This window comes from Streptomyces sp. SYP-A7185 (assembly GCF_046103685.1).
Taxonomy (GTDB): Bacteria; Actinomycetota; Actinomycetes; order Streptomycetales; family Streptomycetaceae; genus Streptomyces.
Genome location: NZ_CP122310.1, coordinates 4,818,871 through 5,048,621, shown reverse-complemented (window position 1 = coordinate 5,048,621; position 229,751 = coordinate 4,818,871). Strand labels below are relative to the sequence as shown.

Sequence of the window (229,751 nt, the reverse complement as noted above, 5' to 3'; positions counted from 1 at the left end):
GGTCGGCGGGCCAGCTCGGGGTGCGGGCGGATCCCGCGAGGCGGGCGGCGTCCCGCACGCCCCCGGTGTCGAGGATGTCGCGGAAGGCCGCGTGGTCCTGGGTGGCGTTGAAGTCGCCCGCGATGATGGTGGAGCGGTTCGCGCGCCTGCCCTCGGCGGCGTAGTCCCGGATCTCGGCGAGTTCCTCGCGCCAGGTGGGCAGTTGCCTGGCCAGCGGCGGCATCGGGTGGGCGAGCTGGATGCGGATCTGGTGGCCGTCGTCCAGTTCGGCGACGGCGCCCGGCATGCCCAGCGTGCCCGCGAGGCCGCTCGCCTTCTTCAGGGGCAGCTTGCTGACGATCACCGAGCCCTCGGCGCCGCCGGCCTCGCTCGCCGTGCGGTAGGGGTAGTCGGCGCGGGGCAGTTCGTCGCGCAGGGTGTCCGAGCAGGCGTAGTCGCACTCGGGGACGAAGACCAGGTCGGGCTTCTCCGCGCGGACCGCCTTGAGCAGCCCCTCGGTGGCCTTGCCGAACTCCACGTTCGACGCCATGACGCGGATCTCGGCGGTGGCCGGGCCCTTCGGGTCGTCGGTCTTGCCGTACGGCTCCATGAACCAGGCGACGCCGGCGAGCACGGCCACGCCCCAGACGAGGCCGACGCGCCAGCGGGCGAGCGCCGCGAGCAGCAGTCCGGCGACCGCGGGGGCCAGGAGCAGCGGAAGGAACGCCAGGATCTGCGTCACGGGCGTGAAGCCGTCCGAGTCGGCGATCCGGAAGCCGATGACCGTGCTGACGGCGGCCAGGAGGAGCGCGGCGAGCCACGCGGAGAAGCGGTTGCGCGGGCGCTTTCCCGCCCGGGGCTCCGACCGGTCCACGTGCGGGGCCGTCCTCGCTGCCGTCGCGCTGTCCGCGCTGCCTGCGCTGTTCAAGGCCGGCCTCTCCGTCTGATCCGTCCTGGGTCCTGCGCGAATCTTCCCCTAGAGACGACGGGAGGCCCGGGAGGGTTGCGCCCGCCGGGCTTCCGGCCTGCGGTGGCGCAGCAGCCAGGCGGCCAGCGCGACGCACAGGCTCACCCCGAGGATCACCCACGCCGCCACGCTCAGCGAGGACGTCAGGGCGTCGTAGACGGCTTCCGCGGCCGGGCGCGAGACGTCCTTGGGCAGGTCGTCCAGGGTCAGGCCCCGGCCCACCAGGACGGCGACGCCGAGGACCGCCCCGGCGAGGGCCGCGCCGAGGGCGGTGCGGATGACCGCGCGGCGGCGGCGCACCGCGAGGAGGATGCCGGCCACGGCGAGCAGCACCGCGGCGACCGGGAGCCAGAGGCCCGCGACCTGGAGCATGTGGAATCCCTTCCCGAAGGGGCCGAGGTCGGACGACTCCATGAGCGTCACCTCGGTGTGCGTGACGGGGATGCTGTCCGCGAACGGCACGCCGTCGGCCGCCAGTTGCCGCTTGACCTGCTCGGTGATCGGCGCGAGGTCGATGGTGACCGCGCCGCCGTCGGTACGGCCGTTGAGGGCGTCCTGCACCGCGTCGTGCGCGGCGCGGTTGGCGGAGGTCCAGGCCGCCTCGAAGGCCTTCGTCTTGGTGAAGGAGAGCACGGCGTCCCGCAGGAACGACTCGACGGTGCCCTGGAGCGGGCCCACGTCGATCTCCTTGATCACCGCGTCGGTGACCGCGTCGGCCACCGCGTCCCGTACGTCGGGGTCGGCGGCGAGGGGCGCCATCGTGGCGACGTACCGGTCGGGGTCCTCGATCTCGTACTTCGCCCAGGTGGAGAGCGCGCCGAGCGGCACGAGCAGGACGGCGAGGACCAGGAGGACGGTGGAGACGGCGGAGAGCGGGCGTCTGGACACGTCCCCCAGCAGAAGTCCCGGCCGCGCGGGGCGCGACCGGGACGGGTGCATACGGGGGCACGGACTCCTCCCTGCGGTGCGGAGGAGCGGCTGCCTGCGGCTGAGGAGGAGCGTGCTACTTGCGGTTGTAGAGGCGCATCGTGACCGGGCCGAACACCGCCACCAGCAGCACCACCCAGCCCAGCGCCCAGGCCAGCGACGCACCCGGGGCCGCGCCCGCCATCAGGTCGCGGACCGCCGACGCGAGGTGCGTGATGGGGTTGTTGTTGACGAAGGCCTGGAGCCAGCCCGGCATCGTCTCGGGCTTCACGAAGATGTCGCTGAGGAACGTCAGCGGGAAGATCACCATCATGCTGACGCCCATCACCGACTTCTCCGTGCGCAGCAGCAGACCGAACATCGTCCACACCCAGGAGAAGGCGAAGGAGAAGACGAGCAGGAGCAGGACACCGGCGAGGACGCCCAGGACGCCGCCGTCCGGGCGGAACCCCAGGATGAGGCCGACGGTCAGCATGACGACGGACGCGATCGCGTAGCGCAGGGCGTCGCCCAGGAGGTAGCCGACCATCACCGACGGGCGCCAGATCGGCAGCGTGCGGAAGCGGTCGAAGACGCCCTTCTCGATGTCGGTGTTGACCGAGACGCCCGTGTACATCGTGATCATGACGACGGACATCACGAGGATGCCGGGCAGCAGGTACTGGATGTACTCGCCCGGCGACCCGGCGAGCGCGCCCCCGAAGAGGTACGTGTACATCAGCACCATCATGATCGGGAACGCCGTCACGTCGAAGAGCTGCTCCGGCACGTGCTTGATCTTGAGCATGGCCCGCCAGCCGAACGTCAGGGACGCGGAGAGGGCGTTGGGGCGGGGCGGCCGGTCACCGGCGACGAGCAGTTCGGCGAGGGACTCGGTGCTGACGGGCGCCAGGTCCTGGGCCTCGGATGTGGTGGTCGCGGTGCTCATGCCTTCGCCTCTTTCTTCGCCGTGCCGGCCGCGGGGGTGCCCTGCGGGGCGTGGGGGTCCTGGGGAGCGCGGGTGTGCTGGGGGGCGCCGGTCAGGGCCAGGAACACCTCGTCCAGGCTGGGCTGGCCGAGGGAGAAGTTGTCGACGACGATCCCGGTGCGGGCCAGCTCGGCCAGGGCGCGGGACGCCTTCTCCGCGGCGCCCGGGCCGTCCGCCGCGCCGTTGCCGACGCGGGCGGTGAGGGCGACCGGGTCGGGCTCCAGCTTGACCTCGGCGCCGAGCGCGATCCGCAGCGCCCGCGCGGCGTCCTCCCGCTGCTCCGCGTCCCGCAGCCGCACGTGCACCGAGCCCGCGCCGACCGACGCCTTCAGCTCGCCCTTGGTGCCCTCGGCGATGACCCGGCCGTCGTCGATGACGGCGATGCGGGACGCGAGGTGGTCGGCCTCGTCCAGATACTGCGTGGTCAGCAGGACCGTCGTGCCGTGCGCGACGACCGCCCTGACGATGTCCCAGACCTGGTTGCGGCTGCGCGGGTCCAGGCCCGTCGTGGGCTCGTCGAGGAAGAGCAGGTCGGGGGTGTTGAGGATGGACGCGGCGATGTCGATGCGGCGGCGCATGCCGCCGGAGTAGTTCTTCACCTGACGGGTGGCCGCCTCGCTCAGCCCGAAGGCCTCCAGGAGCTGCGCCGCCCTGCCGTACGCGGCCTTCTTGCCGTGTCCGGTGAGACGGGCCAGGAGCACGAGGTTCTCGGTGCCCGTCAGGTCCTCGTCGACCGACGCGTACTGCCCGGTGAGGCTGACCCTGGCGCGTACCGCGTCGGCCTCGCGCACGACGTCGTGGCCGAAGACGTGGGCCTCGCCGCCGTCCGGGCGCAGCAGGGTGGCGAGCATCTTCACGGTGGTGGTCTTGCCCGCGCCGTTCGGCCCGAGCAGGCCGTAGACCGTGCCGGCCGGGATGGTGAGGTCCACGCCGTCCACGGCGCGGTTGTCCCCGAAGGTCTTCACCAGGCCCGCGGTCTCGATGGCCACGCTGTTCATGTCGTACGCCCTCTCCACGTCAGGACGCGTCGGTCCGCGTCGTTCCGTCATGAGGGCAGACCGCCGCCGGGCCGCAAACTCATCGTCCGGTGGAGCCTTAGTCCGAACGGGTGTTTGCTGGAGGGAGGTAAAGGGAGAAAACGGGTGGGGAGGGGGGAAAGAGGAGGTCGATCATGCGGACCACTCCGGCCCCGGGAACCACCCCGGCCGCCCTGGGCACGCTCGCCGCCGCGCTCATGACCGCGGGTGCGCTGGCCCTCTCGGGCGCGGCACCGGCATCCGCCGCCACGGCACCCACGCACGACCATCATGTGGTCTGGGGGACGATCGTCGCCCCCGTGGACCTGAAGATCCGGGACGCGCCCTCCACCGGCGCCTCGATCGTCGCGAAGCTCCCGGCCGAGAGCCAGGACCGCGTCGAGTGCGTCACGCAGGGGTCGAGCGTCTGGGGCGACACGTCCTGGTACTGGCTCGGCGGGGTCCAGGGCTGGGCCAGCGCCGCGTACGTGGACACCGGTGGGCAGCACGTGCCCAGCTGCGCCACCTCGGACCCGTGCCAGGAGTACAAGCCGTGCTGGGACTCGTGCCAGGGCGGCTACAACCGCCACGACTGAACCGCCGAGTTGCCGGACGGCACCGGCGGGTGTGCCCTGGAAGGTGGGGCGTGCGGGACGCGCCTGTCCCGGGGGCGACCGTTTGCGGACCGGCTGGAGGAACCGTCATGGCTCACGCGGCACCCACTTCGACAGCCCCGGGCGTGCTCGGCGGCTCGGCCCTCACCAAGGCCGCGACGGCCACCGTGCTCCTCGGGGCCGTCTACGGGATCTGGGCGGCGGGCATCGCGCGGGACGCGGGCCCCATCACCACCGGCAACGTCCTGCTCGGCGTCGTGGCGGGCCTGGTCTTCGCCGCCGCCTTCATGGGGCTGCGCACGATCGCGCCCCGGCTGCCGCGCGAGCTGCGCGCGGCGGCCTGGGCCGCCTTCGCCGGGATCGCGTTCGGCTATCTGTACAGCCTGACCGACGCGACGATCCTGCGGTCGGTGGCCATGTCGCTCGCGGTGACGGCCGGCGTCTTCGTGATGGTGTTCTACCGGTACTACACGAGCGAGTGAGCGACCGGACCGTCCGCGAGACCGGATCCGTCCGCGGGCCCGCCTGGTAGGCGCGCACCCCTGTGCCCGCCGGCGTCGAGCGCGCCGGCGGGCACAGGGGCGTACAGCAGAAGGTCAGCCGACCTTGTCCATTCTGTCCAGCTTGTCCAGCGCCTTCGCCAGACCGTTGGCCCACAGCTGGTTCACCTGGGCCCGCTCGTTGGCGTCCGGCTGCGAGTTCGTGCACGACGTGCCCGGTCCGCCACCGGACATCAGCTCGCTGCACGGGCCCTCGTAGTGATCCGGAAGGCCGAGGACGTGACCCGTCTCGTGCGCGGTCACACGGGTCGAGTCGTACTGCTGGTTCTGCGCGTAGTCCAGGAAGATGTACCCGCTGCCGTGGCCGTCCGTACTCGCGTACGAACCACGCGGGTCGTTCCCCTCGCGGTACTCGAAACTCGCACCGCCACTCCCCTCCTGGAGCTTCACATTGGACACCGCGCTGTTCCAGATGGAGGTACTGCTGGCTATCTGCTGCGCGAAGGTGGGCGCACCGGAGGCGTCGTACACCACCGTGACCTGCTTCGTGCCGGGGTTGGCCGCGCGCTTCTCGGCGACCGACTTCAGGACGGCCTCGAAGAAGGCCTTGTTGGCCGCGGCTTCCTCGCCGGAGCCCGCGTAGTTGGCGTACGCGGAGACGGATGACGGCGCGGTGGGGGTCGCGGCCGTCGCGGAGGTGGTGCCGAGACCGGCTGCCGCGAGGCCGATGACGGCCGCGACGGACAGGTAACGCTTGTTCATGTGGGGGGCTCCCTACTCGTTCGGTGAAAGGTGAACGGTTCGGTAACGGGAGTGTCAGGGAGCCGGGGGCGTCCGCGGATGATGGCAAGTGGTGATAGCGCCGGGCTATCGCCTGCCCTTCGCCAACCTTTCGGCAGGTTTCGGAAGTGCCCAACTCAGGTGGTTCACGTGGGGTTTGTGAGTCTGGTGCACCGCCGTTCACCGCTCTACGCTCACAGCCATGGAGCTCGAGGTGAGGCACCTCCGCGCGCTGTGCGCCATCGCCGACACCGGCAGCCTGCACAAGGCGGCGCGCCAACTCGGCATGAGCCAGCCGTCGTTGACGACCCAGCTGCGGCGCATCGAGCAGGAGATCGGCGGCCAGCTCTTCGCCCGTGAACGTACCGGCTGCCGTCCGACGCCGCTCGGCCGCGTCGCCCTGAGCCGCGCCCGCCCCCTCGTCAGCGAGATGCGGGCGCTGGTCAACGAGACCAAGGCCGCCGCGGCCCGCGCCACCGAGGGCCCCCAGCTGCGCATCGGCTCCACGGCCAGCTGCGCCATACCGGGCTGGCTGCGCAGGCTGCGGCTGCGCCTGCCCACCACCGAGACCTCGCTCCAGATGGACGTCTCCGCCAACGCGCTGCTGCGCATGGTCGCGGGCGGGCAGCTCGACGTGGCCTTCGTGCACGAGGTGGAGGGGAGTCCGCTGCGGCTGCCGGAGGGGCTGCGGTGGCGCGTTCTGGTCGAGCGGGAGCCGCAGTTCGTCTTCCTGCCCGCCGACCATCCGGCGGCGGCGCAGCCCGTCGTCCACCTCACCGACCTCGCCGCCGACCGCTGGATGGTGGACCCGACGGTGGACGGCGAGTGGGACGGACTGCTGCGGGTGCTGCGCGAGGCCGGGCTCAACCCCCGTGTCCTGCACGGCGATTACCTCACCGCGTCCTCGCTCGTGGCCACCGGCGAGGTCGTCACGGTGTGCCAGCCGACCTCGCACGCGCGGCCCAACATGACGGTCCGGCCGCTGCACGGCGACCCGCTCGGCGTCCGGCTCGTCGTCGCGGCCCGTACGGAGAGGGTGCTCGACGCGGTGTACGGCGACCTGGAGGCGTCGTACTGGGAGGCCGCGCGCCAGGCGCCGGCCTACGGGGAGTGGCTGGCGGGGCGGGCGAAGGCGGCCTGAGCCGAGCCGCGTGACCTAGGTCCCGGACACTTTGGTGACCTTTGGCCCAACCCCCTCTGACCTGCACTTTTACCCGGTTTACGGTTCTGCGCCACCGTATGCGGCCGGTTGTTACGTTCTCTATGGATGACGCACACACAGCGCCCGTAGCTTCATGTCTGTCGCCGCCGCAAAGAGGCATAAAGACGGACAGTTCGCCCGACCAGACCAGTCACAAGGGATCCGCTATGCGTGCCACCCGCCGTACCTTCCGCACCGCCGCCATCGCCACCGGAGCGATCGCCGCTCTCGCCGTCCCGACGGCGGGGGCCTTCGCCGCCGACGCCCCCTCTAACCCGCAGGGCCAGGTCGCCGCGGGTGACCGGCCCGGAGCCACGGACCAGGACGGGAACACCCCGGACGGCAACGGCCGGGACGGGAACGGCCAGGACCAGACCGACAAGGACCAGACGGACCACGGTCAGCAGGACAAGGACCAGGCCGACAAGGACCAGGACCAGACCGACCCCGGCCAGAAGGACAAGGACCAGGACCCCCAGCCGCCGAAGCCCGGTAGCTGGGAGTCCAAGGGCACCACCGACCTCGGCAAGGGCTGGTCCGCCAAGGTCGAGGTCAACGCGTCGGCGCGCAGCGCGCGGGCCGCGATCACCCTCGACGGCGCCGCGAAGGGCTCGCTCACCGCGTACGAGAAGCCCGCGAGCACCACGATCGACGGCAGCACCTTCACCCTGTCGCCCGACGGCACGGTCACCGCCAAGCTCGTGGACAAGGACAAGGACAAGGACCGGGACAAGGACAAGCCCGTCCCCGGCGGCTGGGTCTCCAAGGGCACGACCGACCTCGGCAAGGGCTGGTCCGCGAAGGTCGACGTGAACGCGTCCGCCCGCAGCGCCAAGGCGGAGATCTCCCTCCACCACTCCGTCAAGGGCTCCCTGAAGGCGTACATCGACGCGTCGAGCACCAAGATCGACGGCTCCACCTTCACGCTCACCGCCGACGGCACCATCACCAGGACGGGCGGCAAGCCGACCCCGCCGAAGCCGCAGCCCGACCACAAGCGCACCCTGGTCCACCAGTACACGAACCTCGGCGGCACCGGCTTCGACGCGAAGGTCTACAAGACCAAGGCCGGCTACGAGGCGGATCTGATCGCCAAGTCGCCCGACACCGGCAAGAAGATCGTCTGGGACACCCTCAAGCAGTCCGGCGCCAAGCCCGCGTACGGCCGGCACAACGGCGCGCACTTCGTCCTCAACCCGAACGGCACCATGAAGGGCTGGACCGAGGGCAAGACCCACGGCAACGGCAACGGCAACGGCACCAACACCGGCACCGGTCACGGACAGAAGCCGAAGAACGGCACCTCCACGGTCGTCCCGAAGGGCGGCGTCAAGGCGGGCGCCGACGGCGTCACCCCGGCCGGCGAGAGCGCACCGCTGATGGCGGCGGGCGGCGGCATGGCGGCGCTCGGCGCGGCGGGCCTCGGCTTCGCGCTGTACCGCCGCAAGCAGAGCAACTGACCGGACCTCCGCGCGAGCGCGCGCGGACGACGACGGGGCACCCCTTGGCGAAGGGGTGCCCCGTCGTCGTACCGCCTGGTCACACGGCTGAGCCGTACCGCCTAGCCGTACCGCCTAGCCGTACCGCTAGACGCCGATGTCGCCGCCGTCCTTGCGCCAGACGGAGACGACCGACGGGCGGACGATCTTGCCGGGGCCGTCGGGCCACGCGCTCGCGGGCTTCTCGACGGACGCGCCGTCGATCTCGCCCGGGTGCTGCACGGAGACGAGGACACGGCGGTCCTGGACGAGCGGTCCGCAGGTCTCCGCGCCGTTCGGCATGGTCAGGAACTGCTTGAGCTCACCGCGCCGGTCGCCCTTGGTCGCGACGCCGAACAGACCGTCGTGCGAGCCCAGTTGGTTGCCGTCCGTCGAGATCCACAGGTTGCCGTGCGGGTCGAAGGCGACGTTGTCCGGGCAGGAGATCGGGCTGACCTTGTCCTTCGGGAAGCCCGCGAAGTACGTGGCCGGGTCCTCGGGGTCGCCCGCGACCAGGAAGAGCGACCAGGCGAACGTCGTCGACTCGGCGCGGCCGAAGCGCTCGGTCAGCTCCAGGATCTGCCCGTGCTTGTTGAGGTTGCGCGGGTTGGCCTCGTCGGCCGGGGCCTTGCCCGCCTTGCCGCGGTCGGAGTTGTTCGTGAGCGCGACGTACACCTTGCCGGTGTGCGGCGACGGCTCGATGTCCTCGGGGCGGTCCATCTTCGTGGCGCCGACCTTGTCACCGGCCTGGCGCGTGAAGACGTACACCTCTTCGGCGGTCATGCCGTCGACGTGCGAGACGGCGTGGCCCTTGGGGCCCGCGGTGGCCAGCGGGATCCAGACACCGCTGCCGTCGAACTCGCCGTCGGCGGGCAGCTTGCCGGTGCCGTCGATCTCGCCCGCGGGAGAGTCGCCGGTGAGCTTGGCGACGTAGAGGGTGCCCTCGTCGAGGAGCGTGAGGTTGTGCTCGTGCGCGGCGCGGGAGCTGCCCTTGGCGACGCGCTTGCTGCCGACGAACTTGTAGAAGTAGTCGAACTTCTCGTCGTCGCCCATGTAGACCACGGGGCGGCCGTCGTGCGTGAGGCGCGGCTGCGCGGCCTCGTGCTTGAAGCGGCCGAGCGCGGTGCGCTTGCGCGGGGTCGAGTCCGGGTCGTACGGGTCGAGTTCCACGACCCAGCCGAAACGATTGGCCTCGTTCGGCTCCTTGGCCAGGTCGAAGCGGTCGTCGAACCGCTCCCACTTGCGCTCGGAGGCGGCGCCGATGACGCCGTAGCGCTTGAGGCGCGCGGCGGCGGTCGGCTCGGTGACCTTCTCGGCGTTGGCGAAGTACTGGTTGAAGTTCTCCTCGCCGTGCAGCGTCGTGCCCCAGGGGGTGGTGCCACCGGCGCAGTTGTTGAGGGTGCCGAGCACGGTGGTGCCACGCGGGTCGGCCTTCGTACGGACGTACTCGCTGCCCGCGGCGGGTCCGGTGAGCCGGAAGCGGCTGGTGACGGTGAGGCGGCGGTTGAGCTGGTGGCGCGTGACGGCGGTCAGCTTGCCGCTCCTGCGCTCCTCCTCGACGACCACGACGGAGAGGCCGTGGGCGGCCCAGGCGATCTCGACCTGCTCGCGGGTGGGGTTGGCGGCGTCGTATCCCTTGAACATCAGGATCTCGTCGGTGTACTCGTGGTTGGCGACGAGGACCTGGCGCCCGCGCTCGCGGCGCAGCGGCAGCAGGGAGAGGAAGTCGTTGTTGTAGCCGAACTGCCCGGCCTGCGCCTTGGCGGTCTGGTGGTCGGCGTCGAAGGCCGGGGCGCCGCGCAGGATGGGCTCGCCCCAGCGGATGACGACGTTCTGGGCGTAACCGTCCGGGATCGTCACGGAGTCGGCGGTGTTGGGCGCGACGGGCGTGAAGCGGAGACCGCGCGCCCCCTTTTTGCTCTTGTTGCTCGTCGGGACCGCGGGTTTCCCGGTCGCGGCCGCGGCCTCCGGGGCGGGGCCCGCGAGGGCGGCGCCGCCCGCGGCGGTCGCCACGGTCACGACCGCGGCGGCCCGCATCATGGAGCGGCGGCTGAGCGCCCCCGCTATGACGTCGCCGACGTACTCGTTGTCGCTGGTGTTGGGCACCTCGTGGAAGCAGGCATCACCACAACGGAACCGGCAGGTCAGGGCGGAACGGGCGCCGCTCCCCTGATGCGAGGTGATGATCGGCAGCAGCTTGCGCACGGTTCCTCCGTTGTGTGGCGTGGCACGGGCGTGACCCTGGGTATGGCTTGATTCCGCCGTGACGCTAGGCGCGGAGGTCGGCAGGGCGACGGCCTGAGGGTGAACGGGAGGTGAATCGCGGGCGCACAGAGGGCAGTTGAGCTGCGTGTGCGCGGTAAGGGTGACGCTTGGGCGACCCTCACGAAGATCGCGTATGGCGGCGGCTAACCTTACGTGTCCGCCCTGGCCAGGGGTTATCGGGAATCAACTCACGCGAAGGGGTGCACCCATGGGCATTCTGAGTGTCCTGCGGAACGCGTTCGGACGGTCTTCACGCAAGGGGGAGCAGGAGCGGGCTTCGGAGCCTGGGGCGGTGGCTCCGGAGGCTTCGGAGCGTTCGGAGGCCCGGGAGACCCCGGAGACTCCGGAGACCCCGGAGGCTGCCGCTTCCTCTGCGACGGTGCCGGCGCCTTCCTCCGAACGGGTGCCTCCGGTGGCCGAGCCGAAGGCGACGGTGCCGTCTCCTTCGTCCGAGCCTTCGCCTTCGGCGGTGGATGATCTCGTGGCGGCGGCGTTCGACAGGGACCGCGTCTCGGTCCCGTCCCCTTCCCCGGAGCGAGAGCCTGCGGCTAAGGCTGAGACGGTGGCCCCGGAGCGGGAGCCTGCGGCCCCCGAGGCGGAGACGGTCACCCCGGAGCCTGCGGCCCCCGAGGCGGAGACGGTTACCCCGGAGCCGGAGCCTGCGGCCCCGGAAGCCGAGACCGTTGCCCCGGAGCCTGCGGCCCCCGAGGCGGAGACCGTTACCCCGGAGCCCGAGGCCCCCGAAGCCGAGACCGTTGCCCCGGAGCCCGCGGCCGAGCCGACGGCGGTTGTCGCTGACGCCGCTGCCCCGGAACCGTCAGTTGTGCCCACCCGTCCCGCCCAACGGGACGAATGCCCACAACAAGACACCCCCACCCCCGAAGCTGAGCCCGTCGAAGAGGCCGCCGCCGCTGTGACCGCGGCCGACGAGTCCGTTACCGCTGTGGGCAATCGTCCCGCTGGGCGGGACGGGTGGGCACAGCCCGAGACGCCGGGTGCCGATGAAGCGGCGGAAGTACCCGTGACCTCGGCGGAGCCGGACGCCCCCGTGGCGCAGGAGGCGCCGGACGCCCCCGCTGCCCCGGCGGAGCCGGAGACCCCCCTCGCCGAGGACAAGGCCGAAGTCGAAGCCACCCCGGCGGAGCCGGAGACCCCCGTGGCGCAGGAGGCGCCGGACGCCCCCGCTGCCCCGGCGGAGCCGGAGACCCCCGTGGTGGCGGAGTCTCCCCTTGCTCCGGCGAAGCCGGTTCTCTCTGTGGCCAAGTTGAAGAATCGGGCCCCCGGCCTCGCCTCCGCCTACAAGGCGGCCGCCGCCGCCCTGGAGAAGAGGGACCTCACCGGCACCCGCGCCCCCGTATACCTCGTACTGGACCGCTCCGGCTCCATGCGCCCGTACTACAAGGACGGCTCCGCCCAGAGCCTGGGCGAGCAGGTCCTGGCCCTGGCCACCCACACCGCCCCGGACCCCGAGGCCCCCGCCGTCCACGTCGTCCTCTTCTCGACGGAGATCGACGGCACCGGCACCCTCACGCTCCCCGAGCACGAGGGCAAGGTCGACGAGCTGCACGCCGCGGCGGGCCGCATGGGCCGCACCAGCTACCACGCGGCGATCGAAGCGGTCGTGGCCCACTACGAGGAGTCGGAGCACAAGGGCGAGCCCGCCCTCGTCGTCTTCCAGACGGACGGCCCCCCGGATGCGAAGGGCCCCGCCAACCAGGCCCTCGCGGACGCGGCCAAGCACCCCCTCTTCTTCCAGTTCGTCGCGTTCGGCGAGCACGAGGCGAAGGGCTTCGACTACCTCCGCAAGCTGAAGGCGGAGAACGCCGCCTTCTTCCACGCGGGCCCCACCCCCCGCGAGCTCACGGACGCGGAGCTGTACGAGGGCCTGCTGGCCGCCTGGCGCCCGTAGTCCCGAAATTCCCAGGGGTGGGCCCATCGGGGTCCACCCCGGCGGTCCACCCCCTGGAATCGAGGTGAACCGCCCGCTCCGGGGCCGTTAGGATTTCGACCATGGCGGCCACTGGATCCGAGAAGCAGGGGACGAGCGAAGGCGCAAAGGCGTTTTACGTGTCGACCCCCATTTACTACGTCAACGACGCTCCTCACCTGGGCCACGCCTACACGACCGTTGCAGGGGACGTGCTCACGCGCTGGCACCGTCAGCGCGGCGAGAAGGTGTGGTACCTCACCGGCACGGACGAGCACGGTCAGAAGATCATGCGCACTGCCGAGGCGAACAACGTCACGCCCCAGGCGTGGTGCGACAAGCTCGTGGACGAGGCCTGGCGGCCTCTCTGGGAGCACCTGAACATCGCGAACGACGACTTCATCCGCACGACGGAGAAGCGGCACACGGACCGCGTGCAGGAGTTCGTCCAGGATCTCTTCGACAAGGGCGAGATCTACAAGGGCGGATACGAAGGCCCGTACTGCGTGGGCTGCGAGGAGTACAAACTCCCCGGCGACCTCATCGACGGCGAGGCCGGCGGCGAGTTCGAGGGGCAGAAGCTCTGCCCCATCCACAAGAAGCCGGTGGAGCTCCTCAAGGAGGAGAACTACTTCTTCAAGCTCAGCGAGTACGGCCCCAAGCTCCTCGCCCACTACGAGGCGAACCCCGACTTCATCCAGCCCGAGTCGGCGCGCAACGAAGTCGTGAACTTCGTCAAGCAGGGCCTCCAGGACCTGTCGATCTCGCGCTCGACGTTCGACTGGGGCGTCAAGGTCCCGTGGGACGACAAGCACGTCATCTACGTCTGGATCGACGCCCTCCTCAACTACGCCACGGCCGTCGGCTACGGCGCCGACGAGGACAAGTTCAAGTCAACCTTCCCCGCCGACGTCCACCTGGTCGGCAAGGACATCCTCCGCTTCCACGCGGTCATCTGGCCCGCCATGCTGATGGCGCAGGGCCTGCCGCTGCCGGGCCGCGTCGCGGCGAACGGCTGGCTGATGGTCGGCGGCGAGAAGATGTCGAAGTCGAACCTGACGGGCATCAAGCCGCAGGACCTCACCTCGCACTTCGGCGTGGACGCGTACCGCTGGTACTTCCTGCGTGCCATCGCGTTCGGCCAGGACGGCTCGTTCTCGTGGGAGGACTTCACCGCCCGCTACACCAGCGAGCTCGCCAACGACTACGGCAACCTCGCCTCGCGCGTGGCGGCCATGGTCGGCAAGTACTTCGGCGGCGCGCTCCCCGAGGCGACGGCGGTCGGCCCGGCGGAGCAGGCGGTCCAGGAGGGTCTGGCCACGGCGGTCGCCGCGGCCGACCGGAAGATCGGCGAGGAGCTGGACTTCCAGGGCGGCATCCTGGCGGTCTTCGCCTTCGTCAAGCAGGTCAACGGCTACATCACGGAGCAGGAGCCGTGGAAGGTGGCCAAGGACGAGTCGCCGGAGGGCCAGGCCCGCCTGGCGACGATCCTCTACACGGCGGCGGAGTCGCTGCGCGCGGTGGCCGTCCTGCTGAACTCGATCATGCCGGAGACCTCGCAGAAGCTGTGGGACTCGCTCGGGGCCGAGGCCTCGCTGGGCGCGCTCGCCGCGCAGAGGGTCCAGGACGCCGGTACGTGGGGTCAGCTGCCGGTGGGGGCGACGGTGACGAAGGGTGCGGTGCTGTTCCCGCGCCTGGAGGAGCCGAAGCAGTCGTAGCACTCTCGAACTGCCGTGAAGGGGCTCGCGATTCATCTCGCGGGCCCCTTCTGCTTGCCCGACTTGGCTGAATCATGCGGGTCACATAGCGATACCGATCACATTCGACCAGAACTCACGCCGTCTTCACATCTTCGTACGTACGCTTCACTGTATGACCACGACTCCCCGAACCCCCGACCGGCCGCGCCCAGCGGCCGAGGTGAACGAGGAGATACGCGCGCTCTGGCTGCGGACGGGCGGATATCTTCGCCCCGAACAACACCTGGAGTACGAAAAGCTCGTGGCCGAATGGGCAGAGGCGACGGCCGCGGAGGCCTCGCACAGCCCGGCCGTCTGAGCGGTCAGTGCAGTCGAGTCGCAACGCGATTCAACAACTGAGCGTGTCTTCATGAGCCACGGGCGACGTGTTTCAACAACACCGCCCGGGCTCCACCCGATACACCAGCCTCATCCGATACACCACGCCACATCCGATACACCGCCACTGCGCGCCCGCCGAGCGAACCACCGCCCGGCGGGCGTCTTCATTCGGCCTGGCGTATCCGCCGAATCCGCAGATTCCGCCGTATCCGAAGAATCCGCCGAGTCCGCCGTGTCCGCGGAACCCTCCGAGTCCGCCGAACCCGTCGGCTCCCCCCGCTCACTCAGGCCCGCTCACCGCTCGTACGACCTCACGAGCCGTGCCAGCTGACGTCCCACGGCCCGCAGCGGCTCCTCGCTGCGGCTGACCTGGGCGGTCACCTCCGCGCCCTCCAGGGCGCTGATCACGGTGGTCGCCAGTTCGCGCGCGTCCTCGGCGGCGAAGCCCGCGCCGAGCAGCTTCCCCTCGACCAGGCGCTCCCAACTGGCCAGCGCGGCCGCGCACACCCGCTGGATCTCCGAGTCCGTCCCCAGCGTCTCCAGGGCCGCCGCGGTGACGGGGCAGCCGTCGACCCAGCCCGACTCCCGCAGCCCCACGGCCAGTTCCGCCGCGCAGGACTCGATGGCGGCGCCGGGAGTGTCCGCCTTGCCCAGGGCGTCGCGCAGCAGGACGGCGAACTCCTCGCCGCTGTGGGTGATCGCGGCCACCGCGACGGCTTCCTTGCCGCCGGGGAAGAAGTGGTAGACGGAGCCGAGGGTGGCCTCCGCGTCCTTCGCGATCTGCTTGATCCCGGTGCCGACGTATCCCTGCCGCTGGAGCAGCCGGGCGGCGGCGATGACGATGCGGTCGCGGGTGCCGGGCGTTGCGGCTGCGCTGGTCTGGGGCATGCCGGTCAGCTTACCCCGCAATTAGTTAGAGCGTTCGTTCCAGAGACGTGCTACGTTGTGCCCGACGCGCTAAATAGAACGCTCGTTACAGCCCGGGAAGCAGTCTCGGGAACAGCCCCGGGACGCACACCCACGCCCCGGAAACCCTGGAGGAAAAACCATGAACGCCACCCCGAACGCGAACACGACCCTGAGCACGACCGCGAACGCCACCCCGAACACGAACCCCGCCCCGGTCACCCTCATCGGGCTCGGCCCCATGGGTCACGCGATGGCCTCGGCCCTGCTCGACGCCGGCCACCAGGTCACCCTCTGGAACCGCACCGCGTCCCGCGCGGACGACCTGGTCGCGCGGGGCGCGATCCTCGCCGCCACTCCCCAGGAGGCCGTCGCCGCCAACGAGTTGGTGATCCTGAGCCTCACCGACTACACCGCGATGTACGCCGTCCTGGAACCGGCGGCAGCGGTCCTCGCGGGACGCGTGATCGTCAACCTCAGTTCGGACACCCCGAAGAAGGCGCGCGAGGCGGCGGACTGGGCCGCGGGGCACGGCGCCGCGCACCTCACGGGCGGCGTCCTCGTACCGCCTTCGGGCATCGGGAAGCCCGGGTCTTCGACGTTCTACAGCGGCCCGCGAGAGGCGTACGACAAGCATCGCGCGACCCTGGAGGTCCTCACGGGAGAGACGGACTACCGCGGTGAGGACGCGGGCCTGGCGGCGCTGATGTACCAGCTGAACATGGTCATCTTCTGGACGAGCATCTCCAGCTACTGGTACGCGATCGCCCTCGCGAAGGCCAACGGCCTGACGGCGGCGGACATCCTGCCGTACGCCTCCGAGAACATGACCGGGATGCCGGAGTTCCTGTCCTTCTACACGTCGCGCATCGACGCGGGGAACCACGCGGGGGACGTGGACCGCCTGGCGATGGGCCTGGCGAGCATGGAACACGTGGTGGACACGCACACCGACGCGGGCGTGGACGCGGCACTGCCGTCGGCCGTGGCGGACCTGTTCCGGCGCGGGATGGACGCGGGCCACGCGGCGGACAGCTTCTCCAGCATCGTGGAACTGCTGGGAACGAAGGCGGGAGCAGCGACACCCGCGCATTGAACGCACTGAACGCACTGAACGCACTGAGCAGGCAGGACACCAGGCAGGACACCGGCACCGGACCCCATTGTCAGTGCCGGCTGCCAGACTCGCCGCACGATGGGCGAGGAGGTCCGGGTGGGGTACTGCACCGACGACGACCGTGAGCGCGCGCGGCGGATCGTGGAGGCGGCGCGATCGCTGGACCCGGCGGGTCCGCGCAGATCCGGCGGCGATCCGATCCCCCTGCGCAGGGTCCTGCTGAACATGATCGAGGAGTCCGTCCGCCACGACGGGCGGGCGGCGGGGGCTTAGGCGATTCGGTCCCACGGGTTGGACATGCAGGCAAATGCCTGCATGATGGAGGGGTGAACGACAGCAGCACCGGCCCGCGCCCCGAGACGGCCGCCGCCGGGGTCGACAAGGTCTTCAAGGCCCTGGCCGACCCCACGCGGCGCTATCTCCTTGACCAGTTGCGCGGCAACAACGGCCAGACGCTGGGTGAGCTGGCCGAGCGCGTCGAGATGACGCGACAGTCCACCACCCAGCACCTGGCCGTCCTGGAGGCCGCGAACCTGATCAGCACGGTGTGGCGGGGCCGGACGAAACTCCACTACCTGAACCCGGTGCCGCTCCACGAGATACAGGAGCGCTGGATCGACAAGTTCGAGCACCCACGTCTGCGCGCGCTCAGCGCCCTGACCCGCACGGCGGAGGCCGCCATGACCACCAGCCCCACGAACGCTTCGGACCCGACGAACACCTCGGACACCTCGGACACCTCAGTCACCTCGACCGACTTGAAGACCGCCGACGCGGCGAAACCGTCGTACGTCTACGTCACCTACATCGAGAGCACCCCGGAGAAGGTCTGGCACGCCCTCACCGACGCGGACCTCACGGCCGCGTACTGGGGCCACTCCAACGTCTCCGACTGGCAGCAGGGCTCCCCCTGGGAGCACCGCCGCACGGACGGCTCGGGCATCGCGGACGTGGTGGGCGAGGTGCTCGAAAGCACGCCCCCGACCCGCCTGGTGACGACCTGGTCGTACCCCGGCACGCCCCCCGGCTCGGCCGAGGCCTCCCAGGTGACGTTCGACATCGCACCGCACGGCGGCATCGTCCGCCTCACGGTGACGCACGAGAACCTGGCGGACGAGAAGGAACGCCGTGACGTCGGCTCCGGCTGGCCGGCGGTCCTCTCGAACCTGAAGTCCCTCCTGGAGACGGGCTCCCCCCTCCCGGAGGAGCCCTGGCTGGTCCCGGGCGCCTGACCCCGGTCCGCCCGCCCCCACCCGCGTACGGCCACGCGGAACCCCGAACTCCCGGACTCCCGGACACGCGAACACGCGAACACGCGAAAGGGCCCGGAACCATAAGGTTCCGGGCCCTCAAGCAGCTTGCGGGCGGTCTTACTTGTCCGTCTCGCCCTTGCCGGACGCCACCGGCTTGCGCAGCTGGATGTTCAGTTCGCGCAGGCGCGACTCCTCCAGCTCGGAGGGGGCGCCCATCATCAGGTCCTGGGCGTTGCCGTTCAGCGGGAACGCGATCGTCTCGCGGATGTTCGGCTCGTCCGCGAGGAGCATCACGATGCGGTCGACGCCGGGGGCGATGCCGCCGTGCGGCGGGGCGCCGAGGCGGAAGGCGCGGAGCATGCCCGCGAACTCCTGCTCGACCGTCTCGCGCGTGTAGCCCGCGATCTCGAAGGCCTTGAGCATGACCTCGGGCTCGTGGTTGCGGATCGCGCCGGAGGACAGCTCGATGCCGTTGCAGACGATGTCGTACTGCCAGGCGAGGATGTCCAGCGGGTCCTTCTCCTCCAGGTCCTTCATGCCGCCCTGGGGCATCGAGAAGGGGTTGTGGGAGAAGTCGATCTTGCCGGTGTCCTCGTCCTTCTCGTACATCGGGAAGTCGACGATCCAGCAGAAGCGGAAGACGCCCTCCTCGAAGTGGCCCGCGCGCTTGGCGGCCTCCACGCGGACGGCCGACATGATCTTCGAGACCTCGTCGAACTCGCCCGCGCCGAAGAAGACCGCGTGGCCCGGGGCGAGGGAGAGGCGCTTGGTGAGCTCCTCGACGTTCGCCTCCGTCAGGAACTTCGCGATCGGGCCCGTCAGCGAGCCGTCCTCGGCCACGCGCACCCAGGCCAGGCCCTTCGCGCCCTGCTCGACCGCGTAGTCGCCGAGGCCGTCGAAGAACTTGCGGGACTGCGAGGCCGTGTCGGGGACGGGGAGGGCGCGGACGTGCTTGCCCGCGAACGCCTTGAACTCCGAGTCGGCGAAGATGTCCGTGATGTCGGTCAGTTCGAGCTTGGCGCGCAGGTCGGGCTTGTCGTTGCCGTACTTCAGCATCGACTCGCGGAACGGGATGCGCGGGAACGGGGAGGTGACCTCGCGGCCGTTGCCGAACTCCGTGAAGATCTCCGTCATGAGCTTCTCGATGGGCTGGAAGACGTCTTCCTGCTCCACGAAGCTCATCTCGACGTCGAGCTGGTAGAACTCGCCCGGCGAGCGGTCGGCGCGCGCGTCCTCGTCGCGGAAGCACGGCGCGATCTGGAAGTAGCGGTCGAAGCCCGAGATCATCAGCAGCTGCTTGAACTGCTGCGGGGCCTGCGGGAGCGCGTAGAACTTGCCCGGGTTCAGGCGGGAGGGCACGACGAAGTCGCGGGCGCCCTCGGGGGAGGTCGCGGCGAGGATCGGCGTCGCCATCTCGTTGAAGCCGAGGGCCACCATCTTCGAGCGGATCGAGGCGATCACGGACGAGCGCAGCATGATGTTGCGGTGCATGCGCTCACGGCGCAGGTCCAGGAAGCGGTACTCCAGGCGCCGCTCCTCGTTCACGCCGTCGTCCGCGTTGACCGTGAAGGGCAGCGGGGCGGCGGTGCCGAGCACCTCGACCTCGGCGGCCTCGATCTCGATCTCGCCGGTGGGCAGCTCGGGGTTCACGTTCTCCGCGCCGCGCGAGACGACCTTGCCGTCGATCCGGACGACCGTCTCCTTGGAGAGCTTGTCGAGCGTCTCGGCGGCGGGGGTGCCGGGGCGGGCCACCAGCTGCGTGATGCCGTAGTGGTCGCGCAGATCGATGAAGAGGATGCCACCCAGGTCTCGGCGATTGTGCAGCCAGCCGCTCAGCCGGACGTCGGAGCCGACGTCAGAGGCGCGGAGCTCGCCGCAGGTGTGGGACCTGTACCGATGCATCTTCGTTCATCCAGTCTTCGCGAATAGGGGAGAGAGCAGACAGTCCCCAAGGCTACCGTCCGGGCGGAGATCGCTTTCCGGATTGATCCGCGGATCACCCCTGGGGTGCTCCGCGGCGTCCCCGGAGGTGGCGACTTGTCCATCGATCTTCCTAAAGTGGGTCAATGCGCACCGACGATCCCTTGCAGCAGGCGGGGGACGAGCCCCTGCCTCCCGTTCGGGACGTCCTGGCCGCGATCGCCACCGGCCTGTGGCGCTGGAACAACACGGCGGGCACCGTCACGCTGGACGCCGAGGCGGCCCGGCTCCTCGGGCTGCCGCCGCACCCCCAGGCCCTCACCGAGGCGGGCGTGCGCTCCCGCTTCCACCCCGTCGACTGGAACGAGATCGACGGCATCGTCCAGCTCGCCGTCGCCGAGGGCACCCTCGCCGAGGCCCGGCTGCGGATCATGGACGACCAGGGGCGGGTCCTGCGCATCGTGCGCAGCCGCTCCAAGCCGATCGTGGACGAGGCGACCCACTCGTACGAGCTGATCGGCACCCTCCAGGAGGTCAGCGAGCCGCCGCCGGGCGCCGCCGCGCGCACCCCGGTCACCGGCGACTGGCGCCGCTCCCGGGAGGCCTTCCTCCTGGACGCCGGGCGCGCGCTCGCCGAGGCGCGGTCGACCGAGGAGGTGCTGCGGGTCGCCAGCGGGCTCTCCATGCCGGGGTTCTCGCCGGACGGGCTCGGCGTCTTCGGGGTCGAGGGCGACCGGCTCAAGGTCATCGGGCATTACGGTCACCAGCCGGGGGACGACCTGCCGTTCTCCGCGATGACCCTGGACACGGACTATCCGGCCGCGGAAGTGGTCCGCACGGGCCGCGCGGTCTATCTCTCCTCGCCCGAGGAGTACCACCGCCGCTACCCCGCCACCTGGCCGCTGGCCCGGCCCTTCGAGCGGCAGTCGTGGGCGTTCCTGCCGCTGACCGTCGCGGGCCGCACGATGGGCGCCTGGCTCGCGGCCTTCGCCTACCCCGTCTCGTTCACGCCGGACGAGCGCTCCGTCCTGACGACCGTGGCCCGGATGCTGGCCCAGGCGCTGTCGCGGGCCGGGGTGGCCGAGTCGGAGCGTGAGCTGACGGAGGGGCTCCAGCGCTCGATGCTGCCGCTGCTGGGGCCGCGCATCCCGGGGATGACCGTGGCCGCGCGGTATGTGCCGACCGGCGGCGGGCTCCAGGTGGGCGGCGACTGGTACGACATGATTCCGCTGCCCAACGGCCGCATCGCCTTCGTCATCGGCGACGTCCAGGGCCACGACGTACGGGCCGCGGGCCTCATGGGACAGCTGCGGATCGCCCTGCGCGCGTACGCGTCCGAGGGGCACCGCCCGGACGCCGTGCTCTCCCGGGCGACCCGCTTCCTGGCGGGGATCACGGACGGCATCACGATCGGGTCGGACGGCGACGCGGGCGGTGATCCCGCCGACCCGCGCTTCGCGACCTGCCTCTACGTGGAGGCCGACCCGGCCACCGGCGTCCTGGAGATCGCCCGCGCGGGCCATCCGGAGCCGGCGATACGGATGAGCGACGGAACGGTCCTGCTGCGCCCCACGGCGGGCGGCCTGCCGCTGGGCATCGACCCGGACGCGGACTACCCCACCACCCGCCTCGTCCTGGAGGCCGGCGAGACGATGCTGGTCTGCACCGACGGACTCATCGAGACCGGCGGCCACGACCTGGACAGCGGCTGGAAGCGGATCCGCACGATCCTGGAGGAGCACGGGGGCAACGGCGACGACGGCCTCGAAGAGCTCGCCGACACCCTCGTGCAGGCCGTGCACGGGCCTTCCTCGCACCACACCACGGGCCCCCTGGTGGACCGCCGCGAGGACGACATCGCGGTGCTGCTGCTGCGCAGGGCCGGGCATCCCGCGCACCGCACGCCCGCGCGCCGCACGGTTCTGACGGTCGCGCAGGCCGAGCCGGAGCGGATCGCGGGGGCGCGGCGCCACGTGCGGGAGCTGCTGCACGACTGGGCGGACGCCGACCAGGTCGACTCGGCGGTCCTGATGGTCTCCGAGATGATCACGAACGTACTGGTGCACACGGACGGCGACGCGCTGCTCGTCGCCGAGGTCATCGGGGAGCCGGGCTCGCGCCGGCTGCGGGCGGAGGTCTCGGACGGCAGCGACGACCTGCCGCACAAGCGCCACCCCGGTGAACTGGCCTCGTCGGGCCGGGGTCTCGTCCTGATGGAGCTGCTCGCCGACGAGTGGGGGGTGGACCCCAGGGGCGAGGGCAAGAGCATCTGGTTCGAGCTCTACGAGGGGGCCGCGGGGCCTTCCACCGGTCTGCCCGAGGCCGATGCCCCCGAGGACGGCGCGGGCCCGGCGGAGCCCGTCGGATAGCGCTCCCGCAGCTCGGAGATCACCCCGAAGGCCGCCGCCGTCACCGGCACCGCGAGCAGCATCCCGAGGATGCCCGCCACGGAGGCGCCCGCGGCGATGGCGAGCATGACGACCGCCGGATGCATCTGCACGGTCCGCGACTGGATCACCGGCTGGAGCACGTGCCCTTCCAGGACCTGCACCGCGAGGACCACGCCGAGCGCCCACAGCGCGATGACGAAGCCCCGGTCGGCGAGCGCGACCAGGACGGCGACGGCGCCGGAGATGAACGCCCCGAGGTAGGGGATGTACGCGCCGATGAAGACGAGTGCCCCCAGCCCCCACGCCCCCGGCACCCGCAGGATCAGCAGCCCGACGGTGATGCACAGGGCGTCGATGAGCGCGATGAACGTGGTGCCGCGCATGAAGCCCTCGACGGCCTCGAAAGCGCGCCGGCCCATCGCCTCGACGGTGTCGGCGGTGCCGCCCGGGGCGAGGGAGCGGATGGAGCGAAGGGCCCGGTCGGAGTCGCGCAGGAAGAAGAAAACGAGCAGCAGCGCCAGGACGGCCATGGCGGTCATCTCGCCGACGACGCTCAGCCCGCTGATCACTCCGGACGCGGCGGACCCGCCGAACTTGCCGAAGAGTTCCTTGGCGTTGGACGCCATGTCGTCCAAGGAGGTCCCGGCGGCCCCGAAGTGCTTGGACAGGTCGGTGGCAGCCTGTTTCAGGGAGGCGACGATCTGGTCGCCGGTGTCGATCAGGGCCTTGACGACGATGTAGAGGGCGCCGCCGACGACCGCGACGACGGCCGCGCAGGTCAGGCCCGCGGCCAGCGACCGCTGCACCTTCATCTTCAGGAGCCAGCGGTAGACGGGCCCGAGGAGCGCGGTGCCGAGCAGGGCGAGCAGGACCGGCGTGACGGCCGCCTTGAAGGTGACGAAGAGCCAGATCGCCACGGCGGCCACGCCGGTGACGAGCAGGAGGACCACGCACCAGGCGGCGGCACGGCGTACGGGCTCGGGCAGAAGGGTGCTCACCCTCCTACCCGAGCACGGGCCGTGCGGCCCCGCACGTCGTGTACGCCGAGTCGCGTACGCGCGGCCGCCGCGCCTACATGCCGTGCACGGCCGGGACCGTGCCGAGCAGGCCCTTCTGGAAGTCCTCGAACGCCTGCTGGAGCTCGGCCTGACTGTTCATCACGAACGGCCCGTAGTGCGCCATGGGCTCACGGATGGGCTGTCCGCCGAGGAGCACGACCTCCAGGTCGGGGGTGTGCCCGTCCTGCTTCTCGTCCGCGCGGACGGTCAGCGAGGAGCCGGCTCCGAAGACGGCCGTCTGGCCCATCCGGACCGGGCGGCGCTCGGCACCGACCGAGCCGCGCCCCGCGAGGACGTACGCGAGGCCGTTGAAGTCCTCGCGCCAGGGGAGCGTGACCTCGGCGCCGGGGCGCACGGTCGCGTGGATCATCGTGATCGGCGTGTGCGTGATGCCGGGGCCCTGGTGGCCGTCCAGTTCACCCGCGATGACGCGCAGGAGCGCGCCGCCGTCGGGGGAGGTGAGCAGCTGGACCTGGCCGCCGCGGATGTCCTGGTAGCGGGGGTCCATCATCTTGTCCCGCGCGGGCAGGTTCACCCACAGCTGGAGGCCGTGGAAGAGGCCGCCGGACTGGACCAGGGACTCCGGCGGGGCCTCGATGTGCAGGAGGCCCGAGCCGGCGGTCATCCACTGGGTGTCGCCGTTCTGGATGGTGCCGCCGCCGCCGTTCGAGTCCTGGTGCACGAAGGTCCCGTCGATCAGGTACGTGACCGTCTCGAAGCCGCGGTGCGGGTGCCAGGGCGTGCCCTTGGGCTCGCCCGCTCCATAGTCCACCTCACCCATCTGGTCCATCATGATGAACGGGTCGAGGTACTTGTAGTTGATCCCCGCGAACGCCCGGCGCACCGGGAAGCCCTCACCCTCGAAACCGCTCGGGGCGGTCGTCACGGTGAGCACGGGGCGGGCGACGGCATCGCCGGACGCGGCCACACGGGGCAGGGTCAGCGGGTTCTCGACGGTCACAGCGGGCATGTCGGTGCCTCCTTCTTCGTACGCTCAGTTTAGTTGAACGTAGAACTTCTTGCCACCGGGAACGACAAGAGCCCGGAGGAAATTCCTCCGGGCTCGGGAAGGCGCCCCGCGGGGGCGCGGGCGACGCGGGGCTCAGCCGTACATCCGGCGCATCGCGAAGTCGACCATCTGTTCGACGGCCTTGGCGTCGAAGACCATGCGGTGCTCGCCCTCCATGTCGAGGACGAAGCCGTAACCGGTGGGGAGGAGGTCGATGACCTCCGCGCCCGTGATCACGAAGTACTTGGACTCCTTGCCCGCGTACCGGCGCAGCTCCTTGAGGGAGGTGAACATCGGGATCACCGGTTGCTGGGTGTTGTGCAGGGCGAGGAAGCCGGGGTTGTCGCCCCGCGGGCAGTAGACCTTCGAGGTGGCGAAGGCCTGCTGGAAGTCCTCCGCGGACATCGAGCCCGTGGTGAAGGCGCGCACCGCGTCCGCCAGGGACGGGGGCGACGGCTCCGGGTAGAGCGGGGGCTGCTGGGCGTACCCTCCCGCGCCGCCGGACATCTGCTGCGGCGGCGGCTGGGCCCCGGGCGGGGCGTACTGCTGCTGGGCGCCTGGGCTCTGGTCGTAGCCGTACATGTCCGCAAGAGTACTGAGCCCCGCACGAGTAGTGAGTCACAGATGACCTAATAGGGGTTGCTTCTTATTACTGGCGGGTAGCATCATCGTAGCTACTTGCTGGTACTGATCCTGTTGATCCCTTTTCTGCTTACGGAGCCGTCGCCATGGGGCACTACAAGTCGAATCTCCGCGACATCGAGTTCAACCTCTTCGAGGTGCTCGGCCGCGACAAGCTGTACGGCACCGGCCCGTTCGCGGAGATGGACGTCGACACCGCCAAGAGCATCCTCGAAGAGCTGCGCCGCCTCGCGGAGAACGAGCTGGCCGAGTCCTTCGAGGACGCCGACCGCAACCCGCCGGTCTTCGACCCGGCCACCAACACCGCTCCGGTACCGGCGTCCTTCAAGAAGAGCTACCAGGCCTTCATGGACTCCGAGTACTGGCGCCTCGGCCTGCCCGAGGGCATCGGCGGCACGACCGCCCCCCGCTCCCTGATCTGGGGTTACGCGGAGCTGCTCCTCGGCGCCAACCCGGCCGTGTGGATGTACTCCTCCGGTCCGGCGTTCGCGGGCATCCTGCACGACGAGGGCAACGACGCGCAGAAGAAGATCGCCGCCATCGCCGTCGAGAAGCAGTGGGGCTCGACGATGGTCCTGACCGAGCCGGACGCCGGTTCGGACGTGGGCGCGGGCCGCACCAAGGCCGTCAAGCAGGAGGACGGCTCCTGGCACATCGAGGGCGTGAAGCGCTTCATCACGTCCGGTGAGCACGACATGTCGGAGAACATCCTCCACTACGTCCTCGCCCGCCCCGAGGGCCACGGCCCCGGCACGAAGGGCCTCTCGCTCTTCCTCGTCCCGAAGTACGAGTTCGACTGGGAGACCGGCGAGCTGGGCGAGCGCAACGGCGTGTACGCCACGAACGTCGAGCACAAGATGGGCCTCAAGGCGTCCAACACGTGCGAGATGACCTTCGGCGACCAGCACCCCGCCAAGGGCTGGCTGATCGGCGACAAGCACGACGGCATCCGCCAGATGTTCATGATCATCGAGTTCGCCCGCATGATGGTCGGCACGAAGGCCATCGCGACGCTCTCCACGGGCTACCTCAACGCCCTGGAGTACGCCAAGGAGCGCGTGCAGGGCCCGGACCTCGCCCAGTTCATGGACAAGACGGCGCCCAAGGTCACCATCACGCACCACCCGGACGTGCGCCGCTCGCTGATGACGCAGAAGGCGTACGCCGAGGGCATGCGCGCCCTGGTCCTGCACACCGCGGCCGTCCAGGACGACATCCAGATCAAGGAGGCGGCGGGCGAGGACGCGTCGGCGCTGATCGCCCTGAACGACCTCCTCCTGCCGATCGTCAAGGGCTACGGCTCGGAGAAGTCGTACGAGCAGCTGGCGCAGTCGCTCCAGACGTTCGGCGGCTCGGGGTACCTCCAGGAGTACCCCATCGAGCAGTACATCCGGGACGCCAAGATCGACACCCTCTACGAGGGCACGACCGCGATCCAGGGCCAGGACTACTTCTTCCGGAAGATCGTCCGCAACCAGGGCGCCGCGCTGAACGGCCTTGCCGAGGAGATCAAGAAGTTCCTCGCGGTCGGCTCGGGCGGCGAGGTGCTCTCCGGGGCCCGCGAGGAGCTGGCCAAGGCCGCGGTCGAGCTGGAGGCCATCGTCGGCGTCATGCTGACGGACCTCGCGGCCACGGAGCAGGACGTGAAGTCCATCTACAAGGTCGGCCTCAACACGACCCGCCTCCTGATGGTCTCCGGCGACGTCGTCGTCGGCTACCTCCTGCTGCGGGGCGCCGCCGTGGCCGCCGAGAAGCTGGAGTCGGGCACGGTCTCGGCCAAGGACAAGGCCTTCTACGAGGGCAAGATCGCCGCGGCCAAGTTCTTCGCCGCGAACGTCCTGCCGTCCGTCGCCACCGAGCGCAAGCTCGCCGAGGGCGTGGAGCTGGACCTCATGGAGCTGGACGAGGCGGCTTTCTAGCCTCACCGCGTCACGTCGAAGGTGGCCCGCTCCCGCTTCGGGGGCGGGCCACTGCCGTATGACGGGGGCGGGCCACTGCCGTAAGACACGGGGCGACCGGGTGGGTGCGCGGGAAAGATCCGCCGTGAAGCGCGGTACAAGCTCTCCGGTTACGGGCAGTTCACGTACAGAACCTCCCAGAAAAGGCCCCCCGCGCCCCCTGGGGTCCGCTGGCTAGGCTGGAAACCATGAGCACACCTGCCCGCCCGTCTCCCTCCGCCGCCCCCGCACAGAGCGCTCCGCGCGACCCTCTTGCCTTCGACCGCGGCCACTCCGACGACCTCCTGACCTTCCTGGCGGCAAGCCCCTCCCCGTACCACGCCGTGGCGAGCGCGGCGGAGCGGCTGGAGAAGGCCGGTTTCCGGCAGGTCGAGGAGACAGCCGCCTGGGACGGGTCGACCGGCGGGAAGTACGTGCTGCGGGGCGGCGCGATCGTGGCCTGGTTCGTCCCCGAAGGCGCGAACGCGCACACCCCGTACCGCATCGTCGGCGCCCACACCGACTCCCCGAACCTCCGCGTCAAGCCGAAGCCGGACGCCGGCGCCCACGGCTGGCGGCAGGTCGCCGTCGAGATCTACGGCGGCCCCCTGCTCAACTCCTGGCTCGACCGCGACCTCGGCCTCGCCGGCAGGCTCTCGCTGCGGGACGGCTCCACCCGCCTGGTGAACGTCGACCGGCCGCTGCTGCGCGTCCCCCAGCTGGCCATCCACATGGACCGCGGAGTCGTCGCCGACGGCCTCAAGCTCGACAAGCAGAAGCACATGCAGCCCATCTGGGGCCTCGGCGACGACGTGCACGAGGGCGACCTCATCGGCTTCCTGGAGGAGGAGGCGGGCCTCGCCCCCGGCGACGTCACCGGCTGGGACCTGATGACCCACCCCGTCGAGGCGCCCGCCTACCTCGGCCGCGACCGCGACCTCATCGCGGGCCCGCGCATGGACAACCTCCTGTCCGTGCACGCCTGTACGGCGGCGCTCGCCGCCGTCGCCACGGCCGAGGGCGCCGACTCACTGCCGTACATCCCCGTGCTCGCCGCCTTCGACCACGAGGAGAACGGCTCCCAGTCCGACACCGGCGCGGACGGCCCGCTCCTCGGCTCGGTGCTCGAACGCTCCGTCTTCGCGCGCGGCGGCACGTACGAGGACCGGGCCCGCGCCTTCGCCGGCACGGTCTGCCTCTCCTCCGACACGGGCCACGCCGTGCACCCCAACTACGCGGAGCGGCACGACCCGACGCACCACCCGCGCGCCAACGGCGGCCCGATCCTCAAGGTCAACGTCAACAACCGGTACGCCACGGACGGCGCGGGACGCGCCGTGTTCGCCGCCGCGTGCGACAAGGCCGGCGTGCCGTTCCAGACGTTCGTCTCGAACAACGCGATGCCCTGCGGCACGACGATCGGCCCGATCACCGCCGCCCGGCACGGCATCAAGACCGTCGACATCGGCGTCGCGATCCTCTCCATGCACAGCGTGCGCGAGCTGTGCGGGGCGGACGACCCGCACCTCCTGGCCAACGCCCTCGTGGCCTTCCTGGAAGGCTGATTTCCGCTTCCCCGTGTGGTGTTGGCGGGTCCGGGTACTCGGAGGCCCTGCCACGACTTACTAAGGGAGGCGGTCCACATGGGCTTGGGCGGATGCATCATTCTCATCGCCGCGGGTGCCATTCTCGCGTTCGCCACCGACTGGGAGATGGAAGGCATCAACCTCACCGTCACCGGTCTGATCATGATGGCCGTGGGCGTGATCGGTGTCGCCGCGTTCACCAACGCGCGCCGCAAGACGGTCGTGCCCCCGGGCGCGACCGTGGTCGAGACGGAAAGCGACCATCACCACCGGTACTGACGCCTGCCCGAACGGGCAGACGTTTCGGCCACTCCTCGTCGCCGGGCCCGGCAGCCGCCTCCGTGGCTGCCGGGCCCGGCGATACTCTTGGGCCTTGTTCGAAACGTGATCGAGGCGTGCGGCACCGGCGCCGCGGAGGAGTTGAGGCCAGGTGGAGTTCCAGCTGCTCGGACCGGTGACCGTCGCCGGAGGCAGTGGCTCCGTCCCCCTCGGCCCCGCCAAGCGCCGCAGTCTGCTCGCGGCGCTGCTGCTGCGGGCGGGCACGCCGATCTCGGTGGACGCCCTGACCGAGACCCTGTGGGACGGCGAACCGCCGCTGCACGCCCGCACCGTGATCCAGGGCCACATCTCCCGGCTGCGCGCGCTCCTGGTCGAGGCGGGCCTCGACGCGTACGGCGTGGAGCTCGCCACCCAGGGCGGTGCCTACGCCCTCCAGCTCCCGGAGACCCTGCTCGACGTCAACCGCTTCGAGGACCTGGTCAAGCTCGCCGGACGGCAGCGCGAGGCCTCCGACACGGCCCTGATGCTGCGGGAGGCGCTCGCGCTGTGGAACGGCCCCGCGCTGACCGGCACCGTCGCCACAGAGCCGATGCTGGCCGCCGCGCGGAGCCTGGAGGAGAGCCGCCTCCTCACCGTGGAGCAGCTGGCCGACGCGTACGGGCGGCTCGGCTCGCACGGGCAGGCCGTGGGCCTGCTGACCGCCGAGTCCGTCCAGCATCCGCTGCGGGAGAGCCTGGTGGCCGCCCTGATGCGGGCGCTCCAGCGGTGCGGCCGGCAGTCCGAGGCGCTGGAGTACTTCAACCGGACGCGGGAGCTGCTCGCCGAGGAGCTGGGAGTGGACCCCGGCAAGAAACTGCGCCGGGCGTACGAGGAGATCCTCGCCGGTGAGCCCGACACCGGGGCCCACCCGATGCTGGGCACACCTCCGCCGCGCCGCCGGGGGCGGTACGACTTGGGGCTGGGGGGTGCTCAGGGGGTGCCTGGGGGTGGTGGGTCTGGGGCTCCTGGGGTATCTGGGGCTCCTGGGGCGCCGGGGGTTGGGGCTTCTGGGGTGCGTGGAGCTGGGGCTTCGGGGGGTGGGGCTTCGGGGGTTGGGGCTTTTGGGGGTGCTGTTGCTCACGGGGCTGGTGCTGGGGGTGTGCCTGGAGGTGTGCCTGGGGGTGTGCCTGGAGGGTCTGGTGCTTCTGGGGGTGTTCCTGGGGTGGCCGTTGCTTCTGGGGCGGTCGCTGGTCCGGGGGCGCCTGGGGTGTCCGGGGCGCCTGCCGCTCCGGGGGTGGCCGCCGACGGCGTTCGTCCGCCGCAGCGGGTGGGGGCCTCCCCGGCCGGGCAGAGCCGTGACGGCGGTGCCGACAGTGACGGGCGTGACGGCGGTGACGGGCGAGGCATCGCTCCGGCCGGGACCACGGCTCCCGCCTCGCCTGCCCTGCCGGTGGCAGGCCCGCCGCCGGGTCCCGTGATTCCCCGCCTCCTGCCGCGCGCGCCCCGCGCCTTCGCCGGGCGCACGGAGCAGCTCGCCGCCCTCGAAGCCGTGCTGGTCGAGGAGACCGAGGCACCGATCGTCCTGCTCACCGGGCCCGCGGGCGTCGGAAAGAGCGCCCTCGCCCTCCAGTGGGCCCACCACCACGCGGGCCCCCACCCGGACGGCCAGCTCTTCGCTGACCTGCGCGGCTTCAGCGGCGGCACCCCCGCCCATCCCGAGCGCATCCTGCGGGAGTTCCTCCTCGCCCTGGGCGTGCGGCAGCAGGAGGTACCGGCCGGCATCGAACCGGCCGCCGCCCTCTACCGCTCGCTCCTCGCCGAGCGGCGCGTCCTCGTCGTCCTGGACAACGCCCACGACTCCGCCCAGGTCCGCCCCCTGCTGCCCGGCGCGGCGCACTGCACCACCCTCATCACCAGCCGCAACCGCCTCGACGGCCTGGTCGCGTCGGACTGCGCGCGCCCGGTACCGGTCGCGGCGCTCGCCGAGCGCGAGGGCGCCGAGCTGTTCCTCCGCGCCCTGGGGCAGGGCGCGGGCCTGGACGCCGACTCCGCGGAGGTACGGCAGATCGCGCGCCTCTGCGACGGCCTCCCGCTCGCCCTGCGCACCGCCGCCGCCCGGCTCATCGGGCGCCCGCAGCGGTCCGTGGCCGGGCTAGCCGCCGAACTCGCCGACGAGGAGCAGCGGCTCGCCCTGCTCTCCGCCGAGGACACCGGCGTCGCGGCCGCCCTGCGCACCTCGGTGGCCCAGCTGCCGGGCAGCGACACCCGGTTGCTCGCCTCGCTCGCCCGCGCCTCCGGCCCGGACGTGGACGCGTACGGGGCGGCCGCCCTCGCGGGCACGGACGTGACCGTCGCGCGTACGGGACTCGACCGCCTCGCCGCGGCCCATCTGATCCAGGAGGAGGGGTCGGGGCGCTACGTCCTGCCCGGCCTCGTACGGCTCTTCGCCCGCGACCTGGAGGAACCCGGGCCCGCCCCCGGTGCCATCCGCCGGCCGCGTGCGGAGGAGCTGCGGCGGTCCGTTCCTGACTCCTCCGGGTGAGCGCTGCCTGCCTTTCCCTGCCGCGCGTGAGTGGTGCGAGGGGCGTGAACTGCGCGGACGGTCCATTAGCCAGGTGTTAGCGGAACGCCAGTGCCGGGCGGCAGGCTCACTGGAGCAAGCCCGAACGACCGCCACCGACGGGGGAGTCACCGCCATGCGCACCACCGCTCGCGCCACCCGCTCCGCCCGGCACGCCCGGCGCCTTCGCAAGAACACCGCCGTCGCCGTCGTGGTCCTCGCCGCGCTCTCCTTCACGCTCGCCGCGTGCGACGGCGGCGGGGGCGGTGGGGGTGGTGTGAAGGAAGGTGACAAGGCGCCCGGCGTCGGCACGGGGCCGGGCGGGGGCACCGACGGCACGGACACCGCCCGCGAGACGCACTCCGAGGGAGGCGAGAGCGGCGGCAGCGGCGAGACCGTCGTCCCCCGCGCCGCGGGAGACGGCTGCACGCTCGGCCCCGCGAAGGTCCGGCTCCAGGACACCGGCGGCTCCGCCCCCGCCGTCCTGCTCAAGATCACCAACAACGGGGGCAAGGCCTGCCCGGTCTTCGGCGCCCCCGTCGTCGGCGACAAGACCACCGGCGAGAACCTCCCCGTGGCCGACGGCACCCGCCCCCGGTCGGCCATCCACCTCGAACCGGGCCGGTCGGCCTACGCCGCGATCAACCTCGCGGGCATGGACGCCGTCCAGACCCACCGCTCCAAGACCTTCACCGTCACGCTCGCCACCAAGGACGGCAGGGGCGCGGGAGGGCAGGTCACCGTGGCCTCCCCCGGCGCCGCGGGCCTGCTGCTCGACGCGGATTCGCGCGTCACCCACTGGCAGCGCGACCTCGCGGACGCCCTGTCGTAGCGACCCCGCGTCCTCCCCTGATCCACAGCCGGTCCGCGTGCACACTTTCCCCCGAGTGGCGCGGGCCGGCTGTGTCGTGCGCGCGGCGGGGTAGTCATGGGCCCATGAAACTTCTCGTACGCGACCGGCTGCTCGGCATCGGTGACGACTACTGGATCGAGGACGACCAGGGGCAGAAGGTCTTCCTCGTCGACGGCAAGGCGATGCGCCTGCGCGAGACCTTCGAGCTCAAGGACATGCAGGGCCGCGTCCTGATCGACATCCGCGCCAAGATGCTGGCGCTGCGCGACACGATGGTGATCGAGCGGGACGGCCAGGAGCTCGCCACGGTCAAGCGCAAGCGCCTCTCGCTCCTGCGCAACCACTACCGCGTGGACCTGGTCGACGGCACCGAGCTCGACGTGAGCGGCAAGATCCTGGACCGCGAGTTCGCCATCGAGTACGACGGCGAACTCCTGGCCGACATCTCCCGCCGCTGGTTCCGGGTCCGCGACACGTACGGCCTCCAGATCGCCCGCGACGACGCCGACGCGTCCCTCCTCCTGGCCGTGGCGGTCTGCGTGATCCGCCTGGCGGAAAAGGAGCGCGGGGACGACGACTAGGGGGCCGAAAACCTCAGCGCCGGGGCGCGTCCATCCCCAGGAGCCGGTCCTTCAGCGCGGGGAACTGCTCCCGGGTGGCCGCGACCTTCGCCGGGTCGAGATCGACGGTGAGGACCTCCTCGCCGTCGCCCGCCTCGGCGAGCACCTCGCCCCACGGGTCCACCACGATGCTGTGCCCGGCCTGGGGGACCCCGGCGTGCGTGCCGCCCGTACCGCACGCGAGGACGAACACCTGGTCCTCCACGGCCCGCGCCCGCGCGAAGAGCGTCCAGTGCTCGCGCCGCCGCGCGGGCCAGCCCGCGGGGACGACGAACATCTCGGCGCCCGCGTCGACGAGCCCCCGGAAGAGCTCGGGGAAGCGCAGGTCGTAACAGGTGGCGAGTCCGATCGCCGCGGCCGGCGTGCGCACGGTGACCAGTTCGCCGCCGGCCCCCATCAGGACGGCCTCGCCCTTGTCGAAGCCGAACCGGTGGATCTTCCGGTAAGAGGCGGCGAGTTCACCCTCGGGCGTGAGGACGAGCGAGGTGTTGTAGAGGTCCCCCGCGTCGTCCCGCTCCGGGACCGACCCCGCGTGCAGCCAGACGCCCGCGTCGCTCGCGGCCTTGGCCATCGCCTCGTACGTGGGCCCCCGCAGCGGCTCCGCCTCGGTCCCGAAGGACTCGTAGGCGAAAGCGCCCGTGGTCCACAGTTCGGGAAGAACGACGAGATCCGGCCGCTCGCGCCCGGCGACCTCACGGACCAGCGAAGAGACCCGCGAGCGGCGGGAATTGACCGATTCGCCCTCGTCTACGGCGATCTGGATGAGGGAGGCGCGCACACTACCACCGTCCTGGCATTCGAGCCGTCAATGCAGGCCTACGATCGTCACACGAAAGCACTGCCGGGGTGCCTGTGGGCAGCGTACTGTGACTTTCCGGGGGGCACCCCCGGACCCCCATTACGCGTCTCAGACACCCACCGCCCGCGTACGACCGTCGAGGGGTCCCGTGAGTCTCCATCCCAGCCTGCAAACCTACGCCGACGCCTGGACCCAATCCGTATCAGCCATATCCGAGCTGGTCTCACCGCTCGCCGAGGGAGAGTGGAACTGGGCCACGCCCTGCCCCGGCTGGTCGGTGCGTGATGTCGTCTCCCACGTCATAGGCATGGACTGCGAGATGCTGGGCGACCCGCGTCCCATCCACACCCTGCCCCGCGATCTGTACCACGTGCAGACCGAGGCCCAGCGGTACATGGAGGTCCAGGTCGACGTCCGGCGCCACCACACGGCGCCCGAGATGACCTCCGAGCTGGAGTACACGATCATCCGCCGCTCGCGGCAGCTGCGCAACGAATCGCGCGACCCCTCCCACAAGATCCGCGGCCCGCTCGGCACCGAGCAGACGCTGGAACTGGCCATGCGGACCCGGGCGTTCGACGTCTGGGTGCACGAGCAGGACCTGCGCTCGACGCTGCGGAAGCCGGGGGACCTCGACTCCCAGGGCGCCCTCGTGGCGCGCGACCTCCTGCTCCAGGGACTGCCCAAGGTGGTCGCCAAGAAGGCCGCGGCGCCGGCGAACTCCGCGGTCGTCTTCGACGTGAGCGGCCCCGTCGAGTTCCTGCGCACGGTCCGCGTCGACGCCGACGGCCGCGCGGCGGTCGACAGCGCTCCCTCGCTCGGCCCGCTCGTCACGCTGAGCCTGGACTGGGAGACGTACTTCCGCCTCGCCTGCGGCCGGGTCACGCACGCCTCGGTGGCCGACCGGATCAAGATCGAGGGCGATCACGGCCTCGGCGAGGCGATCCTGCGGGAGTTCGCGGTCACGCCGTAACTCCCGCGACCCGCCCCGCGGCCCCTGAGGTCACAGGGGCGGTACGTGCACGGGTCACACCGGTCCGTGCACGGGTCGGTCACACGGGTACGTGCACGGCCTCCACGCGACTGGCGACAAGCCGCTCCTTCTCCCTGCGCACCGCACGTGTCCGCAGCCGCAGTATCTGGCTGAGGCCCACCGCTTCGAGCACGAAGACGGCGGAGAAGGCGATCCGGTAGTTGTCGCCGGTCGCGTCCAGGAGCACGCCGATGGCCAGCAGCGTCGTCATGGAGGCGACGAACCCGCCCATGTTCACGATGCCGGACGCGGTGCCCTGCCGCTCCGGCGGATTCGCGGGCCGCGCGAAGTCGAAGCCGATCATGGACGCGGGTCCGCAGGCGCCCAGCACGACGCACAGCGCGACGAGCAGCCCCATCGGGGCGTGGTCGCCGGGGTAGTGGATCGTGGTCGCCCACATGACGGCCGTCATAGCGACGGTGCCGATGGCCAGCGGTGTGCGGGCCGCGTGGTGCCGGGCGACGATCTGGCCGTAGACCAGACCCACCAGCATGTTGGACAGCACGACGAGCGTGAGCAGCGTCCCGGCCGTCGCCCGCGTGAGTCCCTGCGCCTCGACGAGGAACGGCAGGCCCCACAGGAGCAGGAACACCATCGCGGGGAACTGCGTGGTGAAGTGCACCCACAGGCCGAGCCGCGTGCCGGGCTCGCGCCAGCTCAGGGCGATCTGCTTGCGCACGAACGCCCCGCCGGTGTGGCCGACCGGCGCCGGCTCGTGGCCTTCGGGGTGGTCCTTGAGGAACAGCGTCATCAGGACGAGGACGACGACACCGCAGAGCGCGCTGCCCGCGAAGGCCGCGGTCCAGCCGACGGAGTGCAGCAGCCGGGCGAGGACGAGGGTGGAGACGAGGTTGCCCGCCATGCCGACCAGACCGGCGAGCTGGGCGACCAGCGGGCCGCGCCGGGCCGGGAACCAGCGGGTGCCCAGGCGCAGCACGCTGATGAAGGTCAGCGCGTCACCGCAGCCGAGCAGCGCGCGGGACGCGAGCGCCATTCCGTACGAGGGGGAGAACGCGAAGCCGAGCTGGCCGAGCGTGAAGAGCACGACGCCGATGGTCAGGACGCGCTTGGTGCCGAGCCGGTCGACCATCAGGCCGACGGGTATCTGCATGCCCGCGTAGACCAGCAGCTGGAGGATCGAGAACGTCGAGAGCGCGGACGCGTTGACGTGGAAGCGGTCGGCGGCGTCGAGACCGGCGACGCCGAGGGAGGTCCGGAAGATGACGGCGACGAAGTAGACGGCGACACCGATGCCCCAGACGAGCATGGCCTTCTTGCCGCCGGGGGGATCACCGGGCAGGGAGACGGGCGCGGAGAGGGAACTCATCGGACATCGCCCCGCGCGAGGTTCTGGAACCACCCGACGTGCCGGGCGACCACCGTCACGGCGCCCTCGGCGTCCCCGGCGCGCAACGCGTCGAGGATCTCCTCGTGCTCCGCGAGCGTCTTGGCGATCCGGTCGGGATGGGAGTGCATCACCGCGACCCCCATCCGCAACTGCCGGTCGCGCAGCTGGTCGTAGAGGCGGGCGAGGATGTCGTTCCCGCCGCTCCGCACGATCTCGGCGTGGAAGCACCGGTCGGTCACGGCCGCGGCGGCGAAGTCCCCGGCGGCGGCCTGCTCGCGCTGCTGCCGCAGCAGCTCCGCCAGGCGGTCGATCAGACCCGGCGGCGCGGGGACCGCCTTGCGGACCGAGTGCGTCTCCACCAGGAGCCGCGTCTCGACGACGTCGGCGATCTCCTGCACGGACACCGGCAGGACCAGCGCGCCCTTCTTCGGGTAGAGCCGGAGAAGGCCCTCCACCTCCAGCTTCAGGAGCGCCTCGCGCACCGGGGTGCGGGAGACCCCGACCGCCTCGGCGAGCTCGCCTTCGGTGAGCAGCGTGCCGCCCTCGTACCGGCGGTCGAGCACCCCCTGCTTGACGTGCGCGTAGACGCGCTCGGCCGCGGGTGGCTGCTTCAGGGCGCGGGTGGGGGGCGAGGCGGGTGCGACAGGCATGCGCACAGCATAGATACAACACGTACCCATGAGGACGTCCATTCCACGATCCGGACATCACCCCTAAAAGATTGCCTTCACACGCATCCATTTGCCTCTCCCGTGTGTCTCACTATCAAGCGGCACCCTCATGTGGCCGCATTCCAGGGGCATTTGGAGCATTCAACTTGAAAACCCCCATTAAGGGCATTCGCCGCGCATCGGCCGTCATCGTGACCGCGAGTGCGGTCTTCGCGGGCGGAGCCCTCACGACCCCGGCCCATGCGGCCGCGCTGCCCAAGCCGACGATCGCCGCCAAGGGCGGTTTCGTGATGAACAACGGCACGGGCAAGACGCTCTTCACGAAGTCCGCGGACACCCGGCGTTCCACGGGCTCCACCACCAAGATCATGACGGCGAAGGTGGTGCTCTCGCAGCCGAACCTCAACCTCAACTCCAAGGTCAAGATCGAAAAGGCCTACAGCGACTACATCGTCCGGAACACCGCCTCGTCCGCCCGCCTGATCGTCGGCGACAAGGTCACCGTCCGCCAGCTCCTGTACGGCCTGATGCTGCCGTCCGGCTGCGACGCGGCGTACGCCCTCGCGGACAAGTTCGGCAAGGGCACCACCCGCTCGGCCCGCGTGAAGTCGTTCATCGGCAAGATGAACTCCCAGGCCCGGAGCCTCGGCCTGACGAACACGCACTTCGACTCGTTCGACGGCATCGGCGGCGCCGGCAACTACTCGACGCCCCGCGACCTGACGAAGCTCGCCAGCAGCGCGATGAAGAGCTCCACGTTCCGTACGGTCGTGAAGACCAAGTCGACGAAGCAGAAGGTCACCACGAAGAGCGGCGGCTACCGCTACATGTCGTGGTCGAACACGAACAACCTGCTCGGCAGCTACAGCGGCACCATCGGCGTCAAGACCGGCTCCGGCCCGCAGGCCAAGTACTGCCTGGTCTTCGCCGCGACGCGCAACGGCAAGACGGTCATCGGCACGGTCCTCACCTCGACCTCGTCGACCAACCGCACGAAGGACGCGAAGAAGCTGATGGACTACGGCTTCAAGAAGTAACCCTCCCCGGTACGAGCGCTACGAGCACGACGAGCGCTACGAGCTGGGCGAGTGACCCTTCGCGTTACGCCGACGGGGCCCCGCCACGGTGTGTGGCGGGGCCCCGTCGGCGTACTGCCGTTCGCTGCTAGGCCCAGGTGAGGAGTCGCTTGGGCTGCTCCAGGATCGCCGCCACGTCGGCGAGCACCTTGGAGCCGAGCTCGCCGTCGACCAGGCGGTGGTCGAAGGAGAGCGCGAGCGTCGTCACCTGACGCGGCTTGACCTTGCCCTTGTGGACCCAGGGCTGGAGCTTGATCGAGCCGACGGCGAGGATCGCGGACTCGCCGGGGTTCAGGATCGGCGTGCCGGTGTCGACGCCGAAGACGCCGACGTTCGTGATGGTGACCGTGCCGCCCTGCATGGCGCCGGGGGACGTCTTGCCCTCGCGGGCCGTGGAGACCAACTCACCGAGCGACTCGGCCAGTTCGGGCAGGGTCTTGGCCTGCGCGTCCTTGATGTTCGGGACGATCAGGCCGCGCGGGGTGGCGGCGGCGATGCCCAGGTTCACGTAGTGCTTCTGGACGATCTCCTGGTTCGCCTCGTCCCACGCGGCGTTCACCTCGGGGTTCCGCCGGATCGCCACGAGCAGCGCCTTGGAGATGAGCAGCAGGGGGTTGACCCGCAGGCCCGCGAAGGCCTTGTCCTGCTTCAGCTCCTCGACCAGCTTCATCGTCCGCGTCACGTCGACCGTCACGAACTCCGTGACGTGCGGCGCCGTGAAGGCGGAGCCGACCATCGCCTGGGCGATCGCCTTGCGGACGCCCTTGACGGGGATGCGGGTCTCGCGGGCGCCGGCACCGGCCACCGGGGCGGCTTCGGCGGCAGCCGGGGCCTCGGGTTGCTCCGGGGCGGACGCCGGGGCCGGAGCGGACGCGGGAGCGGTGGCGGGGGCTGCGGCCGGAGCCACCGCCGCGTGCACGTCCTCGCGCGTGATGATGCCGTCGGCCCCGGAGGGGACGATGGCCGCGAGGTCCACGCCCAGGTCCTTGGCGAGCTTGCGCACCGGCGGCTTGGCCAGCGGACGGCTGCCCACGGGCGCGGCGGGTGCCGGGACGGCGGGCGCGGCGGCGGCCGTGCCCGAGCCGTTCAACTCGGCCTGGACCGCGGCGGCGTAGTACGTCCCGGCGGCGTCGGCCTGGTCCTGCGCCGACTTGCGCGCGCGGCGCTTCGTCGAGGACTCGGCGACCCCGTACCCCACCAGGACCGGCTGGCGGCCCTCCGGGGCGGCCTTCTCCTCGGGAGCGGCTGCCCGGGGCGCGGCCTCCTGGACCGGGGCGGCGCTCTCCGCGGGCGGCGCGGCGGGCGCGGCTCCGCCCGAGACGTCCACCGCGATGATCACCTGGCCGACGTCGACCGTGGTGCCCTCGGGGAAGCGCAGCTCATGCACCACGCCGTTGAACGGAATGGGCAGCTCGACGGCGGCCTTGGCCGTCTCGACCTCGCACACCACCTGCCCGTCGGTGACCGTGTCGCCGGGCGCCACGAACCACTTGAGGATCTCCGCCTCGGTGAGCCCCTCGCCCACGTCGGGCATCTTGAACTCGGCCAGCGCAGCGTCTGTCGCCTCTGTCACAGTCGTCACGACCCTCTCCCTCAGTACGCCAGCGAGCGGTCGACAGTGTCGAGCACCCGGTCGAGGCCCGGCAGGTACTCCTCTTCAAGCCGCGCCGGCGGATACGGCGCGTGGAAGCCGCCGACCCGCAGCACGGGAGCCTCCAGGTGGTAGAAGCAGCGCTCGGTGATGCGCGCCGCGATCTCCGCGCCCGCGCCCAGGAACACCGGGGCCTCGTGGACCACGACGAGCCGCCGCGTCTTCTCCACCGAGCCCTGCACCGCGTCGAAGTCCATCGGCGACATCGAGCGCAGGTCCACCACCTCAAGGGACTTGCCCTCTTCCGCGGCGGCCGCGGCGGCCTCCAGACAGACCTTCACCATCGGGCCGTACGCGACGAGCGTGAGGTCCGTGCCCTCGCGGGCGACCCGGGCCTTGTGCAGGGGCGCCGGGATGGCCTCCGTGTCGACCTCGCTCTTGTCCCAGTAACGCCGCTTCGGCTCGAAGAAGATCACCGGGTCGTCGCTCTGGATGGCCTGCTGCATCATCCAGTAGGCGTCCGACGAGTTCGACGGCGAGACGACCTTGAGGCCCGCCACGTGCGCGAACAGCGCCTCGGGCGACTCGCTGTGGTGCTCGACGGCACCGATGCCGCCGCCGTACGGAATGCGGATGACGACCGGCATCTTGATCTTGCCGAGCGCGCGGGCGTGCATCTTCGCGAGCTGGGTGACGATCTGGTCGTACGCCGGGAAGACGAAGCCGTCGAACTGGATCTCCACCACCGGGCGGTAGCCCCGCAGGGCCAGGCCGATGGCCGTGCCGACGATGCCCGACTCGGCGAGCGGGGTGTCGATGACACGGTCCTCGCCGAAGTCCTTCTGGAGCCCGTCCGTCACCCGGAAGACGCCGCCGAGCTTGCCGACGTCCTCGCCCATGATGAGGACCTTGGGGTCGGTGTCGAGCGCCGTACGCAGCGATTCGTTGATCGCTTTGGCAAGGGGAAGTTTCTGTACGCCCATGGTCACTTACCGCCCTCTTCGGCGAAGGACGCCTGGTAGGCGGCGAACTGCGCGCGCTCCTCGTCGACCAGCGCATGCCCGTCCGCATACGCGTTCTCGAAGATCGCCATCAGGTCCGGATCCGGCATCGCCCGCACCACCTCTCGCACTCGCTTGCCCAACGCTTCGCTCTCGGCCTCGAGTTCCGCGAAAAATCCCTCATCCGCGTGACCTTCGGACTCGAGATAGGTCCGCAGGCGCAGGATCGGGTCCTTCGCCTCCCAGGCCTCGCGCTCGTCGTCGCTGCGGTACTTGGTCGGGTCGTCGGAGGTGGTGTGCGCGCCCATGCGGTAGGTGAACGCCTCGATGAGCGCCGGTCCCTCGCCCGTACGCGCCCGCTCCAGGGCCCACTTGGTGACGGCGAGCACGGCGAGGACGTCGTTGCCGTCGACCCGCACGCCCGGGAAGCCGAAGCCCTGCGCGCGCTGGTAGAGCGGCACGCGGGTCTGCTTCTCGGTGGGCTCGGAGATGGCCCACTGGTTGTTCTGGCAGAAGAACACGACGGGAGCGTTGTAGACCGCGGAGAAGGTGAACGCCTCGGCCACGTCGCCCTGGCTGGAGGCCCCGTCCCCGAAGTACGCGACCACGGCCGAGTCCGCGCCGTCCTTGGCCACGCCCATCGCGTAACCGGTGGCGTGCAGCGTCTGCGAGCCGATGACGATCGTGTACAGGTGGAAGTTGTTGGTGTTCGGGTCCCAGCCGCCGTTGTTCACGCCGCGGAACATGCCGAGCAGGTTCGTGGGGTCGACCCCGCGGCACCAGGCGACGCCGTGCTCGCGGTAGGTCGGGAAGACGTAGTCGTCGTCGCGGGTGGCGCGGCCGGAGCCGATCTGGGCGGCTTCCTGGCCCAGGAGCGACGCCCACAGGCCCAGCTCGCCCTGGCGTTGCAGGGAGGTGGCCTCGGCGTCGAAGCGGCGGGTGAGGACCATGTCGCGGTACAGGGCGCGCAGCTCGTCGGCGGTGATGTCCGCGACGTATGCGTCGTACACAGCGTTCTCTGCGTGCTTGACCCGCTTGCCCTCGGGCGTCAGCAGCTGGACAAGCTGGGGTTCCGTGCTTTTCTTCGGCGCGGCCTTCTTGGCGCTCGCGCGCTTGCCGCCGCTGGTACTGCTGCGGCGCGGTGTGCGCGCGGCGGTGCTCTCCACGGTCACGTGTGCTCCTCCGTCGGTCCGGCCCCCGGGATTACCGGGAAGCTGGGGGTCCCCCCTGCTCTTTAAGAGCTTGGGGGCGCGGCTCGCCTGATCCGTGCCCGCGCACGGGGTGGGTGCGACTCGGCCGGGAACAGGCGTGACAGGTGCCCCGGCGAGCGCCCTGCACAATGCACGTTACCCAGTGCTTCCCAATTCTGTGAAACCCCATCTGACCTGCGAATTTGCTTGGATTTCCAAGTATCTGACTGCTTGGATTACCGAGTAAATCCAGAAAGTCGGGAACAGTTCCTGGTCACAGCACTGATCACAGCCTGGCAGGGGGCCGGAACACCGGCACGTTATCCCGGCCACCCCGCGCACGGGAAGAGTTCAGCCCAGGCACCCGAAGAGATCGTGTGTGAGACTGGCTCCGTGCGCGAAGACGGAAAAATTACGGTATTTCTCCTCGACGACCATGAAGTGGTCCGGCGTGGAGTCCATGAGCTGCTCTCCGTGGAGTCCGACATCGAGGTCGTCGGAGAAGCGGGAACGGCGGCAGACGCCCTGGTCAGGATCCCCGCGACCCGTCCGGACGTGGCCGTTCTCGACGTGCGCCTCCCGGACGGCAGCGGCGTCGAGGTGTGCCGCGAGATCCGTTCCCGGAACGAGGACATCAAATGCCTGATGCTCACTTCGTTCGCGGACGACGAGGCTCTCTTCGACGCGATCATGGCGGGCGCGTCCGGTTATGTCCTGAAGGCCATTCGCGGCAATGAACTCCTCTCCGCCGTGCGTGACGTGGCGGCCGGCAAGTCCCTGCTCGACCCGGTCGCCACGGCCCGCGTCCTGGAGCGGCTGCGCGACGGGAACACTCCCAAGGGCGACGACCGCCTGGCGAACCTCACGGACCAGGAGCGCAAGATCCTGGACCTGATCGGCGAGGGTCTGACCAACCGGGTGATCGGCGAACGGCTGCACCTCGCCGAGAAGACGATCAAGAACTACGTCTCCAGCCTGCTCTCCAAGCTCGGCATGGAACGCCGCTCCCAGGCGGCCGCGTACGTGGCCCGTATGCAGGCGGAACAACAGCACTGACACGCTCAGTGACGGTCGGTGACCGGAATCGGGACTTACGTCCCGTCCGCCAGGGGCGGGATCCCCTTCCCCGGCCCCCCGCCGGTGCCAGAGGGTGGACGCATGCCCTCCGAAGATCAGGCCCACGACGAACGGCTCGCCTTCGAACTGCTCGGCCGCACCGACTACGGCCGTGTGGCGACGAGCATGCGCGCGCTGCCCTTCCTCGCCGCGGCCCGTCACGTCGTCGTGGACGGGCGGATCCTGCTGCGGATGCACAAGGGCTACGGCTACCACGAGGCCTGCGTCGGCAGCGTCGTCGCCTACGGGGCGGACAACCTCAGCGCGGAGACCGCGCGCACGGGGCAGTGGACCGTGCAGTTCGTCGGCCTCTGCGAGGCCGTCGAGCCGACCACCGACGAGCTCGAACTCTTCGGCCCCGGCCCGCACTACGTGGACGGCGAGCTCTACGACCCCGTCTACCTGCGCATCGAGCCGCAGCTGGCCACGGTGCACACCCTCCAGGGCGGCCGGCAGCGACAGCTCGAGCGCACGACCTTCTGAGACGCTGAGTCGCTGAGCCGCTGAACCGCTGAGCCGCTGGTCCGCTGGTCCGCTGGTCCGCTGGTCCGCCGAGCGACTGAAAACGACGCACGCGCGCGTGGTGCCCTTTCGGGGCTCCACGCGCGCGTGCGTCGCGTTACGCGTGCGTCGCGCTATGGGGTCTGCGCTACGGGGCCGTACGCCTCGGTTCAGCCATCGGCTCCGCCGTTGGCCTCGCCCTCCGTGCCGCCGTCCGTCGTCGGCGGGTCCTCGCTGGCCGGCGGGCTCGGGTCCCCGGACGGCGTCGTCGGGTCGTCCGTCGGCTCCGTCGGATCGTCCGTCGGCTCCGTCGGGTCATCCGTCGGACGGCTCTCGGTCGGCGTCGTGGGCGCCGTCGGGCCGGTGGTGTTCGGCTGCTCCGGCGTGTAGCTGCCCTGACCGCCCGAGCCGTCGCCGGGCAGCGTCTCGTCCTCGGAGGCGTCCTCTTCGGGCGTCTTGCTCGGCTTCTTCGTCTCCGACTGCTTCGTCGGCGCCTTCGTCGGGGTGTCCTTGTCCTTCGTCTTGCCGCCGTCCGCCGTCAGCGCGAACGCGACCCCCACGGCGATCGCGATGACCGCGAGCACCGCGAGGATCCACACCTTGCCCCGGCCACTGCCGTTGCCGTCCCGGTGGCCGCCCTCGAAGCCGCCGTCGTCGCCGCCCGGCGGACGCAGCATGGCGCCCGGGATCTGCGCGGTGCCGGAGTCGCCCGGGTGCTGCATCGCGCTGGTGCCCGCGACGCCCATCGCCGGGGTGCTGCCGCCCTCGTGCATGCCCGCCAGGTCGACGGGACCGGTGTTCCAGGTGCCGGTGTGGCTGCCCTGCTCGTGCAGCATCTGAAGGCCGTACTGGACCAGGCCGCGCATCTCCTCGGCCGTCTGGAACCGGTCGTCCGGGTCCTTGGCGAGCGAACGCATCACCAGGCCGTCCAGCTCCGGCGGCGCCGCGTCCGAGGTCTCGGACGGCGGGACGGGGATGTCCTGGACGTGCTGGTACACGACGGAGAGCGGCGTCTCGCCGGTGAACGGGGGCCGCAGGGCGAGCAGTTCGTAGAGCAGACAGCCCGTCGCGTACAGATCGGAACGGTGGTCGACGGCCTTGCCGAGCGCCTGCTCCGGGGAGAGGTACTGGGGCGTGCCCATGACCATGCCGGTCTGCGTCATCGTCGACTGGGCGCCGTGCAGCGCACGGGCGATGCCGAAGTCCATGACCTTGACCGCGCCGGCGTGGGTGATGATCACGTTCGCGGGCTTGATGTCGCGGTGCACGATGCCGTGCTGGTGCGAGTACGCGAGCGCCTCGAGCACCCCGGAGACGATGATCAGGGCCTGCTCGGGGCCCGGCGCCTCCGCGTTGAGCAGGAGATCGCGGATCGTCCGGCCCTCGACGATCTCCATGACGATGTAGGGGACGACACTCGGCCCGACGACGTCCTCACCGGAGTCGTAGACCGCGACCACCGCGTGGTGGTTGAGGCCCGCGACCGACTGGGCCTCACGCGTGAAGCGGGCCTTGGAGACCGGGTCCTCGGCGAGGTCGGAACGGAGCAGCTTGACGGCGACCGTACGTCCCAGACGGACGTCCTCGGCCGCGAAGACCTCTGCCATGCCGCCCCGGCCGAGTCTGTGGGTCAGCCGATAACGGCCGTCTCCGACAAGGCCGCCGTTACCCCACAACTCCGGCGCGTCTGACATACCGCCGCCACTCGCCTCGGGGTCGGACGGGCCCTGAGCGCGCTGCGTCTGTGCCATCAGTCCTCGCCGTCGTTTCTGGTCGTGGTGCTCGGTGGTACCGGGGGAACCCCGCCGGGCCACGCTACAGCCTTCGCGCGGTACGGCGGTTCGAGGTGGACCGGACATCAAACCCGCCGAGTGCCCTCGCGCGCAAACTTGTAACGCTTCCGAGACGCTTCTTGCGCGTACGGTCACGGAACGGGCATCGAGCTTGACGTGTCGGTGCCCTCGGGCAGACTTGGCCAGGAATAGCGGGAATCGATCACCGATCGCGGAGCCGGCCGGCACACCGCGCCGATGGGGGACGCACGACATGAGCAGCCAGGACGGCGCACAGGGACGGTATGCGGGGCGCTCGCTGGCCGGTGGCCGGTACCAGCTGCGCGATCTTCTCGGTGAGGGCGGCATGGCCTCCGTCCACCTGGCGTACGACTCCGTGCTCGACCGTCACGTCGCGATCAAGACGCTGCACACCGAGCTCGGCCGCGAGCAGTCCTTCCGCGAGCGCTTCCGCCGCGAGGCCCAGTCGGTGGCCAAGCTCACGCACACGAACATCGTCTCGGTCTTCGACACCGGCGAGGACGACCTCGACGGCGCGACGATGCCGTACATCGTCATGGAGTACGTGGAGGGCAAGCCGCTCGGCTCCGTGCTCGACGCGTCCGTCGCCCAGTTCGGCGCGATGCCCACCGACCAGGCGCTGAAGATCACCGCCGATGTGCTCGCCGCCCTGGAGATCAGCCACGAGATGGGCCTGGTCCACCGCGACATCAAGCCCGGCAACGTGATGATGACGAAGCGCAACGTCGTCAAGGTCATGGACTTCGGCATCGCCCGCGCCATGCAGTCCGGCGTCACCTCCATGACGCAGACCGGCATGGTCGTCGGCACCCCCCAGTACCTCTCCCCGGAGCAGGCGCTCGGCCGCGGCGTGGACGCCCGGTCCGACCTGTACTCCGTCGGCATCATGCTGTTCCAGCTGACGACCGGACGGCTGCCCTTCGAGGCGGACTCGCCGCTGGCCATCGCGTACGCGCACGTCCAGGAGGAGCCGGTCGCTCCGTCCTCGATCAATCGCTCGCTGCCGCCCGCGGTCGACGCGATCGTCGCCCGCGCGCTGAAGAAGAACCCGAACGAGCGTTTCCCGACCGCCGAGGCGATGCGCGACGAGTGCCTGCGCGTCGCCCAGTCCCTCCAGGCGGCCACGCCGAGCATCGTGCCGGGCGCCCAGACCGCCAGCGGCGCGGGCGTCGGTGCCGCGGTGTTCCCGCCGGTCGACTCCTCGCTCCCGCAGCAGGGCGGCGTCCAGACGCCGTACCAAACCGGTCCGTACGGCCCGCCGACCCCGGCCCCCGCGACTCCGGGCTACGGCTACCCGCAGCAGGGCGGCTACCAGACCGGGGCGCCCATGAACGCGTACGCCCCGCAGGCCGCTCAGACCCCGCCGCCGTACTCGATCTCCCCGCAGCACACGCAGACGTCGCCGCAGGGCGGCGGCTCGGGCGCCGGCTCGGGCGGCGGCAAGCGGAACATGCCGGTGGTCATCGGCTCGATCGTCGTGGCGCTGCTCGCCGTCGGCGGTGTGATCGCGGCGGTGTCCATGAACGGCGACGACGAGGGCGGCAAGGGTTCCAAGGGCAAGGAGTCGGCCGCGCCGGTGGCGGGTCACCGCGGTCCGGACCGCACCAAGGTGATCGAGACCGAAGAGTGCACCGAGCCCGACACGGCGTACAACGACGAGAACAAGATCAAGGTCCCGGACTTCACCTTCCGGGACTGGCGCTCCGTCCAGAAGTGCCTTCAGGCGGCGGGCTGGCAGTACGACAAGCGCACGATCGACGAGAACACCTATGGCGAGGACACCGTCATGCAGCAGTCCCCCAAGGAAGGCTCCGACGTCGACCCGGACGACGTGAACATCGAGTTCACCATCTCCACGGGCAACCCCGCCTGATCGCTCGCTCCGGAAGCGAGAGCAGCCGTCGGCATTCGACGTGAAGGGCCCGGTCACCGAGTGACCGGGCCCTTCACGTCATTCCTGTTGTTCCTGTGTCCGGACGCCTCTATACGGACACTTCTGTCCGGACGTCTTTAGAGGTAGGGGCCTCCGGTCCGTCCCGCGATCCCGCCGTCCTCTTCCTCCTCGCCGCCGCCCACACCGGGCGGCAACGCCCGCCGCATCGACTCCAGCTGCGCCCGCGCCGCCATCTGCTGCGCGAAGAGGGCCGTCTGGATCCCGTGGAACAGTCCTTCGAGCCAGCCCACCAGCTGGGCCTGCGCGATGCGCAGTTCGGCGTCGCTGGGCACTCCCTCGTCGGTGAAGGGGAGGGAGAGGCGCTCCAGTTCCTCGACGAGCTCGGGGGCGAGGCCGTCCTCGAGCTCCTTGACCGAACTGGCGTGGATCTCCTTGAGCCGCACCCGGCTCGCCTCGTCGAGAGGTGCCGCCCGCACTTCCTCGAGCAACTGCTTGATCATGCTGCCGATGCGCATGACCTTCGCCGGCTGTTCGACCATGTCCGTCACCGGGACCTCGCGGGATTCGTCTTCTCCGCCGCCGCCGAGTGCCATTCCGTCCTGGCCCACGACCAGGACCTGGGGGCTCTCGGGCGACCTTTCGTTCCTCGGCATCTCCATGCCGCCATTCTCTCGCACCCGTACGTCACACATCGGTGGTGCCCCCATTTGCCGCTGATCCACCGTGTACGAAGGGTCCGGACGTGTCGGATCCGCCCGCCTCAGACCCGCCGAAGCCGTACGGCGAAGAACGCGACGCCGAGACCGACGAGGACCAGCCCGCTGCCGAGCGGCAGGACGCTGAGGCCGGGGAGCGCGGGCCGGGCGGCCGTCCGGCGGGTGGCGTCGTACGCGGTGGTGGTCTGGTCGGGGGGTTCCTCGGTCGGCGCCACGACCGGTGCGGGGTCCCGCTCCGGCTGCCTGAGGGGCGGCACGGACGGCGCGACCGACGGCGCGGGGTCCGCACGTCCCGGCCTCGCCCGGCCCTCGCCGGGCGCGCTGCCGGCCCGGGTCTCGACGGGGGAGGGCTCGGCCGCGTACGCGAGGGAGCACGCGAAGGAGAAGGGTGCGACGGCCATCAGCACCGTCAGGGTCAACAAGGGCCGAAGCCATGGAGTCACCGCGCCGACTCCCTCCCGCTACCGGGTCGGAGAGATCTCAGAAGCTTGGATCAAGCGTCACATGGTGTCGCTTGTCCGGCATCTCGACCGTCTCGCCGACCCGGCCGCGCGGGAACGCCCAGGCGCACCTGCTCGGGGCACCGGCTCGGGGCGCCGGCTTGGGGCAGTGCTCGATGACAGCGCTCGGGGGCGGTGCTCAGCGGACGAGCAGCACCTTGCCGATGTGCGAGCTCTCCTCCAGTACGCGATGGGCGGTCGCCGCGTCGCTCATCGGCACCGTCTGGTCGACGATCGGCCGTACGTGCCCCGTGGTGATCAGCGGCCACACGTGCTCGCGCACCGCCGCGACGATCGACGCCTTCTCCTCGGCGGGCCGCCCGCGCAGGGAGGTCGCGGTGACGGCGGCGCGCTTGTTGAGGAGCGTGGCGATGTTCAGCTCACCCTTGACGCCGCCCTGCATGCCGATGATCGCGAGACGGCCGTTGGTGGCGAGGGTCTGCACGTTCCGGTCGAGGTACTTGGCGCCCATGTTGTCGAGGATGACGTCCGCGCCGGCGCCGTCCGTGGCGTTCTTGATCTCCTCGACGAAGTCCTGCTCGCGGTAGTTGATGAGGATGTCCGCGCCGAGCTCACCGCAGAAGTCGAGCTTCTCCTTGGTGCCGGCCGTGACCGCCACCCGGGCGCCGACCGCCTTGGCCAGCTGGATCGCCATGGTGCCGATGCCGCTGGAGCCGCCGTGCACGAGGAACGTCTCGCCGGGACGGAGGTGGGCGATCATGAAGACGTTGGACCAGACCGTCGACGTGACCTCGGGCAGCGCGGCCGCCGTGACGAGGTCGACGCCGTCGGGCACCGGCAGCAGCTGGCCGGCGGGCACGACGACCTGCTCGGCATACCCGCCCCCGGCGAGCAGCGCGCACACCTCGTCGCCGATCTTCCAGCCGGAGACTCCCGGGCCGATGTCGGTGACGCGGCCCGCGCATTCGAGCCCGGGGTAGGGGGACGAGCCGGGTGGCGGGTTGTAGAAGCCCTGGCGCTGGAGCAGGTCGGCGCGGTTCACGGCGCTGGCCACGACGTCGACCAGCACCTCGCCCTCGCCGGGTACGGGATCGGGGACCTCGGCCCACACGAGCGCTTCGGGTCCGCCGGCTTCGGGGATCGTGATCGCATGCATGCGGGCGAGGCTACTCTCTGACCGTTCCGTCGGCCCGCCTACGTGCGCAGACCTCCGCGCGGCGGATTCGCCTTGGTGTCGGGCGCCATCGGTGAGGTGGGCGTGGCCCGCACGATGGTGATCAGACGGTCCATCAACTGAAGCTTCCCGACGGCGGGATCGTCGTATCCGAGCACGCGATGGCCGCGTACGACGCTGACGACCAGGTCGTCCGTCTCGCGGACGCCGAGTCCCACCTCTGCCTTTATCACCGGCCGCTCGACGAGATCGAGGCCGCTGCCCTGCTGGATCAGGTCCTCCATGACCATGCCCGCGCTGGGGCTGAGCACGGAGAGGCCCAGGAGCCGGCCCGCCGCGCTGGCGCTGGTGATCACGGCGTCGGCGCCGGACTGGCGCAGGAGCGGCGCGTTCTCCTCCTCGCGCACCGCGGCCACGATCTTCGCCCCGCGGTTCATCTGGCGGGCGGTCAGCGTGACCAGGACGGCGGTGTCGTCGCGCTGGGTGGCGATGATGATCTGCCGGGCACGCTGCACTTCGGCACGCAGGAGCACGTCGCTGCGGGTCGCGTCGCCGATGACGCCCGCGTATCCCTCCGCTGTGGCGGCGTCGACGACCTTCGCGCTCGGGTCGACCACCACGATCTGCTCGGGCTTCAGACCGGTCGCGCAGACGGTCTGGATCGCCGAGCGACCCTTGGTGCCGAAGCCGACGACGACGGTGTGTTCACGCAAGTTGGACCTCCAGCGGTTCAGACGCCATTCCTCGCGCGTACGTTCCGTGAGCACTTCGAGGGTGGTGCCGACCAGGATGATCAGGAAGAGCACGCGCAGCGGCGTGATCAGGAGAATGTTGCAGAGCCGCGCGCTGTCGCTGTACGGAACGATGTCGCCGTAACCGGTGGTCGAGAGCGTGACCGTGGAGTAATAGGCGGCATCGAGGAAGTCGAGGCCGCTGTCCGAGTTGTCGTGGTAGCCGTCGCGGTCGATGTAGACGATGAAGGTCGTCAGGGCGAGCACCGCGAGCGCCATCAGGAGCCGCTTGGCGACCTGCCGCAGGGGGCGCTCGACGACTTGGCGCGGCAGCTTGATGCGGTGGGTGACGAGATGCTCGTCGGGGTTGCGGGCGATGGCGTCGTGGCCGGGAAGTTTCACGTGAAACACTCCCCGGCCGTACCGGCGTGCAGCTCCGGACCGGCCCACGGGAGGTCGAGGACCTCCAGCTCCTGGCCCCGTCGTCCGCCGCCGGGCGGGACGACCGCGAGTCCCTCGGCCACCGCGATCCCCCGCAGCATCGCCGGGCCGTTGTAGTGCAGGGGCACGGCCTGGTCGGCGCGCAGGGTGACGGGCACGAGGCGGGTGTCGTGCGGGTGTCCGTGCACGTCCTCGCGCAGCGCCGCGGTGTACGGCGAGGTGGCGGGGCGGCCCGAGAGCGTACGCAGCAGGGGCTCGGCCAGGGTGAGGAGGCCGGAGACCGCGGCCAGCGGGTTGCCCGGCAGTCCGACGAGGTGCTGGTCCGGGCGGATGCGGGCGAGCAGCATCGGGTGCCCCGGGCGCACCGCGACGCCGTCCACGAGGAGCTCGGCGCCGATGCGGCGCAGGATCGGATGGACGTGGTCGACCGGGCCGGAGGCGGTGCCGCCGGTGGTGACGACGAGATCGGCCGCGGAAGTGGTGACGGCCTGGTGGAGCGCCTCGGCGTCGTCACCGAGCCTGCGTACGGCGATGACGTCCGCGCCGAGCGAGCGCAGCCAGGGCGGCAGCATGGGCCCGAGCGCGTCCCGGATGAGGCCCTCGTGGGGGAGCCCCTCGGTCAGCAGCTCGTCGCCCAGGATGAGCACTTCGGCGGTGGGCCGGGGGATCACGGACAGCTCGTCGTATCCGGCCGCCGCCGCGAGGCCGAGCACCGCCGGGGTCACCAGGGAGCCGGGCGGCAGGAGCTGGTCTCCGGAGCGGCACTCCTGGCCGCGCGGCCGGATGTCCTGCCCCTGGGTGACGTCACGCCGGGGGTGCAGCCGCCCCTTGTCGTCGGTGAGGCCGTGCTCGCTGCGGATGACCGCGGTGGCCTCGTGCGGGATCCGCGCCCCGGTGGCGATGCGGACCGCTTCCCCGTCGGAGAGCGGCTCGGGGCGTTCGTGCCCGGCGAGAATCCCGCCGGCCTGTACGTCCCAGGGGCCGGGGCCCGCCACGGCCCAGCCGTCCATCGCGGAGGTGTCGAAGGAGGGGAGGTCGGTGAGCGCGACGAGGGGCGCGGCGAGCACCAGGCCGAGCGCCCGCTCCAGGGGGACGGGTCCGGCCGTGGGCCCGGCGGCTCCGGGGGCGGCCCGCGGGGTGCGTCCGGCGGTGGCGCGGCTGGCGGCGGTGCGGGCGGCGGGCCAGGAGGTGATGTCGTGGTCGCGGTGCTTGGGCGGGGTGCCGGGGTTGGGGTTGGTGGGGGTGGTGTTCGGGGGTGCCCCTTGCTTGCCGGGGGTCGGCAGGGCGGAGGGGTCGGGCGTGGAGGCGCGGGTGGTGGGGTCGGGCGTGGAGGCACGCGTGGGTGCCGGTGCGGGTGCGGGTGCGGGTGTGGTTGCCGGTCGGGGCGGGATGCCTTGGCCTTGGTCACCCGAGGCGTCCGACGCACCCCGGAACTCGCCGCCGACGGGCCCGGTGTCGGCACCGCGCCTGCCGGTCCTGCGGCCGTGGTCGTCGTTCACCAGGGCGAGAGCCTCGTCGAGCTCGGCGTCCGGTGCAGGCTGCCCACTCATCCGGCGTCCGGCCGCATGTCGTCCCTCGCGTCCTGCCCCGGGTCGGGGCGGACATCCGGTGACGTCGTGTCGGGGCCGGCGGCGGGCCCACCGCCGGGCTTGGCGTCGGCCGTGCCCGGCGCCCCGCCTGACGCCGTGTCGGAGGCTTTGCCTGACGTCGTGTCGGAGGCGCCCTCTTCCGCCCAGCGCGTGGCCAGCGCGGCTGCCTTGCGGGCGGCGTCGGCCACCGCTTCGGGGCCACCGCCCGCCGCGGCCCGCGCCGCCGCGTACCCCACCAGGAAGGTGGTCAGCGGTGCCGCAGGCCTGGCCACGCCGTGTGCGGCGTCGCGCGCGAGGTCGAGCAGCAAGCCGGTGTCGACGTCGAGCTCGATGCCCAGTTCGTCCTTGACTGCGGTAATCCATTCATCCAGCACGTGCCCATGCTCCCTGATCCGGGCCCTGGCGGCCGCGATGTCGTCCCAGGTGTCGCAGTCGAAGGACGCCACGGCGTCGCTGATGCGGGTGAGTTCGAGCCGCGCGGTCAGTGAACGGAGCGGAAGCCCCGTCAGACCGTCGTGCTCGGCGGCGAGCTTCGCGATCTCCCGCTTCAGCGAAGCACCGCGATAGGCCGCGACCAGAGGCTGGTCCCGGCCACCGGGATCTTGCAGCATCGCACCGTCGGCGGCGGTCTCCTGGCGCAGCGCGCGGAGGAGTCCGGCGACCGTCGACTCCGCCAGGAAGGGCAGATCGGCGGAGAGCACCACCACCAGCTCCGCTCCGGTACACCGCAGCCCCGCGGCGAGCGCGGCGAGCGGCCCCGCGCCCGCGGGTTCCTCGCGCGCCCACACCACGGGTCGCGCGGTCGAGCGGGGATCGGCGACGACCACGGTCGTCCCGGCGCCGGAACAGGCGCCGAGCACCCGGTCGAGCAGCGCCCGTCCGCCCACCCGCAGCCCCGGCTTGTCCACACCGCCGAGCCGCCTGGCACCCCCACCCGCGAGCACCACGGCGTCGTACGGAGGCACTGGGGCCGAGGCCCCGGAGACAGCGGCGGGGTGCGGGAGGTCGGCCGGAGCGGCGTGCGAACGGTCGGTCGGGGCGGCGTGCGAGGCGGCGGATTCGTCGCCACCCGGAGCCCTCTGCGCGGTCATGCCACGAGTATGGGCGCACGAAGGATCAATGCACCCCTCCGTACGGGGTCTGCGATCACCTCTGTACGCAGACTCACATCACGGCTGTACGCGAACCGCCGTCACGGCTGTCCACAGACCGACGTCACCGCCGTACGCGAACCGCCGTCACGGCTGTCCACAGACCGACGTCAAGGCCCTGTACGCGAACCGACGTCACGGCTGTACGCGAACCGACGTCACCCATGTCCGCAGACCGACATCGCCGCACCGGGCCCATAAACGGGCCCACACCGCCGCCCCGCGCCCCCTCACACCCCCCGCAGCAGCACCGCCGGCTGCTCCACGCAGTCCGCCACGAACCGCAGGAACCCGCCCGCCGTGCCTCCGTCGCACACCCGGTGGTCGAAGGTGAGCGACAGCTGCACCACGTGCCGCACCGCCAACTCCCCCTGGTGCACCCACGGCTTGGGCACGATCCGGCCCACGCCGAGCATGGCCGCCTCCGGGTGGTTGATGATCGGCGTGGAGCCGTCGACCCCGAACACCCCGTAGTTGTTCAGCGTGAACGTGCCGCCCGTCAGCTCCCCCGGCGTCAGCTTCCCGTCCCGCGCCGACTCCGTGAGCCGGATCAGCTCGGCGTTGACCGATTCGGTGGTCCGCTTGTCCGCGTTGCGCACCACGGGGACGACCAGACCGCGCTCGGTCTGCGCGGCGAAGCCGAGATGGACGTCGGCGAGCCGGACCACCTCGCGCGCTTCCATGTCCACGGTGGAGTTGAGCATCGGGTAGCGGGCGAGGGCGGCCACGCTGATGCGGGCGAACAGCGCGAGCAGCGAGATCTTCTGCCCGCCGCCGTCCTCCACGCCGCCGTCCTTCACGGCGGCGTTCATCGCGGCGCGGGCCGCGAGCAGTTCGGTGGCGTCGGCGTCGACCCAGCAGGTGGCTTCCGGTATCTCGCGCCTGCTGCGGGCCATCTTGTCCGCGACGAGGCCGCGGATACCGGTCAGCGGGTAGCGGTCTCCCGACGCCGCTGCCGCTACTGCCGCCACTGCCTGCGTGGCCGTCGACGTGGATGTGACCGGGGCTGCGGGCTGTGCGGCCGTCCGCGCGGCCGCCATGGCCGCCTCCACGTCGGCGCGCAGGATCAGGCCGTCCGGGCCCGTGCCGGTCAGCTCCCGGAGCTCCACGCCGTTCTCGCGGGCCAGCTTGCGCACGAGGGGCGAGATCACCGGTATCGGGCCGTCCGCCGGCTGCGTCCGCGTGGCGGGGCTCGCGGCGAGAGAAGGTGCCGTGACGGGCTCCTGCGGGCGCACGGGCCTGCCCGGCTCCGGCTGGGGCGCGTCCTGCGAGGGGCTCCCCTGCGAAGGCTCTCCCTGCGAAGGCCTTTCCCGCACCGCGGGCGCGGCAGGCTTCGGGGCGCCGTTCGCGACGACTCCCGCCGCCCGCACCCTCCGGCGCCGCGCGGGCGCCGCCGCCGTGCCGTACCCGACCAGTACGTTGCCGGACTCCTCGGCGGCAGCCGTCTGAAGGGCCCGGTCCGCGGGCTCTTCCGGCGCCGGGGCCCCGGTGTCGTCCCCGGCGGGTGCGCCGACGGCGACCGTCAGGAGCGCCGCTCCCACGGGCAGCTCCGACCCCTCCTCGGCGAAGAGGGCGGTCACCACGCCCCCGTACGGGCAGGGGACCTCCACCATGGCCTTGGCCGTCTCCACCTCGACGACGGGCTGGTCCACGGCGACGACGTCACCGACCCGCACGAGCCAGCGGGTGATCTCCGCTTCCGTGAGCCCTTCGCCCAAGTCGGGCAGCTTGAACTCAAGGCTGTTCACGTTCAGACCGGGCGCCATCAGCTGTCCGCCTCCCACTGCAACCGCGCGACCGCGTCCAGGATCCGGTCCACGCCCGGCAGATGGTGCCGCTCCAGCATGGGCGGCGGATAGGGGATGTCGAACCCGGCGACGCGCAGGACCGGCGCCTCCAGGTGGTGGAAGCACCGCTCGGTGACACGGGCGGCGATCTCCCCGCCCGGTCCGCCGAACCCGCCCGACTCGTGCACGACGACCGCGCGCCCGGTCCGCCGCACGGAAGCGGCCACCGTCTCGTCGTCGAAGGGCACGAGGGAGCGCAGATCGACCACTTCGAGGTCCCAGCCCTCGGCGACCGCGGCCTCGGCGGCCTCCAGGCAGACGGGCACGGACGGGCCGTACGTGAGGAGCGTGGCGCTGCGCCCCGCGCGCCGCACCACGGCCTTGCCGATGGGTTCGACGGCCTGGGGCGCGTCCGGGTTCCAGTCGGCCTTGGACCAGTAGAGGCGCTTGGGCTCCAGGAAGACGACCGGGTCGTCGGAGGCGATGGAGGCCCGCAGCAGGCCGTACGCGTCGACGACCGTGGCCGGCGTGACGACATGGAGCCCCGGAGTCGCCATGTAGTACGCCTCGGAGGAGTCGCTGTGGTGCTCGACACCGCCGATGCCGCCGCCGTAGGGCACGCGCACCGTGATGGGCAGCGGCATCGCGCCCCGGGTGCGGTTGCGCATCCGGGCCACGTGCGAGATGAGCTGCTCGAAGGCGGGGTAGGCGAACGCGTCGAACTGCATCTCGACGACGGGCCTGAGCCCGTACATCGCCATGCCGACGGCCGTCCCCAGGATGCCCGCCTCCGCGAGCGGCGTGTCCGTACAGCGGTCCTCGCCGAACTCCTTGGTCAGTCCGTCGGTGACCCGGAAGACCCCGCCGAGCGCTCCGACGTCCTCGCCGAGGACGTGCACGGAGGGGTCGTCGGCCAGGGAGTCACGCAGCGCGCGTCCGAGCGCCTGCGCCATGGTGGCCGGTTTGGCCTGCTTCTTGGTGGCCCGTTCGGCCGCGACCGTGCTCATCGGGCGTTCTCCTCGCCGTCTTCCGAAGCCTCCAGCTCGGCCCGCAACTGAGCCGCCTGCTCGCGCAGTTGCGTGGTCTGCTCCACGTACACGTGCCGGAAGAGGTCCATGGGGTCGAGAGCGGGGTCCTGGTTCATCCGTTCCCGCAGGTCCGCCGCCATCGCTTCGGCGTCGTCGCGGGCCGTCCGCTTCCGGTCCTCGTCCAGGAGGCCGCGCTCGGTCAACTCCCGCTCCAGGAGCAGGATCGGGTCGTGCGCACGCCAGGCCTCGACCTCGGCGTCCCCGCGGTAGCGCGTGGCGTCGTCGGCGTTCGTGTGGGCGTCCATGCGGTAGGTCACCGCTTCGACGAGGGTGGGACCGCCGCCCTCCCGCGCGCGGGAGACCGCTTCGCCGAGGACCTCGTGCACGGCCGCCGCGTCGTTGCCGTCCACCAGACGGCCCGGCATCCCGTACCCGACGGCCTTGTGGGCCAGGGACGGGGCGGCCGTCTGCTTGTCGAGCGGCACGGAGATCGCGAAGCCGTTGTTCTGCACCAGGAAGACGACCGGTGCCTGCCAGACGGCCGCGAAGTTCAGCGCCTCGTGGAAGTCGCCCTCGCTGGTGCCGCCGTCGCCGACCATGGCGAGCGCGACCACGTCGTCGCCCTTGAGGCGCGCGGCGTGCGCGAGTCCCACGGCGTGCGGGAGCTGCGTCGCGAGCGGGGTGCACAGGGGCGCTATGCGGTGCTCGCGCGGGTCGTAGCCGGTGTGCCAATCGCCGCGCAGCAGGGTCAGTGCCTGCACGGGGTCGAGGCCGCGGGCGACCGCGGCGAGCGTGTCGCGGTAGCTGGGGAAGAGCCAGTCCCGCTCTTCGAGGACGAGCGCGGCGGCGACCTCGCACGCCTCCTGGCCGGTGCTCGACGGGTAGACGGCGAGCCTGCCCTGCTTGGTCAGGGCCGTCGCCTGCGTGTTGTACCGCCGGCCGCGCACCAGCTGGGCGTACAGCCGCCCCAGGAGCTCGTCGTCGGCCTTGCCCGCGGCATCGGTGCCCAGGACGCGGTACGGCTCGGCGTCGGGCAGCAGCGGGGCGGGATCGGTCCTGAGCTGCCATGCGGGGGGCGGGGTGGGCCGGTAGACGCCCCGCTGCTCCATGACCGTCATGTCGGCACCTCCGTGTGGAAGCGATCTCCTCGTGGGAGCGGCAAAAGAGGCGCGGCAATGTGAGGCGCCTCACCTACCGATTGTTCGGTCGTCGGCACATTTTGGCTACAGGCACCTCCAGGCTGTGGACAAACGGTTCTGCACAGCCTGGGATGGATGCAGTACGTCCATGGTAGGGAGGCGGGGGGACATGGCATCTGAACGAATGGCCGACGGGCGCGACGGCGAGCGTCAGGAGAGCCGGCCGGGCGACCGTCCGGAGCCCCTGCCCCGGCCGCTGGACTCGATCGACCGCGACATCCTCCAGATCCTGCACACGGACGGTCGCGCGTCGATACGGGCGGTGGCCGAGCGCGTCCACGTGTCACGCGCGAACGCGTACGCGCGCATCAACCGGCTCATCGACGACGGAGTGATCCGTGGCTTCGGCGCCCGCATCAATCACGAACGCGCAGGTCAGGGCGCATCCGCGTACATCACGCTCAAGATCGTCCAGAACACCTGGCGCACCGTCCGCGAACATCTGCGCACGCTGCCGGGGGCTTCGCACATCGCGCTGGTCAGCGGCGACTTCGACGTGCTGCTCCTGGTGCACACGCCGGACAACCGCGCGCTGCGCGAGCTGGTCCTGACCCGGCTCCAGTCCATCCCTGAAGTGCTCAGCACGCGTACGTTGCTGGTCTTCGAGGAGGACGACCTGGAGCCGGAGAACTGACCGGGGGCCGGAGGCCCGTAAGGGGCCCAGAACGTCCTTACCGGACCTGACCTGACCGGGCATGAGCGAGCCTGAGCGGGCCCGTAGAGGCCTGAACGGGTTTCGGCTGCGCGGAACAGCTGCGGGTAAACCTCAGCGGTCGCTGCGCAGGCCCGCGAAGGCCAGCTGGACCACCGCGTCGGCGACCTGTGCGCCCGACGAGGCCCCCCGGGCGTCCGGGCGGTACCACTCCACGATGGAGTTGATCATCCCGAAGAGCAGCCGGGTGGCCAGGCGCAGCTCGACGTCCGAGCGCAGGTCGCCGTCGGCCACGGCCTCCTTGAGCAGGTCCGCGACCTGCTGGTCGAACTCCCTGCGCCGCTCCATGGCCCACCGCTCGGTGTCGGTGTTGCCGCGCACGCGCAGCAGCAGCGTCACGTAGGGCAGTTCCGCGATCAGGACCTCGACGGTGCGCCGCGTGACGTGCTCCAGGCGCTGCACGGCGGTGCCCACGCGCGCTTGCTCCTCGGCGAGGATCCCGAAGAGCCCGTCGAGCGCGCGGTTCACCGCCCGGCTCAGGAGCTCCTCCTTGCCGGACACGTGGTGGTAGATCGAGGACTTGGAGATGCCGGCCGCCTTGGAGAGGTGCTCCATGGAGGTGCCGTCGTACCCGCGCTCGTTGAAGATCCGGACCGCCACCGTCAGGAGGGTCTCCGGGGTGTACGTGTCGCGCCTGGTGGTGGTCATGCGGTGAGGTCCTCTCGCGCTGCCGCCCGGCGCAGCGCCTGGGACGGCGCGTAGCGGCCGGTGGGGTACTCCTGGTGCAGGCACTCCAGGGTCTCGACGGCCCAGCGCGCGCCGAGCGCCTGACCCCAGTCGAGGGGGCCGCGAGGGTAGTTGACGCCCAGGAGCATCGCCGTGTCGACGTCATCCCCGCCGGCGACACCACGTGCGACGGCGTCGTGGGCGAAGTCGACGAGCATGGCGACGGTACGGGCCACGATCATCCCCGGGGCGTCGGCGATGACGCTGACCTGCTTGCCCAGCGCCTGAAAGAGGCCCACGGCCTCCTGGAGCTGTTCCTCGCTCACCGCCGGGGAAGCGGCCAGGGCGATCCTGGTCGCGGAACGGTAGTCCAGCGCGAGGTCGAACTGGATCACCGCCGCCTCGGAGTCGTTGCCGGTGGAACCGTCGCTCAGGAACACCCGTACGCCACTGGGCAGTTCGAGGAACCCGGGACGCTCGGGGTCGAAGGGCTCCAGGTACGTGAGGTCGATCCCGGCTTCGTCGATCAGCTTGGCGACGTCGTGCGCCTGGAACAGGTCTCCGTGCAGCACGACGGACGCCGGTGTCGGCGCGGGCGCCGCCGTGTGGGGCTCGGAGCGCGAGGCGCCGTCCCCGTACGCGTACCAGCCCCGACCCGACTTGCGGCCCAGGCGGCGCGATTCGACGAGGCGGCGCTGGGCGAGCGACGGCGTGAACTTGGGGTCCTGGAAGAAGGACTCCCACACGGAGCGGGTGACGGCCTCGTTCACGTCCTGGCCGATGAGGTCGGTGAGCTCGAAGGGCCCCATTTTGAAGCCGCCGGATTCACGCAGGACGGCGTCGATGGTGGCCGGGTCGGCGGCCCGCTCCTCGTACAGGCGCAGCGCCTCGGCGTAGAAGGGGCGGGCGACGCGGTTGACGATGAAGCCGGGGGCGTCCGCGCTGCGCACCGGCGTCTTGCCCCAGGCCCGCGCCGTCTCGTACGCGCGCGTGGCGGCCGTCTCGTCGGTCGCGAAGCCGCTGACGACCTCGACGAGCGGCAGGAGCGGCGCGGGGTTGAAGAAGTGCAGGCCGACGAAGCGTCCGGGCTTCTCGAGCGTGCCCGCGATGGCGGTGACGGAGAGCGAGGAGGTGTTCGTGGCGAGGAGGCAGTCCTCGGCGACGACGTCTTCCAGCTCTTCGAAGAGGCGCTGCTTGACGGGCAGTTGCTCCAGGATCGCCTCGACGACGAGTCCGCACCCGGCCAGCTCGGCGAGGCCGTCGACGGGTGTCAGCCGGTCCCCCGCGGCGGAGCGATCCTCTGCGGTGAGCCTGCCCTTCTCGACGAGCCGGTCCAGGCGTGCGCCGATCGTGGCGGCCGCGGTCCGCGCCTGGCCCTCCACGGCGTCGTACAGCCGCACGGGGTGGCCCGCCAGCAGGGCGACCTGGGCGATGCCCTGCCCCATGGTGCCGGTGCCGACCACGGCAACGGGGCTGCTGAGCTCGAGTGCTGTCATGCTCGCGATCCTCCCGCACGAGGTGTCCGCCGGAGGGTGCGGGGTGCCCGGCGAGAAGTTGTCCACAGGTTCGGCGGACCCCCTTGTACCGACCGATCGTTCGGTTACTCTAGCTCTGTCCGTCCGTTCCTGCCCACCGCCCTGCCCGGCTCGCCGGCTCGACGAAGAGCCGGCTCGACGAGGAGTTGGTCCGACATGGCCGCCGAACTCACCGCGCCCCAGCTGATCGCCACCCACCGGCCCACACTCGACCAGGCGCTGGAGACGATCCGCACGCGCGCGTACTGGTCGCCGCACCCCGAGCACCCCAAGGCCTACGGAGAGAACGGCAGCCTGAGCCTGCCCGAGGGCAAAGCCGCCTTCGACGCCCTCCTGGGCAAGCGCTTCGACCTCGACCAACCGGGCACGGACGACTGGACCGGCGCGGAAGTCTCTCCGTACGGACCCGAGCTGGGCATCACATACCCCCACCCGGACATCGACACGCTGCTGCCCGCCCTGCGCGCTGGGATGCGCGCCTGGCGCGACGCGGGCGCGGAAGTGCGCGCGATGGTCTGTCTGGAGATCCTGTCGCGCATCAGCGCCCGCACGCACGAGCTGGCGCACGCCGTCATGCACACCAGCGGCCAGGCCTTCATGATGGCCTTCCAGGCGGGCGGCCCGCACGCCCAGGACCGCGGCCTCGAAGCGGTGGCGTACGCATTCGCGGAGCAGGACCGGACCCCCGACCACGCGGCGTGGTCCAAGCCCCAGGGCAAGCGCGACCCGATCGCCCTGGACAAGCGCTTCACGCCCGTGGGGCGCGGCATCGCCCTCCTGATCGGCTGCAACACCTTCCCGACGTGGAACGGCTACCCCGGCCTGTTCGCCTCCCTGGCCACCGGCAACCCCGTCCTGGTCAAGCCCCACCCGCGCGCGGTGCTGCCGCTCGCCCTGACGGTCCGCATCGCGCGCGAGGTCCTCGCCGAGGCGGGCTTCGACCCGAACCTCGTGTGCCTGGCCGCCGAGCGACCGGACGAGGGCATCGCCAAGACCCTCGCCGTCCGCCCCGAGATCAAGATCATCGACTACACGGGGTCGACCGCCTTCGGCGACTGGCTGGAGGCCAACGCCCGCCAGGCGCAGGTCTACACGGAGAAGGCCGGCGTGAACACGGTCGTCGTGGACTCGACGGACGACTACAAGGGCATGCTGTCGAACCTCGCCTTCTCCCTGTCCCTGTACAGCGGCCAGATGTGCACGACCCCGCAGAACCTCCTGATCCCCCGGGACGGCATCACGACGGACGCGGGCGCGAAGTCGTACGACGACGTGGTGTCCGACCTCGCCGCCTCGGTGAACGGCCTGCTCGGCGACGACGCCCGGGCGAATGGCATCCTGGGCGCCCTGGTCAACCCGGACGTCAAGGCCCGTCTGGAGGCGGCGGCCGGACTCGGCGAAGTGGCCCTCCCCTCCCGGGAGATCAGCAACCCCGAGTTCCCGGACGCCGTGGTCCGCACACCGGTCATCGTCAAGCTGGACGGCGCCAAGCCGGACGCCGAGGCGGTCTATCTGAACGAATGCTTCGGCCCGGTGTCCTTCGCCGTCGCGGTCGACTCCTCCGCGGACGCCGTGGAGCTGCTGCGCCGCACGGTGCGCGACAAGGGCGCCATGACGGTCGGCGCGTACACGACGTCGGACGAAGTGTCCGGCGCCGTCGAGGAGGCCTGCCTGGAGGAGTGCGCCCAGCTCTCCTTGAACCTCACGGGCGGGGTCTTCGTGAACCAGACCGCGGCCTTCTCGGACTTCCACGGCTCGGGCGGCAACCCGGCGGCGAACGCCGCCCTGTGCGACGGAGCGTTCGTGGCCAACCGCTTCCGTGTGGTGGAGATCCGCAGGGACGCCTGACGCCCTACGCACCCTGACGGCGGGTTCAGGCCTCCGCGCCCGGGGGCCTGCCCGCCGACCAGTGGAAGAGCGTCATGCCGACGCTGGTGGCCAGGTTGTAGCTGGAGACCTGGGGCCGCATCGGCAGGGACACCAGATGGTCGGCGCGCTCCCGCAGCGGCGCCGACAGGCCGCTGCGCTCGGACCCGAAGGCCAGCACGGCGTCGTCCGGCAGCTTGAGCCCGCGGATGTCCTCGCCCTCGGCGTCGAGCGCGAACACCGGCCCCGGCGGCAGAGCGGAGACGTCCATCCGCTCGACGGCCGTGGCGAAGTGCAGCCCGGCGCCACCGCGTACGACCGTGGGGTGCCAGGGGTCGAGCGTCCCGGTGGTGACCACGCCCGTCGCCCCGAACCCGGCGGCGAGCCGGATCACGGCCCCTGCGTTGCCCAGATTTCGGGGGTCGTCGAGGACGACGACCGGCGCGGTCCTGGGCAGGCGGGCCAGCGCCTCGAGGTTGGCCGTGCGCGAAGGGCGTACCGCGAGAGCGGCCACCCCGGTGGGGTGCAGCCGCGGCACAAGGCCGCGCAGGGTGCTCTCCGGGACCTGGACGAGCAGCGCGTCGAGGGCCTCCCGCACGTCCGGCGCGAGCTCGTCGCACAGGGCGAGGACAGCGGCCTTGTCGCCGGTCAGCACCGAGGAGACGCGCGCTGCGAAGCGCAACGCGTGCTTGATGGCGTGGAAGCCGTCGAGCAGCACGGACGAGTCGGCGAGCCCACGCCAGACACGCACGGCGTCATCAGGATCCGGCTGGTGCGTCACGTTCATCCCGCGTACGTCCCGCTCATCCCTTGTACGTCCCGTTCATGCCTTGTGCGTCCCCTTCATGAAGGGAAGCCTACGCGCGCGTGCTCGGTGGGTTCCGGAGCCGGTTCCTCGTCCGCCGTACGCTGCCCCGGCACCGCGCCGCCCCGCCGGAACCGCGCGACCAGCGCTCCACGCGCGCGTGCCACCCCTCCGCCGACCCGGCGCAGGAACGACGTCGGCAGGAACACCGCGTCGGCCGCGATCATCGCGAGCGAGAAGAACGGCAGCCCGAGGACAACGGCGATGACCGCGTGCTCGAAGATCATGACGGTCAGGAGGACGTTCTTGACCCGCCTGTTGAAGAGAGTGAACGGAAAGGCGACCTGCACGACGACCGTCCCGTACGTCACCAGCATCACCATGAGGCCGTGCGAGGCCAGCAGGTCGGAGAGCGCGGGCCAGGGGGAGAAGTAGTCGAGGCGCAGCGGGTAGTAGACGGCCGTGCCGTCCTGCCAGCGGCTGCCCTGGATCTTGTACCAGCCGGCCGTCGCGTAGATCAGACACGCCTCGACCATGATCACCAACAGTGCGGCGTTGTGCGCGAGCTTCACGATGACGTCGAGCAGCTTGCGCGCCTCGCCGTCGGGCGCGCGCCGCCCGACGGCCCACCACAGGCCGTGCGCGAACCACAGCCCCCAGAAGATGAGCAGCCAGCCGCCGCTGAGCTCCCCCATGAAGGTCACCAGGGAGAGGGCAAGACCGAGGACCCACCACAGGACGGGTCCGACCCGGTCGGGGTCGGCGGTCTTCTCGACGCCGGACCGGTCGGCCATCTCGGGGTCGGCCCCGTCGGTCGAGTCGGTGTCGGTCCCACGCGCGCGTGCCGCGCGTCGGGCGTCGAGCGACCAGACCTGGCCGCAGCGCGTGAACACCAGGTAGGTGGCCATGAGGTGGATGACGTTGTCACCGCCGTCGCCCATGAAGATGGAGCGGTTCTGCAGCGAGAGCACGCCGATCATGAAGATCACGGACATCGTGCGGGTGCGCCAGCCGAGCAGCAGCAGAACGCTGCTGAGAACGGCGACCGCGTAGACGATCTCGAACCACAGATGCGCGTCCGACCACATCAGGGCCGTGAAGGCGTCGTTCTCCGCGATGAGCTGCTGAGCCATGTCCCAGCTCCACGGGCCGTCTGGCCCGTACAGCTCACGGCGGTGGGGGAACTCGCGCAGCAGGAAGAGCAGCCAGGTGGCGGCGAACCCGATGCGGACCACGGCGGTCTGGTAGGGGCCGAGAGCGGAGGCGGTGACCTGTTCGATGCCGCGCCCGAGCAGGGAGCCGAAGCGGTTCATCGGGCGTCCCCCTCAGGTCCCGAAGCCTTGCCCAGGGGCATGTCGTCGTCCGTCACGGACCACCACGGCAGCTGGCGGAGCGACGGTTTCGTCGAGACCTTCTCGTCGCTCCAATCGGGGGGCGACACGTTCGTGGTCCGCGAGCGGACCTGGAGGCGCTCGATGGTGGCGCCCCGGCCCAGAGCCCCCGCGCGCTCGACGCGCATCATCGCGATACGGCGGATGTACTGCTCGGAGAGCTGCCCGCGCAGACCGCGGGGACGATTCTGCGTGTCGTGCGCGGCGACGTAGAAGTCCCAGGCCCGGCGCAGCTCGTTCTGCTGCGTGTGGCTGGGCAGGAGATTGCCGTCGATGGCGGCGCCGTCGGCCGCGGAGAGGTCGTACCAGCCGGTGGTCCGGGTGGTCCCGTCCTCCGTACGGACCTGGGCGCGGGCCTGCACCGCGATGTTCTGCTGCATCGGGTTGGGCGCGAAGAGCTTCCAGTTCTGCTCGAACTCGGGATAGATCCAGTCGTCCACGGCCTGCCCGTGCTGTTTGGTCATCGTGTTCGCGGGGGCCACGTGGAGGAAGAGCATCCCGATGTGGACACAGGCCGTGACGGCGACGAGCGCGAGCGCCAACGCGGCCACCGCCTGGTAGCGGGGGGAGAGCGCGGCGATACCGGCGCGGGGCGAGGGCGACGGTGGGGGTGGGGATGGGGGTGCGGCTGGCGTGGCCTCGTCGGTGGAGGCGGCCGGGGAGGCGAGCGCCGAGGGGGAGGCGGACGCGGAGGGGGCGGCGGACGAGGAGGAGGTGCCAGATGGGGAGACCGAGTCGGCGGACGGGGACGCGGAGGGGTTGGCGGCGTCGGCGGACGGGGACGGCGGTTCGCTCGCGTTGGTGTCGTTCGCGTCCATTCCGCCCCGATTCCCGATCCCGCACGGTGATGCGCCCGTCGGCCCGCCCGTCACACGGCTCTCCACCGTCCGTCGCGTCCGTCGCAGCGGAACGGTACTCATGCCCGCGCGCCAGGCACAGCGTCCGTGAAGTTATCCACAGGGTTGACACCTTATGGCGCTGAGCCGCACCATTGAATTCCACGAACCGAACGATCGGTCGGTAGCTAGCTAAAGGTCGAGGGGGACCGCGATGGCGACAGCAGCCGAGCAGCAGACGGCCCGGTCCGAGCCGGACCAGGCAGCGGCCGACGCCGCGCGTACGGCGGCGCACGAGGCGGCGTTCGACGCCGCCGTCGCCGCCGACGAGCGCATCGAGCCGCGGGACTGGATGCCCGACGCCTATCGCGCCTCGCTGGTCAGGCAGATAGCGCAGCACGCGCACTCCGAGATCATCGGCATGCAGCCCGAGGCCAACTGGATCACGCGCGCCCCGTCCCTGCGGCGCAAGGCGATCCTGATGGCCAAGGTGCAGGACGAGGCCGGCCACGGCCTGTATCTGTACAGCGCGGCCGAGACCCTCGGCACCAGCCGGGACGAGCTGCTCGACAAACTCCACTCGGGCCGCCAGAAGTATTCGTCGATCTTTAACTACCCCACGCTGACCTGGGCCGACGTCGGCGCGATCGGCTGGCTGGTGGACGGCGCCGCGATCACGAACCAAGTCCCGCTCTGCCGCTGTTCGTACGGCCCCTATGCCCGCGCGATGGTCCGCGTCTGCAAGGAGGAGTCGTTCCACCAGCGCCAGGGGTACGAAGCCCTGCTCGCCCTCAGCCGCGGCACCGAGGCCCAGCACGCGATGGCGCAGGACGCGGTGAACCGCTGGTGGTGGCCATCCCTGATGATGTTCGGCCCCCCGGACGACGAGTCGTCGCACTCGGAGCAGTCGATGACCTGGAAGATCAAGCGCCACTCGAACGACGAGCTGCGCCAGCGCTTCGTCGACATCTGCGTCCCCCAAGCCGAATCCCTCGGCCTCACGCTCCCCGACCCGGACCTCGTGTGGAACGAAGAGCGGGGACAGCACGACTTCGGCGCGATCGACTGGACGGAGTTCTGGGCGGTCCTCAAGGGCAACGGCCCGTGCAACGAACAGCGGATCACGCAGCGCAAGAGCGCACATGAAGACGGCGCGTGGGTGCGCGAGGCAGCAGCGGCGTTCGCCGCCAAGCACGGGGAGGCGAAGGCATGAGCAGCTCGACCGAATGGCCGCTGTGGGAGGTGTTCGTGCGCTCCCGCCGCGGGCTCTCCCACACCCACGCGGGCAGCCTGCACGCGCCGGACGCCGAGATGGCCCTGCGCAACGCCCGCGACCTGTACACCCGCAGGAGCGAAGGCGTCTCGATCTGGGTCGTGCCCTCCACCCAGATCACCGCCTCCTCGCCCGACGAGAAGGACTCCTTCTTCGAACCGGCCGGCGACAAGCCCTACCGCCACCCGACCTTCTATGACATCCCGGACGGGGTGAAGCACCTGTGACCGCGCCGCTGGCCCCGACGGCCACCGCCACCGCCCTCGCCCTGGGCGACGACGCGCTGGTGCTCTCGCACCGGCTGGGGGAGTGGGCGGGCCACGCACCCGTGCTGGAGGAAGAGGTCGCCCTCGCGAACATCGCCCTCGACCTGCTCGGCCAGGCACGCGTCCTGCTCTCCCTGGCCGGGGACGAGGACGAGCTGGCCTACCTCCGCGAGGAGCGCGCCTTCCGCAACCTCCAACTGGTCGAGCAGCCGAACGGCGACTTCGCCCACACCATCGCCCGCCAGCTCTACTTCTCCACGTACCAGACCTTGCTGTACGGCCAGCTGACCGAAGCGGACAGCACGTTCGCCCCGCTGGCGGCGAAAGCGGTCAAGGAAGTCGCCTACCACCAGGACCACGCGGAGCAGTGGACGCTGCGGCTCGGTGACGGCACCGCGGAGAGCCACGAGCGGATGCAGCGCGGACTCGACGCGCTGTGGCGGTTCACCGGCGAGATGTTCCAGCCGGTGGAGGGCCTGGATGGCTCCGCCGACTCCGACGGCTCCGCGAGCCTCGACTGGGCCGCGCTGCGGACCAGCTGGACGGCCTCGGTCACCGCGGTCATCGAGAAGGCGACCCTGACCGTGCCCACCGGCCCCCAGGAAGGGGCCTGGGCCGCAGGCGCAGGCCGCCAGGGGCTGCACACCGAGTCCTTCGGGCGGATGATCGCCGAGATGCAGCACCTGCACCGCAGCCACCCGGGGGCGTCATGGTGACCACCGCCCTGGAGGAGGAGCTCCTGGCCCTCGCGGGCTCCGTGCCCGACCCCGAGCTGCCGGTCATCACGCTCGCCGAGCTGGGAGTGCTGCGCGGCGTGCACGTACGCGGCATCGGCAAGGTCGACGTCGAGCTGACCCCCACGTACACCGGCTGTCCGGCCATCGAGGCCATGACCGCCGACATCGAACAGGTCCTGCGCGAGCGCGGCATGGCGGAGATCTCCGTGCGCACGGTGCTCTCCCCCGCCTGGTCGACGGACGACATCAGCGCCGAGGGCCGCCGCAAACTGGCGGAGTTCGGCATCGCGCCCCCGCGCCCGCACAGCGCGGGCGGGCCGATACCCCTCACGCTCTCGGTCCGCTGCCCGCACTGCGGCTCGACCGACACCGAACTGCTCAGCCGTTTCTCGTCGACGGCCTGCAAGGCCCTGCGCCGGTGCATCGCCTGCCGCGAACCGTTCGACCACTTCAAGGAGTTGTGATGGCCCGCTTCCACCGACTCCGGGTAGCGGCGGTCGAGCGGCTCACCGACGACTCCGTGACGCTGACCTTCGACGTACCCCCCGCCCTGCGCGAGGAGTACCGCTTCGTGCCGGGCCAGCACCTCGCCCTCCGCCGCTTCGTCGACGGCACCGAGATCCGGCGTACGTACTCGATCTGCGCCCCCGCGCCCCACCCCGAAAGCCCCTCGGAGCCGCGGACCCTGCGGGTCGGGGTGCGCTTCGTCGAAGGCGGCGCCTTCTCGACGTACGCACTGAAGGAAATCGCCGCCGGCGACGAACTGGAAGTGATGACCCCGGCCGGACGCTTCACGCTGGACCCGGCGCCCGGGCGCTACGCGGCCGTCGTCGGCGGCAGCGGGATCACCCCGGTGCTCTCCATCGTCACGACGCTCCTCGCCCGCGAGCCCGAGGCCACGTTCTGTCTCATCCGGAGCGACCGCACCGCCGCGTCGACGATGTTCCTGGAGGAGGTCGCCGACCTGAAGGATCGCTGGCCGGACCGGTTCCAGCTGGTCACCGTGCTCTCCCGGGAGGAGCAGCAGTCGGGCCTCGACTCGGGCCGACTCGACGAGGAGCGGCTCGGCAGCCTGCTTCCGGCGCTGCTGCCGGTGGAGGAGGTCGCGGGCTGGTTCCTGTGCGGGCCGTTCGGCCTGGTGCAGGGCGCGGAGAAGACCCTGCGCGGCCTGGGTGTGCCGCGCGGGCGCATCCACGAGGAGATATTCCACGTGGACGGCGGCCTCTCGTCCCCGGTGGCCACGTCCACGACCGCCGCCCCCGCGCACAGCACCGTGACGGTGACGCTCGACGGGCGCTCCGGCACCTGGCCCGTCCAGGACGGCGAATCACTCCTGGACACGGTCCTGCGCAACCGCGCCGACGCTCCGTACGCCTGCAAGGGCGGGGTGTGCGGGACCTGCCGGGCCTTCCGGGTCTCGGGTGAGGTGCGGATGGACCGCAACTTCGCCCTGGAACCGGAAGAGACCGAGGCGGGGTATGTGCTGGCGTGCCAGTCCCGTCCCGCCACGGACACGGTGGAGTTGGACTTCGACCGCTGAGCGCTCCGGTCAGTGGTGCGGTCAGTGGTGCGGTCAGTGGTGCGGTCAGCGCTCCCGCGGACCGAGGGGTCGACGCTGTTCCCTTCCCGTAGAACCTGTTCTATCTTGACGACCCGTCAGAAACAGTGGCGGAGCAAGGACAGATCGTCGGGCCGGTGCGCGGGAGGACAAGCAGTGGACTTCACCTTCACCGAGGAACAGCAGGCGGCCGTCGAGGCGGCGAAGGCGCTCTTCGCCTCCGTCGCACCCGACGGAGTGCCGAGCCCCGCCCTCGTGCCGGGCGCCGTCGCCGAGGACTTCGACCGCGCACTCTGGGCCAAGCTCGCCGGAGCCGACCTGCTGAGCCTGCTCATCGACCCCGAACACGGCGGCGCCGGCCTCGACGCCATCGCCCTCTGCCTGGTGCTGCGCGAATCGGCGAAGAAACTCGCCCGAGTACCGCTTCTGGAGAGCAGCGCGGCCGCCCACGCCGTACAGAAACACGGCAGCCAGCAGCTCAAGCAGCGCATCCTGCCCAGGGCCGCCCGCGGTGAGCTCGTCCTGACCGTCGCCGCCAACGGCCGCAGCGGACACGACCCCGCCGAACTTGCCGTCACCGCACGGCCGGAGGGCGACGACTGGCTGCTCGACGGCGCCCAGACCGCCGTGCCCTGGGCACAGAACGCCGACCTCATCGTGGTGCCCGCCCACACGACCGGCGGCCAAACCGCCCTCGCCCTCGTCCCCCGCGAACACGAAGGCCTCACCCTCGCCGACCAGGTGTCCACCAGCGGCGAACGCCTCGGCGAGCTCGGCCTGGAATCCGTCCGGATCAGCGGCACCGACGTCATCGAGGCCGAAGGGGCCTGGGACTGGCTGCGCGATCTGCTCACCACCGGCACCTGCGCCCTCGCGCTCGGCCTCGGTGAGGCCGTGCTGAGCATGACCGGCGAATACACCGGAAAACGCGAGCAGTTCGGCTTCCCCGTCGCCACGTTCCAGGCGGTGGCGGTCCAGGCGGCCGACCGCTACATCGACCTGCGGGCCATGGAGGTCACCCTCTGGCAGGCCGCCTGGCGCATCAGCACCGGCGCGAGCGGCGCCCTGCCCGCCACGGGGGACGTGGCCGTCGCCAAGATCTGGGCGTCGGACGGCGTCCGCAGGGTGGTGCAGACCGCCCAGCACCTGCACGGCGGCTTCGGATCCGACACCGACTACCCCCTGCACCGGTACCACGCGTGGGCCAAGCAGCTGGAGCTGTCCCTCGGCCCGGCAGCGGCACACGAGGAGACCCTCGGCGACCTGCTGGCCGCCCACCCCCTCGGCTGACGCAACGCACGAAGGGCGCCGGACAGCACCGGACAGCACCGTACGAAACTGCACGACGCCGCTGGACGCCACTGACCGCCGCCCCGGCTGCCGTACGGCCGCCGTACGGCTAGATCACGACGCCCGGCTGGCCCTTGTCGTCGACGACGGGCCGGCCCGCGGCCTCCCAGCTCTGCATGCCGCCGTCGACGTTCACCGCGTCGACACCCTGCTGGACGAGATACATGGTGACCTGCGCCGACCGTCCGCCGACCCGGCAGATGACATTGACCTGACCGTCCTGCGGGGCGGCCTCGGTCAACTCGCCGTAGCGGGCGACGAACTCGCTCATCGGGATGTGCAGCGCACCTGCCGCGTGGCCCGCCTGCCACTCCTCGTCCTCGCGGACGTCGAGAAGGAAGGCGTCGGGCGCGAGTTCGCCGATCCCGACCGTGGGCACCTGTGATCCGAAAGCCATGCCCCGACGCTACCCGACCGGCTAGGAACTCAGCCGCGCGAGCTCCGCCTCGCGCTCGGTGACCTGCGCGAGCAGCTGCTCGGCGATCTCGTCGAGGAGCTGGTCCGGATCGTCCGGAGCCATCCGCAGCATCGCGCCGATCGCCCCCTCCTCCAGCTCCCGGGCGATCACGGTGAGCAGCTCCTTGCGCTGAGAGAGCCACTCAAGGCGGGCGTAGAGCTCCTCGCTCTTGCTCGGCCACTGCTGCTCGGCCACCGGACCGGCCGCCCACTCCTCGGACAGCTCCCGCAGCAGGGGCTCGTCGCCGCGCGCGTAGGCGGCGTTCACCCGCGTGATGAACTCCTCGCGGCGTTCACGCTCCTGGTCTTCCTGGGCCAGGTCGGGGTGGGACTTGCGGACGAGCTCGCGGTAGAGCTTGCGGGCCTCGTCGCTGGGCCGCACCCGCTGCGGCGGCCGCACCGACTGATCGGTGAGCATCGCGGCGGCCTCCGGATAGAGGCCGTCACCGTCCATCCAGCCGTGGAACAGCTCCTCGACGCCCGGCATCGGCATGACCCGCGCCCGCGCTTCGTCCGCCTTGCGCCGGTCCTCCGGGTCACCGCTGCGCGCGGCTAGGGCCTCGGCGATCTCGGCGTCCAGCTCGTCGAGGCGGGCGTACATCGGGCCGAGCTTCTGGTGGTGGAGCCGGGAGAAGTTCTCCACCTCCACCCGGAACGTCTCGACGGCGATCTCGTACTCGATCAGCGCCTGCTCGGCCGCCCGGACGGCCTTCTCCAGCCGGTCCTCCGGCCGTGCGGCGCCGCCCGGCCCCGCCGCCGCCCCGTCAGGACCCTCCCGACCGGCGGTCACGGGTCCGGGATCGGGCGTCTGGGGCTGCGTAGGCTCGGCTTCCGGGGTCGTCACCCGTCCAGCCTAGGCCACGGCACCACCGGGGGGTTCGTGTGACGGGGGGTTGCTGCGAGGCTCCCGCAAAGCCCTAGCCGCACACTTCGGGGGGCCTCCCCTCCCCCCTCCCCGCCCCCCCTATCCCCCCACCCCCTCAAACCCCCACCTCCGCCCCCACCCGTCCCTCCTTGACCGCGCGCACCAGTTCCGCGTGGTCCGCCTCAGTCCGGTCCGCGTAGGCCACGGCGAACGACGCCACCGCGGTGTCCAGCTCGTCGTTCTTGCCGACGTAGCCCGCGATCAGCCGCGGGTCGGCGCTGTGCGCGTGCGCGCGGGCCAGGAGGGCCCCGGTCATGCGGCCGTAGTCGTCGATCTGGTCGGCGGCCAGCGCCGCCGGGTCCACGCTGCCCTTGCGGTTCCTGAACTGCCGTACCTGGAAAGCCCGCCCGGCGACCGTCGTCCACCCCAGCAGGAAGTCACTGACCACCTGCATCCGCTTCTGCCCGAGCACCACCCGGTGCCCTTCGTGCGCGACCTCGGGCACGGTGAAGCCCACCGTGGGCAGATGCGGGAGCAGCGCCGATGGCCGTGCTTCCTTGACCTGGAGCACCAGCGGCTCGCCCCGGTGGTCGAGCAGCAGGACCACGTACGACCGCAGGCCCACGCTGCCGGTGCCCACGACGCGGAACGCCACGTCCTGGATGGCGTACCGCTCGACGAGCGGCAGGCGGTCCTCGGGCAGGGTGTCCACGTACTCCGCGAGGGCGGAGGCGACCTCGGCGGCTTCCGCGTCGGGTATGCGCCGCAGCACGGGCGGTGCGTCGACGAAGCGGCGTACCGGGCGGCCGTCCTCGTCCTCGAAGCGTTCGGTGGACTTGGCGGCGAAGCGGGCGCTCGTGTTCGCCCGTGCCTTTTCGGAGACGCTCTCCAGGGTGCCGAGGAGGTCGCGGGCGTCGGTGTGGGAGACGAGTTCCTCGTCGGCGATGGCGTTCCACGCGTCGAGCGCGGGGAGCTTCGCGAGCAGCCGCATCGTGCGCCGGTACGCCCCCACCGCGTCGAACGCCGCTTCCCGGCAGACGTCCTCGCCCGCTCCCGCCTCGCGTCCGGCGAGCACGAGGGAGGCCGCGAGGCGTTTCACGTCCCATTCCCAGGGCCCGTGGGCCGTCTCGTCGAAGTCGTTCAGGTCGATGACGAGGCCGCCGCGGGCGTCGGCGTACAGGCCGAAGTTCGCCGCGTGGGCGTCTCCGCATATCTGGGCGCCTATCCCGGTCACGGGGGTCCGCGCGAGGTCGTACGCCATCAGGCCGGCGGCTCCGCGCAGGAAGGCGAAGGGCGAGGCGGCCATCCTGCCCATGCGGATCGGGGTGAGGTCGGGGAGCCTGCTGCGGTTGGACTCCTCCACGGCGGCGACCGGTTCGGGGCGGCCGGCGTCCTCGGCGAACCACTCGTGCGAGGCACGGCTGACGCGGGCCCGCAGTGCCTTGCCCTCCCGTTTCGGTGAGGCGGCCGCGCCCTGCGAACCGCCCGAAGCGTCCGCGTTCGCCCCGCCTCGCGCGGGCCATCGCGCGAACCCCTTGACGTACGGCAGCCGCGCACCCTTGAACTCCGCCATGTCCACACCCCACCGTCCGGGCGGCCCCCCGTGGGCCTCATCTGGCATGAAGGTACCGCCGGGGGCCGGGACGGCGGCAGGGCCTGTGGACAACCCGAGACCTGTGGACAACTCGGCGCACCGATCGGTCCCGGATCAAAGCCGGTGACATACGTCACCGTGCCCACCGTGCCGAACCCTCAGCACGCACACTCGCGACGAACCGTCGCCACACACCCGCGACGAACCATCGCCCCGCACACCCACTCCCTCCCGGCCCACCCCACAACGAGAAGCGGGCCCCCACCAGAACTTTCGTCCTGGTGGAGACCCGCTCCACATGGTGCGCGAGGGGGGAGTTGAACCCCCACGCCCTTTCGGGCACTGGAACCTGAATCCAGCGCGTCTGCCTATTCCGCCACCCGCGCATGGGTGTTGTCTTGGGTCTCTCACCGCTTGCTCTGTGGTGCGAGCGCCTGCCGACATCCAGAAGATTAGCACGCTGGAGGGGGTGGATTCACATCCGTATTCGGGGGCACCTGCCCTGGTGATCCGGAGAGACCACGACCCGGCCGACCGACTTGCGCCGTACCCGGCGAAGGTCCGCAGTCGGGTGCGCGACACTGGTTTGGGGCCCCCTCTACGATCCCTGGTAGAGGAGCCCGAGAGGAAGCCGGAAGGATCCCGGAACCCTGGTGCGGGCATGCCTTGTGAGAGGCGACACTCGTCGACTGGGCGGACAGGGGGAACCAGCCGATTTCCCGGCGCGTGGATACGATCAGTAAGCAGTACCAGGATGACTACGACGGAGGAGGTGCCCCATGGGAGTCATGAAGAAGTTCGAGCAGCGACTCGAAGGTCTCGTCAACGGCACCTTCGCCAAGGTGTTCAAGTCCGAGGTCCAGCCCGTCGAGATCGCCGGCGCCCTGCAGCGCGAGTGCGACAACAACGCGACGATCTGGAACCGCGAGCGGACGGTCGTCCCCAATGACTTCATCGTGGAGCTCAGCGCGCCCGACTTCGAGCGTCTGAGCCCCTACTCGGGCCAGCTCGGCGACGAGCTGTCCGGGATGGTGCGGGAGTACGCCAAGCAGCAGCGGTACAGCTTCATGGGCCCCATCAAGGTCCACTTGGAGAAGGCCGAGGATCTCGACACGGGTCTGTACCGGGTGCGCAGCCGCACGCTCGCGTCCAGCACCTCGCAGAGCCCCGAGCGCGCCCCGGCCGCCCCCACGGGGCCCGCGGGCGGCGGCCACAGCCCCGCGAGGCCCCCCGCGGGCGGCGCGGGCGGTGGTTATGGCTATCCGCAGCCCGCTCAGCCCTCCAGCGCCCCTCCCATGCCCGCCGCGCCGCCTCCGGGCGGTCGTCCCGGCGGGGCCGCACCGGCTCCGGGCCGCCCTCAGGGGCCCGGCGCGGGACCTCTTCCGGGTGCGCAGGTGCGGCGCTGGATCGAGATCAACGGCAATCGCCATCAGATCTCCCGCCCGACGCTGGTGCTGGGACGCAGCACCGACGCCGATGTGCGGATCGACGACCCCGGCGTATCGCGCCGGCACTGTGAGATCCGGACCGGAACGCCCTCGACGATCCAGGATCTCGGGTCTACCAACGGCATCGTGGTAGACGGGCAGCACACCACCCGCGCTACGCTCCGCGACGGCTCGCGGATCGTCGTGGGCCAAACCACCATCGTTTACCGGCAAGCCGAAGGGTGAAGCGGGGGCAATGTCAGAGCTGACCCTGACGGTCATGCGGCTGGGTTTCCTAGCCGTTCTGTGGCTGTTCGTGATCGTGGCCGTCCAGGTCATCCGCAGCGACCTGTTCGGTACGCGCGTCACTCAGCGCGGATCGCGCCGGGAGAACGCGCGACCGCAGCAGGCCGCACGCCAGCAACAGCAGGCGGCCACACCACCTCCCCAGCGCCAGCAGCAGGGCGGCGGGCGGCAGCGCCGCGGCGCCCCCAGCAAGCTGGTCGTATCCGAAGGGATCCTGGCGGGCACGACGGTCGCCCTCCAGGGTCAGACGATCACGCTGGGCCGAGCGCACGATTCGACGATCGTGCTGGACGACGACTACGCGTCCAGCAGGCATGCCAGGATCTACCCGGACCGTGACGGCCAGTGGATCGTCGAGGATCTCGGGTCCACCAACGGCACGTATCTCGACCGGACCCGACTCACCACCCCGACGCCCGTTCCGCTGGGCGCGCCGATCCGCATCGGCAAGACCGTCATCGAGCTGCGGAAGTAGTACTACGTCATGACAGAGCGCGAGCGGAGCGAGCGAGCCGAAAGGGCTGTCCACACACTGGACGCCAGCGCGCTCCCGACCGGAGGGTGGGCACCGTGCGGATGTACCCGGAGCCGACGGGCGAGGTGCGCATGAGTCTGTCTTTGCGCTTCGCCGCCGGATCGCACAAAGGCATGATCCGGGAGGGGAACGAGGACTCGGGTTACGCCGGTCCGCGTCTCCTCGCGATCGCCGACGGCATGGGGGGCCAGGCCGCGGGTGAGGTGGCGAGCTCCGAGGTGATCTCGACGCTCGTCACGCTCGACGACGACGTGCCGGGGTCGGACATCCTCACGTCGCTCGGCACCGCCGTGCAGCGGGCCAACGACCAGTTGCGGCTGATGGTCGAGGAGGACCCGCAGCTGGAGGGCATGGGGACGACCCTGACCGCCCTGCTGTGGACGGGTCAGCGGCTGGGTCTGGTGCACGTGGGCGACTCGCGCGCCTATCTCCTGCGGGACGGCGTCCTGACGCAGATCACGCAGGACCACACCTGGGTGCAGCGTCTGGTCGACGAGGGCCGGATCACCGAGGAGGAGGCCACGACCCATCCGCAGCGTTCGCTGCTGATGCGTGCGCTGGGCAGCGGTGAGCACGTCGAGCCGGATCTCTCGATCCGTGAAGTCCGTGCCGGCGACCGGTATTTGATCTGCTCGGACGGCCTGTCGGGCGTCGTCTCGCACCAGACGATGGAAGACACCCTGGCGAGTTACCAGGGCCCGCAGGAGACCGTGCAGGAGCTGATTCAGCTCGCGCTGCGCGGCGGCGGTCCCGACAACATCACGGTGATCGTGGCCGATGTCCTGGACATCGACAGCGGCGACACTCTGGCGGGTCAGCTGTCCGACACCCCCGTGGTGGTCGGCGCGGTCGCCGAGAACCAGCTCCAGGCGCAGGACGACGGCGCCATGCAGACGCCCGCGGGCCGTGCGTCGGGGCTCGGCCGCCCGGTGCCGCCGCAGCCTTCCGGAGGCGGCTTCGGGCCGCCCGGGAGCGGCGACACGGCGGGATACGTGCCCGAGGGGAGCTTCGGCGCGTACAGCGACGAGGACTTCGTCAAGCCCCGTGGCGGCCGCAGGTGGCTCAAGAGATCGCTGTACACGGTGCTCGCCCTGGCGGTCATCGGCGGCGGCCTGTACGGCGGTTACCGCTGGACGCAGACTCAGTACTACGTGGGCACGAACGAGGACAACGTCGCCCTGTACCGCGGCATCGACCAGGATCTGGCGTGGGTCAGCCTGTCGAAGGTCGAGGAGGACTACCCCAAGATCGAACTCAAGTACCTGCCGCCGTATCAGCGCAAGCAGGTCGAGGGGACGATTCCCGAGGGCAATCTCGACGACGCCAAGAGCAAGATCGAGGAGCTCGGCCTGCAGGCTTCGGCCTGCGAGAAGGACGCCAAGCGCCGCGAGGCGGAGCGCGAGAACGCCAAGCCCGGCGAGGGCGAGGCGGGCGGTACGACCGGTCTGGCGGCCAAGGCTCCCAGCGACGATCCGACCGACCCGGCGGACAAGAACGACAAGAGCGACACGAACGACAAGAACAGCTCGACCGACAAGAACAAGTCCAAGACCGCACCGACTCCCACACCCGGCCCCAGCCTCTCCGAGGACGAGGAGAAGCTGGTCCCGCTGTGCGGTAAGCAGTAAGCAGCCGTTGGGGGCCTTTGCACGCCATGAGCAGTAGCACTACACACACGTCGACCATCGGCGCGATCGGGGCGCCGAGCAGGCGCAACACCGAGCTCGCGCTCCTCGCGTTCGCCGTCGTCATCCCGCTGTTCGCCTACATCAACGTGGGCCTCGCGATCGACGGCGAGCTGCCGTCCGGCATGCTCGGGTACGGCTGCGGGCTCGGGCTGCTCGCGTCCGTCGGCCACATCGTGGTGCGCAGGTTCGCGCCCTACGCGGACCCGCTGCTGCTGCCGCTCGCGACGCTGCTCAACGGCCTCGGTCTGGTGGTCATCTGGCGCCTGGACCAGTCGGAGAAGCTCCAGAACCTCGCCAAGGCGGCGAACGGCTCGTTCAGCGCCTCGGCGCCCAAGCAGCTGATGTACTCCGCCATCGGCATCGCGCTGTTCGTGGGCGTGCTGCTGCTGCTCAAGGACCACCGCGTCCTCCAGCGCTACACGTACATCTCCATGGTCGTGGCGCTGGCCCTGCTGCTGCTTCCGCTCGTGCCGGGGCTGGGCATGAACGTCTTCGGCGCGCGCATCTGGATCAGCGTCGCGGGCTTCTCCATCCAGCCCGGTGAGTTCGCGAAGATCGTGATCGCGGTCTTCTTCGCCGGTTATCTGATGGTGAAACGCGATGCGCTGGCCCTGGCCAGCCGCCGTTTCATGGGCATCTACCTGCCGCGTGGCCGTGACCTCGGTCCGATCATCGTGGTGTGGGCGATGTCGATCCTGATCCTGGTCTTCGAGACCGACCTCGGTACGTCGCTGCTGTTCTTCGGCATGTTCGTCGTGATGCTGTACGTCGCCACGGAGCGCACCAGCTGGATCGTGTTCGGTCTGGTGATGTCCTCGGTGGGCGCGGTGGGTGTGGCGACCTTCGAGCCGCACGTGCAGGAGCGTGTGGACGCCTGGCTGAACCCGTTCTCCGACGCGGTCATCGCCTCCACGGGCAGTGACCAGATCGCCCAGTCGCTGATGGCGTTCGGTTCGGGCGGCGTGCTCGGCACCGGCCTCGGCCAGGGCCACTCCGACCTGATCGGCTTCGCCGCCAACTCCGACTTCATCCTCGCCACCTTCGGCGAGGAGCTGGGTCTGGCCGGCGTCATGGCGATCCTGTTGATCTACGGGCTGATCGTGGAGCGCGGTGTGCGCACGGCGCTCGCCGCCCGCGACCCGTTCGGCAAGCTCCTGGCGATCGGCCTGTCCGGCGCCTTCGCCATCCAGGTGTTCGTCGTCTCCGGCGGCGTCATGGGCCTGATCCCGCTGACCGGTATGACCATGCCGTTCATCGCGAACGGCGGTTCCTCCGTGATCGCCAACTGGGCCCTCGTCGGCATCCTCATCCGCATCAGTGACACCGCGCGCCGTCCGGCGCCGGCTCCCGCCCCCAACCCCGACGCCGAAATGACGCAGGTGGTCCGACCGTGAACAAGCCCCTGCGCCGGATCGCGATCTTCTGCGGGCTGCTCGTCCTCGCCCTGCTGGCGCGCGACAACTGGCTCCAGTACGTCCAGGCCGACACGCTGGCCGAGCACGACAAGAACCGCCGCGTCTCCATCGAGCGGTACGCCCAGCCGCGCGGCGACATCATCGTCGACGGCAAGGCCATCACCGGGTCCAAAGAGGTCGGCAGCGGTGACTACAAGTACAAGCGGACGTACAAGAACGGGCCCATGTGGTCCCCCGTCACCGGTTTCGCCTCGCAGCGCATCGGTGCCACGCAGATCGAGTCCCTTGAGGACGGCATCCTCACCGGCAACGACGACCGGCTCTTCTTCACCCGCAGCCTGGACATGATCACGGGCAAGAAGAAGCAGGGCGGCAACGCCGTCACGACCCTCAACGCGGCCGCGCAGAAGGCCGCGTACGACGGTCTCAAGGGCCGTGGCAAGGGCGCGGTCGCCGCGCTCGACCCCTCCACCGGCGCGATCCTGGCGCTGGCGTCGGCTCCTTCGTACGACCCCTCGACCTTCGCGGGGAACACGAACGAGGAGGCCGAGGAGTTCGGGAAGCTGGACAAGAACAAAGACCAGCCGATGCTGAACCGCGCGCTGCGCGAGACGTATCCGCCCGGCTCCACCTTCAAGGCGGTGACCGCCGCGGCGGCGCTGGAGCACGACCTGTACGACGACATCGACTCGCCGACCAAGTCGCCGCTGCCCTGGACGATGCCCGACACCCAGACCGAGCTGAAGAACGAGGGGAACATCCCCTGCAAGAACGCCACGCTGCGCGAGGCGCTGCGGGTGTCCTGCAACACCGTCTTCGGCAAGGTCGGCTCGGACCTCGGCAAGGACGCGATGCTGGAGACGGCCGAGAAGTTCGGCTTCAACGAAGAGCAGTTCGTGCCGGTCCGCTCGAACGCCTCCGTCTTCCCCAAGAAGATGGACAAGCCGCAGACCGCGCTCTCCTCCATCGGCCAGTTCGAGACGGCCGCGACGCCGCTCCAGATGGCCATGGTCGCCTCGGCCATCGCCAATGACGGCAAGCTCATGGAGCCGTACATGGTGAGCGAGCTTCAGGCGCCGAACCTGGACGTGATCGAGAAGCACGCGCCCAAGGAGATGAGCCGGCCGCTGTCCGAGGAGAACGCGCAGAAGCTCCAGGACATGATGCAGACGGTCGTCAACGACGGCACGGGCACGAACGCCAAGATCCCGGGCGTGACCGTGGGCGGCAAGACCGGTACGGCCCAGCACGGCGTCGACAACAGCGAGAACCCCTACGCCTGGTTCATCAGCTACGCCAAGACCGACTCCGGTTCGCCGGTGGCCGTCGCGGTGGTCGTCGAGGACAGCAAGGCCAGCCGCGACGACATCTCCGGCGGCGGTCTGGCCGCCCCCATCGCCAAGAGCGTGATGCAGGCGGTTCTCGACAGCAAGAAGTGACCCCCGTCACGGCTCCTCCACATCAGTGCACGTTGCGATACCGGTCCTGTATCGGGTGACGGTGGCGGCCGGGTCACGTAAGGCGAGCCGGGTACGGTATGCCCGGACAGCACACCGCCGGACCACACAAGGGTGCGGTCGGGACTGACGGAGAGGGCTGGATTAGCTATGGAAGAGCCGCGTCGCCTCGGCGGGCGGTACGAGCTGGGCCAGGTGCTCGGCCGAGGTGGGATGGCGGAGGTTTACCTCGCGCACGACACCCGCCTCGGACGCACCGTGGCGGTGAAGACGCTGCGGGTCGACCTCGCGCGTGACCCGTCGTTCCAGGCCCGGTTCCGCCGCGAGGCCCAGTCGGCCGCCTCGCTCAACCATCCTGCGATCGTCGCGGTCTACGACACCGGCGAGGATTACGTGGACGGGGTCTCCATCCCGTACATCGTGATGGAGTACGTCGACGGCTCCACCCTGCGTGAGCTGCTGCACTCCGGGCGCAAGCTGCTGCCCGAGCGCGCCATGGAGATGACCATCGGCATCCTCCAGGCCCTGGAGTACTCCCACCGCAACGGCATCGTCCACCGCGACATCAAGCCCGCGAACGTCATGCTGACGCGCAACGGCCAGGTCAAGGTCATGGACTTCGGCATCGCCCGCGCCATGGGCGACTCGGGCATGACGATGACGCAGACCGCGGCGGTCATCGGCACCGCGCAGTACCTCTCGCCCGAGCAGGCCAAGGGCGAGCAGGTCGACGCGCGAAGCGACCTCTACTCCACGGGCTGTCTGCTCTACGAGCTCCTCACGGTGCGGCCGCCCTTCGTCGGGGACTCCCCGGTGGCGGTCGCCTACCAGCACGTGCGCGAGGAGCCGCAGGCGCCGAGCGTCTTCGACGGCGAGATCACGCCGGAGATGGACGCCATCGTCCTGAAGGCCCTCACCAAGGACCCGGACTACCGCTACCAGTCGGCCGACGAGATGCGCGCCGACATCGAGGCCTGCCTCGACGGCCAGCCCGTCCAGGCCACCGCGGCCATGGGCGCGGTCGGTTACGGCGGCCACCCGGACGACCAGCAGACGGCGATGCTGCGCCCGCAGAACGGCGGCGCCCAGACGTCGATGATGCCGCCGGTCGGCCCGGACGACGGTTATGACGACCACTCGCGCCGCCGCCAGAAGAAGAACAACACGTCCACGATCCTGCTGGTGGTCGCGGGCCTGCTGGTCCTGGTGGGCGCGATCCTGATCGGCAAGTGGGCCTTCACCGGGGGCGGCGGTGGCGACGACACGATCAAGGCCCCGAACTTCGTCGGCGAGAAGCTCGAAGACGCGAAGAAGTCCGCCAAGAACGTGGACCTCGTACTCGACGCCTCCACCCGCGAGCCGTGCGACAAGTATCCGAGGGGCGAGATCTGCTCGCAGGACCCGGGCGCGAACGCCACGGTCAACAAGGGCGACACGATCTCGGTGACGGTGTCCACGGGGGCCAGGAAGGTCGCCGTGCCGAAGGTCATCGGCCTGAACGTCGACGCCGCCACGAAGAAGCTCGAGGGCGACAAGTACCAGTTCGACGTCAGCACCAAGCCGGTCGAGTCCTCGGGCACGCCGGGCGAGGTGCTCGACCAGGACCCCTTCGCCGGCACCGAGGTGCAGAAGGGCAGCAAGATCACCCTTGAGGTGGCCAAGAAGGCCGCCAAGTCCACGGTCCCCGACGTCACCGGCAAGACCTGTGAAGAGGCCAAGGCCCAGCTGAAGTCCAACGACCTGGTCGGCACCTGCGAGGAGGAGGAGAGCGACTCCGTCGAAGCCGGCAAGGTCATCTCCCAGAACCTCCCCCCGCAGACCCAGGCAGACCCGGGCTCGACGGTGACGCTGAAGGTCGCCAAGAAGGCCGAGCAGGTCGGCGTCCCGGCGCTCACCGGCCAGAAGCTCAAGGACGCCCGCAAGGCCATCGAGGGCGCCGGTCTCACGGTCGGCAACATCGCGGGCCCGCAGGACGACGACGCCCTCGTCGTCCTCTCGGACCCGCCCGCGGGCCAGCAGGTCGCACCCGACACCGCGATCAACCTGACCACGGCGGGCGGCGGCAACCCGGGCGACAACGGCGGCGGCAACGGCGGTGACGACGGAGGCGGCTTCCTCGGCGGCAACGCGGGCTTCTCCCGCCACGACGAGGACTAGCCTCCCGCAGCAGGACGCGGAAGAGCCCCGGACACCAGTCGGCAGCTGGTGTCCGGGGCTCTTTCGTGCGTGGCCCCGGGAGGGGCGGCGCCTCAGTCGGCCAGTTCCGCCGGCGGCGTGCGCTTGTTGTCGACCTTCTCGACGCGCTCCAGCTCGCCCCAGACCACATAGCGGTAGTTGGACGTGTAGACCGGCGTGCACGTCGTCAGGGTGATGTAGCGGCCCGGCTTCTTCGCGCCCGATTCCTTCGGGACGGGATTCAGGACCTTCACGTTGTACTTCGAGGTCTCGGGGAGCATCGAGTACACCTTGTACACGTACCACTTGTCCCGGGCTTCGAAGACGATCGCGTCGCCCTTCTTGATCTTGTCGATCTTGTGGAACTTCGCGCCGTGGCCGTCGCGGTGCGCGGCCAGCGTGAAGTTGCCTTCCTTGTCCTGGGGGAGCGCCGACTTGACGGGGTCCTGGTAGTAGCCCGCCACGCCGTGGTTGAGCTCCTTGCTGCCGGTGCCCTTCTTGACCAGGATCTCGCCGTTGCCCATCGCGGGCACGTGCAGGAAGCCGATGCCGTCCTTGGTGTTCAGGTTCCCCGGGCCGCCCGCCCAGCGGTCGCGCACCTGGTCGCCCTGCTTGTGCGCCTCGCGGTCCGCGACGACGTTGGTCCACCAGAGCGAGTAGACGACGAAGAGACCGAGCACCAGGCCCGCGGTGATGAGGAGTTCACCGAAGACGCTGACCGCCGTGGCGAGGGGACCCCGCCCCCGTGGCCGTGGTGCCGGTGCGGGCGCCTCGGCCTGCTTCTCGTCGTGGTCGGTCGTGGCTGCCACTCGATGTGCCCCGTTCTCACCGTTCTAGTTGACGAGCGCGCTCGGTTTGCCCTCGCCGCGCGGTCGTTCCTCGACCATCTTGCCCCAGACGATCATTCGATACTTACTCGTGAATTCCGGGGTGCAGGTGGTCAGTGTGATGTACCGGCCCGGTTTGGTGAAGCCCGATCCCGCGGGCACCGGGTCGATCACCGAGATGTTGCCGGGGCTCGTCTGGGGCAGGATGCTCGCCATCTTGTAGACGAAGTACTTGTCCTGCGTCTCGACGACGATGGGGTCGCCCGGTTCGAGCTGGTTGATGTAGCGGAACGGCTCACCGTGGGTGTTGCGGTGCCCGGCGACCGCGAAGTTGCCCTTCTTCGCGTCCGGCATGGGCGTCTTGGTGCCGCCCTCGTTGTAGTGCCCGACCATGCCGCGGTCCAGGACCTTCGCCTTGTCGATGCCCTCGGCGATCGGCACGACCACGTCCAGGCGCGGGATGTGCAGCAGCGCGAAGCCCTGCCCCGGCTCGAAGGCGCCCGGTTTGCCCTTGCCGGTCGCCCACTTCTCCTGGAGGTCGCTGGCCGCGCCGTTGGCCTGCTGGTGGGCGCGGATGTTCGTCCACCACAGCTGGTACGTGACGAAGAGGAGCATCAGGACGCCGACGGTGATGAAGACCTCGCCGATCCCCCGGCTCACCACGGCGCCCGCGGTGGGCTTGCGCGCACGCTCGGCGCGACGGGCCTCCACGCGGGAGAGGGGAGCCGCGGGGCCCCCGGTGGCGCCGGAGCCCCGGGAGCCGCCTGAGGCGCGCGAGGCGCCCTTCTTGGCGGCCTTGCGGCGGGCGGCCCGGCCCTCGCCTTCCGGCGGGGAGAGGGTGGAGCCTTCCGGGTCGGCTATTCGGCGCGTGTCCGAGGTCCGCAGCCCGACGGTCTCGTCGTCGACCGGCCGGGGGTGTTCCTGGGGCCGGGGGGTCGCGGGTGTCGTGGGGGTCGCGGGTGTCGCGGGTGTCGCGGGTATCGGTTCGTACGCCGCCGGTGCGGGGGCGGCGGACGCGGGAGCGGGTCCCGGTTGCTGTTGCTGCTGTTGTTGTTGCCGCTGTTGCTGTTGCTGTTGCTGTTGTTGCTGTGGGGCGTATCCGCCGTACAGCTCCTCGTACGTCGGTTCCCGCACCCCGTACCAGTCGCGGGCGTACCCCTCGGGGTCGTACCACTCCTGCTCCTGGTGCTGCTCCGGCAGCGGTCGCGGCGCCGGCTGCGGCTGCGGCTCGGGCTCCGCGGCCCCGCTGCGGAACCACGGCGAGGGGTGCTGGCCCTGCTGGCCCTGCTGGCCCTGCTGACCCGGCAGCGGATCGGTCAGCGGATCGGCGAGGTGGTCGACGGCGGCCTCGAACGCCCCGGGCGCTTCGAAATCCCCGGACTCCCCGTGCGACGCGTACTGCTCGTCGTACGGAACTCCGGAGGAATCGCGCTCGGGACGCACCGCGGTCACGCCGTGGCCCTGCCCACCACCGGGGCCAGCCCGCTCGACCGGCCGATGGCCCCCCGGTCCCCGCACTCCACCAGCCAGTTGGCGAGCATGCGGTGGCCGTGCTCGGTGAGCACCGACTCGGGGTGGAACTGCACGCCTTCGACGAGCAGTTCACGGTGGCGCAGACCCATGATGATGCCGTCCTCCGTGCGGGCGGTCACTTCGAGCTCGGCCGGAACCGTGGCCGGCTCGGCGGCGAGCGAGTGATAGCGCGTCGCGATGAACGGCGAGGGAAGCCCGGCGAAGACGCCCTTGCCCTCGTGGACCACCCGGGACGTCTTGCCGTGCAGCAACTCCGGCGCGCGGTCCACCACTCCGCCGTACGCCACCGCCATCGACTGCATGCCGAGGCAGACGCCGAAGACGGGCACGCCGGAGCCCGCGCAGTGCCGCACCATGTCGACGCAGACGCCCGCCTGCTCGGGCGTACCGGGTCCCGGGGAGAGCAGGACGCCGTCGAAGCCGTCCTGCGCGTGGCGCAGCTCGACCTCGTCGTTGCGTACGACCTCGCACTCGGCACCCAGCTGGTAGAGGTACTGGACGAGGTTGAAGACGAAGCTGTCGTAGTTGTCGACGACCAGGATGCGGCGCGGGCGTTCTTCGGTGCTCTCTGGCGTACTCACTGGCCGTCCACCGTCACATCGTTGAAGGGAAGGAGCGGCTCGGCCCAGGGGAAGACGTACTGGAAGAGCACGTAGACCACCACGAAGACGAGCATCAGCGAAAGCAGCGCCCTTATCCAAGCGTTTCCCGGCAGATGCCGCCAGATCCAGCCGTACATGCCGTCCCTTCCGTAGCCGTACGGCACCAGACTAACGGCGTAGTGCCTCCGGTTTCCCGGCCTCGACGGGCTGGGTCGCATCGAGGTGGGCCCAGACGATCAGCCGGTGGCTGTGGCCCCACTCCGGCTCGCAGGTGGTGAGGGTGAGGTAGCGCCCCGGCCCCTCGTATCCGGACTTGCGCGGGACGGGATCGATGACGCCGATGTCGCCGGGCAGCGTCTTGTAGGGCTTCTTGTCGATGCGGTACGTGAACCAGGTGGTGCCGTCGGTCAGGACCACGGGGTCGTCCGGCCGCAGCTTCGGGAAGTCCTTGAACGGGTCTCCGTAGGTGCGGCGATGGCCCGCCACGGAGAAGTTGCCCCGCTGGCCGAGCTGCGCGGTGTCGCCGTAGTGGCCGAGGCCCTTCTTGAGGACGTCGGTGCCCGTGCCCTGGAGCACCGGCTTGTTCCACGTGAAACCAAAGCGCGGGATGTACATGACGGCGAAGGGTTTGCCGTCCTCGTAGGGGGCGGGTGCCTTCGGGGAGGACGTCGACGGTGCGGCGTCATCGGCCTGGGCCGGGACCGAGCCTTGCGCCCACTGGTCCTGGAGGGTGTCGATCTGGCTGTCCATGGCGTCGTCGGCCTTCACGCCGGTCCAGAACAGGACGTACACCACGAACAGCACGATCAAGGTGCCGATGGTGATGCACAGTTCGCTGAACGTCCTGACGAGCACTCGCACCGACACAGGCTTCCCCCAGCGGCTTGCTCCACGGGCGGCTTACTCCACGGGCTTCGCGTAGTGGAGATCCACTGTGCCCGAGTAGCCGGGAAGAGTCATCGCCCCGTCGTCATCGACTTTCCAGCCGAGGCCGTACGCGTTCACGTACAGCATGTAGTTCTGGATCTCCGGGGACGCGGCGAGGGCCGTCTTGAGCTTCTCCGGGTCCCCGACCGCGGTCACCTTGTACGGGGGCGAGTAGACGCGGCCCTGGAGGATCAGGGTGTTGCCCACGCAGCGGACGGCGCTGGTGGAGATGAGCCGCTGGTCCATGACCTTGATGCCCTTGGCGCCGCCCTGCCACAGCGCGTTCACCACGGCCTGGAGGTCCTGCTGGTGGATGACCAGGTCGTTGGGCTGGGGCTCGGGGTAGCCGGGGAGCTTGGCGGTGGCGTTCGGCGGGGCGTCGGCGAGGGTGACGGAGACCGCTTCGCCCTTGAGTTTCTTGGTGCCCGCGTTCTTCTCCAGGGCCTTGAGCCGGGCGTCGTCGGCCTTCGTGCCGCCGTTGTCGCGCTCGGCCAGGGACTCGACGTCGTCGCGCAGCGAGCCGTTGGACTCGTCGAGCTTGCCGTTCTTGTGGCTGCGCTCCTCGATCAGGTCGGAGAGCTTCAGGAGCGAGGCGTCGGTGCGGATGTTCGTGCCCTTGGCCGTGTTGAAGCTGGTGAAGAAGAGGAGGCCCGCGAGGGCGAAAACGGCGGCCGTCAGGAACCGGACCGGCCGCCAGCGAGGACGACGAGCCGGACCTGTGGGGGAGTCGGCAGAATTGCTCAACGTACCCTTATCTCCTTCAGCGCCGCGGAAGCACTACGCTAACGGACGCCCGGGGGAGGGCTCAGCTCCCCGTATCGACAGGAGAGACCCTCGTGCCGAAGTCACGGATCCGCAAGAAGGCCGACGATTACACGCCGCCCACGAAGAAGGCGACGAACATCAAGCTGACCAGCCGCAGCTGGGTGGCTCCGGTGATGCTCGCGATGTTCCTCATCGGGCTCGCCTGGATCGTCGTCTTCTACGTCACCGACGGCAAGCTGCCGATCGACCCGCTGGGCAACTGGAACATCGTGGTCGGCTTCGGCTTCATCGCTGCGGGGTTCGGCGTCTCCACCCAGTGGAAGTAGCGCCCCTCCCGCAGGGCTGAAAGCAAGCCTTGCCCTGAGTTATCCACAGCGCTATCCACATTCCGACACGGGCTGGGGAAAAGAACGAAGATCTGTGGATAACCCTCTCGGCGTTGACGCCGGTATGACTGGCTGATCGCCCGCACGCCCTCACAGGCCCCTTGCGCTTCCTGGGGAAACCCAGGTCAGCGACAAGGGGCACTGTTGTTCCCCACGCAATGCACAAGTGTGGGCACACGCTGTGGACAACTTTGACCATCGGGCGACATCGGCGGCCTTCAGAGGTCTGCCGACAGCCTGCGAGGGGTCTGCCGGCAGTCCGCTCGGGAGGGGTCTGCCGGCAGTCCGCTCGGGAGCCGGCTGCCGACAGCCCGCTGGGGAGAGGCCTCAGACGAGCTGGGCGGTCCTGACGACGATGGCCGCCAGGACGATGACCAGCACCACCGCACAGGTCCCCCACTGCACGAGCGCCCGCCGCTCGCGAGGCGCGTGCACCATGCCGTAGGCGATCGCGACACCGGCGACCAGACCGCCGACGTGCGCCTCCCAGGCGATGCCGCTCCAGGTGAAGGTGAAGAGCAGGTTCAGCGCGAGCAGCGCGATGACGGGACGCATGTCGTAGTTCAGGCGCCGCATCAGGACCGCGGTGGCGCCGAGGAGACCGAAGATCGCTCCGGACGCCCCGAGCGAGGCGTCCGTCGGGGCGGCCACGACATAGGTGAGCGCGCTGCCCGCCAGGCCGGACAGCATGTAGAGGGAGAGGTAGCGGGCGCGGCCGAGCGCTGCTTCCAGGGGGCCGCCGAGCCACCACAGGCCGAGCATGTTGAACGCGATGTGCCAGACCTCCTGGTGCGTGAACATCGACGTGACCAGGCGATACCACTGGCCCTCGGCGACGCCCTCGGTCGGCACGAAGGGCTCGGGCGGCCATGCACCGATCAGAACCAGCTCGTTGACCAGGCGGTCGCCCATGGCGAGGACCGCGACGAACACCGCGACGTTCAGGCCGAGCAGGATCTTGGTCACCAGGCGCGGGTCGGTGGCGATCGAGCCGCCCGCGAGCGTGCGCGGCTGGTTCGCCGTGGGCGCGTGGCCGGTTCCCGATCCCTCGCGCACGCACTCGGGGCACTGGAAGCCGACCGAGGCGCTGATCATGCACTCCGGGCAGATCGGCCGCTCGCAGCGGGTGCAGCTGATGCCGGTCTCGCGGTCCGGATGCCGGTAACAGCCGGGCAGCCGCGACGCGTCCTGCGGCCCCTGCGGGCTTCCTGGTGCCTGGTCCATGGGGTCCCCTCTAAGTCCGTACGAAGGCACAGTCACGCCCACGCGTGCGAACGCACCGCCCCGCCCTTCCTTACGGATGAGCGGGGCGGTTTGGTTCCCTCGTGGGATGCGCCGGTGTCAGGCGCCGCGGGTCTCGATGTCGACGGACTCGATGATCACGTCGTTCACCGGACGGTCGGTGCGCGGGTTGGTCTGCGTGGCCGCGATCTGGTCGATGACCTTCTGGCTCGCCGGGTCCGTGACCTCACCGAAGATGGTGTGCTTGCGCGTGAGCCAGGCGGTCGGGGAGACCGTCAGGAAGAACTGGGAGCCGTTGGTGCCCGGGCCCGCGTTGGCCATGGCGAGCAGGTAGGGCTTGTCGAAGGCGAGGTCGGGGTGGAACTCGTCCTCGAACTCGTAGCCCGGGCCGCCCGTGCCGTTGCCCAGCGGGTCGCCGCCCTGGATCATGAAGCCGCTGATGACGCGGTGGAAGACCGTGCCGTCGTAGAGCCGGTCCGTGGTCTTCTTGCCGGTCGCCGGGTGGACCCACTCACGCTCGCCCTGGGCGAGTTCGACGAAGTTCTTGACCGTCTTCGGCGTGTGGTTGGGGTGCAGCAGCACCTCGATGTCGCCTCGGTTGGTCTTCAGGGTGGCGTAAAGCTGCTCGGCCACGGTCTGCCTTCCGTTGTCCTCTGTGACGTCCGATCCTCCCACGGACCGGATTGCGACGAGTAGCCACCGAGTGGGCGCGCGCCGCCACGATCCGTGGCATTGTCGGCAAAGCACTCTCCTTGTACCGATTTGATCAGAATGATCGCACCCGGATGCCCGGCTGCGTCATGCCTCGGAGCGATCCGGAAGGCATGATCCTTGAAAGGGTGGAAAGGTGACATACCTATAAGCCACCGAGGAGGAGGATCCTGTGACCCGCATCGACAGCGTGCGCGCCGCGACCGGTTCGGCTAGGGACAGCGTGCGGCATGCCGCGGAGGCGGTGGCCCCTTACGCCGGAACTGCCAAGGAACAGGCCGTCCATTACGCGCACGAAAGCCGTGCCCGCCTCGCCCCCAAGGTGTCGCAGGCCGCCGAGCAAGCCCGTGTCCAGTACGGGGCTCACGTCGGTCCGCGCATCGAGCAGGCCCGCACCCATGTGCCGCCGAAGGTCGACCATGCCGCGCACGAAGCCGCCGTCCGCACCCGGAAGGCGGCCGAGCAGACCCGCAAGGCAGCCCGGCAGGCCGCCGATTATTCGAAGCCGCGGATCGAGCACGCCGTGGCCGCCGCTCAGCCCGTCCGCGAGGAGGCGGCGTCCCGTGGGGCGGCGGCTCTCGCCGCGCTGCGCGGTGAGGTCTCCCCCAAGGAGATCCAGCGGCTGGCCCGCAAGCACAACCGCCGGGCCCGCGCCGGGCGCATCGCCAAGGGCTTCGTGATCCTGGGCGTCGTCACGGGCGGTGCGGTCGCCGCCTGGAAGTGGTGGGACAAGCAGGCCAACCCGGACTGGCTCGTCGAGCCGCCGGCCGCCACGGAGGTCCCGGACAGCGCTCCGCTGACCTCGGTCGACGGCAGCGGTCAGGCCTCCCTCGACCCCGAGGTCCAGGCCAAGCAGGCCGAGACGGAAGCCTCGGAGCGCGACGACCTGCGCTGACCTGCAACGGCAACGACCTGCCGGCGCACCACTGCACCATCTGAACAAACTGAACAACCTGATCAAACGCCGTAGGGCGGGTCACCTCAGCTGAGGTGACCCGCCCTACGGCGTTGCTGTGGAGCCTAGGAGATTCGAACTCCTGACATCTGCCTTGCAAAGGCAGCGCTCTACCAACTGAGCTAAGGCCCCAAAAAGGGTGCGCCCAGCCGGAACCCAACTCGCTCCGGTGAGCAACGCAGACCAGAGTACCGGGTCTCCCCCCAGATCTCGCAAAAGGATTGGGGGTCCCGGTGAACGACCACGCTCCGTAAGATGCTCGGCGTGGTTCGCGGCAGCGAACCACGGTTTTTGGGGAAGCGATGGGGAGACGCAATGGACGCCGCACAACAAGAGACGACCGCGAGAGCACGAGAGCTCCAGCGGAACTGGTACGGAGAGCCGCTGGGGGCGCTCTTCCGCCGTCTCATCGATGATCTGGGCCTCAACCAGGCACGCCTCGCGGGCGTCCTCGGTCTGTCCGCGCCCATGCTGTCGCAGCTCATGAGCGGACAGCGCGCCAAGATCGGCAACCCCGCGGTCGTCCAGCGCGTCCAGCTCCTCCAGGAGCTGGCGGGCCAGGTCGCCGACGGCAGCGTGAGCGCCGCCGAGGCCACCGACCGCATGGACGAGATCAAGAAGTCCCAGGGCGGCTCCGTCCTGACCAACACCTCGCAGTCGACGACGAGTTCGGGTGCGCCCACGGTGAAGCGCGTGGTGCGCGAGATCCAGTCGCTGCTGCGCTCCGTCGCGGCGGCCGGCGACATCATCGATGCCGCGGACTCCCTCGCACCGACCCACCCGGAGCTGGCAGAGTTCCTCCGGGTATACGGTGCCGGACGCACCGCGGACGCGGTCGCCCACTACGAGGCGCACCAGAACTGAGCCGTCGACCGGGCCACCGGGCGGCCCGGAGGGGGAGCAATGCGCGACCATGGGTGAGGTCTTCGCAGGGCGCTACGAACTGGTCGATCCGATCGGCCGCGGGGGAGTCGGAGCGGTCTGGCGTGCCTGGGACCACCGGCGGCGGCGATATGTGGCGGCGAAGGTCCTTCAGCAGAGCGACGCACACACGCTGCTGCGCTTCGTGCGGGAGCAGGCGCTGCGCATCGATCACCCTCATGTACTCGCGCCCGCCAGCTGGGCCGCCGACGACGACAAGGTCCTTTTCACCATGGCCTTGGTCGGCGGCGGCTCGCTGGCGCACGTGATCGGGGACTACGGCCCGCTGCCGCCCCGCCTGGTCTGCACGCTCCTGGACCAGCTGCTCTCCGGGCTCGCCGCGGTGCACGCCGAGCGGGTCGTGCACCGTGACATCAAGCCCGCCAACATCCTGCTCGAAGCCACCGGCACCGCGCGCCCGCACCTGCGGCTCTCCGACTTCGGCATTTCGATGCGGATGGGCGAGCCCCGGCTGACGGAGACCAACTACATCGTGGGGACGCCGGGCTACTTCGCCCCCGAGCAAATGATGGGTGCCGAGCCGGACTTCACGGCCGATCTCTTCGCCGTGGGCCTGGTGGCGCTCTATCTGTTGCAGGGTGCCAAGCCGGACGCCAAGGCGCTGATCGAGCACTTCGCCGCGCACGGCACACCCGGGGCGCCGAAGGGCGTACCGGAGCCAATGTGGCAGGTCGTCGCCACGCTGCTGCAACCGGATCCGCAGGCGCGGTTCCGCACCGCCACGGGCGCGCGCAAGGCGTTGAGCTCGGCCGCCGAGCTGCTGCCCGAGCCGGGGTCCGACGACGAGACCGTCGAGATCTTCGACCAACTGGGCCCGCTTCCACAGGGGTACGGCCCCGACGGTCCTCTCACGGCCCCGCCGCAGCCGGTCTTCGCTCCTGCCTCCGTACCTCCCCCGCCGCTCATCGCGCCCCAGACCGGCAGCTTTCCGCTGACTCCGCCACCACCGCAGGGCGCCCCGTCCCTGGGGACACCGGCCCTCGGGACACCAGCCCTGGGGGTGTCCTCCACGGGGACGCCGTCCCAGGGGACGCCCTCGCTGGGGACGCCCTCGCTGGGGACGCCCTCGCAGGGCACGCCGCCGCAGGCCCCGCATGTGTCGGGGCAGGAGGCTCGGCAGATTCAGGACGGCCAGCAGGAGCAGCACGTACGGCAGCAGGATCAGTACGTACGCCAGCAGGATCAGTACGTACGGCTGTCGCACGGGCAGCCGCAGCCTCCGGTCGTGCAACAGCCGGCGACGCCGCCGCCTCCCGCTCGGTCCCCTCATGTCCCCTCCCCCCAATCGCCACCGGCCCCGGACCCGGCTCCGGTCCCCGCTCCGGTTTCAGTCCCGGCCCACGTCCCGGCCCAGGCGCCCATGCATCTTCAGGCACAGGCACCCGAGTCGTCACTCTCCGTGACGCCATCGACGCACCACGTATCCGCCTCTACTTATCAATACACCGCCCACGCCCCGCAGGTTCCACTCCAGCGCCGACCGGTTCCGCACCGGCAGAAGAAACGACCGGGGCCGCCCGCGAAGGTGGCGATCCCGATGCTGCTGGCCGCTCTGGCGTGCTTCGCGGTGGGCATCTGGGCCCTCACGCAGCTCTGATCGGCGAGCCACCTCGGCTCGTCCCGCCCCTGCACCGGCTCCCGGACCGACCTCTGGCCCTGGCCCCGGCCCCCAACCCCGGCGCGATCACCAAGCGGGCGGCGGCCCGTACTCCCCAGCCGAACCCGAACCGGAACCCGAACCCGAACCCGAAACCGGCCCCGAACCCGACCCCGACCCCGGCCCCGAAGAGCCAGCGGAAGAGGAAGAGGAATCGGCAGCGGAAGCCGCCGCTCTCCTCCGCCCCACCAGCGTCCACACCCCGAGGATCATCAGCAGCAGGGTCCCGGTGCCGAACCCCCCGGCGGCCACCACCCGCATGGCGACTCCGTCCCCACCGCCCCGGCTCCCACTTCCGCCGGCGCCCTCACCCCGCGCGTCCGCGTCACCCCGTACCGCCGCGTCCTTGTCCTCACCCGTGACGCTGAACTCGTCGGCGGGCCGTGCCGTGCCCACGTACGCGGGCCCCTTGTCCGCGGTGCCGTCGACGTTCACCCGCAGCGTCAGGTCCAGCGGGTCCTTGCCGAACTGCCCGGCGACCTTCGGGTTCAGATGGACGGAGAGGTAGTACCAGCCGGCGAACCGGGTTCCGGCCACGCGGTCCATCGGCGAGTAACGGTTCTCGTACGCAACGGGGGCCAGTGGTTTCAGCGCCGTCGACTTCTGCTGGCCGTCGTATGCCGTGTCGGCGTCGTCGATGCGCGCGCGTACCGGGTTGGCCAGTGACAGGACGAGCGCCGAGGGGACGTACTCGTCCCTGCCCCCGCGCGCCGTCCCCAGCTCGGCACTGGCGGAGATCTGCTGCCCCCAGTCGACCGGCACCCGGTAGAAGAGGGTCTGACCGGGCGTGATCCGGTCGCCCCAGACCCCCGGCCGCAGCGCGCGGGCGTCGTTGAAGCCGGTGCCGCCCCTGCGTTCCTCGCGCGTACCGGAGGGAGGCGTCGGCGAGGCGGAGTTCCACGGACCGGGCGGCGTCGTGGAGGCCCTCTTGGCCACGCCGGGCTCCGAGACGACGCGAAGTTCCGTGTCCCACGTCTCCGTACTGGAGCGGGGATCGCTGTTCCGCTCGACCACCACGTAGTACGTGCCGGCCGCTTCGCAGCGGTTCTCGGCGGGGCCGACCGCGCGCACCGCCCAGGCGGAGACGGGCCGCGGGCTCTGTGACGTACCGAAACGCGCGTCTCCGGAGTTGCAGGTGTTGCCGTTCGTGTCCTCCAAGGACACCTCGACGCCGTCCCCGTAGGCGACCTTCGCGTCGAGCCCTGGGACGGCGGTGGCGGAGACGTACACGGTCTCTCGGGCGTCGAGTTGCAGCTGGTAGTAGAGCTTGCCCCCGCGCCCGAGGGAGCTCTTGTACGTCGACCCGGGTGTGAGCCTCGGACTGTCCGTGCTGCTCTGCGCGCCGTCGACCGGGACGGCCCCGTCGGCGAAGACGTACGGAGCCGGGCTCTGGCCGCGGCCCTGGATCCGGCTCGGCGTGCCCTCCGTCACGGCCTGCCCCGAGGCCGGGAACGCCATCACCGCGCACAGCGCCGCCCCCATGGCCGACACCGCCCGGCCCCTGCCCAGCCGCCCCATCACGCGCAACCCCTCCCCTGAGCCCCAGTGGTCCCGCCCACTATGCCCACGCGGAGGCCCGGCGAGTCCTGCTCATCAGGAAGCCCGGCACCTTTGCTCACACCGGGTGAACGCTTGCCCGCGCAAAGTCGGTGAATGGAGGGGCGAAGAGATTTGGACAGCGGACGGCACAGGGCCCCGGCCGCAGAAGCGACCGGGGCCCTGTGAAGAGACTGTTGGCTGTACTCACGAACCCGTGGGCACGGAGTCAGTCGCCTCCGTCCACAGATCCTGCTCGGCGCGATCCGCCTGGATCTGGCGGTACACGAGGAGCCCGCCGATGGCGGCCAGTGCGACCAGGAGAAGCTTCTTCACCGCGCGACCTCGTCTTTCTTGACGTAAGGGACCTCTGGCGCCCGACTATACACACCGATCGATATCGATCGGTGACCTGGATCCACCCCAACTCCCGCCCTGAACACAGCAGTCGAATCGGGCATCGCCACTGCCTGGCGCCTCAGGGCCCGGCACGGCGTTCACCGCCGTTGACCTCGCCCGGACCTCTCTCAGGCCCTCCAAGGGCCCTTTACGGCCATCCGGGTGGTGTTCATCTGAACATCGACGCGCCACGGGCGTCGGTCCCACACTCTCGGCTCGGCATACACATCATGAGGAAAGTACGCAAATCGCCCAACCCGAAAGTGAGACGCCATGACCGGCTCCAAGGCCATGAAGCTGTGGACCACGCTCATCACCGCCTTCCTCGCACTCTTCGCCACGCTTGGATTCACCACGACGGCAGCGGCGGCCACGCTGGTACAGCAGGCCACGGAAACGTGCAAGAGCGCGCCGACCATGACGGCCCCACTCGCGGCCTACTGGGCAGCGGCGTACGAACGGTCCCTGCCGCCCACGATGAAGCAGCGCATCCGGGCCGAGGCCCACGGATCGTCCCCGAGCTGCCGCCACCTCGCCACTGACGACACGGAGACGGCCGTCGAAGCCGAGGCCCATCCGGGCGGGCTCGCCGCGGAGCCGTAGCCACACCCCGGCCCTCCCGGCCGCCGCTCCTCCCCTGAGCCCCGCACAGTGACCCTCACGGACACGACCAGCACAGGGAACAGGGCCCCCACACATACGAAGAAGACCACCCCAGGCCACATCGGCCGGGGGTCTTCTTCGTGCCCGAGGGGGTCTTCTTCGTGCCCGAGGGGCTCTTCTTCGTGCCCGGGGGGGGCCGACAAGAGCAGGAAGCCGTCTCGCTGCCCGTCGGCCTGCTGGAAGATCCGCTCATCGGCTGATGTCAGCCGTGGACGCAGAAGACCCCCAGTCGTGATCGACTGGGGGTCTTCTGGCTGGTGGGGCTAACAGGATTTGAACCTGTGGCCTCATCCTTATCAGGGATGCGCTCTAACCAACTGAGCTATAGCCCCGCCGCGCTGCGGTGTGTCCCGCGCGCTGACCTCTGAAGATTAGCGCACGTCCGGGCCAGTCCCAAAATCGATACCTCCGCGGGCCCCGGAGCGGCCCCGAGGCAGGGGATCAGCAGCCCTCGGCAAGGCCCGGACGGGTCCCGCCCGCCCCCGCCCGGCCCCGTCCGGCCCCCTCGGTCACGCCGGAACAGGGGACACCGCATCCCACAGCGGGACACGGAACAGGGCCCCGCTCTGTACGAGCGAGGCCCTGCGCCTGAGCGAGCGGAAAGAGCAAGAGGACTACTCGTCCTCCGCCAGCGTCAGCTCCACGCCGCCCACGAAGCCCGCCGAGAGGTTGTAGATGAACGCGCCGAGCGTCGCGAGCGCCGTGGCGAGGACCACGTCGATGACCGCGATGATCGTCGTGAACATCAGGACGCGCGGCAGCGACAGGAAGGACTGGAGGTCGAAGCCGTTGGACTCGTTCGAGCCCGTCGCCTCCGAGATCGTGCCGCCCACCGTCGAGAACACACCCATGGCGTCCATGACCATCCACAGCACGGCGGCCGCGACGATCGTGCAGATGCCGAGCGCGATGGAGAGCAGGAAGCTGACCTTCATCACCGACCACGGGTCGGCCTTGGCCACCCGCAGCCGCGCCTTGCGCGTCCGGGGCGTCGTACGCGCTCCTGTGCGCGGCCTGCGTACGGCACCCGTCTGGGCACCCTGGTAGGCCTGCGGCGGGTGGTACGGCTGTGATCCCTGCTGCTGGGGCTGGCGCTCGCTGGGCAGCGCACCGGTGGCGCTCTGGGCCCCCTGTGCTCCTCCGGCGTACTGCGCGGACTGGGCCGACTGCGGCCCTCGGGTGTCTGTCACGGTTCCCCCCTGGGATCCACGAGACTCATGCGAGTCGGGAGAATCAGTGGCGGAGCCACGGACACCGTCTGTACCGGCTGTGCCGGCTCCACTTGCTCCGGCGCCCGTGGCTCCACTCACGATGACTCTCTCCTCGCGCTACTCGGCCGCGGACTCCGTGCCCTCGTCCGTACCGGCGGCCGGCTCGCCCTCGGCCGATTCGACGACGATGTCACCGTCGACCTCTTCGGCCTCGCGCCCGGCCTCGGCGTTACGAGCGATACCGACCACGGCATCGCGCTTGCCCAGGTTGATCAGTTGGACGCCCATGGTGTCACGGCCCGTCTCCCTGACCTCGTTGACTCGCGTACGAATCACACCGCCGCTGAGGGTGATGGCGAGGATCTCGTCGGTCTCCTCCGTCACCAGCGCGCCCACGAGCTCGCCGCGGTCCTCCACGATCTTGGCGGCCTTGATGCCCAGACCACCACGGCCCTGGACGCGGTACTCGTCGACGTTGGTGCGCTTGGCGTACCCACCGTCGGTTGCGGTGAAGACGAAAGTACCCGGCCTGACGACATTCATCGAGAGCAGTTCGTCGCCACCGCGGAAACTCATTCCCTTCACGCCCGATGTCGCGCGGCCCATGGGACGCAGCGCGTCGTCCGTCGCGGTGAACCTGATCGACTGCGCCTTCTTGCTGATGAGCAGCAGATCGTCCTCGGAGGAGACGAGTTCGGCGCCGATCAGCTCGTCGTCCTTGCCGTCGTCCGTCTCACGGAGGTTGATGGCGATGACGCCGCCGGAGCGAGGCGAGTCGTAGTCCTTGAGCGGGGTCTTCTTGACCAGACCGCCCTTGGTGGCGAGCACCAGGTAGGGCACCGCTTCGTAGTCGCGGATCGCCAGGATCTCGGCGATCTGCTCGTCCGGCTGGAAAGCGAGCAGGTTCGCCACGTGCTGGCCGCGGGCGTCGCGTCCGGCGTCGGGGAGCTCGTACGCCTTCGCGCGGTAGACGCGGCCCTTGTTGGTGAAGAAGAGCAGCCAGTGGTGGGTCGTGGACACGAAGAAGTGGTCGACGATGTCGTCCTGCTTCAGCTTCGTGCCGCGCACGCCCTTTCCGCCGCGCTTCTGCGAGCGGTAGTCCTCGGTCTTGGTGCGCTTGATGTAGCCGCCGCGCGTGATGGTGACGACGATGTCCTCTTCGGCGATCAGGTCCTCCATGGACATGTCGCCGTCGAAGGGCACGAGCGCCGAGCGACGGTCCTCGCCGAACTTGTCGACGATCGCCGCGAGCTCCTCGCTGATGATCTGGCGCTGCCGCTCGGGCGAGGCCAGGATCGCGTTGTACTCGTTGATCTTCGCCTGGAGTTCGTCGTGCTCGGCGACGATCTTCTGGCGCTCCAGGGCGGCCAGGCGGCGCAGCTGCATCTCGAGGATGGCGTTGGCCTGGATCTCGTCGATGGAGAGGAGGCCCATCAGGCCCTCGCGCGCGACGTCGACCGTCTGGCTGGCCCGGATGAGCGCGATGACCTCGTCGATCGCGTCCAGGGCCTTCAGCAGGCCGCGCAGGATGTGGGCGCGCTCCTCGGCCTTGCGCAGCCTGTACTTCGTGCGCCGGACGATGACCTCGACCTGGTGCGTCACCCAGTGGCGGATGAAGGCGTCCAGGGAGAGGGTGCGCGGCACGCCGTCGACCAGGGCCAGCATGTTGGCGCTGAAGTTCGACTGGAGGTCGGTGTGCTTGTACAGGTTGTTCAGGACGACCTTGGCGACCGCGTCGCGCTTCAGGACGACGACGAGGCGCTGTCCGGTGCGCGAGGACGTCTCGTCGCGGACGTCGGCGATGCCGCCGACCCTGCCGTCCTTGACCAGGTCGGCGATCTTCTGCGCGAGGTTGTCGGGGTTGGTCTGGTACGGGAGCTCGGTGACCACCAGGCACTGGCGGTTCTGGATCTCCTCGACCGCGACGACCGCGCGCATGGTGATGGAGCCGCGGCCCGTGCGGTAGGCCTCCTCGATGCCCTTGCGGCCCACCACGAGTGCGCCGGTGGGGAAGTCGGGGCCCTTGATGCGCTCGATGAGCGCGTCGAGCAGCTCCTCGTGCGAGGCGTCCGGGTGCTCCAGGGCCCACTGCGCGCCCGCCGCGACCTCGCGGAGGTTGTGCGGCGGGATGTTGGTGGCCATGCCGACCGCGATGCCCGCCGAGCCGTTGATCAGCAGGTTCGGGAAGCGCGCCGGCAGGACCGTCGGCTCCTGGTTGCGGCCGTCGTAGTTGTCCGTGAAGTCGACGGTCTCCTCGTCGATGTCACGGACCATCTCCATGGCCAGCGGCGCCATCTTGCACTCGGTGTACCGCATGGCGGCCGCCGGGTCGTTGCCCGGGGAGCCGAAGTTTCCGTTGGAGTCCACCAGGGGCATCCGCATCGACCACGGCTGGGCCAGGCGGACCAGGGCGTCGTAGATGGAGGAGTCGCCGTGCGGGTGGTAGGTGCCCATGACGTCGCCGACGACGCGGGCGCACTTGTAGAAGCCCTTCTCGGGGCGGTATCCGCCGTCGTACATCGCGTACAGGACGCGGCGGTGCACGGGCTTCAGGCCGTCGCGTACGTCGGGCAGCGCGCGCGACACGATGACGGACATCGCGTAGTCGAGGTACGAGCGCTGCATCTCCGTCTCGAGCCCGACGGGCTCGACGCGCAGGCCCACGCCGGGAACGGCGGGCTCCTCTTCGGGCATCACAGGGGTGTTCTCGTCGGCCATTGCTGGTCAAAGTCCTTTCGAGGTGCGGCTTGTGCGGGCCGACTCAGATGTCGAGGAAGCGGACGTCCTTGGCGTTGCGCTGGATGAACGAGCGTCGTGCCTCGACGTCCTCGCCCATCAGCACCGAGAACAGGTCGTCGGCCTGTGCCGCGTCGTCCAGGGTCACCTGGCCGAGAACGCGGTGGTCCTGGTCCATCGTCGTCACGCGCAGCTCCTCGGCGTTCATCTCACCGAGACCCTTGAATCGCTGGACCGAGTCGTCCCTGACGCGCTTGCCGGCCTGGCGGCCGAGCTCGATGAGGGCGTCGCGCTCGCGGTCCGAGTACGCGTACTGGAAGTCGTCCCTGCTCCACTTGATCTTGTAGAGCGGCGGGCGCGAGAGGTAGACGTGCCCGGACTCGACGAGCGGCCGCATGAAGCGGAACAGGAAGGTCAGGAGCAGGGTGTTGATGTGCTGGCCGTCGACGTCGGCGTCCGCCATCAGGATGATCTTGTGATAGCGGAGCTTCTCGATGTCGAAGTCCTCGTGCACGCCCGTGCCGAAGGCCGAGATGAGGGCCTGGACTTCCTGGTTGTGCAGGATCTTGTCGATCCGCGCCTTCTCGACGTTCAGGATCTTGCCTCGGATGGGCAGGATCGCCTGGTACATCGGGTCACGGCCGGACTTCGCCGAACCACCGGCGGAGTCACCCTCGACGATGAAGATCTCGCACTTCGTCGGGTCGTTCGACTGGCAGTCGGAGAGCTTGCCGGGCAGGGACGCCGACTCCAGGAGGCCCTTGCGGCGGGTCAGGTCGCGCGCCTTGCGGGCGGCGACGCGGGCCGTGGCGGCCTGGATGCTCTTGCGGATGATGTCCGCGGCCTCGTTCGGGTTCCGGTCGAACCAGTCGGTGAGGTGCTCGTGGACGACCTTCTGCACGAAGGTCTTGGCCTCCGTGTTGCCCAGCTTGGTCTTGGTCTGACCCTCGAACTGGGGCTCGCCGAGCTTCACCGAGATGATCGCCGTCAGACCCTCGCGGATGTCCTCGCCCGTGAGGTTGTCGTCCTTCTCGCGCAGCAGCTTCTTCTCGCGCGCGTACCGGTTGACCAGGCCCGTCAGTGCGGCCCTGAAGCCCTCTTCGTGCGTGCCGCCCTCGTGCGTGTGGATCGTGTTCGCGAAGGAGTAGACACCTTCGGTGTACTGCGAGTTCCACTGCATGGCGATCTCGGCCGAGAGCATGCGCTCCTTGTCCTCGGCCTCGACGTCGATGACGGTCGGGTGGATCACCTCGCCCTTGCGGGAGTTGAGGTACTTCACGAAGTCGACGATGCCGCCCTCGTAGAAGTAGGTCACCGTGCGGGCCTCGGCGGCCTCGTCGTCGGTGGCCTCGGCCGAGTCGGCGCCCGCGGTCGCCTTCGCCGAGTCGCGCTCATCAGTGAGTTTGATCGTCAAACCCTTGTTGAGGAACGCCATCTCCTGGAAGCGCCGTGCCAGCGTCTCGAAGGAGTACTCGGTCGACTCGAAGACGTCCGGGTCGGCCCAGAAGGTGACCGTGGTGCCCGACTCGTCGACCGGCTCGTGCTTGGCGAGCGGGGCCGTCGGGACGCCCAGCTTGTAGTCCTGGGTCCAGCGGAAGCCGTCGCGCTTGATCTCGACGGCGAGCTTGGTGGACAGGGCGTTCACGACGGAGACACCGACGCCGTGCAGACCACCGGAGACGGCGTACCCGCCGCCGCCGAACTTGCCGCCCGCGTGCAGGACGGTCAGGACGACCTCCACCGCGGGCTTCTTCTCCACCGGGTGCATGTCGACGGGGATGCCACGGCCGTTGTCGACGACGCGTACGCCGCCGTCGGGCAGGATCGTGACGTCGATGGTGTCCGCGTGCCCGGCGAGGGCTTCGTCGACGGAGTTGTCCACAACCTCTTGCACGAGGTGGTGCAGGCCACGCTCACCGGTCGACCCGATGTACATGCCAGGTCGCTTGCGGACCGCGTCCAGACCCTCGAGGACGGTGATCGCGCTGGCGTCGTACGAGGCTGTGACCTCGCCGTGCTCGCCGGCGGCGGTGGACGGGATGTTCTCGTTGGGGTTGCCGGAATCGGCCACGAAGCGCCCTTTCTGGCACAGCACAAGCCAAGCACCCGGCGGTGGCCGGAGCGGCTGCGTCGTTCAGCGATAGTCAGCGTTGCTCGGTGCGACCCACAAGTGGGGCGGGATTAGCTTCCAGTCTACCGGTAGCGCCGACAGTGATGGGGGTTTGCCGGTACCTGAGTCCGCATGTGCCGTCCTGAACCGGCATCATCCGACTCCCCATATGCGGCCCGGGGCTCTAAGAGGCTCACAGCGGCACTCAGCGCTTCGGGGTGTCAACCGCGAGCTACCAACCGGTACGGCCTCAGCCGTAGGTGTCTCCGGGGCCCGTGCTGCCCGGTGCGCGCAGGGGTCCGAAGCGTCGCGCGGGGCCGCCGGGACCGAGGACTTTGATGAGGCGCACGGTGCCGTGGCCCAGGTCCTCGTTGAGGCGCGCGACCAGCTGCGGGGCCAGCAGCCGCAGGTTCGTCGCCCAGGCCGTGGAGTCGCACTGGACGGTCAGGACCCGCTCGCTCTCGTCGTACCGCTGCGGGACGCAGTGCTTGGCCAGGTCCTCGCCGACGATCTGCGGCCAGCGGCCCATCACGCCGCCGACCGCGGCCGGTGTCTCCCAGCCGCGCTCGGTGATCAGGCGGTTGATGGCGGAGCCGAGCGGCTGCGGATCACGCCCGTCGGCGCGCGCTCCGGAGCGCAGTCCGCCCCTGCGGGCCTGCTTCTTCTGCTGCGCGGCGTCGCCACGCGCGCGTGCCTGTTCCTTGGCGGCGCGCAGGGCGACCCGTGCGAGGTCGACGCCGGAGGGCTCGGGCGTCTTCGGCGTCTGCGCGGGACCATCGGCGGCGCCCCGCGGGGACTCCTTCGCGGGCTCTTCGGCGCTCATGCGCGCTCCCTGCCGGGGCCCGTCATACCCGCTCCGCCGCGCCGTCCGACACCGCGAACCGCGTACCGGCGAGCACGCCCGGCACGTCGTCGTCCACGGCGGCCGTGACCAGGACCTGCTCGCCCGGCGCGACCAGCTCGGCGAGCCGCTCCCTGCGACGCGCGTCGAGCTCCGCGAACACGTCGTCCAGGACGAGCACGGGTTCGTTCCCCTCTGCCCGCAGGAGGTCGTACGAGGCGAGGCGCAGCGCCAGGGCGTACGACCAGGACTCGCCGTGGCTGGCGTACCCCTTCGCGGGGAGCTGGCCCAGCTTCAGGAGGAGGTCGTCGCGGTGCGGGCCGACCAGCGTGACGCCCCGCTCGATCTCCTGCTTGCGCGCCTCTTCGAGCGCGGCGATCAGCTGCTCGAACAGGACCTCGCGGGTGTGGCCCTCGCCCGGGGCCGACGGCTTGTACTCCAGGGCGACGGGGCCGCCGCCGGGTGCCAGCTGCTCGTACGCCTTGTCGGCGAGCGGCTGGAGCGCGGAGATCAGGTCGAGGCGCTGTGCGAGCAGTTCGGCGCCCGCGCGCGCGAGGTGCTGGTCCCAGACGTCGAGCGTGGACAGGTCCATGGTGCGGCCGCCGTGGCGCCGGGCCAGGGCCGCCGACTTCAGGAGGGTGTTGCGCTGCTTGAGCACGCGGTCGTAGTCGGACCGGACGCCCGCCATGCGCGGGGAGCGTGCGGTGATCAACTCGTCCAGGAACCGCCGGCGCTCGCCCGGATCGCCCTTGATCAGCGCGAGATCCTCGGGCGCGAACAGGACCGTGCGGACGATGCCGAGTACGTCGCGGGGCCTGACCTGCGAGGACCTGTTGATACGGGCGCGGTTGGCCTTGCCCGGGTTGAGTTCGAGCTCGACGAGCTGCTGGCGCTCGCCCTGCTGGACGGCGGCCCGGATGACGGCGCGCTCGGCGCCCATGCGCACCAGGGGGGCGTCCGACGAGACCCGGTGGCTGCCGAGCGTGGCGAGGTAGCCGACGGCCTCCACGAGGTTCGTCTTGCCCTGGCCGTTCGGGCCCACGAACGCGGTGACGCCCGGATCGAGAGGGACCTCGACCCGGGCGTACGAGCGGAAGTCGGCCAGCGACAGATGCGTGACGTGCATGGTGTGCGCCGACCTCCCCCGGCTTCCTTCACTTGCTGAGAGGCCTGTGGGAAACAGCGGATGTTCCCCACAGGCTGTGGATCAGTTCTCGCTCTTGGACTCGACCGCGTGGCCGCCGAACTGGTTGCGCAGCGCCGCGATCATCTTCATCTGCGGGGAGTCGTCCTGGCGCGAGGCGAACCGGGCGAAGAGCGAGGCCGTGATCGCGGGCAGCGGCACGGCGTGGTCGATGGCGGCTTCCACCGTCCACCGGCCCTCTCCGGAGTCCTGCGCGAAGCCGCGCAGCTTGGCCAGGTGCTCGTCGTCGTCCAGGGCGTTGACCGCGAGGTCCAGCAGCCAGGAACGGATGACCGTGCCCTCCTGCCAGGAGCGGAAGACCTCGCGCACGTCCGTGACGGAGTCGACCTTCTCCAGGAGCTCCCAGCCCTCGGCGTAGGCCTGCATCATGGCGTACTCGATGCCGTTGTGGACCATCTTCGAGAAGTGGCCCGCGCCGACCTTGCCGGCGTGCACGGAGCCGAAGTCACCCTCGGGCTTGAGGGCGTCGAAGACCGGCTGCACCTTCGCGATGTTCTCGGCGTCGCCGCCGTACATCAGCGCGTACCCGTTCTTCAGGCCCCAGACGCCGCCGGAGACGCCGCAGTCGACGAAGCCGATGCCCTTGGCGGCGAGCTCCTCCGCGTGCTTCTCGTCGTCCGTCCAGCGGGAGTTGCCGCCGTCCACGACGACGTCGCCGGGCTGGAGCAGCTCGGCGAGCTCGTCGACGGTGGACTGGGTCGCGGCTCCGGCCGGAACCATCACCCAGACGACGCGCGGGCCCTTGAGCTTGTTCACGAGCTCTTCGAGGCTGTGGACGTCCGCGACGTCCGGGTTGCGGTCGTATCCGATGACGGTGTGGCCTGCGCGGCGGATGCGCTCGCGCATGTTGCCGCCCATCTTGCCGAGGCCGACGAGACCGAGCTCCATCAGTGGTTCCTTAAGTAGCGATGTGGCGTGGAGGCACCTTCGTACCCGCGTCCGAGCCTACGCCCGGACGCTCGCTCACACCTGTGGGCTCAGCCGCTCAGACGTACGGGCATGATCAGGTACTTGTAGGCCTCGTCGGCCTCCGCGTCCAGGGCCGGCTTGCCGCTCAGGAGCGCCGGCTTCGTCGACGTCGTGAACGACAGCTGGGCGACCGGCGAGTCGATCGCGCTCAGGCCGTCGAGCAGGAACGTCGGGTTGAAGGCGATCGAGATGTCGTCGCCGTCGAGCTGGGCGTCGACCCTCTCCACAGCCTGTGCGTCGTCGCTGGAACCCGCCTCGAGGATCAGCACGCCCTGCTCGAAGCTCAGCCGCACCGGGGTGTTCCGCTCGGCCACCAGGGCGACGCGCTTGACGGCCTCCACGAAGGGGGCGGTCTCGATCACCGCGATGGAGTTGAACTCCGTCGGGAACAGCGTGCGGTACTTCGGCAGGTCGCCTTCGAGGAGACGCGTGGTCGTACGCCGTCCGGCGCCCTCGAAGCCGATCAGGCCCTCACCGGCACCGGAGCCGGACAGCGCCAGGGTGACCGTGTCGCCGCTCGTGAGCGCCTTGGCGGTGTCCAGGAGCGTCTTGGCGGGCACCAGGGCGACCGCGGACGCCTCGGGGTTCTCCGGCTTCCACAGGAACTCGCGGACCGCGAAGCGGTAGCGGTCGGTGGAGGCCAGCGTGACCGTGTCGCCCTCGATCTCGATGCGCACACCGGTCAGGACGGGCAGCGTGTCGTCGCGGCCCGCGGCAATGGCCACCTGGGCGGCGGCGGAGGCGAAGACCTCACCGGGGACGGTGCCGGTCGCGGTGGGCATCTGCGGCAGCGCGGGGTACTCCTCCACGGGAAGCGTGTGGAGCGTGAAGCGCGAGGAGCCGCAGACGACCGTGGCCCGTACACCGTCTGTGGAGATCTCCACCGGGCGGTTGGGAAGGGCGCGGCAGATGTCGGCGAGGAGCCGGCCGGAGACGAGGACCGTGCCCTCGTCGTCGATCTCGGCGTCCACGGAGACGCGGGCCGAGACCTCGTAGTCGAAGCTGGACAGGCTCAGAGCGCCTTCCTCGGCCTTCAGCAGCAAGCCCGCCAGGACAGGTGCCGGGGGCCGGGCCGGGAGACTGCGCGCCGCCCACGCCACCGCCTCTGCGAGTACGTCGCGTTCCACCCGGATCTTCACTTAGCCGCCCTCCTGCTGTTGCTGGCACTGGGGACCAGTCTGACGCACCGCACTGACAGTGGGTGCCCGTCGGGGTCAAGTCGTGACGAGCGGCGTCGGAGACCGGGAGAGCGAGTTGTGCACAGGCCCCTCTTCCAAGCGAATTCCCCGGTGACTCTAAGTGGGAGTAGTAGTAGGGCCTGTGGAAACCGTGGATAACCGTCTTTTCGCAGGTCAGTGCCGGTTTTTTATCCACTGGGCCTGTGGGCGGGGGCGGTGGACAACCGGTGGTTTCTGTGGACGGGCGAAAGTTCTGCACACCCGGTGCACAGGCAGGGGGTACTTCTCCCCAGCGCTGTCCCCAGCTTTACCCACCTTCCCCACAGGCCAACCGACCACCTTGGTGTGACGCCTTTCACTCGGCACGGTGACGGGGCGCGTTGCGTTGCCGAACAGTGGACAGCGGTGTGGAGAAGCTGGGGAAAGCTGGGGACAACCGGCTCGAGCCTGTGGGCGGCCGGTGGACAAGTTCATGCACACCCTGTGGACGAGATTTTCCTCCACAGCCTGTGGAGGACCGTCGTCCACCAATCCACAACCACCTGACCTGGCTTGATGATCCTTCAGCAGGGTCCCCTGTGGACATCATCTGGACAACTTCGCGGTCCCCAGGGTGTGGAGGGGAAAAAGGGCCCGGATCTGTGGAGAACAGGCCTCTCAGCTGGGGAAATCGAACAGCGACGGGCCTCGGACGGGCCTCGGACGGGCCTCGGTCGGTTCTCTGATGGGCTCCACGCGCGCGTGCGGACGGCAGCGGAGGGGCGGTGGAACAGCAAAGGGCGCCCCGGAAGTCGTTCCGGGGCGCCCTTCGTGACGTGTCTGCGTGGCTCGGCGCCTTGGGGGCGTGCCTTGAGGCGTGGCGTGCCTCGGGGCCGGCCTTCAGCCGTTCTTGATGCGGTTGGTGAGTTCGGTGACCTGGTTGTAGATCGACCGCCGCTCGGCCATCAGCGCGCGGATCTTGCGGTCCGCGTGCATGACGGTCGTGTGGTCGCGGCCGCCGAACTGCGCGCCGATCTTGGGCAGCGAGAGGTCCGTGAGCTCGCGGCAGAGGTACATCGCGATCTGACGGGCCGTCACCAGGACGCGGCTGCGGGAGGATCCGCAGAGGTCGTCCACCGTCAGCCCGAAGTAGTCCGCCGTCGCGGCCATGATGTTCGTCGCCGTGATCTCGGGAGCCGCGTCCTCGCCGCCCGGGATCAGGTCCTTCAGGACGATCTCCGTCAGACCCAGGTCGACCGGCTGCCGGTTGAGCGAGGCGAAGGCCGTGACCCGGATCAGCGCGCCCTCGAGCTCACGGATGTTGCGTGAGATGCGGGACGCGATGAACTCCAGGACCTCCGGCGGGGCGTTCAGCTGCTCCTGCACTGCTTTCTTGCGGAGGATGGCGATGCGGGTCTCCAGCTCCGGCGGCTGGACGTCGGTGATCAGTCCCCACTCGAAGCGGTTGCGCAGCCGGTCCTCCAGGGTCACCAGCTGCTTGGGCGGCCGGTCACTGGAGAGCACGATCTGCTTGTTCGCGTTGTGGAGCGTGTTGAACGTGTGGAAGAACTCCTCCTGCGTCGACTCCTTGCTCGCGAGGAACTGGATGTCGTCGACGAGCAGGATGTCCATCTCCCGGTACCGCTTGCGGAAGGTGTCGCCCTTGCCGTCGCGGATGGAGTTGATGAACTCGTTGGTGAACTCCTCGGAGCTCACGTAGCGCACGCGCGTGCCGGGATAGAGGCTGCGCGCGTAATGCCCGATGGCGTGCAGGAGGTGCGTCTTGCCGAGCCCGGACTCCCCGTAGATGAACAGCGGGTTGTACGCCTTGGCGGGCGCCTCGGCGACGGCGACCGCGGCCGCGTGGGCGAAACGGTTCGACGCGCCGATCACGAAGGTGTCGAAGAGGTACTTCGGGTTCAGGCGCGCGGTGGGTTCACCGGGAGCCGACGCCGGGGCCGGCTGAGCGGCGAGCGGGCCGGGGGCGCCGCTGCCGTGGACCCCGTGACCGCCGTGGCCGCCGCCCCTGGGGTCGTGGCCGCCGGAGCCAGGGGACTGCTCGTGACGCTCGCGTCTGTCGTGCCGGTCCTGCTGGTCGTGGCGGTCCTGCCGGTCTTGCCGGTCCTGGCGTTCCTGACGGTGCTGCTCGTACGGGGAGTGCCGCTGCGGCGGCTGCGACCGGTAGTCGTGCTGCTGCGGGCTCGCGTACGGGTCCCGCTCGGGGAAGCCGAGGCGCTGCTGCTGCCAGCCGTAGTCGTCCTGCTGCGGGGGCTGCGGCCAGGCGCCGGGGCCGGGGCGCTGGTAGTCGGGGTAGGCGGGGCGGGCGCTCGGCAGCTGGTCGGAGCCGCGGCCCTGGGTGTGATCGTCCGAGGTGCGGCGGCCGTAGCCGTCGTACGTCTCGTGGCCCTGGCCGGGGCCCTGGTGCTGTTCCGGGTCGTCGTAACGCTGCTGCTGTTGTTGCTGGCCGGGCTGCTGCTGGAGCGGCGGTGCCGGCGGGGTCGGCCGGTCCATGGGGTCGCCGACCGAGTCGTCCACCGTGATGGCGATACGGATCGGGCGGCCGCACTCGCGGCTCAGCGATTCACTGACGATGGGCGCCAGGCGTCCTTCGAGCACGCCCTTGGCGAATTCGTTCGGTACGGCCAGCAGAGCGGTGTCGGCGACCAGCGCCAGCGGCTGGCAGCGCTTGATCCAACGCTCGTCCTTCGCGTCTACACCGTGCCCCCGCCCCTCACCCAGCAGCTGCTCCAGAACTCGTGGCCACACTGCGGCAAGATCGGCAGGTACGTCAGCCACAAGGCACGCTCTCTCACGGGGTCCCACGAAGGTGTGGTTCCTGGGACGGAAATCGGGATGGGCAGGGAGAAGGGAATGAATCGGAGTTTGGCCACGGTAGTCAGGGCAACGGCTGCGGTTCAAGTTGTTGTCCACAGGCTGTGCACAGTGTCTCTCCCTGACGGTCGGTTTGACCGGATGGCGTAGCCCCGCGTACCGTGACCAGGTCGAGTTGTCGATGGCTGCTGCCGCCTGCCTCCGATGGGCAAAGATCACGATCTGTGATTGTGAAGCGGTGCACTCGGTGCGTATTCGCGAGCTTCTCGTGGGCGCACGGTGACAGCCAGGCGATGTCCCGCCACCACACAATCATTTCTGGAGCCCCCGAGTGAGCAAGCGCACCTTCCAGCCGAACAACCGCCGTCGTGCCAAGACCCACGGCTTCCGCCTGCGGATGCGCACCCGCGCCGGCCGCGCGATTCTCGCGAACCGTCGTGGCAAGGGTCGCGCCAGCCTTTCCGCTTAATCGCATTAGGTCATGACGTCGTGCTGCCTACCGAGCATCGGCTGAGGCGGCGCGAAGACTTCGCGACCGCGGTACGCCGAGGACGACGGGCCGGACGCCCGCTTCTCGTCGTCCATCTACGTAGCGGTGCAACGGACCCGCACGCGCCTGGGGAGAGCGTTCCCCCGACGCGTGCGGGTTTCGTCGTGAGCAAGGCCGTGGGCGTCGCCGTCGTACGCAACAAGGTGAAGCGCAGGCTTCGCCATCTGATGCGCGACCGGGTGAGCCAGCTGCCCCCCGGTAGCCTGGTAGTCGTACGAGCGTTGCCCGGATCGGGCGACGCCGCCCATGCACAGCTGGCCCAAGACCTGGACGCCGCCCTTCAGCGGCTGCTGGGAGGGGGCGCTCGATGAAGTACCCACTGCTGGCTCTGATCAAGCTGTACCAGTGGACGATCAGTCCGCTGCTTGGTCCGGTGTGCAAGTACTACCCGTCGTGCTCTCGCTACGGCTACCTGGCCATCGACCGGCACGGTGCGATCAAGGGAACGGCGCTGACGGCCTGGCGCATCCTGCGGTGCAATCCGTGGTCGCTCGGTGGTGTCGACCATGTCCCGCCGCGCAAGCGTCCGCGGTGGCACGAGATGCTGCGTGCCATGTGGCGCGAGCGCAAGGGCGGGCCCTCCGCCGCTGGCGTGCCCTCCGGGGAGGTCTCCCCGGATACCCCGAGCCCGGCCGCCGAGACCCCGTCCCATGCTCAAGGAGCCTGATTAGTGGACACGATTGCCAGTCTGTTCAGCTTCATCACGACACCCGTTTCCTGGGTCATCGTCCAGTTCCACTCGTTGTACGGGGCGATCTTCGGCCCTGACACGGGCTGGGCCTGGGGCTTGTCCATCGTGTCCCTGGTGATCCTGATCCGTATCTGCCTGATCCCGCTCTTCGTGAAGCAGATCAAGGCCACCCGGGCGATGCAGACGCTGCAGCCCGAGATGAAGAAGATCCAGGAACGCTACAAGAGCGACAAGCAGCGTCAGTCCGAAGAGATGATGAAGCTGTACAAGGAGTCGGGTACCAACCCGCTCTCCTCGTGCCTTCCCATCCTGGCGCAGTCGCCGTTCTTCTTCGCGCTGTACCACGTGCTCTCCGGCATCGCGTCGAACGACACCATCGGCGTCATCGACAAGCCGCTGCTCGAGAGCGCGCAGAAGGCGCACATCTTCGGCGCCCCGCTGGCCGCGAAGTTCATGGACAGCGAGGAAAAGGTCGCGGCGCTCCACGCCTCGCTGACCGACGTCCGGATCGTGACCGCGATCATGATCATCCTGATGTCGTTCTCGCAGTTCTACACGCAGCGCCAGCTGATGACGAAGAACGTGGACACGACGGTCAAGACGCCGTTCATGCAGCAGCAGAAGATGCTGATGTACGTCTTCCCGATCATGTTCGCCGTGTTCGGCATCAACTTCCCCGTCGGTGTCCTCGTCTACTGGCTGACCACCAACGTGTGGACCATGGGCCAGCAGATGTTCGTGATCCGCCGGAACCCCACCCCGGGCTCCAAGGCCCAGGCCGCGTTCCTGGAGCGCCTGCAGAAGCAGCTCACGCACTCCAAGAAGGTGCGGGGGCGTGGCAACGCGAACGTCATCAAGGCGATCGTCGCCAAGGGCCGTGACCGCAACGAGTTCGAGCGCAAGTTCATCAACGGTCTGGGCAAGGCGGGTCTGGTGGCCCAGGCCGACGGTTCCGTCGCGCTGAGCGAGTCCTCGGTCGCCACGGACACCGAGGACGGCACTCCTGCCGCCGGCGGCGGTGCTCCGAAGCGGCAGCAGCCCAAGCGCCAGAGCAAGTCCCAGCGCCAGTCCGCCGCCGCACACGGCAAGGCGGAGAGCGACACGGAGACGGCTTCGGAGGCGAAGACGTCACTGGAGAAGACCCAGGACGAGCCCGAGGACGCCGCTCCCCAGGGCAAGCCCGCGGCCGGCAAGTCCGGGTCGGGTTCCGGGTCAGGTAACGCACGCCAAGCCAAGTCGGGGCAGCGCAAGGGCCAGCAGCGGCCCAAGCACCCGTCCAAGAAGTAGAAGGAGTCCATCCCGTGACGGAAGGCACCACCGCCCCCGCCGAGGCCGAGGTCGAGGTCGAGGCCGGCGACACTCTCACCCGTCTTGAGCAGGAGGGTGAGATCGCGGCGGACTACCTCGAGGGTCTGCTGGACATCGCCGATCTCGACGGCGACATCGACATGGACGTCGAGGCCGACCGCGCCGCTGTCTCGATCATCAGCGACTCGAACAGCCGCGATCTGCAGAAGCTCGTCGGCCGTGACGGTGAGGTCCTGGAGGCGCTCCAGGAGCTGACGCGTCTCGCGGTGCACCGTGAGACCGGTGACCGCAGCCGCCTCATGCTGGACATCGCGGGTTACCGCGCCAAGAAGCGCGAGGAGCTCTCCGAGCTGGGCGCCAAGGCTGCCGCCGAGGTGAAGAGCTCCGGTGAGCCGGTGAACCTCAAGCCGATGACGCCCTTCGAGCGCAAGGTCGTGCATGATGCGGTCAAGGCCGCCGGTCTGCGCAGCGAGTCCGAGGGCGAGGAGCCGCAGCGCTTCGTCGTCGTGCTTCCCGCCTGATCGCACGTCGTTTCCCCGGCCCCGTCTGTTCGCAGGCGGGGCCGGTCTTTGTCAGCCTGATAGTCAGCCACCCCAGTGCGGTACGGAAGGACGGTCCCCGTGACGGAGGCAGCGGAGCTCCCCTCGGCGCCCGAGCAGGCCCGGGCGGTATTCGGTGATCGCTTCTCGGACGCGGTCCGGTACGCGGAGTTGCTGGCCGACGCGGGCGTGCAGCGCGGCCTGATCGGTCCCCGCGAAGTGCCCCGGTTGTGGGAGCGGCATCTGCTGAACTGCGCGGTCCTCTCCGAAGTCGTGCCCGAGAACGTGATGGTGTGCGACGTCGGCTCGGGTGCGGGACTGCCGGGCATTCCGCTGGCTCTCGTCCGTCCGGATCTGAAGATCACGCTCCTGGAGCCGCTGCTGCGGCGGACCACCTTCCTCACCGAAGTCGTGGAGCTGCTCGGGCTCGACCACGTGACCGTCGTGCGGGGGCGTGCCGAGGAGGTCCTTGGCAAGCTGCCTCCCGTCCACGTGGTGACCGCTCGGGCCGTTGCGCCGCTGGACCGGCTCGCGGCCTGGGGAGTGCCCCTCCTGCGTCCCTACGGGGAGATGCTGTTGCTCAAGGGCGACACGGCCGAGGAAGAGGTCAAGGGCGCGGGCGCCGCGCTGAGCAAGCTCGGCGCGGTGAACACCTCGGTGCTGCATGTGGGCGAGGGTGTCGTGGATCCGCTGTCCACGGTCGTGCGGGTCGAGGTCGGGGAGAGCCCCGGTGGCGTGCGCTTCGCCGCCAAGCGCGCGAAGGCCGCCCGTACGGGACGGACCCGGCGTCGTCGCTGAAGGTTCTCGCCCTCGTCGTTGATCCGTCCTGACGACGAGCCGTACTCCACAAAAGCTGCCAAACGTACGCATACCGGGGTGTCGCGCAAGCGGCACCCCGGCTGCCGTGCATCGTGTTTCACGTGAAACGTCGCTCACTGCTGCATGGCATCATCAGTCGCGGCCGCGCTGCGGAACCTCGCGAGCGTCGGCCACTCGGTTCCCTCAATAAGGGAACGGAGTTGTCCACAGAGGTGGATTCGTCCACAGAAGACCGGGCCTCGCTGGTTCACGACCCTCAAAGCATGGGAGGCTCTGTTCATTGCGAGCCTGAAGTCGAGGAGAGTGAATCCTTGCGGTCCGACGCCAACATCGCGGGACCGATGACCGATCCGGTCCCCGGTCCCCGTACCGAGTCGGCGGGGGAGGATGTTTCACGTGAAACACCGCCCCCGATGGACGACACCCCCATCGGTCGTGCTGCCCAATTGGCGGTGGAAGCTCTGGGCCGGGCAGGCGAAGGCCTGCCACGACCCGAGCAGACCCGCGTCATGGTGGTTGCCAACCAGAAGGGTGGAGTGGGCAAGACGACGACAACCGTCAACCTCGCCGCTTCACTCGCTCTGCACGGCGCGCGCGTCCTGGTCATCGACCTCGACCCGCAGGGCAACGCGTCCACGGCGCTGGGGATCGACCACCACGCGGAAGTGCCGTCCATCTACGACGTGCTGATCGACAGCAAGCCGCTCTCCGAAGTCGTGCAGCCGGTCCCCGATGTCGAAGGGCTCTTCTGCGCCCCGGCCACCATCGATCTCGCCGGTGCGGAGATCGAGTTGGTGTCGCTGGTGGCGCGGGAGAGCCGACTGCAGCGGGCGATCCAGGCGTACGAGCAGCCGCTGGACTACGTCCTCATCGACTGCCCGCCGTCGCTCGGCCTGCTGACGGTCAACGCCCTGGTTGCCGGCGCGGAGGTCCTGATCCCCATCCAGTGCGAGTACTACGCACTGGAGGGCCTCGGGCAGCTCCTGCGCAACGTCGACCTGGTCCGAGGGCACCTCAACCCTCATCTGCACGTCTCGACGATCCTGCTCACCATGTACGACGGCCGCACCCGGCTCGCCTCACAGGTGGCGGACGAGGTGCGCACGCACTTCGGCAAAGAGGTCCTGCGGACGAGCATTCCCCGCTCGGTCCGGATCTCCGAGGCGCCGAGCTACGGCCAGACGGTGCTCACCTACGATCCGGGGTCGAGCGGTGCCCTCTCGTACTTCGAGGCGGCACGGGAGATCGCGCTCCGTGGCGTCGGCATTCACTACGACGTACAGCACGCCCAGCTGGGCGCTCAGAATGATCAGCACAGCACGACGGAGGGGATGCAGTGAGCGAGCGACGGAGAGGGCTGGGCCGTGGTCTCGGCGCCCTGATCCCTGCGGCCCCGACGGAGAAGTCGACCGCCCAGGCCATGAACGGAGCTGCGGCTTCGCCCAGTGCCGTACCGGTACTCACCGCGGAGCGGGGTGTGGCGGCCGCGAAGGTGGCGGCGCTCCCGCAGAGCCCTGTTTCACATGAAACGGAGCAGCCGCCGAACGAAACGGTGGAGATCGAGGAGAGCCCGGTCGGTGCGCACTTCGCCGAGCTGCCTCTCGACTTCATCACGCCGAACCCGAGGCAGCCCCGTGAGGTCTTCGACGAGGACGCCCTCGCCGAGCTGGTGACCTCCATCAAGGAGGTCGGGCTTCTCCAGCCGGTCGTCGTCCGGCAGGTAGGACCCTCACGCTACGAGCTCATCATGGGCGAGCGGCGCTGGCGGGCTTGCCGTGAGGCAGGGCTGGAGCGCATCCCGTCGATCGTCCGCGCCACGGACGACGAGAAGCTTCTCCTGGACGCGCTCCTGGAGAACCTGCACCGTGCACAGCTGAACCCGCTGGAAGAGGCCGCCGCCTACGACCAGCTGCTCAGGGACTTCAACTGCACGCACGACCAGCTGGCGGACCGGATCGGTCGTTCCCGCCCGCAGGTCTCGAACACGCTGCGGCTGCTGAAGCTGTCGCCGGCGGTGCAGCGCAGGGTCGCCGCCGGGGTGCTCTCCGCGGGTCATGCTCGCGCTCTGCTGTCCGTCGAGGACTCGGAGGAGCAGGACCGCCTGGCGCACCGGATCGTGGCCGAGGGGCTGTCGGTGCGGGCTGTCGAGGAGATCGTGACCCTCATGGGTTCGCGGCCGCAGAGCACTCCGCGGGCCAAGGGGCCGCGGGCGGGCGGTCGGGTGTCGCCGTCGCTGACCAGTCTTGCCACGCGCCTCTCCGACCGGTTCGAGACCCGCGTGCGGGTGGACCTGGGTCAGAAGAAGGGCAAGATCGTCGTCGACTTCGCTTCGCTGGAGGACCTGGAGCGCATCCTCGCGACGCTCGCTCCGGGAGAGGGCCCGGTCCTGAAGAACGGGCTCGCCGAGGACTCCGACGAGGGCGCCACGCCCGAGGGCGAAGAGGCCTGAGCCTCGTCCCGCAGTCCGCGAGAGCGGGCCGTGTCCGGTGTGTACCGGAACACGGCCCGCTCTTTGCTTTCTTACGGTATCGGTGCAATCGCATCGTGGATACGATGCGATTGGGTATGGCACATCCAGCTGGCGGCACCTCACTGGGGAGGGGAGGGCCATGCGATCGGTGAGCCGCACCGGACTGATGACTGCGGGCCTTGGGCTGGGAGCCGTCGGCGGATTCGTCGGCAGCCTGCTGAAGGAACGGAGCGCTCTGACTGCCGCCCGTGATGCGGCGGGCGAAGGAAGTGAGGAACAGCCTTCATGGGGCGTCGGCTCGTACCGCTCACGCTGGACAACCTCCCGGACCTTCCCCAGCGTTGCCGGACGTGTGTCTTCTGGGAGCTGGACCCGGTCAGCGGCCAAGCCGCGGTAAAGGCCGGTACACCGGAGCTCGAGAAGGAAGCGTGGATCTCCGCCGTCCTGCTGGAGTGGGGATCCTGCGGTCGAGTCGTCTACGTCGACGACGTCCCGGTGGGCTTCGTGCTGTACGCCCCGCCCGCGTACGTGCCGCGCGCCACCGCCTTCCCGACGAGCCCCGTGTCCCCCGATGCCGTGCAGCTGATGACCGCCTGGATCATGCCGGGCTATCAGGGCCAGGGGCTCGGCCGGGTCATCGTCCAGACCGTCGCGAAGGATCTGCTGCGCCGGGGGTTCAAGGCGATCGAGGCCTTCGGCGATGCCCGATGGGAGAAGCCCGCCTGTGTGCTGCCCGCCGACCATCTGCTGGCGGTGGGCTTCAAGACGGTCCGCCCGCATCCCTCGTATCCGCGGATGAGGCTGGAGCTACGTACGACGCTCTCCTGGAAGGAAGACGTCGAGATGGCGCTCGACCGCCTGCTCGGGGCGGTACAGAAGGAGCCGGCGCTCCGGCCGCTCTGACGCCTCGCGGCCGTCCCGCCGTACTCATCGCTGTCATGCGAATGGGCCAGCCCCGGAGGGCTGGCCCATTCGTGTTTCACGTGAAACAACGCATCGCCGGATGCGGTGGTGCTCGTTACTCGGCGATGAAGTCCGCGAGGTCGCGCTCAAGAGCGGCCTTCGGCTTGGCGCCGACGATCGTCTTGGCCACCTCGCCACCCTGGTACACGTTCAGGGTCGGGATGGACATGACGCCGTACTTGGCGGCGATGCCCGGGTTCTCGTCGATGTTGAGCTTGACGATCTCGATCTTGTCGCCGTGCTCGGCCGCGATCGCCTCGAGGGACGGCGCGATCTGGCGGCAGGGTCCGCACCATGCGGCCCAGAAGTCCACCAGGACGGGCTTGTCGTTCTGCAGGACGTCCTTCTCAAAGGATGCGTCGGTCACGCTCTTCAGAGTGCCGGCCACGGCGGGCTCCTTAACTCGGTGATGCGGTGGGGAGGATGGGATGTCAGACAGTGGCTGCGGCGGTCGCGTTGTCCACGAGGGCAGCGAGGAACCGCTCGGAGTCGAGTGCGGCGGAGCAGCCGGTGCCGGCCGCCGTGATCGCCTGGCGGTACGTGTGGTCGACGACGTCACCGGCGGCGAAGACGCCGGGGATGTTCGTCCGGGTCGAGGGGGCGTCCACCTTGAGGTAGCCCTCATCGTCCAGCGTGAGCTGGCCCTTGAAGAGCTCCGTGCGCGGGTCATGGCCGATCGCGATGAAGAGGCCGGTCACCGGCAGCTCGGAGGTCTCGCCCGTCTTCAGGTTGCGCAGCGTCAGACCGGAGAGCTTCTGCTCGCCCTTGATCTCGGCGACCTCGCTGTCCCAGACGAAGCTGATCTTCGGGTCGGCCAGCGCGCGCTCCTGCATCGCCTTCGACGCCCGCAGGCTGTCGCGGCGGTGCACGATCGTCACGGACTTGGCGAAACGCGAGAGGAAGGTCGCCTCCTCCATCGCGGTGTCGCCACCGCCGATCACGGCGATGTCCTGGTCCTTGAAGAAGAATCCGTCGCAGGTGGCGCACCAGGAGACACCGCGGCCGGAGAGCGCGTCCTCGTTCGGCAGGCCGAGCTTGCGGTGCTGGGAGCCCGTCGTCACGATGACGGACTTCGCATGGTGCACGGTGCCCGCCGTGTCCGTGACGGTCTTGATCTCGCCGGTGAGGTCGACGGAGACCACATCGTCCGGCACCAGCTCGGCGCCGAAGCGCTCGGCCTGGGCGCGCATGTTGTCCATGAGGTCGGGACCCATGACGCCGTCCTGGAAGCCGGGGAAGTTCTCCACCTCGGTGGTGTTCATCAGCGCACCACCGGCGGTGACGGCGCCCTCGAACACCAGGGGCTTCAGCGACGCTCGCGCGGTGTAGAGCGCCGCCGTGTAGCCGGCGGGCCCGGAGCCGATGATGATCACGTTACGGACGTCGGTCACGGCTTGATTCCTCGTCTCTGGAGACTGCTGCGTAGTGCTGGTGGGTGCCTGTCTCAGGTCTCTCATCCCACCCAACGGATCCTACGGGGCATGCATTCCCGACGTGTCCCAGCGCACGGAAGGACGACAGGGACGTCAGGATGCCACGCCGGGTCCAGGCTTCCGCCGCAGTGCCGGGAGGGTCAGGGCCGCGCGTAGGAGTTGGTCAGCAGTACCTTGCCCGCGGCGGTCTCCGACGACGCCTTGTCCACGCACGTCGCGTCGATGACGTACGCCGAGACCTTGGTGGTGTCGGAGTCATGGGACGCCACGACGAGGTAGGCGTCCTTCCCCTTGTAGGTGCCTTCCTCGGCGGCTAGAGGTGTCCGGTCGCCGAGGCTCAGCTGGATGCACTGCGGGACGGTGACCGTCGACTCGCGCAGCTTCTGCTCCTTCGGGGACTCCGGGCTGGACCGCACGCCGAAGGACGGCTCGGTGCTCCCGGAGTCGGATCCCTGGGAGGGCCCGGTGCTGGGTGCCTTGGCGAGCAGGTCGGTCACCTGCCCCTTGAGGTTGCCCTCGGAGAACGCGTGCGCGGAGTCGTTGTGCCCAGAAGCCTTCTCGCCGGGACCACCGGAGTCGCCGCCCATGTTCTGTATCAACAGAGAGCCCAGTCCAAGGGCGGCTGCCGTGAAGACGGCACCGAGCACCACATTGCGCCGGCGACCGCCCCGCAGTCGGCTGCGGCGTCCGGGTCCCGTAGAGGCGCGAGCATGACCCGCGGGCCGGTCCGAGGGAGGGCTGGAGGCAGAGGAAGGAGAGGACCCAGAGGATTCGGAGGCTTCGGCGGGTTCACCGGAGACGCGCGATGTTTCACGTGAAACACGGACGGCGGCTGCGGGCTCCAGCAGTGGAGCCGACTCGGTCGACCTGGCAGCGGCGGGTGACTCGGACGGCTCGGGTGACTCGGGCGCGAGGGAGTCCAGCAGCGCTTCCGCGGCCAGCGCCGCGTCGATCCGCCCGGCGACATCGGCCGGCATCCTCGGCGGCCCCGGCAGCGTGCCGAGCAGGCCGCGGATCTCCTCCAGGGAGTCGTAGACATCGGCGCACAGTTCGCAGCCATCCAGATGCCGCCGTACGTCGGACGTCCGGGACGGGGTGAGCAGCCCCTCCGTGAGGTCGGAGATCTCAGCGACTTCCGGGTGCCCGGCCGAGTCCGTCGTGGTCGTCACGCTCGTCCACCTCCGCCCTTCACAGCAGCTGAATCGCTTGGTCCCGCATCCCGTGGTCCCGCTGCAGGTGGGACGGATGTCCCCTGCGTCCGGTTCCTTGCCGGGTCCGACTTCTTGCCCTCGCCGTCGTCGCCGCCGTCTCCGCGCTGCTGCCGGGCATCCGTACGCAGGTGGGTGAGCAGCGGCAGGAGTCTGGCTCTTCCGCGTGCGCAGCGGCTCTTCACGGTGCCGGTCGGCACCTCCAAGACGCGGGCTGCCTCGGCCACCGGGTAGCCCTGCATGTCCACCAGGACGAGAGCGGCGCGCTGGTCGTGCGGCAGGGTGCCCAGCGCCTCGGCGACCTCACGGCGCAGATCGCCGCGCTCGACGGGGGCCGCCGCCGACTCGTGCGGTTCGAGGAGCTGCTCGAGCCGCTCGGTGTCGTCGATGGGGGAGGTCTTGCGGGACTTCGTCTTGCGCGCCCGGTCGAGGCAGGCGTTGACCGTGATCCGGTGCAGCCACGTCGTGACGGCCGACTGTCCGCGGAAGGTGTGGGCGGCGCGGTAAGCGGACACCAGAGCGTCCTGGACGGCGTCAGCGGCCTCCTCGCGGTCGCCCAGCGTGCGCAGGGCCACCGCCCACAGACGGTCGCGGTGGCGCCGGACGAGCTCGCCGAAGGCGTCCTTGTCCCCTGCCACGTGACGGGCCAGGAGGTCCTGGTCGCTGATCTCGCCGTGCGTGGTGTCGTCCACCGTCGAACCCCCTCCCCCGATGAGCCCCGGCCTCAGCCCGCGAACTTCACGTCCGTGATGGCCTGCTTGTACCCGGCGCTGCTGTACTCATCCTGCGGAGACTTGGGCACATCGGTGAGCCAGACCAGTACGTACCGCGTCGACACCGGCTTCTTCGCCTTGACCGTGGCGCTCTTGCCCGAGGTCGTGACGGTGCCGATCTTCTTCATCGCGCTCGGAGGCGTCGTCGAGGACATCGAGGTCGCCGCGTACAGCTCGACCGTCGTGTGGTCGCCGGGGTAGCGCAGACCGAGCGACGCCGTCGACACGTCCTCCTTCTTGCCGAGGTCGTAGACGATGCCGACGCCGGGCTTGTACGGAGCGAGCTTGGGGCCCTCTATGAAGCTCTTGGACCGCCAGTACGTCGAGTCGTCGCCGTCGTACGTGTTGGGGACGCCGGCGAGGTCCTGCGGGCCGCCCTCGAGGACGTACTCCTGGCCATTCGCGATCTTGATCGGATGCGCGGTCTTCGGCTCGCCCTTGTCGCCGTCGTCGGAGGTGTCCGCGCTGCCGGGGTCGTCGGAGTTCTTCCGGTCCATCAGCGCGTCCGCGAGCTGCCAGCTGCCCAGGCCGAGCGCCGCGATGAGCAGGGCGGACACGGCCCACTTGAGGGCCTTGCCGGTCCGGCTCTGGAGCGGGGGCGGCGGGGACGGCAGCACCTGGGTCACGCCGGGACGCGGGGCCGTGCGGCCGTAGGTGCCCTGCTGATACGTCGTGCGCTGGTACTCGGGCGGTGCGGTGAACGCGGGCTCCGGCGGGCGGATGCGCGGCATCTCGCCGATCGCCTTCACCAGCTCCTCCGGCGTCGTGCACGGTGGCTCCTGGCGGGAGGCCGTGGCGCCGTCGTTCACCAGCGCGCGCATGGCGAGCTCGGAGAGGCCCCTGTGCACGCCTGCGCGCACCTGGTCGGGGGCGATGAGGCCGACGCCCTTGGGCAGCCCGGAGAGGCCGTACGCGTCGTCCTCGTACGGCCAGCGCTGGGTCAGCGAGGCGTACAGGAGTGCGCCGATCGCTTCGGTGTCCGTGCGCTGCGGGGTGTCGGAGCTGATGCCGCGGAGTGCCGCGTTCACGGCGAGGCCGCGGATGCGGTACTGACCGGACGAGGTCCGCAGGACCGCGCTGGGGGTCAGCCGCAGATGGGCGAGGCCTTCGCGGTGGGCGGCGGCCATGGCCTGGGCGACCTGGCTGACGAGCTGGTAGGCGTCGTGGGCCTCGAGCGGGCCCGCGGCGAGCAGCGCGGTCAGTTCCGTGGCGTCGGGCAGCCACTCGTGCACCACGTACACGAGGTCGTTCTCCTCGACCGCGTCCAGGACGTGGACGAAGCGGGGGTCGCCCAGGAGCGCCGACGAGCGGGCCGCGGCGAGGACCGATCGTGCCCGCGGATGGTCGGCGGGCAGGAGGTGCACGCCGACGGCCCGGCGCAGCTTCTCGTCCACCGCACGCCAACTGCTGAAACCGTCCAGACGGGTGACGCACTCTTCGAGTCGGTAGCGTCTGGCGAGCTTGTGACCGCTGTGCAGCTCGGGGGGTGTTGCCGCCCCCGCACCGGTCTCCGCCGTGCCTTCTTCTGCCGTTTCCCGCTCCCGGGTCTGGGCCACCCCGTCGGCCGTGGCCTCGTCCGCCTTCGCGGTCAGCGGCTCATCGCCGCTGTTGTCTGCCACGTCGACGGCAGCCGTGCTCCGTTCCGCCACCGTCGTTCCTGCCTCCCCATCCATCGCGCTTCGTCAGACGCCAAACCCAATTGTGCCCACAGTCCGGCGCTATGCACGACACGCGGTGGCCGGTGATGGTTGTGCGAACCCCTGTATCTCACCGTCCGAGACGGCCGCGAACCATCCCGACCATCGAATTGAGCTCTGCAATCCGCATTTTTCGGGCGGCGATGAAGAAGACACCGCCGAGGATGATTCCACCGACCACCAAGGCGATCAGTGAACCGCCGGCGCCGTCGCCCAGAGTCTTGAGGATTCCGTACCCGGCGGCACCGCCGAGGATCGCGGCCGGGATGCACGCCAGCGAGAGGCGGGCGTACGTGCGCAGGACGTGGGTGCCGTCCAGATCGCCGCCGAGGCGGTTGCGCAGCCTGCGCCAGGCGACGCCGACGCCGACCGCGTAGGCGAGGCCGTACGAGGCGGCCATGCCGATCACGGCCCACTGGGCGGGCAGCAGAACGTAGGCGATGACGCTCGCCGCCGCGTTGACGGCGGCCACGATGACCGTGTTGTAGAAGGGCGTCCGGGTGTCCTCGTAGGCGTAGAAGCCACGCAGCACCACGTACTGCACCGAGTAGGGGATGAGGCCGAGGCCGAAGGCCATCAGGACGAAGCCCATGGACTGTGCGGCCTGGCTGCCGCTGGAGGCGAAGAGCAGGGTGCACATCGGGACGCCGAGGGCGACGAACGCGAAGGCGACCGGGACGATCGCCACCGCGGAGGTGCGCAGGCCCTGCGAGATGTCGTCGCGGACCGCGCCGGGGTCGTTGTCGTGGGCCGCCCGCGAGATGCGGGGCAGCATGGCCGCCATCACGGAGACGGTGATGATGGCCTGCGGCATGCCCCAGATCAGCTGGGCGTTGGAGTAGGCCATGATGCCCGTGCCGTCCTTGCCCGAGGCCTTGCCCGCGGCGGTGGCCAGCTGGGTGACGACGAGTACGCCGGCCTGGTTGGCGAGGACGAACAGGACCGTCCACTTGGCGAGCTTGACCGCCTTGCCGAGGCCGTGGCCCTTCCAGTCGAAGCGCGGCCGGAAGCGGAAACCCGTCTCCCGCAGGTACGGGATCATCGCCAGGGCTTGGACGACGAGACCGAGCAGGGTGCCGATGCCGAGCAGGCGGACGCCGTCCGCCGGGATCGACTCGACCCGCATGCCTGAGTCGCCGGACGTGCCGTAGACCCAGATGAACAGGCCGAACGTGAAGATCATGACGATGTTGTTGAGGACCGGGGTCCACATCATCGCGCCGAACTTCCCGCGGGCGTTGAGGACCTGCCCCATCACCACGTGCACGCCCATGAAGAAGATCGTGGGCAGGCAGTAGCGGGCGAAGGTCACCGCGACGTTGTTGGCCGGCGGATTGTTCGCGATGGGGGTCGACATCAGCTTGATCAGCAGCGGCGCCGCGAAGACGGCCAGGGCGACGATCAGTCCGAGCGCGACCATGACGAGGGTCAGCAGGCGGTTGGCGTAGGCCTCGCCGCCGTCCTTGTCGTCCTTCATGGCACGCACCAGCTGCGGCACGAAGACCGAGTTCAGGCCGCCGCCGACGGTCAGGATGTAGATCATCGTCGGCAGCGTGTACGCGACGGTCCAGGCGTCACCGAGGGTCGCGGCGCCAAGGGCCGCGGTGATCACCATGGTGCGCACGAAGCCGGTCAGCCGGGAGACCATCGTGCCCGCGGCCATCACCGCGCTCGACTTCAGCAGGCTCGCCGCGCGTCCGCCGCCGCCCGACTTGGGGGCCGGAGCGGGCGCCGGGGGAGCCGCCGGGGCGGGGACCACCGGGGGCTCGGGGGGCTGGTAACCGCCCTGCTCCGGGTAGCCGCTGCCCTGGGGGTAGCCGTTCCCCTGGGGATGACCGCCGCCCTGGGGGTAGCCGCCGCCTTGGGGGTAGCCGTCCTGCTGGTAGCTCTGCTGGTAACCGCCGGGCTGTTCGCGGTAGCCGCCGGGCTGCTGGTCCCGGAAGAGGTGGGCGAAGGCGTCCGGCTCGTGGCGCTCCTCGCCGGAGTGCGTGACGAGGTCGTCGACGCCCACGAACTGCGTCGTGCGGGCGTCGTCGCCGTACGGGAGGTGCCGGGTCGGGCCCTCGGGCTCGGGAGCCGGGGTCTGCGCCCACACGCGGGGGTCCGGGGCATGCTGGGGAGAGGGCGGCTGGGCGTAGAGCGGCTGCGGGTCCTGGTAGTAGCCGGGCGGCGGCGGGGGGTGCGCGGCGCGGTCGTACAGCGCCTCGGTCACCGGGTCCTGAGCGGCGAGGTCCTGGGCCCGGTAGGGGTCCTGGTCGTAGGCGTCCTGGAGGTACACGTCCGGGGCAGGCTGAGGTGGCACCTGCCCGTCCTCTGGAGGACCGGAACCGCCCGCGCCCTGGCCACGGTCACCGTCGTACGGCGCGTTCATGGATTACCCCACCTCATCGTCCCCGGGCCCACCGGCCACGACATCGCTCAACGGTCCACTCTCTCACCCGTGTCCGACGGGTCGGTGCTTTCCGGAGCGGTGTCCGGTGTCGGGTCACTCGGCTGCTCGGGGTCGTCCTCCCCCGGCTCCGTGCCGGACTCGCCGTCGGGCCCGTCCTCCGGGCCCTCCTCGGGGCCTTCCTCGGCCTGCTGCCGGGCGGCCCGCTTGCGCTGGGTGTACATCCGGAATCCGGCGAGCACGAGCAGCAGCACACCGCCCGCGATGACCAGCATCACCGTGAGGGTGATCTCGGTGACGTTCACGTCGAAGTGGACCGCCTTGCCGTACGGCTGGCCGTCCTCGGTGTAGAGCTGGGCGTAGACCGGGACGGGGCCGTTGGCGTTGGCCGTGGTGGTGAACTTCACCGACTGGGCGTGCCCGCCCGAGACCTTGACCTCCTGCTCCGAGTAGGCCTTGCCGCCGATCTTCAGACGCGTGGGGTTCTCCGAGGTCAGGCGCAGGACCAGGTGGTCGACGCCCTGGACCAGGTTGTTCTGGACCGTCACCGGGATGGTCGCGCTGCGGCCCGAGAGCTTCGCGTCGGACTTGTCGATCAGTCCCACCTGTCGCACGAGCGTGGTCAGGTAGCTCCCCACGCCCTGCCGGAACCTCGCCGCCTCGGCGGGCCTGCCCCGCCAGGACGTCGACATCTCGCGGTCTATGGCCCGCCCGAAGGGCGTGATGACGCGGTCGGGCTCGCTGAGGATCGTCTGGAAGCGCTTCAGCTTGTTCCGGGTGCCCTGGATCGACTCGAAGGCCGACTTCGGCAGCTCCTGCTTGCGCAGCGACGCCGGGTAGGACCGGGCCGACGGCACCTGGGTCGTGGCCGAGGAGTCGGGCTTCGCCTTCGCCGCGGCCGACAGGTCCTGCGACTGGGACCAGCGGTTGTCGGAGAGGGCGGTCAGGGCCTTCGCCATCGCCTGGGCCTGGCTTGCGGACGGCATGCGCTGCGGGGCGACGACGATGCTGCGCTGCTTGTCCGGGTCCTGCAGCGTGACCATCAGGCTCTGGGCGAGGAACTCCTGCACGGCGAGCGTGGAGCTCTCGGCACCCGTCATGTCGCCCTGGAAGGCCGTGGAGAGGCGTGCGTCGGCCACCACGGCCGTCGTGCCGCCCCCGATGGGCCGGGCGGCGTTGGGCGTGTACGGCAGCGCCTCGCTCTCCCGCAGGCTGTCGCTCCTGGCGATCACCGAGTGAGCGCCGGCCGAGGTGGAGACGTCGACGATCGACGGGTCCAGGGCGCCGTCCACGGGCCAGGCGAAGTCCGACTGCGGCTTGACGTGGAGGATGGACTCCACGGCCTTCGTCCCGGCGTCCGTGGCGTCCTTGAGCTGGCCCAGGGAGCCGGCCACGGCCTTGCCGTTGTGCGCGAGCGATGCCAGGTCGGGATCGGCGAAGGGCAGCGCGACGACCTTCTTGCCCTTGTCGTCCTTCACGGTCTGCTCGAGCTCGTTGAGCCACTCCTTGGCGACCGCCTGGTTCTTGCCCGCGGTGGTGCCCTTGCCGTCGGCCGTCTGCACCCGGTAGTTCCGCGTCATGCGGTCAACCGAGGCCAGCAGGTCGGGGTCGATGACCCAGGTCACGTCGAGCTGGCGGCCCAGGGACAGCATCTGCTCCAGGCGCCCGCCCGGAGCCAGCTCCTTGCCCAGGGCGTCGTCCGTGAAGACGGGGGTCTGCTGCTCGTCCGAGCCGGTCTCCGCCGTGAGGTGCGCGGTGGAGATGAGCGGCCACAGGTAGGTCGTCTTCGTCTTCGTGTCGGCGGCGCCCGACTGCCACGGCAGGAAGGTCCGCTCGAAGCCGAGCACCTGGGACCACGGCTGGGCCGCCGTCCGGCCCGAGAGCGCGACGCCCAGCTGGTAGACGCCGTCGGCGCCGAGATCCAGGGCCTTGACCGGGACGGAGATGCTGAAGTCCTGGCGGATGCCGGGGGCGAGCTTGGAGAACTTCTTGACGTACTTGCCGCCGACCTCCGTGCCGTCGGCTCCCGGCCGGTAGCCGGTGCGCTTGGCGGCGGCGTCGATCTGGCTCCGGCCGTTCAGGACCGGCCCCAGGCGCAGCCCTACCTCGGCGCCTGTCACCGGCTGCTTGCCCTCGTTGGTGACCGTGCCGGAGACCGTGAGCGTGTCCCCGTCCGTCGGGGCGTTGGGCGTGAGTTTGTTGAGCGAGACGTCGACGGTCTTCGAACCGGTGGCGTCTGCCGGCGCGCTCGGCGTCGCGGCGTGCGCTGTCGGCTCCGCCGACAGCTGCAGCGTGCCGGCCAGCAAGGGGGCGCCAGCCAGCAACGCTGCCGTTCGCCGCAGCCACCGGCGGGCAGGTGAGGGACTGGTCCCCGGGAAGTCTGCCGCCTCGGCCACGCGTTGCCCGTCCTCGTTGTCGTCAGTGGTCGTCGGTTGTGCGTCCACGCATGGTAACGAGGTGCGCTGTGGCGAAGTGCCGCGGACTGCTCCACATGATCGGAAGACCTGGCCGGGGAGGGGCGCGCGGCCTCGGAGACCCCGCCGAAAACGGGGCGGCCGGGGGCGTCCGGGGCACGTACCCTTTTCTGTTGTGCCGAACGCCAACGAAGAAAATCCCAGCGCACTGAGCCAGGTGCAGCGCCGCGCGGTCAGTGAACTGCTGCGGGTGTCCCCTGTCGCGGACGACCTTGCCCGCCGATTCCAGGAGGCCGGGTTCTCCCTCGCCCTGGTCGGCGGATCGGTCAGAGACGCGCTCCTTGGCCGGCTCGGCAATGACCTGGACTTCACGACCGATGCCCGCCCCGAGGACGTACTGAAGATCGTCAGGCCGTGGGCGGACTCGGTGTGGGAGGTCGGGATCGCCTTCGGCACGGTCGGGAGCCAGAAGGAGGGCTATCAGATCGAAGTCACGACATATCGGTCCGAGGCGTACGACAGGACCTCGCGCAAGCCCGAGGTGTCGTACGGCGACTCCATCGAGGAAGACCTCGTCCGCCGTGACTTCACCGTGAACGCGATGGCCGTCGCTCTCCCGGAGAAGGAGTTCGTCGACCCTCACGGAGGGCTTGAGGACCTCGCTGAGCGCGTCCTGCGCACCCCTGGCACCCCGGAGGACTCCTTCTCCGACGACCCGCTGCGGATGATGCGGGCCGCCCGGTTCGCCGCGCAGCTCGACTTCGAGGTGGCTCCCGAGGTCGTCGCCGCGATGAAGGCGATGGCCGAGCGCATCGACATCGTCTCCGCGGAGCGGGTCCGCGACGAACTGAACAAGCTGATCCTCTCGCCGAACCCGGCGAAGGGACTGGCTCTACTTGTCGACACAGGCATCGCCGACCGCGTACTGCCCGAGCTTCCGGCCCTGCGCCTGGAGCATGACGAGCACCACCGGCACAAGGACGTCTACGACCACTCGCTGATCGTCCTCGAGCAGGCGATGGCGCTGGAGGAGGACGGCCCCGATCTGACGCTGCGGCTCGCGGCGCTGCTGCACGACATCGGGAAGCCGCGGACGCGGCGCTTCGAGGACGACGGCCGGGTCTCCTTCCACCACCACGAGGTGGTGGGCGCCAAGATGACCAAGAAGCGCATGACCGAGCTCAAGTACTCGAACGAGCTCGTGAAGGACGTCTCGCGCCTGGTGGAGCTGCACCTGCGCTTCCACGGCTATGGGACGGGCGAGTGGACGGACTCGGCCGTGCGCCGTTACGTCCGCGACGCGGGCCCTCTCCTCAGCCGGCTGCACAAGCTGACCCGCTCCGACTGCACGACGCGCAACAAGCGCAAGGCCAATGCGCTGTCGCGCGCGTACGACGGCCTGGAGGAGCGCATCGCGCGGCTTCAGGAGCAGGAGGAGCTGGACTCGATCCGTCCCGACCTGGACGGCAACGAGATCATGCAGATCCTGGACGTACGGCCGGGCCCGGTGATCGGCCAGGCCTACAAGTTCCTGCTTGAGCTGCGGCTGGAGAACGGGCCGATGGAGCGCGACGCGGCGATCGCGGCACTCAAGGAGTGGTGGGCCACGCAGGAGTAGGCGGCTCGGTGCGATGTTTCACGTGAAACATCGCACCGGACCCGGATACGCGAAGGGGCACTGTTTCACGTGAAACAGTGCCCCTTCGCGTATGCCGTTACTTGTTCTTCAGGCAGAGCACCACGTCGTGGCCGCCACCGGTCTGGTAGTAGGAGACCTCGGTCCCCTTGACCGCGTTGCACTTGGTGACGCTGCTGGTGTCGTCGAACTTCTCGATGACCTCGAACTGGGCGTCGCTCGAGGAGCAGTCGGTGTTCTTCAGGTCAGGCTGCGACTGCGTGCCCTTGTTGTGCAGGCAGTCGCCGACAGCCGTGCTTTCGGCGTCGCTCTTGCCCAGGTACCACTTGCCGACGGCGATGATGATGCCGATGACGATGACGGAACCGATCCGCAGGGCCAGCTTCTTGGCTCGCCCACCGCCACTCGGTGCTGCCGGGGGAGGAACCGGCGCCCCCTGGTTGTACGGCGGGTAGGGCTGCTGCGGCGGAACGCCGGGCTGGCCGGGCTGAGCCGGCTGGCCGGGGTGCTGCGGCTGCACGCCCTGGCCGTACGGATTCTGGCCCTGGGGCGGAGTAGTCACTTTGGGGGTCCCCCTCGAACGGAAGCGCGATGGCGCGGATACGACGTCCGTAAGTTATAGGGAGGCAGTGACATCTCTGAAGCCCAGAGGTGCTCTGTGTCACTGATGTGACACTTACTGCGCGTCAAACCTGGCCATAGCGGCAGCAATTGCTGCGTAGATAACGGCCACCGTGACCACCAGCGGCACCGATCGGCCGTCAGGCGGCAGCATCAGCGCCGCCACACCGGCCGCAGCGACGAACGCGACGTTGAACAAGACGTCGTAGACCGAGAAGATCCGGCCACGGAAGCTGTCGTCCACTCCCGACTGCACCACGGTGTCCGTGGCGATCTTCGCCCCCTGTGTCGTCAGCCCCAGCAGGAACGCGGCGATGAGCAGCGGAACCGGGGTGAAGGGGAGGGCGAGCGCCGGTACCAGGATCGCCGCGGCGCCCGCGCAGACCACGATCCAGCCCCCGGCCGTCAGCCGGCTCACCGACCAGGGCGTCACCACGGCCGCCACGAAGAAACCGGCCCCCGAGGCGCCCACGGCCAGCCCGAGCAGGGCGAGCCCGTCGGACTCCGACGAGGACCAGGCGTACCGGCAGAGCATCAGGACCATGACCGTCAGGGCGCCGTAGCAGAAGCGCATGAGCGTCATCGAGAGGAGCGCGCGTGCGGCGGGGCGCCGCCGTGCGAGGTGCCGCACGCCGGCCACCAGGTCCCGGGCCGTACCGGAGAGCGCCGCGACGAGGCGGGGCCGCATCACCTCCGGGTCCGGACCCAGCAGGTCGCGCGCCATCCGCAGCGAGGCGAGCGCCGCGCACAGGTACAGGGCGGCCCCGAGCAGGACGACTACCGCGTCCGAGTCGGAGCCCACCAGACGCACGGCGAACGCGAGGCCGCCACCCACGGTGGCGGCCAGGGTCCCCGCGGTCGGCGAGAGGGAGTTGGCCATCACCAGGCGCTCGGCGTCGACCACGCGCGGCAGGGCGGCCGAGAGCCCGGCGAGGACGAAACGGTTGACCGCCGTGACGCAGAGCGCGGAGGCGTAGAAGAGCCAGTTCGGTGCGCCGCTCAGCATCAGCACGGCGGTCGCCGATGCGAGGGCGGTCCGCAGCAGGTTGCCGTACAGGAAAACCTGGCGGCGCGGCCAGCGGTCGAGGAGCACGCCGGCGAAGGGGCCGATCAATGAGTACGGCAGGAGGAGCACCGCCATCGCGGAGGCGATCGCGCCCGGCGAGGCCTGGTTCTCCGGCGAGAAGACGACGTACGTGGCGAGGGCCACCTGGTAGACGCCGTCCGCGCCCTGGGAGATCAGCCGCACGGCGAGCAGCCGTCGGAAATCCCGCAGGCGCAGGAGTACGCGCAGGTCACCGACGACAGTCATGGATCTCACCCTCACATACGAGGAGGGTCCCCGGGCGGATTGCCCGGGGACCCTCAACAGCCGTTCAAGGGACGAGCTTTAGCGCTCGACCTCGCCCTTGATGAACTTCTCGACGTTCGCGTACGCCTCGTCGTCGAAGTACTGCACCGGCGGGGACTTCATGAAGTACGAGGACGCGGAGAGGATCGGGCCACCGATGCCGCGGTCCTTGGCGATCTTCGCGGCGCGCAGGGCGTCGATGATGACACCGGCCGAGTTCGGGGAGTCCCAGACCTCGAGCTTGTACTCGAGGTTCAGCGGGACGTCGCCGAAGGCGCGGCCCTCGAGGCGGACGTACGCCCACTTGCGGTCGTCGAGCCACGCGACGTAGTCCGACGGGCCGATGTGGACGTTGTTCTCGCCCAGCTCGCGGTCGCGGATCTGCGAGGTGACGGCCTGCGTCTTCGAGATCTTCTTGGACTCGAGGCGGTCGCGCTCCAACATGTTCTTGAAGTCCATGTTGCCGCCGACGTTCAGCTGCATCGTGCGCTCAAGGCGCACACCGCGGTCCTCGAACAGCTTCGCCATCACGCGGTGCGTGATGGTGGCGCCGACCTGCGACTTGATGTCGTCGCCGACGATCGGGACGCCCGCCTCGGTGAACTTGTCGGCCCACTCCTTGGTGCCGGCGATGAAGACCGGGAGAGCGTTGACGAAGGCGACCTTGGCGTCGATGGCGCACTGCGCGTAGAACTTCGCCGCGACCTCGGAGCCCACCGGCAGGTAGCAGACGAGGACGTCGACCTGCTGGTCCTTGAGGATCTGGACGACGTCGACGGGGGCCTCGGCGGACTCCTCGATGGTCTGGCGGTAGTACTTGCCCAGACCGTCGTGGGTGTGGCCGCGCTGGACGGTGACGCCCTTGTTCGGCACGTCGCAGATCTTGATGGTGTTGTTCTCGCTGGCACCGATGGCGTCAGAGAGGTCGAGGCCGACCTTCTTGGCGTCCACGTCGAACGCGGCGACGAACTCGACGTCACCGACGTGGTAGTCGCCGAACTGGACGTGCATCAGGCCCGGGACCTTGGCGTCCGGGTCTGCGTCCTTGTAGTACTCGACGCCCTGGACCAGCGAGGCGGCGCAGTTGCCCACGCCGACGATGGCTACGCGAACCGAACCCATTCCGGTTGCTCCCTGTGTGATCTGTGTATTCCGGATGAGACCCGCGGACCGCGGAGCCTCACTTGGCGGTGTCATCGGACGGATCCGGCGGCGGGTTGTCGTCCCGCCGCCGGGGCAGGCCGCCCGACTCCCCAGATGTGCTGTCGTGCTGAGCGGAGCCGTCCGGAGCGGACCGTTGCTGGTCGCGCCCCGCGCGCTCGCTTTCGATGAGCTCGTTCAGCCAGCGCACTTCGCGCTCCACGGACTCCATTCCGTGCCGCTGCAGCTCAAGCGTGTAGTCGTCCAGGCGCTCCCGGGTACGGGCCAGGGAGACGCGCATCTTCTCCAGACGCTCCTCGAGGCGGCTGCGACGCCCCTCGAGCACCCGCATGCGTACGTCCCGCGAGGTCTGCCCGAAGAAGGCGAAGCGGGCGGCGAAGTGTTCGTCCTCGTACGCGTCGGGGCCGGTCTGGGAGAGCAGCTCCTCGAAGTGCTCCTTACCTTCCGCCGTCAGCCGATAGACGATCTTGGCGCGGCGCCCGGAGAGAGGGGCCGTGAGGGCCTCCTCGGGAGTGCCGCCCGATTCCTCGATCAACCAGCCGTTGGCGACCAGCGTCTTGAGGCAGGGGTAGAGCGTCCCGTAGCTGAAGGCGCGGAACACTCCCAGCGAGGTGTTGAGCCGCTTACGCAGCTCATAGCCGTGCATCGGGGACTCGCGCAGCAGACCGAGCACGGCGAACTCGAGGATGCCGGAGCGTCTGCTCATCTTCGCCCTCCCGTCCGCCTGCGTCTGTCGACACGGTCTTTATGCCGAGCTGATGTATCGACTCGATACATCGAGACGATAGAACGGCCCGCCTGTCGAGACAAGAGGGGAAACGGTGAACGGCGTCACATCACCGATTCGTAGGAAGTAACTTGCCTGATTTGGGGTGAACTTCTGCCCTAAGAGGGTTTTGACGGTGCGTAGTCTGTGCGCCATGCAGACCGCCGGGAACCAAGTGACGCGTGAGATCGTCGTTGACCCTGGTGTAGTGCGGGTGAGCGCTGGCATGGGCGCATCCGTACTTCGGGGGGACCGGAAACCAGCCGCCGTTTCCAGGCGTGGACACCTGCGCCTGCCCGAGGAGTAATCGTTCGATGAGCGAGCACCGTCGCAAGCCGCCGCAGCCGCAGGGCGGCGGACGCGCCGCGGCCAGACGCGGCGTTCCAGGCGCGTCGTCAGGTCGCCGCGCGGCACCGCGTGGCGCCACTGGATCACCCACTTCCTCAACCGGCTCGCACGGGACGGGGGCTCCCGACGACGGGGACCGTTCCTACGGCGGCCGCGCCGAAGCCCGCCGTGCCGCGCAGCGCAGTGGCGCTGCCGGCGCGGGTGGAGGCCGCCGCAGAGCGGCCGACGGTGCCGGGCGCGGAGGCGCCGGGGGCGGCGGTCGCCGGGGCGGCGGTGGCCCGAACGGGCCCGGCCGTGGCCGGGGCCGTGGCGGTCACGAGCCGCGCAAGAAGCGGTTCATCGACTACCCGCGCGCGGAGAAGGACGGTCTGCGCCGCTGGGTTCCGTCCTGGCGCCTGGTCACCGGCCTGTTCGTCGGGTTTCTCGGCAGCCTGATGGCGGTCACCGGGATCGCGTACGCCCTGGTGGAGGTGCCGAAGGTCGACGAAGCGGCCAAGGCGCAGAACAACGTCTACTACTGGGCCAACGGCAAGCAGATGGTCGCGACCGGTGGTGAGACGAACCGCCAGATCATCGACTACGACAAGATCCCCGAAGAGATGCGGACCGCCGTCATCTCGGCCGAGAACAAGACGTTCGAGGACGACAAGGGCGTCGACCCCATGGGCATCGCGCGAGCCGTGGTGAACATGGCCAAGGGCGGCGAGACCCAGGGTGGCTCGACCATCACCCAGCAGTACGTGAAGAACGCGCGCCTGGGCGACCAGTCGCAGACGTTCACGCGTAAGTTCAAAGAGCTCTTCATCTCCATAAAGGTGGGCCGGCAGGAGTCCAAGGAGAAGATCATGGCGGGGTATCTCAACACCGCCTACTACGGTCGCGGGGCCTATGGCATCCAGGCCGCCGCCCGTGCCTACTTCGGCAAGGACGCCCAAGACCTGAACCCGAGCCAGTGCGCTCTCCTGGCGACGGTGCTCAAGGGCGCCACTTACTACGACCCGGCGGGCTCCCCCGAGGTCGACCCCGCAGCTTCGTCGGAGGCCAACACCGCGCGTGCCAAGAAGCGCTGGAGCTGGATCCTCGACGAGGAGGTCAAGGACGGTCACCTGACCGCCGAGGTCCGGAACAAGTACACGAAGTTTCCGCAGCTGGAGAACCCTCGTTCAAACGCTCAGCTGGGCGGACAGGTCGGTTATCTGGTCGACCTGGCCAAGGCTTACGTGATCAACAACAGCAACGGCGAGATCACGGCCAACGACCTCCAGCAGGGTGGCTACGAGATCCACACGACCTTCGACAAGAGCAAGGTGCTGAAGCTCGAGAAGTCCGTGGAGAAGGTCCGCAAGGCGAAGATCAAGCCCAAGCAGCGGCCGGACAAGGACACGCACGTCCAGTTCGGTGGTGCGTCGGTGAACCCCAAGGACGGGGCGATCGAGGCCATCTACGGCGGTGAGGACGCGACGAAGCACTTCACCAACAACGCGGACCAGACCGGTGCGCAGGTCGGCTCGACGTTCAAGCCCTTCGTGCTGGCGGCGGCGTTCAAGGACGGAACGCGTGACCCCGACGGGACGGCCGAGCAGGGCGAGGATCAGCGCACGATCGTCAACCCCAAGAGCCTCTACAGCGGCAAGAACAAGCTCAAGATCCAGAACTTCGACGGCTCCGTCTGGAAGGACCGGGAAGGCAAGGAGTGGCTGCAGACGAACGACGGTGACGCGTCGTACAACGCGCCGACGTACCAGATCGACCTCCGTGAGGCGATGCGGGAGTCCGTCAACTCGGCCTATGTACAGCTCGGAATGGACGTCGGCCTGGACAAGGTGAAGGAGGCGGCCATCGCCTCCGGCATCAAGGAGAACAGCCTGGCCAGCGCCAACTACCCGTCCTTCTCACTCGGTACGTCGTCCCCGAGTGCGATCCGCATGGCCGGCGCCTACTCCACCTTCGCGTCCAGCGGCAAGCAGAACGACCCGTACTCGGTGAAGGAAGTCGAGTACAAGGGCAACACCGTCTACCAGCACGAGACGAAGACGAAGCGGGCCTTTGACAAGGAGGTCGCCGACAACGTCACCGACGTCCTCAGGACCGTCGTCGAGAAGGGCACGGGTACCTCGGCCAAGCTCAGCGGCCGTCAGGTGGCGGGCAAGACCGGTACGACCGACGGCAACAAGTCCGCCTGGTTCGTCGGCTACACCCCGCAGCTGTCCACCGCGATCAGCATGTACCGCCTGGACGACAACGAGGGCAACAAGAAGCGCGAGTTCCTGGAGATGTTCGGCACGGGTGGCGAGGAGAAGATCCACGGTGCCTCGTTCCCCGCGCAGATCTGGAAGGACTACATGGAGCAGGCCCTGAAGGGCCAGCGCGTGATCAACTTCCCGGTCCCGGCGCCCATCGGATCGGTCGTCGGTGAGACCCCGCCGCCCGCCCCGAGCCCGACTCCCTCCGAGACGGAGGAGCCGGAGGACTCACCCTCGCCGACTCCCTCGAAGACGGAAACGTCGCCGAGTCCGTCGGAGACTCCCGATCCCACGGAGTCCTGCGCCGACTGGGACTGGCAGTGCAACAACAACAACGGCGGCCAGGCAGACGGCGGGACCACCGACGGCAGTACCGGCGGGGAGTCACCACCGACCACGGAGGAACCGACGGGCGGCGGAGGCAACAACGGAAACGGCAACGGCGGAATCTTCGGCTGACCGCCAGGCTGAACCGAGCTCCCCTTGAGGGTGTTTCACGTGAAACGCACTGTTTCACGTGAAACATGTACCGCAGAGCGCTGACGAGGGCCGCCACACCGCACCGGTGTGGCGGCCCTCTCCGTGTTCTCAGGTGCGTACGGCAGGATGGCGGCATGCCCAGTGCAGAGACGACGCGCACGAGCGTGCACAAGACCGCTAGTGCACATCAGCCGGAGACCGTGCGGCCGACCAAGGAGGACGAGGTCGCCGCGGCCGGCAGCGAGATGATCGGTGGACCCATCGGCCGCAGAGTGCTGTACGCGGCGACATGGTGGACTCCCGTACGCGTCATCGCGCTCGTGGCCATCGGAATGTTTGCGCTCGGCATGGTGCAGAAGATGCCGTGTTACGACGGTGCCTGGTTCCAGGGCGCGAGCTCGCAGTACACGCACGCCTGCTACTCCGACATCCCGCACCTTTACCAGGGGCGGGGCTTCGCCGATGGTCTCGTGCCCTACTTCGACAAGTTGCCCGGCGACATGGAGTACCTCGAATACCCGGTGCTGACCGGTGTGTTCATGGAGGTGGCCTCCTGGCTGACGCCCGGCAGCGGCAGCATCCAGCACCAGGAGAAGTTCTACTGGATGGTCAACGCCGGGATGCTGATGGCCTGCACGGCGGTCATCGCCGTCTGTGTCGCCCGTACCCACAAGCGGCGCCCCTGGGACGGCCTGCTGGTCGCCCTGGCGCCCGCCTTCGCGCTGACGGCCACCATCAACTGGGACCTGTTCGCCGTCGCTCTCACGGCCGCCGCGATGCTGATGTGGGCGCGCGGTGGCACGCTCTCCGCGGGCGTCCTGCTGGGCCTGGCGACCGCCGCGAAGCTCTATCCGGCGCTGCTCCTGGGTCCGCTGCTCATCCTGTGCTGGCGGGCGGGACGCTGGCGAGCCTTCCTCACGACGGCCGGGGCGGCGGTGGGTGCCTGGCTCGTGGTGAATCTGCCGGTGATGATCACGCACGACTCCACGGGCTTCCACATCCGTGAGGGCTGGGCGAAGTTCTACACCTTCAGCCAGGAGAGGGGCGTCGACTTCGGCTCGTTCTGGCTGATCCTCTCGCAGCGCATGGACGACCCGCTGTCCACCGAGACGGTGAACACCCTGGCGACGGCGCTGATGCTCCTCGCCTGCCTCGGGGTCGGCGCGCTGGGCCTGACCGCCCCGCGCCGCCCGCGCTTCGCCCAGCTCGCCTTCCTGGTGGTCGCCGCGTTCATCCTCACCAACAAGGTCTACTCGCCGCAGTACGTACTGTGGCTGATCCCGCTGGCCGCGCTGGCGCGGCCGCGCTGGCGTGACTTCCTGATCTGGCAGGCGTGCGAGGTCGCGTACTTCCTGGGGATCTGGATGTACCTCGCGTACACGACGAGCGGAGAAGCCCACAAGGGCCTGCCGACGGAGGGCTACCAACTCGTCATCGTGGTGCACCTGCTGGGGACGCTGTACCTGTGCGCCATGGTCGTACGCGACATCCTGATGCCGGAGAAGGATCCGGTGCGGCGGTCCGGCGACGACGACCCCTCTGGAGGCGTCCTGGACGGGGCACAGGACGTCTTCGTCCTCGGTCAGGCGGCTCATCCGCCCCGGCATGCCGTGCACGCGACAGAGAGGCCCCAGGTGCGGTGGGGAGCGACCTCCACCGACGTTTCACCCTGAGCGAACAGACCGCTGGAGCGGCAAGAAACGGCTGAAGGGCCGGGAGCGACGGTGGTCGCTCCCGGCCCTTCAGCCGTTGGTCGTGCTGTGCCGATCCTGCCGCGATCAGCGGTCGACGATGCGGTCGAACTGCGTGGTCGTGTGCCGCAGATGGGCCACCAGCTCCTCGCCCACCTTCGGCTCGGGTGCGTCCGAGGGCACGAACAGGATGGACACCTGCATGTGCGGCGGCTCGGCGAACCAGCGCTGCTTGCCGCCCCAGACGAACGGCGACAAGTTGCGGTTGACGGTCGCGAGGCCCGCGCGGGCCACGCCCTTCGCCCGCGGCACCATGCCGTGCAGCGCCTTGGGCGCCTCCAGGCCGACGCCGTGCGAGGTGCCGCCCGCGACGACGACCAGCCAGCCGTCGGACGCGACCTTCTGCTGGCGGTAGCCGAAACGATCACCCTTGGTCACCTGCGTGACGTCCAGGACGGCCCCGCGGTACTCGGTGGCCTCGTGGTCGCCCAGCCACAGATGCGTGCCGATGCGGGCGCGGAAACGCGTCTGCGGGAACTGCTGCTGGAGGCGGGCGAGTTCGTTGGCCTTGAGGTGGCTGACGAACATCGTGTGCAGCGGGAGACGGGCGGCACGCAGCCGGTCCATCCAGCCGATGACCTCCTCGACGGCGTCCGAGCCGTCGGTGCGGTCCAGCGGCAGGTGGATCGCGAAGCCCTCGAGCCGTACGTCCTCGATGGCCGCGTGCAGCTGTGAGAGCTCCTGCTCGCTGACGCCGTGCCGCTTCATCGAGGACATGACCTCGATGACGACGCGGGCGCCCACGAGGCCGTGTACGCCGTCCAGGGACGACACGGAGCGGATGACGCGGTCGGGCAGCGGCACGGGCTCCTCGCCCCGCCGGAACGGGGTCAGGACCAGCAGATCACCGCTGAACCAGTCCTTGATCCGGGCGGCTTCGTACGTGGTGCCGACGGCGAGGACGTCGGAGCCGAAGCGGGTCGCTTCTTCCGCGAGGCGCTCGTGACCGAAGCCATAGCCGTTGCCCTTGCAGACCGGGACGATTCCCGGGAACTGCTCCAGCACGTGCTTGTGGTGTGCCCGCCAGCGCGCGGTGTCGACATAGAGCGTGAGCGCCATGGCCGGATCCCGGAACCTTTCTCGTGGCTGCGGTGTATCAGAGGTATGAAGACTATGTGTGATGGTGCGAATTGTGCCCGGGCAGCGCGGTCAGCGGCGCGACATGTAGATGTCGAGTGCCTTGTGGAGCAGCTTGTTGAGCGGGAAGTCCCACTCGCCGATGTACTCGACAGCCTCTCCACCCGTGCCCACCTTGAACTGGATCAGTCCGAAGAGGTGGTCCGTCTCGTCCAGGGAGTCGGAGATGCCCCGCAGGTCGTAGACGGTGGCGCCGAGCGCGTAGGCGTCCCGGAGCATCCGCCACTGCATCGCGTTCGAGGGCCTGACCTCACGGCCGATGTTGTCCGAGGCCCCGTAGGAGTACCAGACGTGCCCGCCGACGACGAGCATCGTCGCCGCGGACAGGTTCACGCCGTTGTGGCGCGCGAAGTACAGCCGCATGCGGTTGGGGTCCTCGGAGTTGAGGGCCCGCCACATCTGCTGGAAGTAGCCCAGCGGCCGCGGACGGAACTTGTCGCGGATCGCCGTGATCTCGTAGAGGCGCTGCCACTCGGCGAGGTCCTCGTAACCGCCCTGGACGACCTCGACGCCGGCCTTCTCGGCCTTCTTGATGTTGCGCCGCCACAGCTGGTTGAAGCCCTTGAGGACCTCGTCCAGGGAGCGGTTGGCGAGCGGCACCTGGAAGACGTAACGCGGCTGGACGTCACCGAAGCCGGCGCCGCCGTCCTCGCCCTGCTGCCAGCCCATCTTCCGCAGCCGGTCGGAGACCTCGAAGGCGCGCGGCTCGATGTGCGAGGCCTCGACGTCCCGCAGGCGCTTCACGTCGGGGTTCTGGATGCCCGACTTGATCGCGGGGGCGTCCCAGCGCCGGATGACGACCGGCGGGCCCATCTTCACGGAGAAGGCGCCCTGCCGCTTCAGATGCGCGAGCATCGGCTGGAGCCAGTCGTCCAGATTCGGGGCGTACCAATTGATGACCGGGCCCTCGGGGAGGTAGGCCAGGTAGCGCTTCACCTTGGGCAGCTGCCGGTAGAGCACCAGGCCCGCACCGACGAGCTCGCCGGTCCGGTCGTCGAACCAGCCCAGGTTCTCCGAACGCCATTCACTCTTCACATCCGCCCATGCCGGGACCTGGCAATGACTCGCCGACGGCAGGCTCTGGATATATGCCAGATGCTGCTCGCGACTGATGGTCCTCAGGGTCAGACTCATTCGGGGCGCTCCTCGGGCTGGTGTGTCCCCATGGGTACAGGGGCTCCGGCTCTCGCGCCGAAGCCTACTGTGCCCCGAGAGCGCCCCGTCTGGGCGTACGGAACCTCGGCCCCCGGCCTATGCCCGGCGGGGGCCGCGCGGGGCGGCTACCAAAGCCCGCCGAAGAGTCCGCCATGGGCCATACCCAGGAAGAATCCGACCGCCGATGCGCCGAGGCCGAGGATCAGGCCGAAGCGCTCGCGGGTCGTCTCGGAGATGAACTGTCCCCACGCACCCGTGGCGATCCCCACCAGTCCGGCCCAGGAGCTGAGCAGGTGGAGGTTGTGGAACATCGCGGAGACGAAGGCGATCGCACCCAGGATCAGGGTCACGCCGAGCAGCGTGTCCTGCATGGGATGGGCCTTGCCGTCCGTGGCGAAGAGAGAGCCGGCGGTGTTCGGTCGCAATGTCTGTGCCATAAGGCACCTCCTGCGTGAGGCGGCGCATCGTAGCGCCATACACACCCGATGTGTACAGATTCTGCCCGTCGCCCGCCGGATTTCAACCGGAAGCCCAGGTGCGGGTAGTGTGTACCGTCTGCACCGGTGTCTGCCCAGGCCATGGCAGGGACTCCCGATCGGTCTACTGATCGGGAAACCCGATTGTCAGTGGCTGCCGATACCGTTGCGTACGCATCACGACCCTCCTGCCACGGAACGACCGTGGCCGCTGAGTCCAAAGGAGGTGGGTTCCACATGCGTCACTACGAAGTGATGGTCATCCTCGACCCCGATCTCGAGGAGCGCGCTGTCTCCCCGTTGATCGAGAACTTCCTTTCCGTCGTCCGTGAGGGCAACGGAAAGGTCGAGAAGGTCGACACCTGGGGCCGTCGTCGTCTCTCGTACGAGATCAAGAAGAAGCCCGAGGGCATCTACTCGGTCATCGACCTGCAGGCCGAGCCTGCGGTCGTCAAGGAGCTCGACCGCCAGATGAACCTGAACGAGTCGGTCCTCCGGACCAAGGTCCTCCGTCCCGAGACCCACTGAGCTTTCCCGCTCAGCGGTACATCGGGATCCGAGTAGCAGCAGCAAAAGCAGCCAGCAGCAAACCCGCCGAGAGGTTCCCCCATGGCAGGCGAGACCGTCATCACGGTCGTCGGCAATCTTGTCGACGACCCCGAGCTGCGCTTCACCCCGTCCGGTGCGGCGGTCGCGAAGTTCCGTGTCGCGTCCACTCCCCGCACCTTCGACCGTCAGACCAATGAGTGGAAGGACGGCGAAAGCCTCTTCCTCACCTGCTCGGTCTGGCGGCAGGCGGCGGAGAACGTCGCGGAGTCGCTTCAGCGAGGCATGCGCGTCGTCGTGCAGGGCCGGTTGAAGCAGCGGTCCTACGAGGACCGTGAGGGCGTCAAGCGCACGGTCTACGAGCTGGACGTCGAGGAAGTCGGCGCCAGCTTGAAGAACGCCACGGCCAAGGTCACCAAGACCACTGGTCGAGGCGGCCAGGGCGGAGGCGGCTTCGGCGGCGGTGGCGGCGGCCAGCAGGGCGGCGGCAACTGGGGCGGCGGCTCCGGTGGCGGTCAGCAGCAGGGCGGCGGCAGTGCTCCCGCCGACGACCCCTGGGCGACCGGTGCGCCGGCCGGCGGCGGCCAGCAGCAGGGCGGCGGCGGTGGCTGGGGCGGAAGCTCCGGCGGCTCCGGCGGCTCTGGCGGCGGCTACTCGGACGAGCCCCCCTTCTAGGCCTCAGGGCCGGGGTGGGCCGTTCCCACACTTCTTGATCAAACAGGAGAGAACACATGGCGAAGCCGCCTGTGCGCAAGCCTAAGAAGAAGGTCTGCGCATTCTGCAAGGACAAGGTCACGTACGTGGACTACAAGGACACGAACATGCTGCGGAAGTTCATTTCCGACCGCGGCAAGATCCGTGCCCGCCGCGTGACCGGCAACTGCACGCAGCACCAGCGTGACGTCGCCACGGCCGTGAAGAACAGCCGTGAGATGGCGCTGCTGCCCTACACGTCCACCGCGCGATAAGGGAAGGGTGACCGACAAATGAAGATCATCCTCACCCACGAGGTCTCCGGCCTCGGTGCCGCCGGCGAGGTCGTAGACGTCAAGGACGGCTACGCCCGCAACTACCTGATCCCGCGGAACTTTGCGATCCGCTGGACCAAGGGTGGCGAGAAGGACGTCGAGCAGATCCGTCGTGCTCGCAAGATCCACGAGATCGCGACCATCGAGCAGGCCAACGAGGTCAAGGCCAAGCTCGAGGGCGTCAAGGTCCGTCTGGCCGTCCGCTCCGGCGACGCCGGTCGTCTCTTCGGTTCCGTCACCCCGGCTGACGTCGCTTCGGCGATCGAGGCTGCCGGTGGCCCGAAGATCGACAAGCGTCGTGTCGAGCTGGGCTCGCCGATCAAGACGCTGGGCGCCCACGCGACGTCCGTGCGTCTGCACCCCGAGGTTGCCGCTCAGGTCAACATCGAGGTCGTCTCCGCCTAAGCACTGCGCTTGGCAGAGCTGAAGCACAACCGTTGGGCCGCACCCTCAGGGTGCGGCCCAACGTGTTTGCCGGGTGCCACTGGGCGGCGGTGGTTCCACGGGCGTCGTTTCACAGGCGCTGTTTCACGTGAAACAGCGCCTGCGGCGATCAGCTCGTGAGGGGCAGGAGGGGCAGCAGGGGCAGCGTCAGCGCGTGGCGCCGGTGACGATCCAGCGGCCGGAGCGCGTGCGCACCCAGAGGGTCACCATGCGGACCGCCATCATCAGGGTCATCGCCGCCCAGACGGCGGTCAGTCCCCCGCCGAGGGTCGGTACGAGCAGGGCCACAGGGGCGAAGACCGCCAGCGTGGCCAGCATCGCCCAAGCCAGGTAAGGGCCGTCGCCCGCCCCCATCAGGACACCGTCGAGGACATAGACGATGCCGCAGATCGGCTGGGAGATGGCCACCATGATCAGAGCGGGCAGCGCGGCGTCCTGGACGACGGAGTCACCGGTGAAGAGCGGGATGAACAGCGGGCGGGCGAGGACGACCAGGACGCCGAGCACGACGCCTGAGGCGATGCCCCACTGCACCATGCGGCGGCAGACGTCGCGTGCGCCCTGGGGGTCGTTCGCGCCCAGGTAGCGGCCGATGATGGCTTGACCGGCGATGGCGATGGCGTCGAGTGCGAAGGCCAGCAGGCTCCACAGGGACAGGATGATCTGGTGGGCGGCCACGTCGGCGTCACCGAGGCGGGCCGCCACCGCGGTCGCGATCATCAGGATCGCCCGCAGCGAGAGCGTACGGACGAGGAGAGGGGCGCCCGCTTGGGCGCAGGCCCTGATTCCGGCGGCGTCGGGGCGCAGGGAGGCGCCGTGGCGCCTGGCTCCGCGGACGACGACGAAGAGATACACGGCGGCCATGGCGCACTGGGCGATGACGGTGCCCCAGGCGGAACCGGCGATGCCCAGGCCGGCGCCGTAGACGAGGGCCACGTTGAGGACACCGTTGGCGACGAAGCCGCCGATCGCGACGTACAGCGGGGTCTTGGTGTCCTGGAGGCCTCGCAGGACACCGGTGGAGGCGAGTACGACGAGCATGGCGGGGATGCCGAGCGAGGAGATGCGCAGATAGGTGATCGCGTAGGGGGCCGCGGTGTCCGATGCGCCGAAGAGCTCCACGATCGAGGGCGCGGTGGGTAGGACGACGGCGATGACGGCGGCGCCGAGCAGGAGGGCGAGCCAGATGCCGTCCATCCCCTGACGGATGGCGGCCTGGAGATCTCCGGCGCCGACCCGGCGGGCGACGGCCGCAGTGGTGGCGTAGGCGAGGAAGACGAAGACGCTCACGGCGGTCATGAGGAGCGCGGAGGCGACACCGAGTCCGGCCAGTTGTGCGGTGCCGAGGTGGCCCACGATGGCGCTGTCGGCCATGACGAAGAGGGGCTCGGCGACGAGTGCGCCGAAGGCGGGAACGGCGAGGGCGATGATCTCTCGGTCATGCTGTCGCCGAGCGGCCTTGGGCGCCGCGGGAGCCTGTGTCATGAGCACCAATCTAATCTTCCACAGGTAAGAGATGCAATGCCTCTAAGACCCTTACCAGGTCTCGAGTCGGACACTCTTCGAGGCCCTGTTCGGCAGGATCTTGGTCCGACTGGGGAAGTTTTTCTTCTGCACAGCCAGTGGATGCGAAAGTCGCAGGTCAGAGCATATGCGCGGCGAAGGCTGAGTGCTTGTTCACAGGCCTGTCCACCGGGCCGTGCACAGGTTTGGCGGAGTTCTCCACAGCAACGCGCCCGTCATCCACACCGCCTGTGGATAACCAGATTGGCTGACGGTGCCCACGGGCCTACCGTGGTGCGGCGCCCCCCTCGTGATCCTGCCTCGGAAAGCCCGTAAATCCGACGCGCCAGAACCGGAGTTGGGTCGCATATTTGTCAGTGTCGTGCCGTAAGAAAGAGGGGCACGGCGAGGTCCGCGCTGCGGACGTGAGGGAGGTGGCCCGGTGAGTATCTCCGAGCCCTTGGACGACCCCTGGGCCGACAGTGGTCCCAGTGACCGTCTGCCCGCCTCCCGACAGCGTCGCGACGGGGGCAGGGGCCGCGACGAGCAGCACGAGCGCGGCCGTGAGGGCGGCGGCTGGGACGGCGGGGGCACCGCCTTCGAGCGCGTACCGCCGCAGGACCTCGATGCCGAGCAGTCGGTGCTCGGCGGCATGCTGCTCTCCAAGGACGCCATCGCCGACGTCGTCGAGGTGCTCAAGGGCCACGACTTCTACCGGCCGGCGCACGAGACGATCTACACCGCGATCCTCGATCTGTACGCCAAGGGGGAGCCGGCCGACCCGATCACCGCGGCGGCCGAGCTCACCAAGCGCGGCGAGATCACCAAGGTCGGCGGGGCCTCGTATCTGCACACGCTGGTGCAGACGGTGCCGACGGCGGCGAACGCCGAGTACTACGCGGAGATCGTCCACGAGCGGGCGGTCCTGCGCCGCCTCGTCGAGGCGGGCACCCGCATCACCCAGATGGGATACGCGGCGGACGGCGACGTCGACGAGATCGTCAACAGCGCCCAGGCCGAGATCTACGCGGTCACCGAGCAGCGCACCAGCGAGGACTATCTGCCGCTCGGCGACATCATGGAGGGCGCGCTCGACGAGATCGAGGCGATCGGTTCGCGCAGCGGCGAGATGACCGGTGTGCCGACGGGCTTCACCGACTTCGACTCGCTGACGAACGGCCTGCACCCCGGCCAGATGATCGTCATCGCGGCCCGTCCCGCCATGGGTAAGTCCACCCTGGCCCTGGACTTCGCGCGTGCCGCGTCCATCAAGCACAACCTGCCCAGCGTCATCTTCTCCCTGGAAATGGGGCGCAACGAGATCGCGATGCGTCTGCTGTCCGCGGAGGCCCGGGTGGCGCTGCACCACATGCGCTCCGGCACGATGACGGACGAGGACTGGACGCGCCTCGCGCGCCGGATGCCCGAGGTCTCGGCCGCCCCGCTCTACATCGACGACTCTCCGAACCTGTCGATGATGGAGATTCGCGCGAAGTGCCGCCGCCTCAAGCAGCGCAGCGACATCAAGATGGTGATCATCGACTATCTGCAGCTGATGCAGTCAGGTGGTTCCAAGCGTGCCGAGAGCCGACAGCAGGAAGTCTCGGACATGTCGCGAAACCTGAAGCTGCTGGCCAAGGAGCTTGAGGTCCCGGTCATCGCGCTCTCGCAGCTGAACCGTGGTCCCGAGCAGCGCACCGACAAGAAGCCCCAGGTCTCCGACCTGCGTGAATCCGGCTCGATCGAGCAGGACGCGGACATGGTGATCCTGCTGCACCGCGAGGACGCCTACGAGAAGGAGTCGCCGCGCGCGGGCGAGGCGGACATCATCGTGGGCAAGCACCGTAACGGACCGACGGCGACGATCACCGTCGCCTTCCAGGGCCACTACTCGCGCTTCGTGGACATGGCACAGACGTAGCAGCGAGGAAGCCGCCGCCTTGCCTGAGGGCGGTCGGCGCGCAGTCAGCTCTCTTGTGGGGTGCCAGCCGGGGGAATTCACTCGACGTGTGGGCGCTGTCCAGGTGGACTGGGGGCATGACATCACCGCGTGAAGAGTTGCTGCCCACCACCCGCCGAGCCTTGCTGCATCGAGTCGCCACCGCTCAGGCGGAGGGGAGGGCGCCCTCGCTGGTCGCCTCGGTGTTCAGGGACGGCGGGTTGGTGTGGACCGAGGGGCGGACCTGCGTCGAGAGGCACGCACCGGACGAGAACGTCCAGTACCGCATCGGCTCGATCACCAAGACCTTCACCGCCGTGCTGGTGATGCGGCTGCGTGACGAGGGCGTCCTCGATCTGGCCGACCCCTTGGAGAAGCACCTTCCGGGAACGGCCGCCGGTGACGTCACGATCGCGGAACTCCTCGCGCACACCAGCGGGTTGGCGGCCGAGACGCCCGGGGAGTGGTGGGAGCGTACGCCCGCGGCGCAGCGCCCCGAGTTGGGGGACGTGCTCGGCGAGCAGCCCTTCAAGCACCCCACCGGGCGCCGGTTTCACTACTCCAACCCCGGCTATACGCTGCTCGGTTCGCTGATCGAGGCGCTGCGGGGCGACTCCTGGGAAGCCGTGCTGCGCCGCGAGATCCTGGAGCCGCTGGGTCTGGACCGCACGAGCGTGCAACCGCAGGCTCCGAACGCGGGCGGCTGGGCCGTCCACCCGTGGGCGGACGTGATGATGCCCGAACCGGCCGAGGACCTGGGACTCATGGCGCCAGCCGGGCAGTTGTGGTCCACGACCGCGGATCTGGCGCGCTTCGGCGCCTTCCTCCTGGAGGGCGACGAGCGGGTCCTGTCCGCCGACTCGGTGCGGGAGATGCGGGCGCCGGCGTCGCCCTTGCCCGCGGGGGACTGGGACGTGACGTACGGCCTGGGGACGCAGCTGATCCGTGGCGACGGGCGCACCCTGGTCGGGCACGGGGGCTCGCTGCCGGGCTTCATGGCCGGGCTGTGGGCGAGCGAGGCGGACGGCCTGGTGGCGGTCACGCTGACCAACTGCACCTCCGGTCCTGCCGTGACGGCGTTGGCCTTCGACCTGTTGAAGATCGTCGCCGATGCCGAGCCGCGCATCCCGGAGGCGTGGCGCCCTCTGCCCGAGCTGGACAAGGGCCTGCTGGAGCTGGCCGGGCCCTGGTACTGGGGGACGAGCACCTTCGTGCTGCGGCCGCAGGCCGACGGGGCGCTGGAGCTGAAGCCTCTGACGGGTCATGGCCGCGGGTCGGGGTTCCGGCCGAACGGTGACGGCGCCTGGACCGGCCTGGACGGGTATTTCGCCGGGGAAGTGCTGCGGGCGGTGCGGCGGCCCGACGGGTCGGTGAGCCATCTCGATCTGGGGTCGTTCTTCTTCACCCGCGAGCCGTACGACGCGGGGGCGCCCGTGCCGGGTGGGGTCGACCCGGAGGGGTGGCGCGGGCTTCCCTCGTAAGCTCCCGTCAGCGATGGTGAACGCCCGGTGGGGCGTCGTGTTTCACGTGAAACACGACGCCCCACCGGTGTGACCGCTCTCAACGGCAGTCTCAGAGCTGCAGCTTGAAGCCCACGTGAGAGGCCGTGAACCCGAGCCGCTCGTAGAAGCGGCGGGCATCGGTGCGGGTGGCGTCGGAAGTCAGCTGCACCAACTGGCAGCCCTGTCGCCGGGATTCATCGATGGCCCACTCGATGAAGCGCGTGCCGAGACCGCTGCCGCGCTCGTCCGCGTGGACGCGTACGCCCTCGATGATCGACCGAAGCGCTCCCTTCCGGGACAGGCCCGGAACGATGGTGAGCTGGAGGGTGCCGACGACGCGTCCTTCGCGCACGGCGACCACTTGGTGCTGGTTCGGGTCTGTGGCGAGGCGTGCGAAGGCGGCGAGGTACGGCGTGAGGTCGTCCGGCGATTCGCGCGTGCTGCCCAGGGGATCGTCGGCCAGCATCTCCACGATGGCGGGGATGTCGTCGGCGACCGCCGGGCGTATCTCAAGATCTCCCATGAGACGCAGCCTATGCAGCCATCGGCCTGCCGGGCAGGGCGGGCCGATGGCCGGACCGCACAGCCCTTACGCCGGTACCCGCACCGCCTCCACGGCCCGGACCAGCGGTGCCAGCTCCGGGTTCAGTGCCGCTTCGTCGAGCGCCTCGCGCAACGCCGCGTCGTTCGTGGGGCGTGCCTCGTCGAGGAGGGCGGTGCCCGCCTCGCTGACGTCCGTGTAGATGCCGCGGCGGTCGGTGGGGCACAGGTAGCGGGACAGCAGCCCGCGGTCCTCCAGCCGGGTGACCAGGCGCGTGGTGGCGCTCTGGCTGAGCACGACGGCATCGGCGACCTGCTTCATCTGAAGATGTCCGCCCTCCCCGTCGTGCTGGCGGCTGAGGACGTCCAGCAGGGAGTACTCGCGCACGCTGAGGCCGTGCTTGGCCTGAAGGGCGCGCTCGATGTGGGCCTCGATCTTCCCGTGGAGCAGGGAGAGCGCGCACCAGCCCTGCGCAAGGGCGGTGAGTGCGGGGTCCGTCGCTGTCATGGCTCTTGTTCCTCCGTCCCGGAGCTGCTGAGAACCAGGATAGTCCACCGATGCAATATCCGGCGGTTGCAAGTAACCCGCGTCTGCAACTATTGTGGACGCAAGCTAAGCGCACCTGCAATCGTCTTGGAAGGTAGAACCATGCCTCTCGCGCTATTGGCCCTCGCGATCGGGGCCTTCGGAATCGGCACCACAGAGTTCGTGATCATGGGACTGCTCCCAGAGGTCGCAGGTGACTTCGGCGTCTCCATCCCCACGGCCGGTCTCCTCGTGACCGGCTACGCACTCGGCGTCGTGCTCGGCGCTCCCCTGATGACCGTCCTCGGCACCCGTATCTCGCGCAAGCGCATGCTGATGCTGCTCATGGGCCTGTTCATCGCGGGCAACCTGCTCTCCGCCGTGGCTCCGGCCTTCGGCGTCATGCTGGCGGGCCGCGTCGTCGCCTCGCTCGCCCACGGTGCCTTCTTCGGCATCGGCGCGGTCGTCGCGGCCGAACTGGTCGCACCTCAGAAGAAGGCCGGGGCCATCGCCATGATGTTCACGGGCCTGACCGTGGCCAACGTGGTCGGCGTGCCCCTCGGCACGCTCGTCGGACAGACCCTCGGCTGGCGCACCACCTTCGCCGTCGTCGCCGGACTCGGCGTCATCGGCCTGGCAGGCATCGCCAAGCTCGTCCCCGACCTGCCCAAGCCCGAGGGCGTACGGCTGCGCCACGAGCTGGCAGCGTTCCGCAACGTCCAGGTGCTGCTCGCCATGGCGATGACGATCCTCGGCTTCGGTGGAGTCTTCGCGGCCGTCACCTACCTCGCGCCGATGATGACGGACGTGGCCGGCTACGCGGACTCCTCCGTGACCTGGCTCCTGGTCCTCTTCGGCCTCGGCATGGTCGCGGGCAACCTGGCCGGCGGGAAGTTCGCCGACCGTGCCCTGATGCCGCTGCTCTACATCTCGCTGAGCTCGCTTGCGGTCGTGCTCGCCCTCTTCACCCTCACCGCGCACAACAAGATCGCGGCAGCCGTGACGATCACGCTGATCGGAGCCCTGGGCTTCGCCACCGTGCCGCCGCTCCAGAAGCGGGTGCTCGACCAGGCGTCCGGCGCCCCGACGCTCGCCTCGGCCATGAACATCGGCGCCTTCAACCTCGGCAACGCGCTCTCTGCCTGGCTCGGCGGTCTCGTGATCTCCGCGGGCCTCGGCTACACCGCCCCGAACTGGGTGGGCGCGGTGCTCGCGGGTTCCGCCCTCCTCCTGGCCGTCGTCTCGGCCGTGCTCGAGCGCCGCTCGTCCGCTCCCAGCCGGGTCGTCGTGGGCGTGGCCCCCGTCGAGCAGGCGACACCCGTCCACCACTGACCCCCCTCACACCCCCTGACCCCCCCGACAAGCACCACCGCACAAGGAGAAACCCCATGAGCACCACCACCGCCGTCGCCCCGCTGACCACGCAGGACGCCGAAGCGCTCGTCACCGCGGCCCGCCGTGCGGCCGAGGCGGCCGACGTCACGGTCAGCGTCACCGTCCTGGACGCGGGCGGCCATCTGCTCGCCTTCCTGCGCGACGACCGGGCCGTACTGATCTCCGGCGAGACCAGCACCCGCAAGGCGTACACGGCACTCCAGCTCAATGCCCCCACCGCCGACCTCGTCGACCTGGTCAAGCCCGACGGGCCGTTCCACACCCTGCCCACCGCCCTGGACAAGCCGCTGCTCTTCATCGCCGGCGGCGTCCCCGTCCACCGTGACGGCCGTCTGATCGGCTCCGTCGGCGTCGGCGGCGGAGCGCCGGAGCAGGACCACGGATTCGCCACGGCGGCCGTGGAGTCGCTGGCGTAACGCGCCCCACAGAAGCTCGCGTAACTCGTCCCACCAGAACAGCTCGCGTAGCTCGCCCAGTACGGGCTTGTGAAGCGGGACATGGTGAAGGCCCGCCCCCACGCACCGGAAACCATCCGTGCTCGGGGGCGGGCCTTCGTGTGCGGTCGTCAGCCGGCCGCGACCGTCAGCGGCGCGAAGCGACGGGTCCAGTCACCGGGCAGCTCGGGGATGCCGTACGTCATCACGGCGTTGAAGGCGATCGGCGCGAGGCCGCGCTCCTTCACCCAGGCGAGCAGCTCCTCGTGGCGTACGTCGATGTCGGTGCGCAGCGGCCGGTCCGAGCCCTCGGCGAGCGAGGCGATCAGAGCCTTCGCCGTCTCCGTGTCCGGCGCGATCAGCGGGCCGATGACATGGGTCTCCATGTTCGGCCAGGCACCCGCGTACCCCGTGATCGTGCCGTCCGTCTCCGCCACCCGCAGCTGGTCCACGAAGGCGGGGAGCCGAGTGAGTACGTGCGTGCGGTCGAGACCGAAGACCTCGGTGTCGAGCCGGACGATCGCGGGCAGATCCTCCGCGGTCGCGGGACGGGTGGCGACGTCCGGCAGCCTGCCGCCGGGGGTGAAGTGACCGCGGACCATCTCGGCGCGGCCGGTGGTCTTGAATCCGAGCTGCTCGTAGAGGGGGCGGCCGATCGGCGTCGCGTGGAGGGTGAGCGGGGTGGTTCCGGCGCCTTCGACGACGTGGCGCATGAGGCGGCGGCCGAGGCCCTTGCGGGCGTGCCGCTCGGCGACGAGGACCATGCCGATCGCTCCGAGGCCGGGGCGCTCATGTGGGCCGTACTCGGTCACCACGCAGGCGGCGGCGAGGCCTGCACCGTCGGGGTCGTCGATGCCGTAGCCCGTACCGGCCGAGAGCAGGAGCCCCCATTTGTGGTCCTCGCGTGGCCAGCCTCGGTCCTGCGACAGGTCGGCGCAGGCCGTGAGATCACGGAGGGTCAGTCGGCGGATGGGCAGTGCGGAGAGGGTAGGTGTCGACACTCGGCTCAGGCTGTCTGACGCATGACCTCGGCGTCCACCGGTTTGCGGCGAGAGGCACGTTGGTTTTGGTCACGTTGCCTCCGGCCGCGGCGGGTCAGGCCCCAGGGCTTGAGCACCGAGATGACCGTCATGAAGAGATAGGCGCTCAGGGAGACGATGGGGCCGGCGATCAGACCGGTCGGATCCGCCACGGGATCGCCCGCCGACACGGTGGCGACCGTGTCGTCGATGCCCGGGCGCAGCGCGAACGCCGAGGCGGCGGTGGTGGCCAGAGTCAGCCAGAACTTCGTGTAGACCCAGCGGTGCCGGGCGAGACCCCAAGGGGTCCCGAGGGACAGCAGCAGACCGCTCAGCAGGGTGAGCAGGGCGAGGGGCAGCACCAGCCAGTCTGCGAAGAGCTTCATGGACCGGGCGGCGGCTTCGATGACGGCGGCGGAATCCGTGGTGATGGCCGCGAGGGCAAGTGCGAGCAGACCGAGCGTGAGCCCGAGCCAGCCTGCGGCGGCGATGACATGGACGACGAGGGTGGCCCGGCGAGCGGGGCGGCGTAGTTTCACGTGAAACACGCTGCCGCGTGCGGAGGCCGAAGGCGTCTGACAGCGGGAGTAACCGCGGGTACTAGCCTCGGCGTACATGGCACGTCTTCACCTCTTCGACCTGGATGGGACCCTGCTGCACGGCACGGCGGCTCCCGTGGAGATCTCGCGTCAGCTCGGCCTCGACACGGAGATCGCCGAGCTGGAGCGGGATTTCGTGGCGCAGCGAATCGATTCGCCGCAGTACGCCGAGCGCGTGCACGCCTTGTGGGCCGACCTCACGGAGGCGCAGGTGACGGCGGCCTTCGAGGGGGCACCGTGGCTGACGGGGATCCGGGAGACCTGGGCCGAGATCCGGGAGAGCGGCGACTACTGCGCGGTGATCTCGCTGTCCCCGTCGTTCTTCGTGGAGCGGCTGCTCGGCTGGGGCGCGCATGCCGCGCACGGCTCGCGTTTCCCCGCCGTGCCCTTCACCGAGCCGGTGAATCCGACGGGCATTCTCAACGCCGCGGCCAAGGTGAAGATCGCGAACCGGCTGTGTGAAGGGTTCGGGGTGGGGTGGTCCGATTGCATCGCTTATGGCGACTCGCTCTCGGACGTGGAGCTCTTCGGGGCGGTGCCCGTCTCGGTCGCCATCAATGCGGATCGGCGGCTGGTCGGGCTCGCGACCCACTCTTATGTCGGGCGCGATCTGCGTAAGGCGTACGAATTGGTGCGCGGGGCAAGGTAATTGGGGCAATTGGCGGGCGCCGACCGCTTAATTCCTGGTTAAGGGCAGCGGGACTTGTGTGCCGGACGGCTGCCGGTATGGTCGAGTCCGGTTCGGACCGGGTGTTCTCCGCGCACCCTTGGGGAACACGGGCGAAGGGCAACGCAGCTTAACGGGGCGAAGAGATCGAAGACCTGAACTTTCCGGTATGCGGGCGGCGTGACGGCGGGGGATGGGACGCTGCCGGGATATGACTGCGGGCAATGTCACATTTACTACCTACTTGTCCGTAGGTGCCGGTAATTCGAGGTTCAATGTGGCCACATTGGCTGCCGAGGCAGAGCGGGGAAAGCAAGCAGGGCCTTCCTGAGGGAAGTGCACGGACCGACTGAGAGATGTTCGAGGCGAGGCACAGCATGGACGCTCCGACCACCACGTCGGCGGGTAACGGCACTTCCGGCGACAGCGGCGGTGGAGGCGGCTGGTTCACCCCACGAAAGGCGCCGCAGCCTTCGGAGGGCGGCGAGCAGCAGACCCGCCCCGAGAGCGGTGAGCGTGAGCCCGAGGCCACCGAGGGCCGTCGGATCTCCGCCATACGCCCGGTGGGCAGGTCAGGAGCCACGGCGCCCGGCCCGGAGGCCTCGCCCGCACCCGCGCCCGCGCTCGAACCCGAGCGCGCGCCAGCGGAACGAATACCCCAGCCCCAGACTGCCGGCGCCCAGACTTCCGGGTCCCAGGCTTCCGGCTCCCAGACCCCCGGGTTTCAGGCTCACCAGCCCCAGACCCCCCAGCACCCGACCCCTCAGCCCCAGGCCTCCCAGCCTGAGCCGCGCTCCGAGCGGGTGCCGGAGCCGCGCAAGCCCTACCCCACGGGATCCCCCGACGCGATCCGCGTGCAGCGCACGATGGCCGAAATAGGCCCCGTCGCCGACAAGGTGACCTCGTACTTCTACGCGCTGCTCTTCACCCGGCACCCCGACCTGCGCCCGCTGTTCCCCGCGGCGATGGACACCCAGCGCGACCGGCTCCTCAAGGCGCTGCTGACCGCGGCCGAGCACATCGACCACCCCGACGTCCTCGGCGCGTATCTGAAGAACCTCGGCCGTGGACACCGCAAGTACGGCACCCGGCCCGAGCACTACCCGGCCGTCGGCGAGTGCCTGATCGGCTCGCTCAGCCGGTACGCGAGCTCGATCTGGGACGAGGAGACCGAAGCCGCCTGGGTCCGGACGTACACGACGATCTCCCAGATCATGATCGACGCGGCCGCCGCCGACGAACTGCGCGCCCCCGCCTGGTGGCTCGCCGAGGTGGTCTCGCACGACCTGAGAACGCCTGACATCGCTGTCGTGACCGTCCGGCCGGATCAGCCCTACCCTTTCCTCGCAGGCCAGTACACGAGCCTGGAGACGCCTTGGTGGCCGCGGATCTGGCGGCACTACTCGTTCGCCTCGGCGCCGCGCTCCGACGGGCTCCTCTCGTTCCACGTGAAGGCCGTCCCCGCGGGTTGGGTCTCCAACGCCCTGGTGCACCACGCACGCCCCGGTGACGTCCTGCGGCTGGGAGCGCCCGCCGGTTCGATGACCGTCGACCACTCCACCGACAGCGGACTGCTCTGCCTCGGCGGAGGCACCGGCATCGCCCCCATCAAGGCGCTCGTCGAGGACGTCGCCGAGCACGGCGAACGGCGGCCGGTGGAGGTCTTCTACGGCGCCCGCACCGACCACGACCTGTACGACATCGACACGATGCTGCGCCTTCAGCAGAGCCACCCCTGGCTCTCGGTCCGCCCGGTCGTCGACGGTCACGCCCAGTTCCCGGACGCCGTGCGCGAATTCGGCCCGTGGAACGAGTACGACGCCTATCTGTCGGGCCCGCCCGGCATGATCCGCAGCGGTGTGGACGCGCTGCGGGACCTCGGGATCCCGGCCGGCCGCATCCGCCACGACTCGGTCGAGGAACTGGTCGCCGCCGGCGACTAGCCCGGCTCGGGCGGTGCGGCAGTCGGCCACCCGGGACAAGCCAAGTCAGGGTCGTGCAGCCAGCCGCGCGGAATCAGCCCAGGTCAGGGGCGTGCATCGCGCGTACGCCCTCGATGTTGCCGTCCAGGTAGTGCCGTAGCGACAGCGGTACGAGGTGGACCGAGGCGATCCCGACCCGGGTGAAGGGCACGTGGACGATCTCGTACTCGCCGCACGGCTCCTCGATCTCCGGGCCGTGCCGCAGCGAGAGGTCCATGGACTCCAGGCGGCAGACGAAGAAGTGCTGGACTTTGACGCCGGTCGCGCCCCCGTCCTCGCCGATGTGCTCGACGGTGTCCACGAAGCAGGGCACGACGTCGGAGATCTTCGCGCCGAGTTCCTCGTGCACCTCACGATGGAGCGCGTCGACGACGGTCGCGTCCTCCGGTTCCACGCCGCCACCGGGCGTGAGCCAGTAGGGATCGACGCCGGGTTTGGTCCGCTTGATCAGAATCAGGTGGTCGCCATCGAGCAGGACGGCGCGTGCGGTGCGCTTGACCACGGGTCGGACGGTCATGGGAGGAATGTGGCCCGGACTGTTCCACGTGAAACATCGTGAACCAGTCGGAGTCCCGCTCAAGCCCAGTCGACGGCAGCACGCAGCAGCCACTCGTGCGCCCGAGCGATGTGCGGCATCGCTAGCGTGCCGGTGCGTACGACGAGGAAATACGTGCGCAGAGGCGGCACCGCCGGGTCCAGCAGGGCCACGACCTCGCCAGTCTTCAGGGCGGGCGCACAGAGATAGCGTGGCAGCACCGCGAGCCCTGCCCCGCTGACGACGCAGGAGAGCACCGCCCGCAGGTCCGGCACGATGACGGCGCCCGATGCGGCCGGACGGGTGTCGAAGACGGTGGCCCAGTAACGGGCGACCAGGGGCAGGGACTCATGGACCTCCACCACGGGCAGGCCCTCCAGCGCCGTGGCGCCCTTGCGGCGCAACTTGCCGGGGCCGACGCGGGCCGCCCAGTGCGGGGACGCGACCAAGACGTGCTCCTCGTCGCACAGCGGCGTCGCGGAGAGCAGTGCGCCGCGCGGCCTGGCGGTGGTGATGGCGAGGTCGTGGTGCCCCGCGGAGAGCCCTTCGACGACCTCTTCCGCGGTGCCGAAGGAGGCGCGCAGCGCGTAACCCTGGCCGTCGTGTCCGGTCAGCGAGGTGAGAGCGGGCAACGCGCGGGCCGCGGTGAACTCCGGCGGCCCCGCGAGGTGCAGCGTGCGGACCGAGGAGTCCTCTTCGAGGCCCGTCTCGGCGATCTCCACCAAGGCGTCGAGATGCGGCGCGGCCTTGTGGGCGAGCTCGTCACCGATGGTCGTCGGCGTCACGCCGCGCGCCTGGCGCAGGAACAGGGGACGGCCCAGCTGACGCTCAAGGGTGCGTATCTGCGAGGTGACGGCCGGCTGGGACAGGCCGAGCAGCGCGGCCGCGCGTGTGAAGGAACCGGCCCGGTGCACGGTGACGAACGTGCGCAGCAGGGCCAGATCCACGGCGCTGCCCTCCCCTCTCGGCGCTCTGGCCGGGCCCAACTATAAATATGTCGATAGGCCTCTGCCGCTACTGTGATTGGACACTGACACAGAGTCAACTAGCCTGGTTCGCGCGGTTCTTCGCGCGCGGAACCGGAACGGTCCGAGCCACGAGGGGGGAGGCTCGGACCGTTCGTTGTGCGTACATCAGTACTAGTTGTGTTCGATCCCGCGTTGGCCGGGAGCGGTCCGCGCATCCGCGGGAGCGATCAGCCCGCCGACTCGTCCAGCGCGCGCAGCACGTCCCCGACCAGGTCATCGGGGTCCTCGGACCCGGCGGACAGACGGATGAAGCCCTCTGCGACCGCGTCCCCTCCCCATCGGCCTCGCCGCTCCGCGGTCGAACGCACCCCGCCAAAGCTCGTCGCGTCGTCCACCAGAGTCAGCGCGTCGAGGAACCGGTCGGCACGCGCGCGTGAGGGCAGGGTGAAGGAGACCACGCACCCGAAGCGCCGCATCTGCTGCGAGGCGATCTTGTACGAGGGGTCGTCGGGCAGCCCCGGATAGCGCAGCCCGGTCACCTCGTCGCGGCCCCGCAGCGCCTCGGCCAAGGCCAGGGCGTTGGCGTTCTGGCGCTCGGCGCGCAGCTGGAGCGTGGCGAGCGAGCGGTGCGCCAGCCAGGCCTCCATCGGCCCCGGAATCGCGCCGACGATCTTGCGCCAGCGCCGCACGGACGCGGTCAGCTCGGCGTCACGGCAGGCCACGTACCCCAGGAGGATGTCACCGTGTCCGGTGAGCATCTTGGTGCCGCTGGCCACGGAGAAGTCCGCGCCGAGTGCGAGGGGGCGCTGGCCGAGGGGCGTGGCCAGGGTGTTGTCGACGGCCACGAGGGCTCCGCGCGCGTGGGCAGCGTCGGCGAGGCGCCGCACATCGCACACGTCGAGTCCCGGGTTCGACGGCGTCTCGATCCACAGCAGCTTGGCGCCGTCCAGGACGTCGAGCTGGGCGTCGCCGCCGGTCGGGGCGGTGCGGACCTCGATGCCGTACGCGGTGAGCTGCTCCCTGACCAGGGGCAGCGCCTGATAGCCGTCGTCCGGCAAGACCACGGCGTCACCGGCGCGCAGTTGCGAGAAGAGCACCGCGGAGATGGCGGCCATCCCGGAGGCGAAGACCAGGGTCTCCACGTCCGGGCCTGCGTCCTCGCCACCACCGTCCGGGGCCTCCAGCTCACCGATGGCCCGTTCGAGGAGCGTCCAGGTCGGGTTGTCGTCCCGTCCGTAGGTGTACGGCCCGGTGGGATCGCCCGGCAGGTGGAAGTGCGCGGCGAACACCGGCCCCGGAAGGGTCGGCTCGTGCTTCACGGGCTCGGGAAGGCCGGCCCGCACCGCTCTCGTGCCGTCGCCGAGCCCGGAGCCGGCTGCCGAGGCCGCTCCCACGCCTGGTCCCGCGGCTTCTCCCGCGCCCGTACCTGCGGCTATCGCTGCGGAGTCCGTCATGCCGCCCGCCCTTCCCTTGCTTCGCGTACGGCGTCGAGCAGGCCTTCGCTCGCCGCCTCCACCATTCTCAGGCACTCCTCGAAGCCCTCCTCCTCCCCGTAGTACGGGTCGGGGACGTCCAGGTCGCCGAGGCCGGCGGCCACGGGGTCGTACGAGCGCAGGAGCCGCACCTTGTCCGCGTCGGCCGGGGTGGGCGCGAGGCGGCGCAGGGCCCGGTGGTGGCCGGAGTCCAGGGCGATCACCAGGTCGGTCCGGGGGAACCAGGAGACCTGGAAGCGGCGCGCCACATGGTCGCTCGCATAACCGGCCGCCGTCAGGACGGAGACGGCGCGCGGGTCGGCGCCGTCCCCCTCGTGCCAGCCGTCGGTGCCCGCGCTGTCCACCTGGACCAGGCCGCCGAGACCGGCCTCCTCGATCCGGGCGCGGAAGACGGACGCGGCCATGGGGGACCGGCAGATGTTGCCGGTGCACACGAAGCAGACGGAGAAGGCCATGGGGCGGGCTCAGTCCTTGTCGTCGGGCAGGACGACGTTCAGCGCCCAGGACACGATCGAGATGATCAGGCCGCCCAGGACGGCGGTCCAGAACCCGTCGACGTGGAAACTCACGTCGAGCTTGTCGGCCAGCCACGACGTGAGCAGCAGCATGAGGGCGTTGACCACCAGCGTGATCAGGCCGAGGGTCAGGATGAACAGCGGGAAGGTGAGCACCTTCACGACCGGCTTGACCAGGAAGTTCACCAGGCCGAAGAGCAGGGCGACGACGATCAGCGTGAGGGTCTTCTTGCCGGTGCTGTCACCGGTCAGCGTGATCTTGTCGAGGAGCCACACGGCGACGGCCAGGGCCGCCGCGTTGGCGATCGTCTTGACTACGAAATTCTTCATGTGTCTGATCGTTGCAGACGGACGGCCAGAGCGGTCGGTCCGCAGGCTGGGGCAAGGGGCGTACGAGGACGATGAAGGCATTCCGGCTGGATGAACTGGAGACGGAGCGCGCCGCGAACGATGGCGCGTACCTGCAGTTTCTGCGCGAGCGGAACATGTCGGTCGGGCTGTACGCGCTCGACGCCGGGGAGTCCGACCCCCAGCAGCCGCATCAGCAGGACGAGGTGTACATGATCGTCAGCGGCCGTGCTTCGATCACGGTCGGCATGGAGACCACCCAAGTCGCGCGCGGCAGCGTCGTGTACGTGCCCGCCGGGGTGGCCCACAAGTTCCATCACATCAGCGAGGACCTTCGGGTGCTCGTCGTCTTCTCGCCGCCGGAGGGCTGAGCCACTACGCCCCTGGGCGGACTCCTCAGGGCTGCGACCTCGGGGTTCCCTAGGGGGCGGATCAGGGGCAGACAAGGGATGCGAGGCCCCCGTCGGGCCCTGCGCCGCCCTAGCATCGAAGGCAAGAAGCAGGACGGATGCGGAGAGAGGTAAGGACGATGGCAGCGCAGGAGATCTTCTCGGGATTGCCGTGGTGGGTGAAGTGGATCGCGGTCCCTGTCATCGCCCTGGTCGTGTTCGGCGGTCTGATAGCGAGCGTGGTGGGCTTCGTGGTCGGCCTGTTGTTCAAGGCGCTGATCTTCGTCGCCTTGGTGGGTGGACTCATTTACGTCGTACGGAAGTTCATATCCGGCTCCACCTCTTCCCGCGGCGATTGGTGACACCGGCGACCAGCGATTGTTGATGTCCGGCAACAGTTCGCTCGGCCGGGGGAAGTTTCCTGGTGCGGGGCCTTAGTCCGGCGGCCAAGGGTTAGAGTCCGAAAACCGACGCGGGGTGCCCCGCGCGCGGGCGCACTGCGCTCCCACCCGTGTATCCCGGGCACGGGCGGAACCCCCACGTGTTTCGGGAGTGAACCTTGGCCACGGTTGACGCCACACACGCCGACATCTCGTCCAACGGCCCCTCGTCGGGGGCATCGCCGACCGCCACGACCTCAACTGCCGCCGCGCCGACTCTCATTGGTTCGGTGCAGCGGGCGATGCACCTGCTGGAGGCCGCCTCCGCGCATCAGGAGGGGGCGCCGGCCAAACAGCTGGCCCGGGAGGCCGGGCTCGCGCTCCCCACGGCCTATCACCTGCTGCGCACGCTGACGCACGAGGGCTATCTCCGCCGGGACAAGGGCGTGTTCGTGCTCGGGGAGGCCGCCGAGCGGCTGAGCGCGAGCGGGGCGCAGCAGAATCGTCGCGGCATGATCGGAGAGGCCCTGGAGCACTGGCGGGACGCCATCGGCGTCCCCGTGTACTTCGCCGTGTACCGCGAGGGCGAGATCGAGGTCGTGGCCGTGGCGGACACCCCGGGTAATCCGGCGGTGGAGGAGTGGGCCGACTTCCGCGAGACGGGACACGCCCATGCGATCGGGCAATGTCTCCTCTCCCAACTCGACGACGAACAGCGCAAGGACCACCTCTCCCGCTATCCGGTGCAGTCGACCACCCGGTACTCCGTCCGGGACAACCGGAGTTTCCTCCGCCGGCTGGACGGCATGGGCCGGATGCGGCCGGTCGTGGAGCGACAGGAGTACGCGTTGGGCACGGTCTGCGCCGCGATTCCGATCACAGCGGGTAACACCGCGGCGACCATGGCCATTTCCGTTCCGTCTTATCAGGCGGACCGGCTACTCCCTGCGGCCGAGCGGTTGCAAGGGGAAATCGGGAGACTACTGGGGACACTCGCCTTCTCTATCAGCATCTGAAAACTCACTCCTTGTGATCTGATGTGTACGTTAAGCAAGATGCCATGAGTGTCAGGGAGTTGGTTCCTGGCCAGTCGAGCTTTAGCGACGGGGTAGGCGGACGATGCGCGAGTCGGTCCAGGCAGAGGTCATGATGAGCTTCCTCGTTTCCGAGGAGCTGTCGTTTCGCATCCCGGTGGAGCTGCGTTATGAGACCGGTGATCCTTACGCCGTCCGGCTGACCTTCCATCTCCCCGGAGACGCCCCCGTCACCTGGGCCTTCGGGCGGGAGCTGCTGGTCGACGGGGTGGGCGGGGCGGTCGGTGACGGAGACGTGCACATCGCTCCCACCGATCCCGAGCTGCTCGACGAGGCGCTGATCCGGCTTCAGGTCGGAGCGGACCAGGCCCTGTTCCGGGTGGGGATCCCGCCGCTCCTCGCCTTCCTGGACCGTACGGACAAGCTGGTGCCGCTGGGGCAGGAGCGGGCGCTGGCCGACTTCGAGGCGCACCTGGACGAGGCGCTGGACCGGATCCTCGCCGAGGAGCAGAGCGCGGGCTGACGCTCACGGGCCAGGACGCGGCCCTACGGCAGATTGGTGCATTTCATGGCATCCGCCGGTTGAGCCTTACGGCACGGCCGCTGGGCGCTGAGCGCTGGGCGCTGAGCGCGAGGCGCCCGCCCGTCCGGCCCCTGGGCGCCCGCCCGTCCGGCCCCTGGGCACCCCGCCGCCCCCCTCGGCACCCCGCCTTCCCCCTAGGCGCCGCCCGCCCCTGGCTGCCGCCCGTTCGCCCTCCGGCCCCTGGGTGCCGCCCGTCTGCCCTCTGGCCCCTTGCTGCCGCCCCTCCGCCCTCCGGCCGGCCCCTGGCTGCCGACCGCACGTCACGCCTTTCGGCGGCGGCCCTTTCCGCCGCGGCCCTGCTTGGGGGCGGGGGTGGACGTGGGGGCCGGAGCGGGGGTGGCGCCGCCTGACGGGTGCGGGGCGTGGCCCGTGCGGCCCGCGGGGGCCGAGCGGTCGGCCGAGACCACCAGGGCCGCCAGCGCGGTCGTGACCGGGACGGAGGCGACCAGGCCGATCGAGCCGACCAGGGTGCGCACGATCTCCTCGGCCACCAGTTCGCTGTTGGCCACCGTGCCCACGCTGCTCTGTGCGATCGAGAAGAGCAGCAGCAGGGGCAGCGCGGCACCCGCGTACGCCAGGACCAGGGTGTTCACCACCGAGGCGATGTGGTCGCGGCCGATGCGGATGGCCGCGCCGTACAGACCGCGCCAGCCCATCTTCGGGTTGGCCTGGTGCAGTTCCCAGACCGCGGACGTCTGCGTCACCGTCACGTCGTCGAGCACGCCGAGCGAGCCGATGATGACGCCGGCGAGCAGCAGGCCGCTCATGTCGATGGACGGATACAGGCCGTGGATCAGGCCGGTGTTGTCGTCCGTGTTGCCGGTCAGCGAGGCCCAGCCGATGAAGAGCGAGCCGAGCAGCCCGATGAGGAGCAGGGAGATGAGCGTGCCGAGGACCGCGACCGAGGTCCGGGCCGTGAGGCCGTGGCAGAGATAGAGCGCGATCAGCATGATGGCGCTGGCCCCGATCACCGCCACGACCAGCGGGTTCGAGCCCTGGAGGATCGCGGGCAGGATGAAGAACGTCAGGACGAGGAAGCTCAACGCCAGGGCGATCAGGGCCATGACGCCGCGCATCCGGCCCACCACGACCACGGCGAGCGCGAAGATCCCGGCGAGCAGCGCCATGGGGAACTTCCGGTTCACGTCGGTGACCGAGTACTGCAACGCCTCGGGGGCCGTGGGCTCGTAGGCGACCACGACCTCCTGGCCTTGGCGCAACTGCCGCGGTGAGTCGGGCTGGACGATCTCGGTGAAGGTGCGGCCCTTGTCCTTGCCGCTCGTGACCTCGATCGTCGCCTTCTTGCAGACGCCCTTGGCACGGGACTGGGCGGACTGCCCCTCGGCCGTGGAGGTGTCGCCGTTGGGCGGGGTCTGCGAGGCGTTCACGTCCTTGCAGGGCAGCTCCTGGACCTTCGCGACCTCGGCCGACTGCGTCTGCCGGTCGAAGCCGACTCCGGTGCGCTCGTGGGACGGAGCGCCACCTGGCCAGAACACCGCGAGGCCGACGACCACCGCCGTGGCGAAAGGAATCAGCACGGCGGCGATGACCTTGCGCAGATGCTGGGAGACCGGCGCGGCAGGACCATGGCTGTGGGAGTGCCCGTGGGAGTCCGGAGGCACGTTCGGGACGGGCGGCTGGGACGGCGGCTGTGTGGTGGTCACTGCCCGATCATCGCAAGAACGGGGAGGGCCCTCTGTTCAGCGCGCCCGGCGGGGCGCTAGCGTGGAGGCACCTTTGCAATCGCGGGAGCTCGGAGCACCGGGCTGAGAGGGCGCTGACCTCCGTACGAAGCGGCACGAACGTGCACGAGCCGTACGGAATTCGCTGCGTCGACCGCCGAACCTGTTACCGGGTAATGCCGGCGTAGGGAGTAGGTCTCATGACCACATCGGACACACGCACGCCTGCCTCCAGCAGCGACGAGAACACCGGGAACCTCAGCGAGAACACCGGGAACCCGGTCGGAAACGCCAAGAACCCGGTCGAGAACACCGGGAACCCCCTCGGCGCGGAGGCCGGGAAGTCCATCGGCTGGCACAAGGCGTACGTCGAGGGCTCGCGCCCCGACCTGCGGGTGCCGGTCCGCCAGGTGCACCTCACCAACGGCAAGGCCGTGACCCTGTACGACACTTCGGGGCCGTACACCGACGAGTCCGTCGACACCGACGTCCGCAGGGGCCTCGCCCCGCTCCGCGAGAACTGGATCATCGCCCGCGGTGACACCGAGGAGTACGCGGGCCGTCCGCCCCGTCCCGAGGACGACGGCATCAAGCACACCTCGCCCCGCGGCGGCCTGAAGAACCTCGACGCGGTCTTCCCCGGCCGCCCGCGCCAGCCGCGCAGGGGGCGCGCGGGCCAAGCGGTCACGCAGCTCGCGTACGCCCGCCGCGGTGAGATCACGCCCGAGATGGAGTTCATCGGGATCCGCGAGAACCTCGATCCCGAGGTCGTGCGCGCGGAGGTCGCCGCCGGCCGCGCGGTGATTCCCGCCAACGTCAACCACCCGGAGATCGAGCCGATGATCATCGGCAAGAAGTTCCTGGTGAAGGTCAACGCCAACATCGGCAACTCCGCGGTGACCTCCTCCATCGAGGAGGAGGTGGACAAGATGACCTGGGCCACCAAGTGGGGCGCCGACACGGTCATGGACCTGTCCACCGGCCGCAACATCCACACGACCCGCGAGTGGGTCCTGCGCAACTCCCCCGTCCCCATCGGCACCGTGCCGCTCTACCAGGCCCTGGAGAAGGTCGACGGCCAGGCCGAGGCGCTGACCTGGGAGATCTACAAGGACACGGTCATCGAGCAGGCCGAGCAGGGCGTGGACTACATGACGGTGCACGCGGGCGTGCGCCTTCCGTACGTCCCGCTCACCGCCAACCGCAAGACCGGCATCGTCTCGCGCGGCGGCTCGATCATGGCGGCCTGGTGCCTCGCGCACCACAAGGAGAGCTTCCTCTACGAGAACTTCGAGGAGCTCTGCGAGATCCTCGCGTCGTACGACGTGACGTACTCGCTGGGCGACGGCCTGCGCCCCGGTTCGATCGCGGACGCCAACGACGAGGCGCAGTTCGCCGAGCTGCGCACCCTCGGTGAGCTCAACACCATCGCCAAGCGGCACCACGTACAGACCATGATCGAGGGCCCGGGCCATGTCCCGATGCACAAGATCAAGGAGAACATCGACCTTCAGCAGGAGATCTGCGAGGAGGCGCCGTTCTACACGCTCGGCCCGCTGACCACGGACATCGCGCCCGCGTACGACCACATCACGTCCGGCATCGGCGCCGCGATGATCGGCTGGTGGGGCACGGCGATGCTCTGCTACGTCACGCCCAAGGAGCACCTGGGCCTGCCCAACCGCGACGACGTGAAGACCGGCGTCATCACGTACAAGATCGCGGCCCATGCGGCGGACCTCGCCAAGGGGCACCCGGGCGCGCAGGACTGGGACGACGCGCTCTCGGACGCGCGCTTCGAGTTCCGCTGGGAGGACCAGTTCAACCTGGCCCTCGACCCGGTCACGGCGCGGGAGTTCCACGACGAGACGCTGCCCGCCGAGCCCGCCAAGACGGCGCACTTCTGCTCGATGTGCGGGCCGAAGTTCTGTTCGATGAAGATCTCGCACGACATCCGGCGTGAGCACGGCGCCTCGCAGGACGAGATCGAGGCGGGCATGGAGCAGAAGTCCAAGGAGTTCGCGGCAGCAGGAAACCGCGTCTACCTGCCCCTCGCCGACTGAGCGAGGGTCGCGGCGTGCTTCGGGCGGGCGTCGTGCCCGCCCGAAGCAGCGTCGCGAACCCGTACCGCCTCGGTGTGCCGCGTGCTACTCCGGCTTGTGGTCGGGCCCGCCGAAATCCGGGCTCGAGAAGTCCGGGCTGGAGTAGCTCGGGCGCGGCCCCGCCGTCGGGCCGCCCTCCGGGCTGCTGAAGCCCGGCCTGTTGTAACCGAGTTGAGGCATGCGGCCGCCCGGGTCCAACGACGGGGTGCGCGCTGCGTGCGCCGCCCCTGGATCCGCGAGCGCCTCCCGCAGGAACGGCAGGATGCCGCGCTCCATGAGTGCCTCGCTCCAGGCTTCCCTGGCGCGAACCACCTCCTCGTTCCGTTCTCCGTACGGACCGGCCTGGAGCGACGTGGCGCCGTTGCGCAGGGCGGTCATGAGCAGTCCGATCGCGGCGATCAGGATGCCGCCCGCGGTGAGCGCGCCGAACAGCCACCCCGCGGTGAGCAGGGTGTCCGCGAAGGCGGGCTCGGGGTTGAGCATCTTCAGGATGTAGCCGACGAGCAGGAAGATCGCGGCGGCCGCCCCGGCGAGCACCGGTGCGAGGACCGCGACGACGGCGACGGCCCCCGCCCCTGAAGCCTGGGCGGTGACCTCCCCCATCGTGGTCGCGAGACCGAGGCCTCCGGAGCCGGCTTCCGCCGGGCCCTCGGGACTCCGCTCGCGGATCGATGGTGCGGCAGATCCGCTTTCGCGCAGTTCTTCGCGGACCTTCACATAGTGCGTGTACTCGGTCGCGGCGGCGGCAGTGATCAGCGCAGTGGCGTTCAGGGCCATGGTGCGCAGCTGCTCGGGATTGAGCCGCTCGCCCACTGCGGCGAGATCAGGACGGTTCGGTGCGGTGCGCAGCGCCTCATCGAGGATCCGCTCGTACTCGGGGCGGTCCTCATTGAGCAGGTGTGGAGCGCTGTTCATGTGCATCCCCCGATGCTCCGTAGGGCTTGGGGCTCGCATGGGTGCGAGCCGTCGGGCAGAAACGGAGGGGAGCCTGCTACGGATAAGCCGATGGTAGAGCCGTGAAGGCACGCGGTGACAGGGGGTTTCCAGAAATAGGCCCCCTGGCCAGCGTGATCCTGTAGTGGAGTGCCTGCCCGTAGAACGCTCAGTTATCCAGGGGCAGTTGGCAGACCAGCAGTTTTCCGGCCATGGTCACACCGCCGTCCATGGCGATGGCCAGTCCGCCTGCGTAGATGTGCGGGCCCTCGATGACGGGACCGCCGCCGTCCGAGTCGTCCTCGGAGCCGACGTCGCCGAGCAGATACGGGATGGGGCTGTGGCCATGCACGATGCGGTGGCCGCCGTACATGTCGAGGAGTTCGCGTACGGCCGAGGGGCCGGACTCGTCGCGGAAGGCGAAGCGCTTGGTGAACTTCCGGAAGAGGTCCCAGCACTCGTCGGCGTCGTTGCGCGTGAGGGTCTCGCGGACCGTGTCGTTCACGGCTTCGATCGAGTCGCCGTAGTCGAGGTAGGCGGTCGTGTCGGAGTGCATCAGGAGATGCCCGTCCTCCGCCTCGATGGCGTCCAGGCGGGCCATCCACTGGAGGTGGTGGTCCTCCAGGCGCTCCATGTCGGTCTTCTGGCCGCCGTTCAGGAGCCAGGCGGCCTGGAACGTGGCCGTGCCGGCGCCCGAGTTGACCGGGGTGTCGCCGAACCGCTTCGCGCCGAGCAGGAGCAGCTCGTGGTTGCCCATGAGCGCCTTGCAGTAGCCGCCCGCGGCCGCCGCCTGCGCCGACAGACGCATCACGAGGTCGATGACGCCGATGCCGTCCGGTCCGCGGTCGGTGAAGTCGCCGAGGAACCACAGGCGGGCGTTGCCCGCGGACCAGTTCCCCTCGGCGTCGACGAGGCCCTGCTCCTGGAGCGCGGCGACCAGTTCGTCCAGATAGCCGTGCACGTCGCCCACCACGAACAGCGGACCGTGTTCGTCCGCCGCCGGCGCCTGCGGAGGCTCGGGCATGGCCTGCACCTCCACCTGCACGGTGTCGCCGCGGTTGATCACGGGCAGGTCGCGCTGCGTGGGCGTGTAGCCGTCGTCCGCTTCCGGCGCTCCGGGGATCACCCCCGGGGCGCCCGGAGCCGCCGTGTCCGCCGGGTCCCCCGCGACCGGACCGGTCTCATGGACGTACGCCGGAACGCGGAAGTCGCGCAACGTCGCCGTCCGCACATCGGGTCCCTGACCGGCCCCCTGAGTCATCGACCCCTCCACCACCATTGCGCCGCATCTGCACCGAGATCGGACTGCCTGGTCGCAGCGGCCCGCGGTGTCGTCCGCCCATCATAGGAATGCGGCTCGCGCTGTGTGGTGCACCAGGGGTGGTGAATCAGTGCTGAACCCCAGTTCACCGAGGTTTTCTCCCGAATTGGGTAGGGGTTTCCCTCTGGGCCACGGCCGGGACGTGCCAGGCAGTACCGGTTGACGGGGGTTCTCCCCGCCGGGCGGCCCGCTCAACCGGTTCCGGGCGAGCGGGGTGGGCTGACCGTCGTGCGCGGCGGACGTCGCTCGGACGAGGTGCGCACGATCAGCTCCGTCGGTATCACCTGCTCGACGGGTCGGCCCGAGTCCAGGCCCTCGATGGCGTCGATGAGGAGCTGCACGACGGCCGTGCCGATGCGCCGCGGTTTGAGCGAGAGCGTGGTGATGGGCGGCTCGGTGGTGGCGTAGACCGTGGACTCGCTGCAGCAGACCAGCAGCAGGTCGTCCGGGACGCGCAGGCCGTACCGGCGGGCGGCCGCGAGGAGATCGGTGCCGTTCGGGTCGAAGAGGCCGTAGACGGCGTCGGGCCGGTCGGGCCGGGCGAGCAGCCGGTCGGCCGCCACGGCGCCCGCACAGGGGTCGTGGGCCGGGTAGGACTCGTAGACGGGGTCCTGCCCGACGCGCTCGCACCAGCGCAGATAGGCGGTCGTGGAGAGGTGGGTGTACGTGTCGGTGGTGGTCCCGGTGAGCAGCCCGATCCGGCGGGCTCCGGCCGCCGCGAGATGGTCGAGGATCTCCAGGACCGCCGCCTCGTGGTCGTTGTCGACCCAGGCGGTGACCGGGAGGGACCCGGCGGGCCGGCCGTCGGACACGACGGGCAGGCCTTGGCGGACCAGTTCGCTGACGACGGGGTCGTGGTCGGACGGATCGACGACGACGGTGCCGTCGAGCGCGACGTTCGACCACACGTCGACCGGACTGCGCCGGGAGGTGGCGGGCAGGATGACGAGGGCGTAGCCGCGGGCCAGCGCGGCCGAGGTCGCGGCTCTGGCCATTTCCGCGAAGTACGCGAATTCGGTGAAGGTGAAAGGTTCATCCCCGTACGTCGTCACGGTCAGGCCGATCAGGCCCGACTTGCCGGTACGGAGCGTTCGGGCCGCCGCGGAGGGCCGGTAGCCCAGCCGTTCGGCGACCTCGCGGACATGGCGTCGGGTGGCGTCCGGGAGCCGGCCCTTGCCGTTGAGTGCGTCGGAGACAGTCGTGATGGAGACACCGGCGGCGGCGGCGACGTCTCTGATACCCGCTCGGCTCTGCCGGTTGCCCCGGCGGGCGGTCTCCGCTCGGCTCACCTGGTGGTTCCCTGCTGCTGTCATGGCGAGCCGATAGTAGGGCTCATGGGGGTGGGTAGTGCGGACGCATATTCACGCGTTGACAGGCACGTTTCTGCATGGTCGTACTTCGTCAACTGCCTTGGATTATAAGGGCGTTGGCGGGATTCGAGGTGGACGGTCCCTTGTCGTCGCGCACCGGCCTGCCAAATGGACGATGTCTCGAAGAGGTCTCAACTCACCTTCACGGGTGATGCGCGCCACGGCGCGAGCCACCGGCGCGCGCCACGGAGAAGAGCGCTCCCCCCTCGCCGTGCGCCTGAGGGGGCGGATTCCGCCGACCCATTCGCAGCGGCGCTGAATCCTCATAAGGTGAGGAGTATTGAAGTCAGGTTGTTCAGGCTGTTCGGTCTGTCCATCAATCTGTCCAGGTGTGCCAGCACGTTGTTCAGGTGTCCAAGAGGAGGACTGCGGTGAGCGAGACGAGCCCGAGGCTGCGAGCCGAGCTGGAGGGCATCCCCACGTACAAGCCGGGGAAGCCTGCCGCCGCGGAGGGTCCGGTGGCCTACAAGCTGTCCTCGAACGAGAACCCCTACCCGCCGCTGCCGGGCGTCATGGAGAGTGCGCTCGCCGCCGCGGGGACGTTCAACCGCTACCCCGACATGGCGTGCACGGGCCTGATGAGCGAACTCGCCGACCGCTTCGGGGTCCCGGTGTCGCACGTGGCGACGGGCACCGGTTCCGTCGGCGTCGCGCAGCAGCTGATCCAGGCCACGTCGGGCCCGGGGGACGAGGTCATCTACGCCTGGCGGTCCTTCGAGGCGTACCCGATCATCACGCAGGTGAGCGGGGCCACGTCGGTGAAGGTGCCGCTCACGCCGGGGGACGTCCACGACCTGGACGCGATGGCCGAGGCCATCACCGACCGCACGCGGCTGATCTTCGTCTGCAACCCGAACAACCCGACCGGCACCGTGGTGCGCAGGGCCGAGCTCGAGCGGTTCCTCGACCGGGTGCCGAGCGACGTCCTGGTGGTGCTCGACGAGGCCTACCGCGAGTTCATCCGCGACCCCGAGGTGCCGGACGGCGTCGAGATCTACCGCGAGCGCCCCAATGTCGCCGTGCTGCGCACGTTCTCCAAGGCGTACGGCCTCGCCGGCCTGCGGGTCGGCTTCGCGATCGCCCATGAGCCGGTGGCGGCCGCCCTGCGCAAGACGGCCGTGCCCTTCGGCGTGAGCCAGCTCGCGCAGGACGCGGCGGTGGCCTCGCTGCGGGCCGAGGACGAGCTGATGGGCCGGGTCGGCTCGCTGGTCGCCGAGCGCACCCGGGTGGTCGAGGCGCTGCGCGGGCAGGGCTGGACGGTGCCGGAGACGCAGGCGAACTTCGTGTGGCTGCGGCTCGGGGAGCGTACGGCCGACTTCGCGGCGGCGTGCGAGCAGGCCGGCGTGGTCGTGCGGCCGTTCGCGGGCGAGGGGATGCGGGCCACGATCGGCGAGACCGAGGCCAACGACATCTTCCTCCAGGCGGCGGAGGCGTTCCGCAAGGAGCTGTAGCGCTGCGGGCGGCCGTGGTGCGGGTGGCTGCACTGCGGGCAGCCGTGCCGCGGGCAGCCGTGTGAGGAGGGGCCGGGAGCCGTTGGTTCCCGGCCCCTCCGTCGTATCCGTGTGAGGTTCCCGTCAGTAAGGGGGACCCCCTGGCAAGGGCCGGAACCGGTACGACATAATGCTTGTGAATGTGAACGCGTTCACAAGCGTGTCCCGGTTGGTCCCAAGGTAAGTGGGATTAAAAGGGCAAACTGCCGATGGGATCACGGCCGTAAGGAGAAGTCGACGTGGATCTGGCTCTGGCGCCCGAGACCTTGGCGCGATGGCAGTTCGGCATCACCACCGTCTACCACTTCCTGTTCGTGCCCCTGACGATCTCCCTGGCCGCTCTCACGGCGATCCTGGAGACGGCCTGGGTGCGCACGGGCAAGGAGCACTACCTCAGGGCGACCAAGTTCTGGGGAAAGCTGTTCCTGATCAACATCGCGATGGGTGTCGTCACCGGCATCGTCCAGGAGTTCCAGTTCGGCATGAACTGGTCCGACTACTCGCGCTTCGTCGGTGACGTCTTCGGGGCGCCGCTGGCCTTCGAGGCGCTCATCGCCTTCTTCTTCGAGTCGACCTTCATCGGCCTGTGGATCTTCGGCTGGGACAAGCTCCCGAAGAAGCTCCACTGCGCCACGATCTGGATCGTCTCCATCGGGACCGTCCTGTCGGCGTACTTCATCATCGCCGCCAACGCCTTTATGCAGCACCCGGTCGGCTACAAGATCGTGGAGCGGGACGGCACCAAGCGCGCTGAGCTCACCGACTTCTCGAAGGTGCTCTTCCAGGAGACGACGCTGGTCAACTTCTTCCACGTCATCTCGGCGGCGGTCCTGGTCGGCGGCGCCTTCATGACCGGCATCGCGATCTTCCACCTGCGCAAGAAGCAGCACATCCGCACCATGCGGATGTCGATGCGGCTCGGTCTGGTCACCGCGTTCGTCGGCACCCTGCTCACCGTGGTCAGCGCCGACACCCTCGGCAAGGTCATGTACGAGCAGCAGCCGATGAAGATGTCGGCCGCCGAGGCGCTGTGGGAGTCGGAGAAGCCGGCGCCGTTCTCGCTCTTCGCCTACGGCGACGTGTCCAAGGGGCACAACGACGTGGCGATCGAGATCCCCGGAATACTGTCCTTCCTCGCCAAGAACAACTTCAGCGCGGAGATCCCCGGCATCAACGACCTGAACAAGGAGGCGCAGGAGAAGTACGGGCCCGGTGACTACCGGCCCAACATCCCCACCGCCTACTGGTCCTACCGCTGGATGATCGGCTTCGGCGGGGTCTCGATGGCCCTGTGCACCGCCGGGCTCTGGCTCACGCGGAAGAAGTTCTGGCTCGCTCCGGAGCACCGCACGGGCGCCGACGACATCCCGAAGCTCATGCTCACCAAGAACAAGGAGCTGGCGCCGAAGCTGGGCACCTGGTGGTGGCGGCTCTCGCAGTGGACGCTGATCTTCCCCCTCATCGGCACCGCCTGGGGCTGGATCTTCACCGAGACCGGGCGGCAGCCCTGGGTGGTCTACGGCGTCCTGAAGACCAGGGACGCGGTCTCGCCGGGGGTCTCGCAGGGTGAGGTGATCACCTCGCTGGTCGTCTTCACCGCCATCTACGCGATCCTCGCCGTGATCGAGGTGAAGCTGCTGCTCAAGTACATCAAGCAGGGCCCGCCGGAGCTCACCGAGGCCGACCTGAACCCGCCCACCAAGATCGGCGGTCCCGGCTCCGGCTCGGGTTCCGATGACGGCACCGACGCCGACGCCGACCGGCCCATGGCCTTCTCGTACTGAGGGAGTTGATCGACATGGAACTTCACGACGTCTGGTTCGTGCTGATCGCAGTCCTGTGGATCGGCTACTTCTTCCTGGAGGGCTTCGACTTCGGCATCGGCGTCCTCACCAAGCTGCTCGCCCGTGACCGGACCGAGAAGCGGGTGCTCATCAACACCATCGGCCCCGTCTGGGACGGCAACGAGGTGTGGCTGCTCACGGCGGGCGGCGCGACCTTCGCCGCCTTCCCCGAGTGGTATGCGACGCTCTTCTCCGGCTTCTATCTGCCGCTCCTGATCATCCTGCTCTGCCTGATCGTGCGTGGCGTGGCCTTCGAGTACCGGGCCAAGCGCCCCGAGGAGAAGTGGCAGCGCAACTGGGAGCAGGCCATCTTCTGGACCTCGCTGATCCCGGCGGTCATGTGGGGCGTGGCCTTCGCCAACATCACGCGCGGCGTGAAGATCGACGCCCACAAGGAGTACGTGGGCAACTTCTGGGACCTGCTGAACCCGTACTCGATCCTGGGCGGCCTGGTCACCCTGACGCTGTTCACCTTCCACGGCGCGGTCTTCGCCGCGCTCAAGACGGTGGGGGACATCCGGATGCGGGCGCGGAAGCTGGCGCTCGTGCTCGGTCTGGTGACCGCCGTCCTGGCGCTCGGGTTCCTGGTCTGGACGCAGGCGGACAACGGCGACGGCAAGAGCCTGGTCGCGATGGTCGTGGCCGTGGTCGCGCTGGTCGGCGCCATCGGGGCGATCGAGATGGGGCGCGAGGGCTGGTCGTTCGCGCTCTCGGGCCTCACGATCGCCGCGGCCGTCGCGATGCTCTTCCTGACGCTCTTCCCGAACGTCATGCCGTCCTCGCTGAACGAGGAGTGGAGCCTCACGGTCACCAACGCCTCGTCGAGTCCCTACACCCTGAAGATCATGACCTGGTGTGCGGGCATCGCGACGCCGGTCGTGCTGCTCTACCAGTCGTGGACCTACTGGGTGTTCCGCAAGCGGATCGGGACGCAGCACATCGCGGACGCCGCGCACTGAGTCCCGGTGGATGCCGTGCACCGAGCACTCGGCGGATCCCCTTCCCTGAGTGCTCGGTGGCTGACGAGCACTGAGTTCTCCGCTCGCTGATCTCTTCGGAGGGTGTGTTTCACGTGAAACCAATCGACCCGCGTCTTGTCCGGTACGCCCGTGCCACCCGGTTCTTCCTCGCCGCGGTGGTGGTCCTCGGCATCGCCGGGGCGGGTCTGGTCATCGCTCAGGCGATGCTCATCGCCGAGATCGTGGTCGGGGCCTTCCAGAAGGGGCTCGCTCCCGGTGATCTGACGACGCCACTCCTGCTGCTCGTGCTGGTCGCCGCGGGGCGGGCGCTGGTCGCCTGGCTGACCGAGCTCGCGGCGCACCGGGCGAGCGCGGCGGTGAAGTCGGAGCTGCGGGGACGGCTGCTCGACCGGGCGGGGCAGCTGGGTCCCGGGTGGCTGAGCGGTCAGCGGACCGGTTCGCTGGTGTCGTTGGCCACGCGGGGCGTGGACGCCCTGGACGACTACTTCTCGCGCTATCTGCCGCAGCTGGGGCTCGCGGTGGTGGTCCCGGTGGCGGTGCTCGCGCGGATCGTCACCGAGGACTGGGTGTCGGCGGCGATCATCGTCGTGACGCTGCCGCTGATCCCGGTCTTCATGATCCTGATCGGCATGGCGACGCAGAACCGGATGGACCGCCAGTGGCGGCTGCTTTCGCGTCTGTCGGGGCACTTCCTGGACGTGGTGGCGGGACTGCCGACCCTGAAGGTGTTCGGGCGCGCGAAGGCGCAGGCCGAGTCGATCCGGCAGATCACGGGCGAGTACCGGCAGGCGACGATGCGTACGCTGCGCATCGCCTTCCTGTCGTCGTTCGCGCTGGAACTCCTCGCGACGCTGTCCGTGGCGCTGGTCGCGGTGACCACCGGGATGCGGCTCGTCCACGGGGACATGGATCTCTACGTGGGTCTGGTCATCCTGATCCTCGCGCCCGAGGCGTATCTGCCGCTGCGCCAGGTCGGTGCGCAGTACCACGCGGCGGCGGAGGGGCTCTCGGCCGCCGAGGAGATCTTCGAGGTCCTGGAGGCTCCGGTGCGGGTCACCGGGGACGCGCCGGCGCCCGCGGGGGCGTTGAGCGTGGAGGGCGTGACGGTCCGGTATCCGGGGCGGTCCGCGGACGCGGTCTCCGGGGTGTCGTTCGCGGTGGAGCAGGGCGAGACCGTGGCTCTGGTCGGGCCCAGCGGGGTGGGCAAGTCGACGCTCCTGGACGTGATCCTGGGGTTCGTCGAGCCTGCCGAGGGGCGGGTGCGCGTCGGGGGCGTCGACCTGGCCGGGGTCGCGCCGGAGCGGTGGCGGGAGCGGATCGCCTGGGTTCCGCAGCGGCCGCACCTGTACGCCGGGTCCATCGCGGAGAACGTACGGCTCGCCCGGCCTGACGCGGACGACGCTTCCGTACGGGAGGCGCTGGAGTCGGCGGGGGCCTGGGAGTTCGTCTCCGCGCTGCCGGCCGGCGTGCAGACGCCGCTCGGGGAGGACGGTGCCGGTCTGTCCGCGGGGCAGCGGCAGCGGCTCGCCCTGGCGCGGGCGTTCCTGGCCGACCGGCCCGTGGTGCTGCTGGACGAGCCGACCGCGGCGCTGGACGGCGAGACCGAGGCCGGGGTCGTCGAGGCGGTCCGGCGGCTGGCCGTGGGGCGGACCGTGCTGCTGGTCGTGCACCGGCCGGCGCTCCTCGCGGTGGCGGACCGGGTCGTACGGCTCCACGCCCCCGCCCCCGCCGACGGTGCCGCGCGCGAGCCGAGGGCCGTGGTGGGCGCCCCGCGGGGTGCCGACACTGACGCGGCTGTGGGGCAGCCGGAGCAGGCGGCGGGCGCCGTGGTGCCCGTTGCGCGGAGCCCCCGCGGTGACGTCCTGGCCCGGGTGCGGGGTGCCGCGCAGGCGCGCAAGGGCAAGCTCGCGCTGGCGCTGCTGCTCGGCGCCCTCGCGATCGGCAGCTCCGTGGGGCTGATGGCCACCTCGGGGTGGCTGATCAGCCGGGCGTCGGAGCAGCCGCCGGTGATGTACCTGATGATCGCCGTGACGGCGACCCGCGCCTTCGGCATGGGCCGGGCCGTGTTCCGTTACGCGGAGCGCCTCGTCTCGCACGACGCCGTCCTGCGGATGCTGGCCGACACCCGCGTGGCCGTCTACCGGCGTCTTGAGCGCCTCGCCCCGGCCGGGCTGGGGAAGACCCGCCGCGGTGACCTGCTCTCCCGCCTGGTGGCCGACGTGGACGCCTTGCAGGACTACTGGCTGCGCTGGCTGCTTCCCGCGTCGGCCGCCGCCGTCGTGGGCGCCGGAGCCGTCGGCTTCACCGCCTGGCTGCTGCCGGAGGCGGGCGCCGTCCTCGCCGTCGGCCTGCTCCTGGCCGGGGTGGGCGTGCCGTTGCTCTCCGGGGCCGTCGCCCGCCGGGCCGAGCGCAGGCTCGCTCCCGCGCGCGGGGTGCTGGCCACGCGCGTGGCCGACCTGCTCACCGGCACCGCCGAGTTGACGGTCGCGGGCGCGCTGACCCGGCGTACGGCCAAGGCGAAGGAAGCCGACGCCGAGCTGACCCGGATCGCCTCGCGGACGGCCACGGCCACCGCGCTCGGCGACGGGCTCGGCGCGCTCGTCACCGGTCTCACCGTGGCCGCCGCCGCACTCGTCGGCGTACAGGCGCTGTACGACGGACGGCTCAGCGGCGTCGCGCTCGCCGTCGTCGTCCTCACTCCGCTCGCCGCCTTCGAGGCGGTCCTCGGGCTGCCGCTCGCCGTGCAGTACCGCCAGCGCGTCAGGAAGAGCGCCGAGCGTGTCTACGAGGTCCTCGACGCCCCCGAGCCCGTACCGGAGCCCGCCGTCCCCGCGCAGGCCCCGCCGACGCCTTTCCCGCTCCGCCTCGAAGGGCTGCACGCCCGGTACGAGGGGCAGGACCGGGACGCGCTCGCGGGCGTCGGTCTGACGCTGGAGCGCGGTCGGCGCATCGCGGTGGTCGGCCCTTCGGGCTCCGGCAAGACGACGCTCGCCCAGGTGCTGCTCCGCTTTTTGGGGACGGGCGGAGGGACGTACCGCCTGGGCGGCACGGACGCGGCCACGCTGGACGGCGACACCGTGCGCGAACTCGTCGGGCTCTGCGCGCAGGACGCGCACGTCTTCGACAGCTCCGTACGCGAGAACCTGCTCATCGCGCGCAAGGGCGCCGGCGACGACGAACTGCGCGGCGCCCTGGAGCGGGCCCGCCTCCTGGAGTGGACCGACTCGCTGCCCGAGGGGCTCGACACCATGGTCGGCGAGCACGGGGCCCGGCTCTCCGGAGGCCAGCGGCAGCGCATCGCCCTGGCCCGCGCGCTGCTCGCCGACTTCCCCGTCCTCGTCCTGGACGAGCCGGCCGAACACCTCGACCTGCCGACCGCCGACGCCCTCACCGCCGACCTCCTGGCCGCCACCGAGGGCCGCACGACGCTGCTCATCACCCACCGGCTCGCCGGGCTCGACGCGGTGGACGAGGTGATCGTCCTGGACGCCGGGCAGGTGGTGCAGCGCGGCGCGTACGCGGATCTCGTCCTGGTGGAGGGGCCGCTGCGGCGGATGCGGGAGCGTGAGCGGGCGGCGGACCTGCTGGTGACGGCGGCGGGATAGGCGAGGCGGTGGCACGGGGGACGGCGCCGGGCGGATGACGGCGGTGGGACGGGTGAGGGCGGTGGGGGCAGGGGCGCGGGAGCGTGCCCCGACTTTCCTCGCCAAATAGGACTAACTACTCTCAAAGGCATGTCAGCCCCCTCGGCCTCCGCCGCCTCACCGCCACCCGACGGCACATCGGACCCGATCGCAGCGGCGAAGCAGGCGACCCGCAGCCTTCAGGGGCTCTCCCCCGAGCTGACCGCGCGCGTGCCGCAGCTCCTCGAAGCGATGCGCTCCGTGGGCGCCGGGCTCGAACTGCACACCACGCTCGACCGCATCTGCGAGACGGCGGCCGAGCTCGCGGGTGCCCGCTACGCGGCGATCGGTGTCGTCTCCGAAGACGGCACGGGACTCTCCGACTTCGTCTACACCGGCATCGACGAGGAGACCGCCGAGCGCATCGGGCGCCTGCCCGACGGACACAAGGGGCTGCTCGGGGCCCTCATCCACCAGCCGGAGACCCTGCGCGTCGCGGACCTCTCGGCCGATCCGCGCTCGTGCGGCTTCCCGGCCCACCACCCGCCCATGCGGACCTTCCTCGGCGTACCCATCCGCGTCCAGGGCGAGATCTTCGGCAACCTCTACCTGACCGAGAAGCGGGACGGCGCCGACTTCAACGAGTACGACGTGCACATGGTCCGGGTCCTCGCCACGGAGGCGGGCATCGCCATCGGCAACGCGCGCCTCTACGAGGCCGCCACGCAGCGCGAGCGCTGGATCGACGGCTCCGTGGCGGTCACCACGGCGCTGCTCTCGGGCAGCGACGCGGAGGAGGCGCTCGCCGTCGTCGCCGAACAGGCCCGCCATCTCGCCGACTCGGCCGCCGGGATCGTCCTCCTGCCCGACGACGAGGGCGGCATGGAGATCGTCGCGGTCTCCTCGGACGAACCCTCCGGGATGCTCGGCGTGACCGTCCCCCCGGAGAGCCGCATCATCACCGACCTGCTCGCCGGGGACTCCGTGTTCCTCGACGACGCGGCCACCGACCCGCGCGTCCTGACCGACCTGGCCCGGGACTACGGCCCCGTCATGATGCTGCCGCTCCAGAGCGACGGCCGCGTCATGGGGACGCTCGTCACGCCACGCGCGCGTGGCGCACGGCCGTTCAGCGAGACCGAGCGGACCCTCGCCACCCAGTTCGCCTCGCAGGCCGCGCTCGCCCTGATGATGGCCGAAGCTCAGCGCGACCGGGAACGGCTCGCGGTGTACGAGGACCGCGACCGCATCGCGCGGGACCTGCACGACCTCGTGATCCAGCGCCTGTTCGCCACCGGCATGATGCTGGAGAGCGCCCAGCGCAGATCCGTCGTGCCCGAGGTGCAGACGGGCGTGGGCAAGGCCGTCGACGAACTGGACGTGACGATCCAGGAGATCCGTACGGCGATCTTCGCCCTTCAGCAGGGCCCGGCCGAGGCGCCCTCCGGGCTGCGCACACGGGTCCTGCGTGAGATCAACATGGCCGCCGTACCGCTCGGCTTCAAGCCCTCGCACCACTTCGTGGGGCCCGTCGACACCGTGGTCGGCGAGCTCACCGGCAAGAACCTCATCGCGGCCCTGCGCGAGGCGCTGTCCAACGCGTTCCGGCACGCGCACGCGGACCGGATCGACGTCGTCGTGGACGCGACGGTGATCCTGCCCGACGGGCAGCAGGGCGTGCGCCTGACGGTCTCGGACGACGGGGTCGGCATCGCGGAGGGCGGCCGGCGCAGCGGACTGAAGAACCTCAAGAGGCGTGCGGAGTCGCTCGGCGGGGACAGTTGGTACGGCCCCGGCATCGGGGAGGACGGCGGCGGTACGGCGGTGGTGTGGCAGGCGCCTTACTGAGCCGCCTGCCGGGGGTCCCTGTTCGGCCGTACGGAAGTGGGCTGTTCGGGGCACCGGTTGCCCCGGGTGTACGAGTCGGGCAGGACCCGGAGAGGGCCGCAGGGCAACGATCCCTGACATGCCTTTGAGCCACCGCGGTACCTCTCACCCGCTCGTCGCCGTGACGGTATTGCTGTGCGCGTTCCTGTGTCCCGCCCCCGCCGGTGCCTCCGAAGGCCCGGACACGAGCGCCGAAGTGGCCCGCCTCTACGAGGAGGCTTCCGCGGCGACCGCGCGCTACGAAGCGGGCCGGCACGCCGCCAAGGAGCAGCGCGCGAAGGTCCGGAAACTGGACCGACTCCTCACCAAGGAGCAGGCCGCGGTCGACGTGCTGCACGCGGACCTCGGCCGGATGGCCAGCGCGCAGTACCGCAACGGCGGCGACCTCCCCCAGACCGCCCAGCTCCTGCTCGCCGACAGTCCGGAGGAGCTGATCCGTGGTCAGCGGCTCCTGGGCCAGGCGGATCTGGCCGTCACCCACGCCGTGAGCAAGACCCAGCAGGCGGCCGCCAGGCTCTCGGACGCCAAGCACAGCGCGGACCGCGCCAAGCGCGCCCTCGACCGCCGCAACGCGACCCTCACCCGGCTGAAGCGGACCATCGAGAGCAAGCTGGCGTCGGCGCAGTGGACCCTTCAGGGCGAGGCCGACCGGTCGGTCGCGGCCGGCAAGTGCCGGGGTGCCGTACGCCTGGATCAGCCGGAGTCGCACTCCACGCGCGCGTGGACGTCGCCCGTGGAGACGTACGAGCTGTCGGCGGGGTTCGACAGCGCGGGTGAGCGCTGGTCGCACCGGCATACCGGGCAGGACTTCGCGGTCGGCATCGGGGCGCCGGTACGGGCGGTGGGCGCGGGCCGGGTGGTGTCCGTGTCGTGCGGGGGCGGCTTCGGCATCGAGGTCGTGGTGGAGCACAAGGGCGGCTACTACACGCAGTACGCGCACCTGGCCGCCGTCACCGTCGACCAGGGGGAACGGGTGGACCCCGGCCAGTGGGTCGGGCAGGCGGGCACCACGGGCAACTCGACGGGGCCGCACCTGCACTTCGAGGTGCGGCTCACGCCGTATCTGGGGTCGGGCGTGGATCCCGTCCCGTGGCTGGAGGACCGGGGGGTGCGGCTCTGAGCCGTACCGGTTCTTCTGCCGCTTTTCCTGCGCCCGTTCCTCTTACGGCCTCGGCCCCTACTGCTCCCGCTGCTCCTGCTGCTCGCTCAGGATTCGCTCGATGACGACTGCGACGCCGTCCTCGTTGTTGGCGACCGTGCGTCCCGAAGCGGCGGCGAGCACGTCCGGGTGCGCGTTGCCCATCGCGTACGACGTGCCCGCCCAGCTGAGCATCTCGATGTCGTTCGGCATGTCCCCGAAAGCGACGACCTCCTCGGGCGTGATGCCGCGCTCGGCGCAGGACAGCGCGAGGGTGCTGGCCTTGGAGACGCCGGGGCCGCTGATCTCGAGCAGGGCGCTCGGGCTGGAGCGGGTGATCTCGACCTGGCCGCGCACGGCCTCGCGGGCCACGGCCAGGAACGCGTCGGGCGCGATCTCGGGGTGGAAGGCGAGGACCTTCAGGATCGGCTGGGTCGCGTTCTCGGAGTCCTCGCCGAGGAGCTTCTCCGCGGGGGCGACGCTCTCGCCGGGCTCCAGGTGCAGCGGCGGGTACGTCGGCTCGTGGTGCAGTCCGCCGGTCCGCTCGACCGCGAAGGACGTGCCGGGGGCCGCCGCGCGCAGCAGCCGGACGACGTCGAGGGCGTCCTCGCGCCGCAGCTCCCGCACCTTCACGAAGCGGTGGCCGCCCGATCCGTCGTGCAGGTCCACGACGGCGGCGCCGTTGCCGCAGATGGCGAGGCCGTGGCCGTGCACGTGGGAGCTGACGACGTCCATCCAGCGGGCCGGGCGGCCGGTCACGAAGAAGACCTCGATCCCCTCCCGCTCGGCGGCGGCGAGTGCGGCGACGGTGCGGTCGGACACGGACTTGTCGTCCCGCAGGAGGGTGCCGTCCAGGTCCGTGGCGATCAGCCGAACCTTGGGCCGGTGCAGGGCGGAGACGGCCGGGGTCCTGGGCCGTGGGGTAGCTGAGGTCACGCCATCGATTGTCCCGCACATACGTGCACGGGCGTGCGCTGGGGCGCACATCTGAGTGCCTTTATGCCTCTGCCGTGCTGCCGCCCAGCTGGACCAGAGCCTCCGTGGCGATCCGCTCGAAGACCTTTTCGTCGGCCGCGAAATCCGTTCCCGGCAGCGGCCAGTGCAGCACGATCTCGTTGAAGCCCAGCTCAGCGTGGTTGCCGGCGAAGTCCACGAAGGCGTCGAAGGAGTCCAGGGGGCGGTCCGGCGTGAATCCGGTGAGCAGGATCTTGTCGAGTTCGGCGGCGTCCCGGCCGAGGGAGTCGCAGGCCGCGGTGAGCTTGTCGATCTGTCCGCGGATGGCTTGAAGTGATTGCTCCGGGGTGCCGTTCTCGAAGAGTTTCGGGTCGCCCGTGGTCACCCAGGCCTGTCCGTGGCGCGCGGCGAGCTTCATGCCGCGCGGTCCGGTGGCGGCGACCGCGAAGGGCAGCCGGGGGCGCTGGACGCAGCCGGGGATGTTCCGGACCTCGGACGCGGAGTAGTGGTCGCCCTCGTACGAGACGACGTCTTCGGTGAGGAGGCGGTCGAGCAGCGGCAGGAACTCGCCGAAGTGATCGGCCCGCTCGCGCGGGGTCCAGGGCTCCTCGCCGGGCTTGAGCAGCGCGGTGGCGTCGAAGCCGTTGCCACCCGCGCCGATGCCGAGGGTGATCCGGCCGTCGGACACGTCGTCCAGGGTGATCAGGTCCTTGGCGAGGGTCACCGGGTGCCGGAAGTTCGGCGAGGTCACCAGGGTGCCCAGGCGCAGCCGGTCGGTGGCGGCCGCGGCGGCGGTCAGGGTCGGCACCGCGCCGAACCAGGGCCCGTCGCGGAAGGTCCGCCACGAGAGGTGGTCATAGGTGTACGCGGTGTGGAATCCGAGCTCCTCGGCCCGCTGCCAGCGCTCCTTGCCCCCTTCGTGCCAGCGGCGGACGGGCAGGATCACGGTGCTCAGACGCAGACGCGGACTCATGGATCAGAGCGTACGTCCTGCGGCCCCCTCGGGCTTTCACCGGAACCTGCTGCTCAGCCGGGGGGAGGGACGGCCTCGGGAGGGACGGCCATGGGTCGCATGTCAGTGTGCTTCCGGGGGCGGGAAGCGGAGGTAGCCGGGGGGCACGGCGGCGGTGAGCCAGACGCCGTTGGCACTGACCTGGAACGCATGGCCGTCGCGGTGCATCGCGCCCGCGTCGACGCCGAGCACGACCGGTCGTCCGCGCCGGGCGCCGACGCGGGTGGCGGTCTCGCGGTCGGGCGAGAGGTGCACGGCATGGCGGTTCATGGGCCGCAGGCCTTCGGCGCGGATCGCGGCGACGGCGCGGGCGACCGTGCCGTGGAAGAGGTACGGGGGCGGGACCGCCGGAGGCAGCGCGAGGTCGACGTCGACGGAGTGGCCCTGACTGGCGCGGATCCGGCCGTCCTCGACGGCGAAGCGCTGTTTGTCGTTCGCGGCCACCACGTGCTCCAGCTCGGCGCGGGTGAAGCGGAAACCGTGGGCCGCGGCTGCCTCGATGAGCGCGTCGATCTCCACCCAGCCGCTCTCGTCGAGCGTGAGTCCGATTCTCTCCGGCTGATGGCGCAGGTGCTTGGAGAGGTATTTCGACACCTTCACCGTGCGTCGCTCGCCCGCCGCGTCTTCGGAGGGGGCTTCTCTATTCATCCATTCAGCCTCGCTCCGGAGCGTTCTCCCCGCACTTGATTTTCGTCCACCGACTTTTCATCCATCACTTTTCGTCCACAGGTTTGATCCACAGCCAAGTCCAGTTATCCACAGGGGAATTGGCGATTCTGTGGACAACGGCCAGACAATTTAACCCTTTTGATCAACAGAGGCCTTATTGCCATGACTTGCCGCTAGTGCGTCCAATGTCCTGGCCTGCACTTCGCGTTCAGTGGCCGCAGCGATGAACGCAGCGGCGTTGTCCCGGCCAACAAGCGCCTCCACGGCCTGCATTGTTGCCGCGGGCAGCGTCACCGGAAGCGGCTCGTTCGTGCGGAGGGCCGCCTGGCCCGAAGCGAGATGCTGCTGGAGGTGGCGCGTGGCGAACAGGCGCATGGCACGCGCCAATTCGGCATCCACGGACTGCTGTGCGAGCGGCCGCAACCGCCGGACGAGAGCCGCCGCCTCGGCAGCATCCGCCTCGCTCGGCGGATGATGGTCGAGATAGCGCGCGAAGACGTGCTCGGTGGTGAACTCCAGGAAACGAGCCGCTATGTGCTCGACCTGCCCCCTCAACTCCCTGAGATGGCCCGAGATGGCGGACAGTGGAACTCCGGCGGCGTGCAACTCCACCGCGACCGACAGTTCTTGAGGGCTCGGCACCAGGAATTCGTCGTCATGGCCCGGCATCGGCTCCAGCACACCGAGCGCGATCGCGTCGGCCACCGCCGCCTCGTCGGGCTCTCCGCCGAACGCCGCGTCCAGCTCGGCCCGGGTCATCCGGTCGGCCTTCTCGTCCGTCCAGGGTCCGCCCACCTCGGCAGCCAGCCCCAGGACACCGCCGAGCCCCCGGCCGGCGTCCCAGGCCTCCAACAGCTCCTTGATGGACGCCAGGGTGTATCCCCGGTCGAGCAGATCGGCTATCTGCCGCAGGCGCGCCAGATGCGTCTCGCCGTAGACGTTGGCCCGGCCGCGCCGCTCCGGCCGGGGGAGCAGACCGCGGTCCTGGTAGGCCCGGATCGTACGCACCGTGGCACCGCTGTGGTGCGCCAGATCCTCGATGCGGTACTCCACGGGCCGGTACTCGGCGGCGCGCTGGTCCGCCGTTCTGTGCTCGGCGGGGTGCTGAACCCGGTGCTGTTGCTCGGCGGTGTGCTGCCCCGGGGGCTGTTGCTCGGCAGCGGCATCCTGACCCGCCGGTCCGTGCTCGGTGCCGTGGGTGTCCAGCGGCTTCTGCCCGGTGCCGTGGTGGTCCACCGATCTCTGCCCGGCGCCCGACTGCTCGTCCACGCTCCCCGCCTCCGTAAACCCTCGTCCTAGGCGATGGCCGCTCGGCCGACCGCAGCAGCCGCTGCCCGTGCCGCGGGTGACACCGCCAGATAATCGACGGCCTTGCGCAACGAGCCTTCCTGCGAGGGATGGTACGACCGCCGCAGATAGCGGGGTATGGCCGCTCCGAGCTCTCGCCACGACGGCAGCAGGCCCTTGCCGACGGCCTTGTTGTGCTCGGCCAGGGAGTAGCGAGCGCGGCCCGCGAGCTGCGGGTCCCTGCGCATCAGATAGGCGGTGCCCCAGATCCAGAGGTACAGCATCACGGGCGCCGTGACCGTCATGCCCGCCATGCGGCGCGCATAGCGGGGCAGGCCTTCGCCGCCGCAGTGCTGGTACATGTCGAAGGCGACCGAGCGATGCTCGACCTCCTCCGCGCCGTGCCAGCGCAGCAAGTCGAGCATGACCTCGTCGGCGTCCGCCGCGTCCAGGCCCTCGGCGTGCAGCACCCAGTTCCCCAGGACCGCCGTGAACTGCTCGATCGCCGCGACGACCGCGAGGCGGAAGCGCAGCCACTCCTGCGTCGGTATCGGAGCACCCAACGGAGGCTGCTCGCCGAGGAGTTTCTCGAAGAGAAAGTCGACGTACTTGGTGAACCCGGCGGTGTCCAGCCGCTGGGCCGCCAGGTGGTCGAGCACGTGCGCGTGCTGCACGCTGTGCGTGGCCTCCTGGCCCATGAACCCCTTGACGTCCTTCAGCAGCACCGGGTCGGTGACGAGGGGCAGGCCTTCCTTGAAGACCCTCACGAACCACCGCTCCCCCGCGGGGAGAAGCAGATGCAGCACGTTGATCACGTGGGTCGCGGTGGGCTCGTCCGGTATCCAGTGCAGCGGCGTCCGCTCCCAGTCGAACGAGACCCGCCGCGGCACGATCGAGTAGTGCTCCTCGGTGCCCTCGCCGGTGCTCTTGTCCGTACTCACAGCGGCGGCTCCAATCGGGCGATCGCCCGCAGGGCCCTGGGCGTGAAGCGGGACATGAGGTGGGCGCCCCGGGCCTCCGGCGTGACCGGGACCACGGCCTGGTTCTTCACGACCGCGCGCAGGATCGCGTCGGCGACCTTCTCCGGCGGGTAGTTCCGCAGGCCGTACAGGCGCGAGGTCTTCTTCTGGCGGCGCTTCTCCTCCTCGGCGTCGACACCGGCGAAGTGCGTGGTCGCCGTGATGTTCGTGTTCACGAAGCCCGGGCATATCGCGGAGACCCCGATGCCCTGGCCCGCCAGCTCCGCGCGCAGGCACTCGCTGAGCATCAGGACCGCGGCCTTGGAGGTGCTGTAGGCGGGCAGCGCCTTGGAGGGCTGATACGCCGCAGCGGACGCGGTGTTGACGATGTGGCCGCCCTGGCCGCGCTCGGCCATCTGCTTGCCGAAGAGCCGGCAGCCGTGGATCACGCCCCACAGATTGACGTCGAGGACCTTCTTCCAGTCCTCGGCGCTCGTGTCGAGGAACGAGCCGGAGAGACCGATCCCCGCGTTGTTCACCAGGACATCGACGATGCCGTACTCCCTGGCGACCTTCTCGGCGAGCTTCTCCATGGCCTGCTCGTCGGTGACGTCGACCGTCTCTCCCCAGGCTTCGGGGGCGCCGACCAGACGGGACATCTCGGCCGTGCGCGCGGCGCTCTCCGCGTCCCGGTCGACGGCCACGACGCGTGCGCCCGCCTCGGCGAACGCGAACGCGGTGGCCCGGCCGATGCCGCTGCCCGCGCCCGTGACCAGGACCAGCTGGCCGCCGAAGCGATCGGCGTGCTTTCCCGTGGCCTGCCTGTCGTTGGCGGGGACACCGTCTTCGTTGCCGGTCACGAAGTCCGTGATCCACGCCGCCAGTTGGTCGGGCCGGGTGCGGGGCACCCAGTGCTTGGCCGGGATGGTGCGGCGCACCAGCTCCGGGGCCCACGTCTGAAGATCGTCGTAGATCCGCTCCGACAGGAAGATGTCGCCGGAGGGCGTGATGAGCTGCACGGGGGCGTGTGCGTAGGCGTCGGCGCGGGGCCTGCGCATCCGGGCGCGGATGTTGTCGCGGTAGAGCCAGGCTCCGTGCGCGGCGTCCGAGGGCAGCGACGAGGTCGGGTAGTCGCCCGACGGAATCTTCTCCACACGCTGGAGGATCTTCGGCCACTGCTTGCCGAGCGGTCCGCGCCAGGCGAGCTCGGGGAGCACCGGGGTGTGCAGCATGTACACATACCAGGACTTGGCGCCCTGGCCGAGGAGCTGGCCGACCTTGCGGGGGGTGGGCCGGGCGATCCGCTTCTTGATCCAGTGCCCGAGGTGGTCGAGCGAGGGCCCCGACATCGAGGTGAAGGACGCGATCCGGCCTTCGGTGCGCTTGACCGTCACGAACTCCCAGGACTGCACCGAACCCCAGTCGTGGCCGACCAGATGGACCGGCTTGTCCGGGCTCACCGCGTCGGCGACGGCCAGGAAGTCGTCGGTCAGCTTCTCCAGCGTGAAGCCACCGCGCAGCGGCTGCGGAGCAGTGGACTTCCCGTGGCCGCGCACGTCGTAGAGCACGACGTGGAAACGGTCGGCGAGGCGCTCGGCGACCTCCGACCAGACTTCCTTGGAGTCCGGATAGCCGTGCACGAGCAGCACCGTGGGCTGGCCCGGGTCGCCCAGCTCGGCGACGCACAGCTCCACACCGCCCGTGCGCACAAGGCGCTCGCGGGCGCCCTTGATCCCCTTGGTGGTTGCTCCCGTGATCATGCGGCGGCCCTCTCCTCAGCCCAGCGCCGCACATGCGGCAGATCGTCATCCAGCCAGAACGCGCTCTGTTCGGGATCCTTGGAGTCGGTGACGACCAGGATCTCCTCGAACTTCGCGCCCGTACCCCTGAACCCGAGGTGCGGTTCGACCGCCCAGAGCCCCGGCCGGGGCGGGTGGTCGGAGAATTTGTACGGCGACCAGAGCGGCGACCAGCCGTCCCGGTGGCCGTGGATCGCGTCGCTCGCCAACCCCTTCAAGGACTGTGTGCCGAAGCCGAAGACGTTCGGTGACAGCCTGCGCTCCTTGACGCGGTCGACCTTGTGGGCGATGACGCCGAAGGGATAGGCACGATGGCGGTTGGCATAGCCCTGGCGGACCATGAGCCGCTCCACGTCCTCATAGATCTCGCGCAGCGGCCGGCGCTCACGGACCTCGCGCAGGAGCAGCTCGCGATGCGCCTCCAAGTCGGCGAGGAGCTTGTCGTGCACGGGGTTGAGACCGAGACAGCCCGAATAGCCGATGTCCGCCGTATATCCCTTGTAGACCGGGGCCATGTCGAGGATGAACGGCATCCCCGGCTCAAGGCGCCGGTTGGTGGGGAAGAACTGAAGCGGTATCCGGAAGTTCACGAACGCCGTGCGGTCCCCGAACCAGGCGAAGGGCAGGTGGAACCAGTCCCGCACGCCCCGCTCCCGCAGCCACTCGCGCTGCATGCGGGCCGCCTCGCGCTCGGTCACCCCCGGCTTGAGCTGCGCCGCGACCGCCTCCGCGCATTCATACGCGAGGGTCTGCACTTCCCTGAACCCCCGCAGTTCCGCGGAGCGTTCGCCTGCCACTGCTGAGGTCATGCCACCGTCCGTCCGTGTCCGTCGTCGCCGTACGGCGTGTCCGGTCCATTGCAGTACGCGTCCGTAACTTGACACTGATGAATGTGACAATGCTCAGCGGCTACGTCAAGAGCTGCGGACGAGCCGGGCCCGACTCGGGGGGAACGTGCGGGACATTCCCCAGGGGGCGACCTCAGGACGACCCCTACGGGCCCGTAATACCGGAGAGTGAGGCGAGGACAGCACCCTGGTCTGACGCCCGATGTGGTCTGCGCCACTACCTTCGAATCGTGACTGTGATCGCGACCGAAAGCCTGAGCAAGCGGTTCCCGAGGGTGACCGCGCTTGACCGGCTCTCCATGGACATCGGGCCCGGTGTGACCGGACTCGTCGGAGCCAATGGAGCCGGCAAGTCCACACTGATCAAGATCCTGCTGGGTCTGTCCCCCGCCACGGAGGGCACCGCCGCCGTGCTCGGACTCGACGTCGCCACCAGTGGCGGCCAGATCCGCGAACGCGTCGGCTACATGCCGGAGCACGACTGCCTGCCGCCGGACGTCTCGGCCACCGAGTTCGTCGTCCACATGGCGCGCATGTCGGGGCTCCCGCCCACGGCGGCCCGCGAACGCACCGCGGACACCCTGCGACACGTCGGTCTCTACGAGGAGCGCTACCGCCCCATCGGGGGCTATTCGACAGGGATGAAGCAGCGCGTGAAGCTCGCGCAGGCCCTCGTCCACGACCCCGACCTGGTCTTCCTGGACGAACCGACCAACGGCCTCGATCCCGCCGGACGTGACGAGATGCTCGGCCTCATCCGCCGCATCCACACGGACTTCGGCATCTCCGTCCTGGTCACCTCGCATCTGCTCGGCGAGCTGGAGCGCACCTGCGACCACGTCGTCATCATCGACGGCGGCAAGCTCCTGCGGTCCAGCTCCACCACGGACTTCACCCAGACCACCACGACGCTGGCCGTCGAGGTGACGGACTCCGACGAACACCCCGACGGCACCCAGGCGTTCCGCGATGCGCTGCGGGGCCGCGGGGTCACCACCCACGAGGGCAGCGGCCTGCCCGGCGCGGGGCACACGGTGCTCCTCGAGGCGGACGGCGACGAGACGTACGACCTGGTGCGCGACCTCGTCGCGGACCTCGGGCTCGGCCTGGTCCGGATGGAACAGCGCAGGCACCACATCGCGGAGGTCTTCCAGACCGAGCAGACCGAGCAGACCGACCAGAGCGAACAGCCGGAGCAGCCAGAGCAGCCGGGACAGTCAAAAACGACCGGACAGCCCGGACAGTCCCGGCAGTCCGGCGAGGAAGCGCGGAAGGAGGCGGTCCGTCATGGCGGTTGAGCAGCCCCCGGCCCACGCCGGCGAACAGACCCAGATCCACAACATCGGCTATCGCAACTACGACGGCCCGCGCCTGGGCCGCGCCTACGCCCGCCGCTCGCTCTTCTCCCAGAGCCTGCGCGGGGCGTACGGACTGGGCCGCTCGGCCAAGTCCAAGGTCCTCCCGATGATCCTCTTCGCGGTGATGTGCGTCCCCGCCGCGATCATGGTGGCCGTCGCCGTGACCACGAAGGCGAACGACCTCCCCCTCGACTACACCCGCTACGCGATCGTTCTGCAGGCAGTCATCAGTCTCTTCCTGGCCGCACAGGCCCCCCAGACGGTCTCCCGCGACCTCCGCTTCAAGACCGTCCCCCTCTACTTCTCCCGCCCCATCGAGCACAGCGACTACGTACGCGCGAAGTTCGCCGCCATGGCGTCGGCGCTCTTCGTCCTCACGGCCGCCCCGCTGCTCGTCCTCTATGTGGGGGCGCTGCTCGCCAAGCTCGACTTCGCCGACCAGACCAAGGGCTTCGGCCAAGGCCTCGTCTCCGTGGCGCTGCTCTCCCTCCTCTTCTCCGGCATCGCCCTCGTCATCTCGGCCGTCACGCCCCGCCGAGGCTTCGGGATCGCCGCCGTCATCGCGGTGCTGACCATCAGCTACGGAGCGGTGTCCACGGTCCAGGCCATCGCCTACGAACAGGGCAGCACCGGTGCCATCGCCTGGCTCGGCCTCTTCTCGCCGATCACGCTCATCGACGGCGTGCAGACCGCTTTCCTCGGCGCCACCTCCGCCTTCCCCGGAGGGGAAGGCCCTTCGTCCGGCACGGGCGTGGTCTACGCGATCGTCGTCCTCGCCCTCATCGCCGGCTGCTACGGCGCGATGATGCGCCGCTACCGAAAGGTCGGGCTGTGACCACCATCAACATCGACCACGTCTCACGCTGGTTCGGGAACGTGGTGGCGGTCAACGACATCACGATGAACGTCGGCCCGGGCGTCACCGGCCTCCTCGGCCCGAACGGCGCGGGGAAGTCCACCCTCATCAACATGATGGGCGGCTTCCTCGCCCCCTCCACCGGCAGCGTCACCCTCGACGCCAGGCCGATCTGGCGCAACGAACAGATCTACAAGGACATCGGCATCGTCCCCGAGCGCGAGGCGATGTACGACTTCCTCACCGGACGTGAATTCGTCGTCGCCAACGCCGAGTTGCACGGCCTGGACGAGCGGGCCGCGCACAAGGCCCTCGCCACGGTCCAGATGGAGTACGCGCAGGACCGCAAGATCTCCACGTACAGCAAGGGCATGCGCCAGCGCGTGAAGATGGCCTCCGCCCTCGTGCACGAACCGTCCGTGCTCCTGCTGGACGAGCCGTTCAACGGCATGGACCCCCGTCAGCGCATGCAGCTGATGGACCTGCTGCGGCGCATGGGGGACGAGGGCCGCACGGTCCTCTTCTCCTCGCACATCCTCGAAGAGGTCGAGCAGTTGGCCTCGCACATCGAGGTGATCGTCGCGGGACGGCACGCCGCGAGCGGCGACTTCCGCAAGATCCGGCGCCTGATGACCGACCGCCCCCACCGCTACCTCGTGCGGTCCAGCGACGACCGCGCCCTGGCCGCCGCCCTGATCGCCGACCCGTCGACGGCAGGAATCGAAGTCGACCTCAAGGAAGGCGCCCTGCGCATCCAAGCCATCGACTTCGGACGCTTCACCACCCTGTTGCCACGCATCGCCCGCGATCACGACATCCGCCTCCTCACGGTCTCGCCCTCGGACGAGTCCCTCGAGTCGGTCTTCTCCTACCTCGTCGCGGCCTGAAGGGAGCATCGTGTACGACCCCACTGTCGCCCGGCTCACCTACCGGGCCCTGCTCGGCCGCCGCAGGGCGCTGATCCTCTTCGCCCTGCCCGTCCTCCTGGTCGTCATCGCCGCCGCGGTCCGCGGATTCAGCGGCGCCGACGACCAGGTCGCCTCCGACCTCCTCGGCGGCTTCGCGCTCGCCACGATGGTGCCGATCATCGGCGTCATCGCCGGTACCGGAGCCATCGGCCCGGAGATCGACGACGGCTCCGTCGTCTATCTCCTGTCCAAGCCGGTCAAGCGGCCCACGATCATCATCACCAAGCTCACCGTCGCCATCGCCGTGACCATGGCCTTCTCCGCGATCCCGACCTTCGTCGCGGGCATGATCCTGAACGGCAACGGCCAGCAGATCGCCGTGGCGTACACGATCGCCGCGCTGGTCGCCTCCATCGCGTACGCCGCGCTCTTCCTGCTCCTGGGCACCATCACCCGGCACGCGGTCGTCTTCGGACTCGTCTACGCCCTCGTGTGGGAGGCACTCTTCGGGTCGCTGGTCCCCGGGGCGCGCACGCTCAGCGTCCAGCAGTGGTCGCTCGCCGTCGCCCAGAAGACCGCGGGCGGCGACCTGGTCACCTCGGACGTCGGGCTGCCGGTCGCCACGGTGCTCCTCGTCGGCGTCACGGTCCTCGCCACCTGGTACGCCGGGCAGAAGCTCCGGTCGCTGACGCTGGCCGGGGAGGAGTGAATAATTCGGTGGCGGACCAACCGGGGGCGCGGGCACAGTAGATGTCGTCACCGCGCCATGACCCTGGCGCCCGCATACCGGGAGAGGAGCCGACGTGTCCTTCACCAGTCCGTCGAGTTCCCGGCAGGGCAGCCCGCGGCAGGTTCCGGAGTAGTTACTCACTCCGTCGAGCCCCGCCCACGGGGGAATGCCCGGGGCGGCCGCTTCGAGCGCGCACCTTCGCTGCGCGGGCCGCCCACCCACGTCGCACTGAGCCGGCCACCGAAGATCGGTGGCCGGCTCAGTGCGTGCGGGACGTGGTGTCCCGAGGATCAGCGGTCAGCAGCCGAGGAGCTTCTCCAGCACCACCGCGATGCCGTCGTCCTCGTTCGACGTCGTCACCTCGTCGGCGACCGTCTTGAGTTCCTCGTGGGCGTTGGCCATCGCCACGCCGTGCGCCGCCCAGCCGAACATCGGGATGTCGTTGGGCATGTCACCGAACGCGATCGTGTCCGCGGCCTTCGCGCCCAGGCGGCGGGCCGCCAGGGACAGTCCCGTCGCCTTGGAGAGGCCGAGCGGGAGCAGCTCGACGATTCCCTCGCCGGCCATCGTCACGCCGACCAGGCCACCCGCGACCTCACGCGCGACCGAGGCCAGCGCGTCGTCGCTCAGGCCCGGGTGCTGGACGTACACCTTGTTCAACGGGGCCGCCCACAGCTCGGCGACGTCCGTGAAAGGGACGGCGGGCAGCGGGCCGTCCTGCACCACGTACCCGGGGCCGACGATCACTTCGCCGTCGAGGCCGTCACGGCTCGCGGCGAGCGCCAGTGGGCCAATCTCCGCCTCTATCTTGGCGAGGGCGATCCCGGCCAGCTGCCGGTCGAGCGTGACCGACGTAAGCAGGCGGTGCTCGCCCGCGTGGTAGACCTGCGCGCCCTGCCCGCACACCGCAAGGCCGTCATAGCCCAGGTCGTCGAGGATGTGCCGGGTCCAGGGGACGGCACGGCCGGTGACGATGATGTGCGCGGCGCCCGCCGCGGTGGCCGCGGTGAGCGCGTCGCGCGTACGCGCCGAGACCGTGTCGTCGGAGCGCAGGAGCGTTCCGTCGAGGTCGGTCGCGACGAGCTTGTACGGGAAGGACGGCGTGACAGGAGCAGGGTGGCTCACTTGTTGATGGGCTCCAGGATCTCTCGTCCCCCCAGGTACGGACGCAGGACCTCGGGCACCCACACGGAGCCGTCGGCCTGCTGGTGGTTCTCCAGGAGGGCGACGATCGTGCGCGGGACGGCGCAGAGCGTGCCGTTCAGCGTCGCGACCGGCTGCATGACCTTCTTGCCGTCGCTGTTGTCGCGCATCCGGATCGACAGGCGGCGGGACTGGAAGGTGTCGCAGTTCGACGCGGACGTCAGCTCGCGGAACTTGCCCTGCGTCGGGATCCACGCCTCGCAGTCGAACTTGCGCGAGGCCGAGGAGCCCAGGTCGCCCGTGGCGACGTCGATCACCTGGAACGGCAGACCGAGACCGGTCAGCCACTGCTTCTCCCACTCCAGGAGCCGCTGGTGCTCGTTCTCCGCGTCCGCCGGGTCGACGTACGAGAACATCTCGACCTTGTCGAACTGGTGCACGCGGAAGATGCCGCGGGTGTCCTTGCCGTACGTGCCGGCCTCGCGGCGGAAGCAGGGCGAGAAGCCCGCGTACCGCAAGGGGAGCTTGTCGGCGTCGATGATCTCGTCCATGTGGTAACCGGCGAGCGCGACCTCGGAGGTGCCGACCAGGTAGTAGTCGTCCTTCTCCAGGTGGTAGACGTTCTCGGCGGCCTGGCCGAGGAAGCCCGTGCCCTCCATGGCGCGCGGGCGGACCAGGGCGGGCGTCAGCATCGGGATGAACCCGGCCTCCGTCGCCTGCGCGATCGCCGCGTTCACCAGGGCCAGTTCGAGCAGGGCGCCGACACCGGTCAGGTAGTAGAAGCGCGAGCCGGAGACCTTCGCGCCGCGCTCGACGTCGATGGCGCCGAGCGCCTCGCCGAGCTCCAGGTGGTCCTTGGGCTCGAAGCCCTCGGCCGCGAAGTCGCGCGGGGTGCCGATCGTGTCGAGGACGACGAAGTCCTCCTCGCCGCCGACCGGGACGTCCGGGTGGACGAGGTTGCCCAGCTGCTGGAGGAGGCGCTTGGTCTCCTCGTCGGCCTCGTCCTGGGCGGCGTTGGCCGCCTTGACGGCGGCGGAGAGCTCGCCGGCCTTCTTCAGGAGCTCGGCCTTCTCGTCACCCGAGGCCTTGGGGATGAGCTTGCCGAGCGCCTTCTGCTCGGAACGGAGCTCGTCGAAGCGGAGCCCGGACGACCTGCGCCGCTCGTCGGCGGAGAGCAGGGCGTCGACGAGCGCGACGTCCTCTCCACGGGCGCGCTGGGAGGCGCGAACACGGTCGGGGTCCTCACGGAGCAGGCGAAGGTCAATCACCCCACCAGGCTACCGTCGAGCGGTTCCGGCTCTCGACTCGATATTCCCGTCTGTAGCGTTATGGCCGATTTGCCGGAATGGGAATTCCCGAAAGAGATGCGACGGGAACCCGACAGAAATGAGCCATCGGCCGATCGCCGGCCGGTCGTCGCGCAGCTCCCGGACGGCCGCCGGATCCTGCTCCGGACCGCCGCGTTCCGGGTCAATGAAAAGGGTGTCATTCCCTGAAAAGGGGCAGAGCGGACCCGTCTCCTTGACCCGATCCCCTTGTGCGGACCGGGACTTGAGGGCCCGGTTGTCCACAGGAATATCCCCTGTCGAAAAGTTATCCACAGGCTGTGCGAAAGATCTGTGGATGCCGGAAGGGATCGTTCCGAAAGCCGCATGCGCGACGAAGGATTCCCGTCCCAAACCACCCTCACACCCACTTTCGAGTGGAAATGGTTCGCCCCAAAGAGTTGATCAATGGAAAAGGGTGGACGAGGGGTGACGTGCGGGACTGTGGACGGACTTGTGGGTTCTAGGCCGATTTGTCGACCATGTCGGCCTTCGTTGTCGACTTGTCCCCAGGTCGAGAACCGGCCCTGTGGATAACTTTGTGGACAACGTAAATCAGCAGGTAAGACCGCTCAGAACCGGCCGTCCTGGCACTGGGTCAGCCAGTCCGAGGCCGCAAGGAACTCGCCATCGGTCGTCCCGGGCCGCGGCGGCTTCAGATCGGCGGGCGACACTCCCGCACGCGGATACGAACCGAGGAAGCGCACCTGCGGGCAGATCCGCTTGAGGCCCATCAGGGCCTCACCCACGCGGCGGTCCGTGATGTGGCCCTCGGCGTCCACGGAGAAGCAGTAGTTGCCGATGCGCTGGCCGGTGGGCCGCGATTCGATCCGCATCAGGTTGACCCCGCGCACGGCGAACTCCTGGAGCAGTTCGAGCAGGGCGCCGGGGTGGTCGTCGCCGAGCCAGATGACCACCGAGGTCTTGTCCGCACCGGTCGGCGCCGCGGGGCGCGCCGGGCGGCCGACCAGGACGAAGCGGGTCTCGGCGGTCGCCGCGTCGTGGATCTCGCTGACCAGCGGTTCCAGGCCGTACGTCGCCGCCGCGAACTCGCCCGCGAAGGCCGCGTCGAAACGGCCCTCCTGGACCAGGCGGGCACCGTCCGCGTTCGAGGCCGCCGACTCCCACAGGGCGTCCGGCAGATGCGCGGCGAGCCAGTTGCGGACCTGGGGCTGGGCCACCGGGTGGCCGGTCACCGTCTTGATGTCCTTGAGCTGGGTGCCGGGCCGCACGAGCAGCGCGAAGGCGATCGGCAGGACCACCTCGCGGTAGATCATCAGGGGCGCGCCCTTGGCGAGCTCGTCGACGGTGGTCGTGACGCCGCCCTCGACGGAGTTCTCGATCGGCACCAGGGCCGCCGCCGCGTCACCGCTGCGGACCGCGTCCAGCGCGGCGGGCACGGACACCATCGGGACGAGCTCCCTGGTGGCCGCTTCCGGGAGCGTACGGAGGGCTGCTTCGGTGAAGGTGCCCTCGGGGCCGAGATAGGTGTAGCGCATCGCCGACATACCGTCACCCTAATGGCCCGTCCGTGGCACGGCTCACGCGTCTCACGAAGCGACGCCCGCCCCCACACACGTACGAGACGCCCATCCCCACACGTGTGCGTGACGTCGGCCCCCACACCCGTACGACACACCCGTACGACACACCCATACGACACACCCGTACGACACGGGCCTACCCCTCCAGCAGCCGCTGCCCCACGTACTCGCCCTTCGCGGCGCCGCCCGGCACCGCGAAGAGTCCGCTCGCCTCGTGCCGGACGAACTTCGACAGCGCGTCACCGCGGTCGAGCTTGCGCTGCACCGGCACGAAGCCCCGGAGCGGATCCGCCTGCCAGCAGACGAACAGCAGGCCCGCGTCCGGCTCGCCGTCCTTGTCGAAGCCGTCGTGGTACGAGAACGGGCGGCGCAGCATCGCGGAGCCGCCGTTCTGGTCGGGACGGGTGATGCGGGCATGGGCGTTGAGGGCGATGACGTACTCCCCGTCCGGGCCCGCCTTCTCCAGCTTCGGCTCGGTGGTCTCCGTACCGCCGGTCAGCGGTGAGCCGTCCGACTTGTGGCGCCCGATGACCGCCTCCTGGTCCTTGAGGCCGAGCTTCTCCCAGTCGTCGAGGAGCATCCGGATACGCCGTACGACGACGTAGGAGCCGCCCGCCATCCAGGACGGGTCCCCCGTGGCGGGCACGAAGATCCGGCGCTCGAAGTCGTCCTCCGAGGGCTTCGGGTTGTTCGTGCCGTCGATCTGGCCCATCAGATTGCGGGTCGTCATCGGGTGCGCGGTCGCGCCGGGCGAGCGGTTGAAGCCGTTCATCTGCCAGCGCACCCGCGCCGCGCCGCCCGCCTCCTTCTGGAGCGCGCGCAGCGCGTGGAAGGCGACGAGCGGGTCGTTGGCGCCGATCTGCACCCACAGATCGCCGTCGCTGCGCGCCTTGTCGAGGTGGTCGGACGAGAAGTCCGGCAGCGGGTCGAGCCCCGACGGGCGCTGCTTCTCCAGGCCGGTACGCCCGAAGAAGCTGTGCCCGAAGCCGAAGGTGACGGACAACGACGAGGGGCCCGCGTCCCGGGCGACATCCGTGTCCTCGCCCGCCGCGGCCTTGCCCGCCATCAGCCGCTCGGCCGTCGCCGACCAGCGGCGCAGCAGGGCCGCCGCTTCCTTGCGGCCGGCGCCCGCCGTCAGGTCGAAGGCGATGAGATGGCCGCGGGACTGGAGGGGCGTGGTGATGCCGGGCTGATGTTTCCCGTGAAACATGACCGTGTCCGCGCCAAGCGACGCCAGCGTCGCCGCCTTCTCGGGGGTGTCCGAGGGCGCCGCGGCATACCCGGCCGCACCGCCCGCCGCGCCGAGCGCGAGACCGGTGGCGCCCGCGGTGCCGAGCAGCCGCCGCCTCGAAATCCCGTTGTCCGCCATGGTGGTTCCGTTCAGCCGATCTGCGCGTTCTTGTTCACGGTCACTTGGTCGATGTCGGAGGTGCGCACGGTCACGGCGACCTTCCACTTGCCCGCCATCGGAATCTGCACCCCGTTCGCGCTCCAGTGTCCGGTGGCGATGTGGTCGGGGGCGACCGGCAGCGGGCCGACGTCCTTCGACTTGAGGGTGAACGACACCTTGACCTCGGGGATGTCGAACGCGCTGCCGTTCGGGCGCTTCACGAAGATGTGCATCTCGTTGCTGCCGGTGCGGCCCGGGTCCAGGTCGAGCTGCACGGTGCCCTTGCCGTCGTCGGAGCCCGTGTCGAAGGGGAACTTGAGGGTGAGCGGTCCAGAGCGCTGGGCCGCGGCGGCCGTCTTCGAAGCCGCCGCCTCCTCCTCCGTGCGCCCGGGCTCGGTGGAGGTCAGGACCGTGGTGACCGCGAGCAGGACGACGGCGACGCCCGCCTCGGCGAGCACGGAGCGTCGCAGGCCGGACCGGTTCGGGTCGGCGTCGCGGATCCGCTTCTCGCGGGCGGTGCTCATGGCGGCCTGCTGGCAGGCGAGCTGGGCGGAGCGCTTGGAGTCCGTACCTGCGGCCCCGGCGGGCACCGTCACCGGCTTCTTCTCCACCCGCTTGGCCGCCGTGGTCTTCTCGGCGTGCTTCTCGGCCCGCTTCTCCACGACGGCCGCCGCCGCGGCCTCCGGGGCCAGGTCGCCCGCCTGGCCGATGATCCGTCCCGTCCAGCGCCGGGAGATCCAGGCGATGCCGACGAGGACGACCACCAGGGCGACCTTGACGAGGAGCAGCTGGCCGTACCGCGTACCGGTGAGCGCCGACCAGGAGCCGACCTGCCGCCACGACTGGTAGAGCCCGGTGGCGGCCAGCGCGACGACGCTGGCGAACGCCACGCGCGAGAAGCGCCGCACGGCCCCGGCCTCCACCGACGGCGCGAAGTAGAGGGCGACGACCAGCGCCGCGAGCCCGCCGAGCCAGGCGGCGACGGCGAGCAGGTGCACGACGTCCACGGGCATCGCGAGGCCGGCCTGGATGCCGGTCGACGCGTGCTCGGCCATGGCCCAGGTCGCGCCGAGCCCGGCGGCGACGACGCCTCCGCCGATGGCGAGCCCGAAGGTGAGGTCCTTGCGCTCCTTGGGGTCGGTCCGCTTCTCGTACGCGCCGAAGAGCACCGCGATGAAGAGCGCGGCGGCGGCGAGCAGCAGCAGCCGTGAGACGAGCGCGGCGCCCGTCTTCGTCTGGAGCACGTCGCCGAGCTTGCCCATGTCGAAGGCGTCGGCGATCTTCCCCGAGCCGGTGTAGGGCGCGCGGAGCAGCAGCATCACGAGGGTGGACGCGGTGAGCGTGACCCAGCCCGCCACCACGAGCCGCTGCACAGGGCGCACCCCGGCGCCGCGCGGCCAGCAGCCGAGCACGAAGGCCGCCCCGCCGACGACGAGGATGAAACCGGCGTACGAGAGGTAGCGCGCGAAGCCGTAGAGCCCGCCGACGACTCCGCCGCCCACTTCCTCGTCCGGCAGCGCGACCTTGGTGTCGGACGGCGCGCCCACGGAGAAGGTGTAGGCCCCGGAGATGGGGTGGCTGTCGGCGGAAACGACCTGGTAGGCGACGGTGAAGGTGCCGTCGGGCAGCCCCTTGTGCAGCGGCACGCCGTAGGTGTTGGACCCCAGGTCGGTGGTCTTGCCGGTGTCGACGCGCTTGCCGGCCGGGTCGAGCACCCGTACGGAACCGTCGGACATGGCGACCTTCTCGGAGAAGGTCAGGGAGACGCGGGCGGGTGCCGAGTCGACCACCGCCCCCTGCTTGGGGTCGCTGCCCGTCAGCGCGGCATGGGCGGAAACGGGTGCCGCCGTGGCCAGCAGTGCGCCGAGGAAGACGGCGACGACGAGCAGGAGCCGTCCGGCGCCGGGGGGTATCCCGAAGCGGGCGGCGGCCCCGGAGCGAGCTCCACAGCCGGGAGCGATGGTCTGCATCAGCGATCAGTCCCTCAGTGCGACGCGTGCTTGCCGGGCGTGGGGTTGTACGTGGCCGCCTTCACCGGGACCTCGATCTCGATGGGGTCCGACTTCTCGAAGTGCAGCGTCACGGCGACCTTGTCGCCCTGCTTCGGCTTCTTCTTGAGCTCCTCGAACATGAGGTGGTTGCCACCCCGCGCGAAGTCGAGCTCGCCGTTCGCGGGTACGTCGAACGACTTCTGCTCCTTCATCGCGTTGCCCTTGGTGCTGTGCAGCGTGACCTTCTCGGCGACGGAACTGGTCACCGAGGTGAGCTTGTCGGCGCCGCCCTTGTTGGTGACGGTGAAGAACCCGGAGGCCATGGTGTCCATGACCGGCTCGGGCATGAAGGCGCCGGCGACCTTGAGCTCGGGCTTGCCCGAGGCCTGGCCGGCGTCCGAGCCGGAGGAGTCCGAGCAGCCGGCGAGGGTGAGCGCCGCCGTCAGGGCCAGGGCGCCGCCGGCGAGCGTGCGGCGGTTCACGGAGTCGCTCCCTTGACGATCTTGGGGAGGTCCTTGGTGTAGTCGTCCACGGTGGTGTCCTCGCCGTACAGGACGTACCCGGCGTCGGTCTTCGGCGAGAACGCGATGACCTGCGTGCCGTGCATCGAGACGACCTTGCCCTTCTCCTTCTTGGAGGGCTCGATGCTGATGCCGAGGGTGCGGGCGCTGCCCTGGATGGTGTCGAAGTCACCGGTCAGACCGATGAAGTCGGTGTCCTGCGACTTGAGCCACTTGCCGAGGGCCTCGGGAGTGTCGCGCTCGGGGTCGGTGGTCACGAAGACGACCTGGAGCTTGTCCTGTTCGGCCTTGGGCAGCTGCTTCTTGGCGACGGCGATGTTGCTCATCGTCAGGGGGCAGACGTCCGGGCAGTTGGTGTAGCCGAAGTAGACGAGCGTCGGCTTGCCCTTGGTCTCGGCGCGCAGGTCGTACTTCTTGCCGTGCGTGTCCTTGAGGACGAGGTCCGGCTTCTCGAAGGGCTTGTCGAGGATGGTCGCGGCCTTGTCGCCGTTGGACTCGACGGAGACGTCCGCGACGGGCTTCTTGCTGTCGTCACCGCCGCCGCAGGCGGACAGGGTGAGGGTGGCCGCGGCCAGCATGGCGGCGGCGAGCAGCTTCTTCTTGCGCATACGAAAATGTCCCAGATGTGAGGGGGCCCGGGCGCACCGGGGGCACGTGAAACGCCCCCGGTACGGCCCGAAGGGTGGCTCAGCTGTTGGCGCGCCGGCGTCCGGCGAGCACGCCGAACGCCACGCCGGCCGCGCCGACGACGATGCCGACGACACCGAGGACGCGGGCGGTGGAGTCACTGCTGTCGGACGAGGCGGCGGACTCGCTCTCGTCGTCCGACTTCGCGTCTTCCTTGGCGTCGTCGTCGTGCGAGGCGGCGGCGCCGTGACCGTCCTCGGAGGCGGCGGTCAGGGCCAGGGCCGGAGCGGGGTGCTCGGGCTCCTCCTCGCCCTTCTGCTGCGGCTCGATCCAGCGGACGACTTCCTTGTTGTCGTACGTCTGGACGGCCTTGAAGACGAGCTCGTCGGCGTCCTCGGGCAGCGCGCCGATGGAGAGCGGGAACTTCTGGAAGGTGCCCGGCCGGACACCCTTGCCGTCGGCGGTCCAGGTGACCTTGGAGACGGCCTCGTCGATCTTCTCGCCGTGCATCTCCAGCGGCTTGTCGAGCTTCGACTTGGTGACCTTCGCGGTCCAGCCCGGGACGTCCTGCGTCATGACGGAGGCGAGCGGGTGGTCCTCGGGGAAGGAGACCTCGAGCTTGTTGGTCGAGGCGTCGTCCATCTCGTTGGGCACCTTGAAGTTGACCGTGGCGTAGCCGCCCTTGGCGGCCTGGCCCTCGGCCGTGACGCTGACGTGCGCGAAGGCGGGGACGGAGAGCAGCAGGACGGCGGAGGCGGCGACGCCACCGACGACGGAGACGCGGGAGGCCTTGGCGGTGGACAGCGCGGACAGAACAGACATGACGGAACACTCCACTTTCAGCGGTGGTGATCAGCGGCGCCGAAAGGCCGACGGCGGTGATCAGGGGAGAGTGCGCGCGGCGACGAACCGAGCGGCACGCGCGCGTGGATGCCGCCGGCCGTGAGGCACCTCTCCGTAGTGCTGCGGTAGGAGTGCGTCGCGTCAGGCGGCGAGTGTGAGTGCGGCGGCGGCCGGAGGACCGCGCCTGGTCACCGTGTGCTGGAGCGCGGCGGTGTGCGGCTTCGGAGGCCCGAAGAAGGCCGTACGGGGAGTGCGCGGCCCCGCGCCGGGCGCCCCGGGGAGTCCGGCGCTGAGGGCGCACACAAGGGCGAGCGCGCTGCGCAGCGAACGAACGAGCGCCCCCTCGGCGATTCCGTACGCCCCGTGCGTCGAGAGCCGCACGAGGCGCAGCAGCGCGATGTCGCCGCGGCGCAGCAGCCACCCGGCGGCGAGGGCGGCCAGTACGTGCCCCAGGAGCATCGGGAGCGACGGGAGCAGCGACATGGAACCCGTCGCCGAGTCCATCGCCGAGTGCGCGGCCGAGGCCGAGGAACCGTGGTGCGGCGCGTGGCCCGTGGCCCCGCCGCCCGGCTCCACGCCCGCCGTCGTCAGGATGCGATGGGCCTGGGCGGGGCTGAGTCCGGCGGCGCCGGCCCCGCACACGATGCGCGCGGCCCGCTCCACGACGGAGGGTTCGGTGGCCGCCATCGCGGAGCCCGCGTGCTGACCCGTTCCGAAGAGCGCGTGCAGGCCCACCTGCCCGGCAGCCAGCAGAGCGGCGATGCCCGGCAGGGAGCGCTCACGTCCGGCGAGCGGTGCGGCGACGGCGAAGACGGCCAGGAAACCGGCGCCGAGCGTCCACAGCGGGACGGCGGCACAGGAAGCGAGTACATGGCCCCCGGCGGACAGCACGACGCAGAGCACGGCGAACACCGCGGCTCTCAGCAGCCGGAGATCGACTCCGGCGCGCGCTTCGCGCTGGTGGGGGGCAGTCATGGCCGGAACATCATTGCACTGGCCTTACCCGCCGCATACGGCAGGTCCGCAAGCTCCCCTGGATGCCGATGGGTGCCGGTCGATCCGCATGAGCACCGAATGGGTGCCTTTGGAGCCCTCGAAAGTGGCCCGTGAGAGGCGTGTCTACACCGTCCCGAGCCCTTCGCGCGTCCGCCGTATGGGCGGCATCACGTCAAGTGCGCGCTTATACACGGGCGCTTGCGGCAATACGTATCGGTATGTCGAGCCGCGGCCAGGAGGCTGGAGCATGAGCATGTGGTGGTCTCTCCATTTGCGGCGCGAAGCTGCGAGCGTCCCGCTGGCCCGCCGCCTGCTGATGGGCACGATGGAGACCGCGGGGGTGGATCCCGACGTCTCGTACGACCTCTCGGTGGCTCTCAGCGAGGCCTGTGCCAACGCGGTGGAACACGGCGGATCACCCGTGCCTCCCGAAGGGGCGGCCGGGGCCTACCGGGTGACGGCGTACCTGGACGGCGAGAAGTGCCACATCGAAGTCGCCGACTCGGGGCCGGGGTTCGTCCCCGTGGCGCTGCCCGCGTCCGACACCGCCGAGCACGGACGCGGCCTCTATCTCATCCAGGAGCTCGCCGATCACGTCCACTTCGGCAATGAGCCGGGGGGCAGGGGCGGCGCGGTGATCAGCTTCGACAAGATCCTCAAGTGGCGCGAGGACGCGCCGCTCGTGACGGCCTGAGGGATCTCTCCGCCCATCACGGCCTGGCGGACTTCTCCACTCGTCAGGGCCTGAGGGACCCCTCCAGGGCTCCGGGAGACCCGCCGGGCCCCGGTGGCCGCTTCTCCCTCAAGCGGGCGGCAGCGCCCTGCACAGGGCCTCCAGCGCGGCCCCGTACGCGTGCTCCGGCGGCGTGGAGTAGCCGACGACCAGTCCGTCGGATGTCGGCATGGTGGCGTCGGGGTGACGGAATTCGGCCAGGCTCTCCAGTGCGAGGCCCTGCCAGGCGGCGGCCTTCGCCGTGGACTGTTCCGTGCCGGGCGGCAGGCGCAGGACGGCGTGCAGGCCGGCCGCGACACCGGTCGGGCTGATGTGCGGTGCGTGCGTGGCGAGGACGGCGACGAGCTGGTCGCGGCGGGTGCGGTAGCGCTGACGCATGCGGCGGACATGCCGGTCGTAGTGGCCCGACTCGATCAGCTCGGCGAGCGTGAGCTGATCGGTCACCCCGGCCCACGCCTCGCGCTCGCCCTTCGCCGCGAGGACGCCGTCGATGAGGTGTTCGGGCAGAACCAGCCACCCCAGCCGTACCCCCGGAGAGAGGCTCTTGCTGACCGAGCCCATGTAGACGACGCGTTCGGGATCCAGACCCTGTACGGCGCCCACCGGCTCCCGGTCGTAGCGGAACTCGCCGTCGTAGTCGTCCTCCAGGACGAGCCCGCCGCGGGCGCGCGCCCAGTCGATCACCGCCGCGCGGCGGGCCGGGTGCAGGGGGCCGCCGGTCGGGAACTGGTGTGCGGGCGTGAGCAGGACGCCCCGTACGCGCCGGCCCTCGGTCAACTCCTCGATCCGGGCGCCCTTTTCGTCGAGGCCGAGCGGGACCGTCCGTACACCGGCGGCCGCGAGGATCGACCGGTGGAAACCCAGGCCGTACGACTCCACGGCCAGCGGCCCGCGCAGCAGCCCGCCTCCCCCGCTCCCGAACAGCAGCCGCAGGGCGTGGGCGACCCCGGAGCACACCACGATCCGCTCCGGGTCGGTGCGCACCCCGCGGACCCGCCCCAGATACCCGGCGAGCGCCCTGCGCAGCTCGACGCGCCCCTGCGGGTCGCCCGGCCCGAAGGCCTCGTTCGGCGCGGAGTTGAGGGCGCGCCGGGCCGCGGCGAGCCAGGCGGTGCGCGGAAAGGAGGCCGGGTCCGGCCGGCCCTGCCGCAGGTCGTACGCGGGCGGGGCCGGTGTCGCGGGCCGGGAGGGCGCCCGCTTGGGGACGCGGGAGCGCGCGGGCGGCGCCGCCCGGTCGGCCACCCGGGTGCCGGAGCCCTGCCGCGCGGTCAGCCAGCCCTCGGCGACCAGCTCGGCGTAAGCGTCGGCGACGGTGTTGCGGGCGATGCCCAGATCGGCGGCGAGGGAGCGGTAGGGCGGGAGCCGCGTGCCCGGAGCGAGCCGCCCCTCGCGCACGGCGTCCCGCAGCGCACGGATGAGGACAGCGCGGCGACCGCCCGCCCCGGAGAGCTCCAGGTGCAGGTCACTCCCGATGCGCTCGGCCAGATTGACCCATGATTCCGCCATGGAAATGCACCCTATCCAAGGTCTATCCCGCCCGTAGATTCATGGTCATGACGAACGACGAGAACGCCCCGCAGACCACCGCCCAGACCCTGGCCCCCGCAGCCGCCCCCGCTCCCCGCCTCAACTTCGCCAAGGCCGCCCCGAAGGCCTTCAAGGCCGTGATCGGTCTCGACGCCGCCGCCCGCGACGGCCTCGACCCGGCCCTGGTCGAGCTGATCCAGATCCGCGCCTCGCTGCTCAACGGCTGCGCGTACTGCCTCCACATGCACACATCCGACGCGCGCAAGGCGGGCGAGGACGAGGCGCGGCTGCACATGGTCGGCGTCTGGCGCGAGGCGAGGAACTTCTTCACCGAGAAGGAGCAGGCGGCCCTCGACCTCACCGAGGCCGTCACGCTCGTCCACCGGGGCGGCGTCCCGGACGACGTCTACGCCTGCGCGGCGGCGCACTTCGACGAGACGGAGCTCGGCCACGTCCTGGCGCTGATCTTCACCATCAACACCTGGAACCGCATAGCCCTGAGCACCGCCAAGGTGGCGGGCGAGGATGAGCGCTAGGCCCCGGAAAACGCGGAACCGGGCCCCTTCTCTTAAAGAAGAGGCCCGGTTCGACAAGAAGAGAGCCGGTCAGGACCGCATCAGGAAGCGGCCCCGTCCCGCAGGGTGCCGCTCAGCCCTTGAGCTCGGCCATCCACGCCTCGACGTCGTCGGCACGCCGCGGCAGCGCCGCCGACAGGTTCTTGTTCCCGTCGGCCGTCACGAGGATGTCGTCCTCGATCCGCACGCCGATGCCGCGGTACTCCTCGGGCACGGTCAGGTCGTCCGCCTGGAAGTACAGACCGGGCTCGACGGTCAGGCACATGCCGGGCTCCAGGACGCCGTCGGCGTACGTCTCGCGGCGCGCGGCCGCGCAGTCGTGGACGTCCATGCCGAGCATGTGACCGGTGCCGTGCAGGGTCCAGCGGCGCTGGAGGCCCAGCTCCAGGACGCGCTCGACCGGGCCCTCGACGAGGCCCCACTCCACGAGCTTCTCGGCGAGCACGCGCTGCGCGGCGTCGTGGAAGTCGCGGTACTTGGCGCCGGGCCGCACCGCCGCGATGCCGGCCTCCTGGGCCTCGTACACGGCGTCGTAGATCTTCCGCTGGAGTGCGTCGAAGCGGCCGTTGATCGGCAGCGTCCGCGTCACGTCGGCGGTGTAGTACGTGTGCGTCTCCACGCCGGCGTCCAGGAGCAGCAGCTCTCCGGCGCGCACGGCGCCGTCGTTGCGGACCCAGTGCAGCGTCGTGGCGTGCGGGCCCGCGGCGCAGATCGAGCCGTAGCCGATGTCGTTGCCGTCGACGCGGGCGCGCAGGAAGAACGTGCCCTCGATGTAGCGCTCGCTGGTCGCCTCGGCCTTGTCCAGGACGCGCACGACGTCCTCGAAGCCACGCGCCGTCGAATCGCACGCCTTCTGTAGCTCGCCGACTTCAAACTCGTCCTTGACCAGACGGGCCTCGGAGAGGAAGACGCGCAGTTCCTCGTCGCGCTCGGCGGTGACCTTGTCGGTCAGCGCGGCCTCGATGCCGGCGTCGTACCCGCGGACGACGCGGACCGGGCCACTCGCCCCGCGCAGGTGCTCGCCGAGCTCGCGCACGTCGGAGGCGGGGATGCCGTACAGCGTCTCGGCCTCGGTGAGGGAGTGCCGGCGGCCGACCCAGAGTTCGCCCTGGCCGTCCAGCCAGAACTCGCCGTTCTCGCGATTCGAGCGCGGCAGCAGGTAGATGGTGGCCTCATGGCCGCTCGTGCCGTCCGCGAAGTCGGACGGCTCCAGGACGAGAACGCCGTCCTCGGTCTGGTTGCCGGTCAGGTACGCGTACTCGACGGAGGCGCGGAAGGCGTACTCCGTATCGTTCGAGCGGGTCTTGAGATTGCCCGCGGGAATCACGAGGCGCTCGCCCGGGAAGCGCGCGGAGAGCGCGGCGCGGCGGGCGGCGGTGTGCGTGGCCTGGGCGATCGGCTGCAGGTCGTGCAGCTCCGTGTCGGCCCAGCCCGACTTCATGTTCTCGGCGAGCTCGTCGGAGACTCCCGGGTACAGGCCGTTCTTGCGCTGCTTGATCGGCTCTTCCTCGGACTCGATCTCCAGGTCTTCCGGGGTCTCCGGGTTCTCCGGAATGAGCTCCTCCGACACGATCTGCCTCCTATGTACGACACTGGGCCCTCTCCATCGTACGGGCGTACGGAAGGGGGCCCAGAGCCAGAAGGCCCATTACATGGCGTATCGCCGGGGTCACTCGAAACGGGCCGCCAGGAGAACCACGTCCTCGTCGCTGTCGGCCGCGTCGAGCCCGTCCGGCAGGACCGTCCGCAGGACGTGGTCGGCGAGGGCGTCCGGGTCGTCGCGCACCGCTCTGGGCACGCTCGCCGCCGCCGCGTGCAGCCGCGCGAAGGCCCGGTCCATCGGGTCGCCGGTGCGGTGCAGCAGACCGTCCGTGTAGAGAAGCACCGTTTCTCCCGGCTCGGGCTGGAACTCCACGCTGGGCGCCTCCCAGCACGCGAGCATCCCCAGCGGCGCCGAGAGGGAGGTCTCCACGAACTCCGTGCGCCGCTCGCCGATCACCAGCGGCGGGCTGTGTCCGGCACCGGCCAAGATGATCTTGCGCTGGGCCGGCTCGCAGTAGGCGAAGAGAGCCGTCGCGGACCGGGCCGGTTCGGTGAGCCGCAGCAGCAGCTCCAGATCGGACAGTACGGCGACGGGGTCCTCGCCCTCCATGACGGCGTACGCCCGCAAGGAGGCCCGCAGGCGCCCCATCGCGGCGACGGCGCTCGGCCCGGACCCGGTGACGGACCCGACCGCGAGGCCGAGCGCGGCGTCGGGCAGCGGCAGCGCGTCGAACCAGTCGCCGCCTCCGGGCGCGGACGTGCGGTGCCGCGCGGCGAGCTGCACCCCGGCCACCCGCGGCAGCCGCGAGGGGAGCAGCTCTTCGCGCAAGGTGGCCTCCGTCGTACGGGCGCGGTCCAGTTCGATGAGCCGTGCCAGGTGCTCGGCGGCCTGGCGCGCGTAGAGCCCGACGAGGTGGCGCTGGCGCTCACCGGGCTCGGCCGGCTCGTCGTACAGCCAGACGGCGGCGCCGATGCGGCCCGCCGTCCCGGTGGACAGGGGCAGGGCGTAGCTCGCGGCGTAACCGAGGCGGGCGGCCACCTCGCGGTGGCGGGGGTCGAGGCTGCTGTCGGCGAGCAGATCGGCGTTCACGATCTCGGTCTCGGCGCCCGGGGGCGCCGGCGGCGCGTCCAGCAGCCGTCCGAAGGCGGTCGAGGCGCGGGGGACCGTCTCGATGTGCCCGAGGTCGGCCCGGCCGAGACCGAGGCCGATGGTGGTGTCGGGGCCGAGCCGGTCGGCGGGCTCCAGGACGAGCAGGCCCCGGCGCGCGCCGACGAGGGCGGCTCCGGCGCGCAGCAGCTCGTGCAGGGCCTCGTCGAGCGTGGGCGTGCGCGCCAGGCGCTCGGTGAGCTCCTGGAGCGTGGTCAGATCGGAGACCCAGCCCGCGAGCCGGTCCTGGATCATGAGGGTCGGTGCGCCCTGTACCGGTGGGGCGGGCGCGACAGTGTGGTCTTGTGGCGGAACAGTTGAATCGATTCCGGCCACTTTCGGGAGGTGCGGTGCGTTCATGGCTGACGGCTTTCCGGCCGGTGCGTATTGCTCAATAGCATCGCAAACCCCCATGTCATTCTGCGCCGCTAGCAATGTTCTCCACATCTACACGCACTGGTTAGGGGATGTCCAGCATTGTCCCGCTGGGATTCCTGGTGTCCGTGGGAATTCTGTGGCGTTTAGCGATCTTGGTAACTTGGCTTAAAAGTGCCTGAGGCGACGGCTTATTGCGATCGACTGGGATTGTTCAACAAGGGGGTACTCCCAGGCCCTCAGGCTCGGGAGGCGCGTCACAGCGGCCGTGATGGGTACGTACTCGGTGATGACCAGGGGCAGTTGAGATCCGCCCGGAACCTGGCGACGGACCCGGGCGTCTTAACTCACGACGACCGTGCCCCATCCTCCCGTGGGGGAGGCGGCGAGAAGCACGCGGGACAGCAAACGCCAGGCACCGCCACCCCACGCCACGCTAACGCTCGGCCCTCAGGGGTTCCCCATGCCGCAGGCTGGGGTGTGATGCGCCTGTTCTACGCACAGCGAAGTGATCCACACATGGTGTGTTGTGGCCCGCCGTGTTCCTCGGCGTGTAAACGGAAAGGAACGAGCGCTCATGCGCGAGATCCTCGGAAGGCGAAGCAGGCTCCTGTCCAGGCTCACCGGCAGGAAGTCTGACCGGAGTCCCGGCCTGATCGGCGCGGCCCTGACCTTTGCGACGGCATGGAAGTGGCCCGTGGTGCCCGGCGTCGGTCTCGACCGACGGGACGGCACCCGCTGCGCCTGCCCCGACCCCGACTGCACGGTGCCAGGAGCCCACCCCCTCGACCCCGGTCTGCTGACCGCGACGACCGACGAGCGCATGGTCCGCTGGTGGTGGACCAACCGCCCGGACGCGCCCATCGTGCTCGCGACCGGCGCCGGCGCCCCGTGCGCCGTCAGCCTGCCCGCGATCGCGGGCGCGCGCGCCTTGGCCGCGCTCGACGAGACGGGCATCAGGCTCGGCCCGGTCGTGGCCACCCCCGCCCGTCTCTTCCTGCTCGTCGCGCCCTACTCCATGGAGCAGTTGGGCGAACTGCTGTACGCCAAGGACCACGTCCCCGGTTCCCTGCGCTTCCACGGCCAGGGCGGGTACATCGCGCTGCCGCCATCCGAGACCGGCCAGGGCGCGGTGCGCTGGGAGCGGGCTCCGCTGCCCGGCTCGGCGGCGCCGTGGGTGCCCGACGTCGAGGCCGTGGTGGACGCCGTGGTCGACGCGCTCACTCGTACGGGTGTGAGCGCGCCCGAGTTGTAGGGGAAATGGGCGCGCGGCGCGCCGGGCGTCCGTCAAACGTCGTTACTGTCAGGCCTCATGAACCCCCGCCTGATCGCGCTCATGGGCGTCGTGGCCATTACGGCTCTCCTGCCCCTCGCCGGCGCGTACGCGGGGCCCGTGGGTGACGGTGGCGCCGAAGCCGGGCCGTCGGAGCGGCCGGCGGACGCGGCACCCGCCGCCGTACCGGATCCCGACGCGAAACAGCCCTCCAAGGAGAGGGCGGACGCGAACCGGTCCACTACGGAGGGCGCCGAGCGTACGGAAGCCACGGAGCGTACGGAGGGCGCGTCCTCGTCCGCGGACGACTCGTCGCTCCTCTCGGGGCTCGGCCTCGACAACGCCGCGCGGTGCGGCCCCGAACTGACCTCCCCCAAGGGCATCGAAGCCCAGACGTGCGTCCTGACCCAGGGACGCGACACCTGGGGGCGCACGTACTACCGGAACACCACCGGTGATGAGCTGAGCGCCGTACTGACCGTTATGGCTCCCGGCGGGCGCACGCTCCAGATCCATTGCGCCGTCGGCGCCGCGGACGAGCCGGGGGCGTGCGAGACGCCCCGGGAGCGCACGGCGGGCAATGCCGGGGCGTATGCGGCGGTGGTGGAGTTCGCCGAAGGGAGTGGCGGACCGCTGCTCCTGCGCTCCGGGAGCAACTCCGCTCGACCGAAGGCCAGTTGAGAGACCGTGTCGGGCGGTGTGCCGGACCGGACATGGAAGCGCCCGGTTGCTGGCGACGGGGGATGCACCAGCAACCGGGCTACCTGAACGGTAACAAGAGATCTGCTCTGGGCAAATTCGATCTCGGATATCCAGACAGGGATTTACCTGCGACGACGGGGAGTTGTGACAGGAGTCACCCCTTCCCCTCCGACTGACTGGTGGGTCAGCTCAACGTCACCTGGCGGTTGGTGAGGCCGCCGCGCGCCCTGCGCTCCTCCGGCGTGAGCGGGGCGTCGCTGCCCAGCGCCGTCGCGAGCCGCTCGGCGAACTCCGCGGCGGGCTTCTCGATGTCCTCGGCGCTCATGCCGGTCGGCAGGTCCCACACCGGGACCGTCAGGCCGTGCGCCCGGAAGGAGCCGACCAGACGGGTGCCCTCGCCGAGGCTCGACGTGCCGGCCGCGTGCAGCCGGGCGAGCGCGTCGAGGAGCTGCTCCTCGGGGTGCGGCATGACCCAGCGCAGGTGGTTCTTGTCCGGGGTCTCGCACCAGTAGGCGCTGTCCACGCCGGAGAGCTTCACGGTGGGGATGGCGGCGGCGTTCGCCCGCTCCAGGGAGGCGGAGACCTCCGTCGAGGCGTTCTCCGAGTCCGGGACCCAGAATTCGAAGCCCGCGTGCACGATCGGCTCGAATGCGCCCTCGGGGTCGAGGAGGTCCTGGAGGCGCGGCCCGTCGGCGGGGGCGCGGCGGGCCTGGACCGGGGAGCCGGGCTCGGCGGTCAGGGCGCGCTGGAGGGTGTCGGCGAGGTCGCGGCTGATGTCGCCGGACGCGGTGTCGTTCTGCAGGCCGAGCAGGACCGAGCCGTCGTCGCGGCGCAGCGCGGGCCAGGCCATCGGCAGGACGGTCGCCAGGGAGACGGAGGGCACGCCGTCCGGCAGCCCGCCCTTGAGGGGCAGTTCGACCGTCGCCGCCGGGACGAGCTCGCGCAGGGCCACCCAGTCGCCCTCACCGGGCAGGCCCTCGAAGGGGCGCTGCACCAGCTCGGTCACCGCGTGCGCGGCGGCCCGGCCGTGGCAGGCCTTGTAACGGCGGCCCGAACCGCAGGGACAGGGTTCGCGGGCACCGACGACAGGAACCTGCCCGTCCGTCAGCTGCGGCTGCTTGCCCTTGGTCTGAGGGCGCTTCTTGGCCATCTTGGGTGTCTCCCGGATGCGGCTTTACAGCGTGGCTCTTCGTACGCCTTGGGGCGTACGGGCGCGAGCCTAGTCGCTCGCCCAGGGGGCGCCGGGATTCAGCCTGAGCCGGTGGAGGCCGCCCGCCTCGGCGGCCGGCGGCGGACGGCTGCCCGCGCGGTCAGTCACGGCCGGTCGCCGATCACCTGTGGTCAGCTGCGGCCAGCAGCCGTCAGCCGTCGACAGTCTTGTGGCCGGCCGCGATCAGCCGCCGTCAGTCGCGGTCGTCGAAGGGGTCGGCGTACGCGAGGTCCGGCAGCCCGGCGGCCGACGGGCCCGTGAGGCGCGTCGCGAAGTCCTCGCGACAGTGCCCGGCATGGACGACGACCCACACCGTGACCTCGCCATGGGTGTCGTCGCGCACGCCCCAGGTGTCGGCGAGCGCCGTGATGATGTTGAGCCCGCGTCCGCCGTGCGCGGTGACCGAGGGCGTGGACGGGACGGGCCTGGTCGGGCCACCGCCGTCCGTCACCTCGACCGTCAGCCTGCCTGTCGCGTCCACGCGCCAGGCGGCCCGTACATCACCGTCGCCGACCATCCCCTCGCCCAGCGGCCTGCCGTGCCGGCAGGCGTTGCTGAGCAATTCCGAAAGGATCAGTACGGCATCGTCGACGACCGATTCCGGCACTCCGTTCCCGCGCAGTTGATCGCGCATACGGTGCCTTGCTTCTCCCACGCCCGCAGGGCCATGGGGTACGGCCATGCTCGACGACGCGGGCACCTCCCGTGCCACCACCAACGCCACCCCCGAGACCTCCTTCGCCCCACGCCACGGTGTGAATGCCCCAATGGACTGGACCGGAAACCGGCCAATCCTTGTGCGGTGACGCACTCGTAACGATCGAATACGGACCGAACGCGCCGGTGCACACCCCGTAACGGGCGGGATGGCGGTTAGTGCCGCCCCAACTGGGACAGCACCTGCTTGGGGCGATTGGTGATGATGGCGTCGACGCCGAGTTCGGCGCAGAGCTCCACGTCCTCGGGTTCGTTCACGGTCCACACGTGCACCTGGTGTCCCGCGCGTTTGAGTTTCGCCACGTAGGCGGGGTGATTGCGGATGATCCGCATGCCCGGACCGGCGATCCGCACGCCCTCGGGCAGGCGGCCGTCGCGGTGGCGCGGCGAGACGAACTGCATGAGGTAGACGGTCGGCAGGGTGGGGGACGCGGCCCGCACCCGTTGGAGGGAGCGCGCCGAGAAGCTCATGACGCGTACGGGAGAGGGCCCGTCGGGAGGCGGGCAGTCCAGACCGAAGCGCTTCAGGAGGAGCAGCAGCCGTTCTTCGACCTGACCCGCCCAGCGGGTGGGGTGCTTGGTCTCGATGGCCAGCTGGACGTTGCGCCCCGAGGCATTGCTTTCGGCCACGAGTTCGAGAAGCCGTTCCAGGGTGAGGACGGAGGTGTCCTCCCAGTCGGGGCCTTCGTCGGCCTCACCGTGGTTGTTCTTCCAGGAGCCGAAGTCGAGGGTGGCGAGGTCGGCGAGCTCCAGGGCCGACACGGCGCCCCGGCCGTTCGAGGTGCGGTTCACGCGGCGGTCGTGGACACAGACGAGCTGTCCGTCCGCGGTGAGGCGTACGTCGCACTCGAGGGCGTCGGCACCGTCCTCGACCGCCTTCTTGTACGCCGCCAGCGTGTGTTCGGGGGCGTCTTCGGAAGCTCCGCGGTGGGCGACGACCTGGATCTGGTGCTGTCGTGCGAGGGTCACCGCGTCATGGTGCCATCACGGGGTACCCGCAGGCTTGTCCTGGTGGCGCACACAGAGCCGGATCCACAGGATCGGCTTATGGTGCCCTGACAGCCCATGGGAAAAGCTGACTGCAGACACATGCACAGTTGGACACAGCCAGGCCGTGACCGAGAACGACAGCGTGGACCGAGGAGAAGAGCTGTGAGCACCGAGAACGAGGGCAATGAGGTACCCCCGGCCCCGTCAGCGCCTCCTGTGCCGGTGGAATCTCCCGCTGCTTCCGCCGACCCTGCGACGCCCGCTTCCGCCGCGCCCGCCCACGTGGCGCCGCCCGCCGCGCCCGGCCAGGAACCGTCGGCGCACCAGGCTCCCCCGCACGCCGGTACCACCGGGGGTGCGCCCCCGCACGCCTCTGGGGCGGGAGCCGGCGCGAGTGCCGGGGCCGCTGCTGGGGCCGGGGCGGGTGCTGGGGCGGGTGCCTGGCCGCCTCCGCCGCCGCCCGCCGTTCCTTCGTACGCCCAGGGTGGAGGGGCCGGCTCCGGATGGGGCGCCTCGTACACCGCCGAGCACCCGGAGGGGTCCAAGCCCGCGGGCCGCCGGGGTGGTCTGATCGCCGCGATGCTCGTGGCCGCGCTCGTCGCGGGCGGTGTCGGCGGCGGCATCGGCTTCTGGGCGGCCGACCGGAACGACAGCACGGGCTCGACGACGGTCTCCGCGTCGAACACCCCGGCCGACCTGAAGCGCGACCCCGGCACGGTCGCCGACATCGCGAACAAGGCGCTGCCCAGTGTCGTCACCATCGAGGCCCAGGGCGGCAACGGCGAGGGCGGCACGGGCACCGGCTTCGTCTACGACAAGCAGGGCCACATCCTCACGAACAACCACGTCGTGGCCTCCGCGGCCGACGGCGGGAAGCTCGCGGCGACGTTCTCGGACGGCAAGAAGTACGACGCCGAGGTGGTCGGCCGTGCCGAGGGTTACGACGTGGCGGTCCTCAAGCTCAAGAGCCCGCCGTCGAACCTGAAGCCGCTCCCCCTGGGCAACTCCGACAAGGTTGCCGTCGGCGACTCGACGATCGCCATCGGCGCCCCCTTCGGCCTCTCGAACACCGTCACGACCGGCATCGTCAGCGCCAAGGACCGCCCGGTGACCTCCAGCGACGGAGCGAGCAGCAAGAGCTCGTACATGAGCGCCCTCCAGACCGACGCCTCCATCAACCCCGGCAACTCCGGCGGTCCGCTGCTCGACGCGGGCGGCGCGGTCATCGGCATCAACTCCGCGATCAAGCCCGCGGAGAGCGGCGGCGGTCTCGGCGGGGGCGGCCAGTCCGGCTCCATCGGCCTCGGCTTCGCGATCCCGGTCAACCAGGCCAAGTACGTCGCGCAGCAGCTGATCAAGACCGGCCAGGCCGTCTACCCGGTGATCGGCGCCTCGGTCGCCCTGGAGGAGAACACGGGCGGCGCCACGATCTCCCGCGAGGGCGCGAGCGGCTCGCAGGCGGTCACCCCGAACGGCCCGGCGGACAAGGCGGGCCTCAAGCCCGGCGACGTCATCACGAAGCTGGACGACACGGTGATCGACAGCGGCCCGACCCTGATCGGCCAGATCTGGACCCACAAGCCGGGCGACACCGTCGAGATCACGTACAAGCGCGACGGCAAGGAGCACAAGGTCGACGTGGTCCTGGGCCAGCGCAAGGGCGAGAGCTGACCCGCTACTCTTGTCCCCGCACCGCCGTGAACGGCGGTGCGGGGTGGGTTGCCCGAGCGGCCTAAGGGAACGGTCTTGAAAACCGTCGTGGCGAGAGCCACCGTGGGTTCAAATCCCACACCCACCGCAGTTTTTGAGAGCCTCTGACCAGCGTGATCGGTCGGAGGCTCTCGGCTTTCGGGTGGTGCGTGGCCGCACGTAAACATGAGTAACCCGCCTTGGATGAACCTGGTACTCCACGTGGCCGTTGTGCGGCGAGCCCTGGGGGGAGGTGGGGGGTGAGTGCGGTCTCGTTCTGTGCGTTCACCGGATTCATCTCAAAGGAGAAACTCGTGTTGAAGCGCATCGCTTCCGCCCTCGCCGTAGCCACCGTCGCCGGGTTCCTGGCGGCCGGGACCGCCGTCGCCGACGACCCCGGCACCACCTTCTCCGAGGGCCGCTACGCGGGCCAGACCTTCACGAACATGGGTGGCCCCTACGGCATCACCACCGCCGGCCAGGCGGACGGCGGCCACCGCGACGGCACCTCGCTCCACGGCTTCGGCTTCGACGGCTGAGCTTCCGCTGGTCCGAAGGGGTGCCTCTCGTTGAGGGGCACCCCTTCGTCGTGGGGGTGTCTCCGGTGGGGTGGGCTTCCCGGTCGGGGGTGGTGTCAGCGACACCCCCGAGAGGGCGGGTCGCCGTATGTCGCGGGGCGCTCGGATTCGCGAAGGTTGAGGACGTCAGCACGGCACGTCCCCGGTACGTCCCCACCTCCCCACCGCGAAGATTCGAGGCCCGTCATGAGCACCAGCACCCTGACGCCGTACGCAGCCGCTCCCGCCTCCCCCTCCGCCGGGCGGCACCCCGCGGAGTCCCCCGGCTTCTGGCGGGCGCCCTTCGCCGCCTCCACGTACCGGGAGATCGGCTACACCGTGACGTCGCTGCCCCTCGCCATCGTGGGCTTCACCTTCGCCGTGACGATGTTCTCGCTCGGCCTGGGCCTGTTCGTCACCGTGCTGGGGCTTCCGGTCCTCGCGGCCGGGCTCGCCGGTGCGCGGGGGCTCGGTGCCGCCGAGCGGGGGCGGGCGCGGGCGAGGCTCGGGCTCGACGTGGCCGGGCCCGACGCCGTGGAGACGCCGCGGGACGGGGGTGCGTGGGCGGGGATGCGGGCCCGGCTCTCGGACGGCGCGGGCTGGCGGGCGCTGCTCTTCCAGTTCGTGATGTTCCCGCCGCGCGTCGTGTCCTTCGTGCTGAGCGTGACGTTCCTGGTCACCGGCTGGGTGGTCGCGCTTCTCCCGGCGTACTCGTGGGTCTTCCCGCGCTACGTCGACTGGCCGGGCTACCGGGTGTTCGACTACACCTCCGGCGGCGAGCACCACGCGTACTACCTGGAGTCGCCGGTACAGATCGCGGGGGCTTCCCTGCTCGGCCTCACCCTCGTCTTCCTCACGCCGAAGCTGGTCCGCGCCCTGACGAACATCGACCGGGCGGCGGTGCGTTCGCTGCTCGGCCGCCGGTGAGCGCAGGCCGTGGCCGGAATCGGGTGAGAGGTAAGGGGCGTCCGCTACTGCGGGCGCCCCTTACCTCGTTCCCGTCGACTCCCCCTCACGCGTGCCCCGTCAGCCGCGCGGCCGACGCGATCGTCGAACGGGCCTCGCGATCGGTGAGGCCGACCCGGACCGCGGCGTCGGTGAGTTCATCGGCCAGGGTCTCGCCGATGCCGTTCTCGTAGGCACGGCAGGCGGCCCAGAACAGCCGGGTGTTGCGCTGACCCTCGTGGGCGGCCAGCACGAACTGGACGAGGCCGTGACCCCGTTGGGCCGGGGCCGGCATCTGCGGCAGCGGGGGGTGGTGGACGCGGGGAGGGGGCGTGAGCAGGCGCAGCAGGGCGATCGGGCACCTCGCCGGAGGGAGATGGGCGGTGCCAGCCACGGCGCTGTAGACGCCGTGCTCGGTGCGCGAGCCGGGGCCGACGAGGTAGCCGCCCGCGCCCCGGATGTCGATGCCGGGGGCGAGGCGCCCCGCGGAGTTGGGGACGACGGCGTCGGGCGGGCCCGCGAGCCAGATGTGGCGGCCACCGCTGGGGGTCGCCACGACCACCGTCGGCGGGATCGTGAAGAGGTGGCGCAGCGCCAGCTCCCGCAGGGCCGCCGGAGCGTCCGTACCGGATTTGGTGTCGAGGTCTACGCCGATCAGGTGGTGCGGGGGCAGTCCGCACGCGATGCCGTAGCCGGTGGCCCAGGGGGCGGCGGCGAAAAGCTCCCGGATGCGCCACGGGTCGGACGACGCGTCGTACACGCCGTGTCCCGGACGGCCGCATTCGCCGTGGCAGGGGGTCGGCTCGGGCTCCTCGTGGTGGGGGGAGCGGAGGGCAGGCAGCTTGGTGCGGGAGAGCGGGATGACGGCGAGGCCGCGCTCGGCGGCCGACAGGGCGTGGGCGAGCGCGAGCGCTGTGGCATGGCGGTCGATGGTGGCCATGCCCTCATTTTCGTACAAGCGTTCGAAGAAAGAAAGAGGGGAGCGGTGCGACGCGCGGACGAAGCGGGTTCGCGACCGCCGATCTGCACGAAGTGGAGGAACGCTTCAGCGCCTGCGGCGCCTGGGTTTGGGCGGGGTTATGGGGGCTGAGCTGGTGCTTTGAGAGCACGAAGCATGTTTATCGACTTGTACTCACGCTTGCGGGGGAATCGGGGCTTCCGGGGTAGTTCGCCGGGGATTCGGTGGGCAATTCTGATCTCGCGACGTCGTGCAGAACACCGAAGGCGGTCGGCCAACTGCCTTGGAAAACAAGCACTTCAGGTACTCCCGGCACACAGCCGGTGCGTACCCCCGTAACGGAGGAATTGACATGGCAAGCATCCGTACCGCCCGCGTCATCGCTGCAGCCGCGGCCCTGCCCCTGGCTGCCGCACTCTTCACGGGTGTCGCGACGGCCGACAACGGCTCGTTCGCGAACGACGGATCGCATGCGGGCGTGGCGACCGTCAACGGCAGCGGCGTCGGCGGCAACAACAGCGGCAACTCGAACACGTCGCAGCAGCAGGCCGTCGGTTCGGGCGCCTCGAACCAGAACAACACCGCCCAGGTGAACGGCTCGGCGTTCACGGCGATCGACCAGTCGAACGAGAACATCGCCGTCAACTTCACCCACCTCTGGTGAGGTGACGGCCCTCCGGGGTAGCTCCTGGGGCCTGCTCGATGGGGTGTGTGGCGTTCTGCGCGGCGGTGCATCTGCACCGCCGCGCAGGCGTGTGCGGGGTCAGGGCTGCGGGCCGGGCGTGCGTGTGCGGGGTCAGGGCCGTGGGCCGGGCGTGCGTGTGCGGGGTCAGGGCCGTGGGCCGGGCGTGCGGGGGCGGGGCCCCGGGGTCGCGTCCGGCGCGATCCCCCCGCATCCGGGGTGATCTCTTGACACCGCCACAGTTTCTGACGGACAGTCAGAAACCCTTGTCGGTGCGACGCCCTGACGCGAAGGAGAGGCCGCCGCCGTGCACCTCGCCCCCACCGAACGCCAACAGCGGCTGCGCGCCGAACTGCGCGCCTACTTCCGCGAGCTGATGCCGGCGGGTCCGCCCGCGGGGCACGACCTGGAGGGGCAGCGCCGACTGCTGCGGCGCATCGGGGCCGACGGCATGCTGGGCCTCGGCTGGCCGGTCGAGTACGGCGGTCAGGGCCGCGGGCCCGACGAGCAGTTCGTCTTCTTCGACGAGGCCTACCGGGCGGGCGCGCCCGTGTCGATGGTCACCCTGAACACCGTCGGGCCGACCCTCATGAAGTACGGCACCGAGGAGCAGAAAGCGGCCTTCCTGCCGCGCATCCTCAGCGGCGACCTCGTCTTCGCGATCGGCTACAGCGAGCCGTCGGCGGGCACGGACCTGGCTTCGCTGCGGACGCGGGCGGTGCGGGAGGCCGGGGTGGCCCGGAGTGCGGGTATTTCCGAGGCCGGCGGGGGTGAGAGCAGTGAGGGCGCGGGCTCGTGGGTCATCGACGGGCAGAAGATCTTCACGTCGAACGCGCAGAACGCGGACTGGATCTGGCTGGCCTGCCGCACGGACCCCGAGGCCCCCAAGCACCAAGGCATCTCGATCATCCTCGTGCCGACCGACGCGCCGGGGTTCTCGTGGACGCCGATCGAGACCGTGGGCGGTCTGACGACGACGGCGACGTACTACGACGGCATCCGCGTCCCCGCATCGAACCTCGTCGGCGAGGAGAACGGCGGCTGGGGCCTCATCACCAACCAGCTCAACCACGAGCGGGTCGCGCTCGCCGCGATCGGGATGCAGGCCGAGGATTTCTACGCCGCGGCTCTCGCCTACGCCCGTACCCCCGATCCGGTGACGGGCGAGCGCCGGATTGACGCGCCGTGGGTCCGGTCCCGGCTGGCCGAAGCGCAGGCCCGGCTGGCGGCAACGCGCCTGCTCAACTGGCGTTTGGTGGGGGATGTCGGGGCGGGTGCGCTGGCGCCGGGCGACGCGAGCGGCGTGAAATTCGTGGGAACCGAATCGGCGGTGGAGGTGTACCGAATATGTCAGGAAGTCACGGGCGAGGCGGGTCTGGTCCGGGCCGGTTCACCCGGCTCCCTGACGCTCGGCACGGCCGGTGAGGGGGAGTTGGAGCGGATGAACAGAGCGGCACAGATCAATACGTTCGGGGGCGGGGTGAGCGAGGTGCAGCGGGAGATCGTGGCGACGATGCGGCTCGGGATGCGGAGGGGGCGGCGGTGACCGATCTTTCGTACGAGGCGCTGAAGGTGTTCGAGGGGCGGGCGGCCGCCACGGCGGGCGTGGGCAAGGACCCGGTGAACGCACCGATGATCCGGCACTGGTGCGAGGCCATGGGCGACACGAACCCGGCCTACGGGGGCGCGGATCCGATCGCACCGCCGACGATGCTCCAGGCCTGGACGATGGGCGGACTCTCCGGACACCAGGGACGCTCGGCGGCGTACGACGAGTTGTTCGCGCTCCTGGACGGCGCGGGATACACCTCCGTCGTGGCCACGGACTGCGAGCAGGAGTATCTGCGGCCGCTGCGGCCGGGGGACGAGATCACCTTCGACGCGGTCATCGAGTCGGTGTCGGAGCGCAAGACGACCAAGCTGGGCACGGGCCATTTCGTCACGACCCGGATGGACGTCAGAGCGGGCGGTGAGCCGGCCGGGACCCACCGTTTCCGGATCCTCAAGTACGCACCCGCGCAGCGCGAACCCCAGGCCAAGCGGCCCCGCCCCGTGATCAACCGGGACAACGCCGGGTTCTGGGAGGGAGTGGCCCGCCACCGGCTCCTGATCCAGCGCTGCGGCGGCTGCCGGGCCCTGCGCTTCCCGTGGCTGCCCGGCTGCAATGCCTGTGGATCCCTCGCATGGGACACGGTCGAAGCGAGCGGCGAGGGCACGGTCTATTCGTACGTCGTCATGCACCACCCGCCCTTCCCCGCCTTCGACCCGCCGTACGCGGTGGGGCTCATCGAGCTGGCGGAAGGCGTGCGCATGGTCAGCAACGTGGTGGGCGTGCCCAGCGACAAGGTGCGGATCGGGCAGCCGGTGCGGCTCGAATTCCAGCAGGTGGACAAGGAGCTGGAGCTTCCGGTGTTCCGGGCCGTCGAAAGCATGGCGGGGGGCGGGGTCTGACATGGACTTCACACCTACGGAGGAGCAGGCCGCCGCGCGGGATCTCGCCAGGGAGATCTTCGGGGACCTGTCGACTCCGGAGCGGCTCGCGGCCGGGGGCACGGGATCGGACCCCGAGCTGTGGAAGGCGCTGTGCTCGGCCGGGCTGCCAGGTGCGGTGGAGGAGATCGGGTTGCTCGGCCTCGTGCTGCTGCTTGAGGAGCAGGGGAGGACGACGGCCCAGGTCCCCTTCGCGGCGACCTGTGTCTACGGCCTGCTCGCCGTGGCGGCACACGGCACCGAGGAGCAGCGGGGGCGGCTGCTGCCGGGGCTACGGGACGGGACGGCGGTCGCGACGGGGGCTTTCCCGGCGCGGGGCGGTGTGGCGGTCCTCGTGGAGGGGGCGGGGGCCGGTGCTTCGTCCGGGGCGGGGGCGGTGGCTTCGGCTGGAGCGGTGGCGGGCGCCTCGGCCGGGGCTCAGGGCGGGGCGCATGGCGAGGCGGGGGCCGGGGCGCCGGTGGCGGGTCGGCTGACCGGGGTGGTGCCTTGGGTGCCGTGGTTGCGGGATGCCACGGAGGTCCTGGTGGCGGTGCGTGACCCGGGGCGAGAGGGCGGCCAGAGCCTGTGGAGGGTGCGGGTGGCCGACACGGAGACCGAGCCGGTGGAGCTGACCGCGCCCTGGGCGGCGGGGCGGCTGGTCCTGGACGGCACTCCCGGGGAGCGGATCGGGGGGAGCGAAGCCTACGAGGACGTGCTGGCTAGCGCGCGGACGGCCTTCGCGGGGCTGCAAGCCGGGGTGTGCGCGGGGTCGCTGGCCCGCGCGGTGGCTTACACGAACGAGCGGGAACAGTTCGGGCGTCCGCTAGCGGCGAAGCAGGGCGTCCAACTCCGGGCGGCGGACGCGCACATGGACACCGAGGCGATACGGGTCACGGCGTACGAGGCGGCCTGGCGACGTGACGCGGGCCTGCCGTACGGCACGCATGCGCTGACCGCCGCGTGGTGGGCGTCGGAGGGCGGCAAGCGCGTCGTGCACGCGGGCCAGCACCTGCACGGCGGCATGGGAGCCGACCTCGACCATCCCGTGCACCGGCACTTCCTGTGGGGCCGGCAGCTGGACGCGTATCTAGGGAGCGGGAGCGAAGTCCTGGAGGAAATGGGCGACCTGATCGCCCGGGGCGAGCAGGAGGGGGCGGCATGACGGGGGAACGGGGCACCGGAGGAGCCGGCGGCACGGCAGAGGGGCAGGGGCAGGGGAGAGGACGGGAACAGGGGGAGGCGCAGGACCCGGAGCGGGCGTGGGCACAGGGCTCGGCGCGGGGACAGGCGCAGCCACACGGACAGGCCCAGGACCAGGCGCGAGATCAGGCGCAGCCACAGGGACGGCCCCAGGATCAGGCGCAGCCACAGGGACGGCCCCAGGATCAGGCGCAGCCACAGGGACGGCCCCAGGACCAGGCGCAGCCACAGGGGCAGCGAGTGGGGCAGGCGCAGCCACAGGGGCAGGGAGCGTGGCAGGCGGAGGCGCAGGGCGTCGGCTGGGGTGGTCGTGTGGTTGACGGGCGGGGTGGTGGAGGAGGCAAGGGGTTGAGGGTCGGGGACGCGTTGCCGGAGCTTGCCATTCCCGTCACCCGGACGCTCATCGTCTCCGGGGCGATCGCCTCGCGGGACTACCAGGACGTGCACCACGACGCGGTGGCGGCGCAGGAGAAGGGCTCCCCCGACATCTTCATGAACATCCTGACCACGAACGGCCTGGTCGGCCGGTACGTGACGGACCACTTCGGTTCCGGCGCTGTCCTGCGCAAGGTGGCGATCCGGTTGGGGGCGCCCAACTATCCGGGGGACACGATGGTGTTGACCGGGTCCGTGGAGCAGGTCGACGGCGACACGGCCACGGTCAAGGTGGTGGGGGCCAACGGCATCGGCAAGCACGTCACCGGCACGGTCACGGTCACCGTCCCCGGCGGAGTTCCGGCAGGGGGCGCGGCATGAGCGCACGTACACGAGATCGGCTGGGCGGGAAGGCCGCCGTGGTGGGCATCGGAGCCACCGAGTTCTCCAAGGACTCGGGGCGCAGTGAGCTGCGGCTCGCCGTGGAGGCGGTGGGGCTCGCGCTCGACGATGCCGGGCTCGGTCCGGAGGACGTCGACGGCATGGTCACGTTCACCATGGACACGAACCCGGAGATCACCGTCGCGCAGGCGGCCGGGATCGGGGAGCTGTCGTTCTTCTCGCGCGTCCATTACGGCGGAGGCGCGGCCTGTGCGACCGTCCAGCAGGCGGCGCTCGCGGTGGCGACCGGGGTGGCCGAAGTCGTCGTCTGCTACCGCGCGTTCAACGAACGCTCGGGCCGCCGCTTCGGTTCGGGCGTGCAGCACAGGGAGCCGTCGGCGGAGGGCGCGGCGCTCGGCTGGTCCCTGCCGTTCGGGTTGCTGACCCCCGCGTCGTGGGTGGCGATGGCGGCCCAGCGCTATCTCCACGCCTATGGCCTCACGCCCGACGCCTTCGGCCACGTGGCGGTCACCGACCGGAAGTACGCGGCGACCAACCCCGCGGCCTATTTCCACGGAAAGCCGATCACGCTCGCCGATCACGCGGCCTCGCGCTGGATCGTCGAGCCGCTGCGGCTCCTGGACTGCTGCCAGGAGACCGACGGCGGGCAGGCGATCGTCGTGACGAGCGTGGAGCGGGCCCGGGACCTGCCGAATCCGCCGGCGGTGATCACGGCGGCGGCCCAGGGAGCGGGCCGGGCTCAGGAGCAGATGACCAGCTTCTACCGCGACGATCTGAGCGGGCTGCCGGAAATGAGCGTGGTGGCGCGGCAGTTGTGGCGCAGCTCGGGGCTGACGCCGGGCGAGATCGACGTGGGCATTCTCTACGACCACTTCACCCCGTTCGTGCTGATGCAGCTGGAGGAGTTCGGTTTCTGCGGGCCGGGGGAGGCGGCGGACTTCGTGGCCGAGGAGAGGCTGCCGCTGAACACGCACGGGGGCCAGCTGGGGGAGGCGTATCTGCACGGGATGAACGGCATAGCGGAGGCGGTCCGCCAGGTGCGGGGCACGTCCGTGAACCAGATACCGGGCGCGGCGCGCACGCTGGTCACCGCGGGTACGGGTGTCCCCACATCAGGGTTGATTCTGGCGGCGGACGGCTGAACGCGGCGCGTGTCCCCGGCATGGCGGCAGCCGTGGGCCCTTCACTCGGCGTATGCGCTGCCGAAAGCTGATGATGGGACTTGTCCTCGCCGTCGCCCTGTCCACGCTGGCCGTGGGCGCGCCACCGACCGGTGCCGTGAGCAGACCCTGGGCCGACGGCTCCCGGCCGGGGAGCCACGGGGCGGCCGACGGTTCGCGGTCGGAGGGCCACGAGACCGGCGAGCGTACGCGTGGGGCCGGGCGGGCGGCCGGGGTGTCGACCTTTCGTGGGTGGGCCTTCGACACCTGTCTCGCGCCGCCCGTCGGGACGATGCGCCGGTGGAAGGCCTCCGACTACCAGGCGGTGGGCGTCTACTACGGGGGACGCGGCCGTGCGTGCGACCGCCAGCCGGAGCTGACCGCCGGGTGGATGCGCAAGGTGCGGGGGCTGGGGTGGAAGGTGCTTCCGGTGTACGTCGGTTCGCAGTCCCCCTGCGTCACCGCCAAGCACAAGAAGGACGTACGCATGGGGAAGCACCCCTGGAAGCAGGGGACGAAGGAGGGGCGTGACGCGGTGAAGAAGGCGAAGGCGCTGGGGATGCGGGGGCTGAGCCCGCTCTATCTGGACATGGAGGCGTACGCCCACCGGAAGAAGAAATGTGCGAAGACCACCCTTTCCTTCGTGCGGGCCTGGGACCGCGAGGTGCGCAGGCTCGGGTACGTCCCGGGGTTCTACAGCAGTGCGAGTTCCGGCGTACGGCACATGGAGGCGGCGCGGCGGGCAGGGGTGCGGGACCTGCCGGCGGTGATGTGGTTCGCGCGCTGGCACACGCGGCCGCATCTGTACCGCGAGCCGGCGCTCGCACGCGGTGCGTGGCACCCTGAGCGGCGGATTCACCAGTACGCGGGGAACGTGAAAGAGCGGCACGGCGGGCGCACGCTCATGATCGACAGGAACCTCGTGCACGCGCCGGTGGCCCGGATCGGTTAGGCCCGTGGGGCGGTCCTCTCAGGGGTGAACCCTCAGAGGTGTGCTCCGCCTCCTCCACCTTCAGGAGGTGGGGGTACCACCCCGCGTACAACCTGAGGCGGACACTGCTTCGGGACCTGCGGCCGATCCGCTGAAGTAGGGGGCGCTTCTAGCGTGGAGCCATGACCGTATCCATGGTGCCCATGTGCACCAGCGCATCGAAGGCCGCGACGCGGACAGCGAGTCCTTCGGCGTATCCGTCGTTCGCGTCGTACGTACGGGCGCGCCAGCCCGTGTTGCTGCGCACCGCGCGCTCGCTGACGGCGAACCCGAGCGATGCCGAGGATCTGCTGCAGACCGCCCTCACCAAAACCTATGTCGCGTGGGACCGGATCGAGGACCACCGGGCGCTGGACGGCTATGTGCGCCGGGCCCTCCTGAACACCCGGACCTCGCAGTGGCGCAAGCGCAAGGTCGACGAGTTCGCGTGCGACGAGTTGCCCGAGCCCGACGTGACGCCGGTCGCGGACCCGGCCGAGCAGCAGGCGCTCCGGGACGCGATGTGGCGCGCGATCATGAACCTGCCCGCCCGGCAGCGGGCGATGGTGGTACTGCGGTACTACGAGGATCTCAGCGAGGCCCAGACGGCCGAGGTGCTCGGGGTGTCCATCGGTACGGTCAAGAGCGCGGTGTCGCGTGCGCTCGGCAAACTGCGCGAGGACCCGGAGCTCACGCCGGTCCGGTGAACCCACGGCAGCCCCCGGGATTTCTGGCCCGGCCCCGCCGCGTGGGACCTCGGCTTCGGTGGTTGTCGCAGCTCTGCCGGACCTTTCTTCTCCCGGGCTAGTGACATACCGTGCGGTATGCGGCAAGAATCTGGCGAGCCCTACTGCCAGGTAGGTCATCCGGGAGCCGCCCCGGATGAATGCCGCGCGCCCACCGGGAGGACGCCGTGCTGAGCACGATGCAGGACGTACCACTGACCGTCACCCGCATCCTTCGGCACGGGACGACCGTGCACGGGTCGTCGCAGGTCACCACATGGACCGGCGAGGCCACCCCGCAGCGCCGCAGTTTCCGCGAGATCGGCGAACGCACGGCCCAGCTGGCCCACGCGCTGCGCGAGGACCTCGGGGTCGACGGCGACGAGCGCGTCGCCACGTTCATGTGGAACAACGCCGAACACGTCGAGGCCTACTTCGCGGTCCCCTGTATGGGCGCCGTGCTGCACACCCTCAACCTCCGGCTGCCCTCCGACCAGTTGACCTGGATCGTGAACCACGCGGCCGACCGCGTGATCATCGTCAACGGCTCCCTCATCCCGCTGCTCGCGCCGCTGCTGCCGCAGCTGCCGACCGTCGAGCATCTGGTGATCTCGGGCCCCGGGGACCGTTCGCCGCTGGCCGGCGTCCAGGCGCAGGTGCACGAGTACGAGGACCTGATCGCCGCCAAGCCCACGGTGTTCGACTGGCCCGAGCTCGACGAGCGTACGGCCGCCGCCATGTGCTACACCTCCGGTACCACCGGCGACCCCAAGGGCGTCGTCTACTCCCACCGCTCCATCTACCTGCACTCCATGCAGGTCTGCATGACCGAGTCCATGGGCCTGACGGACGCGGACACCAGCCTCGTCGTCGTCCCGCAGTTCCACGTCAACGCCTGGGGTCTGGCGCACGCGACCCTGATGGCCGGCGTGAACATGCTGATGCCGGACCGGTTCCTCCAGCCCGCCCCGCTCGCCGAGATGATCGAGACGGAGCGGCCCACGCACGCGGCCGCCGTCCCCACCATCTGGCAGGGCCTGCTCGCCGAACTCACCGCGAAGCCGCGCGACGTCAGCTCCCTCCACCAGGTCACCATCGGCGGCTCGGCCTGCCCGCCCTCGCTGATGGAGGCGTTCGACAAGCTGGGCATGCGGGTCTGCCACGCCTGGGGCATGACGGAGACCTCCCCGCTCGGCACGGTCGCGCGCCCGCCGGCCTCGGCCATCGGGACGGACGAGGAGTTCGCCTACCGCCTCACGCAGGGACGTTTCCCCACCGGCGTCGAGGCGCGCCTGGCCGGCCCCGACGGCGGGTACCTCCCGTGGGACGGCGAGTCGGCGGGCGAGCTGGAGGTGCGCGGGCCGTGGATCGCGGGCGCGTACTACGGCGGAGCGGGCGGCGAGGACCTCAAGCCCGAGGACAAGTTCAGCCCGGACGGCTGGCTGAAGACCGGTGACGTGGGCGTGATCAGCCCCAACGGCTTCCTGACGCTCACCGACCGCGCGAAGGACGTCATCAAGTCGGGCGGCGAGTGGATCTCCAGCGTCGAGCTGGAGAACGCGATCATGGCTCACCCGGACGTCGCGGAGGCGGCGGTCGTCGCCGTCCCCGACGAGAAGTGGGGCGAACGCCCGCTGGCCACGGTCGTGCTGAAGGAGGGCGCGAGCCTGGAGTACGCCGCCCTGCGCGAGTTCCTCGCGGGCAGCATCGCCAAGTGGCAGCTGCCCGAGCGCTGGGCGATCGTGCCCGCCGTGCCCAAGACGAGCGTCGGCAAGTTCGACAAGAAGGTGCTGCGCAAGCAGTACGCGGCCGGGGAACTGGACGTCACCAAGCTCTGACGCCGGACCCGACCGGACGATCCGGCTGATGCGCCGCTCCCCCGTGGGAGCGGCGCATCGCCGTGTTCTGCCTGCCGCGGGGACTGAGCCGTGCATTCGGCCCTGCCCCCTCCCTCGGGTCTAGTTCGTGCCGATCTTCGCCAGCAGGTCCACGATGCGGCCCTGCACCTCGGTGCTCGTCGACCGCTCCGCGAGGAACAGGACCGTCTCCCCCGCGGCGAGGCGCGGCAGTTCGGTCTGGTCGACGGCGGCGGTGTAGACGACGAGGGGGGTGCGGTTCAGGCGGCCGTTCGCGCGCAGCCAGTCGATGATTCCGGCCCTGCGGCGACGCACCTGCATCAGGTCCATCACCACCAGGTTCGGCCGCATCTGTGCCGCGAGCGTCACCGCGTCCGCGTCGCTCTCGGCCCGCGCGACCTGCATGCCGCGCCGTTCGAGCGTGGCGGTCAGGGCGAGCGCGATCTCCTCGTGCTCCTCGATGAGCAGGACGCGCGGCGGGTGCTGCTCGCTGTCGCGGGGCGCGAGCGCCTTCAGGAGTACGGCGGGGTCGGCGCCGTACGCCGCCTCGCGCGTCGCCTGGCCGAGTCCCGCCGTGACGAGCACGGGGACCTCGGCGGCCACGGCGGCGGTGCGCAGCGACTGGAGGGCCGTCCGCGTGATCGGTCCGGTCAGCGGGTCCACGAACAGGGCCGCGGGGAACGCGGCGATCTGGGCGTCGACCTCTTCGCGGGAGTTGACGATGACGGGGCGGTAGCCGCGGTCGCTCAGCGCCTGCTGGGTGGTGACGTCGGGCGCGGGCCAGACGAGGAGGCGGCGCGGGTTGTCCAGCGGCTCGGGCGGCAGTTCGTCGTCCATGGGCTGCGGCTGGGGCCGGTTGGCGACCTCCACCGCGCCGCCGGGACCGTCCAGCGGCTCCGGGCCCTCGTCGGCGTCCTCGTCCGGGGCGCCGATCGCGTACGAGCGGCCCGTGCCCTCCGAGGAGTTCGCGATCCGGGACTGCGGGTGGGCCTGCGCCTGGGGATGCGGGCGGGCCGCGGCTTCGGCGCGGTCGTCGGCGGCGGGGTCAGGGGGAGTGGAGAGCCTGCGGCGGCGCCCCGAGCCTCCGACGGAGCCACCGAGGGAGCCGCCACCGAGCGACTGCCCCGGGCCCTGGCCTTGTCCCTGCCCCTGGGCCTGCCCCTGAGCCGCGGACTGCGTCGGCGCCTGCTCAGGAAGCGACCCTGCGGTGGGCCGCTGCGGGGCGGGCGGGGCTGCCTGGCCGGGAGCGGAGAGCTGGGCCTGGCCGGCCTGCCCCTGGGCCTGCCCCGGGGCGGGTGCCTGCGGCGACTGGGGAGCCTGCCGGCCTCCCTGCGGTCCTCCCTGCCGGCCTCCCTGCGGGTTCTGCTGGGCCGGATGAGCCTGCGGGGGCAGGGGAGACTGGGGGGCCAGCGGAGACTGGGGGGACCCGGCGGGGTCCGGAGCGGCCGGGTTGCCCGGAGCCGCCGGACCACCACCCGGAGCCGCCGGACCACCACCCGGAGCCGCCGGGCCACCACCCGGAGTCCCGGGGATCCCAGGAGCCGCCGGGCCACCCGGAGCCCCCTGCGCCCCAGAAGCTCCCTGAGCCCCAGAAGCCCCCGGGCCACCCGAAGCCTGTCCTTGCCCCTGACCCTGCCCCTGCCCCTGCTGCGCGCCAAGGCGGCGCTGCTGCTGCTCGGCGATCTGCTGGCCGAACGGCACGCCCTGCCCGAGCGTGCGCACGCTGAACGCGCGCCCCTGCGTCGAGTTGGGGTCACCGGGCGCGGCCTCGGCGGGCAGCGGCTGCGCGGCCCGCCCGCCCAAGGTGCCTCCGCCCAAAGTGCCTCCACCCGAGGTGCCTCCACCCGAGGTGCCCCCGCCCTGGGTGCCTCCACCCAGGGTGCCGTTCTCGGGCGGGAGCGCGACGCCCCTGCCCGGCGTGTGGACGCCCGGGCCCGGAGTGCCTTCGGCGTACGTGGTGGGCTGCGAGGGAACACCACCGGGCGGAGTGCCCTGCGGATTCCCCACGGGACCGCCGACCGCGGGCGTCTGACCACCCAAAGCCTGGCCCTGTCCCTGTCCCTGTCCCTGCGGCTGTCCCTGGACCTGTCCCGGCGCCGGGGTCTCCCCCTGCGGCTGGCCCTGCCCGGGTGCCTGGGCCGCGCGTGACCTGCGGCGACCCGTAGGGGCCTCCGCGGGGTGCGGCTGCGGCGGGGTGTGGTCGTCGGCCGGGTGGTGCAGGGCCGCCTCGTGCTGCCCCGTGTCGTCCTGGTCCGCGGAGGCGGGCGGCAGCGCGAAGACGCGCCCGCTGGGAGCCTCCTCGGCAGCGGCACGTTCCTTGGCCGCGGCCAGCGCACGCCGGCGCCGTCCCGTCGGCCGGGGCGAGGCCTCGCCCGTGTCACCCGCGTAGCCACCCGGACCCGCGACAGCCACGGCCGTACCGGCCCCGGAAGCAGCCCCGGAGCTCCCGGCGGCAACACCCTCCTGCCCGCCACCACCCGAAGGCAGAGCGGGCGGCAACGCGAGCTGCTCGTCGTTCCGTCGTGCCCGCTGCCCCGAAGCGGCAGGGGCCACGCCCCCCGCGGGGACCGGCACGCCCTGCGGCGGCACGGCCTGCCCCCGGGCGGCGGACCCGGCGGCATGCTCGGCAGCCGTCACCACGGAGCCGACGGAGCCCGGGGAGCCGACGGAGCCCGGGGAGCCGACGGAGCCCCCGGGGTTCAGCGCGCCCCCGGGACCCACCGCGCCGGCCTCCGGAGCGCCGACGCCCCGCTCGGCGGCACTGGGCCGCCCGCGCCGACGCCCCGTACCGCTGGAAGTCTGTGCACCCTCGCCGAGCGCGGGCGCGCCCGGGGCCACCGACGCCGCCGCCTCGGCGACCTGGGCCGCCGCGGTCTGCGCGGCGTCCGCCTCAGCCGCACGCCGTCCACGCCGCCGCCCGGTACCGCTCGGCGAAGCCCCGCCCACCGAGGTGCCGCCTCCCGAGGTCTCGCCTCCGGAAGTCGCGCCCTCGGCGACCGAACTCTCCAGGAAGGAGTCGACGGAGGGCCCGGCGGCCCGCCGCGCCCTGCGCCGCCCGCCACTCGTGGCGGGCGAAGCCTGCGCCGGCACCACGACGGAGGACCCGACGGAAGACCCGACGGAAGGATCGCCCGGCGACCCACCCGAGGAGGCATCCGAAGAACCGTCCCCGTCCGACGACCCGGCGGAAGAACCCCCGGCGCCGACCCCGGCGCCGTTCCCCGCACCGGCCAGGGCGCCGCTGCCCGCACCGGCCACCGCGCCCGCTCCCGCGCCGATCGGCACCTCGAGGACGTACGCGTTGCCGCTCATCCCCGGTACCTCGTGCGTCTGGAGCACGCCGCCGTGCGCCCGCACGATGCCCCGGACGATCGGTTCGTGCACCGGGTCTCCCCCGGCGTACGGACCCCGCACCTCGATGCGGACGACCTCGCCGCGCTGGGCTGCGGCCACGACCACGGTCGAGTCCACGTACCCGCCGGCGGTCATGCCCGAAGGGGCCGCACCGGCGCGCGCGTTGCCCGTGGCGTCGATGCCCGCGACGTCCGCGACCAGGTGGGCGAGGGCCGTGGCGAGCCGCCCCGGGTCGACCTCTACCTCGATCGGCGGCGCGTGCACGGCGAACTGCGCGCGACCGGGCCCGATCAGCTCGACCGCACCCTCCACGCCGCTCGCGACGACCGCGTCGAGCATGACCTTGACGGGGGAGAGCTGGTCGGCGCCCGAGTCGAGCAGCTGGAAGCCCAGCACGTTGTCGACCAGCGTGGTGATGCGGGCGTATCCCGCCGAAAGGTGGTGGAGGACTTGGTTCGCCTCGGGCCACAACTGCCCGGCGTCATCGGCGGCGAGGGCCGAAAGCTCACGCCGCAGTTCGTCCAGTGGGCCGCGCAGCGAGGAGCCCAGCACGGCCAGCAGTTGCTCGTGGCGTGCGGCCAGCGCGTCGTACCGCGCCTTCTCGTGCTCGGCGAACTCCTCGAACCGGTCCTTCTCGCGTTCGGCGAGCGCCGCGTACCGCTCCTGCTCGGCGGCGATCTCCTCTTCGCGCTGCTCAGCGGCCGCGGCGAGTTCCGCCGCGTGCCGCTCGGTCGCGGCCCGCAGCTCCTCCGTGCGCCGTTCGGTGGCGGCCTGCATCTCCTCCGCGTGCGCCGCGAGCGCGGCCTCGTGCTCCTCGGCCAGCGCGTCGTAGGGCCGCCGGTCGGTGAACGTCATGACCGCGCCGACGAGCTGGTCGCCGTCGCGCACCGGCGCCGTCGTCAGGTCGACCGCGACCCGGTCGCCGCTCTTGGACCACAGGACCTGCCCGCGCACCCGGTGCTTGCGCCCGGAGCGGAGGGTGTCCGCGAGCGGGGACTCCTCGTAGGGGAAGGGCTCGCCGTCGGCGCGCGAGTGGAGCACCAGGTGGTGCAGTTCCTGCCCGCCGAGGTCGCTGGCCCGGAAGCCCAGTATCTGTGCGGCGGCCGGATTGACGAGGACGACCCGTCCGTCGGTGTCCGTGCCGACGACGCCCTCGGCTGCGGCCCGCAGGATCATCTCGGTCTGCCGCTGGGAGCGCGCCAGTTCGGCCTCGGTGTCCACCGCGCCCGAAAGGTCGCGTACGACGAGCATGAGCAACTCGTCGCCGGTGTAGCCGTAATTGTCGTAGGCGTCCCGGATGTCCTCCAGGTTCGAGCTGGTGACCTCGACGGGGAACTCGCTGCCGTCGGTGCGGCGCGCGGTCATCCGCGTCGGCTTGGTCCGCCCGCGCTCGTCGATGGACTCGGGGCGGCGCATCGATCCGGGAATGAGCCGGGAGTCGAACTCCGGCAACAGATCGAGGAGCCCGCGGCCCACGAGGGCGGTGCCCGGTGTCTCGAACGCCTCCAGCGCGATCGCGTTCGCGTTCACGACGGTCCCGTTGGCGTTCACGAGGACCAGCGCGTCCGGGAGCGCGTCGAGTATGGCTGCGAGGCGAGCAGCGCCTCGGGATGGCCTGCTGCTCACGACGACGCTTCCTCCCTGGTTACTGCTGCTTGCCGACTCGCCCAGGCCATCTTGCCCCGCGGTCCGCGGCGTGTCACGGGAGGGAGTCTACGGGGAGTGGTTGTGGGCGCGACGCCGGATGAGAGGGAGGTCGCACGCAGAACATGTGAGGCTTCCGTACCGCCTGGTCACGACGAGGTACCGGCGGGGCCGATTCGGTGGTGGCCAAAACCGGACCCGACGGTGGCCGAAAAAGATCGGCGAAGGTCCCGGGTGGGGCTGCCGGGCTCAGGCGCCGGTGTCGGGCAGCACGGGCACGAGGCTGTTCCACCGGGAGATCTCGCAGCCGTTGCTGCGGTTGTACGAGGCGTCGACGGGCCGCCCGTGCCAGGTCCCGGTGATGCGGGCGGTGGCCGGGCCGCCGTACTGCATGGTGCAGTTCGCGTCGGCCGGCGTGGGCGCGAAGGTGTCGGTGCCCCACGTGCTCTCGTCGAGCCGCGCGCACGCGTCCTGCGCCTGCGGGTGGCTGCCGCCCGTGGGGTGGCACTCCAGCTCGTACGTCCCGTCCCAGCCGCTCCCGGCCTCGGTGACCGTCACGGTGAGCCGGTCGGGGGACGGCGCGGCCGACGGCGACGAGAGGTCGAGGGGGCCCGCCCCGGCATGGGCGACGACGGGCGCGACGGACAGCGCGGCGACGGACGCGGCGGCGGTGAGGACGAGACGGCGCAGCATGACGGGCTCCACTGGGTGGGGATACCGGCGTACGCGAACACGTACGGGCTCTACCGCGTCTAACGCCGTTGACGCCCGGACGTTGCGGGCGCGGAAAAGACGCTTTGCCCTGCGGGCCGCCCGACTAGTACCGTGGAAGCCGCGATTGGTGACACGCCGCCCG

The 229,751-nt window shown here is 70.3% G+C and carries 200 protein-coding genes, 4 tRNA genes and 1 riboswitch (1 of these 205 running past the window's edge); of the genes, 95 read left to right on the top strand and 109 right to left on the bottom strand.

What is annotated here, in order from left to right; genetic code table 11:
- The 4 genes from QBL25_RS22120 to QBL25_RS22105 form a co-directional block, all read right to left on the bottom strand.
- On the bottom strand, positions 1 to 853 hold the 5' portion of the coding sequence (locus QBL25_RS22120) for an endonuclease/exonuclease/phosphatase family protein (RefSeq protein ID WP_409062734.1). Its footprint begins 143 nt before the window's first position; 853 of the gene's 996 nt are visible here — the first part of the coding sequence; its start codon is at positions 851 to 853; the stop codon falls past the left edge of the window.
- A 102-nt stretch (positions 854 to 955) separates the two neighbouring features.
- Positions 956 to 1,834 (bottom strand): hypothetical protein, encoded by an 879-nt coding sequence (locus QBL25_RS22115; RefSeq protein ID WP_409058757.1) that lies wholly within the window; start codon positions 1,832 to 1,834, stop codon positions 956 to 958.
- Between the two features lie 115 nt (positions 1,835 to 1,949).
- Positions 1,950 to 2,801, bottom strand: a complete 852-nt coding sequence (locus QBL25_RS22110; protein ID WP_409058756.1) for an ABC transporter permease — start codon at positions 2,799 to 2,801, stop codon at positions 1,950 to 1,952.
- Positions 2,798 to 3,838 carry an ATP-binding cassette domain-containing protein gene (locus tag QBL25_RS22105; protein WP_409062733.1) on the bottom strand — a complete coding sequence of 347 codons (1,041 nt, stop codon included), beginning with the start codon at positions 3,836 to 3,838 and terminating at the stop codon, positions 2,798 to 2,800. The genes QBL25_RS22110 and QBL25_RS22105 overlap by 4 nt, the downstream gene beginning before the upstream one ends.
- Positions 3,839 to 4,011: 173 nt before the next feature.
- Here QBL25_RS22105 and QBL25_RS22100 point away from each other — a divergent pair, with 173 nt between their 5' ends.
- Positions 4,012 to 4,452, top strand: a complete 441-nt coding sequence (locus QBL25_RS22100; RefSeq protein WP_409058755.1) for an SH3 domain-containing protein — start codon at positions 4,012 to 4,014, stop codon at positions 4,450 to 4,452.
- A 107-nt stretch (positions 4,453 to 4,559) separates the two neighbouring features.
- Positions 4,560 to 4,952, top strand: a complete 393-nt coding sequence (locus QBL25_RS22095) for a hypothetical protein (protein WP_409058754.1) — start codon at positions 4,560 to 4,562, stop codon at positions 4,950 to 4,952.
- Positions 4,953 to 5,066: 114 nt separating this feature from the next.
- Here the strand turns inward: QBL25_RS22095 and snpA are convergent, their stop codons facing one another.
- A complete protein-coding gene (gene snpA / locus QBL25_RS22090; RefSeq protein WP_409058753.1) occupies positions 5,067 to 5,732 on the bottom strand; it encodes a snapalysin in 666 nt (221 codons plus the stop codon).
- 220 nt (positions 5,733 to 5,952) lie between these two features.
- Between snpA and QBL25_RS22085 the strand changes: the two genes are divergently transcribed.
- Positions 5,953 to 6,891 carry a LysR family transcriptional regulator gene (locus tag QBL25_RS22085; RefSeq protein WP_409058752.1) on the top strand — a complete coding sequence of 313 codons (939 nt, stop codon included), beginning with the start codon at positions 5,953 to 5,955 and terminating at the stop codon, positions 6,889 to 6,891.
- A gap of 227 nt (positions 6,892 to 7,118) precedes the next feature.
- Complete coding sequence (locus QBL25_RS22080) at positions 7,119 to 8,411, top strand: hypothetical protein (protein WP_409058751.1); 1,293 nt, start codon at positions 7,119 to 7,121, stop codon at positions 8,409 to 8,411.
- Between the two features lie 126 nt (positions 8,412 to 8,537).
- Here QBL25_RS22080 and QBL25_RS22075 read toward each other — a convergent pair whose 3' ends face one another.
- Positions 8,538 to 10,634 (bottom strand): PhoX family protein, encoded by a 2,097-nt coding sequence (locus QBL25_RS22075; protein ID WP_409058750.1) that lies wholly within the window; start codon positions 10,632 to 10,634, stop codon positions 8,538 to 8,540.
- Between the two features lie 1,081 nt (positions 10,635 to 11,715).
- Here QBL25_RS22075 and QBL25_RS22070 point away from each other — a divergent pair.
- From QBL25_RS22070 to QBL25_RS22060, 3 genes are all read left to right on the top strand, one after another.
- Entirely contained in the window at positions 11,716 to 12,603 is an 888-nt protein-coding gene (locus tag QBL25_RS22070) for a VWA domain-containing protein (protein ID WP_409058749.1), read from the top strand.
- 101 nt (positions 12,604 to 12,704) lie between these two features.
- Positions 12,705 to 14,339, top strand: a complete 1,635-nt coding sequence (gene metG / locus QBL25_RS22065; RefSeq protein ID WP_409058748.1) for a methionine--tRNA ligase — start codon at positions 12,705 to 12,707, stop codon at positions 14,337 to 14,339.
- Between the two features lie 154 nt (positions 14,340 to 14,493).
- Positions 14,494 to 14,679 carry a hypothetical protein gene (locus QBL25_RS22060; protein WP_409058747.1) on the top strand — a complete coding sequence of 62 codons (186 nt, stop codon included), beginning with the start codon at positions 14,494 to 14,496 and terminating at the stop codon, positions 14,677 to 14,679.
- A gap of 317 nt (positions 14,680 to 14,996) precedes the next feature.
- Here QBL25_RS22060 and QBL25_RS22055 read toward each other — a convergent pair whose 3' ends face one another.
- Positions 14,997 to 15,590, bottom strand: coding sequence for a TetR/AcrR family transcriptional regulator (locus tag QBL25_RS22055; RefSeq protein WP_409058746.1), 594 nt, complete (start codon positions 15,588 to 15,590; stop codon positions 14,997 to 14,999).
- Positions 15,591 to 15,750: 160 nt separating this feature from the next.
- On the opposite strand from QBL25_RS22055, the gene QBL25_RS22050 reads away from it, so the two are divergent.
- The 3 genes from QBL25_RS22050 to QBL25_RS22040 all read left to right on the top strand — a co-directional run bounded on the left by QBL25_RS22050 (position 15,751) and on the right by QBL25_RS22040 (position 17,957).
- A complete protein-coding gene (locus tag QBL25_RS22050) occupies positions 15,751 to 16,704 on the top strand; it encodes an NAD(P)-dependent oxidoreductase (RefSeq protein WP_409058745.1) in 954 nt (317 codons plus the stop codon).
- 99 nt (positions 16,705 to 16,803) lie between these two features.
- Positions 16,804 to 16,998: a DUF664 domain-containing protein gene (locus QBL25_RS22045; RefSeq protein ID WP_409058744.1), complete on the top strand. Its 195-nt coding sequence runs from the start codon at positions 16,804 to 16,806 to the stop codon at positions 16,996 to 16,998.
- Between the two features lie 53 nt (positions 16,999 to 17,051).
- A complete protein-coding gene (locus QBL25_RS22040; RefSeq protein ID WP_409058743.1) occupies positions 17,052 to 17,957 on the top strand; it encodes an ArsR/SmtB family transcription factor in 906 nt (301 codons plus the stop codon).
- Positions 17,958 to 18,095: 138 nt separating this feature from the next.
- On the opposite strand, the gene aspS is transcribed toward QBL25_RS22040, so the two are convergent.
- Positions 18,096 to 19,880, bottom strand: a complete 1,785-nt coding sequence (gene aspS / locus QBL25_RS22035; protein WP_409058742.1) for an aspartate--tRNA ligase — start codon at positions 19,878 to 19,880, stop codon at positions 18,096 to 18,098.
- 164 nt (positions 19,881 to 20,044) lie between these two features.
- On the opposite strand from aspS, the gene QBL25_RS22030 reads away from it, so the two are divergent.
- Positions 20,045 to 22,267 (top strand): SpoIIE family protein phosphatase, encoded by a 2,223-nt coding sequence (locus QBL25_RS22030; RefSeq protein WP_409058741.1) that lies wholly within the window; start codon positions 20,045 to 20,047, stop codon positions 22,265 to 22,267.
- Here the strand turns inward: QBL25_RS22030 and QBL25_RS22025 are convergent.
- From QBL25_RS22025 to QBL25_RS22015, 3 genes are all read right to left on the bottom strand, one after another.
- The gene (locus tag QBL25_RS22025; RefSeq protein ID WP_409058740.1) at positions 22,180 to 23,286 is read right to left on the bottom strand and encodes an AI-2E family transporter; all 1,107 of its coding nucleotides are present in this window, start codon (positions 23,284 to 23,286) and stop codon (positions 22,180 to 22,182) included. The two genes, QBL25_RS22030 and QBL25_RS22025, sit on opposite strands and share 88 nt — an antisense overlap.
- A 73-nt stretch (positions 23,287 to 23,359) precedes the next feature.
- On the bottom strand, positions 23,360 to 24,316 hold the full coding sequence (locus QBL25_RS22020; protein ID WP_409058739.1) for a pirin family protein: 957 nt from the start codon (positions 24,314 to 24,316) through the stop codon (positions 23,360 to 23,362).
- A 132-nt stretch (positions 24,317 to 24,448) separates the two neighbouring features.
- On the bottom strand, positions 24,449 to 24,937 hold the full coding sequence (locus QBL25_RS22015) for an SseB family protein (protein WP_409058738.1): 489 nt from the start codon (positions 24,935 to 24,937) through the stop codon (positions 24,449 to 24,451).
- Positions 24,938 to 25,083: 146 nt separating this feature from the next.
- Here QBL25_RS22015 and QBL25_RS22010 point away from each other — a divergent pair, with 146 nt between their 5' ends.
- The 6 genes from QBL25_RS22010 (at position 25,084) to QBL25_RS21985 (ending at position 32,772) form a co-directional block, all read left to right on the top strand.
- Positions 25,084 to 26,916: an acyl-CoA dehydrogenase gene (locus QBL25_RS22010; RefSeq protein WP_409058737.1), complete on the top strand. Its 1,833-nt coding sequence runs from the start codon at positions 25,084 to 25,086 to the stop codon at positions 26,914 to 26,916.
- Positions 26,917 to 27,143: 227 nt separating this feature from the next.
- Positions 27,144 to 28,499 carry a M18 family aminopeptidase gene (locus QBL25_RS22005; RefSeq protein ID WP_409058736.1) on the top strand — a complete coding sequence of 452 codons (1,356 nt, stop codon included), beginning with the start codon at positions 27,144 to 27,146 and terminating at the stop codon, positions 28,497 to 28,499.
- A 78-nt stretch (positions 28,500 to 28,577) separates the two neighbouring features.
- Positions 28,578 to 28,799: a DUF6458 family protein gene (locus QBL25_RS22000; RefSeq protein ID WP_409058735.1), complete on the top strand. Its 222-nt coding sequence runs from the start codon at positions 28,578 to 28,580 to the stop codon at positions 28,797 to 28,799.
- A 151-nt stretch (positions 28,800 to 28,950) separates the two neighbouring features.
- Positions 28,951 to 31,320: a BTAD domain-containing putative transcriptional regulator gene (locus tag QBL25_RS21995; RefSeq protein ID WP_409058734.1), complete on the top strand. Its 2,370-nt coding sequence runs from the start codon at positions 28,951 to 28,953 to the stop codon at positions 31,318 to 31,320.
- 154 nt (positions 31,321 to 31,474) lie between these two features.
- Positions 31,475 to 32,170 (top strand): DUF4232 domain-containing protein, encoded by a 696-nt coding sequence (locus tag QBL25_RS21990; RefSeq protein WP_409058733.1) that lies wholly within the window; start codon positions 31,475 to 31,477, stop codon positions 32,168 to 32,170.
- A 104-nt stretch (positions 32,171 to 32,274) separates the two neighbouring features.
- On the top strand, positions 32,275 to 32,772 hold the full coding sequence (locus tag QBL25_RS21985; RefSeq protein WP_409058732.1) for an LURP-one-related/scramblase family protein: 498 nt from the start codon (positions 32,275 to 32,277) through the stop codon (positions 32,770 to 32,772).
- 13 nt (positions 32,773 to 32,785) lie between these two features.
- On the opposite strand, the gene QBL25_RS21980 is transcribed toward QBL25_RS21985, so the two are convergent.
- Positions 32,786 to 33,589: a carbon-nitrogen family hydrolase gene (locus QBL25_RS21980; protein ID WP_409058731.1), complete on the bottom strand. Its 804-nt coding sequence runs from the start codon at positions 33,587 to 33,589 to the stop codon at positions 32,786 to 32,788.
- 169 nt (positions 33,590 to 33,758) lie between these two features.
- Between QBL25_RS21980 and QBL25_RS21975 the strand changes: the two genes are divergently transcribed.
- Complete coding sequence (locus QBL25_RS21975) at positions 33,759 to 34,583, top strand: maleylpyruvate isomerase family mycothiol-dependent enzyme (protein WP_409058730.1); 825 nt, start codon at positions 33,759 to 33,761, stop codon at positions 34,581 to 34,583.
- A gap of 79 nt (positions 34,584 to 34,662) precedes the next feature.
- Here QBL25_RS21975 and QBL25_RS21970 read toward each other — a convergent pair whose 3' ends face one another.
- The gene (locus tag QBL25_RS21970) at positions 34,663 to 35,970 is read right to left on the bottom strand and encodes an MFS transporter (protein ID WP_409058729.1); all 1,308 of its coding nucleotides are present in this window, start codon (positions 35,968 to 35,970) and stop codon (positions 34,663 to 34,665) included.
- Positions 35,967 to 36,641: a GntR family transcriptional regulator gene (locus tag QBL25_RS21965; RefSeq protein ID WP_409058728.1), complete on the bottom strand. Its 675-nt coding sequence runs from the start codon at positions 36,639 to 36,641 to the stop codon at positions 35,967 to 35,969. Before QBL25_RS21965 ends, QBL25_RS21970 begins: the two co-directional genes overlap by 4 nt.
- Positions 36,642 to 36,808: 167 nt before the next feature.
- Here QBL25_RS21965 and QBL25_RS21960 point away from each other — a divergent pair, with 167 nt between their 5' ends.
- Complete coding sequence (locus QBL25_RS21960) at positions 36,809 to 37,699, top strand: D-alanyl-D-alanine carboxypeptidase family protein (protein ID WP_409058727.1); 891 nt, start codon at positions 36,809 to 36,811, stop codon at positions 37,697 to 37,699.
- A gap of 127 nt (positions 37,700 to 37,826) precedes the next feature.
- On the opposite strand, the gene QBL25_RS21955 is transcribed toward QBL25_RS21960, so the two are convergent.
- From QBL25_RS21955 to pdhA (QBL25_RS21945), 3 genes are read right to left on the bottom strand one after another with little or no spacing between them, the layout of a single operon-like run.
- Positions 37,827 to 39,320 (bottom strand): dihydrolipoamide acetyltransferase family protein, encoded by a 1,494-nt coding sequence (locus QBL25_RS21955; protein WP_409058726.1) that lies wholly within the window; start codon positions 39,318 to 39,320, stop codon positions 37,827 to 37,829.
- Positions 39,321 to 39,331: 11 nt separating this feature from the next.
- The gene (locus QBL25_RS21950) at positions 39,332 to 40,312 is read right to left on the bottom strand and encodes an alpha-ketoacid dehydrogenase subunit beta (RefSeq protein ID WP_409062732.1); all 981 of its coding nucleotides are present in this window, start codon (positions 40,310 to 40,312) and stop codon (positions 39,332 to 39,334) included.
- A gap of 2 nt (positions 40,313 to 40,314) precedes the next feature.
- Complete coding sequence (pdhA, locus tag QBL25_RS21945) at positions 40,315 to 41,502, bottom strand: pyruvate dehydrogenase (acetyl-transferring) E1 component subunit alpha (RefSeq protein ID WP_409058725.1); 1,188 nt, start codon at positions 41,500 to 41,502, stop codon at positions 40,315 to 40,317.
- A gap of 411 nt (positions 41,503 to 41,913) precedes the next feature.
- Between pdhA (QBL25_RS21945) and QBL25_RS21940 the strand changes: the two genes are divergently transcribed.
- Both QBL25_RS21940 and QBL25_RS21935 read left to right on the top strand, forming a co-directional pair.
- The gene (locus QBL25_RS21940; RefSeq protein WP_371528153.1) at positions 41,914 to 42,576 is read left to right on the top strand and encodes a response regulator; all 663 of its coding nucleotides are present in this window, start codon (positions 41,914 to 41,916) and stop codon (positions 42,574 to 42,576) included.
- Between the two features lie 102 nt (positions 42,577 to 42,678).
- Positions 42,679 to 43,119 (top strand): pyridoxamine 5'-phosphate oxidase family protein, encoded by a 441-nt coding sequence (locus QBL25_RS21935; RefSeq protein ID WP_409058724.1) that lies wholly within the window; start codon positions 42,679 to 42,681, stop codon positions 43,117 to 43,119.
- A gap of 188 nt (positions 43,120 to 43,307) precedes the next feature.
- Here the strand turns inward: QBL25_RS21935 and QBL25_RS21930 are convergent, their stop codons facing one another.
- A complete protein-coding gene (locus tag QBL25_RS21930; protein ID WP_409058723.1) occupies positions 43,308 to 44,888 on the bottom strand; it encodes a protein kinase domain-containing protein in 1,581 nt (526 codons plus the stop codon).
- Between the two features lie 295 nt (positions 44,889 to 45,183).
- Between QBL25_RS21930 and QBL25_RS21925 the strand changes: the two genes are divergently transcribed.
- The gene (locus QBL25_RS21925; protein ID WP_409058722.1) at positions 45,184 to 46,824 is read left to right on the top strand and encodes a protein kinase domain-containing protein; all 1,641 of its coding nucleotides are present in this window, start codon (positions 45,184 to 45,186) and stop codon (positions 46,822 to 46,824) included.
- A 137-nt stretch (positions 46,825 to 46,961) separates the two neighbouring features.
- Here QBL25_RS21925 and QBL25_RS21920 read toward each other — a convergent pair whose 3' ends face one another.
- From QBL25_RS21920 to pdhA (QBL25_RS21880), 9 genes are all read right to left on the bottom strand, one after another.
- Positions 46,962 to 47,504, bottom strand: a complete 543-nt coding sequence (locus QBL25_RS21920; protein WP_409058721.1) for a bacterial proteasome activator family protein — start codon at positions 47,502 to 47,504, stop codon at positions 46,962 to 46,964.
- 101 nt (positions 47,505 to 47,605) lie between these two features.
- Complete coding sequence (locus QBL25_RS21915; RefSeq protein ID WP_409058720.1) at positions 47,606 to 48,004, bottom strand: hypothetical protein; 399 nt, start codon at positions 48,002 to 48,004, stop codon at positions 47,606 to 47,608.
- 196 nt (positions 48,005 to 48,200) lie between these two features.
- The gene (locus tag QBL25_RS21910) at positions 48,201 to 49,178 is read right to left on the bottom strand and encodes an NAD(P)H-quinone oxidoreductase (RefSeq protein WP_409058719.1); all 978 of its coding nucleotides are present in this window, start codon (positions 49,176 to 49,178) and stop codon (positions 48,201 to 48,203) included.
- Positions 49,179 to 49,216: 38 nt separating this feature from the next.
- The gene (locus tag QBL25_RS21905; RefSeq protein WP_409058718.1) at positions 49,217 to 50,338 is read right to left on the bottom strand and encodes a potassium channel family protein; all 1,122 of its coding nucleotides are present in this window, start codon (positions 50,336 to 50,338) and stop codon (positions 49,217 to 49,219) included.
- Positions 50,326 to 51,918 (bottom strand): molybdopterin molybdotransferase MoeA, encoded by a 1,593-nt coding sequence (locus tag QBL25_RS21900; protein ID WP_409058717.1) that lies wholly within the window; start codon positions 51,916 to 51,918, stop codon positions 50,326 to 50,328. The genes QBL25_RS21905 and QBL25_RS21900 overlap by 13 nt, the downstream gene beginning before the upstream one ends.
- Complete coding sequence (locus QBL25_RS21895; protein WP_409058716.1) at positions 51,915 to 53,048, bottom strand: NTP transferase domain-containing protein; 1,134 nt, start codon at positions 53,046 to 53,048, stop codon at positions 51,915 to 51,917. Before QBL25_RS21895 ends, QBL25_RS21900 begins: the two co-directional genes overlap by 4 nt.
- 290 nt (positions 53,049 to 53,338) lie before the next feature.
- The gene (locus QBL25_RS21890) at positions 53,339 to 54,874 is read right to left on the bottom strand and encodes a 2-oxo acid dehydrogenase subunit E2 (protein WP_409058715.1); all 1,536 of its coding nucleotides are present in this window, start codon (positions 54,872 to 54,874) and stop codon (positions 53,339 to 53,341) included.
- Positions 54,874 to 55,902: an alpha-ketoacid dehydrogenase subunit beta gene (locus QBL25_RS21885; protein ID WP_409058714.1), complete on the bottom strand. Its 1,029-nt coding sequence runs from the start codon at positions 55,900 to 55,902 to the stop codon at positions 54,874 to 54,876. The genes QBL25_RS21890 and QBL25_RS21885 overlap by 1 nt, the downstream gene beginning before the upstream one ends.
- On the bottom strand, positions 55,899 to 57,041 hold the full coding sequence (pdhA, locus tag QBL25_RS21880) for a pyruvate dehydrogenase (acetyl-transferring) E1 component subunit alpha (protein WP_409058713.1): 1,143 nt from the start codon (positions 57,039 to 57,041) through the stop codon (positions 55,899 to 55,901). Before pdhA (QBL25_RS21880) ends, QBL25_RS21885 begins: the two co-directional genes overlap by 4 nt.
- A 190-nt stretch (positions 57,042 to 57,231) precedes the next feature.
- Here pdhA (QBL25_RS21880) and QBL25_RS21875 point away from each other — a divergent pair, with 190 nt between their 5' ends.
- Positions 57,232 to 57,756: an Lrp/AsnC family transcriptional regulator gene (locus QBL25_RS21875; RefSeq protein ID WP_409058712.1), complete on the top strand. Its 525-nt coding sequence runs from the start codon at positions 57,232 to 57,234 to the stop codon at positions 57,754 to 57,756.
- A gap of 132 nt (positions 57,757 to 57,888) precedes the next feature.
- Here the strand turns inward: QBL25_RS21875 and QBL25_RS21870 are convergent, their stop codons facing one another.
- Entirely contained in the window at positions 57,889 to 58,482 is a 594-nt protein-coding gene (locus tag QBL25_RS21870) for a TetR/AcrR family transcriptional regulator (RefSeq protein WP_409058711.1), read from the bottom strand.
- Complete coding sequence (locus QBL25_RS21865) at positions 58,479 to 59,996, bottom strand: 3-hydroxyacyl-CoA dehydrogenase (RefSeq protein WP_409058710.1); 1,518 nt, start codon at positions 59,994 to 59,996, stop codon at positions 58,479 to 58,481. The genes QBL25_RS21870 and QBL25_RS21865 overlap by 4 nt, the downstream gene beginning before the upstream one ends.
- A gap of 195 nt (positions 59,997 to 60,191) precedes the next feature.
- Between QBL25_RS21865 and paaN the strand changes: the two genes are divergently transcribed.
- Entirely contained in the window at positions 60,192 to 61,883 is a 1,692-nt protein-coding gene (gene paaN / locus QBL25_RS21860) for a phenylacetic acid degradation protein PaaN (protein ID WP_409058709.1), read from the top strand.
- 25 nt (positions 61,884 to 61,908) lie between these two features.
- On the opposite strand, the gene QBL25_RS21855 is transcribed toward paaN, so the two are convergent.
- The 3 genes from QBL25_RS21855 to QBL25_RS21845 are packed head-to-tail and all read right to left on the bottom strand — an operon-like array spanning position 61,909 to position 64,915.
- The gene (locus QBL25_RS21855) at positions 61,909 to 62,688 is read right to left on the bottom strand and encodes a TrmH family RNA methyltransferase (RefSeq protein WP_409058708.1); all 780 of its coding nucleotides are present in this window, start codon (positions 62,686 to 62,688) and stop codon (positions 61,909 to 61,911) included.
- Positions 62,689 to 62,744: 56 nt separating this feature from the next.
- Positions 62,745 to 64,019, bottom strand: coding sequence for an HTTM domain-containing protein (locus QBL25_RS21850; protein ID WP_409058707.1), 1,275 nt, complete (start codon positions 64,017 to 64,019; stop codon positions 62,745 to 62,747).
- Positions 64,016 to 64,915: a DUF5819 family protein gene (locus QBL25_RS21845; RefSeq protein ID WP_409058706.1), complete on the bottom strand. Its 900-nt coding sequence runs from the start codon at positions 64,913 to 64,915 to the stop codon at positions 64,016 to 64,018. The genes QBL25_RS21850 and QBL25_RS21845 overlap by 4 nt, the downstream gene beginning before the upstream one ends.
- 232 nt (positions 64,916 to 65,147) lie before the next feature.
- Here QBL25_RS21845 and paaA point away from each other — a divergent pair, with 232 nt between their 5' ends.
- The 6 genes from paaA (at position 65,148) to QBL25_RS21815 (ending at position 70,057) form a co-directional block, all read left to right on the top strand.
- Positions 65,148 to 66,146 (top strand): 1,2-phenylacetyl-CoA epoxidase subunit PaaA, encoded by a 999-nt coding sequence (gene paaA, locus QBL25_RS21840; protein WP_409058705.1) that lies wholly within the window; start codon positions 65,148 to 65,150, stop codon positions 66,144 to 66,146.
- Positions 66,143 to 66,433, top strand: a complete 291-nt coding sequence (gene paaB / locus QBL25_RS21835) for a 1,2-phenylacetyl-CoA epoxidase subunit PaaB (RefSeq protein ID WP_363210366.1) — start codon at positions 66,143 to 66,145, stop codon at positions 66,431 to 66,433. The genes paaA and paaB overlap by 4 nt, the downstream gene beginning before the upstream one ends.
- Complete coding sequence (gene paaC / locus QBL25_RS21830; protein ID WP_409058704.1) at positions 66,430 to 67,188, top strand: 1,2-phenylacetyl-CoA epoxidase subunit PaaC; 759 nt, start codon at positions 66,430 to 66,432, stop codon at positions 67,186 to 67,188. Before paaB ends, paaC begins: the two co-directional genes overlap by 4 nt.
- Positions 67,182 to 67,673 carry a 1,2-phenylacetyl-CoA epoxidase subunit PaaD gene (gene paaD, locus QBL25_RS21825; protein WP_409058703.1) on the top strand — a complete coding sequence of 164 codons (492 nt, stop codon included), beginning with the start codon at positions 67,182 to 67,184 and terminating at the stop codon, positions 67,671 to 67,673. The genes paaC and paaD overlap by 7 nt, the downstream gene beginning before the upstream one ends.
- On the top strand, positions 67,673 to 68,749 hold the full coding sequence (paaE, locus tag QBL25_RS21820) for a 1,2-phenylacetyl-CoA epoxidase subunit PaaE (protein WP_409058702.1): 1,077 nt from the start codon (positions 67,673 to 67,675) through the stop codon (positions 68,747 to 68,749). The genes paaD and paaE overlap by 1 nt, the downstream gene beginning before the upstream one ends.
- 174 nt (positions 68,750 to 68,923) lie before the next feature.
- Positions 68,924 to 70,057 carry an acyl-CoA dehydrogenase family protein gene (locus QBL25_RS21815; RefSeq protein ID WP_409058701.1) on the top strand — a complete coding sequence of 378 codons (1,134 nt, stop codon included), beginning with the start codon at positions 68,924 to 68,926 and terminating at the stop codon, positions 70,055 to 70,057.
- Positions 70,058 to 70,166: 109 nt separating this feature from the next.
- Here the strand turns inward: QBL25_RS21815 and QBL25_RS21810 are convergent, their stop codons facing one another.
- The 4 genes from QBL25_RS21810 to QBL25_RS21795 all read right to left on the bottom strand — a co-directional run bounded on the left by QBL25_RS21810 (position 70,167) and on the right by QBL25_RS21795 (position 73,418).
- Entirely contained in the window at positions 70,167 to 70,514 is a 348-nt protein-coding gene (locus tag QBL25_RS21810) for a rhodanese-like domain-containing protein (RefSeq protein ID WP_409058700.1), read from the bottom strand.
- Positions 70,515 to 70,535: 21 nt separating this feature from the next.
- Positions 70,536 to 71,417 carry a hypothetical protein gene (locus QBL25_RS21805; RefSeq protein ID WP_409058699.1) on the bottom strand — a complete coding sequence of 294 codons (882 nt, stop codon included), beginning with the start codon at positions 71,415 to 71,417 and terminating at the stop codon, positions 70,536 to 70,538.
- A gap of 136 nt (positions 71,418 to 71,553) precedes the next feature.
- The gene (locus QBL25_RS21800; protein ID WP_409058698.1) at positions 71,554 to 73,011 is read right to left on the bottom strand and encodes a DUF2252 domain-containing protein; all 1,458 of its coding nucleotides are present in this window, start codon (positions 73,009 to 73,011) and stop codon (positions 71,554 to 71,556) included.
- A gap of 320 nt (positions 73,012 to 73,331) precedes the next feature.
- Positions 73,332 to 73,418, bottom strand: a tRNA-Leu gene (locus QBL25_RS21795).
- Between the two features lie 393 nt (positions 73,419 to 73,811).
- Between QBL25_RS21795 and QBL25_RS21790 the strand changes: the two genes are divergently transcribed.
- From QBL25_RS21790 to pknB, 6 genes are all read left to right on the top strand, one after another.
- Positions 73,812 to 74,705 carry an FhaA domain-containing protein gene (locus QBL25_RS21790; protein ID WP_409058697.1) on the top strand — a complete coding sequence of 298 codons (894 nt, stop codon included), beginning with the start codon at positions 73,812 to 73,814 and terminating at the stop codon, positions 74,703 to 74,705.
- A 10-nt stretch (positions 74,706 to 74,715) separates the two neighbouring features.
- Entirely contained in the window at positions 74,716 to 75,240 is a 525-nt protein-coding gene (locus QBL25_RS21785; protein ID WP_361828992.1) for an FHA domain-containing protein, read from the top strand.
- A 131-nt stretch (positions 75,241 to 75,371) separates the two neighbouring features.
- Positions 75,372 to 76,928, top strand: a complete 1,557-nt coding sequence (locus QBL25_RS21780; protein WP_409058696.1) for a Stp1/IreP family PP2C-type Ser/Thr phosphatase — start codon at positions 75,372 to 75,374, stop codon at positions 76,926 to 76,928.
- A gap of 26 nt (positions 76,929 to 76,954) precedes the next feature.
- The gene (locus tag QBL25_RS21775; RefSeq protein ID WP_409058695.1) at positions 76,955 to 78,382 is read left to right on the top strand and encodes an FtsW/RodA/SpoVE family cell cycle protein; all 1,428 of its coding nucleotides are present in this window, start codon (positions 76,955 to 76,957) and stop codon (positions 78,380 to 78,382) included.
- Complete coding sequence (locus QBL25_RS21770; protein ID WP_409058694.1) at positions 78,379 to 79,842, top strand: peptidoglycan D,D-transpeptidase FtsI family protein; 1,464 nt, start codon at positions 78,379 to 78,381, stop codon at positions 79,840 to 79,842. The genes QBL25_RS21775 and QBL25_RS21770 overlap by 4 nt, the downstream gene beginning before the upstream one ends.
- 168 nt (positions 79,843 to 80,010) lie before the next feature.
- Positions 80,011 to 82,017, top strand: coding sequence for a Stk1 family PASTA domain-containing Ser/Thr kinase (gene pknB / locus QBL25_RS21765; RefSeq protein WP_409058693.1), 2,007 nt, complete (start codon positions 80,011 to 80,013; stop codon positions 82,015 to 82,017).
- Between the two features lie 92 nt (positions 82,018 to 82,109).
- Here pknB and QBL25_RS21760 read toward each other — a convergent pair whose 3' ends face one another.
- The 6 genes from QBL25_RS21760 to QBL25_RS21735 are packed head-to-tail and all read right to left on the bottom strand — an operon-like array spanning position 82,110 to position 86,668.
- Complete coding sequence (locus QBL25_RS21760; RefSeq protein WP_409058692.1) at positions 82,110 to 82,844, bottom strand: class E sortase; 735 nt, start codon at positions 82,842 to 82,844, stop codon at positions 82,110 to 82,112.
- A gap of 24 nt (positions 82,845 to 82,868) precedes the next feature.
- The gene (locus QBL25_RS21755) at positions 82,869 to 84,314 is read right to left on the bottom strand and encodes a class E sortase (protein WP_409058691.1); all 1,446 of its coding nucleotides are present in this window, start codon (positions 84,312 to 84,314) and stop codon (positions 82,869 to 82,871) included.
- The gene (locus tag QBL25_RS21750; RefSeq protein ID WP_409058690.1) at positions 84,311 to 84,976 is read right to left on the bottom strand and encodes an aminodeoxychorismate/anthranilate synthase component II; all 666 of its coding nucleotides are present in this window, start codon (positions 84,974 to 84,976) and stop codon (positions 84,311 to 84,313) included. Before QBL25_RS21750 ends, QBL25_RS21755 begins: the two co-directional genes overlap by 4 nt.
- Entirely contained in the window at positions 84,973 to 85,215 is a 243-nt protein-coding gene (locus QBL25_RS21745; RefSeq protein WP_409058689.1) for a hypothetical protein, read from the bottom strand. The genes QBL25_RS21750 and QBL25_RS21745 overlap by 4 nt, the downstream gene beginning before the upstream one ends.
- Positions 85,166 to 85,858: a class E sortase gene (locus QBL25_RS21740; RefSeq protein WP_409058688.1), complete on the bottom strand. Its 693-nt coding sequence runs from the start codon at positions 85,856 to 85,858 to the stop codon at positions 85,166 to 85,168. Before QBL25_RS21740 ends, QBL25_RS21745 begins: the two co-directional genes overlap by 50 nt.
- Positions 85,859 to 85,897: 39 nt before the next feature.
- Positions 85,898 to 86,668 (bottom strand): DUF881 domain-containing protein, encoded by a 771-nt coding sequence (locus tag QBL25_RS21735; RefSeq protein WP_409058687.1) that lies wholly within the window; start codon positions 86,666 to 86,668, stop codon positions 85,898 to 85,900.
- A 92-nt stretch (positions 86,669 to 86,760) separates the two neighbouring features.
- Between QBL25_RS21735 and crgA the strand changes: the two genes are divergently transcribed.
- Positions 86,761 to 87,015 carry a cell division protein CrgA gene (gene crgA / locus QBL25_RS21730; protein ID WP_409058686.1) on the top strand — a complete coding sequence of 85 codons (255 nt, stop codon included), beginning with the start codon at positions 86,761 to 86,763 and terminating at the stop codon, positions 87,013 to 87,015.
- 387 nt (positions 87,016 to 87,402) lie between these two features.
- Here crgA and QBL25_RS21725 read toward each other — a convergent pair whose 3' ends face one another.
- Entirely contained in the window at positions 87,403 to 88,299 is an 897-nt protein-coding gene (locus QBL25_RS21725; RefSeq protein ID WP_409058685.1) for a rhomboid family intramembrane serine protease, read from the bottom strand.
- A 117-nt stretch (positions 88,300 to 88,416) separates the two neighbouring features.
- Entirely contained in the window at positions 88,417 to 88,950 is a 534-nt protein-coding gene (locus tag QBL25_RS21720) for a peptidylprolyl isomerase (RefSeq protein ID WP_409058684.1), read from the bottom strand.
- Positions 88,951 to 89,200: 250 nt separating this feature from the next.
- Between QBL25_RS21720 and QBL25_RS21715 the strand changes: the two genes are divergently transcribed.
- Positions 89,201 to 89,923 carry a DUF5324 family protein gene (locus QBL25_RS21715; RefSeq protein WP_409058683.1) on the top strand — a complete coding sequence of 241 codons (723 nt, stop codon included), beginning with the start codon at positions 89,201 to 89,203 and terminating at the stop codon, positions 89,921 to 89,923.
- Between the two features lie 119 nt (positions 89,924 to 90,042).
- On the opposite strand, the gene QBL25_RS21710 is transcribed toward QBL25_RS21715, so the two are convergent.
- Positions 90,043 to 90,115: transfer RNA gene (locus tag QBL25_RS21710), tRNA-Ala, on the bottom strand.
- 183 nt (positions 90,116 to 90,298) lie between these two features.
- Between QBL25_RS21710 and QBL25_RS21705 the strand changes: the two genes are divergently transcribed.
- Both QBL25_RS21705 and QBL25_RS21700 read left to right on the top strand, forming a co-directional pair.
- Positions 90,299 to 90,847 carry a DNA-binding protein gene (locus tag QBL25_RS21705; RefSeq protein WP_160506124.1) on the top strand — a complete coding sequence of 183 codons (549 nt, stop codon included), beginning with the start codon at positions 90,299 to 90,301 and terminating at the stop codon, positions 90,845 to 90,847.
- Between the two features lie 49 nt (positions 90,848 to 90,896).
- Positions 90,897 to 92,522 (top strand): serine/threonine protein kinase, encoded by a 1,626-nt coding sequence (locus QBL25_RS21700; RefSeq protein ID WP_409058682.1) that lies wholly within the window; start codon positions 90,897 to 90,899, stop codon positions 92,520 to 92,522.
- A gap of 87 nt (positions 92,523 to 92,609) precedes the next feature.
- Here QBL25_RS21700 and QBL25_RS21695 read toward each other — a convergent pair whose 3' ends face one another.
- Positions 92,610 to 94,064, bottom strand: a complete 1,455-nt coding sequence (locus tag QBL25_RS21695) for a hypothetical protein (protein ID WP_409062731.1) — start codon at positions 94,062 to 94,064, stop codon at positions 92,610 to 92,612.
- A gap of 261 nt (positions 94,065 to 94,325) precedes the next feature.
- Positions 94,326 to 94,454: a DLW-39 family protein gene (locus tag QBL25_RS21690; RefSeq protein WP_003999697.1), complete on the bottom strand. Its 129-nt coding sequence runs from the start codon at positions 94,452 to 94,454 to the stop codon at positions 94,326 to 94,328.
- Between the two features lie 336 nt (positions 94,455 to 94,790).
- Here QBL25_RS21690 and QBL25_RS21685 point away from each other — a divergent pair, with 336 nt between their 5' ends.
- Entirely contained in the window at positions 94,791 to 95,120 is a 330-nt protein-coding gene (locus QBL25_RS21685) for a DUF6344 domain-containing protein (protein ID WP_409058681.1), read from the top strand.
- A gap of 315 nt (positions 95,121 to 95,435) precedes the next feature.
- Here the strand turns inward: QBL25_RS21685 and QBL25_RS21680 are convergent.
- The 9 genes from QBL25_RS21680 to dnaA form a co-directional block, all read right to left on the bottom strand.
- Positions 95,436 to 95,512 (bottom strand) — tRNA-Ile (locus QBL25_RS21680).
- 282 nt (positions 95,513 to 95,794) lie between these two features.
- Positions 95,795 to 96,490, bottom strand: coding sequence for a DUF3566 domain-containing protein (locus tag QBL25_RS21675; RefSeq protein WP_409058680.1), 696 nt, complete (start codon positions 96,488 to 96,490; stop codon positions 95,795 to 95,797).
- An 18-nt stretch (positions 96,491 to 96,508) separates the two neighbouring features.
- Positions 96,509 to 99,109, bottom strand: coding sequence for a DNA gyrase subunit A (gene gyrA / locus QBL25_RS21670; RefSeq protein WP_409058679.1), 2,601 nt, complete (start codon positions 99,107 to 99,109; stop codon positions 96,509 to 96,511).
- A gap of 43 nt (positions 99,110 to 99,152) precedes the next feature.
- Positions 99,153 to 101,222 (bottom strand): DNA topoisomerase (ATP-hydrolyzing) subunit B, encoded by a 2,070-nt coding sequence (gene gyrB / locus QBL25_RS21665; protein WP_409058678.1) that lies wholly within the window; start codon positions 101,220 to 101,222, stop codon positions 99,153 to 99,155.
- Between the two features lie 265 nt (positions 101,223 to 101,487).
- Positions 101,488 to 102,060 (bottom strand): DUF721 domain-containing protein, encoded by a 573-nt coding sequence (locus QBL25_RS21660; RefSeq protein WP_409058677.1) that lies wholly within the window; start codon positions 102,058 to 102,060, stop codon positions 101,488 to 101,490.
- 22 nt (positions 102,061 to 102,082) lie between these two features.
- A complete protein-coding gene (gene recF / locus QBL25_RS21655) occupies positions 102,083 to 103,204 on the bottom strand; it encodes a DNA replication/repair protein RecF (RefSeq protein WP_409058676.1) in 1,122 nt (373 codons plus the stop codon).
- Between the two features lie 81 nt (positions 103,205 to 103,285).
- Complete coding sequence (gnd, locus tag QBL25_RS21650; RefSeq protein ID WP_409058675.1) at positions 103,286 to 104,170, bottom strand: phosphogluconate dehydrogenase (NAD(+)-dependent, decarboxylating); 885 nt, start codon at positions 104,168 to 104,170, stop codon at positions 103,286 to 103,288.
- Positions 104,171 to 104,259: 89 nt separating this feature from the next.
- A complete protein-coding gene (gene dnaN, locus QBL25_RS21645; protein WP_409058674.1) occupies positions 104,260 to 105,390 on the bottom strand; it encodes a DNA polymerase III subunit beta in 1,131 nt (376 codons plus the stop codon).
- 918 nt (positions 105,391 to 106,308) lie between these two features.
- The gene (gene dnaA, locus QBL25_RS21640; RefSeq protein ID WP_409058673.1) at positions 106,309 to 108,204 is read right to left on the bottom strand and encodes a chromosomal replication initiator protein DnaA; all 1,896 of its coding nucleotides are present in this window, start codon (positions 108,202 to 108,204) and stop codon (positions 106,309 to 106,311) included.
- Between the two features lie 367 nt (positions 108,205 to 108,571).
- Here dnaA and rpmH point away from each other — a divergent pair, with 367 nt between their 5' ends.
- The 9 genes from rpmH (at position 108,572) to QBL25_RS21595 (ending at position 115,520) form a co-directional block, all read left to right on the top strand.
- A complete protein-coding gene (gene rpmH, locus QBL25_RS21635) occupies positions 108,572 to 108,709 on the top strand; it encodes a 50S ribosomal protein L34 (protein WP_006381191.1) in 138 nt (45 codons plus the stop codon).
- Between the two features lie 20 nt (positions 108,710 to 108,729).
- Positions 108,730 to 109,101 carry a ribonuclease P protein component gene (gene rnpA / locus QBL25_RS21630; protein ID WP_409058672.1) on the top strand — a complete coding sequence of 124 codons (372 nt, stop codon included), beginning with the start codon at positions 108,730 to 108,732 and terminating at the stop codon, positions 109,099 to 109,101.
- Complete coding sequence (gene yidD / locus QBL25_RS21625; RefSeq protein ID WP_409058671.1) at positions 109,098 to 109,457, top strand: membrane protein insertion efficiency factor YidD; 360 nt, start codon at positions 109,098 to 109,100, stop codon at positions 109,455 to 109,457. Before rnpA ends, yidD begins: the two co-directional genes overlap by 4 nt.
- Positions 109,458 to 109,460: 3 nt before the next feature.
- Entirely contained in the window at positions 109,461 to 110,768 is a 1,308-nt protein-coding gene (gene yidC, locus QBL25_RS21620) for a membrane protein insertase YidC (RefSeq protein ID WP_409058670.1), read from the top strand.
- 14 nt (positions 110,769 to 110,782) lie between these two features.
- The gene (locus QBL25_RS21615) at positions 110,783 to 111,310 is read left to right on the top strand and encodes a protein jag (RefSeq protein WP_409058669.1); all 528 of its coding nucleotides are present in this window, start codon (positions 110,783 to 110,785) and stop codon (positions 111,308 to 111,310) included.
- Positions 111,311 to 111,409: 99 nt separating this feature from the next.
- Positions 111,410 to 112,126 carry a 16S rRNA (guanine(527)-N(7))-methyltransferase RsmG gene (rsmG, locus tag QBL25_RS21610; RefSeq protein WP_409058668.1) on the top strand — a complete coding sequence of 239 codons (717 nt, stop codon included), beginning with the start codon at positions 111,410 to 111,412 and terminating at the stop codon, positions 112,124 to 112,126.
- Positions 112,127 to 112,410: 284 nt separating this feature from the next.
- Positions 112,411 to 113,487, top strand: a complete 1,077-nt coding sequence (locus QBL25_RS21605) for a ParA family protein (protein WP_409058667.1) — start codon at positions 112,411 to 112,413, stop codon at positions 113,485 to 113,487.
- Positions 113,484 to 114,596: a ParB/RepB/Spo0J family partition protein gene (locus QBL25_RS21600; RefSeq protein ID WP_409058666.1), complete on the top strand. Its 1,113-nt coding sequence runs from the start codon at positions 113,484 to 113,486 to the stop codon at positions 114,594 to 114,596. Before QBL25_RS21605 ends, QBL25_RS21600 begins: the two co-directional genes overlap by 4 nt.
- A 306-nt stretch (positions 114,597 to 114,902) precedes the next feature.
- Positions 114,903 to 115,520, top strand: a complete 618-nt coding sequence (locus QBL25_RS21595; protein ID WP_409058665.1) for a GNAT family N-acetyltransferase — start codon at positions 114,903 to 114,905, stop codon at positions 115,518 to 115,520.
- A gap of 115 nt (positions 115,521 to 115,635) precedes the next feature.
- Here the strand turns inward: QBL25_RS21595 and trxA are convergent, their stop codons facing one another.
- The 7 genes from trxA to QBL25_RS21560 form a co-directional block, all read right to left on the bottom strand.
- Positions 115,636 to 115,968: a thioredoxin gene (trxA, locus tag QBL25_RS21590; RefSeq protein ID WP_409058664.1), complete on the bottom strand. Its 333-nt coding sequence runs from the start codon at positions 115,966 to 115,968 to the stop codon at positions 115,636 to 115,638.
- 43 nt (positions 115,969 to 116,011) lie between these two features.
- Positions 116,012 to 116,971 carry a thioredoxin-disulfide reductase gene (gene trxB, locus QBL25_RS21585; protein WP_409058663.1) on the bottom strand — a complete coding sequence of 320 codons (960 nt, stop codon included), beginning with the start codon at positions 116,969 to 116,971 and terminating at the stop codon, positions 116,012 to 116,014.
- A gap of 182 nt (positions 116,972 to 117,153) precedes the next feature.
- Entirely contained in the window at positions 117,154 to 118,182 is a 1,029-nt protein-coding gene (locus QBL25_RS21580) for an anti-sigma factor family protein (protein WP_409058662.1), read from the bottom strand.
- Positions 118,179 to 118,913, bottom strand: a complete 735-nt coding sequence (gene sigM, locus QBL25_RS21575) for an RNA polymerase sigma factor SigM (RefSeq protein WP_409058661.1) — start codon at positions 118,911 to 118,913, stop codon at positions 118,179 to 118,181. The genes QBL25_RS21580 and sigM overlap by 4 nt, the downstream gene beginning before the upstream one ends.
- 32 nt (positions 118,914 to 118,945) lie before the next feature.
- Positions 118,946 to 120,643, bottom strand: coding sequence for a protein kinase family protein (locus QBL25_RS21570; RefSeq protein ID WP_409058660.1), 1,698 nt, complete (start codon positions 120,641 to 120,643; stop codon positions 118,946 to 118,948).
- Between the two features lie 118 nt (positions 120,644 to 120,761).
- Entirely contained in the window at positions 120,762 to 123,062 is a 2,301-nt protein-coding gene (murJ, locus tag QBL25_RS21565; RefSeq protein ID WP_409058659.1) for a murein biosynthesis integral membrane protein MurJ, read from the bottom strand.
- A gap of 47 nt (positions 123,063 to 123,109) precedes the next feature.
- Positions 123,110 to 125,476: a DUF6049 family protein gene (locus QBL25_RS21560; protein WP_409062730.1), complete on the bottom strand. Its 2,367-nt coding sequence runs from the start codon at positions 125,474 to 125,476 to the stop codon at positions 123,110 to 123,112.
- 193 nt (positions 125,477 to 125,669) lie between these two features.
- On the opposite strand from QBL25_RS21560, the gene QBL25_RS21555 reads away from it, so the two are divergent.
- On the top strand, positions 125,670 to 127,112 hold the full coding sequence (locus QBL25_RS21555) for a CCA tRNA nucleotidyltransferase (RefSeq protein WP_409058658.1): 1,443 nt from the start codon (positions 125,670 to 125,672) through the stop codon (positions 127,110 to 127,112).
- A gap of 97 nt (positions 127,113 to 127,209) precedes the next feature.
- Here QBL25_RS21555 and QBL25_RS21550 read toward each other — a convergent pair whose 3' ends face one another.
- The 4 genes from QBL25_RS21550 to QBL25_RS21535 form a co-directional block, all read right to left on the bottom strand.
- Positions 127,210 to 127,692, bottom strand: a complete 483-nt coding sequence (locus tag QBL25_RS21550) for a hypothetical protein (RefSeq protein ID WP_409058657.1) — start codon at positions 127,690 to 127,692, stop codon at positions 127,210 to 127,212.
- A gap of 114 nt (positions 127,693 to 127,806) precedes the next feature.
- On the bottom strand, positions 127,807 to 129,063 hold the full coding sequence (locus QBL25_RS21545; RefSeq protein WP_409058656.1) for an MFS transporter: 1,257 nt from the start codon (positions 129,061 to 129,063) through the stop codon (positions 127,807 to 127,809).
- A 78-nt stretch (positions 129,064 to 129,141) separates the two neighbouring features.
- Positions 129,142 to 130,224: an inositol-3-phosphate synthase gene (locus QBL25_RS21540; protein ID WP_409058655.1), complete on the bottom strand. Its 1,083-nt coding sequence runs from the start codon at positions 130,222 to 130,224 to the stop codon at positions 129,142 to 129,144.
- Positions 130,225 to 130,282: 58 nt separating this feature from the next.
- Complete coding sequence (locus tag QBL25_RS21535; protein ID WP_409058654.1) at positions 130,283 to 130,969, bottom strand: PadR family transcriptional regulator; 687 nt, start codon at positions 130,967 to 130,969, stop codon at positions 130,283 to 130,285.
- 374 nt (positions 130,970 to 131,343) lie between these two features.
- On the opposite strand from QBL25_RS21535, the gene QBL25_RS21530 reads away from it, so the two are divergent.
- Both QBL25_RS21530 and QBL25_RS21525 read left to right on the top strand, forming a co-directional pair.
- On the top strand, positions 131,344 to 134,079 hold the full coding sequence (locus QBL25_RS21530) for a transglycosylase domain-containing protein (protein ID WP_409058653.1): 2,736 nt from the start codon (positions 131,344 to 131,346) through the stop codon (positions 134,077 to 134,079).
- Positions 134,080 to 134,234: 155 nt separating this feature from the next.
- The gene (locus tag QBL25_RS21525) at positions 134,235 to 135,773 is read left to right on the top strand and encodes a glycosyltransferase family 87 protein (protein WP_409058652.1); all 1,539 of its coding nucleotides are present in this window, start codon (positions 134,235 to 134,237) and stop codon (positions 135,771 to 135,773) included.
- A gap of 105 nt (positions 135,774 to 135,878) precedes the next feature.
- Here QBL25_RS21525 and QBL25_RS21520 read toward each other — a convergent pair whose 3' ends face one another.
- The 3 genes from QBL25_RS21520 to QBL25_RS21510 all read right to left on the bottom strand — a co-directional run bounded on the left by QBL25_RS21520 (position 135,879) and on the right by QBL25_RS21510 (position 138,580).
- Positions 135,879 to 136,910: an alanine racemase gene (locus QBL25_RS21520; RefSeq protein WP_160506093.1), complete on the bottom strand. Its 1,032-nt coding sequence runs from the start codon at positions 136,908 to 136,910 to the stop codon at positions 135,879 to 135,881.
- A 90-nt stretch (positions 136,911 to 137,000) separates the two neighbouring features.
- Positions 137,001 to 138,122 carry a peptidoglycan bridge formation glycyltransferase FemA/FemB family protein gene (locus tag QBL25_RS21515; protein ID WP_361828908.1) on the bottom strand — a complete coding sequence of 374 codons (1,122 nt, stop codon included), beginning with the start codon at positions 138,120 to 138,122 and terminating at the stop codon, positions 137,001 to 137,003.
- A 146-nt stretch (positions 138,123 to 138,268) separates the two neighbouring features.
- Positions 138,269 to 138,580: a hypothetical protein gene (locus QBL25_RS21510; RefSeq protein ID WP_249588912.1), complete on the bottom strand. Its 312-nt coding sequence runs from the start codon at positions 138,578 to 138,580 to the stop codon at positions 138,269 to 138,271.
- Positions 138,581 to 138,856: 276 nt separating this feature from the next.
- Between QBL25_RS21510 and rpsF the strand changes: the two genes are divergently transcribed.
- From rpsF to rplI, 4 genes are all read left to right on the top strand, one after another.
- Positions 138,857 to 139,147 carry a 30S ribosomal protein S6 gene (gene rpsF / locus QBL25_RS21505; RefSeq protein WP_006604399.1) on the top strand — a complete coding sequence of 97 codons (291 nt, stop codon included), beginning with the start codon at positions 138,857 to 138,859 and terminating at the stop codon, positions 139,145 to 139,147.
- Positions 139,148 to 139,228: 81 nt separating this feature from the next.
- Entirely contained in the window at positions 139,229 to 139,840 is a 612-nt protein-coding gene (locus tag QBL25_RS21500; protein ID WP_409058651.1) for a single-stranded DNA-binding protein, read from the top strand.
- 56 nt (positions 139,841 to 139,896) lie between these two features.
- A complete protein-coding gene (gene rpsR / locus QBL25_RS21495) occupies positions 139,897 to 140,133 on the top strand; it encodes a 30S ribosomal protein S18 (RefSeq protein WP_003949403.1) in 237 nt (78 codons plus the stop codon).
- 18 nt (positions 140,134 to 140,151) lie between these two features.
- On the top strand, positions 140,152 to 140,598 hold the full coding sequence (rplI, locus tag QBL25_RS21490; RefSeq protein WP_190082966.1) for a 50S ribosomal protein L9: 447 nt from the start codon (positions 140,152 to 140,154) through the stop codon (positions 140,596 to 140,598).
- 186 nt (positions 140,599 to 140,784) lie between these two features.
- Here rplI and QBL25_RS21485 read toward each other — a convergent pair whose 3' ends face one another.
- Positions 140,785 to 142,122: an MATE family efflux transporter gene (locus QBL25_RS21485; protein ID WP_409058650.1), complete on the bottom strand. Its 1,338-nt coding sequence runs from the start codon at positions 142,120 to 142,122 to the stop codon at positions 140,785 to 140,787.
- 460 nt (positions 142,123 to 142,582) lie between these two features.
- On the opposite strand from QBL25_RS21485, the gene dnaB reads away from it, so the two are divergent.
- Together dnaB and QBL25_RS21475 are read left to right on the top strand one after the other, a co-directional pair.
- Positions 142,583 to 144,061, top strand: coding sequence for a replicative DNA helicase (dnaB, locus tag QBL25_RS21480; RefSeq protein WP_409058649.1), 1,479 nt, complete (start codon positions 142,583 to 142,585; stop codon positions 144,059 to 144,061).
- A gap of 116 nt (positions 144,062 to 144,177) precedes the next feature.
- Entirely contained in the window at positions 144,178 to 145,560 is a 1,383-nt protein-coding gene (locus QBL25_RS21475; RefSeq protein ID WP_409058648.1) for a serine hydrolase domain-containing protein, read from the top strand.
- A 91-nt stretch (positions 145,561 to 145,651) separates the two neighbouring features.
- Here QBL25_RS21475 and QBL25_RS21470 read toward each other — a convergent pair whose 3' ends face one another.
- Both QBL25_RS21470 and QBL25_RS21465 read right to left on the bottom strand, forming a co-directional pair.
- The gene (locus tag QBL25_RS21470; RefSeq protein WP_409058647.1) at positions 145,652 to 146,104 is read right to left on the bottom strand and encodes a GNAT family N-acetyltransferase; all 453 of its coding nucleotides are present in this window, start codon (positions 146,102 to 146,104) and stop codon (positions 145,652 to 145,654) included.
- Positions 146,105 to 146,170: 66 nt separating this feature from the next.
- On the bottom strand, positions 146,171 to 146,629 hold the full coding sequence (locus QBL25_RS21465; protein ID WP_409058646.1) for a MarR family winged helix-turn-helix transcriptional regulator: 459 nt from the start codon (positions 146,627 to 146,629) through the stop codon (positions 146,171 to 146,173).
- A 141-nt stretch (positions 146,630 to 146,770) separates the two neighbouring features.
- On the opposite strand from QBL25_RS21465, the gene QBL25_RS21460 reads away from it, so the two are divergent.
- Both QBL25_RS21460 and QBL25_RS21455 read left to right on the top strand, forming a co-directional pair.
- Positions 146,771 to 147,979: an MFS transporter gene (locus tag QBL25_RS21460; RefSeq protein ID WP_409058645.1), complete on the top strand. Its 1,209-nt coding sequence runs from the start codon at positions 146,771 to 146,773 to the stop codon at positions 147,977 to 147,979.
- Between the two features lie 56 nt (positions 147,980 to 148,035).
- The gene (locus tag QBL25_RS21455; RefSeq protein WP_409058644.1) at positions 148,036 to 148,458 is read left to right on the top strand and encodes a GlcG/HbpS family heme-binding protein; all 423 of its coding nucleotides are present in this window, start codon (positions 148,036 to 148,038) and stop codon (positions 148,456 to 148,458) included.
- 149 nt (positions 148,459 to 148,607) lie between these two features.
- Here QBL25_RS21455 and QBL25_RS21450 read toward each other — a convergent pair whose 3' ends face one another.
- Complete coding sequence (locus tag QBL25_RS21450; protein ID WP_409058643.1) at positions 148,608 to 149,477, bottom strand: GNAT family N-acetyltransferase; 870 nt, start codon at positions 149,475 to 149,477, stop codon at positions 148,608 to 148,610.
- 5 nt (positions 149,478 to 149,482) lie between these two features.
- Entirely contained in the window at positions 149,483 to 150,034 is a 552-nt protein-coding gene (locus QBL25_RS21445; protein WP_409058642.1) for a DUF2269 family protein, read from the bottom strand.
- A 76-nt stretch (positions 150,035 to 150,110) separates the two neighbouring features.
- Here QBL25_RS21445 and QBL25_RS21440 point away from each other — a divergent pair, with 76 nt between their 5' ends.
- Positions 150,111 to 150,743 carry an HAD family hydrolase gene (locus QBL25_RS21440; RefSeq protein ID WP_409058641.1) on the top strand — a complete coding sequence of 211 codons (633 nt, stop codon included), beginning with the start codon at positions 150,111 to 150,113 and terminating at the stop codon, positions 150,741 to 150,743.
- Positions 150,744 to 151,117: 374 nt separating this feature from the next.
- Positions 151,118 to 152,704 carry a globin domain-containing protein gene (locus tag QBL25_RS21435; protein WP_409058640.1) on the top strand — a complete coding sequence of 529 codons (1,587 nt, stop codon included), beginning with the start codon at positions 151,118 to 151,120 and terminating at the stop codon, positions 152,702 to 152,704.
- A 73-nt stretch (positions 152,705 to 152,777) separates the two neighbouring features.
- Here QBL25_RS21435 and QBL25_RS21430 read toward each other — a convergent pair whose 3' ends face one another.
- The 5 genes from QBL25_RS21430 to QBL25_RS21410 form a co-directional block, all read right to left on the bottom strand.
- The gene (locus QBL25_RS21430) at positions 152,778 to 153,260 is read right to left on the bottom strand and encodes an NUDIX domain-containing protein (RefSeq protein ID WP_409058639.1); all 483 of its coding nucleotides are present in this window, start codon (positions 153,258 to 153,260) and stop codon (positions 152,778 to 152,780) included.
- A gap of 59 nt (positions 153,261 to 153,319) precedes the next feature.
- Positions 153,320 to 154,225, bottom strand: coding sequence for a LysR family transcriptional regulator (locus tag QBL25_RS21425; protein ID WP_409058638.1), 906 nt, complete (start codon positions 154,223 to 154,225; stop codon positions 153,320 to 153,322).
- Between the two features lie 248 nt (positions 154,226 to 154,473).
- A complete protein-coding gene (locus QBL25_RS21420; RefSeq protein WP_409058637.1) occupies positions 154,474 to 155,700 on the bottom strand; it encodes a cystathionine gamma-lyase in 1,227 nt (408 codons plus the stop codon).
- Entirely contained in the window at positions 155,697 to 156,194 is a 498-nt protein-coding gene (locus tag QBL25_RS21415; protein WP_409058636.1) for a low molecular weight protein-tyrosine-phosphatase, read from the bottom strand. The genes QBL25_RS21420 and QBL25_RS21415 overlap by 4 nt, the downstream gene beginning before the upstream one ends.
- Before the next feature lie 9 nt (positions 156,195 to 156,203).
- Complete coding sequence (locus tag QBL25_RS21410) at positions 156,204 to 156,584, bottom strand: phage holin family protein (RefSeq protein ID WP_409058635.1); 381 nt, start codon at positions 156,582 to 156,584, stop codon at positions 156,204 to 156,206.
- A gap of 71 nt (positions 156,585 to 156,655) precedes the next feature.
- On the opposite strand from QBL25_RS21410, the gene QBL25_RS21405 reads away from it, so the two are divergent.
- The 4 genes from QBL25_RS21405 to QBL25_RS21390 all read left to right on the top strand — a co-directional run bounded on the left by QBL25_RS21405 (position 156,656) and on the right by QBL25_RS21390 (position 158,928).
- Complete coding sequence (locus tag QBL25_RS21405; protein ID WP_160506069.1) at positions 156,656 to 156,973, top strand: cupin domain-containing protein; 318 nt, start codon at positions 156,656 to 156,658, stop codon at positions 156,971 to 156,973.
- A gap of 158 nt (positions 156,974 to 157,131) precedes the next feature.
- A complete protein-coding gene (locus QBL25_RS21400) occupies positions 157,132 to 157,353 on the top strand; it encodes a DUF5326 family protein (RefSeq protein ID WP_383334713.1) in 222 nt (73 codons plus the stop codon).
- Between the two features lie 320 nt (positions 157,354 to 157,673).
- A complete protein-coding gene (locus QBL25_RS21395; protein WP_409062729.1) occupies positions 157,674 to 158,387 on the top strand; it encodes an IclR family transcriptional regulator in 714 nt (237 codons plus the stop codon).
- Between the two features lie 103 nt (positions 158,388 to 158,490).
- Complete coding sequence (locus QBL25_RS21390; RefSeq protein WP_409058634.1) at positions 158,491 to 158,928, top strand: SsgA family sporulation/cell division regulator; 438 nt, start codon at positions 158,491 to 158,493, stop codon at positions 158,926 to 158,928.
- Between the two features lie 320 nt (positions 158,929 to 159,248).
- Here QBL25_RS21390 and QBL25_RS21385 read toward each other — a convergent pair whose 3' ends face one another.
- Positions 159,249 to 160,652 (bottom strand): YibE/F family protein, encoded by a 1,404-nt coding sequence (locus QBL25_RS21385; protein ID WP_409058633.1) that lies wholly within the window; start codon positions 160,650 to 160,652, stop codon positions 159,249 to 159,251.
- Between the two features lie 71 nt (positions 160,653 to 160,723).
- A riboswitch (TPP riboswitch) is annotated at positions 160,724 to 160,878 on the top strand.
- On the opposite strand from QBL25_RS21385, the gene thiC reads away from it, so the two are divergent.
- Positions 160,871 to 162,733, top strand: coding sequence for a phosphomethylpyrimidine synthase ThiC (gene thiC / locus QBL25_RS21380; protein WP_409058632.1), 1,863 nt, complete (start codon positions 160,871 to 160,873; stop codon positions 162,731 to 162,733). It overlaps the preceding riboswitch by 8 nt.
- Before the next feature lie 84 nt (positions 162,734 to 162,817).
- On the opposite strand, the gene QBL25_RS21375 is transcribed toward thiC, so the two are convergent.
- From QBL25_RS21375 to QBL25_RS21365, 3 genes are all read right to left on the bottom strand, one after another.
- Positions 162,818 to 163,693, bottom strand: coding sequence for a hypothetical protein (locus QBL25_RS21375; protein WP_409058631.1), 876 nt, complete (start codon positions 163,691 to 163,693; stop codon positions 162,818 to 162,820).
- Positions 163,694 to 163,874: 181 nt separating this feature from the next.
- Positions 163,875 to 164,966: a metallophosphoesterase gene (locus tag QBL25_RS21370; RefSeq protein WP_409058630.1), complete on the bottom strand. Its 1,092-nt coding sequence runs from the start codon at positions 164,964 to 164,966 to the stop codon at positions 163,875 to 163,877.
- Between the two features lie 251 nt (positions 164,967 to 165,217).
- A complete protein-coding gene (locus QBL25_RS21365) occupies positions 165,218 to 166,339 on the bottom strand; it encodes a LacI family DNA-binding transcriptional regulator (RefSeq protein ID WP_160506062.1) in 1,122 nt (373 codons plus the stop codon).
- Positions 166,340 to 166,767: 428 nt separating this feature from the next.
- Here QBL25_RS21365 and hisC point away from each other — a divergent pair, with 428 nt between their 5' ends.
- The 6 genes from hisC to QBL25_RS21335 all read left to right on the top strand — a co-directional run bounded on the left by hisC (position 166,768) and on the right by QBL25_RS21335 (position 177,340).
- Positions 166,768 to 167,847 carry a histidinol-phosphate transaminase gene (gene hisC / locus QBL25_RS21360; RefSeq protein ID WP_409058629.1) on the top strand — a complete coding sequence of 360 codons (1,080 nt, stop codon included), beginning with the start codon at positions 166,768 to 166,770 and terminating at the stop codon, positions 167,845 to 167,847.
- A 278-nt stretch (positions 167,848 to 168,125) separates the two neighbouring features.
- Positions 168,126 to 169,670, top strand: coding sequence for a cytochrome ubiquinol oxidase subunit I (locus tag QBL25_RS21355; protein WP_409058628.1), 1,545 nt, complete (start codon positions 168,126 to 168,128; stop codon positions 169,668 to 169,670).
- Between the two features lie 14 nt (positions 169,671 to 169,684).
- The gene (cydB, locus tag QBL25_RS21350; RefSeq protein WP_409058627.1) at positions 169,685 to 170,689 is read left to right on the top strand and encodes a cytochrome d ubiquinol oxidase subunit II; all 1,005 of its coding nucleotides are present in this window, start codon (positions 169,685 to 169,687) and stop codon (positions 170,687 to 170,689) included.
- A gap of 113 nt (positions 170,690 to 170,802) precedes the next feature.
- Complete coding sequence (cydD, locus tag QBL25_RS21345; protein ID WP_409058626.1) at positions 170,803 to 174,315, top strand: thiol reductant ABC exporter subunit CydD; 3,513 nt, start codon at positions 170,803 to 170,805, stop codon at positions 174,313 to 174,315.
- A gap of 129 nt (positions 174,316 to 174,444) precedes the next feature.
- Positions 174,445 to 176,181, top strand: a complete 1,737-nt coding sequence (locus QBL25_RS21340) for a GAF domain-containing sensor histidine kinase (RefSeq protein WP_409058625.1) — start codon at positions 174,445 to 174,447, stop codon at positions 176,179 to 176,181.
- A 118-nt stretch (positions 176,182 to 176,299) separates the two neighbouring features.
- Positions 176,300 to 177,340 (top strand): murein hydrolase activator EnvC family protein, encoded by a 1,041-nt coding sequence (locus QBL25_RS21335; RefSeq protein WP_409058624.1) that lies wholly within the window; start codon positions 176,300 to 176,302, stop codon positions 177,338 to 177,340.
- 57 nt (positions 177,341 to 177,397) lie between these two features.
- On the opposite strand, the gene QBL25_RS21330 is transcribed toward QBL25_RS21335, so the two are convergent.
- The 7 genes from QBL25_RS21330 to QBL25_RS21300 form a co-directional block, all read right to left on the bottom strand.
- Positions 177,398 to 178,294: a Cof-type HAD-IIB family hydrolase gene (locus QBL25_RS21330; protein WP_409058623.1), complete on the bottom strand. Its 897-nt coding sequence runs from the start codon at positions 178,292 to 178,294 to the stop codon at positions 177,398 to 177,400.
- Positions 178,295 to 178,355: 61 nt separating this feature from the next.
- Positions 178,356 to 179,285: an LLM class flavin-dependent oxidoreductase gene (locus tag QBL25_RS21325; RefSeq protein WP_409058622.1), complete on the bottom strand. Its 930-nt coding sequence runs from the start codon at positions 179,283 to 179,285 to the stop codon at positions 178,356 to 178,358.
- A gap of 102 nt (positions 179,286 to 179,387) precedes the next feature.
- The gene (locus QBL25_RS21320; RefSeq protein WP_409058621.1) at positions 179,388 to 179,972 is read right to left on the bottom strand and encodes an RNA 2'-phosphotransferase; all 585 of its coding nucleotides are present in this window, start codon (positions 179,970 to 179,972) and stop codon (positions 179,388 to 179,390) included.
- 150 nt (positions 179,973 to 180,122) lie between these two features.
- Positions 180,123 to 181,046, bottom strand: coding sequence for a MerR family transcriptional regulator (locus QBL25_RS21315; protein ID WP_409062728.1), 924 nt, complete (start codon positions 181,044 to 181,046; stop codon positions 180,123 to 180,125).
- A gap of 242 nt (positions 181,047 to 181,288) precedes the next feature.
- On the bottom strand, positions 181,289 to 182,221 hold the full coding sequence (locus tag QBL25_RS21310; RefSeq protein ID WP_409058620.1) for a metal-dependent hydrolase: 933 nt from the start codon (positions 182,219 to 182,221) through the stop codon (positions 181,289 to 181,291).
- Positions 182,218 to 183,999 (bottom strand): SDR family oxidoreductase, encoded by a 1,782-nt coding sequence (locus QBL25_RS21305; protein WP_409058619.1) that lies wholly within the window; start codon positions 183,997 to 183,999, stop codon positions 182,218 to 182,220. The genes QBL25_RS21310 and QBL25_RS21305 overlap by 4 nt, the downstream gene beginning before the upstream one ends.
- Positions 183,996 to 184,847: a M24 family metallopeptidase gene (locus QBL25_RS21300; protein ID WP_409058618.1), complete on the bottom strand. Its 852-nt coding sequence runs from the start codon at positions 184,845 to 184,847 to the stop codon at positions 183,996 to 183,998. The genes QBL25_RS21305 and QBL25_RS21300 overlap by 4 nt, the downstream gene beginning before the upstream one ends.
- Before the next feature lie 275 nt (positions 184,848 to 185,122).
- Between QBL25_RS21300 and QBL25_RS21295 the strand changes: the two genes are divergently transcribed.
- From QBL25_RS21295 to QBL25_RS21280, 4 genes are read left to right on the top strand one after another with little or no spacing between them, the layout of a single operon-like run.
- A complete protein-coding gene (locus tag QBL25_RS21295) occupies positions 185,123 to 186,184 on the top strand; it encodes an ATP-binding cassette domain-containing protein (RefSeq protein WP_409062727.1) in 1,062 nt (353 codons plus the stop codon).
- Positions 186,174 to 187,079: an ABC transporter permease gene (locus QBL25_RS21290; RefSeq protein WP_409058617.1), complete on the top strand. Its 906-nt coding sequence runs from the start codon at positions 186,174 to 186,176 to the stop codon at positions 187,077 to 187,079. Before QBL25_RS21295 ends, QBL25_RS21290 begins: the two co-directional genes overlap by 11 nt.
- Positions 187,076 to 187,987 carry an ABC transporter ATP-binding protein gene (locus tag QBL25_RS21285; RefSeq protein ID WP_409058616.1) on the top strand — a complete coding sequence of 304 codons (912 nt, stop codon included), beginning with the start codon at positions 187,076 to 187,078 and terminating at the stop codon, positions 187,985 to 187,987. Before QBL25_RS21290 ends, QBL25_RS21285 begins: the two co-directional genes overlap by 4 nt.
- Positions 187,988 to 187,997: 10 nt before the next feature.
- On the top strand, positions 187,998 to 188,717 hold the full coding sequence (locus QBL25_RS21280; RefSeq protein ID WP_409058615.1) for an ABC transporter permease: 720 nt from the start codon (positions 187,998 to 188,000) through the stop codon (positions 188,715 to 188,717).
- Positions 188,718 to 189,035: 318 nt separating this feature from the next.
- On the opposite strand, the gene QBL25_RS21275 is transcribed toward QBL25_RS21280, so the two are convergent.
- From QBL25_RS21275 to QBL25_RS21235, 9 genes are all read right to left on the bottom strand, one after another.
- Positions 189,036 to 189,863 (bottom strand): HAD family hydrolase, encoded by an 828-nt coding sequence (locus QBL25_RS21275; protein ID WP_409058614.1) that lies wholly within the window; start codon positions 189,861 to 189,863, stop codon positions 189,036 to 189,038.
- Positions 189,860 to 191,149 (bottom strand): serine--tRNA ligase, encoded by a 1,290-nt coding sequence (gene serS / locus QBL25_RS21270; RefSeq protein WP_409058613.1) that lies wholly within the window; start codon positions 191,147 to 191,149, stop codon positions 189,860 to 189,862. Before serS ends, QBL25_RS21275 begins: the two co-directional genes overlap by 4 nt.
- A gap of 629 nt (positions 191,150 to 191,778) precedes the next feature.
- The gene (gene pheA, locus QBL25_RS21265) at positions 191,779 to 192,714 is read right to left on the bottom strand and encodes a prephenate dehydratase (RefSeq protein WP_409058612.1); all 936 of its coding nucleotides are present in this window, start codon (positions 192,712 to 192,714) and stop codon (positions 191,779 to 191,781) included.
- A gap of 172 nt (positions 192,715 to 192,886) precedes the next feature.
- On the bottom strand, positions 192,887 to 194,119 hold the full coding sequence (efeB, locus tag QBL25_RS21260) for an iron uptake transporter deferrochelatase/peroxidase subunit (RefSeq protein ID WP_409058611.1): 1,233 nt from the start codon (positions 194,117 to 194,119) through the stop codon (positions 192,887 to 192,889).
- Between the two features lie 11 nt (positions 194,120 to 194,130).
- Positions 194,131 to 196,110 carry a copper resistance CopC/CopD family protein gene (locus QBL25_RS21255; protein WP_409058610.1) on the bottom strand — a complete coding sequence of 660 codons (1,980 nt, stop codon included), beginning with the start codon at positions 196,108 to 196,110 and terminating at the stop codon, positions 194,131 to 194,133.
- Positions 196,111 to 196,124: 14 nt separating this feature from the next.
- Positions 196,125 to 196,613, bottom strand: a complete 489-nt coding sequence (locus tag QBL25_RS21250; protein ID WP_409058609.1) for a copper chaperone PCu(A)C — start codon at positions 196,611 to 196,613, stop codon at positions 196,125 to 196,127.
- Positions 196,610 to 197,260: an SCO family protein gene (locus tag QBL25_RS21245; protein ID WP_409058608.1), complete on the bottom strand. Its 651-nt coding sequence runs from the start codon at positions 197,258 to 197,260 to the stop codon at positions 196,610 to 196,612. Before QBL25_RS21245 ends, QBL25_RS21250 begins: the two co-directional genes overlap by 4 nt.
- Before the next feature lie 79 nt (positions 197,261 to 197,339).
- The gene (locus tag QBL25_RS21240; protein WP_409058607.1) at positions 197,340 to 198,101 is read right to left on the bottom strand and encodes a YcnI family protein; all 762 of its coding nucleotides are present in this window, start codon (positions 198,099 to 198,101) and stop codon (positions 197,340 to 197,342) included.
- A 162-nt stretch (positions 198,102 to 198,263) separates the two neighbouring features.
- Complete coding sequence (locus tag QBL25_RS21235) at positions 198,264 to 199,097, bottom strand: hypothetical protein (RefSeq protein ID WP_409058606.1); 834 nt, start codon at positions 199,095 to 199,097, stop codon at positions 198,264 to 198,266.
- Between the two features lie 268 nt (positions 199,098 to 199,365).
- On the opposite strand from QBL25_RS21235, the gene QBL25_RS21230 reads away from it, so the two are divergent.
- Complete coding sequence (locus tag QBL25_RS21230; protein WP_409058605.1) at positions 199,366 to 199,812, top strand: ATP-binding protein; 447 nt, start codon at positions 199,366 to 199,368, stop codon at positions 199,810 to 199,812.
- Positions 199,813 to 199,920: 108 nt separating this feature from the next.
- Here the strand turns inward: QBL25_RS21230 and QBL25_RS21225 are convergent, their stop codons facing one another.
- Complete coding sequence (locus QBL25_RS21225; protein WP_409058604.1) at positions 199,921 to 201,357, bottom strand: PLP-dependent aminotransferase family protein; 1,437 nt, start codon at positions 201,355 to 201,357, stop codon at positions 199,921 to 199,923.
- A gap of 41 nt (positions 201,358 to 201,398) precedes the next feature.
- Here QBL25_RS21225 and QBL25_RS21220 point away from each other — a divergent pair, with 41 nt between their 5' ends.
- Entirely contained in the window at positions 201,399 to 201,914 is a 516-nt protein-coding gene (locus QBL25_RS21220) for a carboxymuconolactone decarboxylase family protein (RefSeq protein ID WP_409058603.1), read from the top strand.
- 112 nt (positions 201,915 to 202,026) lie between these two features.
- Here QBL25_RS21220 and QBL25_RS21215 read toward each other — a convergent pair whose 3' ends face one another.
- Positions 202,027 to 203,523 carry an aminopeptidase P family protein gene (locus tag QBL25_RS21215; protein WP_409058602.1) on the bottom strand — a complete coding sequence of 499 codons (1,497 nt, stop codon included), beginning with the start codon at positions 203,521 to 203,523 and terminating at the stop codon, positions 202,027 to 202,029.
- Between the two features lie 99 nt (positions 203,524 to 203,622).
- Positions 203,623 to 205,056: a PP2C family protein-serine/threonine phosphatase gene (locus QBL25_RS21210; protein WP_409058601.1), complete on the bottom strand. Its 1,434-nt coding sequence runs from the start codon at positions 205,054 to 205,056 to the stop codon at positions 203,623 to 203,625.
- Between the two features lie 538 nt (positions 205,057 to 205,594).
- On the opposite strand from QBL25_RS21210, the gene QBL25_RS21205 reads away from it, so the two are divergent.
- A complete protein-coding gene (locus QBL25_RS21205) occupies positions 205,595 to 206,272 on the top strand; it encodes a bifunctional DNA primase/polymerase (protein WP_409058600.1) in 678 nt (225 codons plus the stop codon).
- Positions 206,273 to 206,329: 57 nt separating this feature from the next.
- Complete coding sequence (locus tag QBL25_RS21200; RefSeq protein WP_409058599.1) at positions 206,330 to 206,971, top strand: hypothetical protein; 642 nt, start codon at positions 206,330 to 206,332, stop codon at positions 206,969 to 206,971.
- A 205-nt stretch (positions 206,972 to 207,176) separates the two neighbouring features.
- On the opposite strand, the gene QBL25_RS21195 is transcribed toward QBL25_RS21200, so the two are convergent.
- The 3 genes from QBL25_RS21195 to QBL25_RS21185 form a co-directional block, all read right to left on the bottom strand.
- Positions 207,177 to 208,142 (bottom strand): DUF5926 family protein, encoded by a 966-nt coding sequence (locus QBL25_RS21195; RefSeq protein ID WP_409058598.1) that lies wholly within the window; start codon positions 208,140 to 208,142, stop codon positions 207,177 to 207,179.
- 253 nt (positions 208,143 to 208,395) lie between these two features.
- Positions 208,396 to 209,013, bottom strand: a complete 618-nt coding sequence (locus QBL25_RS21190; RefSeq protein ID WP_409058597.1) for an ATP-binding protein — start codon at positions 209,011 to 209,013, stop codon at positions 208,396 to 208,398.
- Between the two features lie 62 nt (positions 209,014 to 209,075).
- On the bottom strand, positions 209,076 to 209,888 hold the full coding sequence (locus QBL25_RS21185; protein ID WP_409058596.1) for a glycerophosphodiester phosphodiesterase: 813 nt from the start codon (positions 209,886 to 209,888) through the stop codon (positions 209,076 to 209,078).
- Between the two features lie 183 nt (positions 209,889 to 210,071).
- Between QBL25_RS21185 and QBL25_RS21180 the strand changes: the two genes are divergently transcribed.
- The 4 genes from QBL25_RS21180 (at position 210,072) to QBL25_RS21165 (ending at position 213,082) form a co-directional block, all read left to right on the top strand.
- The gene (locus QBL25_RS21180) at positions 210,072 to 211,580 is read left to right on the top strand and encodes a S1C family serine protease (protein WP_409058595.1); all 1,509 of its coding nucleotides are present in this window, start codon (positions 210,072 to 210,074) and stop codon (positions 211,578 to 211,580) included.
- 42 nt (positions 211,581 to 211,622) lie between these two features.
- Positions 211,623 to 211,707 (top strand) — tRNA-Ser (locus tag QBL25_RS21175).
- A gap of 205 nt (positions 211,708 to 211,912) precedes the next feature.
- On the top strand, positions 211,913 to 212,137 hold the full coding sequence (locus QBL25_RS21170) for a hypothetical protein (RefSeq protein WP_409058594.1): 225 nt from the start codon (positions 211,913 to 211,915) through the stop codon (positions 212,135 to 212,137).
- A gap of 225 nt (positions 212,138 to 212,362) precedes the next feature.
- Positions 212,363 to 213,082 (top strand): sensor domain-containing protein, encoded by a 720-nt coding sequence (locus QBL25_RS21165; RefSeq protein WP_409058593.1) that lies wholly within the window; start codon positions 212,363 to 212,365, stop codon positions 213,080 to 213,082.
- 85 nt (positions 213,083 to 213,167) lie between these two features.
- On the opposite strand, the gene QBL25_RS21160 is transcribed toward QBL25_RS21165, so the two are convergent.
- Positions 213,168 to 214,040 (bottom strand): bifunctional DNA primase/polymerase, encoded by an 873-nt coding sequence (locus tag QBL25_RS21160; RefSeq protein WP_409058592.1) that lies wholly within the window; start codon positions 214,038 to 214,040, stop codon positions 213,168 to 213,170.
- A 370-nt stretch (positions 214,041 to 214,410) separates the two neighbouring features.
- Between QBL25_RS21160 and QBL25_RS21155 the strand changes: the two genes are divergently transcribed.
- From QBL25_RS21155 to QBL25_RS21115, 9 genes are all read left to right on the top strand, one after another.
- Entirely contained in the window at positions 214,411 to 214,722 is a 312-nt protein-coding gene (locus tag QBL25_RS21155; protein ID WP_409058591.1) for a hypothetical protein, read from the top strand.
- Between the two features lie 325 nt (positions 214,723 to 215,047).
- A complete protein-coding gene (locus QBL25_RS21150) occupies positions 215,048 to 216,286 on the top strand; it encodes an acyl-CoA dehydrogenase family protein (protein WP_409058590.1) in 1,239 nt (412 codons plus the stop codon).
- Complete coding sequence (locus QBL25_RS21145) at positions 216,283 to 217,191, top strand: bifunctional MaoC family dehydratase N-terminal/OB-fold nucleic acid binding domain-containing protein (RefSeq protein ID WP_409058589.1); 909 nt, start codon at positions 216,283 to 216,285, stop codon at positions 217,189 to 217,191. The genes QBL25_RS21150 and QBL25_RS21145 overlap by 4 nt, the downstream gene beginning before the upstream one ends.
- A gap of 1 nt (position 217,192) precedes the next feature.
- On the top strand, positions 217,193 to 218,371 hold the full coding sequence (locus QBL25_RS21140) for an acyl-CoA dehydrogenase family protein (protein ID WP_409058588.1): 1,179 nt from the start codon (positions 217,193 to 217,195) through the stop codon (positions 218,369 to 218,371).
- A 386-nt stretch (positions 218,372 to 218,757) separates the two neighbouring features.
- Positions 218,758 to 219,165: a MaoC family dehydratase gene (locus tag QBL25_RS21135; protein ID WP_409058587.1), complete on the top strand. Its 408-nt coding sequence runs from the start codon at positions 218,758 to 218,760 to the stop codon at positions 219,163 to 219,165.
- Entirely contained in the window at positions 219,162 to 220,328 is a 1,167-nt protein-coding gene (locus tag QBL25_RS21130; RefSeq protein ID WP_409058586.1) for a lipid-transfer protein, read from the top strand. Before QBL25_RS21135 ends, QBL25_RS21130 begins: the two co-directional genes overlap by 4 nt.
- 52 nt (positions 220,329 to 220,380) lie before the next feature.
- Positions 220,381 to 221,298, top strand: coding sequence for a glycoside hydrolase domain-containing protein (locus QBL25_RS21125; protein ID WP_409058585.1), 918 nt, complete (start codon positions 220,381 to 220,383; stop codon positions 221,296 to 221,298).
- A 161-nt stretch (positions 221,299 to 221,459) separates the two neighbouring features.
- Positions 221,460 to 222,023 (top strand): SigE family RNA polymerase sigma factor, encoded by a 564-nt coding sequence (locus QBL25_RS21120; RefSeq protein ID WP_409058584.1) that lies wholly within the window; start codon positions 221,460 to 221,462, stop codon positions 222,021 to 222,023.
- Positions 222,024 to 222,229: 206 nt separating this feature from the next.
- Complete coding sequence (locus tag QBL25_RS21115; protein ID WP_409058583.1) at positions 222,230 to 223,879, top strand: long-chain fatty acid--CoA ligase; 1,650 nt, start codon at positions 222,230 to 222,232, stop codon at positions 223,877 to 223,879.
- Between the two features lie 120 nt (positions 223,880 to 223,999).
- On the opposite strand, the gene QBL25_RS21110 is transcribed toward QBL25_RS21115, so the two are convergent.
- Together QBL25_RS21110 and QBL25_RS21105 are read right to left on the bottom strand one after the other, a co-directional pair.
- Positions 224,000 to 228,877: a PAS domain-containing protein gene (locus QBL25_RS21110; protein ID WP_409058582.1), complete on the bottom strand. Its 4,878-nt coding sequence runs from the start codon at positions 228,875 to 228,877 to the stop codon at positions 224,000 to 224,002.
- Positions 228,878 to 229,144: 267 nt separating this feature from the next.
- Entirely contained in the window at positions 229,145 to 229,588 is a 444-nt protein-coding gene (locus QBL25_RS21105) for an SSI family serine proteinase inhibitor (RefSeq protein ID WP_409058581.1), read from the bottom strand.
- Positions 229,589 to 229,751 lie beyond the last annotated feature (163 nt).

Bases quoted from the DNA above. Each gene is read 5' to 3' on its own strand.
- QBL25_RS22110 (WP_409058756.1), bottom strand. From the start codon at position 2,801: ATGAGCACCGCGACCACCACATCCGAGGCCCAGGACCTGGCGCCCGTC.
- QBL25_RS22105 (WP_409062733.1), bottom strand. From the start codon at position 3,838: ATGAACAGCGTGGCCATCGAGACCGCGGGCCTGGTGAAGACCTTCGGG.
- QBL25_RS22100 (WP_409058755.1), top strand. From the start codon at position 4,012: ATGCGGACCACTCCGGCCCCGGGAACCACCCCGGCCGCCCTGGGCACG.
- QBL25_RS22095 (WP_409058754.1), top strand. From the start codon at position 4,560: ATGGCTCACGCGGCACCCACTTCGACAGCCCCGGGCGTGCTCGGCGGC.
- snpA (WP_409058753.1), bottom strand. From the start codon at position 5,732: ATGAACAAGCGTTACCTGTCCGTCGCGGCCGTCATCGGCCTCGCGGCA.
- QBL25_RS22085 (WP_409058752.1), top strand. From the start codon at position 5,953: ATGGAGCTCGAGGTGAGGCACCTCCGCGCGCTGTGCGCCATCGCCGAC.
- QBL25_RS22080 (WP_409058751.1), top strand. From the start codon at position 7,119: ATGCGTGCCACCCGCCGTACCTTCCGCACCGCCGCCATCGCCACCGGA.
- metG (WP_409058748.1), top strand. From the start codon at position 12,705: ATGGCGGCCACTGGATCCGAGAAGCAGGGGACGAGCGAAGGCGCAAAG.
- QBL25_RS22060 (WP_409058747.1), top strand. From the start codon at position 14,494: ATGACCACGACTCCCCGAACCCCCGACCGGCCGCGCCCAGCGGCCGAG.
- QBL25_RS22055 (WP_409058746.1), bottom strand. From the start codon at position 15,590: ATGCCCCAGACCAGCGCAGCCGCAACGCCCGGCACCCGCGACCGCATC.
- QBL25_RS22050 (WP_409058745.1), top strand. From the start codon at position 15,751: ATGAACGCCACCCCGAACGCGAACACGACCCTGAGCACGACCGCGAAC.
- QBL25_RS22045 (WP_409058744.1), top strand. From the start codon at position 16,804: ATGGGCGAGGAGGTCCGGGTGGGGTACTGCACCGACGACGACCGTGAG.
- aspS (WP_409058742.1), bottom strand. From the start codon at position 19,880: ATGCATCGGTACAGGTCCCACACCTGCGGCGAGCTCCGCGCCTCTGAC.
- QBL25_RS22030 (WP_409058741.1), top strand. From the start codon at position 20,045: ATGCGCACCGACGATCCCTTGCAGCAGGCGGGGGACGAGCCCCTGCCT.
- QBL25_RS22020 (WP_409058739.1), bottom strand. From the start codon at position 24,316: ATGCCCGCTGTGACCGTCGAGAACCCGCTGACCCTGCCCCGTGTGGCC.
- QBL25_RS22015 (WP_409058738.1), bottom strand. From the start codon at position 24,937: ATGTACGGCTACGACCAGAGCCCAGGCGCCCAGCAGCAGTACGCCCCG.
- QBL25_RS22010 (WP_409058737.1), top strand. From the start codon at position 25,084: ATGGGGCACTACAAGTCGAATCTCCGCGACATCGAGTTCAACCTCTTC.
- QBL25_RS22005 (WP_409058736.1), top strand. From the start codon at position 27,144: ATGAGCACACCTGCCCGCCCGTCTCCCTCCGCCGCCCCCGCACAGAGC.
- QBL25_RS22000 (WP_409058735.1), top strand. From the start codon at position 28,578: ATGGGCTTGGGCGGATGCATCATTCTCATCGCCGCGGGTGCCATTCTC.
- QBL25_RS21990 (WP_409058733.1), top strand. From the start codon at position 31,475: ATGCGCACCACCGCTCGCGCCACCCGCTCCGCCCGGCACGCCCGGCGC.
- QBL25_RS21985 (WP_409058732.1), top strand. From the start codon at position 32,275: ATGAAACTTCTCGTACGCGACCGGCTGCTCGGCATCGGTGACGACTAC.
- QBL25_RS21970 (WP_409058729.1), bottom strand. From the start codon at position 35,970: ATGAGTTCCCTCTCCGCGCCCGTCTCCCTGCCCGGTGATCCCCCCGGC.
- QBL25_RS21965 (WP_409058728.1), bottom strand. From the start codon at position 36,641: ATGCCTGTCGCACCCGCCTCGCCCCCCACCCGCGCCCTGAAGCAGCCA.
- QBL25_RS21950 (WP_409062732.1), bottom strand. From the start codon at position 40,312: ATGGGCGTACAGAAACTTCCCCTTGCCAAAGCGATCAACGAATCGCTG.
- QBL25_RS21935 (WP_409058724.1), top strand. From the start codon at position 42,679: ATGCCCTCCGAAGATCAGGCCCACGACGAACGGCTCGCCTTCGAACTG.
- QBL25_RS21930 (WP_409058723.1), bottom strand. From the start codon at position 44,888: ATGGCACAGACGCAGCGCGCTCAGGGCCCGTCCGACCCCGAGGCGAGT.
- QBL25_RS21925 (WP_409058722.1), top strand. From the start codon at position 45,184: ATGAGCAGCCAGGACGGCGCACAGGGACGGTATGCGGGGCGCTCGCTG.
- QBL25_RS21920 (WP_409058721.1), bottom strand. From the start codon at position 47,504: ATGGAGATGCCGAGGAACGAAAGGTCGCCCGAGAGCCCCCAGGTCCTG.
- QBL25_RS21910 (WP_409058719.1), bottom strand. From the start codon at position 49,178: ATGCATGCGATCACGATCCCCGAAGCCGGCGGACCCGAAGCGCTCGTG.
- QBL25_RS21900 (WP_409058717.1), bottom strand. From the start codon at position 51,918: ATGAGTGGGCAGCCTGCACCGGACGCCGAGCTCGACGAGGCTCTCGCC.
- QBL25_RS21895 (WP_409058716.1), bottom strand. From the start codon at position 53,048: ATGACCGCGCAGAGGGCTCCGGGTGGCGACGAATCCGCCGCCTCGCAC.
- QBL25_RS21890 (WP_409058715.1), bottom strand. From the start codon at position 54,874: ATGGCGCCCGGTCTGAACGTGAACAGCCTTGAGTTCAAGCTGCCCGAC.
- QBL25_RS21885 (WP_409058714.1), bottom strand. From the start codon at position 55,902: ATGAGCACGGTCGCGGCCGAACGGGCCACCAAGAAGCAGGCCAAACCG.
- pdhA (WP_409058713.1), bottom strand. From the start codon at position 57,041: ATGACGGTCATGGAGCAGCGGGGCGTCTACCGGCCCACCCCGCCCCCC.
- QBL25_RS21875 (WP_409058712.1), top strand. From the start codon at position 57,232: ATGGCATCTGAACGAATGGCCGACGGGCGCGACGGCGAGCGTCAGGAG.
- QBL25_RS21870 (WP_409058711.1), bottom strand. From the start codon at position 58,482: ATGACCACCACCAGGCGCGACACGTACACCCCGGAGACCCTCCTGACG.
- QBL25_RS21865 (WP_409058710.1), bottom strand. From the start codon at position 59,996: ATGACAGCACTCGAGCTCAGCAGCCCCGTTGCCGTGGTCGGCACCGGC.
- paaN (WP_409058709.1), top strand. From the start codon at position 60,192: ATGGCCGCCGAACTCACCGCGCCCCAGCTGATCGCCACCCACCGGCCC.
- QBL25_RS21855 (WP_409058708.1), bottom strand. From the start codon at position 62,688: ATGAACGTGACGCACCAGCCGGATCCTGATGACGCCGTGCGTGTCTGG.
- QBL25_RS21850 (WP_409058707.1), bottom strand. From the start codon at position 64,019: ATGAACCGCTTCGGCTCCCTGCTCGGGCGCGGCATCGAACAGGTCACC.
- QBL25_RS21845 (WP_409058706.1), bottom strand. From the start codon at position 64,915: ATGGACGCGAACGACACCAACGCGAGCGAACCGCCGTCCCCGTCCGCC.
- paaA (WP_409058705.1), top strand. From the start codon at position 65,148: ATGGCGACAGCAGCCGAGCAGCAGACGGCCCGGTCCGAGCCGGACCAG.
- paaB (WP_363210366.1), top strand. From the start codon at position 66,143: ATGAGCAGCTCGACCGAATGGCCGCTGTGGGAGGTGTTCGTGCGCTCC.
- paaD (WP_409058703.1), top strand. From the start codon at position 67,182: ATGGTGACCACCGCCCTGGAGGAGGAGCTCCTGGCCCTCGCGGGCTCC.
- paaE (WP_409058702.1), top strand. From the start codon at position 67,673: ATGGCCCGCTTCCACCGACTCCGGGTAGCGGCGGTCGAGCGGCTCACC.
- QBL25_RS21810 (WP_409058700.1), bottom strand. From the start codon at position 70,514: ATGGCTTTCGGATCACAGGTGCCCACGGTCGGGATCGGCGAACTCGCG.
- QBL25_RS21800 (WP_409058698.1), bottom strand. From the start codon at position 73,011: ATGGCGGAGTTCAAGGGTGCGCGGCTGCCGTACGTCAAGGGGTTCGCG.
- QBL25_RS21790 (WP_409058697.1), top strand. From the start codon at position 73,812: ATGGGAGTCATGAAGAAGTTCGAGCAGCGACTCGAAGGTCTCGTCAAC.
- QBL25_RS21785 (WP_361828992.1), top strand. From the start codon at position 74,716: ATGTCAGAGCTGACCCTGACGGTCATGCGGCTGGGTTTCCTAGCCGTT.
- QBL25_RS21780 (WP_409058696.1), top strand. From the start codon at position 75,372: ATGAGTCTGTCTTTGCGCTTCGCCGCCGGATCGCACAAAGGCATGATC.
- QBL25_RS21775 (WP_409058695.1), top strand. From the start codon at position 76,955: ATGAGCAGTAGCACTACACACACGTCGACCATCGGCGCGATCGGGGCG.
- pknB (WP_409058693.1), top strand. From the start codon at position 80,011: ATGGAAGAGCCGCGTCGCCTCGGCGGGCGGTACGAGCTGGGCCAGGTG.
- QBL25_RS21745 (WP_409058689.1), bottom strand. From the start codon at position 85,215: ATGCGACCCAGCCCGTCGAGGCCGGGAAACCGGAGGCACTACGCCGTT.
- QBL25_RS21725 (WP_409058685.1), bottom strand. From the start codon at position 88,299: ATGGACCAGGCACCAGGAAGCCCGCAGGGGCCGCAGGACGCGTCGCGG.
- QBL25_RS21705 (WP_160506124.1), top strand. From the start codon at position 90,299: ATGGACGCCGCACAACAAGAGACGACCGCGAGAGCACGAGAGCTCCAG.
- QBL25_RS21700 (WP_409058682.1), top strand. From the start codon at position 90,897: ATGGGTGAGGTCTTCGCAGGGCGCTACGAACTGGTCGATCCGATCGGC.
- QBL25_RS21695 (WP_409062731.1), bottom strand. From the start codon at position 94,064: ATGGGGGCGGCGCTGTGCGCGGTGATGGCGTTCCCGGCCTCGGGGCAG.
- QBL25_RS21685 (WP_409058681.1), top strand. From the start codon at position 94,791: ATGACCGGCTCCAAGGCCATGAAGCTGTGGACCACGCTCATCACCGCC.
- gyrA (WP_409058679.1), bottom strand. From the start codon at position 99,109: ATGGCCGACGAGAACACCCCTGTGATGCCCGAAGAGGAGCCCGCCGTT.
- QBL25_RS21660 (WP_409058677.1), bottom strand. From the start codon at position 102,060: ATGAGCGCCGAAGAGCCCGCGAAGGAGTCCCCGCGGGGCGCCGCCGAT.
- recF (WP_409058676.1), bottom strand. From the start codon at position 103,204: ATGCACGTCACGCATCTGTCGCTGGCCGACTTCCGCTCGTACGCCCGG.
- gnd (WP_409058675.1), bottom strand. From the start codon at position 104,170: ATGGAGCTCGGTCTCGTCGGCCTCGGCAAGATGGGCGGCAACATGCGC.
- yidD (WP_409058671.1), top strand. From the start codon at position 109,098: ATGAAGTACCCACTGCTGGCTCTGATCAAGCTGTACCAGTGGACGATC.
- QBL25_RS21605 (WP_409058667.1), top strand. From the start codon at position 112,411: ATGGGAGGCTCTGTTCATTGCGAGCCTGAAGTCGAGGAGAGTGAATCC.
- QBL25_RS21595 (WP_409058665.1), top strand. From the start codon at position 114,903: ATGGGGCGTCGGCTCGTACCGCTCACGCTGGACAACCTCCCGGACCTT.
- murJ (WP_409058659.1), bottom strand. From the start codon at position 123,062: ATGAACGCGCCGTACGACGGTGACCGTGGCCAGGGCGCGGGCGGTTCC.
- QBL25_RS21545 (WP_409058656.1), bottom strand. From the start codon at position 129,063: ATGACTGTCGTCGGTGACCTGCGCGTACTCCTGCGCCTGCGGGATTTC.
- QBL25_RS21540 (WP_409058655.1), bottom strand. From the start codon at position 130,224: ATGGGTTCGGTTCGCGTAGCCATCGTCGGCGTGGGCAACTGCGCCGCC.
- QBL25_RS21535 (WP_409058654.1), bottom strand. From the start codon at position 130,969: ATGAGCAGACGCTCCGGCATCCTCGAGTTCGCCGTGCTCGGTCTGCTG.
- QBL25_RS21530 (WP_409058653.1), top strand. From the start codon at position 131,344: ATGAGCGAGCACCGTCGCAAGCCGCCGCAGCCGCAGGGCGGCGGACGC.
- QBL25_RS21525 (WP_409058652.1), top strand. From the start codon at position 134,235: ATGCCCAGTGCAGAGACGACGCGCACGAGCGTGCACAAGACCGCTAGT.
- QBL25_RS21520 (WP_160506093.1), bottom strand. From the start codon at position 136,910: ATGGCGCTCACGCTCTATGTCGACACCGCGCGCTGGCGGGCACACCAC.
- QBL25_RS21515 (WP_361828908.1), bottom strand. From the start codon at position 138,122: ATGAGTCTGACCCTGAGGACCATCAGTCGCGAGCAGCATCTGGCATAT.
- QBL25_RS21510 (WP_249588912.1), bottom strand. From the start codon at position 138,580: ATGGCACAGACATTGCGACCGAACACCGCCGGCTCTCTCTTCGCCACG.
- rpsF (WP_006604399.1), top strand. From the start codon at position 138,857: ATGCGTCACTACGAAGTGATGGTCATCCTCGACCCCGATCTCGAGGAG.
- QBL25_RS21500 (WP_409058651.1), top strand. From the start codon at position 139,229: ATGGCAGGCGAGACCGTCATCACGGTCGTCGGCAATCTTGTCGACGAC.
- rpsR (WP_003949403.1), top strand. From the start codon at position 139,897: ATGGCGAAGCCGCCTGTGCGCAAGCCTAAGAAGAAGGTCTGCGCATTC.
- rplI (WP_190082966.1), top strand. From the start codon at position 140,152: ATGAAGATCATCCTCACCCACGAGGTCTCCGGCCTCGGTGCCGCCGGC.
- QBL25_RS21485 (WP_409058650.1), bottom strand. From the start codon at position 142,122: ATGACACAGGCTCCCGCGGCGCCCAAGGCCGCTCGGCGACAGCATGAC.
- QBL25_RS21475 (WP_409058648.1), top strand. From the start codon at position 144,178: ATGACATCACCGCGTGAAGAGTTGCTGCCCACCACCCGCCGAGCCTTG.
- QBL25_RS21470 (WP_409058647.1), bottom strand. From the start codon at position 146,104: ATGGGAGATCTTGAGATACGCCCGGCGGTCGCCGACGACATCCCCGCC.
- QBL25_RS21465 (WP_409058646.1), bottom strand. From the start codon at position 146,629: ATGACAGCGACGGACCCCGCACTCACCGCCCTTGCGCAGGGCTGGTGC.
- QBL25_RS21460 (WP_409058645.1), top strand. From the start codon at position 146,771: ATGCCTCTCGCGCTATTGGCCCTCGCGATCGGGGCCTTCGGAATCGGC.
- QBL25_RS21455 (WP_409058644.1), top strand. From the start codon at position 148,036: ATGAGCACCACCACCGCCGTCGCCCCGCTGACCACGCAGGACGCCGAA.
- QBL25_RS21440 (WP_409058641.1), top strand. From the start codon at position 150,111: ATGGCACGTCTTCACCTCTTCGACCTGGATGGGACCCTGCTGCACGGC.
- QBL25_RS21435 (WP_409058640.1), top strand. From the start codon at position 151,118: ATGTTCGAGGCGAGGCACAGCATGGACGCTCCGACCACCACGTCGGCG.
- QBL25_RS21430 (WP_409058639.1), bottom strand. From the start codon at position 153,260: ATGACCGTCCGACCCGTGGTCAAGCGCACCGCACGCGCCGTCCTGCTC.
- QBL25_RS21420 (WP_409058637.1), bottom strand. From the start codon at position 155,700: ATGACGGACTCCGCAGCGATAGCCGCAGGTACGGGCGCGGGAGAAGCC.
- QBL25_RS21415 (WP_409058636.1), bottom strand. From the start codon at position 156,194: ATGGCCTTCTCCGTCTGCTTCGTGTGCACCGGCAACATCTGCCGGTCC.
- QBL25_RS21410 (WP_409058635.1), bottom strand. From the start codon at position 156,584: ATGAAGAATTTCGTAGTCAAGACGATCGCCAACGCGGCGGCCCTGGCC.
- QBL25_RS21405 (WP_160506069.1), top strand. From the start codon at position 156,656: ATGAAGGCATTCCGGCTGGATGAACTGGAGACGGAGCGCGCCGCGAAC.
- QBL25_RS21400 (WP_383334713.1), top strand. From the start codon at position 157,132: ATGGCAGCGCAGGAGATCTTCTCGGGATTGCCGTGGTGGGTGAAGTGG.
- QBL25_RS21395 (WP_409062729.1), top strand. From the start codon at position 157,674: ATGCACCTGCTGGAGGCCGCCTCCGCGCATCAGGAGGGGGCGCCGGCC.
- QBL25_RS21390 (WP_409058634.1), top strand. From the start codon at position 158,491: ATGCGCGAGTCGGTCCAGGCAGAGGTCATGATGAGCTTCCTCGTTTCC.
- thiC (WP_409058632.1), top strand. From the start codon at position 160,871: ATGACCACATCGGACACACGCACGCCTGCCTCCAGCAGCGACGAGAAC.
- QBL25_RS21375 (WP_409058631.1), bottom strand. From the start codon at position 163,693: ATGCACATGAACAGCGCTCCACACCTGCTCAATGAGGACCGCCCCGAG.
- QBL25_RS21370 (WP_409058630.1), bottom strand. From the start codon at position 164,966: ATGACTCAGGGGGCCGGTCAGGGACCCGATGTGCGGACGGCGACGTTG.
- QBL25_RS21365 (WP_160506062.1), bottom strand. From the start codon at position 166,339: ATGACAGCAGCAGGGAACCACCAGGTGAGCCGAGCGGAGACCGCCCGC.
- cydB (WP_409058627.1), top strand. From the start codon at position 169,685: ATGGAACTTCACGACGTCTGGTTCGTGCTGATCGCAGTCCTGTGGATC.
- QBL25_RS21340 (WP_409058625.1), top strand. From the start codon at position 174,445: ATGTCAGCCCCCTCGGCCTCCGCCGCCTCACCGCCACCCGACGGCACA.
- QBL25_RS21335 (WP_409058624.1), top strand. From the start codon at position 176,300: ATGCCTTTGAGCCACCGCGGTACCTCTCACCCGCTCGTCGCCGTGACG.
- QBL25_RS21325 (WP_409058622.1), bottom strand. From the start codon at position 179,285: ATGAGTCCGCGTCTGCGTCTGAGCACCGTGATCCTGCCCGTCCGCCGC.
- QBL25_RS21320 (WP_409058621.1), bottom strand. From the start codon at position 179,972: ATGAATAGAGAAGCCCCCTCCGAAGACGCGGCGGGCGAGCGACGCACG.
- QBL25_RS21305 (WP_409058619.1), bottom strand. From the start codon at position 183,999: ATGATCACGGGAGCAACCACCAAGGGGATCAAGGGCGCCCGCGAGCGC.
- QBL25_RS21300 (WP_409058618.1), bottom strand. From the start codon at position 184,847: ATGACCTCAGCAGTGGCAGGCGAACGCTCCGCGGAACTGCGGGGGTTC.
- QBL25_RS21290 (WP_409058617.1), top strand. From the start codon at position 186,174: ATGGCGGTTGAGCAGCCCCCGGCCCACGCCGGCGAACAGACCCAGATC.
- pheA (WP_409058612.1), bottom strand. From the start codon at position 192,714: ATGTCGGCGATGCGCTACACCTATCTCGGCCCCGAGGGCACCTTCACC.
- efeB (WP_409058611.1), bottom strand. From the start codon at position 194,119: ATGGCGGACAACGGGATTTCGAGGCGGCGGCTGCTCGGCACCGCGGGC.
- QBL25_RS21255 (WP_409058610.1), bottom strand. From the start codon at position 196,110: ATGCAGACCATCGCTCCCGGCTGTGGAGCTCGCTCCGGGGCCGCCGCC.
- QBL25_RS21245 (WP_409058608.1), bottom strand. From the start codon at position 197,260: ATGCGCAAGAAGAAGCTGCTCGCCGCCGCCATGCTGGCCGCGGCCACC.
- QBL25_RS21240 (WP_409058607.1), bottom strand. From the start codon at position 198,101: ATGTCTGTTCTGTCCGCGCTGTCCACCGCCAAGGCCTCCCGCGTCTCC.
- QBL25_RS21235 (WP_409058606.1), bottom strand. From the start codon at position 199,097: ATGACTGCCCCCCACCAGCGCGAAGCGCGCGCCGGAGTCGATCTCCGG.
- QBL25_RS21230 (WP_409058605.1), top strand. From the start codon at position 199,366: ATGAGCATGTGGTGGTCTCTCCATTTGCGGCGCGAAGCTGCGAGCGTC.
- QBL25_RS21225 (WP_409058604.1), bottom strand. From the start codon at position 201,357: ATGGCGGAATCATGGGTCAATCTGGCCGAGCGCATCGGGAGTGACCTG.
- QBL25_RS21220 (WP_409058603.1), top strand. From the start codon at position 201,399: ATGGTCATGACGAACGACGAGAACGCCCCGCAGACCACCGCCCAGACC.
- QBL25_RS21210 (WP_409058601.1), bottom strand. From the start codon at position 205,056: ATGGGGGTTTGCGATGCTATTGAGCAATACGCACCGGCCGGAAAGCCG.
- QBL25_RS21205 (WP_409058600.1), top strand. From the start codon at position 205,595: ATGCGCGAGATCCTCGGAAGGCGAAGCAGGCTCCTGTCCAGGCTCACC.
- QBL25_RS21200 (WP_409058599.1), top strand. From the start codon at position 206,330: ATGAACCCCCGCCTGATCGCGCTCATGGGCGTCGTGGCCATTACGGCT.
- QBL25_RS21195 (WP_409058598.1), bottom strand. From the start codon at position 208,142: ATGGCCAAGAAGCGCCCTCAGACCAAGGGCAAGCAGCCGCAGCTGACG.
- QBL25_RS21165 (WP_409058593.1), top strand. From the start codon at position 212,363: ATGAGCACCAGCACCCTGACGCCGTACGCAGCCGCTCCCGCCTCCCCC.
- QBL25_RS21160 (WP_409058592.1), bottom strand. From the start codon at position 214,040: ATGGCCACCATCGACCGCCATGCCACAGCGCTCGCGCTCGCCCACGCC.
- QBL25_RS21155 (WP_409058591.1), top strand. From the start codon at position 214,411: ATGGCAAGCATCCGTACCGCCCGCGTCATCGCTGCAGCCGCGGCCCTG.
- QBL25_RS21140 (WP_409058588.1), top strand. From the start codon at position 217,193: ATGGACTTCACACCTACGGAGGAGCAGGCCGCCGCGCGGGATCTCGCC.
- QBL25_RS21130 (WP_409058586.1), top strand. From the start codon at position 219,162: ATGAGCGCACGTACACGAGATCGGCTGGGCGGGAAGGCCGCCGTGGTG.
- QBL25_RS21125 (WP_409058585.1), top strand. From the start codon at position 220,381: ATGCGCTGCCGAAAGCTGATGATGGGACTTGTCCTCGCCGTCGCCCTG.
- QBL25_RS21120 (WP_409058584.1), top strand. From the start codon at position 221,460: ATGACCGTATCCATGGTGCCCATGTGCACCAGCGCATCGAAGGCCGCG.
- QBL25_RS21105 (WP_409058581.1), bottom strand. From the start codon at position 229,588: ATGCTGCGCCGTCTCGTCCTCACCGCCGCCGCGTCCGTCGCCGCGCTG.